Annotated in this window: 194 protein-coding genes, 3 tRNA genes, 1 pseudogene and 1 riboswitch (1 of these 199 only partly in view); of the genes and pseudogenes, 100 read left to right on the top strand and 98 right to left on the bottom strand. The window is 65.8% G+C overall.

Annotated elements, in window-relative coordinates; translation table 11 throughout:
- Nucleotides 1-226, top strand: partial view of an endonuclease domain-containing protein gene (locus HMPREF1478_RS03995; RefSeq protein WP_016460804.1) — the 3' portion only. 710 nt of this gene lie to the left of the window's left edge; only the last 226 of its 936 coding nucleotides appear in the window; its start codon lies beyond the left edge, outside the window; the stop codon is at nt 224-226.
- 268 nt (nt 227-494) lie between these two features.
- Here the strand turns inward: HMPREF1478_RS03995 and HMPREF1478_RS03990 are convergent, their stop codons facing one another.
- From HMPREF1478_RS03990 to HMPREF1478_RS03965, 6 genes are all read right to left on the bottom strand, one after another.
- Nucleotides 495-1,007, bottom strand: a complete 513-nt coding sequence (locus HMPREF1478_RS03990; protein ID WP_016460803.1) for a low molecular weight protein-tyrosine-phosphatase — start codon at nt 1,005-1,007, stop codon at nt 495-497.
- Between the two features lie 140 nt (nt 1,008-1,147).
- Nucleotides 1,148-1,891: a 5'-methylthioadenosine/S-adenosylhomocysteine nucleosidase gene (gene mtnN, locus HMPREF1478_RS03985; RefSeq protein ID WP_016460802.1), complete on the bottom strand. Its 744-nt coding sequence runs from the start codon at nt 1,889-1,891 to the stop codon at nt 1,148-1,150.
- Nucleotides 1,892-2,011: 120 nt separating this feature from the next.
- Nucleotides 2,012-4,606 (bottom strand): SpaA isopeptide-forming pilin-related protein, encoded by a 2,595-nt coding sequence (locus HMPREF1478_RS03980; RefSeq protein WP_016460801.1) that lies wholly within the window; start codon nt 4,604-4,606, stop codon nt 2,012-2,014.
- A 135-nt stretch (nt 4,607-4,741) separates the two neighbouring features.
- The gene (locus HMPREF1478_RS03975; protein WP_016460800.1) at nt 4,742-5,917 is read right to left on the bottom strand and encodes a class C sortase; all 1,176 of its coding nucleotides are present in this window, start codon (nt 5,915-5,917) and stop codon (nt 4,742-4,744) included.
- A 139-nt stretch (nt 5,918-6,056) separates the two neighbouring features.
- Nucleotides 6,057-7,667 (bottom strand): SpaH/EbpB family LPXTG-anchored major pilin, encoded by a 1,611-nt coding sequence (locus HMPREF1478_RS03970; RefSeq protein ID WP_016460799.1) that lies wholly within the window; start codon nt 7,665-7,667, stop codon nt 6,057-6,059.
- A gap of 81 nt (nt 7,668-7,748) precedes the next feature.
- On the bottom strand, nt 7,749-10,757 hold the full coding sequence (locus HMPREF1478_RS03965; protein ID WP_016460798.1) for a SpaA isopeptide-forming pilin-related protein: 3,009 nt from the start codon (nt 10,755-10,757) through the stop codon (nt 7,749-7,751).
- A 1,175-nt stretch (nt 10,758-11,932) separates the two neighbouring features.
- Here HMPREF1478_RS03965 and HMPREF1478_RS03960 point away from each other — a divergent pair.
- Nucleotides 11,933-13,672 carry an L-serine ammonia-lyase, iron-sulfur-dependent, subunit alpha gene (locus tag HMPREF1478_RS03960; RefSeq protein WP_016460797.1) on the top strand — a complete coding sequence of 580 codons (1,740 nt, stop codon included), beginning with the start codon at nt 11,933-11,935 and terminating at the stop codon, nt 13,670-13,672.
- A 1,645-nt stretch (nt 13,673-15,317) separates the two neighbouring features.
- Here HMPREF1478_RS03960 and HMPREF1478_RS03955 read toward each other — a convergent pair.
- From HMPREF1478_RS03955 to HMPREF1478_RS03905, 11 genes are all read right to left on the bottom strand, one after another.
- Nucleotides 15,318-17,852, bottom strand: a complete 2,535-nt coding sequence (locus HMPREF1478_RS03955) for an FtsX-like permease family protein (RefSeq protein ID WP_016460796.1) — start codon at nt 17,850-17,852, stop codon at nt 15,318-15,320.
- A gap of 29 nt (nt 17,853-17,881) precedes the next feature.
- Entirely contained in the window at nt 17,882-18,646 is a 765-nt protein-coding gene (locus tag HMPREF1478_RS03950; protein ID WP_016460795.1) for an ABC transporter ATP-binding protein, read from the bottom strand.
- A gap of 528 nt (nt 18,647-19,174) precedes the next feature.
- Complete coding sequence (locus tag HMPREF1478_RS03945) at nt 19,175-20,926, bottom strand: ABC-ATPase domain-containing protein (protein WP_016460794.1); 1,752 nt, start codon at nt 20,924-20,926, stop codon at nt 19,175-19,177.
- Nucleotides 20,927-21,027: 101 nt separating this feature from the next.
- Nucleotides 21,028-21,708 (bottom strand): hypothetical protein, encoded by a 681-nt coding sequence (locus HMPREF1478_RS03940; RefSeq protein ID WP_016460793.1) that lies wholly within the window; start codon nt 21,706-21,708, stop codon nt 21,028-21,030.
- A gap of 115 nt (nt 21,709-21,823) precedes the next feature.
- Nucleotides 21,824-22,270 (bottom strand): proline-rich domain-containing protein, encoded by a 447-nt coding sequence (locus HMPREF1478_RS03935; RefSeq protein WP_016460792.1) that lies wholly within the window; start codon nt 22,268-22,270, stop codon nt 21,824-21,826.
- 161 nt (nt 22,271-22,431) lie between these two features.
- Entirely contained in the window at nt 22,432-22,977 is a 546-nt protein-coding gene (locus tag HMPREF1478_RS03930; protein ID WP_016460791.1) for a hypothetical protein, read from the bottom strand.
- A 198-nt stretch (nt 22,978-23,175) separates the two neighbouring features.
- Nucleotides 23,176-25,332, bottom strand: a complete 2,157-nt coding sequence (nrdE, locus tag HMPREF1478_RS03925; RefSeq protein WP_016460790.1) for a class 1b ribonucleoside-diphosphate reductase subunit alpha — start codon at nt 25,330-25,332, stop codon at nt 23,176-23,178.
- Nucleotides 25,302-25,718, bottom strand: a complete 417-nt coding sequence (nrdI, locus tag HMPREF1478_RS03920; RefSeq protein WP_016460789.1) for a class Ib ribonucleoside-diphosphate reductase assembly flavoprotein NrdI — start codon at nt 25,716-25,718, stop codon at nt 25,302-25,304. The genes nrdE and nrdI overlap by 31 nt, the downstream gene beginning before the upstream one ends.
- A gap of 327 nt (nt 25,719-26,045) precedes the next feature.
- A complete protein-coding gene (gene nrdH, locus HMPREF1478_RS03915; protein ID WP_016460788.1) occupies nt 26,046-26,297 on the bottom strand; it encodes a glutaredoxin-like protein NrdH in 252 nt (83 codons plus the stop codon).
- Between the two features lie 2,301 nt (nt 26,298-28,598).
- Nucleotides 28,599-29,531: a patatin-like phospholipase family protein gene (locus HMPREF1478_RS03910; RefSeq protein ID WP_016460786.1), complete on the bottom strand. Its 933-nt coding sequence runs from the start codon at nt 29,529-29,531 to the stop codon at nt 28,599-28,601.
- 28 nt (nt 29,532-29,559) lie between these two features.
- Nucleotides 29,560-30,138 (bottom strand): GtrA family protein, encoded by a 579-nt coding sequence (locus tag HMPREF1478_RS03905; protein ID WP_016460785.1) that lies wholly within the window; start codon nt 30,136-30,138, stop codon nt 29,560-29,562.
- Nucleotides 30,139-30,202: 64 nt separating this feature from the next.
- Here HMPREF1478_RS03905 and HMPREF1478_RS03900 point away from each other — a divergent pair, with 64 nt between their 5' ends.
- Nucleotides 30,203-32,560: a S9 family peptidase gene (locus HMPREF1478_RS03900; RefSeq protein WP_016460784.1), complete on the top strand. Its 2,358-nt coding sequence runs from the start codon at nt 30,203-30,205 to the stop codon at nt 32,558-32,560.
- Nucleotides 32,561-32,631: 71 nt separating this feature from the next.
- Here HMPREF1478_RS03900 and HMPREF1478_RS03895 read toward each other — a convergent pair whose 3' ends face one another.
- Nucleotides 32,632-33,945 (bottom strand): hypothetical protein, encoded by a 1,314-nt coding sequence (locus tag HMPREF1478_RS03895; RefSeq protein ID WP_016460783.1) that lies wholly within the window; start codon nt 33,943-33,945, stop codon nt 32,632-32,634.
- Between the two features lie 130 nt (nt 33,946-34,075).
- Here HMPREF1478_RS03895 and HMPREF1478_RS03890 point away from each other — a divergent pair, with 130 nt between their 5' ends.
- Nucleotides 34,076-35,143 carry a ribonuclease H family protein gene (locus tag HMPREF1478_RS03890; protein WP_016460782.1) on the top strand — a complete coding sequence of 356 codons (1,068 nt, stop codon included), beginning with the start codon at nt 34,076-34,078 and terminating at the stop codon, nt 35,141-35,143.
- 121 nt (nt 35,144-35,264) lie between these two features.
- On the opposite strand, the gene HMPREF1478_RS10575 is transcribed toward HMPREF1478_RS03890, so the two are convergent.
- From HMPREF1478_RS10575 to HMPREF1478_RS03870, 5 genes are all read right to left on the bottom strand, one after another.
- Nucleotides 35,265-35,447: a hypothetical protein gene (locus HMPREF1478_RS10575; protein ID WP_148332952.1), complete on the bottom strand. Its 183-nt coding sequence runs from the start codon at nt 35,445-35,447 to the stop codon at nt 35,265-35,267.
- Between the two features lie 599 nt (nt 35,448-36,046).
- Entirely contained in the window at nt 36,047-36,814 is a 768-nt protein-coding gene (locus HMPREF1478_RS03885; protein ID WP_016460781.1) for an amino acid ABC transporter ATP-binding protein, read from the bottom strand.
- Entirely contained in the window at nt 36,802-37,479 is a 678-nt protein-coding gene (locus HMPREF1478_RS03880; RefSeq protein ID WP_016460780.1) for an amino acid ABC transporter permease, read from the bottom strand. The genes HMPREF1478_RS03885 and HMPREF1478_RS03880 overlap by 13 nt, the downstream gene beginning before the upstream one ends.
- Nucleotides 37,460-38,119 (bottom strand): amino acid ABC transporter permease, encoded by a 660-nt coding sequence (locus tag HMPREF1478_RS03875; RefSeq protein ID WP_016460779.1) that lies wholly within the window; start codon nt 38,117-38,119, stop codon nt 37,460-37,462. Before HMPREF1478_RS03875 ends, HMPREF1478_RS03880 begins: the two co-directional genes overlap by 20 nt.
- An 85-nt stretch (nt 38,120-38,204) precedes the next feature.
- The gene (locus tag HMPREF1478_RS03870; protein WP_016460778.1) at nt 38,205-39,107 is read right to left on the bottom strand and encodes a cysteine ABC transporter substrate-binding protein; all 903 of its coding nucleotides are present in this window, start codon (nt 39,105-39,107) and stop codon (nt 38,205-38,207) included.
- Nucleotides 39,108-39,350: 243 nt separating this feature from the next.
- Here HMPREF1478_RS03870 and HMPREF1478_RS03865 point away from each other — a divergent pair, with 243 nt between their 5' ends.
- The 4 genes from HMPREF1478_RS03865 to HMPREF1478_RS03850 all read left to right on the top strand — a co-directional run bounded on the left by HMPREF1478_RS03865 (nt 39,351) and on the right by HMPREF1478_RS03850 (nt 42,765).
- A complete protein-coding gene (locus HMPREF1478_RS03865) occupies nt 39,351-40,139 on the top strand; it encodes an AzlC family ABC transporter permease (RefSeq protein WP_083940068.1) in 789 nt (262 codons plus the stop codon).
- Nucleotides 40,136-40,465: a branched-chain amino acid transporter permease gene (locus tag HMPREF1478_RS03860; RefSeq protein ID WP_016460776.1), complete on the top strand. Its 330-nt coding sequence runs from the start codon at nt 40,136-40,138 to the stop codon at nt 40,463-40,465. Before HMPREF1478_RS03865 ends, HMPREF1478_RS03860 begins: the two co-directional genes overlap by 4 nt.
- Before the next feature lie 441 nt (nt 40,466-40,906).
- Nucleotides 40,907-42,217: an alpha/beta fold hydrolase gene (locus HMPREF1478_RS03855; RefSeq protein ID WP_016460775.1), complete on the top strand. Its 1,311-nt coding sequence runs from the start codon at nt 40,907-40,909 to the stop codon at nt 42,215-42,217.
- A gap of 29 nt (nt 42,218-42,246) precedes the next feature.
- Nucleotides 42,247-42,765: a hypothetical protein gene (locus HMPREF1478_RS03850; protein WP_016460774.1), complete on the top strand. Its 519-nt coding sequence runs from the start codon at nt 42,247-42,249 to the stop codon at nt 42,763-42,765.
- Between the two features lie 68 nt (nt 42,766-42,833).
- Here the strand turns inward: HMPREF1478_RS03850 and HMPREF1478_RS03845 are convergent, their stop codons facing one another.
- The 4 genes from HMPREF1478_RS03845 to HMPREF1478_RS10570 form a co-directional block, all read right to left on the bottom strand.
- Nucleotides 42,834-43,913, bottom strand: coding sequence for a tetratricopeptide repeat protein (locus HMPREF1478_RS03845; protein ID WP_016460773.1), 1,080 nt, complete (start codon nt 43,911-43,913; stop codon nt 42,834-42,836).
- A 65-nt stretch (nt 43,914-43,978) separates the two neighbouring features.
- A complete protein-coding gene (locus tag HMPREF1478_RS03840; protein ID WP_016460772.1) occupies nt 43,979-45,577 on the bottom strand; it encodes an ATP-binding protein in 1,599 nt (532 codons plus the stop codon).
- A 70-nt stretch (nt 45,578-45,647) separates the two neighbouring features.
- A complete protein-coding gene (locus tag HMPREF1478_RS03835; protein WP_016460771.1) occupies nt 45,648-46,160 on the bottom strand; it encodes a hypothetical protein in 513 nt (170 codons plus the stop codon).
- A 198-nt stretch (nt 46,161-46,358) separates the two neighbouring features.
- Nucleotides 46,359-47,318 (bottom strand): tetratricopeptide repeat protein, encoded by a 960-nt coding sequence (locus HMPREF1478_RS10570; protein ID WP_016460770.1) that lies wholly within the window; start codon nt 47,316-47,318, stop codon nt 46,359-46,361.
- 282 nt (nt 47,319-47,600) lie between these two features.
- Between HMPREF1478_RS10570 and HMPREF1478_RS03825 the strand changes: the two genes are divergently transcribed.
- The 7 genes from HMPREF1478_RS03825 (at nt 47,601) to nrdF (ending at nt 54,221) form a co-directional block, all read left to right on the top strand.
- Nucleotides 47,601-49,634, top strand: a complete 2,034-nt coding sequence (locus HMPREF1478_RS03825; RefSeq protein ID WP_016460769.1) for an MBL fold metallo-hydrolase — start codon at nt 47,601-47,603, stop codon at nt 49,632-49,634.
- Nucleotides 49,635-49,909: 275 nt separating this feature from the next.
- Nucleotides 49,910-51,094: a hypothetical protein gene (locus HMPREF1478_RS03820; protein WP_016460768.1), complete on the top strand. Its 1,185-nt coding sequence runs from the start codon at nt 49,910-49,912 to the stop codon at nt 51,092-51,094.
- Between the two features lie 117 nt (nt 51,095-51,211).
- Entirely contained in the window at nt 51,212-51,547 is a 336-nt protein-coding gene (locus HMPREF1478_RS03815) for a hypothetical protein (RefSeq protein WP_051113406.1), read from the top strand.
- Nucleotides 51,544-52,089 carry a hypothetical protein gene (locus HMPREF1478_RS03810; RefSeq protein WP_016460766.1) on the top strand — a complete coding sequence of 182 codons (546 nt, stop codon included), beginning with the start codon at nt 51,544-51,546 and terminating at the stop codon, nt 52,087-52,089. Before HMPREF1478_RS03815 ends, HMPREF1478_RS03810 begins: the two co-directional genes overlap by 4 nt.
- Nucleotides 52,082-52,771: a hypothetical protein gene (locus HMPREF1478_RS03805; RefSeq protein WP_016460765.1), complete on the top strand. Its 690-nt coding sequence runs from the start codon at nt 52,082-52,084 to the stop codon at nt 52,769-52,771. The genes HMPREF1478_RS03810 and HMPREF1478_RS03805 overlap by 8 nt, the downstream gene beginning before the upstream one ends.
- Nucleotides 52,768-53,136 (top strand): hypothetical protein, encoded by a 369-nt coding sequence (locus HMPREF1478_RS03800; protein ID WP_016460764.1) that lies wholly within the window; start codon nt 52,768-52,770, stop codon nt 53,134-53,136. The genes HMPREF1478_RS03805 and HMPREF1478_RS03800 overlap by 4 nt, the downstream gene beginning before the upstream one ends.
- Nucleotides 53,137-53,258: 122 nt before the next feature.
- Nucleotides 53,259-54,221 (top strand): class 1b ribonucleoside-diphosphate reductase subunit beta, encoded by a 963-nt coding sequence (nrdF, locus tag HMPREF1478_RS03795; protein ID WP_016460763.1) that lies wholly within the window; start codon nt 53,259-53,261, stop codon nt 54,219-54,221.
- A gap of 396 nt (nt 54,222-54,617) precedes the next feature.
- On the opposite strand, the gene HMPREF1478_RS03790 is transcribed toward nrdF, so the two are convergent.
- Complete coding sequence (locus HMPREF1478_RS03790; RefSeq protein ID WP_016460762.1) at nt 54,618-57,305, bottom strand: prealbumin-like fold domain-containing protein; 2,688 nt, start codon at nt 57,303-57,305, stop codon at nt 54,618-54,620.
- A gap of 623 nt (nt 57,306-57,928) precedes the next feature.
- Between HMPREF1478_RS03790 and HMPREF1478_RS03785 the strand changes: the two genes are divergently transcribed.
- The 7 genes from HMPREF1478_RS03785 to pknB are packed head-to-tail and all read left to right on the top strand — an operon-like array spanning nt 57,929 to nt 67,455.
- Entirely contained in the window at nt 57,929-58,630 is a 702-nt protein-coding gene (locus tag HMPREF1478_RS03785; RefSeq protein WP_016460761.1) for an FHA domain-containing protein, read from the top strand.
- Nucleotides 58,631-58,634: 4 nt separating this feature from the next.
- Nucleotides 58,635-59,135, top strand: coding sequence for an FHA domain-containing protein FhaB/FipA (locus HMPREF1478_RS03780; RefSeq protein ID WP_016460760.1), 501 nt, complete (start codon nt 58,635-58,637; stop codon nt 59,133-59,135).
- 1 nt (nt 59,136) lies between these two features.
- Nucleotides 59,137-60,450 (top strand): PP2C family protein-serine/threonine phosphatase, encoded by a 1,314-nt coding sequence (locus HMPREF1478_RS03775; protein WP_016460759.1) that lies wholly within the window; start codon nt 59,137-59,139, stop codon nt 60,448-60,450.
- On the top strand, nt 60,450-61,829 hold the full coding sequence (locus HMPREF1478_RS03770; RefSeq protein ID WP_016460758.1) for an FtsW/RodA/SpoVE family cell cycle protein: 1,380 nt from the start codon (nt 60,450-60,452) through the stop codon (nt 61,827-61,829). The genes HMPREF1478_RS03775 and HMPREF1478_RS03770 overlap by 1 nt, the downstream gene beginning before the upstream one ends.
- 3 nt (nt 61,830-61,832) lie before the next feature.
- On the top strand, nt 61,833-63,284 hold the full coding sequence (locus tag HMPREF1478_RS03765; RefSeq protein ID WP_016460757.1) for a peptidoglycan D,D-transpeptidase FtsI family protein: 1,452 nt from the start codon (nt 61,833-61,835) through the stop codon (nt 63,282-63,284).
- Between the two features lie 11 nt (nt 63,285-63,295).
- Nucleotides 63,296-65,458, top strand: coding sequence for a serine/threonine-protein kinase (locus tag HMPREF1478_RS03760; RefSeq protein ID WP_016460756.1), 2,163 nt, complete (start codon nt 63,296-63,298; stop codon nt 65,456-65,458).
- On the top strand, nt 65,431-67,455 hold the full coding sequence (gene pknB / locus HMPREF1478_RS03755) for a Stk1 family PASTA domain-containing Ser/Thr kinase (RefSeq protein ID WP_016460755.1): 2,025 nt from the start codon (nt 65,431-65,433) through the stop codon (nt 67,453-67,455). The genes HMPREF1478_RS03760 and pknB overlap by 28 nt, the downstream gene beginning before the upstream one ends.
- A gap of 997 nt (nt 67,456-68,452) precedes the next feature.
- Here pknB and HMPREF1478_RS03750 read toward each other — a convergent pair.
- The 4 genes from HMPREF1478_RS03750 to HMPREF1478_RS03735 all read right to left on the bottom strand — a co-directional run bounded on the left by HMPREF1478_RS03750 (nt 68,453) and on the right by HMPREF1478_RS03735 (nt 70,912).
- On the bottom strand, nt 68,453-69,139 hold the full coding sequence (locus HMPREF1478_RS03750) for a glutamine amidotransferase-related protein (protein WP_198008381.1): 687 nt from the start codon (nt 69,137-69,139) through the stop codon (nt 68,453-68,455).
- Between the two features lie 142 nt (nt 69,140-69,281).
- Nucleotides 69,282-69,443 carry a hypothetical protein gene (locus HMPREF1478_RS10700; RefSeq protein WP_003791609.1) on the bottom strand — a complete coding sequence of 54 codons (162 nt, stop codon included), beginning with the start codon at nt 69,441-69,443 and terminating at the stop codon, nt 69,282-69,284.
- A gap of 10 nt (nt 69,444-69,453) precedes the next feature.
- Nucleotides 69,454-70,215, bottom strand: a complete 762-nt coding sequence (locus tag HMPREF1478_RS03740; RefSeq protein WP_016460753.1) for a class E sortase — start codon at nt 70,213-70,215, stop codon at nt 69,454-69,456.
- Nucleotides 70,208-70,912 (bottom strand): DUF881 domain-containing protein, encoded by a 705-nt coding sequence (locus HMPREF1478_RS03735; RefSeq protein WP_016460752.1) that lies wholly within the window; start codon nt 70,910-70,912, stop codon nt 70,208-70,210. Before HMPREF1478_RS03735 ends, HMPREF1478_RS03740 begins: the two co-directional genes overlap by 8 nt.
- Nucleotides 70,913-71,035: 123 nt before the next feature.
- Here HMPREF1478_RS03735 and HMPREF1478_RS03730 point away from each other — a divergent pair, with 123 nt between their 5' ends.
- A complete protein-coding gene (locus HMPREF1478_RS03730) occupies nt 71,036-71,299 on the top strand; it encodes a cell division protein CrgA (protein ID WP_016460751.1) in 264 nt (87 codons plus the stop codon).
- 146 nt (nt 71,300-71,445) lie between these two features.
- Here the strand turns inward: HMPREF1478_RS03730 and HMPREF1478_RS03725 are convergent, their stop codons facing one another.
- The 3 genes from HMPREF1478_RS03725 to HMPREF1478_RS03715 form a co-directional block, all read right to left on the bottom strand.
- Nucleotides 71,446-72,207: a Rossmann-like domain-containing protein gene (locus HMPREF1478_RS03725; protein WP_016460750.1), complete on the bottom strand. Its 762-nt coding sequence runs from the start codon at nt 72,205-72,207 to the stop codon at nt 71,446-71,448.
- A gap of 104 nt (nt 72,208-72,311) precedes the next feature.
- Nucleotides 72,312-73,190 carry a rhomboid family intramembrane serine protease gene (locus HMPREF1478_RS03720; RefSeq protein ID WP_034474885.1) on the bottom strand — a complete coding sequence of 293 codons (879 nt, stop codon included), beginning with the start codon at nt 73,188-73,190 and terminating at the stop codon, nt 72,312-72,314.
- Nucleotides 73,191-73,297: 107 nt separating this feature from the next.
- Nucleotides 73,298-73,819: a peptidylprolyl isomerase gene (locus HMPREF1478_RS03715; protein WP_016460748.1), complete on the bottom strand. Its 522-nt coding sequence runs from the start codon at nt 73,817-73,819 to the stop codon at nt 73,298-73,300.
- A gap of 151 nt (nt 73,820-73,970) precedes the next feature.
- On the opposite strand from HMPREF1478_RS03715, the gene HMPREF1478_RS03710 reads away from it, so the two are divergent.
- On the top strand, nt 73,971-74,573 hold the full coding sequence (locus HMPREF1478_RS03710) for a hypothetical protein (protein WP_193393959.1): 603 nt from the start codon (nt 73,971-73,973) through the stop codon (nt 74,571-74,573).
- Between the two features lie 924 nt (nt 74,574-75,497).
- Here HMPREF1478_RS03710 and HMPREF1478_RS03705 read toward each other — a convergent pair.
- The 12 genes from HMPREF1478_RS03705 to HMPREF1478_RS03650 form a co-directional block, all read right to left on the bottom strand.
- Nucleotides 75,498-75,947 carry a hypothetical protein gene (locus tag HMPREF1478_RS03705; protein WP_016460746.1) on the bottom strand — a complete coding sequence of 150 codons (450 nt, stop codon included), beginning with the start codon at nt 75,945-75,947 and terminating at the stop codon, nt 75,498-75,500.
- Between the two features lie 51 nt (nt 75,948-75,998).
- Nucleotides 75,999-76,430 carry a hypothetical protein gene (locus tag HMPREF1478_RS03700; RefSeq protein ID WP_016460745.1) on the bottom strand — a complete coding sequence of 144 codons (432 nt, stop codon included), beginning with the start codon at nt 76,428-76,430 and terminating at the stop codon, nt 75,999-76,001.
- 42 nt (nt 76,431-76,472) lie between these two features.
- The gene (locus HMPREF1478_RS03695) at nt 76,473-76,907 is read right to left on the bottom strand and encodes a hypothetical protein (protein WP_016460744.1); all 435 of its coding nucleotides are present in this window, start codon (nt 76,905-76,907) and stop codon (nt 76,473-76,475) included.
- Nucleotides 76,908-77,052: 145 nt separating this feature from the next.
- The gene (locus tag HMPREF1478_RS10565; protein ID WP_016460743.1) at nt 77,053-77,475 is read right to left on the bottom strand and encodes a hypothetical protein; all 423 of its coding nucleotides are present in this window, start codon (nt 77,473-77,475) and stop codon (nt 77,053-77,055) included.
- A gap of 126 nt (nt 77,476-77,601) precedes the next feature.
- The gene (locus HMPREF1478_RS10835; RefSeq protein ID WP_016460742.1) at nt 77,602-78,162 is read right to left on the bottom strand and encodes a hypothetical protein; all 561 of its coding nucleotides are present in this window, start codon (nt 78,160-78,162) and stop codon (nt 77,602-77,604) included.
- Between the two features lie 230 nt (nt 78,163-78,392).
- The gene (locus HMPREF1478_RS03675; RefSeq protein WP_016460741.1) at nt 78,393-79,196 is read right to left on the bottom strand and encodes a hypothetical protein; all 804 of its coding nucleotides are present in this window, start codon (nt 79,194-79,196) and stop codon (nt 78,393-78,395) included.
- Between the two features lie 146 nt (nt 79,197-79,342).
- On the bottom strand, nt 79,343-79,621 hold the full coding sequence (locus tag HMPREF1478_RS03670) for a cell division protein FtsW (RefSeq protein WP_148332951.1): 279 nt from the start codon (nt 79,619-79,621) through the stop codon (nt 79,343-79,345).
- A 349-nt stretch (nt 79,622-79,970) separates the two neighbouring features.
- A complete protein-coding gene (locus tag HMPREF1478_RS03665) occupies nt 79,971-80,459 on the bottom strand; it encodes a hypothetical protein (protein ID WP_148332950.1) in 489 nt (162 codons plus the stop codon).
- 69 nt (nt 80,460-80,528) lie between these two features.
- Nucleotides 80,529-81,398, bottom strand: coding sequence for an HAD-IIB family hydrolase (locus tag HMPREF1478_RS03660; protein ID WP_016460738.1), 870 nt, complete (start codon nt 81,396-81,398; stop codon nt 80,529-80,531).
- A gap of 107 nt (nt 81,399-81,505) precedes the next feature.
- Entirely contained in the window at nt 81,506-81,790 is a 285-nt protein-coding gene (locus HMPREF1478_RS10330) for a hypothetical protein (RefSeq protein ID WP_016460737.1), read from the bottom strand.
- Nucleotides 81,791-81,959: 169 nt separating this feature from the next.
- Complete coding sequence (locus HMPREF1478_RS03655) at nt 81,960-83,327, bottom strand: FtsX-like permease family protein (RefSeq protein ID WP_016460736.1); 1,368 nt, start codon at nt 83,325-83,327, stop codon at nt 81,960-81,962.
- Nucleotides 83,324-84,049, bottom strand: a complete 726-nt coding sequence (locus tag HMPREF1478_RS03650; RefSeq protein ID WP_016460735.1) for an ABC transporter ATP-binding protein — start codon at nt 84,047-84,049, stop codon at nt 83,324-83,326. The genes HMPREF1478_RS03655 and HMPREF1478_RS03650 overlap by 4 nt, the downstream gene beginning before the upstream one ends.
- Nucleotides 84,050-84,292: 243 nt before the next feature.
- On the opposite strand from HMPREF1478_RS03650, the gene HMPREF1478_RS03645 reads away from it, so the two are divergent.
- The 10 genes from HMPREF1478_RS03645 to HMPREF1478_RS03600 all read left to right on the top strand — a co-directional run bounded on the left by HMPREF1478_RS03645 (nt 84,293) and on the right by HMPREF1478_RS03600 (nt 92,110).
- A complete protein-coding gene (locus HMPREF1478_RS03645) occupies nt 84,293-84,550 on the top strand; it encodes a hypothetical protein (RefSeq protein ID WP_016460734.1) in 258 nt (85 codons plus the stop codon).
- A 133-nt stretch (nt 84,551-84,683) separates the two neighbouring features.
- Complete coding sequence (locus HMPREF1478_RS03640) at nt 84,684-86,150, top strand: adenosylhomocysteinase (RefSeq protein WP_016460733.1); 1,467 nt, start codon at nt 84,684-84,686, stop codon at nt 86,148-86,150.
- An 84-nt stretch (nt 86,151-86,234) separates the two neighbouring features.
- The gene (locus tag HMPREF1478_RS03635) at nt 86,235-87,527 is read left to right on the top strand and encodes an amidohydrolase family protein (protein WP_016460732.1); all 1,293 of its coding nucleotides are present in this window, start codon (nt 86,235-86,237) and stop codon (nt 87,525-87,527) included.
- A 53-nt stretch (nt 87,528-87,580) separates the two neighbouring features.
- On the top strand, nt 87,581-88,030 hold the full coding sequence (locus tag HMPREF1478_RS03630; RefSeq protein WP_016460731.1) for a cupin domain-containing protein: 450 nt from the start codon (nt 87,581-87,583) through the stop codon (nt 88,028-88,030).
- Between the two features lie 163 nt (nt 88,031-88,193).
- On the top strand, nt 88,194-88,346 hold the full coding sequence (locus tag HMPREF1478_RS10695) for a hypothetical protein (protein WP_016460730.1): 153 nt from the start codon (nt 88,194-88,196) through the stop codon (nt 88,344-88,346).
- Nucleotides 88,347-88,579: 233 nt separating this feature from the next.
- Nucleotides 88,580-89,443 carry an ABC transporter substrate-binding protein gene (locus HMPREF1478_RS03620; RefSeq protein ID WP_016460729.1) on the top strand — a complete coding sequence of 288 codons (864 nt, stop codon included), beginning with the start codon at nt 88,580-88,582 and terminating at the stop codon, nt 89,441-89,443.
- A 10-nt stretch (nt 89,444-89,453) separates the two neighbouring features.
- Nucleotides 89,454-90,326 (top strand): amino acid ABC transporter permease, encoded by an 873-nt coding sequence (locus tag HMPREF1478_RS03615; protein ID WP_016460728.1) that lies wholly within the window; start codon nt 89,454-89,456, stop codon nt 90,324-90,326.
- Entirely contained in the window at nt 90,326-91,105 is a 780-nt protein-coding gene (locus HMPREF1478_RS03610) for an amino acid ABC transporter ATP-binding protein (protein WP_016460727.1), read from the top strand. Before HMPREF1478_RS03615 ends, HMPREF1478_RS03610 begins: the two co-directional genes overlap by 1 nt.
- A 178-nt stretch (nt 91,106-91,283) precedes the next feature.
- Entirely contained in the window at nt 91,284-91,592 is a 309-nt protein-coding gene (locus HMPREF1478_RS03605) for a type II toxin-antitoxin system TacA family antitoxin (RefSeq protein ID WP_016460726.1), read from the top strand.
- Complete coding sequence (locus HMPREF1478_RS03600; protein WP_016460725.1) at nt 91,592-92,110, top strand: GNAT family N-acetyltransferase; 519 nt, start codon at nt 91,592-91,594, stop codon at nt 92,108-92,110. Before HMPREF1478_RS03605 ends, HMPREF1478_RS03600 begins: the two co-directional genes overlap by 1 nt.
- An 82-nt stretch (nt 92,111-92,192) precedes the next feature.
- On the opposite strand, the gene HMPREF1478_RS03595 is transcribed toward HMPREF1478_RS03600, so the two are convergent.
- The gene (locus HMPREF1478_RS03595) at nt 92,193-92,612 is read right to left on the bottom strand and encodes a hypothetical protein (protein ID WP_034474882.1); all 420 of its coding nucleotides are present in this window, start codon (nt 92,610-92,612) and stop codon (nt 92,193-92,195) included.
- A gap of 60 nt (nt 92,613-92,672) precedes the next feature.
- Nucleotides 92,673-93,608 (bottom strand): alpha/beta fold hydrolase, encoded by a 936-nt coding sequence (locus HMPREF1478_RS03590; protein WP_016460723.1) that lies wholly within the window; start codon nt 93,606-93,608, stop codon nt 92,673-92,675.
- Nucleotides 93,609-93,631: 23 nt separating this feature from the next.
- Between HMPREF1478_RS03590 and HMPREF1478_RS03585 the strand changes: the two genes are divergently transcribed.
- From HMPREF1478_RS03585 to HMPREF1478_RS10325, 3 genes are all read left to right on the top strand, one after another.
- On the top strand, nt 93,632-94,381 hold the full coding sequence (locus tag HMPREF1478_RS03585) for an NADPH-dependent oxidoreductase (protein WP_016460722.1): 750 nt from the start codon (nt 93,632-93,634) through the stop codon (nt 94,379-94,381).
- A 114-nt stretch (nt 94,382-94,495) separates the two neighbouring features.
- Nucleotides 94,496-95,149, top strand: a complete 654-nt coding sequence (locus tag HMPREF1478_RS03580; RefSeq protein WP_016460721.1) for a hypothetical protein — start codon at nt 94,496-94,498, stop codon at nt 95,147-95,149.
- A 231-nt stretch (nt 95,150-95,380) separates the two neighbouring features.
- The gene (locus HMPREF1478_RS10325) at nt 95,381-96,331 is read left to right on the top strand and encodes an Abi family protein (protein ID WP_353579741.1); all 951 of its coding nucleotides are present in this window, start codon (nt 95,381-95,383) and stop codon (nt 96,329-96,331) included.
- Between the two features lie 73 nt (nt 96,332-96,404).
- Here the strand turns inward: HMPREF1478_RS10325 and HMPREF1478_RS03575 are convergent, their stop codons facing one another.
- The 8 genes from HMPREF1478_RS03575 to HMPREF1478_RS10550 form a co-directional block, all read right to left on the bottom strand.
- The gene (locus HMPREF1478_RS03575; RefSeq protein ID WP_016460719.1) at nt 96,405-96,875 is read right to left on the bottom strand and encodes a response regulator; all 471 of its coding nucleotides are present in this window, start codon (nt 96,873-96,875) and stop codon (nt 96,405-96,407) included.
- Nucleotides 96,872-98,959 carry a sensor histidine kinase gene (locus HMPREF1478_RS03570; protein ID WP_016460718.1) on the bottom strand — a complete coding sequence of 696 codons (2,088 nt, stop codon included), beginning with the start codon at nt 98,957-98,959 and terminating at the stop codon, nt 96,872-96,874. The genes HMPREF1478_RS03575 and HMPREF1478_RS03570 overlap by 4 nt, the downstream gene beginning before the upstream one ends.
- 19 nt (nt 98,960-98,978) lie before the next feature.
- Nucleotides 98,979-100,391 carry an SLC13 family permease gene (locus tag HMPREF1478_RS03565; protein ID WP_034475091.1) on the bottom strand — a complete coding sequence of 471 codons (1,413 nt, stop codon included), beginning with the start codon at nt 100,389-100,391 and terminating at the stop codon, nt 98,979-98,981.
- Nucleotides 100,392-100,848: 457 nt separating this feature from the next.
- Nucleotides 100,849-100,974, bottom strand: coding sequence for a hypothetical protein (locus HMPREF1478_RS10930; protein WP_286127241.1), 126 nt, complete (start codon nt 100,972-100,974; stop codon nt 100,849-100,851).
- A gap of 28 nt (nt 100,975-101,002) precedes the next feature.
- A complete protein-coding gene (locus HMPREF1478_RS03560; RefSeq protein ID WP_016460716.1) occupies nt 101,003-102,907 on the bottom strand; it encodes a heavy metal translocating P-type ATPase in 1,905 nt (634 codons plus the stop codon).
- Entirely contained in the window at nt 102,904-103,272 is a 369-nt protein-coding gene (gene cmtR, locus HMPREF1478_RS03555; protein WP_016460715.1) for a Cd(II)/Pb(II)-sensing metalloregulatory transcriptional regulator CmtR, read from the bottom strand. The genes HMPREF1478_RS03560 and cmtR overlap by 4 nt, the downstream gene beginning before the upstream one ends.
- 87 nt (nt 103,273-103,359) lie before the next feature.
- On the bottom strand, nt 103,360-103,809 hold the full coding sequence (locus HMPREF1478_RS03550; RefSeq protein ID WP_016460714.1) for a hypothetical protein: 450 nt from the start codon (nt 103,807-103,809) through the stop codon (nt 103,360-103,362).
- A gap of 508 nt (nt 103,810-104,317) precedes the next feature.
- Nucleotides 104,318-104,539 carry a hypothetical protein gene (locus HMPREF1478_RS10550; protein WP_156824703.1) on the bottom strand — a complete coding sequence of 74 codons (222 nt, stop codon included), beginning with the start codon at nt 104,537-104,539 and terminating at the stop codon, nt 104,318-104,320.
- 322 nt (nt 104,540-104,861) lie between these two features.
- Here HMPREF1478_RS10550 and HMPREF1478_RS03545 point away from each other — a divergent pair, with 322 nt between their 5' ends.
- Nucleotides 104,862-106,097 carry an IS256 family transposase gene (locus tag HMPREF1478_RS03545; protein WP_016460499.1) on the top strand — a complete coding sequence of 412 codons (1,236 nt, stop codon included), beginning with the start codon at nt 104,862-104,864 and terminating at the stop codon, nt 106,095-106,097.
- A gap of 664 nt (nt 106,098-106,761) precedes the next feature.
- On the opposite strand, the gene HMPREF1478_RS03540 is transcribed toward HMPREF1478_RS03545, so the two are convergent.
- The 4 genes from HMPREF1478_RS03540 to HMPREF1478_RS03525 all read right to left on the bottom strand — a co-directional run bounded on the left by HMPREF1478_RS03540 (nt 106,762) and on the right by HMPREF1478_RS03525 (nt 110,941).
- Nucleotides 106,762-106,845 (bottom strand) — tRNA-Leu (locus HMPREF1478_RS03540).
- Nucleotides 106,846-106,968: 123 nt separating this feature from the next.
- Nucleotides 106,969-107,844, bottom strand: a complete 876-nt coding sequence (locus HMPREF1478_RS03535) for an energy-coupling factor transporter transmembrane component T (RefSeq protein WP_016460712.1) — start codon at nt 107,842-107,844, stop codon at nt 106,969-106,971.
- A complete protein-coding gene (locus HMPREF1478_RS03530; protein WP_016460711.1) occupies nt 107,841-109,982 on the bottom strand; it encodes an ABC transporter ATP-binding protein in 2,142 nt (713 codons plus the stop codon). Before HMPREF1478_RS03530 ends, HMPREF1478_RS03535 begins: the two co-directional genes overlap by 4 nt.
- Nucleotides 109,983-110,008: 26 nt before the next feature.
- Nucleotides 110,009-110,941, bottom strand: coding sequence for a 5'-nucleotidase (locus HMPREF1478_RS03525; RefSeq protein ID WP_016460710.1), 933 nt, complete (start codon nt 110,939-110,941; stop codon nt 110,009-110,011).
- A gap of 235 nt (nt 110,942-111,176) precedes the next feature.
- Between HMPREF1478_RS03525 and HMPREF1478_RS03520 the strand changes: the two genes are divergently transcribed.
- From HMPREF1478_RS03520 to HMPREF1478_RS03500, 5 genes are all read left to right on the top strand, one after another.
- A complete protein-coding gene (locus HMPREF1478_RS03520) occupies nt 111,177-112,313 on the top strand; it encodes an ABC transporter substrate-binding protein (protein WP_016460709.1) in 1,137 nt (378 codons plus the stop codon).
- Nucleotides 112,314-112,401: 88 nt separating this feature from the next.
- Nucleotides 112,402-113,430 carry a FecCD family ABC transporter permease gene (locus HMPREF1478_RS03515; RefSeq protein ID WP_016460708.1) on the top strand — a complete coding sequence of 343 codons (1,029 nt, stop codon included), beginning with the start codon at nt 112,402-112,404 and terminating at the stop codon, nt 113,428-113,430.
- On the top strand, nt 113,427-114,227 hold the full coding sequence (locus HMPREF1478_RS03510) for an ABC transporter ATP-binding protein (protein ID WP_016460707.1): 801 nt from the start codon (nt 113,427-113,429) through the stop codon (nt 114,225-114,227). Before HMPREF1478_RS03515 ends, HMPREF1478_RS03510 begins: the two co-directional genes overlap by 4 nt.
- A gap of 198 nt (nt 114,228-114,425) precedes the next feature.
- Nucleotides 114,426-114,635, top strand: a complete 210-nt coding sequence (locus HMPREF1478_RS03505; protein ID WP_003791482.1) for a cold-shock protein — start codon at nt 114,426-114,428, stop codon at nt 114,633-114,635.
- Nucleotides 114,636-114,967: 332 nt separating this feature from the next.
- A complete protein-coding gene (locus HMPREF1478_RS03500) occupies nt 114,968-115,186 on the top strand; it encodes a hypothetical protein (RefSeq protein ID WP_016460706.1) in 219 nt (72 codons plus the stop codon).
- A 350-nt stretch (nt 115,187-115,536) separates the two neighbouring features.
- Here the strand turns inward: HMPREF1478_RS03500 and hemL are convergent, their stop codons facing one another.
- The 6 genes from hemL to hemE are packed head-to-tail and all read right to left on the bottom strand — an operon-like array spanning nt 115,537 to nt 122,416.
- Nucleotides 115,537-116,934 carry a glutamate-1-semialdehyde 2,1-aminomutase gene (gene hemL / locus HMPREF1478_RS03495; RefSeq protein WP_034474879.1) on the bottom strand — a complete coding sequence of 466 codons (1,398 nt, stop codon included), beginning with the start codon at nt 116,932-116,934 and terminating at the stop codon, nt 115,537-115,539.
- Between the two features lie 44 nt (nt 116,935-116,978).
- On the bottom strand, nt 116,979-118,010 hold the full coding sequence (gene hemB, locus HMPREF1478_RS03490) for a porphobilinogen synthase (protein ID WP_016460704.1): 1,032 nt from the start codon (nt 118,008-118,010) through the stop codon (nt 116,979-116,981).
- Nucleotides 118,007-118,813 carry a uroporphyrinogen-III synthase gene (locus tag HMPREF1478_RS03485; RefSeq protein WP_232207414.1) on the bottom strand — a complete coding sequence of 269 codons (807 nt, stop codon included), beginning with the start codon at nt 118,811-118,813 and terminating at the stop codon, nt 118,007-118,009. Before HMPREF1478_RS03485 ends, hemB begins: the two co-directional genes overlap by 4 nt.
- A gap of 11 nt (nt 118,814-118,824) precedes the next feature.
- Nucleotides 118,825-119,859: a hydroxymethylbilane synthase gene (hemC, locus tag HMPREF1478_RS03480; protein WP_016460702.1), complete on the bottom strand. Its 1,035-nt coding sequence runs from the start codon at nt 119,857-119,859 to the stop codon at nt 118,825-118,827.
- Nucleotides 119,856-121,322: a protoporphyrinogen/coproporphyrinogen oxidase gene (locus HMPREF1478_RS03475; RefSeq protein WP_016460701.1), complete on the bottom strand. Its 1,467-nt coding sequence runs from the start codon at nt 121,320-121,322 to the stop codon at nt 119,856-119,858. Before HMPREF1478_RS03475 ends, hemC begins: the two co-directional genes overlap by 4 nt.
- Nucleotides 121,319-122,416, bottom strand: a complete 1,098-nt coding sequence (gene hemE / locus HMPREF1478_RS03470; protein ID WP_016460700.1) for a uroporphyrinogen decarboxylase — start codon at nt 122,414-122,416, stop codon at nt 121,319-121,321. The genes HMPREF1478_RS03475 and hemE overlap by 4 nt, the downstream gene beginning before the upstream one ends.
- 241 nt (nt 122,417-122,657) lie before the next feature.
- Here hemE and HMPREF1478_RS03465 point away from each other — a divergent pair, with 241 nt between their 5' ends.
- On the top strand, nt 122,658-123,977 hold the full coding sequence (locus HMPREF1478_RS03465; RefSeq protein WP_034474876.1) for a glutamyl-tRNA reductase: 1,320 nt from the start codon (nt 122,658-122,660) through the stop codon (nt 123,975-123,977).
- Nucleotides 123,974-124,924 (top strand): EamA family transporter RarD, encoded by a 951-nt coding sequence (gene rarD / locus HMPREF1478_RS03460; RefSeq protein WP_016460698.1) that lies wholly within the window; start codon nt 123,974-123,976, stop codon nt 124,922-124,924. Before HMPREF1478_RS03465 ends, rarD begins: the two co-directional genes overlap by 4 nt.
- A gap of 126 nt (nt 124,925-125,050) precedes the next feature.
- Here the strand turns inward: rarD and HMPREF1478_RS10310 are convergent, their stop codons facing one another.
- On the bottom strand, nt 125,051-125,395 hold the full coding sequence (locus tag HMPREF1478_RS10310) for a hypothetical protein (RefSeq protein WP_016460697.1): 345 nt from the start codon (nt 125,393-125,395) through the stop codon (nt 125,051-125,053).
- 918 nt (nt 125,396-126,313) lie between these two features.
- Nucleotides 126,314-127,666: a replicative DNA helicase gene (gene dnaB / locus HMPREF1478_RS03455; protein WP_016460696.1), complete on the bottom strand. Its 1,353-nt coding sequence runs from the start codon at nt 127,664-127,666 to the stop codon at nt 126,314-126,316.
- Between the two features lie 343 nt (nt 127,667-128,009).
- Here dnaB and HMPREF1478_RS03450 point away from each other — a divergent pair, with 343 nt between their 5' ends.
- The 5 genes from HMPREF1478_RS03450 (at nt 128,010) to rplI (ending at nt 131,355) form a co-directional block, all read left to right on the top strand.
- Entirely contained in the window at nt 128,010-129,383 is a 1,374-nt protein-coding gene (locus HMPREF1478_RS03450) for an MATE family efflux transporter (protein ID WP_016460695.1), read from the top strand.
- A 265-nt stretch (nt 129,384-129,648) separates the two neighbouring features.
- A complete protein-coding gene (gene rpsF, locus HMPREF1478_RS03445; RefSeq protein ID WP_007589137.1) occupies nt 129,649-129,939 on the top strand; it encodes a 30S ribosomal protein S6 in 291 nt (96 codons plus the stop codon).
- Between the two features lie 35 nt (nt 129,940-129,974).
- Nucleotides 129,975-130,541 carry a single-stranded DNA-binding protein gene (locus tag HMPREF1478_RS03440; protein WP_003791437.1) on the top strand — a complete coding sequence of 189 codons (567 nt, stop codon included), beginning with the start codon at nt 129,975-129,977 and terminating at the stop codon, nt 130,539-130,541.
- Nucleotides 130,542-130,632: 91 nt separating this feature from the next.
- Complete coding sequence (gene rpsR, locus HMPREF1478_RS03435) at nt 130,633-130,875, top strand: 30S ribosomal protein S18 (protein WP_003791435.1); 243 nt, start codon at nt 130,633-130,635, stop codon at nt 130,873-130,875.
- Between the two features lie 21 nt (nt 130,876-130,896).
- Nucleotides 130,897-131,355: a 50S ribosomal protein L9 gene (rplI, locus tag HMPREF1478_RS03430; RefSeq protein WP_007589133.1), complete on the top strand. Its 459-nt coding sequence runs from the start codon at nt 130,897-130,899 to the stop codon at nt 131,353-131,355.
- A 372-nt stretch (nt 131,356-131,727) separates the two neighbouring features.
- Here rplI and HMPREF1478_RS03425 read toward each other — a convergent pair whose 3' ends face one another.
- The 3 genes from HMPREF1478_RS03425 to HMPREF1478_RS03415 all read right to left on the bottom strand — a co-directional run bounded on the left by HMPREF1478_RS03425 (nt 131,728) and on the right by HMPREF1478_RS03415 (nt 137,326).
- Complete coding sequence (locus HMPREF1478_RS03425; RefSeq protein ID WP_016460694.1) at nt 131,728-134,070, bottom strand: transglycosylase domain-containing protein; 2,343 nt, start codon at nt 134,068-134,070, stop codon at nt 131,728-131,730.
- 144 nt (nt 134,071-134,214) lie between these two features.
- Nucleotides 134,215-135,681 carry an NADP-dependent phosphogluconate dehydrogenase gene (gnd, locus tag HMPREF1478_RS03420; RefSeq protein ID WP_016460693.1) on the bottom strand — a complete coding sequence of 489 codons (1,467 nt, stop codon included), beginning with the start codon at nt 135,679-135,681 and terminating at the stop codon, nt 134,215-134,217.
- A gap of 115 nt (nt 135,682-135,796) precedes the next feature.
- Nucleotides 135,797-137,326 (bottom strand): CCA tRNA nucleotidyltransferase, encoded by a 1,530-nt coding sequence (locus HMPREF1478_RS03415; RefSeq protein WP_034475082.1) that lies wholly within the window; start codon nt 137,324-137,326, stop codon nt 135,797-135,799.
- Nucleotides 137,327-137,536: 210 nt separating this feature from the next.
- Between HMPREF1478_RS03415 and HMPREF1478_RS03410 the strand changes: the two genes are divergently transcribed.
- Genes HMPREF1478_RS03410 through HMPREF1478_RS03385 form a run of 6 tightly spaced genes read left to right on the top strand, consistent with a single transcriptional unit; the run spans nt 137,537 to nt 145,694 of the window.
- The gene (locus HMPREF1478_RS03410) at nt 137,537-138,007 is read left to right on the top strand and encodes an NUDIX hydrolase (protein WP_034474873.1); all 471 of its coding nucleotides are present in this window, start codon (nt 137,537-137,539) and stop codon (nt 138,005-138,007) included.
- On the top strand, nt 138,000-140,441 hold the full coding sequence (locus tag HMPREF1478_RS03405; RefSeq protein ID WP_016460690.1) for a DUF6049 family protein: 2,442 nt from the start codon (nt 138,000-138,002) through the stop codon (nt 140,439-140,441). Before HMPREF1478_RS03410 ends, HMPREF1478_RS03405 begins: the two co-directional genes overlap by 8 nt.
- Complete coding sequence (locus HMPREF1478_RS03400) at nt 140,438-143,548, top strand: lipid II flippase MurJ (RefSeq protein ID WP_016460689.1); 3,111 nt, start codon at nt 140,438-140,440, stop codon at nt 143,546-143,548. Before HMPREF1478_RS03405 ends, HMPREF1478_RS03400 begins: the two co-directional genes overlap by 4 nt.
- Nucleotides 143,549-143,566: 18 nt before the next feature.
- Nucleotides 143,567-144,604, top strand: coding sequence for a thioredoxin-disulfide reductase (trxB, locus tag HMPREF1478_RS03395; RefSeq protein WP_016460688.1), 1,038 nt, complete (start codon nt 143,567-143,569; stop codon nt 144,602-144,604).
- The gene (locus tag HMPREF1478_RS03390) at nt 144,601-145,032 is read left to right on the top strand and encodes a YchJ family protein (RefSeq protein ID WP_016460687.1); all 432 of its coding nucleotides are present in this window, start codon (nt 144,601-144,603) and stop codon (nt 145,030-145,032) included. The genes trxB and HMPREF1478_RS03390 overlap by 4 nt, the downstream gene beginning before the upstream one ends.
- A gap of 20 nt (nt 145,033-145,052) precedes the next feature.
- Nucleotides 145,053-145,694, top strand: coding sequence for a phosphatase PAP2 family protein (locus HMPREF1478_RS03385; RefSeq protein ID WP_016460686.1), 642 nt, complete (start codon nt 145,053-145,055; stop codon nt 145,692-145,694).
- A gap of 1,109 nt (nt 145,695-146,803) precedes the next feature.
- Here the strand turns inward: HMPREF1478_RS03385 and HMPREF1478_RS03380 are convergent.
- The 4 genes from HMPREF1478_RS03380 to HMPREF1478_RS03370 all read right to left on the bottom strand — a co-directional run bounded on the left by HMPREF1478_RS03380 (nt 146,804) and on the right by HMPREF1478_RS03370 (nt 154,387).
- Nucleotides 146,804-153,667 carry an SdrD B-like domain-containing protein gene (locus HMPREF1478_RS03380; RefSeq protein WP_016460684.1) on the bottom strand — a complete coding sequence of 2,288 codons (6,864 nt, stop codon included), beginning with the start codon at nt 153,665-153,667 and terminating at the stop codon, nt 146,804-146,806.
- 394 nt (nt 153,668-154,061) lie between these two features.
- A tRNA-Ala gene (locus HMPREF1478_RS03375) sits at nt 154,062-154,134 on the bottom strand.
- A gap of 11 nt (nt 154,135-154,145) precedes the next feature.
- A complete protein-coding gene (locus HMPREF1478_RS10830; RefSeq protein ID WP_016460683.1) occupies nt 154,146-154,280 on the bottom strand; it encodes a DLW-39 family protein in 135 nt (44 codons plus the stop codon).
- Between the two features lie 30 nt (nt 154,281-154,310).
- Nucleotides 154,311-154,387, bottom strand: a tRNA-Ile gene (locus HMPREF1478_RS03370).
- 123 nt (nt 154,388-154,510) lie between these two features.
- Between HMPREF1478_RS03370 and HMPREF1478_RS03365 the strand changes: the two genes are divergently transcribed.
- Complete coding sequence (locus HMPREF1478_RS03365) at nt 154,511-155,389, top strand: Mbeg1-like protein (RefSeq protein WP_016460682.1); 879 nt, start codon at nt 154,511-154,513, stop codon at nt 155,387-155,389.
- Nucleotides 155,390-157,204: 1,815 nt separating this feature from the next.
- On the opposite strand, the gene HMPREF1478_RS03360 is transcribed toward HMPREF1478_RS03365, so the two are convergent.
- From HMPREF1478_RS03360 to dnaA, 8 genes are all read right to left on the bottom strand, one after another.
- Nucleotides 157,205-157,597, bottom strand: coding sequence for a DUF3566 domain-containing protein (locus tag HMPREF1478_RS03360; RefSeq protein ID WP_016460680.1), 393 nt, complete (start codon nt 157,595-157,597; stop codon nt 157,205-157,207).
- Nucleotides 157,598-157,724: 127 nt separating this feature from the next.
- Nucleotides 157,725-160,349: a DNA gyrase subunit A gene (gene gyrA / locus HMPREF1478_RS03355; protein WP_016460679.1), complete on the bottom strand. Its 2,625-nt coding sequence runs from the start codon at nt 160,347-160,349 to the stop codon at nt 157,725-157,727.
- A gap of 74 nt (nt 160,350-160,423) precedes the next feature.
- Entirely contained in the window at nt 160,424-162,448 is a 2,025-nt protein-coding gene (gene gyrB, locus HMPREF1478_RS03350) for a DNA topoisomerase (ATP-hydrolyzing) subunit B (protein ID WP_016460678.1), read from the bottom strand.
- Nucleotides 162,449-162,750: 302 nt separating this feature from the next.
- Complete coding sequence (locus tag HMPREF1478_RS03345) at nt 162,751-163,785, bottom strand: DUF5067 domain-containing protein (RefSeq protein WP_016460677.1); 1,035 nt, start codon at nt 163,783-163,785, stop codon at nt 162,751-162,753.
- A gap of 103 nt (nt 163,786-163,888) precedes the next feature.
- A complete protein-coding gene (locus HMPREF1478_RS03340) occupies nt 163,889-164,719 on the bottom strand; it encodes a DciA family protein (protein ID WP_016460676.1) in 831 nt (276 codons plus the stop codon).
- Nucleotides 164,712-165,908: a DNA replication/repair protein RecF gene (gene recF / locus HMPREF1478_RS03335; RefSeq protein WP_016460675.1), complete on the bottom strand. Its 1,197-nt coding sequence runs from the start codon at nt 165,906-165,908 to the stop codon at nt 164,712-164,714. Before recF ends, HMPREF1478_RS03340 begins: the two co-directional genes overlap by 8 nt.
- Nucleotide 165,909: 1 nt before the next feature.
- Nucleotides 165,910-167,046 carry a DNA polymerase III subunit beta gene (gene dnaN, locus HMPREF1478_RS03330; protein WP_016460674.1) on the bottom strand — a complete coding sequence of 379 codons (1,137 nt, stop codon included), beginning with the start codon at nt 167,044-167,046 and terminating at the stop codon, nt 165,910-165,912.
- Between the two features lie 409 nt (nt 167,047-167,455).
- Nucleotides 167,456-168,916 (bottom strand): chromosomal replication initiator protein DnaA, encoded by a 1,461-nt coding sequence (gene dnaA / locus HMPREF1478_RS03325; RefSeq protein ID WP_016460673.1) that lies wholly within the window; start codon nt 168,914-168,916, stop codon nt 167,456-167,458.
- A 447-nt stretch (nt 168,917-169,363) separates the two neighbouring features.
- On the opposite strand from dnaA, the gene rpmH reads away from it, so the two are divergent.
- The 9 genes from rpmH to HMPREF1478_RS03280 all read left to right on the top strand — a co-directional run bounded on the left by rpmH (nt 169,364) and on the right by HMPREF1478_RS03280 (nt 176,285).
- Entirely contained in the window at nt 169,364-169,504 is a 141-nt protein-coding gene (gene rpmH / locus HMPREF1478_RS03320; RefSeq protein WP_009212821.1) for a 50S ribosomal protein L34, read from the top strand.
- Nucleotides 169,505-169,513: 9 nt separating this feature from the next.
- Nucleotides 169,514-169,867, top strand: coding sequence for a ribonuclease P protein component (gene rnpA / locus HMPREF1478_RS03315; protein WP_016460672.1), 354 nt, complete (start codon nt 169,514-169,516; stop codon nt 169,865-169,867).
- Nucleotides 169,864-170,208: a membrane protein insertion efficiency factor YidD gene (gene yidD / locus HMPREF1478_RS03310; RefSeq protein WP_016460671.1), complete on the top strand. Its 345-nt coding sequence runs from the start codon at nt 169,864-169,866 to the stop codon at nt 170,206-170,208. The genes rnpA and yidD overlap by 4 nt, the downstream gene beginning before the upstream one ends.
- A 72-nt stretch (nt 170,209-170,280) precedes the next feature.
- Complete coding sequence (gene yidC, locus HMPREF1478_RS03305) at nt 170,281-171,621, top strand: membrane protein insertase YidC (protein WP_016460670.1); 1,341 nt, start codon at nt 170,281-170,283, stop codon at nt 171,619-171,621.
- Nucleotides 171,622-171,704: 83 nt separating this feature from the next.
- Entirely contained in the window at nt 171,705-172,208 is a 504-nt protein-coding gene (locus tag HMPREF1478_RS03300) for a Jag family protein (RefSeq protein WP_016460669.1), read from the top strand.
- Nucleotides 172,201-172,884 carry a 16S rRNA (guanine(527)-N(7))-methyltransferase RsmG gene (gene rsmG, locus HMPREF1478_RS03295; RefSeq protein ID WP_016460668.1) on the top strand — a complete coding sequence of 228 codons (684 nt, stop codon included), beginning with the start codon at nt 172,201-172,203 and terminating at the stop codon, nt 172,882-172,884. The genes HMPREF1478_RS03300 and rsmG overlap by 8 nt, the downstream gene beginning before the upstream one ends.
- 287 nt (nt 172,885-173,171) lie before the next feature.
- Nucleotides 173,172-174,050 carry a ParA family protein gene (locus HMPREF1478_RS03290; RefSeq protein ID WP_016460667.1) on the top strand — a complete coding sequence of 293 codons (879 nt, stop codon included), beginning with the start codon at nt 173,172-173,174 and terminating at the stop codon, nt 174,048-174,050.
- A gap of 173 nt (nt 174,051-174,223) precedes the next feature.
- Nucleotides 174,224-175,510, top strand: coding sequence for a ParB/RepB/Spo0J family partition protein (locus HMPREF1478_RS03285; RefSeq protein WP_016460666.1), 1,287 nt, complete (start codon nt 174,224-174,226; stop codon nt 175,508-175,510).
- Nucleotides 175,511-175,655: 145 nt separating this feature from the next.
- Entirely contained in the window at nt 175,656-176,285 is a 630-nt protein-coding gene (locus HMPREF1478_RS03280; RefSeq protein ID WP_016460665.1) for an HAD family hydrolase, read from the top strand.
- A 532-nt stretch (nt 176,286-176,817) separates the two neighbouring features.
- On the opposite strand, the gene HMPREF1478_RS03275 is transcribed toward HMPREF1478_RS03280, so the two are convergent.
- Both HMPREF1478_RS03275 and HMPREF1478_RS03270 read right to left on the bottom strand, forming a co-directional pair.
- Nucleotides 176,818-177,855 carry a D-alanine--D-alanine ligase family protein gene (locus tag HMPREF1478_RS03275; protein ID WP_016460664.1) on the bottom strand — a complete coding sequence of 346 codons (1,038 nt, stop codon included), beginning with the start codon at nt 177,853-177,855 and terminating at the stop codon, nt 176,818-176,820.
- A gap of 23 nt (nt 177,856-177,878) precedes the next feature.
- Nucleotides 177,879-179,207 carry an aminotransferase-like domain-containing protein gene (locus HMPREF1478_RS03270; protein ID WP_016460663.1) on the bottom strand — a complete coding sequence of 443 codons (1,329 nt, stop codon included), beginning with the start codon at nt 179,205-179,207 and terminating at the stop codon, nt 177,879-177,881.
- Nucleotides 179,208-180,725: 1,518 nt separating this feature from the next.
- Here HMPREF1478_RS03270 and HMPREF1478_RS03260 point away from each other — a divergent pair.
- The 8 genes from HMPREF1478_RS03260 (at nt 180,726) to HMPREF1478_RS03225 (ending at nt 190,801) form a co-directional block, all read left to right on the top strand.
- Nucleotides 180,726-182,711, top strand: a complete 1,986-nt coding sequence (locus HMPREF1478_RS03260; RefSeq protein ID WP_016460661.1) for a TIGR03773 family transporter-associated surface protein — start codon at nt 180,726-180,728, stop codon at nt 182,709-182,711.
- Nucleotides 182,712-182,782: 71 nt separating this feature from the next.
- Nucleotides 182,783-184,396, top strand: a complete 1,614-nt coding sequence (locus HMPREF1478_RS03255; protein WP_016460660.1) for an anchored repeat ABC transporter, substrate-binding protein — start codon at nt 182,783-182,785, stop codon at nt 184,394-184,396.
- A gap of 326 nt (nt 184,397-184,722) precedes the next feature.
- Entirely contained in the window at nt 184,723-185,802 is a 1,080-nt protein-coding gene (locus tag HMPREF1478_RS03250; RefSeq protein WP_232207413.1) for a TIGR03773 family transporter-associated surface protein, read from the top strand.
- A complete protein-coding gene (locus HMPREF1478_RS03245) occupies nt 185,799-186,518 on the top strand; it encodes an anchored repeat-type ABC transporter ATP-binding subunit (RefSeq protein ID WP_003791338.1) in 720 nt (239 codons plus the stop codon). The genes HMPREF1478_RS03250 and HMPREF1478_RS03245 overlap by 4 nt, the downstream gene beginning before the upstream one ends.
- On the top strand, nt 186,515-187,429 hold the full coding sequence (locus tag HMPREF1478_RS03240; protein WP_016460658.1) for an anchored repeat-type ABC transporter permease subunit: 915 nt from the start codon (nt 186,515-186,517) through the stop codon (nt 187,427-187,429). Before HMPREF1478_RS03245 ends, HMPREF1478_RS03240 begins: the two co-directional genes overlap by 4 nt.
- A 209-nt stretch (nt 187,430-187,638) precedes the next feature.
- Nucleotides 187,639-188,076, top strand: a complete 438-nt coding sequence (locus HMPREF1478_RS03235) for a hypothetical protein (protein WP_016460657.1) — start codon at nt 187,639-187,641, stop codon at nt 188,074-188,076.
- 17 nt (nt 188,077-188,093) lie between these two features.
- The gene (locus tag HMPREF1478_RS03230) at nt 188,094-189,611 is read left to right on the top strand and encodes a hypothetical protein (RefSeq protein WP_016460656.1); all 1,518 of its coding nucleotides are present in this window, start codon (nt 188,094-188,096) and stop codon (nt 189,609-189,611) included.
- Complete coding sequence (locus tag HMPREF1478_RS03225) at nt 189,590-190,801, top strand: S8 family peptidase (protein ID WP_016460655.1); 1,212 nt, start codon at nt 189,590-189,592, stop codon at nt 190,799-190,801. The genes HMPREF1478_RS03230 and HMPREF1478_RS03225 overlap by 22 nt, the downstream gene beginning before the upstream one ends.
- A 575-nt stretch (nt 190,802-191,376) precedes the next feature.
- On the opposite strand, the gene HMPREF1478_RS03220 is transcribed toward HMPREF1478_RS03225, so the two are convergent.
- Nucleotides 191,377-192,072, bottom strand: a complete 696-nt coding sequence (locus HMPREF1478_RS03220; RefSeq protein ID WP_016460653.1) for a DUF6318 family protein — start codon at nt 192,070-192,072, stop codon at nt 191,377-191,379.
- A gap of 14 nt (nt 192,073-192,086) precedes the next feature.
- Nucleotides 192,087-192,506 (bottom strand): annotated as a pseudogene (locus tag HMPREF1478_RS03215) (hypothetical protein); the annotation flags it as partial.
- A gap of 366 nt (nt 192,507-192,872) precedes the next feature.
- On the opposite strand from HMPREF1478_RS03215, the gene HMPREF1478_RS03210 reads away from it, so the two are divergent.
- Nucleotides 192,873-193,574, top strand: coding sequence for a hypothetical protein (locus HMPREF1478_RS03210; protein WP_016460651.1), 702 nt, complete (start codon nt 192,873-192,875; stop codon nt 193,572-193,574).
- Nucleotides 193,575-193,608: 34 nt separating this feature from the next.
- Here the strand turns inward: HMPREF1478_RS03210 and HMPREF1478_RS11025 are convergent, their stop codons facing one another.
- Complete coding sequence (locus tag HMPREF1478_RS11025; RefSeq protein WP_034474871.1) at nt 193,609-193,926, bottom strand: hypothetical protein; 318 nt, start codon at nt 193,924-193,926, stop codon at nt 193,609-193,611.
- Between HMPREF1478_RS11025 and HMPREF1478_RS10820 the strand changes: the two genes are divergently transcribed.
- From HMPREF1478_RS10820 to HMPREF1478_RS03195, 3 genes are all read left to right on the top strand, one after another.
- Nucleotides 193,918-194,397, top strand: a complete 480-nt coding sequence (locus HMPREF1478_RS10820; protein ID WP_016460649.1) for a hypothetical protein — start codon at nt 193,918-193,920, stop codon at nt 194,395-194,397. The two genes, HMPREF1478_RS11025 and HMPREF1478_RS10820, sit on opposite strands and share 9 nt — an antisense overlap.
- A complete protein-coding gene (locus HMPREF1478_RS03200) occupies nt 194,300-194,944 on the top strand; it encodes a hypothetical protein (RefSeq protein WP_034474870.1) in 645 nt (214 codons plus the stop codon). The genes HMPREF1478_RS10820 and HMPREF1478_RS03200 overlap by 98 nt, the downstream gene beginning before the upstream one ends.
- Before the next feature lie 625 nt (nt 194,945-195,569).
- The gene (locus HMPREF1478_RS03195) at nt 195,570-195,824 is read left to right on the top strand and encodes a hypothetical protein (RefSeq protein ID WP_034475075.1); all 255 of its coding nucleotides are present in this window, start codon (nt 195,570-195,572) and stop codon (nt 195,822-195,824) included.
- Between the two features lie 176 nt (nt 195,825-196,000).
- Here the strand turns inward: HMPREF1478_RS03195 and HMPREF1478_RS10290 are convergent, their stop codons facing one another.
- The gene (locus tag HMPREF1478_RS10290) at nt 196,001-196,954 is read right to left on the bottom strand and encodes an Abi family protein (protein WP_016460646.1); all 954 of its coding nucleotides are present in this window, start codon (nt 196,952-196,954) and stop codon (nt 196,001-196,003) included.
- 189 nt (nt 196,955-197,143) lie between these two features.
- Complete coding sequence (locus HMPREF1478_RS03190; RefSeq protein WP_232207412.1) at nt 197,144-199,657, bottom strand: type ISP restriction/modification enzyme; 2,514 nt, start codon at nt 199,655-199,657, stop codon at nt 197,144-197,146.
- A 376-nt stretch (nt 199,658-200,033) separates the two neighbouring features.
- On the opposite strand from HMPREF1478_RS03190, the gene HMPREF1478_RS03185 reads away from it, so the two are divergent.
- The 6 genes from HMPREF1478_RS03185 to HMPREF1478_RS03160 all read left to right on the top strand — a co-directional run bounded on the left by HMPREF1478_RS03185 (nt 200,034) and on the right by HMPREF1478_RS03160 (nt 206,370).
- The gene (locus tag HMPREF1478_RS03185) at nt 200,034-200,525 is read left to right on the top strand and encodes a hypothetical protein (protein ID WP_016460644.1); all 492 of its coding nucleotides are present in this window, start codon (nt 200,034-200,036) and stop codon (nt 200,523-200,525) included.
- Between the two features lie 483 nt (nt 200,526-201,008).
- Entirely contained in the window at nt 201,009-202,058 is a 1,050-nt protein-coding gene (locus HMPREF1478_RS03180; protein WP_016460643.1) for an autoinducer 2 ABC transporter substrate-binding protein, read from the top strand.
- 178 nt (nt 202,059-202,236) lie between these two features.
- Nucleotides 202,237-203,763, top strand: a complete 1,527-nt coding sequence (locus HMPREF1478_RS03175; protein ID WP_016460642.1) for a sugar ABC transporter ATP-binding protein — start codon at nt 202,237-202,239, stop codon at nt 203,761-203,763.
- A complete protein-coding gene (locus tag HMPREF1478_RS03170; RefSeq protein ID WP_016460641.1) occupies nt 203,763-204,764 on the top strand; it encodes an ABC transporter permease in 1,002 nt (333 codons plus the stop codon). Before HMPREF1478_RS03175 ends, HMPREF1478_RS03170 begins: the two co-directional genes overlap by 1 nt.
- A 9-nt stretch (nt 204,765-204,773) precedes the next feature.
- Nucleotides 204,774-205,820 carry an ABC transporter permease gene (locus HMPREF1478_RS03165; RefSeq protein ID WP_016460640.1) on the top strand — a complete coding sequence of 349 codons (1,047 nt, stop codon included), beginning with the start codon at nt 204,774-204,776 and terminating at the stop codon, nt 205,818-205,820.
- A complete protein-coding gene (locus HMPREF1478_RS03160; protein WP_016460639.1) occupies nt 205,807-206,370 on the top strand; it encodes an RpiB/LacA/LacB family sugar-phosphate isomerase in 564 nt (187 codons plus the stop codon). The genes HMPREF1478_RS03165 and HMPREF1478_RS03160 overlap by 14 nt, the downstream gene beginning before the upstream one ends.
- Before the next feature lie 125 nt (nt 206,371-206,495).
- On the opposite strand, the gene HMPREF1478_RS03155 is transcribed toward HMPREF1478_RS03160, so the two are convergent.
- From HMPREF1478_RS03155 to HMPREF1478_RS03145, 4 genes are all read right to left on the bottom strand, one after another.
- On the bottom strand, nt 206,496-207,494 hold the full coding sequence (locus HMPREF1478_RS03155; protein ID WP_016460638.1) for a hypothetical protein: 999 nt from the start codon (nt 207,492-207,494) through the stop codon (nt 206,496-206,498).
- A 209-nt stretch (nt 207,495-207,703) separates the two neighbouring features.
- Nucleotides 207,704-207,853: a hypothetical protein gene (locus tag HMPREF1478_RS10690; RefSeq protein ID WP_016460637.1), complete on the bottom strand. Its 150-nt coding sequence runs from the start codon at nt 207,851-207,853 to the stop codon at nt 207,704-207,706.
- A complete protein-coding gene (locus tag HMPREF1478_RS03150) occupies nt 207,850-208,620 on the bottom strand; it encodes a hypothetical protein (protein WP_232207411.1) in 771 nt (256 codons plus the stop codon). The genes HMPREF1478_RS10690 and HMPREF1478_RS03150 overlap by 4 nt, the downstream gene beginning before the upstream one ends.
- Before the next feature lie 308 nt (nt 208,621-208,928).
- Nucleotides 208,929-209,837 carry an SDR family oxidoreductase gene (locus HMPREF1478_RS03145; protein WP_016460635.1) on the bottom strand — a complete coding sequence of 303 codons (909 nt, stop codon included), beginning with the start codon at nt 209,835-209,837 and terminating at the stop codon, nt 208,929-208,931.
- A gap of 57 nt (nt 209,838-209,894) precedes the next feature.
- Here HMPREF1478_RS03145 and HMPREF1478_RS10925 point away from each other — a divergent pair, with 57 nt between their 5' ends.
- From HMPREF1478_RS10925 to HMPREF1478_RS10545, 8 genes are all read left to right on the top strand, one after another.
- On the top strand, nt 209,895-210,020 hold the full coding sequence (locus HMPREF1478_RS10925) for a hypothetical protein (protein ID WP_286127237.1): 126 nt from the start codon (nt 209,895-209,897) through the stop codon (nt 210,018-210,020).
- A gap of 508 nt (nt 210,021-210,528) precedes the next feature.
- Complete coding sequence (locus tag HMPREF1478_RS03140; RefSeq protein WP_016460634.1) at nt 210,529-211,071, top strand: DUF4956 domain-containing protein; 543 nt, start codon at nt 210,529-210,531, stop codon at nt 211,069-211,071.
- Between the two features lie 80 nt (nt 211,072-211,151).
- Nucleotides 211,152-211,973: a polyphosphate polymerase domain-containing protein gene (locus tag HMPREF1478_RS03135; protein WP_016460633.1), complete on the top strand. Its 822-nt coding sequence runs from the start codon at nt 211,152-211,154 to the stop codon at nt 211,971-211,973.
- Nucleotides 211,974-212,070: 97 nt separating this feature from the next.
- Nucleotides 212,071-214,029: a carbohydrate-binding domain-containing protein gene (locus HMPREF1478_RS03130; protein ID WP_016460632.1), complete on the top strand. Its 1,959-nt coding sequence runs from the start codon at nt 212,071-212,073 to the stop codon at nt 214,027-214,029.
- 195 nt (nt 214,030-214,224) lie between these two features.
- Nucleotides 214,225-214,680 (top strand): RidA family protein, encoded by a 456-nt coding sequence (locus HMPREF1478_RS03125; protein WP_003791248.1) that lies wholly within the window; start codon nt 214,225-214,227, stop codon nt 214,678-214,680.
- A gap of 82 nt (nt 214,681-214,762) precedes the next feature.
- Nucleotides 214,763-215,365 carry a DUF2249 domain-containing protein gene (locus HMPREF1478_RS03120; protein WP_016460631.1) on the top strand — a complete coding sequence of 201 codons (603 nt, stop codon included), beginning with the start codon at nt 214,763-214,765 and terminating at the stop codon, nt 215,363-215,365.
- 237 nt (nt 215,366-215,602) lie between these two features.
- Nucleotides 215,603-216,082: an SRPBCC family protein gene (locus tag HMPREF1478_RS03115; protein WP_034474869.1), complete on the top strand. Its 480-nt coding sequence runs from the start codon at nt 215,603-215,605 to the stop codon at nt 216,080-216,082.
- A gap of 331 nt (nt 216,083-216,413) precedes the next feature.
- On the top strand, nt 216,414-217,103 hold the full coding sequence (locus HMPREF1478_RS10545) for an aromatic acid exporter family protein (protein ID WP_016460629.1): 690 nt from the start codon (nt 216,414-216,416) through the stop codon (nt 217,101-217,103).
- Between the two features lie 720 nt (nt 217,104-217,823).
- On the opposite strand, the gene HMPREF1478_RS03110 is transcribed toward HMPREF1478_RS10545, so the two are convergent.
- Nucleotides 217,824-218,387: a DUF2218 domain-containing protein gene (locus HMPREF1478_RS03110; RefSeq protein ID WP_016460628.1), complete on the bottom strand. Its 564-nt coding sequence runs from the start codon at nt 218,385-218,387 to the stop codon at nt 217,824-217,826.
- 163 nt (nt 218,388-218,550) lie between these two features.
- On the opposite strand from HMPREF1478_RS03110, the gene HMPREF1478_RS03105 reads away from it, so the two are divergent.
- From HMPREF1478_RS03105 to HMPREF1478_RS03080, 6 genes are all read left to right on the top strand, one after another.
- The gene (locus tag HMPREF1478_RS03105) at nt 218,551-220,020 is read left to right on the top strand and encodes an amino acid permease (RefSeq protein ID WP_016460627.1); all 1,470 of its coding nucleotides are present in this window, start codon (nt 218,551-218,553) and stop codon (nt 220,018-220,020) included.
- 28 nt (nt 220,021-220,048) lie between these two features.
- Nucleotides 220,049-220,150: riboswitch (TPP riboswitch) on the top strand.
- Nucleotides 220,151-220,180: 30 nt separating this feature from the next.
- Nucleotides 220,181-220,780 (top strand): ECF transporter S component, encoded by a 600-nt coding sequence (locus tag HMPREF1478_RS03100; protein WP_016460626.1) that lies wholly within the window; start codon nt 220,181-220,183, stop codon nt 220,778-220,780.
- A gap of 10 nt (nt 220,781-220,790) precedes the next feature.
- Nucleotides 220,791-223,343 carry an ATP-binding cassette domain-containing protein gene (locus HMPREF1478_RS03095; RefSeq protein WP_016460625.1) on the top strand — a complete coding sequence of 851 codons (2,553 nt, stop codon included), beginning with the start codon at nt 220,791-220,793 and terminating at the stop codon, nt 223,341-223,343.
- A complete protein-coding gene (locus HMPREF1478_RS03090; protein WP_016460624.1) occupies nt 223,340-223,939 on the top strand; it encodes a nucleoside/nucleotide kinase family protein in 600 nt (199 codons plus the stop codon). The genes HMPREF1478_RS03095 and HMPREF1478_RS03090 overlap by 4 nt, the downstream gene beginning before the upstream one ends.
- A gap of 4 nt (nt 223,940-223,943) precedes the next feature.
- A complete protein-coding gene (locus tag HMPREF1478_RS03085; protein ID WP_016460623.1) occupies nt 223,944-225,467 on the top strand; it encodes a phospholipase D-like domain-containing protein in 1,524 nt (507 codons plus the stop codon).
- Between the two features lie 53 nt (nt 225,468-225,520).
- A complete protein-coding gene (locus tag HMPREF1478_RS03080; protein ID WP_148332947.1) occupies nt 225,521-226,294 on the top strand; it encodes a class I SAM-dependent methyltransferase in 774 nt (257 codons plus the stop codon).
- Nucleotides 226,295-226,314: 20 nt separating this feature from the next.
- Here HMPREF1478_RS03080 and HMPREF1478_RS03075 read toward each other — a convergent pair whose 3' ends face one another.
- On the bottom strand, nt 226,315-226,647 hold the full coding sequence (locus tag HMPREF1478_RS03075) for an immunity protein Imm33 domain-containing protein (RefSeq protein WP_016460621.1): 333 nt from the start codon (nt 226,645-226,647) through the stop codon (nt 226,315-226,317).
- Between the two features lie 221 nt (nt 226,648-226,868).
- Nucleotides 226,869-227,201 (bottom strand): DUF2185 domain-containing protein, encoded by a 333-nt coding sequence (locus tag HMPREF1478_RS03070; RefSeq protein WP_016460619.1) that lies wholly within the window; start codon nt 227,199-227,201, stop codon nt 226,869-226,871.
- A gap of 200 nt (nt 227,202-227,401) precedes the next feature.
- Between HMPREF1478_RS03070 and HMPREF1478_RS03065 the strand changes: the two genes are divergently transcribed.
- Nucleotides 227,402-229,132: an alpha/beta hydrolase gene (locus tag HMPREF1478_RS03065; RefSeq protein ID WP_083940076.1), complete on the top strand. Its 1,731-nt coding sequence runs from the start codon at nt 227,402-227,404 to the stop codon at nt 229,130-229,132.
- A gap of 382 nt (nt 229,133-229,514) precedes the next feature.
- Nucleotides 229,515-230,686: Ig-like domain-containing protein (locus HMPREF1478_RS10685; RefSeq protein ID WP_016460617.1), on the top strand; the 1,172-nt coding region annotated here is incomplete at its 3' end.

Raw genomic sequence — 230,686 nt, 5'->3', positions numbered from 1 at the left:
GGACCTCAAGCGGGATCGAGAACTTCTCAGGCGCGGATACGTGGTCCTTCGATTCACCTATGACGACGTCATGAATGGCGACTTTGCGCGAGAGGTCCCGGTATCGGTGGAGGCCCTCCTTCGCCTCGTCCCCGACACCGGAACGGAAGACGCGCAGGCCGCAGTGAAGAACGCTGGCTTCCTTGACATCCTGCGCGGATACCTGCCTAGCTATCACCCGCTCTAGCTATCACCCTTAACACTAATTTCGCATGCAATTCCCCCACTCCTCTTTCAACATTTGAAATCAGATCGTTGAAATCATGCGGTTTTCGCGAGGTCCCGAATGGTACCTCAGAGGGAATTGCATGCGAAATTGAAGAGGCTATCCAGAAATCAGTCAGGACAGCGCACCGACCAGGCCAGTCAGCGCGCGGAACGTGCCGAGGCGCCGTGCCCGTCAGCGCGCCATGCCCGCCAGCACGCCGTGCCCGCCAGTTAAGAAGCCGCGCCCGTCAGCGCACCAGATCAACAATGACCGGGGTGACCCGCTCAATGACCTCGAGGGTATCCAGGAAGTCCTGATGCCCGCCGTACCACGGGTCGGGCACGTCGCCGCTGCCCTCGGGGTCGAGGTCGCGGTACAGGCAGATGCGCGGGGCATCGACGGAGAGCAGGTCGGCGGCAGACGCAGGCGCGCCCTCGTGCTCGATGCCTGCCCGATCGGCGAGGCGCTCCAGGACACTCAGATGGCGCGAGGTCATGGCCAGCACGAGGTCCCACTCCCCCAGCTCCCCGGTGCGGATCTGACGCGCGCGGTGGTCGGGCACGATGTACCCGGCGTCGCGCAGCACGCGGGCGGCGCGGCGGTCGATCGGGTTTCCCTGCTCTTCGTCGGACACGCCGGCGCTATCGACGACGACGTCCACGCCGGCGCGCGCGGCGGCCTGTTCGAGGATCGCGTGAGCCATCGTGGAGCGGCAGATATTGCCGGTGCACACCATGAGGACGCGGGCGGGGCGGGTCATGATCGTTTCCGTTCGTTCGGGGGTGGGGGCGGGTACGAGGCCGGGGCGGGCTCCGGCGGGCGCAGGGTCAGGCGGCAGGCTGGTCCGCGCGCACGTGCGCACACACACGCAGGCGCGCAGAACCCGCGAGCCCGCGAGCCTCAGAGCAGCGTCAGGTAGGCGCGCACGGCCTGGGCGCTGTGGGCGGCGGCGCGGGCACCATCCATGTGGAAGGCCTGATCGGCGGTGGGGCCGCACAGGTCGGAGACGGCTCGCAGCGAGATCCAGTCGACGTCGGAGGACCAGCAGACCTGGGCCATGGCGCAGGTTTCCATGTCGGTGCCGATGGCGTCGGGGAAGCGCTCGCGCATGGGGCCGACGTTGGCCTCGGTGCAGAAGGAGTCGGAGGAGACGATGCGCCCGCGGCGGACGGGGTGCTCGATGAGGCCGCGCAGGATGGGCAGGCGTTCTTCGGCGGCTTCGGAGGTGGTGTAGTCGACGGGCATCTGGGGGACCTGGCCCATGGCGTAGCCGAAGGCGGTCGCGTCGGCCTGCCCGTAGATGGCGCGGGTGCCGGCGGCGATGTCGCCGACGTTGATGTCGCGGGCGAGTCCGCCGGTGGTGCCGGCCGCGATGACGATGGGGGCTTCGACGAGGGTGAGGGCGCGCGCAGTCGCGGATGCGGCGTTGGCCAGGCCGATGCCGGAGGTGACGACCAGGACGGTGCGTCCTTCGAGGATGCCGAGCACGAAGCGCTGGGTCTTGTGGGTGCCCGCGAGGATGGCCTGGGGCGTCTCGTCGTCCCCGATGGGCGCGAGCTCGTGCAGGAGGGGCGCGGCCTCCATGTCCATGGCGGCTTGGATGACGGCGTCGACGCGGATGCGCTCGGGGAAGCTGAGGTTCATAGGTCCCATCGTAGGGGACGAGGCCCGCCCCGGTCGCGCTCGCCTCGCGCGGGGGCAGGACGGCGGGGAGCGCCACAGCTGCGGTGGTCGGCGCGCCCACACGCCCCGGCCTCGCGCGAATCAGGCGGTGCGGCGCGCCCACGCGCACGCGCCGGCGAGGCCGAAGAGGGCGGCGCCGAGGCCGAGGTAGGGGTAGTTGCCCGCCGAGCCGGAGTTGGGCAGGACGCCGACCTGGGTGTCGACGACGCGGATGGCGGGCAGCGCGGCGGCACCGGCGCCCGCGGCGGGGATGACGCGCACGGAGGTGAAGCCCTCGTCGGCGCCGAATTCGGTGGTGATCACCGTGGAGGCCGAGGCGTCGGTGCCCACCTCGATGTGGAAGGGCACGGCGCGGGGCAGGAGGACGTGTCCGGCGGGGGCGCGGGTTTCGACGAGCCAGTAGGTCTTGCCGGTCTCGAGGGGCGCGGTGACGAACTGCGATTCGCCGTCGGAGACGGAGACGGGGGTGCCGGTCAGGGCCTCGTTGTCGTAGATCGCGAAGGCGGCGCCCTCAAGCGGGTAGGTGCCGTCCTCGTTGGGAGTACCGACGGGCTGGGTGCCTGCCTTTTCGATGCGGATGGTGCGCGGGCGGGCGGGCGCGCAGGCCTCGTTGTTGGCGGCACCATCGTGGTCGTAGGGGCCGGCGACGGAGTTGTAGAGGCCGCGCTTGGGGGTGAGGCGCCCGCGCGAGGGGACGCACTCGAGGGCAGCCTCACTGTACCCACGAGCGGCCTTATCGCGGGCGACGGTCATGCGGATGAACCAGGTCGCAGACGCCCCGGGTTCGACGGTGGTGCCCTGGGTGAGGACGTAGGTGGCGGCGCGGTTTTGCGCGCGTGCGCTGCGCAGGCCATCGAGAGAGGTGGCGATCGTGGCGGAGCGCAGGGTGAGGCCGGGCGCGAAGGCCGGGGTGTCGACGAGGCGACCGGTCGTGCCCGCGATCGTGCCGTCATTCGTGGCGGTCACGCGGTAAGTGACGGTGATCGTGTCGCCCGAGGCGCCCTCAACACTCTCCACGGCCTTGTCGATGCGCAGCTTGGGGGCCTGCTGCTGGATCGTGAAGTTGCAGGTGATGGGCACGGCGGCGGGGGACGAGGCCGGGGCGACCTGGGAGAAATCAACGCCGCCCGTGTCGGGGTCGCGCGTGACGTTGACGGCCTCGCCGATGCCATTCACGCACGTAATGTCGGTGAGCTCCCAGCGAGCCGAGTTCGGGTCGTCGGAGACCTTCCACGGGCCGAAGTAGCCGGGTTCACCGAAGCGCAGGGGGCGGCGTCCGGGGATGCGTGGGCCAGTCTCGGCGATGACGAACTGGGAGTAGCCGGGGATGAAGGCCTGGTATCCCGAGGTCACGGTGCCGTCCTTGCCGTAGCCCGTGGGGGTCAGGGGGCTGTCCTCGAAGGAGGACCAGTCGACGAAACCAGAGGCATTCTGATCGGTGGCGAGGGGTTCGCCCGTGGGCGATACGAAGTCGCCGATGCCCAGCGTCGTGAAGTTGAAGGAGGGGATTGTGCCGCCGATCGCCTCGGACTGCGGGGTGACAGTCTTCGCGATGCGAATGTAGCGCTCCTGGCTGAAGGTGGCGTACAAGCACCCGTAGGAGCTCTTGTTTTCCTTCGAGCTGAAGGTGGAGACGGGGGTGACGCCTTCGGGCAGCATCGCCGGGCAGGCGCCGTCAGCGCTGGGCGTGAAGCCGGAGAGGACGAGGCGGTACGGGATGCCGTCGATCATCACGGTCTTGTTCGAGGTGGTCCGCGAGATCGTTAGCACGTCGTCGGAGTTGGGGCTCTGGTCGGGCGCGCCCGCGGCGTCCGGGTAGGCAGCCGGGTTGTTCGTGTAGATGTCGCGGTTGCCTCGGCCCTTGCCGACGTGGCGGTAGCAGTACCAGACGCCCGAGCCGGCGTCGCGGTTGAGGGCGGCGTAGGGCGCGTTCGCGGGGCACGAGGTCGGCCCGCTGGCGCGCGAGGCGAGCATGTAGGCGCCCTCGTCACTCAGGGCGGCGGTGGTGTCGGTATCGTCCTCGGTCTCCTCCTGGTCGAAGGGGAAGGAGTCCTCGATACCGCCGATATTGACGTCGATCGTCGAGTGCACCCACTTGTTGGCCGACAGCACCTGAAAGTTGTTGTGCCGCACGGTCCCCAGCAGGAAGGGCTGGCCGATGGGGACGTTACCGGGGTTGTTCGGCTTGTATCCCAGGGCGTTGGTGTCCTGCGGCGAGATGACGCCGGTACTCACGGGGTTGGCGGCGGGCAGGCCGCGCGCGATGTAGGTCCAGTAGTCCCCGGCCGCGACGCTCGCGTCCAGCATCGGCTGGGCGACTCCGGCCTGGAAGGGGGCCGAGGACTGGGCTGGGTCGGCCGCATCATAGGGGCCCGCGCCGCGCACGGTTCCCACGTAGGCGTTATCGGGGACGTTCGTCGTGCGGTCCGTGGCCGAGCCGTTGATGACGGCCGCTCCAAGGCGCCCACTCGATGAGGTAACGGGGACAGTGCCGCCACCGGGTGTTTCCAGTGTTGCGTCGGCGTCAGCGCGCTCGGGGGCGACGAGGCCGGCCAGGGCCGCGGTGGTCACGAAGAGGAGGGCGGACAGTGTGCGCGCGACGGCGCGACGAGGCCGGGGTTCGGTCTGCGCGTCCGTGGCGCGGCGGGAGCGGGCGCCGCAGGGGTGGTGCTCCACGAGCCCTCCAGAGTGTTTGACAGTTACTCACCGACTCTAGCGTAGATACGCGCGAGCGCGCGGGTGAGCTTGCTCGCTCAGGCCCGCGCGCTTGCGCGTATCGGGTGGCCGCTCGCGGCCACGCAAGGAGGGCGGTTACTGCTTGCCGCGCTCCTCGAGCATCTTCTTCAGGGCGGCGGTCCGGCCCGCGTCGATCTCCGCCTCGGAGATCTGCTCGGCGGAGGCCAACAGATCGGGGGTGGCGGGCGCAGCGCCAGCGGCAGCAGGGCCAGCGCCAGCGGCGCCGGAAGCGCCAGACGCGGGCTCTGTGGCCGCAGGATCAGTGGAAGCAGGCGCGCCGGGCTCAGCGGCAGCGCCGGACTCAGCCCCGGCCTCGTCCCCGGACTCAGCGGAAGCGAGCGTGCCAGCGGCGGCGGCACCCTCGAGCGCCTGCGGCTCCTCGTCCTTGCGCTTGCGCGAGCGCAGCCAGAGGATGCCGGCGACGGCGAGAATGACGACGACGGACGCGAGGACCGCGATCATCCACGGCTTCATGACGGAGCCCTTGACCTGCGCGGCTTCGGCGGCCACGGCAGCCTCGTCCATGGGGACGCGCTCGCCGGTCACGAGGAGGCGGTGCGTGTTGACACCGTAGGGGGTACAGGTGATGAGGGTGGCGAGGTCCTTACCCTCGACCTTGTTGAGGGACTCGGTCTCGTGGGGCAGGACGACGCGAATGTCGGTGACCTGGTACTTCAGGTGGCGCCCGGCGGTCTCGATGTAGAAGTAGTCGCCCATCTTGACACTGGTCAGCTGGTCGAACATGGTCGCGTTACCCAGGCCGGTGTGGCCGGTGAGGACGGTGTGCGTGGATTCGCCGCCGACGGGCAGGGCGGTGCCGAAGAGGTGGCCGATGCCCTTGTCGAGGGTCGCGGTGTCGGTGCCGTGGTAGATCGGCAGGTTGACGTCGATCGAGGGGATCTTGATGGTCGCCATGACGTCGTTGAGGTTGAGCTGGCTCAGGTAGTCCTGGTACTGAGCGGTGCCGGGGCGCTGGGCGTCCAGCCAGGGGTCGAGGATCGGCGACTCGGAGGCCTTGAGGTTATATTCGTCGGCGCGGCGCAGGGACTCGGCGACGGCGTCGGGGCCGGCCTGCTCGGCGACGGCGCTGAATTCGGAGGCGATGCGTTCCTGGCGCTGGTTGTTGTACTGGGTCGCGAAGACGGGGTACAGGAGGACCAGGATGCCGGCGAGTAGCAGGATCGGCGGCGCGATCGTCAGGAGACGCCACTTGAGGGGTGTCTTCTTCTTGTCGGGCGCTTGGGTGCTCACGCTTTCTCCGTTCATTGCCGAGGCCGTGGAAGTTTGTCTGGTTACAGGGTAGTACCGCTTGGGGGCGGTGTGCGGGCAACGCGAGGGGGGTGTGGACCCGCGGGTCCACACCCCCCTGTGTGTCGCTAGCTAGCGAGGATCAGGCGTCGGCCTGCTCCTTGCGGCGCTTGTTGGCCAGCGCGATCGCACCGGAGCCGCCCACGAGGAGGGCGCCAGCACCGATCAGGACGCCGACACCGGCAGCACCGGTCAGCGGCAGGTTGAAGCCACCGTTGTGCGGGACGTCCTTGACGGTCGTCGCGAGGGTGTAGGTGTTGTCCTCGGTGGAGTTGGTCTGCAGGACCTGGAAGGCGATCGGGCGGGTCTGGAGCTCGAAGCCTTCGGGGGCCTTGGTCTCAACGAGGCAGTAGTAGCCGGGGTTGGTGACGGCCTCGTTGTTCTCCCAGTCGTTGTTGCGCAGGCCGTCGATGGTGACCTCGCCGTTGTCGTCGGTCGTGTAGGTCGTGGTGCCGGCGGGGCTCAGCTTCTCATCGAGGGTCGCGTCGACGGACTCGAAGTTCGCAGTCGGGGTGGCCTGAGGCGTGCACTTGTAGACCTCGAACTCAGCGCCCTTCAGCTTGGTGGCGGGATCCTTGGCGGAAACCTTGGTGATCTTCACCTTGCCGAACTTGGAGACGACCTCGGAGTTCGGGTAGTCCGGCGGGGGAACGGTGCCCGAGTTGGGGGTCCAGCCGTTGGAGGGGGCGTTGGGGAGCAGGATGGCCTTGTTCTTGAACAGGCCGTCGGACTCCACCTTGTCCTTGACGGTGCCGGACAGGTCCATCTGGACCTTGGTGGTGTCGTCCTTGCGGTTGTCGAGCAGCTTCTGGCGGCCCGCAGCGGTGAACTCGGCGGTCCAGAACTTGGTCTTGCCGTCGGTGCCGTCAGCCGAGATCAGCTTGTAGTCGGTGTCCTTGACGAGGGCGACCTCGCCGGTCTTACCGTTGATGAGCTTCAGGGCGACGTTCGCCTCGGGCAGCTCAACGCGCTTGTCGTACTGGTCGACGACGTCGTAGTAGTCGAGGGCCTCAGCGGCGGGCACGTCGGACTTGATGGTGTAGGAGATCTCGGAGCCGATGGCCGGGGTGGTATCGTCCTTGACCGTCTTGTCGATGCCAGCCTTAGAGTTCTTCGGGTAGGCGTGGACGTCGTAGACCCACTTGTTGAGGTCGGTCGGGTGCGTCATGGGCACCGTGATGATGAAGGGCTTGGAGCCGACGTAGCCCGCGGGGGTCTTGGTCTCGGTCACGACGTAAGCGCCGAGGGGGAGGCTGTCGAAGGTGGCCAGGCCGCCGCCGGCGGTGGTCTTCGTGATGGCAGCGTCGGTGCCGTCAGCCTTCGCGGTGTCAACGTTGCCGTTGTAGCCGGCGAGCTTCTCCCAGCCGGCCTGCGTGGTGAGGTCGACGTTGGTCAGGCGCTCAACGGTGAACTCGGCTCCGTCCAGCGGCGTGCCGGTGGCGGTGGCGTCCACGAGGCCGTTGCCTTCGGTGGTGCCGTTGGTGGCGTCCTTGACCAGCTTGTGGATGGTGATCGAACCGGTCTTGGAGGTGTCGAGGTCGACGAGCGACGGCGCGCGCGTGACGGTGGCGGCGAGGCCGAAGGCGGGGGCAGCCTGGGTCGCGGAGGTGGCGGCGGGCAGGGCCAGCGCGCCAGCGGCGACGGCGAAGGCTGCGAGCAGGCTCAGGCTGCGGCGGGTCTTCGTGGTGCTCATGGGTTTTCTTTCTCCTGTGTGTGTGATTTCGGGAGTTTTTCTTGATGGTGGGTCTCGTGGTCACGGGACCGCATGGGTGGCTCAGGCGTTAGCCTTGCGCCTCTTGGTGGTGACCACGGTCATCACCATCGCCCCGCTCATCAGCGCCGCTGCGACGCCAATGTAGGGGTAGATTCCGGTGCTGCCGGCCTTGGGCAGCTCGCCAACCTCGGTGTCCTTGACAACGATGGTGGCCTTGCGGGTTCCGGCGACCATGAAGCCCTGGGGGCCGGAGGTGCCGGTGGCCTCGGAAGAGAACGCCTGGACAGCGCTCTTGGCCCACTTGGCCGCGTCGTTTGCGTCAGCCGCAAGCTCAACGGTCGTTCCGGAGCCGGTGGCTCGGGACGTCAGCTTGAACTCGAGGGGCTGGGGCAGGAGCGAGTGTCCAGCGGGGGCCTTGGTCTCGACCAACCAGTAGGCGGTGTCGAGGTTCAGGTCGCTGACGGACCAGTAGTAGCCGTCCGTGGCGGTCGCCTGGGTCAGGGTCTTGACCACGGTGGCGTTCGCGTCGGTGTTCGGGTTGGCGTTGTAGATCGCGAACTCGGCGCCCTTCAGGGGGTACATGGCCGCGTTGTTCGGACCGATGTACTGGTTCGAGGCGTCAGCGAAGGTGGTGCCCGTGTTCTGCGTGCCGGCCTTCACCACCACGAAGTCGTGGGGGACGGTGGGACCGCAGGCCTTGTTGTTGTCCGTGCCGTCGGTGTCCTTGCCGTTCTCAGCCAGGACCTCGTTAAAGAGGCCCTTGCCAGCGGCCGGGACGCCGTTTCCGTTGATGGAGCAGGCCAGGTCGGCTTCCGAGTATCCGGCGGCCGCGGGGTTGCGGGTCACCGAGAAGCGGATCCAGTATTCCTTGGTGGCCCCGGCAGCGAGCTCGACGCCGTCGGTCAGCGTGTAGACGCCGTTCGTGGCGGTGGCGTTGGACGCAGAGTCCAGGCCTGCCTTCGTTTCGGCGATCTTCGCGGACTGGATTTCCAGGCCCTTGGCGAAGTCGGGCTTGTCGGTGAGCTTGCCGGTGTTGGCGGCCAGCGAGCCGTCGTTGGTGGCGACGATCTTGTAGTCCACGCTGAAGGTGGTGGCGCCATTCGCGCCGCCGTTGTTCTCGATGGTCTTCTGGACGCGCAGCTTGGGGGCCTGGTATTCGTTCACGAACGTACAGGTGATGGGGGCTGCCTCGTTGGACGCTGCGCCGCCGACGTTCTTGAAGTTGACGCCGCGCTCGGTCTTGGTCACGGCGACGTCTTCACCGATGCCGTTGACGCACTTGATGTCCTTGAGGTTCCACTTGTCCTCGCCGCCGGTCGAGATGTCCTTCTCCGTGATGGTGAAGTCGGAGTTGCCGACCTCGAAGGGGATGAAGGTCGAGTCGTACTTCGCCTGGTCCTCACCGAAGGCGGTGGGGGTCAGCGTCGCGGCCGGGTCGGCTGCGGAGATGTACGAGGCCTTGGCGGGAGCGGAGGAAGCCGTGGGCTTCGTGACGGTCACCGTGCCGGTGGTCGCCGGCGTGCGGTCGGTATTGTCCGCCCACGTGTCGCCCGTGGTCACCGCGAAGTTGGCGGCGGGGATCGTCGGGTTGGCACCCGACGGGTCCTCGACGGCCTTCGCGATGCGCACGGAGCGCTCCTCGGTGATGACGCCGTAGAGGCAGCCAAAGTTCACCGAGAGTTCCTCTGCGACAAAGGTGTTCGTACGCGGGGTGTTCTCAGGAACGCTCGTCGGACAGGTCGCCGACGGAACGTTGTTGATGTTGTCCGAGGTAACCAGCGTCGATCCATTCGGGACGAAGCCCCAAATGCTCAGGCGGTAGGTGCGACCGTTCTTTTCGAACGTACGAGTAGAAACCGTCTTATTCAGCTTGATCGTGTCGGCCACGTAGGGCGACTGATTGACGTTGCCCTTGGCGCCGGGCCACGTACGCGGCAGAATCTCAGGCTTGTTCGGGTTCAGCGTGCTGTAGGGCTGACCCGCGCCAGCGTTGTAGTACTGGCTGTACAGGTCGTAGTCACCGTTGCCCTCACCCACGTACTTGACGCAGTACATGCGTCCGGACGAGCTCTCAGACTTGTTCTGGTAGCCCTGCGAGCGGTCGGCCGCGTTGACCGGGTCCGGCTCATAGGCAGGGCCAATGAAAGAACCGGAAGGTGTGTAACCGGGGGTACCGTACTTACCACCCTTAAGGACCCAATCGCGAGGCCACTGGCCCTCGATCTGCTGGTTTGCAGGCCAGCCGTTAAGACCAAAGTCAGAGGAGCAGGTTCCCGTGCCGGGCTCGCCCGCCGTCTTCACGTAGGCGCCACCCTTGCGGTAGAGGATCGTGGTGGCCAGGGTGTTCGAGGTTTCCTCGTTGACGAAGGGGTACTCCTCGCCCTGATCGTTGGGGAACAGGTTGAGGAACTGCAGCCACAGCGACGAGTGCAGGAAGTGCTGCACCGGGCTCATACCCTGGATGGGCAGGTTGTTGTGGCGGATCTCGCCGATCAGGAAGGTCTCGCCCGGCTGAACGGTGCCCGGATTGTTCGGCTTGAAGCCGATGGCCGACTGGCCATCCACCCAGATCGTCTTATCTCCACCGTTCTTCCACAGGTCGTAGTGCTGCTGCATCCAGTCCTTGGAAGCCTGCGTATCACCGGTGCCAGTGTTGTTCGTCTGGTCATCCCACTTCCACGGGGCGCCACGGGCGATGTAGGTCCACGCGTCATTCGCTCCAGCGTAGTTGCCGCCGAGCCACGTACCGAGCATGTTGTTATCGCTCTTGATACGGTTCCTCGACATGCCCGTCACGATGCCGTAGCGGATGAAGTTGTTGTACGCAGGGGTCGTCGACGTCGCCGTGTCATTGGTGACGCCCTTTCCCATCTTGGCGTAGACCTGACCAACCTCGATGCCGGTGGCGGCGGGCTCCTGGGCGGCCTGAGCGGCCTGGGGGGCGGCGACCTGGGAGACGACCAGCGTGCTGGCGGCAGTTGCCACGACGGCCAGGGCGGCCAGGGCGCGGGACGCGACTCCTGCTCGCTGGGTCCGCGCGTGGCCTGCGCGCGCTCGACTCGTTGCCATTAATCGCTCTCCTTGAAGACTCTTGCTTCGCTGTGTCGTACTCGGGGGGATGTCCCGAGAGGTTTTTCCACAACCTTGATGGCTTCCAGACTACGACGCGGTTACTGAAAAATGCAACCCAATTTGTCCAACTCTCAAAGTGGGCTACCTTACAGAAAAATAGTCAAGCGACATTTCCGCAGGATAAAGCGGTTTTACCTATTGGTATCAGTCTATGAAACTGTCTCATGTGACCTATTTTTTGCTTTTTTAACGGATGGTAACAAATCAAACTGTGGAACTTGACTGCACTTGACACATCCACGACAACCAACCGAAGGTCCTATTTTCACAGCACTGTCACCCGCCAAGCGTCAAGTACTACAAGGGAAACCGCCCTGTCACCCACCCTCGAACTTCTATCCACACGCGTCGGCGCGCCACCGGCACGCCCACGCACCACATGCCCCACGCCACACCCCACGCTACACACCCCACCACACCCCGCCCGCGCCACACACCCCACCACACCCCCGCATCACACCCCCGCATCACACCCCCGCATCACACCCCCGCATCACGCCCCTGCACCACGCGCTCCCGCACCATCACCGCCCCAAAGTCGCATGCAATTCCCCCACGGCACGAATCGGCGCACGCTTAAAAACCGCGGAATATCAACGATCCGACTTCAAAACTTGAAACATTCTCAGGGGAATTGCATGCGAAACTGCTGCGCGCGTGGTCGGCAGGGCCCAGCCGACCACACCCCGCCGTCCCCTTATCAAAGTCGCACGTAATTCCCCCAGGGCTTCATTCATCGACAGCGCGAAAACCGCGGAATATCAACGATCCGATTTCAAAACCTGAAACATCCTCACGGGAATTACGTGCGAAACTGCTGCGCGCATGGGCGGCAGGGCCAGGGCGGTAACACGCGAACGACAGGCACGCCCGATTGAAAGCCGCCGCAGGGCCTGCGGGGCAATAGGAGTGTGACTGCGGCGCTCGTGGGCGGCGGCAGGGCCAGGGCGGGCCTCGAGATCGACCACTCCGAGCGAAGCTCGCGTGTGGCGATCTCGCGGGCGGGCCGCCGCCCACGAGCGCACAGAGCAGACACACAGGAACAGCTGGCCGCGCGGCGGGCACCACCCACAACAGGCAGCCCCCACGGCGACTACTGCACAATAGTCCCCATGGATCTTCGCCCCGTCGCCCTCGGCACATCTGTCACGACGTACGACCCGTCGCGCCCCACGCCCGCAGCTATCGTCTCGGGCGAGGTGGCCGCACACGATGCGCCGCACCCGCTGTCGGTCTTCGACATGTTCCGCATCGGTATCGGGCCGTCCTCGTCGCACACGGTGGGTCCGATGCGCGCGGGGCTCGCGTTCACGACGGAGCTGACGACGCTGAAGCCGCCCTCGCACATCACGATTGACCTGTTCGGGTCGCTGGGTGCGACGGGCCGAGGGCACTCGACGGACCGCGCGGTCCTCCTCGGCCTGGCGGGCTACGACCCGGAGACGGTGGACATCGAGACGGTGGAGTCCATCCTGCCGGCCCTGGCCTCGTCGAGTATGTTGACGCTGCCGAGCGGCACGCAGGTCCCCCTCAACATCGCCGAGGACGTGCGTTTCGTGCCGCGCACGGTCCTGCCCTATCACGTGAACGCGCTGACGATCACGGCTTCCGACGAGGACGGCGCCACCATCCTGGAGCGCACCTATTATTCGGTGGGCGGCGGCTTCGTCATGATTCAGACGAATGACGACCCGCAAAACCCGGAGGTGTCCTCGCTCGCGACGAGCCAGGCGGGCGTCGGCATCGACGTTCCCGCACCGCACCCGTTCGCGTCGGGCGCGCAGCTGCTCGCCGCGTGTGACGCGTCCGGCCTGAGCATCGCGGACCTCGTGCGCACGAACGAGGAGGCGGTACGCCCCCACGAAACCGTCAACGCGTACTTGGATCGCATCGCCGACACGATGTTCGACTGCGTGGACGCAGGCACGTCGGCGGCGGGTATCCTGCCGGGTGGCTTGGATGTGCCGCGCCGCGCCCGCGCGCTCGCCGGCAAGCTCGCGGAGCGCCTGACGGGCACCCATGTTTCCACGGACGAGGCCGGGGCCCCCTCGGGCGCATCTCCCGCGGCGGGTGCCCACTACCCTGCTGCTCGCGCCTGGGTGTCGACGGTTGCCGATCCGATGCGTGCGATGGACTGGGTGAACCTCTTCGCCCTGGCCGTGAACGAGGAGAACGCGGCCGGACACCGCGTCGTCACCGCACCGACGAACGGCGCGGCCGGCGTGATCCCCGCGGTCCTCGGCTACCTGGTGACTCACTGCCCGGAGACGGGGTCGACGCCCGGCGTGGCGGCGGGCCCTGCGACGGAGGACGGCGCGGTGACCCCGCTGGCGCATATTCGTATGACGGCGGACTCCTCGGAGGATTGCTCGGATGATCCCACGTCGCCCGAGGCGTGCGCGGCCCGCCGCCGCGCCCTCGTGCACGATTTCCTGCTGGCGGCGACCGCTATCGGCGCCCTCATTAAGACGAACGCGTCCATCGCTGGCGCGGAGGTTGGCTGCCAGGGCGAGGTCGGGTCGGCCTCGGCGATGGCGGCCGCCGGACTGGCGCAGGCCCTCGGCGGCACCCCGCAGCAGGTGGAAAACGCGGCAGAGATCGCGATGGAACACTCGCTGGGCCTGACGTGCGACCCGGTGGCGGGCCTCGTGCAGGTGCCGTGCATCGAGCGCAACGCGATCGCGGCCGTCAAGGCGATCAACGCGGCGCGCATGGCCCTGTGGGGCGACGGCCGCCACACGGTGAGCCTGGACGTGGTCATCGAGACGATGCGCCAGACGGGCAACGACATGCTCTCGAAGTACAAGGAGACCTCGGAGGGCGGCCTGGCCGTCAACGTCGTGGAGTGCTGAGGCCTGCGGGGCCTGACTGCGGCGCTGAGCGTGGCCGCGGGGTATGGTCGCGGGGTATGGTCGCGGCCGGTGGCGGGGCCTAGCCGCGGTGCCTAGCCGTGGCCGGTGGCGGGGCCTAGCCGCGGTGCCTGCAGACGACAGCAGCACCCAGCCGAACAAATTTCGCACGTAATTTCCCTCGGTCATTTTTTGAGACCACCCAAAAACGTTGCAATTCCAACGGCACGAATTCAATGTTTGAAGTAATCACAGGGGAATTACGTGCGAAATTACTGATCGCGCACGTTAACCCGATAGGTGGCGGCCTGGGCCCTTTCATGCGCACGTTAACCCGATGGGTGGTGGCCTGGGCGGGCTGCCCACCGTGCCACCAATAGGGTTTAGCTGCGCATTAGCGGGTTAAGGCTGCCAGTAGTGGGGCCCAGCTGCCAGATCCGACTCGCATCCGCCTCGCCCGCAGCGCCGAATAGCGCAATCGATGCGTCCACACCCGCCAATTCCGCCAAAGTGCAGACCCATTCAGCCAAAACAGGACATTTTCAGCGATTTTCGCCCAATAGGTCTGCACTTTGGCGGCCACACCCCCTTCGACTCGCGTCCGCGCCGCCGCCAGTCGGGGGGAATTGCACTACACGGGGGTCCGACACGCCGGCGACACGCCGCAAGAAGGCTTCGTGTAGTGCAAAACCCCCCATCGCCACCAACCTGAAGTGCGCCGCGTCGCCTCCAAGACCGGCGCAGGGCCGCTTGGCGCGAAAAAGTTCGCCCAACACCGCCCCTCCGGCGGCTCTTCCGCGAAAAAACTCGCCCGGCACGGCCCCTCCGGCGGCTCTTCCGCGAAAAAACTCGCCCGGCACGGCCCCTCCGGCGGCTCTTCCGCGACAAAACTCGCCCGGCACGGCCCCTCCGGCGGCTCTTCCGCGAAAAAGTTCGCCCAGCATGCATAAAAACGCCGAATTTGGGCCATTTTGAGCGCGCGGGGCGAACTTTTTCGCGCTTTCACGATCTAACAGGGACGCAGGGAGAACTTTTTCGCGCGTGCAGACGTAGGCCCTCCAGTGCACTACCCATCAGCGACCGGGCCCCACTGGTGTGGAGGGCACCGGCGAGCCCGGAGGGCCAGGCTGCGGTGCCCGTGGGCGGCGGGGCCCGGCCGCGGTATCCACAAACGACAGCAACACCCAGCCCAAGCAAATTTCGCATGCAATTCCCCCACGACACGAATCAACGCGCGCTCAAAAACCGCAGAATATCAACGATTAGATTTCAATACTTGAAATACACTCAGGGGAATTGCATGCGAAATTGCTGGATGACAGAGGGGCCTGGCTGCGGTGCCCGTAGGCGGTGGCAGGGCCTGGCCGGGCTTCGAGGCGACGCGCCGAACCAGACAACAGCGACCGGGCACCACTGGTGTGGAGGGTGCCGGAGGGTCCGGAGGGCTAGGGCGGGCTTCGAGATCGACCACTCCGAGCGAAGCTCGCGTGTGGCGATCTCGCGGGCGGCCGGGCCCGACGGCGCCCGGAACACCCGTGGGGCCACCAGCAACACAAACCAACGGGTGGGGTGCCTCGCGGCACCCCACCCGTCATCAACACCCGGTCTTTCAACCGCGGTTAATCAACCGCAGTCAATCAACCAGCACTCACTCCGTCGCCAGCGCCTCGGAGGGGCTGACCTTGGCGGCCCGGCGGCCGGGCAGCCACGACGCGATCAGCGCGGACACGATGGCCACGACGCACACGCCGACCAGCTGCAGCCACGGCACGCTCAGCACGGGAGTGGCCCCCTCAACCGGCAGGCTCATGACGCCGACCCACCCGAAGGCGACGCCCATGCCGACACCGATGAGCGCGCCGGTCAGCGACAGGAACAGCGCCTCGAGGGCGAGGAGGCTCTTCATCTGGCGTCGCGTCAGGCCGAGGGCCCGCAGCAGCCCGTTCTCGCGGGTGCGTTCGGCGACCGACAGGGACAGCGTGTTGGCCACGCCCACGAGGGACACCAGGACGGACACGCCGAGCAGTCCGACGAGGACGAGCATCAGCCGGTCGATGATCTTCGTGTACATCTGGCGCTCCAGCGCGGAGCCGTTGACACTCAGGTGCGAGTCCTTGAGCAGCGCGGCCTGGACGGTCTCGGCGTCGGCCCCGTCGGCCATCTTGATGATGATTGCCTGACGCTCGAGCGACGTCGCGATGGATCGCAGGGTCTTCTCGGAAACCTGGGCGGATCCAGTGCTGCCGTTCTTGTCGTAGGTGGCGCTCAGGTCCACGCACGACTCGGCGCACAGGCGCAGCGTCTGCCCGGCCAGGGCCTCGTCGCCGACGCGCACCTGGTCATCACCCATCTGCTTGACGGTCGAGTGGGTGACGCCCGTGTAGTCGGGTTCTCCGGTGATCATGACCGACGAGGCCTGGGCCTCGTCCTCCGACCCGGCTCCCTCGGTGGGGGCGTAGGCGGGCGCGCCCGAGGTGGTCGTCAGGGTGCCGGGGGCGGCGTACTGGGCGACGGTGGCGGCGACGCCGTCGGTGGCCGCGATGGCGGCCTGCTGGTCGTCGGTGAGCGCCCCGGTCGTGGAGGTGGCCATGAGGTCGAAGGGGCGGGCGTCGTTCACGGCGTTGGTGAGGGTGGTGCGCACGGAGGCGGCGCCGACGATGATGGTGACGACGAGGGTCACGCCGATGATGATCGCGGTGCCGGTCGCGGAGGTGCGGCCGGGGTTGCGCATCGTGTTCTCGCGGGCCATGGCGGACAGGGTGCCGGGGAAGGCCGAGCCGAACGCCCGGGTGAGGGCGGGCAGCAGCACGGAAGCGACGAGCAGCGCGCCGAGGAGGGCCAAGAGCGACCCGCCGAAAGCACCGAGGAACTTCGTGCCACCGCTGTCCGAGCGCCACGCAAGGGCCACGGAGGCGCATCCGGCCACCGCGATGAGCGCGCCGATGATGAAGCGGACGGTGTGCTTCTTTCGGGCGGCGGCCCCGGCCTCGTTCACGGGGGCGAGGGCGGCGACGGGAGCGACGCGGGAGGCCGCGCGGGCCGGGAAGACTCCAACCAGGGTCGTGAACAGGGTGGCGCCCAGCCACGTGAGGCCCAGCTGCCAGACGGAGGCACCCGCCAGCGCCGCAACGACGCTAGAGGCCAGGCCGGTTCCCGCCTCCGCGAGCGCGCCAATCAGCCAGCCGAGCGCGACGCCAATCGCGGATGAGATCGCTCCGATCGCGAGGGCCTCGCGAGTCACGAGCGAGCGGACCTGTCGCCTGGTTGCTCCCAGCGTGCGCAGCAGCGCCAGTTCGCGGGTGCGCTGCGTGAGAACGACGCGGAATGTCGAGGAGACGACGATAGAGGCCACGAGCGCCGCGATCGCCGGGAAGATCAGCATGATGCCCATCGTCATGGACGCTCCCAGGCGCGCCTGGTTGAGGTCGTCCTGGATTGCCTTGTGCACGCTGGTCACGGTCACGCCCGAGACGCCACTCAAAGCGGAGTTTGCTGTTGCCACCCATTCGTCCTGGGTGGCGCTGGGAGGGTTTGCGTTGCTGTCCGTATCCGCTGCGCTGGTGGCGACGATGAACTTCCCGGAGGCGGTCGTCCCGAAGATCGCGGAGAAGCCGCCGTCGGTCACGTAGCTGGCGGGCACGCCCATGCTGATGGTGTTCGAGCGGGTGGTGCCGACGACGGTGAGGGTGCGGTAGTCGCCCTCGGTGAATCCGGCGCGCACGCGGACGGTGTCGCCGACCTTCAGCGAGAGGGTCAAGGCCGTATGCTCCGGGATGGTGATCTGGTCGTCGGCGGTAGGGGCGGTTCCGGCGCTCAGGTCGAGGTCCGCGAAGGGCTTGGGGGCCAGCGGCGAGACGTAGAGGCCGGCGCGCGTCGCGTCGGTCTGGGCGTCGGCGGGCCACTGGGCCATGTGCTTGATGGCGGTGACGCCACTGGTTGCGCTCAGGGTCTTTTCAGCGCTCTCAATGGCGCCTTCGGGCGCGTCGTCGTTTTGGGAGACGACGATCGTGCCGCCTCGGTACTGGCTGTAGACGCTGGAGGTCAGGCCCGAGGTCATCGCCGTCATGACGATGAGGGTGATGACGATGAAGGCCGTGGAGATGGCGACGGCTAGGCCGGTGGAGATGTAGCGGCGGCCGTGGGAGCGCAGGTTGGCACTCAGGAGGGAGTTTGTTGCAGACATGAGATGAGCCTTGGGGTGTGGGCGCGCGTTCAGCGCAGCGCCGCGGTCAGGTTGTCGGCGGTGATGTCGCGCAGGTCGGAAACGATGCGCCCGTCTCGGCACACGAGGACGCGGTCCGCGTAGGCGGCGGTGGCGGTGTCGTGGGTGACCATGATGACGCTCTGTCCGAGTTCGTCGACCGCGCGGCGCAGCAGGTCCATGACCTCGCCGGTGGAGTGGGAGTCGAGGTTGCCGGTGGGCTCGTCCGCGACGATGACGGCAGGGCGGCTCATGAGGGCGCGGGCGACGGCGACGCGCTGCTGCTGGCCGCCGGACATCTCGGAGGGGCGGTGGCTCAGGCGGTCCGCGATGCCCAGGGAGGTGACGATGAGGTCGAACCATTCCTTCTCGGGGGTGGCCCCAGCCAGGCGCATGGGCAGGAGGATGTTGGCGCGCGCGTCCAGGGTGGGCACCAGGTTGAAGGACTGGAACACGAAGCCGATGCGGTCGCGGCGCAGCTTGGTGAGCGCGGTGTCTTTCAGAGCGGTGATGTCGGTGTCTTCGACGAAGACGTGTCCGGAGGTGGGGGCGTCGAGGCCGGCGAGGATGTGCATCATCGTGGACTTGCCGGAGCCGGAGGGGCCCATGATGGCGGTGAATTCACCGGCGCCGAAGCCGACGCTCACGTCGTCGAGGGCGCGCACCTGTGCGTCGCCGCTTCCGTAGATTTTGGAGACGCCCTGGAGTCGGACGATGGACGAGGCCGGGGCCGGTGCGGCCGCGGGGGCCTGCGCAATTGTTGTGTTCGTGTTCATGCATCCATCGTGCGCCTGCGGCGTGGGTCACCGCTACGGAGGTTTCCCCTGATTGATCCCCGAGACCACCCGGGGTCGTCTCGGGGGTGGCCCCATGGTGTTCCTCGGGGCCGACCGCCGTAGCTCCCGTGTTATGTGCTCGCGGGATTGTTGGTCCGGACCGCACCGCCCATGAGTGAGGACGCAGATACCTACCAGAAATTTCGCATGCAATTCGATTGCATGAACTTTCAACAAAGCCCAGAAACGTTGCAATTCCAACGATGCCAATTCAAATCCTGAAATAGTCACAGGGGAATTGCATGCGAAATTGCTGGGTGCACGATAGCCACGTTGGCCTGGCTGCGGTGCCGGTGGGCGGTGGCGGGGCCTGGCCGGGCTTCGAGACGACGCGCCGAGCGAAGCTCGCAGCGCGGACGGCTCGCGGGCGGGCCGCCGCCCACCGGCACACACAGCGGCCGGGGCCTCCGGCGCCTGGAACACCAGCGGGGCCACAAGCAACCCGGCCCAGCAGGCAGCCAAGAACGACTACGACTCTGAGACCTCGCCGCGCGGCTCGCGCAGGGACAGTCCGCGGTAGCGGTTGATGGCAGCGCCCACGTCGATGAGGCGCGGGCGCGCCAGGAACGCTGGGTAGGAGCGGGCGCCGAACTTGCAGACGGCATCCAGGCCTTCGGAGGCGAGGCGCCGTCCGAGCTTGGCCATGAGGTCGGGCATGGACTGTTTGCCGGCCATCTCTTCGAGGACGCCGCGCACGCACCAGGCGATGGCCTCGGCCTGCCCGGGGTCGACGACTGCGGCGACGTCGGAAATGTCGACGGTCGATCGGTCGATGGTCAGCACGGTCGTGCCCGAGGCCTTGGTGCGCGGGCGGTCCACGCGGGCCTTCGCGGCGGGCACGCGGGGTGCCGCCTCCCAGCTGGTGGGGGCATCGGTGCGGGGGCGCGGCAGGTCGGCCACGACTGAGCGCGCGCGGGAGGTGACGTCGAGGCAGTGGTAGTTGTCCATCATGAGGACCCGGTCGGCCGCGTCGAGGAACGCGCCGGAGCCGCCGACGACCATGATGAGGGAGACCCCGGCCTCGGTGAGGGAGGTGACGCGGTCAACGAGGGGTGTGATGGGTTCCTTCTCGGCGGCGACGAGGTCGCGCATGCGTGTGTCGCGGATGAGGAGGTTGGTCGCGGAGGTGTCCTCGTCGATGAGGAGGGTGCGCGCACCCAGCTCGAGGGATTCGATGATGGAGGCGGCCTGCGAGGTGGAGCCGGAGGCGTTCTCGGTGGAAAACGACGTGGTGTCGGCGCCGCCGGGCAGGTGGGTGATAAACGGTGAGATATCGACGCCGGTGACGGCTCGCCCGTCGGCGGCACGCACCTTCGTGGCGGTGGGGTCGGTGGCGACGAGTTCGCGGCCGTCGCCGGGGATGTGCGCGTACACGCCCTGGGCGATGGCCTCGAGGAGAGTCGACTTGCCGTGGTAGCCGCCGCCCACGATGAGGGTCAGGCCCGGGGGGATCGCCATGCCACTCACCTCGCCGGCGTGCGGCAGGGTGACGGTGGCGCGCAGGGACTCGGGGGCGGAAAAGGCAACGACGCCGTCACCGGTCAGGGGCGTTTCGGAGATGCCGGATCGGCGCGCCAGCAGGGCCTCGTCGGCGACGAAGGACACCCAGCCGCGCTCCTCGAGGATCCCCTGGAGGGCGCGGTAGTCCTCGTAGGCGGCGACGTGGCCGAGGAGACGGGAGCGCTTGCGGGTCGTGTCCGGGTCCTCGGACACGAAGTCGAAGCAGTCCATGACGATGTTGGGCACATCCACGTCGAAGAGGCGGGCGGCGGTCTTGCCGAGGATCGTGCGGCCTCGCGCGGGGAGCTTGACCTGGAAGCGCACCTCGACGCGGTCGGGCAGGACGGTCGCGTAGGAGCGCTGGAGGATGAGGGCGCCAGCGCGGGCAATCGACACGTCGCGCGTGCCGCGGGCGCGGATAGCCTCGTCGAAGGAGCGGGCAATAAAGTCGGCGGCGGCCAGGCGCGCGTCGGACGAGGCCAGGGCGGCCTCGGGCAGTCCCATGGCCTCGGGCGTGGACCAGGCGCGCAGGGACGAGGGCGGGGCGTAGGGGTCGGCCTGCACGTGATCGATCGCGAGGGTGAAGTCCCCGTAATCCCAGGCACCGAGGGCGTTCTTGTAGAAGCCGTAGGGGCGTCCGTCCGCGTATCGCAGCTGGTCGAGGAGGTCAGCGTCGCTTCCGGACGTCGAGCGCGAGGGTGCTTCGTATCGGGGAGTCATACCCTCAAGAATACAGGCGGAGCCTGCAGGAACGGCATCACCGTTCCTACAGGCTCCCGTGTGTGAGGAGTCAGCACTGTCGAGCGACTCTCACGGTGGCGTCAGTCGAGGATAGCGACGATAACCCCGAGAATGAAGAAGAAGGCCTGGATGGACACCATGACGATCGAGACGATCTTCGCGGCCTTCGTCAAGCTCAGGATGTTCTGCGGCGCGCCCTGATTCTTGGCGTTGGAGTCGATGATGAAGGACCAGATCACCGACGGGATCGACACGAGGAACCACAAGACGAACCAGCTGATCACTGACACAACGATCGCGATGATCGCTTGGGTACGCAAACTGTCGAACTGCGCGGATGCGGGCGAGGGGTACATCGGCTGGCCGTACACGGGCTGACCGTATGTCGGCTGACCATAGGCCTGCTGGGGCTGGCCGTACGAGGCCTGGGCTCCCTGGCCGTACTGCGCGTACTGATCTGCTCCGGGCTGGCCGAACTGAGGCTGCTGGGCGTACTGGTCTGCTCCGGGCTGGCCGTACTGCGCGTACTGATCTGCTCCGGGCTGGCCAAACTGAGGCTGCTGGCCCTGAGCGGAGGCAGCGTAGCCGTCCTGCGAAGGAGCGTACGACGCGTCGCCAGAGCCGTTCGGCGCGTAGGACTGCTGTTCCTGGGTTGCGGGCGCGTAGCCGCCCTGCGAAGGAGCGTAGGAACCACTACCCGAGTCGTTCGGCGCGTAGGGGGCGTAATTATCCGCAGGGGTCGGGTTCAGGGGATCGCTCACTGGAGGCTCCAATTCTTCTCTCAGATCAATACGAGAAGCATCCTAACAGGAGGCTCGCACATACACGTGTGGGGTCCGGATCGAGACTCGATCCGGACCCCACACGGTTCACAACTCAGTAGTTCGAGCCCTCTGCCATGATGGCAAGAACAACAAAACCGATGATGAACACGAGGCCCAGCGCAAGGACGACAGCGTGGATGATCGTGCAGATCTTCGCGGTGTTACGAGCACTCGCCAGATCCGTTGCAATGTCGAGCGGGGCGCCGAGGTTCTGAGCCTCAGCCGTCATGTTGTTCGCCCAGATCCACATGCCGCCGGACAGGAAGAGGCCGCCGAAGATGAAGCTCACGAAGGAGAAGATACGAACGGTCGAGGCGTTCGAACGGATCTTCTCGAGCGCGGGGTTCAGCGCGTAGGCCTGGCCGTACGCACCCTGCGGGGCTCCCTGGGGGGCCTGGCCGTAGGGGGCCTGCGGCGCGCCCTGCGGGGCCTGACCGTAGGGGGCCTGACCGTAAGGGGCCTGACCGTTGGAGGGGTACTGATTGGTGGGATCGCTCATGGGATACTCCGAATGGAATAGGTCAGCAGATACGCGGCTCATCCTAGCGCACGCACAGCAGCATCAGTAACCAACGGTGACGGGAGAGCAATGCGCCACAGCTCGTCAGCGGCAGCGGTGGGCACCCCGCAGGGGATGCCCACCGCCGTCGCTCGGACGAATCAGTAGTCCGCCCCGCCCAACAAGGCCAGCATCAGCAAGGGGAAGACAAAGGAGAAGATGATCAGGAGCACGATGCCGACAATCTGAATGATGCTGCAGATCATCGCAATCTTTCGAGCACCACTCACATCATTCATCACGTCCATGGGGGCGTTAAGACCCTGGGCCTCGGACACGAGCATGCCACCCCAGACCCACGCGCCGATCGAGAGGATCGGCCCGATGGTGACGAAGCTGATAAACGCCATGATGCGAACCATCGATGCGTTCGAACGCACACGCTCAACGGCAGGGTTCAGGGCGTACCCGAAGCTCCCGTAGGCGGGCTGACCATAGCCCTGCGGCTGCCCGTAGCCCGGCATGCCCGGCCCCGCGCCGTACGGAGGCTGCCCCGCACCATACCCCGGCTGCCCCGCGCCGTACGGGGGCGCTCCCCCATACGAGGCCTGGGACCCATATGCCGACTGTGCACCGTACGCGTCCTGCTGGCCATAGCCACCTTGGTTCGCACGATCAACGCCGTAGGGATTCGTCAGATCACTCATCGCTTGCTCCGAGAAGAAGATGTGAGGGGATATACCCCCACATCATACGAGCGCTTTCTCGAAAATCCGAATAAACGACGACGCTCTCGCGCCATCACTCCCCCATTCCCCGGCCCCTCAGCCCCGGCCTCGTCCCCCATAAAACGGCGCGGGGGCCGGTTTCCCGACCCCCGCACCACCCGACAAACGGGCGTGACGTCACAGCATGCAGGACACGCAGCCTTCGACCTCGGTCCCCTCGAGGGCCATCTGGCGCAGGCGCATGTAGTACAGGGTCTTAATGCCCTTCCTCCACGCGTAAATGTAGGACTTGTTCAGGTCACGCGTCGTCACCGTGTCCGGGTAGAACAGCGTGAGCGACAGGCCCTGATCCACGTGCTGGGTGGCCACCGCGTAGGTGTCGATGATCTTCTCCGGGCCGATCTCGTACGCGTCCTGGTAGTACTCCAGGTTCTCGTTCGTCATGTACGGCGCCGGGTAGTAGACGCGGCCGATCTTGCCTTCCTTGCGGATCTCCACGCGGGACACGATCGGGTGAATCGACGACGTCGAATTATTGATGTACGAGATGGAACCCGTCGGAGGCACAGCCTGCAGGTTCTGGTTGTACATGCCGTACTTGGCCACGTCGGCAGCCAGGGCCTCCCAGTCCGCCTGGGTCGGGACCTTGATCGACGAGGCGGCGAGCAGCTCACGGCACTTGTCCGTGGTGGGAGCCCACTCCTCGTCAATGTACTTGCGGAAGAACTCGCCCGACGCGTACTTCGACTCCTCGAAGCCCTCGAAGGTCTCGCCGCGCTCGCGCGCAATCTTGCACGAGGCCTTGATGGCCTCGAACAGGACCGTCATGAAGTAGATGTTCGTGAAGTCGAGCGCCTCCTCGGACCCGTAGTGCACGCGCTCGCGCGCCAGGTACCCATGCAGGTTCATCTGGCCCAGGCCGATCGCGTGGCTCATCGCGTTACCGCGGGCAATCGACGGCACCGAGCCGATGTCCGACAGGTCCGAGACGGCCGTCAGACCGCGAATCGCCATCTCGATCGTCTTGGAGAAGTCCGGGGAATCCATGGTCTTCGCGATGTTGAGCGAGCCCAGGTTGCAGGAGATGTCCTTGCCGACGTGGGCGTAGGACAGGTCGTCGTTGTAGGTCGAGGCCTCGGACACCTGGAGGATCTCCGAGCACAGGTTCGACATGGTGATGCGGCCCTTGATCGGGTTCGCCTTATTCACCGTGTCCTCGAAGACGATGTAGGGGTAGCCGGACTCGAACTGGATCTCCGCGATCGTCTGGAAGAAGCGACGCGCGTTGATCTTCTTCTTGTGGATACGACCGTCGTCCACCATCTCGTGGTACTTCTCCGTCACCGAAATCTCGGAGAAGGGCACGCCGTAGACGCGCTCCACGTCGTAGGGGCTGAACAGGTACATGTCCTCGTTCTTGCGGGCCAGCTCGAACGTGATGTCCGGGATGACGACGCCCAGGGACAGCGTCTTGATGCGGATCTTTTCGTCCGCGTTCTCGCGCTTGGTGTCCAGGAACTGCATGATGTCCGGGTGGTGCGCGTGCAGGTACACGGCGCCCGCGCCCTGACGCGCACCCAGCTGGTTCGCGTAGGAGAAGGAATCCTCGAGCAGCTTCATGACGGGCACGACGCCGCTGGACTGGTTCTGGATCTTCTTGATCGGGGCGCCCGACTCACGCAGGTTCGTCAGCTGCAGGGCGACGCCGCCGCCGCGCTTGGACAGCTGCAGGGCGGAGTTGATGCCGCGCGCAATCGACTCCATGTTGTCCTCGATGCGCAGCAGGAAGCAGGAAACCAGCTCGCCGCGCGCCGCCTTGCCAGCGTTGAGGAAGGTCGGGGTGGCCGGCTGGAAGCGACCCGTCATGATCTCATCCACGAAGCTGCGAGCCAGCTCAATGTCGCCGCGCGCCAGGTACAGGGACACCATGGCGACACGATCCTCGAAGCGCTCCAGGTAGCGCTTACCGTCGAAGGTCTTGAGCGTGTACGACGTGTAGTACTTGAACGCGCCCAGGAACGTCGGGAAGCGGAACTTGTGGGCGTACGCCTGCTTGTACAGTTCCTTAATGTCCGCGAAGTCGTACTGGTCCAGGACGTGCTTCTCGTAGTAGCCCTCGTCCACCAGGTACTTCAGCTTCTCTTCCAGGTCATGGAAGAACACCGTGTTCTGGTTGACGTGCTGGAGGAAGTACTGGCGAGCCGCCGCACGGTCCGCGTCGAACTGAATGTGTCCGTTCGCGTCGTACAGGTTAAGCTGCGCGTTCAGCGCGTGGTAGTCCAGCTCCGGGGAGGGAGCTTCCTCTACGCCTGTGTCGGTGTAGTTTTCTGCCAAAACTGTTCCAGTCCTTCGCGAACTCTGGAGACGTCCTCGGGTGTACCGAGGAGCTCGAACTTGTACATGTGGGGGACCCCCAGCTTGGCCGCGATGATGTCGCCCGCGATGCAGTAGGCCTTGCCGAAGTTAGTGTTGCCCGACGAGATGACGCCCCTGCACAGGGCACGATTGTCGGGGTCGTTCAGGAACTTGATGACCTGTTTGGGCACCGCTCCCTTAATATTTCCGCCGCCGTAAGTGGGCACAACGAGCACGTACTCGTCGGTCACGTACAGGGGTTCATCCTTGGGAAGCAACGGGATTCGCGCCGCCGGGAGGCCGAGCTTTTCGACGAAACGGCGGGTGTTGCCCGTCGCCGACGAGAAGTAGACGACGATGCCCATGATGATCCTTCCTGCTTGGCGGGATGCTGAATCTCTAGTGTCTCACTGACGAGGCCCGGGCGGGCTCCCCTGGCTCGCGTGTCCCATGTGGGATGATCGACGCGTGCGGCTCGGCGTGTGCGCGCGCTGCTTGCGGCGGGCTCGTGCGCCGCTTGCCGGCGCACGCGCAAGGCCATCTGGTCAGCGATTTTCCCCGGCCCTGCCGATGCTTCACTCCCCCACTCCCGTGAGCGCGTGCGCGCCCTTTTCAAGCGAGCGAGCCCCGGCCTCGTCCCTGCCCGGATATACGAAAGCCCCGGCCTCGCGGCCGGGGCTTATCGGCCAGACTCAGGCCTGCAGCGCCAGGGGGGCGGCTGCGGCGGCGACGGCCTTGATACGGTCGGGGCGGAAGCCGGACCAGTGATCCTCGCCGGCCACGACGACGGGGGCCTGCTGGTAGCCGAGGCCCTTAATGAAAGCGAGGGACTCCGCGTCCTGGGTGACGTCGATCTTCTCGTAGGAGACGCCCTGCTTGTCGAGGGCGCGGTAGGTCGCGTCGCACTGGGGGCAGCGGGGCTTGGAGTAAACGGTGATCGACATGTTCGTGTCTCCTTGCGGCTCAAGGCCGGACGTTGGCATCCTGTGTTGACTTACTAGCGGCTCGTTCGCCGCGAACACGACAACACTACACCTCGTGGCCACCCGCGCAAGCGACCCCTAGATGTTGTGTGCGACGCCCCGACTGTGGACGAGGACAGAAGGGTCTGTGGATGGAGCGGGCGGTCAGGATCTCGGAGGGGTCGTTGCGGTTTGTCGCCCCCTTCGCGCAGGTGCGCGAAGATGCGCGCAAACATTGGGGTTTGTCGCTAACCTACGAGCACATTGAGGGGCCTCCACCACCCCCACACGCACCTGTGCACCCTGTGGACGGACACATCACCACCCTGTGTATAACCACCTGCCAACCACCCAAAAAATGTCGAGCGTCACACTCTTTGGCGGCGGCCTTGGGCGTGTCGCACCCGCACATCTAGGGGTCGTTGGCGACTAAGCGCCCCTACATGTAGGGGTTGGTGAAGGTTGAGGGGAAATCACCGGAATCCTGCAGAAAGGCAATCGCGGTGAGACGAACAGGGCACCAAGAAGGCTCCCCCAATGGCCAATGATCCCTACATCGAGGCGCCGGTGCGGGCCCTAGATACGGGCCCTAGATAGAGGTGCCCATATGCGCCCTAGATCCAGGAGGGCACCCCTAGATATGGACCGGTGCGCGAGATACGGACCGATGCACGAGATATGGGTCGATACACGCCCTCATCCTCTTTACCGGTACACACCCTCACTCTCTTTACCGGTGCACACCCAGCACACCACCGGCCACCCCAGTAACGTGCCCTCCCCCAATTTCGCATGCAATTCCACAACACAAGTGACACAGCATCCCGAACTAACACAAACCGGCATGATGCTCGCAGTGAATTGCATGCGAAATTGCTGGACAGCAACCAGTTATACCGAGTACCACCGAAACGGATGCACCCATGCGGCCTGCAGCCCTGGCTGCAGGCCCCTTGGTTCCCACAGTCGACTCGCAACGATCCCTAGCACCACGCCACGAAGCCTCCACCGGTACAAAACTCTCCCAGCACGCGGACCCGTCGGGCCCACCCGGTACAAAACTCTCCCCGCACACACAAAAACGCCGATTTCGGCCCACTTTCCGCACGCAGGGAGAATCTTTTCACGCTCACGCCAATAACAAGCCACGCAGGGAGAACTTTGTACCGCACGCGAGGCCGGTGCCGGTACAAAACTCTCCCAGCACGCAGCCCAGAGGGATCACCCGGTACAAAACTCTCCCAGCACGCGGCCCCGTCGGGCCCACCCGATACAAAACTCTCCCGGCACGCCCGAAATACCCCTTTTCGGCCCACGTTGAGCCAGCAGGGAGAGTTTTATACCGCTTCCACCAACACCAAGCCGAGCAAGGCGAAAAAAGTCACGCACCAACACCCCACCTCACCCCACCAAGGCGCCCCTCCCCCAATTTCGCATGCAATTCCACAACACAAGTGACGCAACATCACGAACTGACACACACCAGCATGATGCTCGCGGGGAATTGCATGCGAATTTCGGTACGCGCCCCTAGATTGGCGGCTTTCATGACACCAGCGTGCCGCCAGGAACACACAAGACCACAGCACCGCAACAAAACTCGCCCAACAACCCGCCTTCTCGGGCTCACCGCGAAAAAGTTCGCCCAACACAGCCCCTCCAACGGCACTTCCGCGAAAAAGTTCGCCCAGCACGCCAAAAAACGCTGATTTTGGGCCATTTTGGGTGCGCCGGGCGAACTTTTTCGCGCTCACACCCACGCCAAGCCGAGCAGGGCGAACTTTTTCGCGCACAAGACACAGCACAATGGCGACGCTGAAACCGACAACACCTCTTCGACCGAAAAACGCGCCAAAAACACCCGTTTCTCACCCGCGAAGGCGACACCGGTTTCAACCTCACACGGGCACAAGCTCGCAAAGGCGACAGGGGTTTCAAAGAACCGAACCGCCTGGTCTACGGGGCCTGGCCGCGGTGCCGGTGGGCGGCGGCAGGGCCAGGGCGGCAACACACGAACGACAGGCACGCCCGATTGGAGGTCGCCGCGGGGCCTGCGGGGCCTGGCCGGGCTTCGAGACGACGCGCCGAGCGAAGCTCGCGGCGCGGACGGCTCGCGGGCGGGCAGGCCACGCGGCGGCCGGAAATCAGGCGGAGCGAAGCAACGCCGGAGATCAGGAGGCGCCGCCCACGGGCACACACAGCGGCAAGGCCCAGCGGGCAGCCAGGCCCGACGGCGCCCGAAACACAGGCGGCACCCCAAGCAACACCGCCAAACGGAAAGCCCTACAGCCCCAGGAACGCCTTGATCGCAGGCATTTCGCGGACGGCCTGGACTAGGCCGGCACGGTAGGTCGCCTCCAGGCGCTCGCGCCGCGATTCGGTGTTGTTGATCCACAGGTTGTCGGGTGCGAACACGTAGGCCTGGCCTCGTTCCTCGAGCTCGAAGAGGAAGCGGCGGCCCGCGTTGTAACGGTCGGTGCGCAAGGCCACGCCCTCGAACACGGACGGGAATGAATGGTAGGCGGTGCGCAGGAGGGCACCGACGCTGGCGGGCATGGGCCCCTTCACGAAGTCGCGGGGACGGGTGAGGACGACGAGGAGCTTGCGGTAGCCCTCACGCAGGGGCTGGTCGAAGGGCAGGCCGCCGTTGGGCCCGAGCGCGCCGTCGACGTAGGTGTCGCCGTCGATCTCGACGGGCGGCATGAGGATCGGCAGCGTGGAGGATGCGCGCACGATGGGCCCGAGCGTGTCCAGGGTGCTCATTTCTTCCTTGGAGAACCAGCGGACCTGCCCGCGCGAGGCGTTGAAGGTGGCGACGCGCGTGGTCGCCGGGTTCGCCAGGAAGGTATCCATGTTGAAGGGCAGGACGCCGTCGGGGTAGCAGATCTGCTGGTAGATGTACTCGGCGTTGAAGTAGCCGTGTCCCTTGCGGAAGTGCTTGAGGCCGCCGAATTCGGGGTCTTCGACGAGGTCGACGAAGGTGTCGTGGGAACGTTGAGCGTCGCGGGAAGTGAAGTTGCACAGGTGGCTGGACCCCGCGGAGACTCCGGAGATGTGGGGGAAGTTGATGCCTTCGGCGATGAGTCGGCTCACGAGCGCGGCCGTGTAGGCGTTGCGCATGCCGCCGCCTTCGAACACGAGGGCGGTGTCGTCGATGGTGACCATCGTGGCGATGGATTCTTCGGGGGTCGGGTAGTGCTCTGGCGTTTCCTTCACGTTTCGACCCTACCGCCGCGCCTTCAACCTACGCGCGCGTATGTCCTGTAAAGACCACGTAGTGGTAGAAGAAGAAGCGGAACGCTGTGCCCAGGGCGAAGCCGACGACGTAGGCGGCAATGTTGTCTGCCAGCGCCGAGGTGTACCCGAGGATGTGGTGGGTGAACAGGAGGCAGAACTGGGTGATGCCGATGCCGCACGCGTTGGCGAAGAAGAAGAGGACGGCTTCGCGCGTGGCGTTTTCCTGGGTGCGGCCTCGGTAGGTCCACAGGCGGTTGGCGATCCACGAGTAGAGCGTGGCGGTCGCGGCGGCGACGAATTGCGCGGTGTTGGGGTGCCCGGCGAGCACGCCGAGCGGCCCGTGCTGGAGCAGGTTGAACAGTCCGGCGTCGACGATGTACGCGGTGGCGCCGACCATGCCGAATTGGATGAATTCGCGCGCCCAGGCGAGGAGTCGCTGCGTCAGGCTCAGGGACGAGGCCGGGGCCGCTCCCCCGTCAACCTGTCCTCGGGTCTGGGGCTGGGTAGGGGGCGCGGACGGGTCCGCGAGCGCCGCGGGTTCGAGCGCGGCAGCGGATCCGCGCAAGGGAGCTTGTTCGTCGTTCACCCCCCTAGTCTCGCACGGTCGCGCCGCTGTTTCGTGGATCCTCATCAGTTGGCCCACCTCTAAGATGGTTCCCATGACTGAGACGACCCCGCACACACCCCAGGCCTCGCCACACACTCCCCCGGTGGCCCCCAAGCGTTACGGGTACCGGGTGCGCGACCAGTTCGGGCAGCATTTTGATGACCCGTGGGATTGGTTGCGCGACGGTGAGAACCCCGAGGTGCGCGCGCACCTGGAGGCGGAGAACGCGTGGGCGGACGCGGTGACGGCGCCGACGCGCGAGGCGGCCGCACGCCTCGTGGAGGAGGTCAAGGCCTCCACGGCACTCACCGACGTGACGGTTCCGATCCGCGAGGGAGAGTTCTGGTACTTCCGTCGTTTCACGGAGGGCCAGTCCTACGCGACGCATCACCGCGCGCCGGTGGAGCGCGACGAGGCCGGGGCGCCGATCCCGCTCGTCCCCGAGCCGGGCGTGCCCACGCGGGGCGAGGAGCTCCTCGTCGATGAGAACGAGTGGGCGCGCGGGCAGGAGTTTTTCCGCCTGGCGGACCTGTACCCGTCCCCGGATGGGCACCTGATCGCGTGGGCGCGGGACACGAGCGGGGATGAGCGCTACACGTGGGTCGTGCAGGAGGCGTCGGGCCGGGTCATCGACGAGGCCGTGGTGGACGCAGGCTACGGCTTCGCGTGGGCGGATGATTCCGCTTCCTTTATCTACATGGGCGTGGATGACGCGTGGCGCGCGTGCGACGTGTGGTTGCACCGCGTGGGCACGCCTCGCGAGGCCGACGAGCTGCTGCTGGTCGAGCCGGACGAAGGCTTCGAGATGCGGTTCGCTCCCTCGGGTTTCCCTGGGCACGTCGTCATTCATTCGTCGTCGTCGACGGCGGGCCGCGCGTGGCTGTGGCTGCCCGCCCACCCGTCGGTGCGCCCACTGCCGCTCATGCCGGCGCGCGCCCGCACGCTGGTGTCGGCGGATTCGGCGGGGGATCGCCTGTTCATCGAGCATACGGGGCTGACGCAGGAGGGCTCGCTCGCGCAGGCGATGCTGCCCGAAGGGGGGTCGCCCGAGGCGTTGGCGCGCCTCGGCGTCGCCTCCTCCCCCGCGTATAGTCGCCAGGCCCTGGCGGATCGCACGCCGGGCACTCCCCTGCCGGAGGATGAGCCCGCGCCCCTCACGCCGTTCGAGTCCTGGGAGCCGCTGCGCAGCCCCGGCCCCGGCGAGCGCATCACCGACGTCGAGGCCCACGTGGACTACGTGGCGCTCTCGCTGCGTTCGGACTCGCTGACGCAGGTCGACGTGTGGGACCGCCGCGAGCCCACACCCACGTGGCGGCGCGTGGAGGTTGACGCCCCGGTGCGCACGATCGCGACCGTGCCGACCCCGTGGGAGGATCCGCTGCGCGTCGAGTTCCAGTCACAGACGGTGCCGCCCACGGTCGCGGAGGTTGCTCTGCCGGACCTGGCCCCGGCCTCGTCCCCCGAGGACACAAGCGAGACCGCGGCCCTGAGCACGCGGACCCTGCGCACCCACGAGGCGCCTGGCTGGGACCCCGCCGAGTTCGTTGAGGAGCGCGTGTGGGTGCTCGCGCGCGACGGCGCGACCCGCATCCCCGTCACCCTCATCCACCACCGCGACGCGCGTCCGGACGGCACGAACGCGGGCTGGCAGATCGGGTACGGCTCGTACGAGGTCAGCTACGACCCCGAGTTCGAGACCCTGCGCCTGCCGATCCTGCGCCGCGTCGTCTACGCGATCGCGCACGTGCGCGGCGGCGGCGAGATGGGCCGTGCTTGGTACGAGGACGGCAAGGAACTGGTCAAGGAGCACACCTTTACGGACTTCATCGACGTGGCCGACTGGCTGGTCGACTCCGGGTGGGTGGCGCCCGGCCGCCTGGTCGCGGAGGGCCGCAGCGCCGGAGGCCTCCTCATGGGCGCGGTCACCAACGCCGCCCCCGACCGCTTCCGCGCGATTCTGGCGGGTGTGCCCTTCGTGGACGCGCTCTCGACGATCCTGGACCCGTCCCTGCCGCTCACCGTGGGCGAGTGGGAGGAGTGGGGCAATCCGCTGACCTCGCGCGCAGTGTTCGACGCGATGAGCCGCTACACGCCGTATGAGAACGTGCCCGACGGCGCGCTCCTGCCCGCGATCATGGCGACGACGTCGGTCAACGACACGCGCGTCGAGTTCGTCGAGCCCACCAAGTGGGTGCAGCGCCTGCGCGAGGCCACCGGCCAGGTTCCCTCCACGGACGAGGCCGGGGGGTCTGCGCCCGCCCGCGACCCGCGCGAGCGTCCGATCATCCTGCGCACCGAGATGGTCGCCGGACACGCCGGCCCCTCCGGGCGCGAGGGCCGTTGGGCGGCGCGCTGCGAGGAGTTCGCCTTCGCGCTGGGCCAGGTAGGCGTCACGGTGTAACAGGTGGGGGCGGTCTTCATCGGAGGACCGCCCCTCTCGCGTTGCGTCACTGTGCCGCGCGGCTGCACGCGTTACTGGGCGCCGCCGTTCCACCCCGGACGCACCGCGAAGGACTGAATATCCAAGGCACCAGAGATATAGCCTTCGTTGAGGTAATAAGCCAGGTCACGGGTCGTGAAGATGTCACGCCACTCGCCACCTTCCCAGGGCCTGTACGAGAGGGTCACGACGCGGTCAGCGCGGCGGTCCTTGAGCGCGTAGACACCGCTCTCACTCACCTGGAAGGTCACCAAGTATCCGTCCGGCCCATACCTTGGCGTATCAAGCGAAAACAAGTAACGTCCCTGGCCACTCGCCGGGTCGACAGCGAAAGCATCCCCACCCCACGACACGAACCTGTACTCGTTACCCACGCGAATCGCTTCACTATCGGAAACACCCAGGTCTTCACCCAGCTCGATAGCGTTCCCATCCTCATCGACCACGGGAATAATCGTGCGTTGCCCCGTCGACAGGTCCCACCGCTGGAGAACGAGCCATTCCCGTTCGCCATTCTTCTGCGCACTGGGCACCGTGATGACCTCCCCTTCGCAGTCGAACATGTGCTGGTTCGAGGACAAGCCCTCACCCATAGGCGCAACCGCAAGGACCGGGGGAACATCACCGTCAAAGTCGTTGAGCTGAACAACCACCTCCAGAGCCTCCGGCATATCACCACCGCCGAACTGGGCAGCGTAGGCCTCGAAAGCCGCCGACTTAATGCTCTCGGACTTCTCAGTAGTCGTGATCGCCACGATCCGGCCGCCACACTGTCCGATGCCACGGCCGACACCTTCAGTTTCGACACTCGCGTGAGTTCCGTCAGGGAAGAGGGTGCCGATGTGGTAGTCGTTGCTTTCCCGCCGCACGGCAACAAGTGCTCCATCTGGGAGCGCGTAGCGTTGAACATCGCCGCGGCGAGTGAACTGCCACGTGGTCTGCTGCGTCCCGCTGTCCGTCGTCACGTAGTCCTGGCTCGGCGAACCGTAGAAGACGCCACGGTCACTCCACAGCACGTCTCCGCCGTTTATCTCGTCGACGGATGCCACCTGGCCTCGCCCCTGCGCGTCGAGGAGCACAATCCAGCCGTCGTAGTACGGTTTATCATCACCCGCCGTCGTCCTGCCGCCCCCGAGCCGCAGCGCGATCACCGCATCGTTCGTCGTGAGGAAACCGACCGGCTTTCGGGTTAAGTTCCCATGAAAAACGCAGCTCCACGCCAGCGCGGCAACCGAGAGCACGACGACAAGAAGCGCCCATCGGCGGGCGTGCCTCGACTTCTTCGAACGACCGTTCTCTTGTTCGTCGGCAGCCGTCTCACAAAGCTCGTCGAGGCGTTCCCCCATGCGTATCTTCCCTCTCCTCGCGGCAGCGGGCGCTTCCACGCCCACCCCAGAGTCTAGGGCACGAGGCCGAGGCGGCCCCGGCCTCGTCCCCTTTCCGATCAGGGAAGCGCGATGCCGATAGGATGAGTGCATGACGATTACGGCGGCGGCAGACGGTTCTTCCCTCGGCAATCCCGGGCCCGCAGGGTGGGCCTGGTACGTGGACGAGGACACGTGGGACGCGGGCGGCTGGCCGCAGGGCACCAACAACCTGGGCGAGCTGACCGCTATTCTGCGTCTGCTCGAGGCCACGGCCGAGACCGGCGAAGAACTGCACATCCTCGCCGACTCCCAGTACGCGATCAACGTCGTGTCCAAGTGGCGACTCGGCTGGAAGAAGCGCGGCTGGACGAAGGCCGACAAGAAGCCCATCAAGAACCTGGAGCTCATTCAGGAGATCGACCGTGCCATGGAAGGGCGCCGCGTCACCTTCGAATGGGTCAAGGGCCACGCGGGCCACCGCATGAACGAGCGCGCCGACGACCTCGCGCGCGCGTGCGCCGAGGCCTACCAGGCTGGGCGCACACCCGAGCCCGGCCCGGGGTTTGGGGGCGGTGCCCGCGGGTCGCGCGGGTCTGCGTCTACGGATGAGGCGTCGGCGGATCAGGCGTCCGGGGGCGCTGCCGCTGCGTCCGCGTCGGTCGAGCCGCACGATTCTCCCACTGCTTCTGACACGCCGGAGAGCGCGTCTGCTTCACACGGCACCGCCACAAACGAGGCCAGCACCGACGAGGCCACGACGTCGACTTTCCGTTCTCATCCCAGCGTTTTCTCCGCACCCACTGAGGCGACCGAACCCGCGGAGGCGGTCCCGGCCTCGTCCGTGAGCGCTCCGACCACTGAGGATGCGGTTGCCCGCGAGCGCGAGTTCATCCTGGCGTGGACCGGCGGCGACGAGGAGGCCCTGGCGTCCATGACCGACGAGCGCACGACGCGCATCTGGCCGGGCGGCGGCGCGACCACGACGCTGGCGGGGCCCTCTCCTGCATCGCCGTCCATCGGCCACATCGACGCGCACGACCTGGGCGGGGCGTTCCTGACCCGCTACCGGGTGCGCTGGGAGGGCGGCGCGTCGCTGGAATCCAGCGTGTGGGCGCCGGCGACGTCTGGCGAGTCGCGCCTGGTCATGGTGCACCACCAGTCGACGTTGATCGGCTGAGCCAGGACATTCTGTCGTAGGCGAGCTCGGCTCACGCGTTCGGCGGGTGCGCTCCGGGCACGACAGCCGCACTCTCTCCAAAAGTCGCATGCAATTCGGCTGCCCGAATAAACGGCACCGCTCACAAACGTTGCAATTCCAACGATGTGAATTCAATGTTTGAAGCAATCTCAGGGGAATTGCATGCGACATTGTTGGGAAACCGCTCCATGGCCGTGGCCGCGGCGAGGAGAGGTTGCATCTCAGCAGCCAGTGCACGCGTCCCGGCCCAATCCAGCCCCTTACGCGGATAGGTTGCGCGCATGCGGATAGGTTATGCGCATGCGGATAGGTTATGAAGGTATCCGCATCGTCGTAACCTATCCGTATCTTCATAACCTATCCACATAACCGTTTCCTATCCGCGAGCCCCAACGGCACCTGCGAGACACTGCACCGGGCAGGGAGCGTTACACCAGTTAAGGAGGATTGCACCGGTTAGGGAGCATTACACCACCTCCGAGCTGGTGTAATACCCCGCTAAGTGGTGTCACACCACTTAGGAACAAGCTAAGACGCGGAACGTGCCCGGCCGGACATACTGCTCACCCAGACTGCGGCACCCGTGGGCGGCGGCAAGGCCTGGCTAGACATCCCAGCAGGACACGAAGCCCCTGCTGTTGGAAGGGCACCGGTGGGGCCGCATGGACTGCTAGTCCAGGCTGCGGCGCCCGTGGGCGGCGGCAAGGCCTGGCCGGGCTTCGAGATCGATCACTCCGAGCCGAAGGCTCGCGTGTGGCGATCTCGCGGGCGGGCCGCCGCCCACGGGCGCACCAAGCAGCCCGGCCCAGCAACGGGGGCGCAAGCCACCAGCCTGCGCCCCCGCTCAGGCCCCTCCGCGAGGAGCCCAGCCACGCCACACGCTTACAGCTTGGCGCCCTCGAAGCTAAAGATGTCGAGGAACTTGCGCGCACGATCGGACGACGGATCGGCGAAGAACTTGCGCGGCGGGTCGACCTCGACGATGCGGCCCTCGTCCATGAAGACGATGCGGTCCGCGATCGCGCGGGCGAAGCCCATCTCGTGCGTGACGATGAGCATGGTCATGCCTGTGCGCGCCAGTTCGAGGACGACGTCGAGGACCTCGCGCACCATCTCCGGGTCGAGGGAGGCGGTGACCTCGTCGAGGAGGAGGATTTCGGGGTCCATCATGAGGGCGCGCACGATGGCGACGCGCTGGCGCTGGCCGCCGGAGAGCTGGCGCGGGTAGGCGTCGGCACGGTCCGCCAGGCCAACGCGCTCGAGCAGTTTCAACGCCCGCTCAGCCGCATCTGCGCGTGATTCTCCCGCGACGAGGCCGGGGGCGAGCGTCAGGTTCCCCATGACGGTCAGGTGGGGGAAGAGCTCGTAGGACTGGAAGACCATGCCGATGCGGCGGCGGACCTCGGGCCAGGAGACGCCGGGGGCCGCCAGGTCGTTCCCGTCGAAGAGGATCTGCCCGGAGTTGATGGGCTCGAGGCCGTTAATCGTGCGCAGGAGCGTGGACTTGCCGCAGCCGGAGGGGCCGATGATGACGACGACTTCCCCGTCGGCGACGTCGAGGGAGACGCCGCGCAGGGCGTGGTGGCCGCCGGGGTATGTCTTGTCGAGGTCGACGAGGCGCAGCTGCGGGTCGGAGGTCAGTTCTGCCATGTTTTCTCCATGTGGCGTGAGAGGAGCGAGATGGGCCAGCAGATGAGGAAATACAGCACAAAGATCAGGCCGTAGATCCACAGCGAGGCGGTCGGGTAGTTGAAGCGGTTGGCGTCGATGATCTGCTGTCCGACTTTGAGGACTTCGACGACGCCGATGAGGACGACGAGGGACGTCGTCTTCACCATACGGGTGATGAGGTTGACGGCCGGGGGCGCGAGCCTGCGCAGGGTTTGCGGCAGGATGACGCGGCGCATGGTCTGCCTCGGGGAGAGTCCCAGAGCGTAGGCGGACTCGTACTGGTGGCGCGGGATCGCGATGAGCGCGCCTCGTACGAGGTCGCCCATCTCGGCACCGCCCCACAGGGTGAAGACGAGGACGGACGCGGTGATGCCGTCCAGGTTGATCCCCGCGACGCGCGTGAGCCCGAAGTAGGCGACGAACAGGAGGACGAGCTGGGGCATGATGCGCACGAACTCGAGGTAGAGCTGCATGAGCCAGCGCAGGGCTCGCCAGCGCGAGCGCATGCCGAGGCCGACGAACACGCCGAGCACCAGCGACAGCACGACGGACAGCGCGGAGATGCCGACGGTGACGCCCAGGCCCTCAAGGATGCGCAGCAGGTTGCGGCCCTCGAAGATGACGTTAATTCCCAAATCCGCCACGGCGCACCTTCTTTTCGATGAGTCGGGCCGCGATGGACACGGGCAGGAGGATCACCAGGTAGGCGATGACCAGGAGGATCAGCGCTTCGGAGGTGTTGTAGGACATGCCGATGAGGTCTTTCGCGACGTACACGAGGTCGGGCAGGGCGACGACGGACACGACGGAGGTTTCCTTGATGAGGAAGATGACGTTGGCGGCGAGCGGCGGCACGGAGGTCGCAATGGCCTGCGGGAGCGCGACGTGACGCAGCGTCTGCGTGCGTGTGAGGCCGAGCGCCGCCGCGGACTCCCACTGAATCGTGGCGATCGAGTCGAGGCCGGAGCGCAGCGCCTCGGCCATGTAGGCGCCACCCAGGAAGATCAGGCCGACGATCGCGCAGGTCTCACCGCTCCACTTGATGCCCACGCGCGGCAGGCCAAAGTAGATGAAGAACAGCTGCACGAGCAGCGGCGTATTACGCGACAGTTCCACGTAGGCGGCGGCAATCTGGGTGGCGACGGGGATCCGGTAGTGCCGAATCGCAGCCACGAGGAGGCCGAGGGCAAGGGAGCCGACGATGCCGATAGCCGCGATCCTCAGGGTGAGGATGGCGGCTTCGACGTACATGGGCGCGTATCGCGCCAGGATGTCAAGATTCATAGGCGAAATCTGGGACGAGGCCGGGGCCACTCGGGGCGGTCACCTGCGGCGGGCGGACCCGGGAGGGGTCACGGCCTCGTTCCTGTCAGTTGGTGGAGGTGGTGTCCACGCCGCCTTCGACGACGAGGTCGTCGGGGGTCGCGGCGTCACCGTAGACGGGGGCGAGGGTCTGCTCGTAGTCCTTGTGGAAGAAGTTTTCCTTGCCGAGCTCGACGAGTTCGTTGTTCAGCCAGTCGAGGAGGGCGGTGTTGCCCTTCTTGACGGCGGCCGCGATGTAGCTGGTCTCGCCCAGGCTCTTGATGCCGACGCTGAAGCCGGGGTGCTGGATCGCCCAGGCGATGACCTCGGTGTTGTCGGTGGAGAAGGCGTCGCCGCGGCCGTCCTCGAGGGCCTGGTAGGCGTCGGAGTACTGGTCGTACTTCTGGAGCTTGACCTCGGGGTGGTTGGCCTCGAAGTAGGCTTCGGCGGTCGTGCCCTTGGTGACGATGAGGGTCTTGCCGGCCAGCTGGCTCACGTCGGTGATTTCAGCCGAGGTGGGCGAGACGACGCCGAGGGAGACCTTGAAGTAGGGGTTCGCGAAGTCGACCTTTTCGGCGCGCTCAGGCGTGACCGTGAAGTTCGCGAGGGTGATGTCGACCTTGTTGGAGGCGAGGACCTCGGTGCGGGCGGCGGCGTCGACGGGAACGTACTTGGCGGTGACGCCCAGGTCGGCGGCGATGCGGTCACCGTAGACGACGTCGTATCCGGCGGGCTTACCGTCGGCGTCGATGTAGCCGAAGGGGGCCTTGTCGGAGAAGATGCCGATGACGATTTCGCCGGCTTCCTTGATCTGCTCGGGGCTGCGGTCCCCGACCTGCGCGCCGGACGAGGAGGACGAGGAGGAGGCCGCGCCACCGGAGCATGCGGCCATGCCGAGGGCTGCGACCATGGCGACGGCGGCCGTGGCGAGTCGAAGGAATGGCTTCTTGCGTGCGTGAGTGGCGCTCATGAGGGCTCCTGATCTGCGGGATTTATCAAACCGAGGGGTGTTCCCCGGTGTTGGTGTCGATGTTTTCATTGCTTCGGACCACATGCGAGGGGGCGATCCAGTTTTGGAACTATGTGACAAACGAGCGCGGTGACAAACCGCGAAATTCCGGGCCAGGACCAAGGGCCCAACAAAACGTGGAAGTCGTCACGCTACGGTGCGCCCGCTCGCAATTGGACGGACAGGCACGCGAAAATTGCACCCATGCCCAAGCTACCGCGCACCGTGAACCTCCCCGTGCCGGCTAGCCCTACCCGCCGCGAGATCCTCGAAGGCCTGCGCATCACGGCACCCGTGGCCGCGGGATATATCCCGCTGGGCCTCGCGTACGGCGTTCTCGTCATCCAGCTGGGCCTGCCGTGGTGGTTGGCTCCGGCGCTTTCCCTGTCCGCTTACTCGGGGTCGGCCGAGCTGCTCGTCGTCACCCTGGCCGCGCAGAATACGCCGCTGGCCGTCATCGCGGTAACGATGCTGCTGGTGAACTTCCGCCTCCTGTTTTTTGCGTTCTCGTTCCCGCTGCACGTGATCGAAGGTCGTGTCGCACGCCTCTTCTCGATGTACGCCCTCGTGGACGAGGCCTACGCGCTAACCGCCGCCCGCCCGAACGGGTGGACGAAGCCTCGGCTCCTGGCGATGCAGGTTCTCTTTAACCTGACGTGGGTGACGTCGAGCCTCGTGGGCGTGTCTGCGGGTTCCTTGATTCCGACGCAGATCGAGGGCCTGGATTTCGCGCTCACAGCCCTGTTCATCACGCTGACGCTGGACGCAGCGCGCACGAGGCGCGAGCTGCCCTCGGTCCTCCTGGCCGGCGCGTCCTTCGCGGTGGCCATGGTGGCGGCGCCCGGACAGCGCCTCCTGGTGGCGCTCCTGCTGTTCGTCGCGTGCCTGGTGGTTCGCCACATCCTTCATCGCCGAGGCATCCTGCACTCCCCCGAATCTCCGGCCTCGACTGATGGGCGGGGCCAGGCGGCCCACGAAGGGGGTGCGCAGTGACTCCGACGCTGGGCTACCTGCTGGCGCTCCTGGTGATCGTCTTCGTCATCGACTTTACGTTGCGCGCTCTGCCGTTCAAGATTCTGGAGCCGCTGCGTGATTCGCGTTTCGTCTCCGACATGGCGGTATGGATGCCGCCGGGCATCATGCTAATCCTGGTGCTCTCCACACTGTCGCAGGGCGCGCAGGCGGCCGGCGATCGCTGGTGGGCGGCGCTGGTGGCGACGGGCGTGACGGTCGCGGTGCACCTGTTGAGCGGCCGCAAGCTCCTGTGGAGCGTCGGCATCGGAACGGTCTGCTACGTCGCGCTGCTGAACTGGCTCTGACGACCTGGCTGTCGCGAACGGGGTGTCACCAGCTGGCTCTGAGCCGTCTGGCTCCAGCTGCCGGGCCCGGCAGCTGGGCCCGGCAGCTGGGCCCATGAGTGAAGGCGCAGACACCTACCAGAAATTTCGCATGCAATTCGGTTGCGTGAACTTTCAACAACCTCCGAAATCGTTGCAATTCCAACGATGCCAATTCAAATCCTGAAATAGTCACAGGGGAATTGCATGCGAAATTGCTGGGCGCACACCAAGCAGCCCGACCCGGCCTTGCAAAGCACACGCAGCACCCGGAACACCCGTGGGGCCACAAGCAACACCATCAATCGGGCGTGCCGCCGCCCACAGGCACACCAAGCAGCACGGCCCCACAGCCGGACCAAACAGCACCCAGAACAGCCACGGCCACAACGGCACCGCCCCAAAACCGCTACCATTGTGTCCATGCACACAGAGTCGTACCTGCACCATGGCCACACCGTTTACGAGCACCGTCTGGACGTCCCGCTGGATCATCTGCGCCCGACGGGTGAGGACAATCCGACGATCCAGGTTTTCGCGCGCGAGGTCGTGCGTAAGGGCCGCGAGGATGCGCCCTACGCGGTGTTTCTGCAGGGCGGCCCGGGCTACCCGAGCCCGCGTTTCGGCACGTTTACCGGCGGATGGATGAATCGTCTCCTGCAGGATTACCGCGTGGTGCTCCTGGATCAACGAGGCACGGGCCAGTCGACCCGCATGGATGCTCAGGCGCTTTCCCACTTGGAGACGGACGAGGAGAAGGCCGCGTACCTGCGCCACTTCCGCCAGGATCAGATCGTGTACGACGCGGAGGCGCTGCGCCGCGAGTTGTGCGGGGATGATCCGTGGACGACCCTCGGCCAGTCTTTCGGCGGCTTTATCACGACCTCGTACCTGTCGCTGGCTCCCCAGGGCCTGAAGGCCAGCTTGATCACGGGAGGCCTTCCCGGCCTCGTCCATGTGGATGAGATCTACCGTCTGACGTATGAGCGCACGGCGGCGCGCAACCGCACGTACTTCCAGCGCCACCCGGGCGATGAGCGCACGGTGCGTGAGCTGTGCGCGCACTTGGCGGACACGGAGGAGACGCTGCCGACGGGTGAGCGCCTCTCCCCCGCGCGCCTGCGCATGATCGGCATGATGCTGGGCGGCCAGAGCAACACGGATCAGCTGCACTACCTGCTCGAGGGCCCGTGGACGTCGGTTCGAGGCGAGCGCCGCCTCTCATCGCAGTTCCTGGCGGCGATCGGCTCGCAGGTGGACGTTGCGCCGATTTACGGCGTGTTCCAGGAGTACATCTACGCGTGCGCGACGCCGGACCTGGTGGGCACGGCGACGCTCTGGGCGGCGGATCGCCTGGCCGAGGAGATCCCGGGCTTCGCGAAGGACGCGAACCCGCTGGATGAGAGCGAGCCTTTCTACCTGACGGGCGAGCATTTCATGCGCCGCGTGTTCGACGAGGATCCGGGCTTGGCGCCGCTGAAGGGCGCGGCACAGATCCTGGCGTCGACGACGGAGGCGGCTCCCGTGTACCTGCCGGACGTGTTGGCTGAGAACACGGTGCCGGTGGCGGCGGCCGTGTACTACGACGACATGTTCGTGCCGCGCGAGCTGTCCCTGGACACGGGCAACCTGATCGGTGCCCGGCACTACATCACGAACGAGTACCAGCACGACGGTTCCGCCTATTCGGGCGGGAAGGTCGTCTCTCACCTGCTGGACCTGCTCGCGGACTGATCCGCGAAGCCTGATCGAAAGGACTGGCTATGGCCGCCTCATCTACCTGTTCTTGTCCGTGCGCCGGCTCGGTGGACCCGACTCGGGTCGCGGGATTCGCGGCGGGCGTGGGCGCGACTGTCGCCTGGTACGCCCTGCCGGATTACGTGCGCTCGCGCCCGTTGCGCGGCCTCGTGAAGGCGGGTTTGCTGGGGGTGCTCGGCTGGTCGATGGTGGCGCAGCTGCCGGAGGGCGCGGAGCTTCCGCCCTACGACGACGAGGATGTGGATTGCTCGAAGTCCTCACCCGTGGCGGGCGAGGATCCGCTGGAGGGCGTCACGGAGGCGGATCCGGCCGAGTTGGCGGTTCTCGCGGGCGCGGCGCTGGGTTCGGCGATGATCACGGTCGGCGTGGAGCGCTGGCTGTTCCACCGCGGTGAGCGTCGCCGCGCGCAGGGCGCTCGTTTTGCTCATACGAGGCAGGGGCTGGCCCTGGGCGGTTTGGAGGCCGCGTTGACGGTGCTGACGTTCGGCGCGGGGGCTGTGCGAGGCAGGCTCTCGAAGGACTGAGGCGGCGCGCACCGACTGCCCGCTACCAACCGTCCACGCGCGAGCCGCCGCCCACGCGCCACCCGCTGTTAGCGTTCGCGCCTAAAGACCATGTAGCGGGCGATGGCGGCGCCGATCCACCCGCAGGCCATGACGAGGATGGGCAGCCCCACGGCCGTCCACCACGAGGACGCGGGGACAAAGTACCGCAGCACCGCGAATGCCACGGGGGTGACGACGAGGAGCGCGAGCGAGATCGTCGCTATCGTCGCACCGACGGGTCGGCGCTTGAACGTCAGGTCCACGACCTCGCGGCGCGTCTTGCCCTGTCCGGCGGCGACCTGTGAGAGGTGTCTGCGCACTGCGCTGTCCATGCCGCGCAGGGGAATCAACGCGGACCATACCAGTCCGACGATGATCGCCGCGTCGCGACTGCCGAACACGTAGACGAGGCCTGCGATCGACCAGCCGATCACATAGGTGATCGTCAGGCCCAGGCAGAGGTAGAAGAGCGGCTTGAACACCAGCCAGTGGAGCTTATTCTCGTATGTTTTCTCGTTGGGGTTTTCCGCGAGGAGGTCGCGGTAGAGGCGGCTGGTGGCGTCGGTGCGGTCGACTTCTTGTATGTCCGCGATCGCTTCGCGGGCGGCCTCGTTGTTTGGGTCGAGTGAGAGGACGCGTTGGTAGACGTCGAGTGCCGCTTGTTCGTCGTCCCTGGCGAGCAGCCGACCGAGGGTGTTGAGCGCGAAGGGGTCTTCGGGGTCGAGGCGTTCGCCTTCCCGCGCCTCGCGCAGCGCCTCCTCCCACTGGAAGTTGCGCGCGAGGACGTGGGCCCTCATGGTGTGGCTGAAACCTTGTTCTGGCGCGAGTTCGACGAGGCGCGTGGCGTGTTTGAGGGCGAGCTTGCGGTCTCCCTCCAAGTAGCTCAGCCAGTACAGCGCGCTGGGGTTGTTGGGGGAGGCTTCGACGGCTCGCCGAGCGCACGCATAGGCCTTCTCAGGCTCGTGATTTGTGAGGTGAGCGTGGGCGAGGAGACAGTTCACTCGCGCTGAGACCTCGGGGTCGTCCTGAGGGATCGTGACGAGTTTTTCGATGGCTCGTTCGGGGCGCTTGATGTCGATCAAGGCCTGGGCGTGATTGATCCGCTTGGAGATCTCCTCGGGAGACATCGGTTCTCCTCGGTATCGGTAGCGAACGGCGAGGGGTGGGCAGCGCGAGTGCGCCGCCCACCTCCTCACATCAGGTTGTTTGCCTTCATGTACTCGGCGAGGTCGTCGTATTGGCCGTCTCGATTGCCGTATTCGACAATGTTGCGGGCGGTGACGAACCAGGGTCCCGCACTGGGCCGAATCTGCGCCAGCGCCCTCAAGAAGTCCTGCATGGTCACCATGCGCACGTTTCCTGTGCGCACGGAGTCCATCATCGCGTATTCGACGGCGCTGTCGACCAGGTGGGCCAGGTCGGCGCCGGTGAATCCATCGGTGTGCTGGACCAGGTATCCCATGTCGATGCCTTCGACGGGGCGCGACTTGAGGTGGTGGTAGAGAACTGCCTGGCGGGCGGGTCCATCGGGAGGTAGGACAGCGACGCAGCGGTCGAAGCGTCCGGGCCTGCGCAGCGCGGGGTCCACGTCCCACGGGGTGTTGGTGGCAGCCAGGATGAAGACGCCTTCGTTGTCGGCCCCGATGCCGTCCAGTTCCATGAGGAGCTGGTTGGTGACCGGTCGCATGTAGGAAGCAGACGACGGCGATCGCCTCATGCCGACCGCGTCGATTTCGTCAAGGAAAAGGACGACGGGGGCGCAGGCGCGCGCGGTCTCGAAGACATCGTGGAGATTGTTCTCGGAGTCACCGATGTAGTGGCCAAGGACGTCACTGATCCTGACGTTCATGAACGCGGCACCGACCTCGCCGGCGAGAGCGCGGGCGATGTAGGTCTTGCCGCATCCGGGAGGACCGTAGAGCAGCAGGCCACCGCTGAGGCTCTTGCCATAGAGCTTGCGGATTTCCGGGTTGCGCAGGGGGGCCAGGAAGGCCATGGTGAGGCGGTCCTTGACGGACTGCATACCGCCGACGTCGGCCAGCGTTGCCGTCACTGTCTCAACGTCCCACGCGTCACCTTGGGGTTTGTCGTCGATTTCGACTTCGCCGTCGGTTGCTCCCACCTTCACAAATGCCGGCGCGGGTCCGCCGACCTGCTTCTCGGCACTCTTCCAGTCGAAGTTTTCCGGATCGGCGCCGTCGGGGGAAGCGGGGTCATCCTGCCCATCTCCGGCCTCGCCTGTCGACGCGCCTCCCTCGCTGTTCCCTTTCTCGGCCGTCTGCGGGAAGGCCGCGGGATGAATCGTCACGATCGCGGGAATGCCTGCGTCGTCCGAGGCGGGGGCCGCGGGCGCAGACGGAGCGGGAGCCTCGGGGGCGGGGACGGTCTCAACCTCATCCGAGGCGGGGGCCGCGGGCTCAGGATCAGCGGCAGTCGGCCTGTCTACGGCCGGGGCCGAGGCCTCGGGCGCCTCGGGGGGCACCGGGACCTCGCGGGCGAAGGCCGCCTCAGGCAACACCCGATCCTCGTCTGTTGCGGGCGCGGCAGGCTCAGCCTCGTCGACGGTAGGCGCAGACGGGGCGGGGGCCTCGGGCACGCCGAGGGCGCTGCGCATGAGGGCTGCGGCTCGCTCGTTGTGCGGGTCGACGGCCAGGACAACGGCCAGGTGGGAGACGGCTTCGACGCCCCTCCCCTCGGCGATCAGGAGTTCGGCGAGATGCTCGCGCAGGGCATGGTCCTCGGGTTGCTGTTCGATGATCGACGCGAGGGAGTCGATGAGAGGATTCGTCATGCGATAAGCCTACCGGCTGGCAGGCTTCTGGGTCTATGCGCGCGCAAACAAATCGCGCGCACGGATGACATTAGAGGGTGCGCGCGGTGATCCTGCGCAGGGCTTGGCAGGAGCGCCAGGAATTGACGAGGCCCATCGCGAGCGGCAGGGAGACGAGGGCCGCCAGGAGGGCAGATTCGGTGGCGAGGGCGATGGCGCCGACGGCGAGGAATCCGATAAACCAGGCGAGCTGCATGCGCGCGCAGGCGGTCATGATGGCGCCGTCGCGCCGGGCGGCGCGCAGGGCGGCGTGAGAGTCGGAGAAGATGACGAGGTCCTCGTTGCAGTCCCATTCACGATGCCACCGGCGCGCGACGACGATGAGTGCGGCGAGGAGCGCGAGGAGAATGAGGCCTCCTCCGAGGATGAGGGCCAGGGCCACAGCGGCGAGCGCTTCAATGGTTGGCTCGGGCATGGAGGACATTTCGACGACGGCGACGATCGCGCTCACGGAGATGATGAGGAGGACGGTGACGACATCGATGGCAATGTTGATGCGGCCCTGCTTCTTTTGCCCGGAGCGCACGCGGTTATAGCGACGCAATTGGTCATTCCCCAGGCGGTAGGGCCTGGGCGGTGCAGCGAATTCTAAGGGCTGATGGGTCACACCCTCACAATAGCGCTGTCTGTTGATTATCCGCGCCTTACAACGCAACTGTCAGGCGCCTAGTTTGACACGTTTTCGATGGTCAGGATATAAGCATGGGCACAGAGTGATCGAGATTTTAACCGACCGAATGAATCACCGCGTCAGCGCCATCAGAACGAAAAGAATGAGTCCAGCCAGCACGATCATGCGAATGAAGTCCATGACGGAGCTTCCCAGGTCGGGGAATCGCTTGCGCAGGCGTGTAAAGGTCAGGCGCACGCCGCGCGGCAACGTGCGGTTGAACAGCGCAATCTGGATGAACGCGAACGCGTATCCGCTCAGCGCCGACGCGGCGTACAGGAGGAAGAAGAGGAGCGCGCGCTCATCCGTCATGTAGCGCAGGGTGAAGAGATAGCCCAGACCGGACCCAAATCCGCCGACGATCGCGAATATCCACGCCTTATCGAGCACGAAGGTCACGCGCTTGAGCATTCCCCGGTAGGCCGTCGCGACGGCCGGCTGCATTTCGATAGCGTACGAGGAGCGCCCAGCCCCCTTGAGGGGATGGGCGAGGGAGTCGTATGCGAACTTCGCCTCGGCCAGGTCCGGGGCGTTCGCCTTGGCGCGACCGAACGCCCACTGCGCAGCGTCCGGGTCCACGGGTTCCCACAGGCGTCCGTAGGCCATGAGGAGCTCAACGTCGTCGGGAAATCCGTCGGTGGCGACCTGCGAGACGGACAGCGCCTCCTCGCAGCGCCCCAACTCGACGAGGCAAAGGGTCAGTTCGCGCGCGATCTCAGGGGATTGGGGATGCAGGCGCATGCCGGCCGATGCCACGGCCTCGGCATCAGCGACGAGGCCTTGGCGGCGCTGGGCACGGGCGATGAGCGCGAAGGGCGCGGCCATGTCGTCCCCGTAGGCGCGTGCGCGCGTCGCGTACTCCTCGCACAGGGGATACAGGCCGAGGCGGTCAGCGCAGGCAGCTGCCTGAATGTCGCGGCGGTAGCACGCATCCTCGCCGACGACCTCCATGGACTCCAGCATGTCCAGAGCCGCACGGTAGTCGCGCTTGGCGAGCGCCGCGTCAACGTCGGCGAAAGTGGGCATCGTCATGGCGCATACGATACCGCCCCACTCGCGCCCATGGTGACCTCGTCCACGGCCTGCGACCGGCCTCCTTCTCGCAGTAAACCGCCCGCGCTATGGCCTCAGGCGCAACCGCATCACCCCGCGGTCCGCCGACCTCCAACGTCCCTCTCCGCTTCCCACACTCAAGACGCCATGTTGCACACTTCACATTGTTACGTAATCATTAGGTGGCAATTTAACACCACACCCTCTAGGCTGGGGAACAGCACAATAGTTTCTCATTAACCCAGAAAAGATCGCTGAGCAATGAAGCACTTCCGCACCGTCGAGGCCGGGCTTGCCGTCGCCCTCTCCCTGACGCTAGCCCCGACCGCGACGTTCGCAGCACCATCACAGGAAAACGTTTCTTCCGAGGACACGTCCATCACGGCCCCCACTAACCCACCCGTGTCCGACGAAGACCGCCAAACAGCTGACGCCCAACAGGCCGAGGAGGACGCCCGGGCAGCGCGCCCCGACCCGCAGCCACCCACCTCGGCCACCCCCTCGGCCCCTTCGACGCAGACCCCACCCCTGGTCACCACGCGCCCTGACGGGAGCATCGGCAACGACGAGGTGCACATCCTGTCCCTCTCGGGCGCCGACTGCATCGTCGTCGAGTCGAACGGCCACTTCGGAATCGTGGACGCAGGCGACGACAACGACTACCCCGACGGGTCAGACCCCCGCTACCCGTGGCGAGCAAACATCGCAACATGGGGACAGGAAGACCAGGTGCGCCCCTACCTCGACAGTCTGGGCATCAACTCCTCCAACCTCGACTTCTTCATCGGCACCCACCCACACTCCGACCACATCGGCTGGGCTGACACCCTGATCCACCGGTACCATCCCAAGCACATCTACACGCCCGTCTACGACGATTCCTACTCGGTCAGCGATGAAGTGAACGCCCTGTGGGACAACCAGAAGGTCTACGACGACCTCGTAGCCGCGGCAAAGTGGGCTCAGGGCGCGTACGGGGCAACGTTCGACCAGCACGTCAAGCCCGGACAAGGCGACCTCATCCAGATGGGCGACATGCTCATCCAGATCATCCCCCTGTCTCCCGACGAGGAATACGCGCACCCCGGCAAGCTCACGAACACGAACCTCATCAGCTACACGGCGAAGATCACCGCTCACGGACACAGCGCCTACCTGTCTGCCGACCTCGAAAGCGGCGAGGGTAAGGAAGACTACGTCGCTGGAATAGTCGGTCACGTGGACTGGCTGAAAGCCGGTCACCACGGCCTCTCAAGCTCAAATAGCGAAAGCTTCCTGAACGCGCTCTCCCCGTCGCTCGTCATGAACACGGGGTACGAGTTCCACACCCCGGATCGCCTTGGCCTGCCCGCGCTGAAGGGCCGCTACGAGTGGTTCGAGGCGTACTCGATGCGTAACGCCGGCATCCCCGCCCTCATCGGCACCTTCACCCCCGGCGGGATCACCCACCCCTACATGAACGTCGGAATGGGGCACACATTCGCATCGACCACGCCCCACACCTACTGGTTCCACAACGGCAAACCAACCCCGACGCGCGGATGGTGGAAGGGCTTCTACGACGGCTGGCACTACTTCAACGGCTCCGTATCTGCCGTCGAGAACGGCTGGGTGTTCGACAAAGGCAACTGGTACTGGATGGACAGCACGTCCACCATGGCTGTGAACACATGGGTCCACGACGGTGACAAGTCATACTGGGTGGACGGCTCCGGCCACATGCTCAGCGGCGGATGGCATCTCATTGGCGGCACCTGGTATTACCTCACCGCCTCCGGCGCTGTGGCGACAGGCTGGCTCCAGGACGGAGGCTCCTGGTACTACATGCAGGCCAACGGCGCGATGGGCCAGGCGTGGATCCACGATGGTACCGGCTGGTACTGGATGGACCCCTCGAGTGGGCGCATGGACGCCGGCGGCTGGCGTAACATCTGGGGTTCCTGGTACTACCTGAGCGACAGCGGCAAGGCTGCGGAAGGCTGGCTGCTCGATCGCGGCTCCTGGTATTACATGACTCCCGGCAGCGCCCAGATGCGCACCGGATGGGTGAACGACGGCACCGGGTGGTTCCTCCTGTCTGGTAGCGGAGCAATGCGCTCGGGCGGCTGGATCCAAGACGGCGGCAACTGGTATTGGCTCGACGGCAGCGGGATGATGCTCACAGGCTGGATCCAGTCGGGTGGCGCATGGTACTGGCTTGACCCCGTCAGCGGACACATGGCGGTCGGCACGGCCACCACTGATGGCCGAACATCCCAGTTCGCGCCTTCCGGCCGTTGGCTCGGATACGTCTGAACGGACTCTCACCGACAGAGACAGCAGGGGAGCGCTCGCCTCGACGATACCGTCGGGCGGGCGCTCCTTCGCACGCGCCCGAGGTGACCTCTCGTCCGCAGTTCGATGGGAATCTCAGATAACACCCTCAGTAAATCAACTCCCACCTGGAACAACGCCAAGACAATATGCGCCCAAGCCGAATCGCACTGCAGATTGTCAAACAACCGGAGTAGTCTAATTGTCAAGTGACGCACACCACCTGCGCCGCACAGTTGTTCCGATGGAGTGAAGCAATGCCCCCCCTTGCAGACGCTTCTACGGTTCCCGTATCGGCAGGAACCGTAGAGTTCGCCGAGTCCTTGACGTGGGACTTCCCAGTTGACGTGGACGCAGTTCAGTCACTGAAGGACTGGTGCGACGCACCGATCACAGCGCTCGACGATGCCATCGCGGATGCGACAACAGCTCGCGGACAGATGGGGCACCAGCGGGCCAGGCTGGTAGAGACGGTCGTCGAGCACCTGACGAATGTGATCTCAGCGAGCGAGCACGCCGTGTCATGCTTACGCTCCCTGCATTCCGCCCTGGAGGATTACGCGGGCGCCATGGCTCCCATCAGGACAGAGTTTCAGGCCATCATCACCGATGCGGCGGCAGCTGGACTGACGGTCTCTCAGGCGGGCACACAGGTTACCATCAGCCACCCGGCAGACGTCCCGGGCGGCGTTGGCGTCGTCTTTGCGTCGCTGCGTTCGCGCTGCGACACCAATCAGAAGAAGTTCGCCTACGCGGAATCGCTATTCGGTGACGACCTGGCAGCGATCGATCCAACCATCTGGGATTCGACAATCCTGGCTGTTTTCAACAGATTCGTCGGCACGTACGGATTCCCCACGGGACCCAACGCGGCGGGAGGCTATCCCAGCTGGGCGGATACCATGCGCAATACCGTCGGAGACACGACCGAGGCACTCTACTTGCAAGCGAAGGGCGCCACATACGAGGCCCCTCCCGGGCTCCGGGACGCATCGCTGTGGAAGCAAGTCGCCGAGCGAGGAAACCTCAAGAACTGGAAGGTCCCCTCCGTCAATGCCGTCGAAGGCGGCAGCCGGGTAGTCAAAGCAGCCGACGCACTTCGCATTGGCGGCAAAGTCGCAGGCCGCGCCTGCGCGGTCCTCGACGGGGTCGTCAGCGCCTACGACAGCTACCAGTCGGACTCCTACCACCACCCGGAGATGGGAGAGGGCGAAAAGATAGCAAGGGCAGGTGTGACGGGCGCTGCCAGCGCTACAGGCGCGTACTTGGGAGCCACATATGGAGCACAACTAGGCGCAGCGATCGGTGCCGTCGGCGGCCCCGTCGGCATTCTCGCTGGAGGTGTGATCGGCGGCGTCATAGGTGGCCTAGCGGGCAGTCAGGCCGGCAAGTTGATCGGCGGTTGGGTCAACAACGGCATAAGCGCAGTATTACATTCATAGATTGGGGCACACAACATGATTGCGATAGTGGGACTGATTCTCATCGGGCCCTTTGGCCTGTACTCGTGGTACACACAGACCTACACAGACTCATCAAGTGCCTCGCTATGGAGACGCATGTCAGCCTCCCCCCAGACATTGGGAAAGAGCCGCACTCTCGTCAAACCACTCCTTAGTCTGCTCTTCACCCTATTGGGCGTAGGAATGCTATTGGACAAAATCGGCTTGCCTCCGCAAGTCTTCTTGATTCCAGCTGCTCTTGGTTTCCTTTGCCTACCACTCGCAGTTATCTGCTTATTCCCATTTCGCACCCCACGCTTCGTCAATATGGAATATCAGTACATGAAGCGCCACGGCATGCTGGACGAGAACGGCGACCCTTTGCCGCAGACGTCTTCCGTAGAGGACGACGAGGAATCCGATGACAACGATCAGGGCCAGGGCGCGCTATGAGCCTGTCAACCTATTGGCTCATGCCTCCCCGATGGTCTTCCTGCCCGAAGGAAGACATCTCCTCGATCCTCAACCAGGCATTCACAGAAACGGACGACACAACAAATCGGACAACAGGCGACAATCCGTATCCGGGTTCGCCGTCATCCGAGGGAGGCATCATCTCCCTAGCCATCGGCCCCACAGATACCCACTACGACTTCACGCCCACCATCCTCGTGCTTGCATCCCCGATCCCCGCGAACACGACACCTGATCAGGCCCTCGTCGACTCGGCAGAGGCCCTCTCCCACCAGGTTCCGGGTTTTCGCATGCTGGAAGACTGCCCCTGGCCGGCGACTCCGGAATCCGCACAACTGCGGACGGGGATCTACATTCAGGGCAGGGTGCCGATCACTGCCTGTCAGTGGGCATGGATTCATTCTGACGGCGCGAATGACTTCCTCCTCACGGCGACGGCAACGATGACGACCCCCGCTTTCAGCAACCTGAACGAAGACGTTCTCGCGATCATCATGAGCCTGGAGGTGCGCAATGGTTGACCGTCCTCACATCGTCATTCCGGGCGACGTCACCTCGAGCTTCGCCACCTCCCAAGAACTCACCGGAGACACGCTGCATCTTGCAGCCCTCACGCGCACCGCCCACTCACGGCTGATCATCTCAACCACATCCCCAGAGGACTCTCAGTGTCGCCGCGCGAACATCTGGATGCAGCCGGGGCCATGCGTCGTCGCCCGCACCGCTATCACCCCCGACGGTGACACTGAGACTCACATTTATCAGATTGATAACGAGGAAATTCCGCACGTCGCGGCGGCGATATCTCCGCTCACGCCTAACCCCGCCATCTTCGATGGGCCTCCCGTACTGCCAACGGCCATTGTGTACGCCGCACAGCAGGGCATGACCGAACAGACGGCTCAGCTCCTCGAAAATTACTCCTCCTATGGCCCATCAGATTCCGCCTTCGCGCAAGCTCTCGTGGCTCAACGCTGGGCATACACCACCTGGATCCGGGAGGACTGCAGGGGCGAGGATCCCTTCGCTCCGGCAGCCATTCTGTCAACTCTCATCACTCCGGCCGCCTCCTACAGGGTCGAGGCCCCACCCCTCGCCCCCAGCACCGGCCCACACATCCCCATCTACCCGATCTACAACACGCAGCTGTGGGGCCTGATCACACACTTCTTCGCCCTGTCACCCGAGAGGAATGAGCCATGAGCTACGTCAATATCGAATGGGACTACAACGAAGTTCAGTCCATCATCTCAGCTGCCGACCGCGCATCCACGACCCTGAAGAACGTACCCACACCGAGCACAGCCAACACGGGCAGCGCCCACCACGCGACCCTCATCAAGCACCTCACGGCTCTTGACACAACGATCAGTCAGATGGCGTGGATTACCAACGGCATCAGCCTAGGCCTGGGTGCCGCAACAGAGGACTTCCAGTGCACGGACAACGAGGCCGCAGACGTCATGCGCGAGATCCAGCGCTACAACGACGTGTACACCCACAGATATCCGGTCCGCTCCTCAATCGAGCAAAAGCCAGCAGCCACCTCGGCAGCTTCACCGAGGTGACCTCGTCCACGAGACACCGGCGAGCCCGCGACCACGACAGACGCGACCCACGGGTATCCTGGTGAGAGCACGCGAGGCCGCCCCGGCCTCGTCCGTCCGACACCGCACACAGAGGAGCCCCCATGGCGACCGAGCCCGTGTTCGAGGCCATCAACTGGAACAAGATCCAAGACGACAAGGACCTCGAGGTCTGGGATCGCCTGACGGGTAACTTCTGGCTGCCTGAGAAGATTCCGCTCTCCAACGACCTGCCGAGCTGGAAGACCCTCACCAAGGACGAGCAGCTCATGACGAACCGCGTGTTCACGGGCCTGACGCTGCTGGACACGCTCCAGGGCACGGTCGGCGCGGTGTCGCTGATCCCGGACGCGCGCACCCCGCACGAGGAGGCCGTCTACACGAACATCGCGTTCATGGAGTCGGTGCACGCCAAGTCCTACTCGTCGATCTTCTCCACCCTGCTGTCCACGGAGGAAATCAACGAGTCCTTCCGTTGGTCGAACGAGAACGCGGCCCTGCAGAAGAAGGCCGAGATCGTCAAGTCCTACTACGACGGCAACGACCCGGAGAAGCGCAAGGTCGCCTCGACGATGCTCGAGTCCTTCCTGTTCTACTCGGGCTTCTACGCGCCCATGTACTGGAGCTCGCACGCCAAGCTCACGAACACGGCCGACCTGATCCGCCTCATCATCCGCGACGAGGCCGTCCACGGCTACTACATCGGCTACAAGTACCAGCTGGCCGTGAATGAGTCGAGCCAGGAACGCCAGGATGACCTGCGTGACTACACGTACTCGCTGCTGTACGAGCTCTACGAGAACGAGGAGCAGTACACGGAGGACCTGTACGATCCGCTCGGCCTGACCGAGGACGTCAAGAAGTTCCTGCGTTACAACGCGAACAAGGCGCTCATGAACCTGGGCTACGAGGCCCTGTTCCCGCACGACGCGACCGACGTGAACCCCGCGATCCTCGCGGCCCTGAGCCCCAACGCGGACGAGAACCACGACTTCTTCTCGGGTTCCGGCTCGTCCTACGTGATGGGCGAGGTCGTGGACACCGAGGATGAGGACTGGGACTTCTGATCCTGCCATTTCGCGGCCGGGCGCGCGTTGTGCGCCCGGCCGCGTTGTCTATGCACGACCCCTTCCTCAGCTCCCCTCCCAAAAGTCGCAGGTAATTTAACACGGTCAGTTTTTGACACCGCCTACAAACGCTGCAATTCCAACGATGCGATTTCAATGTTTGAAATAGTCGCGAGGGAATTGCATGCGACATTGGTGAGGAACCATGGGACCGGGACGAGGGCCGGAGCCAGGACAAGGGCCAGAGTCAGGCGCGCCCACGTCGTAACGTCTCGCGGCCTGCGGCTACCCAGGGCGTGCGTGACGAGGCCTGACCGCCTCCCTCACCTCAAGACACATGTGGGTGCGCCCGCCAGATGGCGGGCGCACCCACATCATTATGTCTCGCGGCGTGCGTTACGCGGCCTGCTCCTGCCGGCCTCGCCACGCGCACGCGCCGGCGAGGCCGAGCAGGGCGGCTCCTCCCGCGAGCTGCGGGTAGATGCCGATGGACCCGGCCTTGGGGAGTACGCCGACCTGAGTGTCGACGACGCGAATGCCGGGCGTGCGATCCCCGGGCAGGCTGCCCGAAGCGGGCAGGACGCGCACGGAGCTGAAGCCCTCGTCGGCGCCGAAGTCCGTCTTGATGACGGTCGTGGCCTCGGCGTCGGTACCGGCCTCGATATGGAAGGCGACGGGACGGGGCAGCAGCGCGTGCCCGACGGGCGCGCGGGTCTCCACGAGCCAGTAGGTCTTCCCCGTTTCCAGGGGCGCGGTCACGAAGCGCGACCCACCATCGAGAGTGGAAACCGGGGTGCCGGCCAGGGCCTCGTTGTCGTAGATCGCGAAGGCCGCTCCGTCGAGCGGATACGTGCCGTCATCGTTGGGGGTACCGACCGGCTGCGTGCCGGCCTTCTCGATGCGGATCGGGCGGGGGCGCGCGGGGGCACAGGCCTCGTTGTTGGCCTCGCCGTCGTGATCGTAGGCGCCCGTCACCGCGTTGTAGAGGCCGTGGCCCGGGGTCAGGCGATCGTTCGACGAGGCGCACTCAAGCAGGGCCTCGGAGTACCCGGCGGCCGCACTGTCGCGCGTGACCTTCATGCGGATGTACCACGTGGAGGACGCGCCCGGCTCGACGGTCGCACCCTCGGTGAGGACGTAGGAGGCGGCGGCCCCCTGCTCGGTCGCGCTGGTGAGAGCATCAACGCTGGTCGCGACGGCCGCGGAGCGCACGGTCAGTCCCGGTGCGAAGTTCGGCGTGTCCGTGAGGCGCCCGGTCGTGCCCGCGAGGGTACCGTCGTTCGTGGCCGTGATGCGGTAGGTGACGGTGATGTCGTCCGTCGTCGCCCCCTCGACCGATTCGAGGTCCTTCTGGATGCGCAGCTTGGGCACCTGCTCGCGGTTGGTGAAGGTGCAGGTGATCGGCAGGGCCGCCGGGGACGAGGCCGGGGCGACCTGGGAGAAGTCCACACCACCCGTGTCAGCGTCGCGGGTGACATTCACGCGCTCGCCCACGCCGTTCAGGCAGGTCACGTCGACGAGGCTCCACTGCGCGGAGTTCGGGTCGTCACTGGTCTTCCAGGGGCCAAAACGCCCCGGCGCACCAAAAGCCAACGGGAACCTGCCGGCGATTCGCGGCCCCGTCTCGGCGATGATGAACTGGGAGAAGCCGGGCATGAAGGCCCTGTAGCCGGAGGACACCGCCCCGGCCTCGCCGTATGCGGTCGGGGTCAGGTTCGCGTCCTCGAAGGAGTTCCACCCGACGAAGCCGTCGGCCGTCACGCTCGTGGTGAGCGGGGTTCCCGTGGGCGCGGCCCAGTCACCCACGCCCATCGTCGTGAAGGTGAACGGGGGAATCGCGTCGCCGACCTGTTCGGAGTCCGAGGTAACAGCTTTCGCGACGCGCACGTAGCGCTCCTGGCTGAAAGAGCCGTAGAGGCAGCCGAAGGACGCCTGGCTTTCCTTCGTCGTGAAGGTGGAGACAGGGGTCGAGCCGGCGGGCGGGGTGGCAGGGCAGTTACCGTCCGCGTTGGGCACGAATCCGTAGAGGACGAGGCGGTAGGGGATCCCATTGACGGTGATCGTCTGGTCCGAGGTGGTCTTCGTGATCGTCAGGACGTCGTCCGAGTCGGGGGTCTGGTCGGGCTTGCCTGCCGAGCCCGGGTAGTACTGGGGCTGATCCGTGTAGATGTCGTATCTGCCTTTTCCTTCACCGACTTTCTTGAAGCAGTGCCAGTTGCGATCGGATCGGGCAAGCGCGTAGTAGGGGGCGCTCGATGGGCAGGTGCGCGGCGCGGAGGCGCGGGAGACCCATTCGTAGGGGCCTCCCTTGCGTCGCACGGCCGTCGTGTCCGTGTCGTTGTCAGTTTCCTGCTGATCGAAGGGGAAGGATTCTTCGAGATCACCGATACGAATGTCGAAGGACGCGTGCACCCAGTGGATCTGGGAGTAGATCGGGTAGTTGTTGTGACGCACGGCCCCGATCAGGAAGGTGCTGTTGAGCGGGACGGTTCCGGGGTTGTTCGGCTTGTAGCCGAGCGCGCTCGTCGTTGAGGTCGAGATCGCGTCGGGCGTGTATTCGCCGTCGTAGGGGTACTGGTAGTAGGCGGCCAAGTGGTAGTCCCAGGCGACGCCTCGGGTGACGTAGGACCAGTAATCGCCGCTCTTCGCCGTATCTGCATCGAGCCAGTCTTGGGAGTATCCCGCGCGATACGCGACGGAGCGCTGGTTGGGGTCGGCGGAATTGTAGACCGTCATGCCGGGCACGATGCCGAAGTAGGAGTTGTCGGCGACGACGGTGGTGCGATCCGTGCCGGAGTCGTTGAGGACGGCCTTGCCGATTCGACCTTCGGATCGGTTGAAAGTGATGCTGTCGGCGCCGGGGGTCTCGAGGGGAGCCTCGGCCCGTGCGGCTCCGGGCACCATCACGAGGCCGGAGAGGGCGAGTCCGGCGAGCGCGGCAGCGATGATTCCACGCATGGCAATGCGACGCGGGCGCGACTGTCGCACCGTGCGGTCGGCCAGGTGGCCACCCGCCGGTGGATGGTCGTCTCGGTCGGCAGCGCCTTGACTCTGGACGCCACCCTGCATGTCAGTGAGTGTCATACTGCCCCCACGTTGATATGGTTACTGACTCACCATAACAATGGGACCTAGTTCCTGCACGACCCCCTAGGTCAGTATTTATTCATGCCCACACTCACGGACAGAAATTCGCACACTGACCCACGCTGCGAGTCAATCGCGCCCACCTCACACAACAACTAAGCAATCAAGCTGACCGCGCACACTTAACGGGACCTACGGCCCATCACCCATCAATACGGCGACAGACATATGAGCACACTCACCGCGTGGTAAAGAGAAAACACTTGTGCTCTGCACAACATGCGGGGGCGACCAAGCGTCCCACAGAGTCCCCATCGACAGGCAACACGCCACCGCTCAGACCGCCGACCCAACCAAGCAAGTGTCCACACTCTGTTTGCTCGCACACACTTATCGTCACATATGTAACATTTGCACCAGAAGTCACAGTCGCACCATTGCCGAGTATTCCCCGGCATAGCGCGCAAACAGAAGAAAGAACGAGCCTGTGCACATCGGAAACATCCCGACAGATGAGGCCACAGCACTTCCTACGCCCGTTAGACTGTGACTGGGAGCGGCCTCGCTTCCACAACGAACGTACGTCGCGCACAGCGCGGGGGAATGAGGAGAGCACGACTATGAGCATCTTCGACCGCTTCGAGAGCGCCGTCGAGAGAGGCGTCAACGGCGCCTTCTCGCGCGTGTTCCGGTCGGGGATCAAGCCCGTGGACATCACCACGGCGATCCGCCGCGCCATGGACGAATCCGTCCAGGAAGTCTCCGCCTCGCGCATCATCGCCGCGAACCACTTCGCGGTCTACGCCTCGCGCACCGACCTCACGTCCCTCGAGGCATCCCTTGACGTCCTCGCCGACGAGTTCGCCCAGCAGGCCACCGAGCACGCCTCCTCAAACGGCTACTCCCTCCTCGGCCCCGTGACGATCGAATTCATCGCCGACGCCTCCGAACCCAGCGGCACCCTCAAGGTCGACGCCGAAAACCGCAGGGGACCCGCGGCACCCGCCACCGCCTCGTCCGCATCCCCCGAGCACCCCATCATCGACGTCGACGGCGAAAAATGGCTCCTCACCGAGCCCGTGACCGTCATCGGACGCGGCTCCGAGGCCGACATCGTCGTCAACGACTCGGGTGTCTCGCGCCGTCACCTCGAACTGCGCATCACCCCCACCGGCGTGATCGCCACCGACCTCGGTTCCACCAACGGCACCTTCGTCGAGGGGCACCGTATCGACGCAGCGACCCTGCTCGACGGCAACCAAATCGTCATCGGACGTACCAAGATCCTCTTCTGGACCCACCCAGACCAGAGCGGAGTTTAATGAAGTGACCACCGACCTCGCATTCACCGTCTTCCGCATCGGGTTCCTGGTGCTGCTGTGGCTCCTCGTGCTCGCGGCCGTCAACACGCTGCGACGCGACATCTTCGGCACCGTCGTCACCCCGCGCGGCAAGGGACGCGACAAGGCGACGTCACGCCGCAAAGCCTCCCGCGACAAGCGCAAGGACAAGAAGCGCACGTCCTCCAACCCGCTGGCCCCCAAGGATCTCCTGGTGACCGGCGGCCCGCTCGTGGGCACCATGCTGCCCCTCGGCGAGGCCCCCATCGTCATCGGGCGCTCACCCGCCTGCACCCTCGTGCTCGAAGACGAGTACGCCTCCAGCCGCCACGCGGCGCTCACCCCCCAGTCCGACGGCTGGTGGATCGAAGACCTCTCCAGCCGAAACGGCACCTTCATCGACGACGAACGACTGAGCACCCCGCGCCAGCTCAAGATCGGTGACGTCATCCGAATCGGCCAGACGACTCTCGAATTGGTGGGTTGATATGTCAGGAAACGCGGTTCAATTCCACTACGCTGCCCGCTCCGACGTGGGCCTCGTCCGTTCCAACAACCAGGATTCGGGCTACGCCGGCGCGAACCTCCTCGTCCTCGCCGACGGCATGGGCGGCCCCGCAGGCGGCGACATCGCCTCCTCCGTGGCCCTCGCGCACCTCGTCCCCCTCGACACGGACTCCCACCCGGCCGACTCGATGCTCCCCCTCCTGCGCGAGGCACTCCTCGACGCGCACGAGGAGCTCACCGACCGCTCGAGCCGCGACCGCGACCTCGAAGGCCTGGGCACCACCTGCATCGCGCTCATGCGCAGCGGCAACCGCCTCGCCATGGTCCACATCGGCGACTCGCGCGCCTACGTGCTGCGCGGCGACACGCTCACGCAGGTCACAACCGACCACTCCTTCGTGCAATACCTGGTCGACACCGGCCAGATCACGCCCGAGGAAGCCGAGCACCACCCCAACCGCAACGTCGTCCTGAAGATCCTCGGCGACGCGCAGGCCGACGTCGCCCCCGACGAAACCATCCGCGAGGCCGTCGTCGGCGACCGCTGGATGCTGTGCTCCGACGGCCTCTCCGGCCTCGTCTCCCCCGAGACGATCGGCCAGGTCATGGCCGACATCAAGGATCCGGGCGAGTGCGCCGAAGAGCTGATCCGCCTGGCGCTCCTGGGTGGCGGCCCCGACAACATCACGTGCGTCATCGCGGACATCGTCCCCGCCGGCACGTTCCCGCCCGCTCCCCCGCAGATCGTGGGCGCCGCGGCCATCGACCGCAACGCTAAGTCCCGCGGAGGCGAAGGCGCGGCAGCCCGCGCGGCTGCCCTGGGTTCCTCGTCCTCGGGCACCCCCACCGACGAGGACGAGGCCCCCATCGAGCTCAAGCCCCGCTCCTCCTGGTGGACCCCCGTGTTCATCTCGCTGGTGACGGTCCTCGTCGTCGCGGCCTCGTGGATGTCGTGGAAGTGGACGCAAACCCAGTACTACGCGATCGGCCAGGACGGCTACGTCGTCATCTACCAGGGCATCCCCCAGTCGATCGGCCCGTGGCAGCTCTCGCACGCGGTCGAGGTCTCGAGCGTGTCCCTCGCCGACCTGGCACCCGTCGATCGCCAGCGCCTCGACACGCCGGTCCTGCGTTCCTCGCGCGCCGACATTGACTCCTACATCGAGGGCCTCAAGCGCTCCGCGGCCGAGAACGCGGCCTCGTCGTCCTCCTCGTCCTCGTCGTCGACGCCTCAGTCGGGGACGTCCCAATCCGGCGCTTCCCAGTCCGGGACGCAGAGCGGGGGCGCCTCCTAATGGCTACCGTATCGATCGCGCCGGCCCGGCCTCGCCGATTCCTGGAGCTGACCCTCATGGGGTTGGCCCTGGCCGTCGGCATCGTCGGCTACGTGCTGACGTCGCTGAACTACACGGGGGAGATCCCCGCGAACCTGCTCACGCAGGTCGGCGTCCTGGTGGCCATCGCCATCATCGCCGAGGTCGGCGTGCACTTCCTGGCGCCCTACGCTGACCCCGTGATCCTGCCGGTCGCGGTGGCGCTGACGGGCCTGGGGCTGGCGATGATCTACCGCCTCGACCTGTCGTATGCCCGCAGGGACGAGGCCGTGGTTGGTTTCCGCCAGGCCCTCTTCGTGGGCATCGCGATCGTTATCGCGGCGGTCATTTTGATCACGCTGCGCGACCACCGCATGCTGCGCCGCTACACCTACACCTTCGGCGCACTCTCACTGTTCCTGCTGCTCCTGCCCATGATCCCGGGCCTGGGCCAGGAGACCTTCGGCGCGCGCGTGTGGATCCACCTGGGTCCCATCTCCGTTCAGCCCGGCGAGCTCGTGAAGATCACGCTGGCGATCTTCTTCGCCGGATACCTCGTAACGAACCGCGACAACCTGGCGATCGGCGGCCGCAAGTTCCTCGGCATGCGCCTGCCGCGCGCCCGCGACCTCGGCCCGATCATGGTCGTGTGGCTGATCGGCATCGCGATCCTCGTCTTGCAGCGCGACCTGGGTACCTCGCTGTTGTTCTTCGGCCTTTTCGTCGCGATGCTGTACGTCGCCACGAACCGCGTGTCGTGGCTGGTCATCGGCTTTGCTCTGTTCGTGCCCGCGGTCCTCGTGGCGGTCAAGTCCTTCGCCCACGTGCAGACGCGCTTCAACATCTGGCTCAACGCCCTCGATCCCGACATCTACAACCAGGGGTCCTATCAGCTCGTCCAGGGCCTGTTCGGACAGGCTTCCGGCGGCCTCATGGGCACCGGCTGGGGCCGCGGCTACCCGCAGCTCGTGCCGCTGGCGAACTCCGACTTCATCCTCTCCTCCTTCGCGGAGGAACTGGGCTTGACCGGCATGGCCGCGATCCTCGTCCTGTACCTGATCCTCATCCAGCGAGGCCTGCGCGCGGCGCTGACGGTGCGTGACGGCTTCGGCAAGCTCCTGGCCACCGGCCTGAGCTTCTCGCTGGCCATCCAGCTGTTCGTGGTGCTCGGCGGCATCACGCGCATCATCCCGCTGACCGGCCTGACGGCCCCGTTCCTGGCGGCCGGCGGCTCGTCGATGGTGTCCTCGTGGATCACCGTCGCCCTGCTGATCCGCGTATCCGACGCTGCTCGCCGCCCGGCCTCGACCCCCGCACCGTGGAATTCCGGCATCCAGCCAGCCGTGGGAGTGGGTGAGTAAACCGTGAACAACCAGATCCGCAAGATCTTCATCATCGTCCTCATCATGTTCGCCCTGCTGGGCGTGGGCGTGACGAATACGCAGTTCATCTCCGCGTCTTCGCTCAACGCCGACGCGCGCAACCAGCGCACGATCCTGCACGCCGCGGAAACCGACCGCGGCCCGATCATCGTCGACAAGACGGCCATCGCCTCGTCCGAGCGCGAACAGGACTCCAAGCGTTACGTGCGCTCCTACGCCGAGGGTCCGCTGTATGCGCCGGTCACGGGCTATTTCTCGTCCGTAGGAAACGCGTCGACGGGTATCGAGGCCGCCGAGGAGGACGTCCTGGACGGCCAGTCGCAGACGCTGCTCGGCCAGCGCCTGCGTAACCTCCTGACCGGCCAGAACCGCCAGGGCGGCGGCGTGGAACTCACCCTGAACTCGCAGATGCAGAAGGCCGCCGCCGAGGCTCTCGGGAACCGCAAGGGCGCCGTCGTGGCTCTCGATGCGAAGACCGGCGCGGTCCTCGCGATGTACTCGGCGCCGACGTTCGATCCGAACCAGCTTGCCTCCTCCGACGCGAACGCTGTGTCGGACGCGTTCTCGGCGCTCTCCTCGGACCCGAATAATCCGCTGCTCAACCGCGCGATCTCGCAGCGCTACGCGCCCGGTTCCACCTTCAAGGTCCTCACGACGATCGCCCTCATCGAAAACGGCGTCGCCGAGCCGGACACGCGCATGCCGTCGCCGGTGTCCACGACCCTGCCCGGCACCGCGACCGAGGTGTCCAACATTGAGTCCTCGACCTGCGGTGACGGCAACCCGACGCTGACCGAGGCCTTCGCCCGCTCGTGCAACACGACCTTCGTGCTCGCCTCCGAGCAGCTGACGAGCCAGCAGCTCATCGACGTGACGAACCGATTCGGTTTCGGCCGCGAGTCGCAGATCCCGCTGACGGTGACCCCCTCGGTCTTCCCCTCCGACGCCGACGCCGCGCAGCTCGCGATGAGTTCGATCGGCCAGTACACGGTCCAGACGACGCCCCTGCAGATGGCCCAGATCGCCCAGACCGTCGCTAACCAGGGCCAGATGATGACCCCGTACCTCATCGACTCGATCGTGGACGCCGACAACCAGGTCGTGCGCACGAACAGCCCGACCGACGGCGGCCGCCCGATTTCCGCGGAGACGGCCTCGAAGCTGCGCGCCATGATGGAAGCCGTCGTTTCCCAGCCCTACGGCACCGGCACGACGATGGCGCTGCCGAACGTGGCCGTCGCCGCCAAGACCGGCACCGCTGAGACCGGTGAAGGCAACCGCGCGAACGCGTGGGCCATCGGCTTTGCGCCCGCCGACAACCCGCAGATCGCTTTCGCGGTCCTCGTCGAGGGCGACGACACCAACCCCACCCCGCACGGTGGCGACGTGGCCGGCCCAATCGCTCGCGCTGTCCTGGAAGCGGGGCTCAAGTGAGCGCGCCACGCATGACATCCGGCGCCGGGCGAGTGCTCGGCGGGCGCTACACGCTGCTCACCCCGATCGCACAGGGCGGCATGGGCGAGGTGTGGAAAGCCCGAGACCGGGTCAGCGGGCACATCGTCGCCGCGAAGGTCCTGCGCCCCGAGCTGGCGGGCGAGGAGCTCTCCCTGTCGCGCCTGCGCCTCGAGGCCCGCAACTCGATGTCGATTTCCCACCCGAATATCGCGAACACGCAGGATTCGGGCCAGGAGGACGGTATCGGCTGGATCATCATGGAGCTCGTCGACGGCTACCCGCTGACGGACTACCTGCGCGGCGGCTCGCGCATCGAGCCCGAGTACCTCATGCCGATCCTCGTGCAGGTCGCGATGGCCCTGGGCGCCGCCGCGCGCGCTGGCGTCGTGCACCGCGACATCAAGCCCGCGAACATCCTTGTTCGCCCTGACGGCATGGTGAAACTGACGGACTTCGGTATCTCGCGCGCCACCGGCCAGGTGAACCTGACGGCCGCGGGCATGGTCATGGGCACCGCCCAGTACCTGCCGCCCGAGCAGGCCATGGGCGAGATCGCCACCCCCATCGGCGACCTGTATGCCCTCGGCGTCATCGCCTACGAGGCCGCGGCCGGGCGCCGCCCCTTCACCGGCGAAACGCAGGTGGACATCGCGTTCTCGCACGTCAACGACCCGGTGCCCCCGCTCCCGGATTTCGTCCCCGAGCCGCTCGCCGACGTCATCTTGCACCTGCTGGAGAAGGACCCCGCGAAGCGCCCCGAATCTGGCTCTGCCGCCGTGCGCGAGATCGCCGCGGCCGCCAAGGCCATGGGGATCTCCGTCACTCCCCGGCCTCTCCCCCTGCCAAAGGCCGCACAGCGCCCGGCCGAGATCCGCACGCCCGTCCAGCCCTCCGTGCCGATCGTCGCGCCCGTACGCCACCTCACGCGTCGCACGCTCCCCGAGGACATGCTCCAGCCTCCCTCGGGCCTGACCCCCAAGGTGCGCACCACGACCGGCCGCCACGCCGCCGTCCCCGTCCTGGACGAGGCGACCACGATCGCGCCCTCCTCCTCGGCGATTCCCATCACGGGCCGCCACGCGTCGGTTCCGCGCATCCTCGACGAGGCCGAGGTCCTTCCGACCGCACGCCCCGTGTCCGCGCCCACCCGGGTTCGTCGCCTGCACCCCGAGACCACCGGAGAGCATGCACCGGCAGTCTCCGGTGCCGTCCGCTCGCTGACCTCGACCGGGCGCCACGCGGCAGTCCCGGCCCCTCCGAGCGCCCCTCAGGCACCCGCCTCGGCGCCAACTCCGACCAGCTCCACCACCACGGCACCCGCCGCTCCCTCTACCCCGGCATCTGCGCCCGCCACCAAGCCGACGTCGGCCTCGGCGCCGCGGCACGCGGTACCCACGCGTGCCGAGCAGGCCCCTCAGCCCAGCGAGAGCGCACAGCGCCCCCAGGCCGCGATTCCCGCACCGCCCACCACGCCTGGATCCGACCAGGCCTCCCCGGCCTCCGATGACCGCCGAGCCGCCCTCGCGCAGCGCCTGCGTGAACGCGCAGCCACCCGTCAGGCCGAGGACGCCGCCGAGGCGCAGCGCCGCGAACGCGTCGCACGCGAAGAGGAACAGCGCCAACGCGAACTGCGCGAAGCCCGCGAACGCCGCGAAGCCGAACAGGCACAGCGCAAGGCCGCCCAACGCAGCGCCCCCGCCATCCCCCAGCCGACCCGTACCGAGCAGCCCCGCCGCCAGAAGGCAGCCACGGCCTCGTCGGCGCGCCCCACGAACGGTGGAACGCCGCGCGTGTACGGCACTGTCCCCCAGCCTCGGGCCACCAAGCCGTCGTCTCGCCCACGCCGATCCGTGTTCGAGCCTCGACCCGAGAAGACCACGCGCGGACCGCGCTGGCACGACCTCGACGCCCGATCGGCAGACAGGACCCGGCCGCCGGCCAAAACCGCCTATTCGCGCAGCGTGGTCGCACCACCCGTCCCAGCATCCAGGCAGATTATTCGCGCGGTCATCGTCGCAATCATCGTGATTGGGCTCATCGCGCTCACAGCTATTACGATCAAACACATGCTTGGCTCCCTGATTCATCCAAGTGCGGGAGCACACATTATCGAGGAGGTTAGGACATGGCAGAGCCCATGGCCCACCGTCTAGCTGGCCGATACGAGGTCCGCTCGCTCATCGGGCGAGGCGGCATGGCCGAGGTCCACCTGGGCTTCGACACTCGTCTGTCGCGCGTCGTCGCCATCAAGATGCTGCGACGCGACCTGGCACAGGATTCGATCTTCCAGGCGCGCTTCCGCCGCGAAGCGCAGTCAGCGGCGTCGCTGAATCACCCGAACATCGTCGCCGTCTACGACACCGGCGAGGAAATCATCGAAGACGCGTCCGGCCGCTCGATCGCGGTGCCCTACATCGTCATGGAGTACGTGGAGGGGCACACGGTCAAGGACCTCATCTCCGACGGCACGGCCGTGCCGATCAACGAGGCCATCGAGATCGTGTCCGGCGTCCTGTCCGCCCTCCAGTACTCGCACGCGAACCACCTGGTGCACCGCGACATTAAGCCCGGCAACATCATGCTGACGTCGGACGGCAAGGTCAAGGTCATGGACTTCGGCATCGCCCGCGCCCTGACCGACTCGCAGGCCACCATGACGCAGACGAACGCCGTCGTCGGCACCGCCCAGTACCTCTCCCCCGAGCAGGCACGAGGCGAGGCCGTGGACGCTCGTTCCGACCTGTATTCGACAGGCGTCGTGCTCTTCGAGCTGCTGACCGGCCGCCCGCCCTTCAAGGGCGACTCCGCCGTCGCCGTCGCCTACCAGCACGTTGAGCAGATCCCGCCCACGCCCTCGTCGATCCTGTCCGACATCCCGGACTCCCTCGACCGCGTGGTACTCAAGGCCCTGGCGAAGAACCGCGAGGACCGCTACCCGAGCGCGGCCGCGATGCTCGCGGACCTGCAGCGCGTCGCCCGAGGCCTCGACGTGGGCGCACCGCCCGCGGACTCGTGGGCCACCGAGGTGCTACCCGCCGCTGGCGTCGCAAGCGCCCAGACCGCCGCGACCATGCCGATGGCGCCCGTCGCCAACCGCACCCCCGCCCCGGCCATGGCCGCGACCTCCACGTCGCTGCCCCCGGTGGCCACCGCGGACGCGGATGACGACGTCGCAAAGTCCCGCAAGCGCCGGACGGCGATCATCGCGACCCTCGTGGTCATCGCCCTGCTGCTCATCGGCGGCTCGGTGTGGGCCCTCACGCGCGGCGCCGCACAAGCCGAGACGATCACGGTCCCCAACGTTGTCGGCCTGACGCAGGCCGAAGCGAAGAGCCAGATCGAGCAGGCAGGCTTCACGTGGGAGCTCAACCCCGACAAGGTCGCCTCCGACACCGTGGCCGAGGGGTCCGTCGCCTCCACTGATCCGACCGCCGGCACGCAGGCCGAGAAGGGCGCGACCGTGCGCGTCACCATCTCCTCCGGCCCCGATTCCGTGACCCTGCCGGACAACCTGGTCGGCATGAGCCCTGACGACGCACGCAAGGCGATCGAGGCACTGGGCTTGAAGTGGGAGCTCGACAACAGCAAGGTTGCCTCCGACACCGTCCCCGAGGGCAAGGTCGCGCAGACCAACCCCTCCCCCGGTTCGAAGGTGAAGGCCGGCCAGACGATCCGCGCCTACCTGTCCTCCGGCTCTGACCAGGTCGATGTTCCGGACCTGTCCGGCATGAGCCAGGACCAGGCGCGCAGCGCCCTGAAGGCCGTCGGCCTGGAACTCGGTAACGTGACGAGCGTCGACTCCGAGAAGGACAAGGATCGCATCGTCGATCAGGACCCGGCCACCGGCACGAAGGTCAAGAAGGGCTCCACCGTCGGTGTGTCCGTGTCGAACGGTAAGGCCGCCCAGGTGGAGATCCCCTCCGTCGTCGGCATCGGCCGTGATGACGCCGAGGCGCAGCTCAAGGCTCTCGGCCTGAACGTCACCGTCGAAGAAGTCTCGGGCAACCAGCCCGCCGGCCAGGTCCTGTCCGTCGAGCCCGGCGTGGGCTCGAAGGTCGACAAGAACTCGACCGTGAAGCTGAAGGTCGCGAAGGGCACCCAGAACGGCAACAACGGGAACAATAACGGCAACAACGGGAACGGCCACTGAGGCTCTTGTGAGTCGGGTCGGCACCGCGTGACGGTGTCGAGCCGGTCGGTCACTGATCGGGTGAGTAACTGATCGGGTGAGCGGCTGGCCCCGGTTAGCGGCTGACCCGGCTGGCGGCTAACCCGCCGATTGATGAGGCCCGCGCCGCAGGATTTCTCCTGGCGAGCGCGGGCCTCACTGTATGCGCGGGGGCGCGGGCATGCGAGGGGCGCGGGGGCGCGGGGGCGCGGGTAGCCTCGACAACGCACTGCTAGCAGAGACCGGTGCGCCCGCCTCTTCACGGTGGAAGCGTGTCCTCCACAACGCGCGCCTGCCAGATAACCAGCTCTGTAGGCAGGTGCTGCGCTGCGACGTGGGCTCAACACGCGGACCCGTCAGAAAACAGGCGCCTCACGCGGATAGGTTGTGACGATGTGGATAGGTTATCGGCATCCGGATAGGTTAATAAGCTATCCGCATGCGCATAACCTATCCGGATGCTCGTAACCTATCCGCATGCATGCACCCACAAGCAGATCTGCGGCACCATAGCTGACCCGTCCACCTGCAATCACAACGCGCTACACCAGTAAGGGAGCATTGCACCACTTAGGGAGCATTGCACCAGCTCGGAAGGGGTGTCGTGCTCCCTAAGTGGTGTCACGCCACCAACTAACAAGGACTTTCGCGGTCTCATGGCCGACAACACCCAGCTGGGTCGATTTAATGCCACTGTGCAGGCCTCTGAAGGCGCACGTGGGCCCGATAATTCGCGCGTGGGCCCGATGATATGCGTGTGGGCAGCGCCGCCCACGCGCATATCTAGGGGTTTACGTGCGTATCAAGGGGTTCGCGCGCAGAATCAAGGGTTACCGTGCGGGTGAACAGCTCGTGTTGGACCACCACACCTCGGCAGGGGGATTTTCGCTACATGAGGGTGCGACACGCCGACGACACGCCGCTAAAGGGCTTCGTGTAGAGAAAAACCCCCGCGCCCCCACGGAACGAAACGCGAAATCTACAGCTTGAAGCGCTCCGCGACGACGGGCTTGAGGGACACGGCACGCTCACGCGCGTCGGCGTCGCCGCAGGCGGCCAGCCAGTTGGCGAACATGAGATGCCCGGACTGGGTCATGACGGACTCGGGGTGGAACTGGACGCCCTCGAGGGGCAGGGAGCGGTGGCGCACGCCCATGATGATGCCGGACTCGGTGCTCGCGGAGACCTCCAGCTCGTCGGGCATGGTCGCCGGGTCGATAGTCAGCGAGTGGTAGCGGGTGACGGTTAGCGGCGAGGGCACGCCCTCGAACACGCCGCGCCCGTCGTGGGTGATGACGGAGGTCTTGCCGTGCATGAGCTCGGGCGCATGCCCGACAGTCGCGCCGAAGAGCTCGCCCAGGGCCTGGTGGCCCAGGCACACGCCCAGCATCGGGATCTTGCGCTCGGCGCAGTCGGCGATGGTCTGCAGGGAGGCGCCGGCGCTCTTGGGGTCGCCGGGTCCGGGGGAGATGAGGACGCCGTCGTAGCCGGCCTCGAACCATGCGGGATCGACGACATCGTTACGCACAACGTCCACGACGGCGCCCAGGTGGCGCAGGTAGCCCACGATCGTGAAGACGAACGAGTCATAGTTGTCGACGCAGAGGATTCGTGCCATCGCAGGTCCTTTCATGTACGAGGCCGGGGCCCCTTCTCCGGCATCCATCGTAGGGCGCTGCCCCAGTGGGCGCGCGGGCGCTGTCCGCTCTCCGAGCGCCCAGGCGCGTGCGGAGAAGCCCAACCGACGTCCGTGGATACAGCACGAGGCCGGGGTGGCCCCGGCCTCGTCCCTTCCAGAAGCGTGCGGCTCAGGCGCCGCCGACGGAGGACTGTCCCAGTTCCAGGTAGGACTGGACCCAGGGGTAGACCCAGGTGAACAGGGCGGCGACTGCAGCGCCGATGAGGGCCAGGGATTCGATGACTTTGAACCAGGTGGGGCCGGGCAGGTGGCGGAAGATCCATGCGTACATGTGGGGTCCTTCAGTTCGTGGGTTCGTCGACGAGTTCGGCGGGCACGCCCGTGTCCTTGGGGGTCCAGGATTCGAACTTGAGGTGGACGATGTAGCGCTGCCAGTTGCCGTATTCGGGGTGGCAGGTGGTCATGGTCATCCAGCGCTCGGTGGGTGTTTCGGACCAGGAGAGGTCGTCGATGACGGGGGCGACGACGCGCATCTGCGTGGGGTCGGTGGCGTCGATGATCTCGGAGGAGACCATGGAGTAGACGAGGTAGTGGTCGTCGACTTCCACGACGACCTTGTCGCCCTGGGTGAGGCGGTCGATCCAGCGGAAGTTGTTGCCGTAGGTGCGGCGGTGTCCGGCGACGGAGAAGTTGCCGACGCCGCCGGGCTGGGTGGTCATGTCGTAGTGGCCGGCCCATCCCTGGTCGAGGACGTAGGAGGTGGTGCCTTCGGCGAGGGGGATCTTCATCCAGTCCCAGGTGGGCACGTGGATGAGGCCGTAGACTTCGCCGTCGCCGACTTCGCGCGTGAACTCGGGCGGGTCGTCGGTGCGGACTTCGCCGAGGGTGCGCTTGGCGGGCTGGTGGCTATCTTCGTACGAGGCGATGGTCTGGGAGACCTGCCCGGAGACTTCGTAGGTCGTCCAGTACAGCTGCCAGACGGAGAAGAGGCCGACGATGAACGCGAAGGTGATGAGCAGTTCGCCGATGACACCGACGATGTTCCAGAAGATGTTGGAGCGCTTTTTGCTTGTCGGCGAGGCTGGGGCGACGTGTTCACCCATTCGTTTCCTCCACGGTTGCGTAGTTGACTGTCTGCGAGGTGGTGGCGGGCGCGAAGCTCAGGGAGTCTTTGGTCTGCATGTCCCACCCGAGGCCGTACTTTGTCACGTAGACCTGGTAATTCACCATACGTGGGTTTGCAGTAACCGTCGCGCGCAGGGTGGCAGGATCACCGATTGCTTGGATCACATAGGGCGGCGAGTAACTGGTGCCGTCGACGAGGATGACGTTGCCGATGCAGCGGATGACGGTGCGGGAGGTGACGCGCACGCCTTGGACGGTCATGGCCTCGGCGCCGCCGCTCCACAGGGCGTTCATGGTGTCCTCGATGTCCTGCTGGTGGATGACGAGGTCGTTGGGGGTCGCGCCTTCGGGGATCTGTCCGGGGGGTGCGTCGGAGAGGGTGATTTGGACGCCGGGTCCGGAGACGGGGCGGTTGGAGCGTGCGGTGAACGCGTCTTCGTCGGGGGCGCCGGATTGGGGGTCGGCGGAGGAGAAGCTCTGGACCTGCGCGTCAAGCTCGGACACCTCGTTGTCGAGGGTTTTGACCTGTTCCTGGCGGTTACGCACGAGGGTGGTCAGGTCGGAGGTGGCGGCGGGGTTTTTGCGTTCGTTGAGCGCGGAGACGGAGAACAGGAGTCCGGAGGCGACGGTGACGGCGAGGACGCCGGCGATGTGGCGTACGCTGCGTGGGCGCATCTTTCCCCCTCCCGTGGCGCTGCGCTTTGGCACTTTCCACGTCCGAGACTACGCTAGTGTTGCGACTAATTCATCACCGCCGGGCGGTTTTCTTCCCGCGCGGGCCAGCAGAGAGGACCCGACGTGGCCGAATCCAAGAAGCGTAAGAAGAATGGGCATGAGGTTGAGGACGATACCGATATCCAGAACTGGACGGACGGTATTCCGCTGAGCCCGGCCTGGTGGGCGCCCGCTTTCGTGACCCTGATGATTCTGGGTCTGCTGTGGGTTGTCGTCTACTACATTTCGTCGGGCACGTACCCGGTGCCGAAGCTGGGCGCGTGGAACATCGCGGTGGGCTTGGGCACGATGATGGTGGGCTTCCTGATGACGCTGCGTTGGCGCTAAGCGCGGGCAGTATCGCGAAAACGTGAGTGTGGGGCGTTCCGGCTGCGGCCGGGGCGCCCCACTGTTCGTATCGATGTCTATCGACGAGGCCGGGGCTGGCTGTCGGGTCGAAGCGGAGTCGCCGGGTCCCGAGTGCAGCTGCCGGGTTATGGGCGAGTGAGTTCGACTCTCATGCCCGCGTCGTACATGCCGAGGAGGGAGCGTCCGGCGAGGCCGTCTTCGAGGCGCGCGGGGTGCGCGCTGGCGAAGGACATGACGGTCGTGGCGCCGGCTCGCAGGATCGCGGGTGAGGCCGGGGCGGAGGGGCCGAGGACGACGGTGTGGGCGTCGGAGGAGAGCGCAAGGAGGCGCGGCATGGTTTTGTTGACGAACGCGGATCCGGAGATGAAGACGTAGTCCATCTCGGGGAGCAGGTATTCGCAGGCGGAGTCGGGGTAGTCGCCGTCGAAGACATTGCGTTCGAGGATGGTGAGCTCGGCGGCATCGGGCATGGCGGCGGCCGCGAAGGGGAAGTGTCCGATGACGGCGACGCGCTTGCCGGCGACGAGGGGCGCGTAGGGATGGAACGTGCGCGCCCAGTTGTTTTCCTTGCAGGGGCGGAAACCGTGGGCGAGGGCGCGCACGGGGTGGGAGTGGTAGGCGTTGACGGCGGCCATGCCGATGCCGGCGTCTTCGAAGTTCCAGGACTTGGCGAGGGCCGCGACGTCACGCAGAGGGCGTCCGACGAGGTCGGAGGGGTCCTCGGTGGCGCGCGGGCGGGACTGGACGTTCATGCCGAAGGCCATGCCGACGCCGTCTTCGCTGGAGGCGACGCGACGCCACTTGCCGTCGGTGTGGATCGCCGTGACGGTGATGTCGGCGGGGATCTCGTCGATGAGCTGGTCGTACAGGTCCCAGGGGCTGGTCATGGTCTCTCCTGTGGGAAGCATGAGGGAGGGCCCGGCATGCTTTGCCGGACCCTCCCTATGTTAGGCCATCCTTAGATGCGACGCGCCTGTCGGCCGTGAACGCGTCACGCGCCGTAGACCTCGTACAGGACGCGGAAAGCGAGCGCGCAAAGCGCGACCATGCCCGCGATCATGCCGAGGGCCGCGAGCGCCTGGCGGCGATTCTGCGCGGCCTCCGTGACGCCCGAGCGCGGGCGTGCCAGGCGCACCAAAACCCACGTGGCGGCCACGCCGGCGATCGCTCCGCCGATGTGCCCCTGCCAGGAGATGCCGCTGACCACGAAGCCGTACACGAGGTTGACGCCGAGCAGGGTCAGGATCGCGGTCGTGTCGGACCCACCCAGGCGCTGCAGGACAAACACCGCGCCGAAGAGCCCAAACACGGCGGCGGACGCGCCCACCGTGCTGACGAAAATCTCGGTGGGCTGGATCAGGCACCACGCGAGGATGAAAGCGGAGCCGCCCAGCGCGCTCACCAGGTAGACGGTGAGGAAGCGCCACCAGCCCATCACCGGCTCGATCGCGCGTCCCACCCAGTACAGGGACAGCATGTTGAACAGGATGTGCAACAGGCCGCCGTGCAGGAAAGCCCCCGTGAGGATCGTCCACGGGTGGGCCATCAGCTGCGCGGGCACGAGGGCGAGCGAGGATATGAGAGAGGGCAACACCCATGTGAGGGCGTACATGAGGACGCAGATCGCCATCATCGCGTAGGTGACGACCGGCGCGCCAGCGGCGGCCGCGCGCGACGGGGAACGCATCCACCCCTTCTTCGAGGAGGAGCAGTCCACGCAGATGGAGCGCACCTCGGTGGGGATCGCGCAGTCCACGCACATGGGGCGGTTGCAGCGCTTGCAGTAGTCGACGCTGCGCACGCCCGGGTGGCGCGGGCACTCGGGAGCGGCGCGCGGGTCAGAGCGTTGGCCGTAGCTCGGCATGCTCATAGCTTCCCTTTCGGCGGGGTAAGGGACGAGGCCGGGGAGCGCCATCCCGGTCACTGCGCGCAGCAGCGGGGGGCGGCCCCGGCCTCGTCGATGATGAGGGGAGAGGGTCAGTCGACGATCTCGATGGAGTTGATGACCTGCTCCGTCACGGGGCGGTCCTGGAGGCCCGTGGGGGTCGTGGCGATGGCGTCGACGACGCGCTTGGACTCCTCGTCGACGACCTTGCCGAAGATCGTGTGGTTGCCGAGCAGCCACGGGGTGGGGGCCACGGTGATGAAGAACTGGGAGCCGTTGGTGCCCTTGCCCATGCGCTTGCCGGCGTTGGCCATGGCGAGCAGGTAGGGGTCGTTGAAGTTCAGCTCGGGGTGGATCTCATCGTTGAACTGGTAGCCGGGGCCGCCGGTGCCGGTGCCGAGGGGGTCGCCGCCCTGGATCATGAAGCCGGGGATGACGCGGTGGAAGATGGTGCCGTCGTAGAGGGGACGGGAGGTCTTCTGGCCGGTCTTCGGGTCGACCCATTCGCGCTCGCCCTTGGCCAGGGTCACGAAGTTGTTGACCGTGTTGGGGGCGTGGTTGGGGAACAGTTCGACGGTGATGTCGCCAGCGGAGGTGTGAAGAATAGCTTTCATGAGACCAATGGTCGCATCTTTTCCTGGGGGTTTCCTGTCCGTCGCGCACGTCACGGGAGCCGGTGGGCTGCAGATCACAGCCCGTTGTAGCACAATAGGGGTGAGTGGCGCGTCCGCGCCCCTGTTTATTGTGGACAGAATCGGAGACATCATGGTTACTTCGCCGACTTTCGATGCAGATAAGCTGCGTGCATCGTCCCAGCAGCTTCGCGACGCCGCTGCCATTTACGCCGGCAAGGTTGCCGTGCGCGCCGCTGATCTGGCTGGCCAGGGCGTCGACTGGGCCGCGCCTCGCGCCCAGGCCGCGCTGAACTCCGCGATCGAGCACGCGACCCCCGCGATTGAGAACGCTGCCGCTCGCGCGCAGGCTGCTGCCGCGCAGGCCGGTCCGGCGATCGAGAACGCTCGCGAGCATCTCGTGGACGACTACCTGCCCCGCGCTTCCCTCGCCGTCAACCAGGCGGGTGCCGCCCTGCAGGCTCGCGGTTCGCTGTCGGATCGCGCTCGCCGCGCGTCCGAGGCTTCGGCCGTCGCCCTCGCGACGCCGACGCGCAAGCGCCGCAAGTGCCGCGTGCTGCGCGCCTTCGGCCTGACAGCCCTGGTGGGCGCCGTCGCCGGTGCGGGCTACATCCTGTGGAAGCGTTCGCAGCCGATCGAGGATCCGTGGGCCGAGGAGTACTGGGCGGATCTGGACACGGATTCCTTCGTGCCGGACACCGAGGCTGAGAAGGCCACCTTCGAGGCGGGCGAGTGAGCCTGACCTTCTGAGAGGTTCTTGCTGCGGGGGGCCGCGACGCGCTGCGTCGCGGCCCCCCGCTGTACCCCTTTATTCCTTGACTCCCAACAGAGAGCGAACGACCCGGTTTAGGACACTAGGGTACTAGGACGCTTCGTGTTGGTGACGGGACTGTTTTCCGGCTTATTAGTGCCGGAAAGTCTGGGGCTAAAATGGTGGGAACCAACGTGAAGGATGGACAAAACGTGTTGGTTTAGTCGCAACTTTTCGGCTTGCTGGTGCGGTAAAGTCGGTTGGCAAGGCGGTTGAGACTAACCAGCTTTGAGCGTGAACGAATCGCGTTGCTCGAGCGTTGACTTTTCGGCTTTGTAGCGTGGAATTTTACTAGCACAAGCGACCGCGTGCCCCTCGTTCATATGAACACAGCATCGTGCCCCGTGCACGGACTTCTGAAAGCGCACGTGGGCCCGATGATCCGCACGTGGGCCCGACACCTCGCACGTGGGCCCGACACCTCGCACGTGGGCCCGATGATCCGCACGTGGGCGGCGCCGCCCACACGCATGTCTAGGGGTTAACGTGCGTATCAAGGGGTTTATACGCAGATTCAAAGGTTAACGTGCGGGCGTACGGCTCGTGTCGGGTCGCCACAACCCTAGAATCTGCCCGCCAGGCCCCTCGACGGGGGAATTGCACGACATGAGGATCCGACACGCCGGTGACACGCCGATAGAGAGCTTCGTGTCGTGCAAAACCCCCACACCACGCCTACCAGATCTGACAGCAACACCTGGGAGCAGCGCGGACGATGAACGGATTAGCAGGACACGCCACGATCCGTTATCCAGCTGGGTGATACGCCAACACGAATCGTCCTACTCACGTAAAATCCCGCACCACCACCAATTGCTGGTTCGACGCGATGCCTGTCGTCTCTCAAGGTCAGCCCTGTGTCGAGGAGTTCATTGCGGCAATGACGATTGCGGTGATGATGGCGGCGACGATCAGGATGAGGCCGATCGGCAGAATGTAGAAGATCATTGCGACAGCGAGCCAGTACAGGCCGTCTCCGCCGTCACCATGGTTGCCCGGAATGAGCTCAATGATGGCCCCGGCAATGAAGGGCGAGAGCGCGAGCAGCAAGCCGACTCCGAACAAAATGCCCGCCGCCTTGAACGACTTGCGACGCTTCACGGGGGCTACGGGACCGTAGCCCGCATACCCGCCTTGCGGGTAGCCCTGCGCGGCAGGTTGCGCAGGCCAGTTTTGCTGCATGTCTGGCTGTGGCACACCCTGAGCAGGAACGCCACCCTGCTGCTGGTAGGGCGACTGCTGCGCAGGCATCATGGGAGAGGCGTTTGGGTCGGGAACGTACGGATTTGGTGTTGTCACAGTCTGTCCTTCCATCAACGGCAGGCGCACACGTGCGCGCAACGCATTCAGTCAGGAGTGTATCGCCGCTCCCACCTTGATGAGCAACGCGAAGAGGAGCCACGGGCTCACGTGCAAGAGGATCGCGTAGAGGCTCCACCAGCGACCACTCGGCTGTTTCGCCCTCGCAGTGCCGATGAGTGCACAGATGATTCCCACCAGGCCATTGAGGAAGAGAACCGCGAGGCCCGCAACGATCACGTAGCCGAAGCCGACGTCATCAAGGTAGCCCTCCGCGGTAGTCTGCCGGAGAATCGACACACGGAGGTTCCCGGCGGCAAGGAGGAGAACGAGAACCCACCCGGCGCCGCCCAGGAACAGGGAAGCGATCGTTGAGCCTCCGAGACCGGCCAACCAATGCCTCGTTCCCTGCCCCCGAGGAGCGGGAGTGCCAACCTGCGTCGAGACGGCAGGAGCCGGTGAGGCGTCACCCACCACAGTCATCGCCTACTCCTCACACATGTACTACCCGGGACGACGCATGTACTAGTTGGCCATCTCCCGAATACACTCGGCCCCGAAGGCGAGCGCCAGCAGTATCCAGTGAGTGACACTCAGATGCTTACCGAGCTTGCTCATTTTGAATTCCCGCGGGGTGGATGCGTAGGCCATACCCTGAGCCCCAGCGCTGAATCCCATGACGGTCAGGACGATGAGAACGGGGAGGATCACCATTGGGGCGACGAAGCCGATCCACCCGAGTCCACTGGCATCACGCATCGCGCGCGCGGTGAGCACGAGGGCAACAGCGCCCACGATGGTGAGGACCGAGACGACCCATGCGGCGATTCCGCACGCGAGCGCCTTGCGTGCGAGGGCCGAGGGATTGGGCGGACGCACCGGGAAACCCTGCGGATAGCCGGGCTGAGGGTACGTACCCGCAGCCTGTGGCGGAGCGACAGGTCGCTGTCCATTCGACATAACGCGTTCCCTTCATCATCGCAGGGAGCCGACGTCGTCTCCCCAAAAGTATTTCAAGAATTGAGATTATCGGAGAGGTGGGTTGCACGCAAGGAGGGCTGCCCGAGGAGAGCGTGTGACACCTGGGCCACCCTGCGCTCGTCGGTCACCGCGTTTTCTGTCGTCCAGCGAAGAACAACATGAGGCCGCAGATCGCCAGCATCAACGCAAAAGGCACCACATAGAGGAGGACCATGACACCGAGCCAGGCGAGTCCATCTCCACTGTCCCCATGGTCGCCGGGAATGAACTCGATCCCCACACAGACAGCAACCGACAACACCAGGATAATGGCCGCAAAAACCAACAAGATGATGCCGCTGATCTTCATTCCTGACCGACGCGGCGGCCGGGCCCCCGCATTCGGATAGCCCGTCGGCACCCCCTGATATACAGGCTGCGCGGGCACTCCCACCTGGGGAACCCCCTGCGGCACGGGAGCATACCCCTGCACTGCGGGCTGCCCACCCTGGCTCTGTCCACCCGGAAAGGTGTTCATGTTCGGAACGTGAGGATCTGGTGTTGTCACTACTACTCCTTCATGAGTTGACCATCGCGGCAATATGGCACATGCGCTCATCCATACGTCCTTGCGAGCATGCCATCGTTGGGCGTGCGCCAACAATCGTCATCGACGCGTGGGACGACCCACAGCTCAGCGACCAAGGAGCACCGGCAGCAAGAACATGAGGACTGTGAAAATGACGTACGGGCTCGCATTGAGGAGGATTCCCAGCCAGTTGAGCTTGAGTGTCTTGGGCTTTCCGACGGCCCCCACGATCCCGAAAATACCACCGGCGAGGTTCACCGAGCCAAAGAATGGCAGAGCAAATAGGGGCAAGAAACCGATCACTTCCTTGCCGCTCGGATCAGGATCAGAGGCGGAGGCTCGAATAGCCAGCCACATGGCCAGTATCGTCAAGCCGATGAGGACCCATCCGACAACACCCAGGATGATCGACAGCCGATTCACCTTCTGAACGACAGGCCCCTGAGGCACGGGCGCATAGCCCGGAGCAACCCCCTGAGGCGCCATCGAATACCCCTGTACACCCTGCGGCACCGACTGCGCGGGAGCTGTCGACTGCGCGGGCGCTCCTGCCTGGGGTACCCCCTGCGGCGCCTGCTGCACAGGCTGCGCGGCCTGCGCCGGAGCTGCGGGCTGCGCGGGAACTGCGGACTGCCCCGCAGGCTGCTGAGGATAAGGGGTGCTCATTAGTTCCTCCTCTAGTGCACCGACATGCGGCAACGAGGCTGTGAAGAAACCCCACACCCCTCCTTGCCGAAAAGTCTTTCAAGAATTGAGACTAACGACAAGACAACCCCCACGCAAAACGCACTCACCCCGCAAGCGCACGCAGCGACGGCCTCGCCGGGCGGGGGCAGGCTTGATATTGCAACGAAAAGACGATATCTCAACCATCGCCAGCAAAGCGCCGGGCAGGTTCAGATGAGAACCAGCAGGGGGAGGAAAAGCACGCACCAGCACAGGGGCACATTCAGGACTATTCCCCACGTGGCGAGTGCCCGCTCAGCCTCGCTGTCAGCGCGCCGACGCGCTCGTATTCCCATGATCAAGCCCGCAAGTTGGACGAGGCCCGCCGGGACGGACATGTAGAAGCAGACAGCCACGACAATCAGGCCGGGCAAGAACGGGTCCTCCGGCGCCATCGCGAGGTCGTAAAGCATCGCGAACAGGCCAACAATCAGCGCCCCGACCATCGCCAGTATGCCCGCGAGCCCCGCACCCACCGACTTCGCGCCCGCACTGCTCAAGAGACGCTCGAACAGGGAGCCGCACACGGCCAGGACCGCAACGCCGCACACGACGAGGACGGGGACGAGGCCACCCGGATCGCCGACAATGCCCACCGCGGGAATGACGCAGGCACAGGCAAGGAGGAAGGCATTCGCTCCCACTCCCAGCGCGCAGCGCCCGAGCTCCCTGCGACCCTCGGCTCGCGTTCGTCCCACTAACCCGGCGATAACACCGACGAGATGAACGATCCCAGAGGCGCCGGCGACGGGCAGGAGGGAACGGATAAACTCGCCGTCGCTCATCACCGCTGAGTCCCCGGGAATGACGAGGTTCGCGCTGGCGCTCATCTCATCAAAAACCGAGGCTGATCGGACCATAAAGCCACCGATCATGACCGCGAGTCCCGCGAATATGCAGAACAGGGACAGCCTGTACATCCGGCGCAACGTACGTTCGCGAGGCCCACCTGCGGGGACGCTGCGGTCGTTCATGGCATTCTCCTCCCGGTGATCACATCAGGCCTCGACAGCATCGAAGGGGTGCCGTGGCCGCGACACGCTACCGAGAATATTCAGTGATCGCAGCGGCGGCCTCGTCCGGCACAAGCACACGCCATCACTGAGCGTGCACCAACGACCTACGAGAAAAACGGTGCCACGGCCAGGCCGAAGAACATGATAACGAAAAAGATGACGTACGGGCTCAGGTTGAGGATCATTCCCAGCTTGTTGAGCTTCCATTTCGCCGGCTGCTCCTTCGCTCTTGAGGAAGCGACGATGACACCGATGAGGTTCAACGGACCGCCGAAGCCCAGCACAAAAAGAGGAAAGAAGCCGAAGATATCGTTCCCGCTCGCGGACGCGTCCGGCGAGTGCATCTCTACCCACGCATCCAGCACTAACAGCGCGATGAACACCCATACGCCAATTCCCATAACGAGGGAGATGCAGTTAACCCGCACTTTCACAGGCCCCTGGGGCACGGGCGCATAGCCCGGCGCAAATCCCTGGGGCACTGCTGAATACCCCTGAGGCGCCGGCTGCGCGGGCACTCCCGCCTGAGGCACCCCCTGAGGCGCCGGCTGCGTGGGGCCCATCTGGGGCACACCCTGGGGTGCTACTGAATACCCCTGAGGAACCCCCTGCGGCGCCGGTTGCGCGGGAACTGCTGGTTGCGCGGGAACTGCGGGCTGCCCCGCAGGCTGCTGAGGATAAGGCTCACTCATTTACTTCCTCCGTCTCATGAGCGTTATTCACAGACAACAGTCATCCGAGGGCCAGTAGGGCCCCAGCAGTACCGGGGAAGACTGACGTACGAATCCAGACAAGGAGAACGGCAGCGATCACCCAGGGAAGAACATTCAGGCCGATACCGAGCAGGCTCCACATCCGCTGTCGGCCGGATACCGAGGGCCCCACCTTCAGGAAACCGAGAATCAGCCCGGCAAGATTGATGGGCGGCAGGACGCACATGTACACAACGAAGGGGATGATCCATACAAAGCCCCCGCCTTCGGGATGGTCACTGTGCACAGCGGTGAAAACGATATAGGCGCAGTACAGGAGTGACAGAACCAGGACACCCAGACCGATGATCGCAAAAATGAAGGAGAGCCTGCTGATCTTTTCCGGAACCTGTTGCTGGGGCCCCATCGGATACGACACACCCGCCTGAGGAACCCCCTGCGGCGCGGGCTGCGCGGGGCCAGCCTGCGGCGGCATGCCTCCACCTTGTGCGTATTCGGGCGTGCTCACGCTGTCCTCCGTCCAACAGGTATTTCAAGAGTTGAGATTAACGGAGAGGACAACCCCATGCAAGGCGCGTTACCCGAGGAGGGCGCGCAGGACTTGGGCGACCCCGGCCTCGTTATTGGAAGGCGCAACGAAGCGCGCCGCCTCGACGACGTCCTGGGAGGCGTTGGCCATGGCGAAGGACAGGTCCCCCTCGCTCATCATGGACAGGTCGTTTCCCGCGTCGCCGAAGACCGCGGTCTGAGAGCGATCCACGCCGAGGAAGCGCTGCAGGTCGCGCACGGCGCTCCCCTTGTCGACGCCTCGGATCTGCAGGTCCGCCCAGTTCGCACCGGAAATCGCGTACTGGTGCGTGTCGGCGAAGTTCGCCAGGGTAGCCTGCGCGAGCGGCTCAACCGGGCCAATGACGTAGACGGCGAGCTTAACGATCGCGTCATCGATCTGCCCGGCCTCGATGGCGTCGATGATGGCGATCTGATCATCCACGCGCTTCGTGCGGTGGTAGTAGGGCATGACGCCGTCGACGAAGCGATCATCGGTGCGCTCGACGTAGGCGAATTGCTTGCCGCACATGACGAGGCCGCCGTCGATCCCATCCGGACCGGAGGTGGCCTCGCGCACGAGGCGGACGGCCTCGCGCATGGTGGTGGCGTCGAGAGGGCTGGAGGAGACCTCGACGCCGTCGCGCATGACGATGCCGCCGTTCTCGCCGATGACGGTCATGCCGGGGCGCCCGGGGAACATGTCGATGAGGGTCCACACCTGGCGGCCGGACGCGGGTGCGAAAGTGACGCCGCGCGCGTCCATCTGGTCGAGCAGCTCGTCCATGCCGGGCGGGAAGTTCTTGTCGTCGTCCAGGAGGGTGCCGTCCATGTCGACGGCGGCCAGGCGCAGGTCGGCGCCCGCGTAACGCGCGGGGTCAGTGGGGGTGGGGGTCGTCATGGATCCATTGTGCCCGACTGGGGGCGCGGGTGCGCGTGGCCTGGGACGAGGCCGGGGCAACCTCACGCTGCCTCACACGGCATGTGCTGCGGTAGCAAGAGAGGCGACTAGAACCACCACCATAGCCCACCGGCCGCAATGAGCAGCGCGGCGGCTACGAAGGCACTGAAGCGCGGGAGGCGACGCGCCCCCACGGGCAGCGAGTATCGGGCAGGCGTTTGCAGCGCGAAAATTTCCTCGTCGAGGGCGGCACGCGTCTGCGGGCGCACGGTCGGCGGGTACGAGGGCGGCGCGGGGCGGCGACGCCGAGCGGATGGCCTGGTGACCTGGGCTCCTCGCGCGGCACCGCCGACTCCCCCAGCGTGCGAGTACTGGGAAGGCGAGTGATACACGGTCTCTCCGTTGAATTCATGCGGTTGAATGGCGTAATTCTAGCACTGATGAGGTGCGCGTCACACACTTTTGCATCCGGGATTGTCCGTGTGAATGCGGATCGGCCCCGGCCTCGTCGATAGGGGGACGAGGCCGGGGCCCGAACCTGCGCGAATGGCGACGAGCGCTCTACTCTCGTCCCTCGCGCACGCCCGCAAGGATCCGACGACGCAGGGGCACGGTCGCCTCGGAGGCCACGACGATGAGAACAACGCCGACGATCGCTGAGGCGAGCGCAATGAGGAAGCCCTTTCCGGCACCCGACGCAAGCATCGGGGACATGAACACCATGCCGAGCAGCATCGAGCCGACGATCATCACGAATGCGGGGATCGCGACCTCGAGGCGGCGGCTGCGATCCATGAAGCCGCGCGGGGACCCCATATAGGACAGGGCGCGCACCTGGTCGGCGGAGTCGAGCACACGGATCGACTGATTGACCGCGGTCGACACGGCGCCGAGGGCCAGGGTGATCGCGAAGGTCAGCAGCATGCCCCGGTTGATGTCGCCGATGACGATGCGGGCGACCTCGTCCGTAGAATCCCCGCTCATGGAGATCGCGTCACTCGCCGGGTACATGATGCCCACGAGGAACCCGACGAGGGCCACCGCCCCGAACGAACGCCACACGGCGCGCGGATCGTCGGCCATGCGACGCCCAGCCACCATCATCTGGGGGCTGCGCGAGACCCGCGCCATGATGCGGCCCATCAGGCTGATCGACCAGACGCCCACCAGGTTGACGATGAGGAAGATAGCGCCCATGAAGCCCATGAACACGGCCAAGCCGATCGCGGTGCCCAGGTTCATCGCGAGGGTACCGACGGTGAGCCACAGGACGAGGAGGACCAGGCCGAGGATCGGGCCGACCGCGCTCACGCGGCCCGCCTGGCTGCGGCGCGCGACGCCCAGGGGCGTGATCGCGACCTTGCGCATGGCCAGCCACGAGGACAGGGCGGCCAGGACGATCATGGCGAGTCCCTCGACGAGGAGGGCCACGACCCCCACCCACATCTCGGACACTCCCATCGGCCGCCCCTGGAAGGACAGGGCGCCCCACGCGGGCAGCGTCACCGCGTACAGGATCGAGCCGACGACAACACCGACGGCCGCAAACACGCATGTTTCGAAGATGCAGGCGAGCTTCGTCTTTCCCGGCGCGAGGCCGACGAGGCGCAGGACCGCAAGGTCACGCTCGCGCCGACTCATGCCCAGGCGCGCGGCCGCCGCACCCATCGAGATGATGGGGACGATGAGCAGGGTTGCCGCGAAGTACGCGAGCATCACGTAGAAGGAGGCCATCCCGTCGAGGCTCGAGGGGTCGTCGGCCGTGGCGGACGCAGCAGCCACGGCAGCCCGCGCCCCGAAAGCCATGACGCCGCCCGTGACTGCGAGCAGGAACGCGTGCGGGAGAGCAAACGCAGCGACCGTGAGGACGGACGTCGCCCGGTCGCGCGACCGAAGGAGCGCCCCGGCGGCGGTTCGTACCGCGCTCATCGGGCCACCCCCTGGCCCGCCGCGCCCGTGCCTCGTCCCTCAAGAGAGATGCGACCGTCGCGCACGTGGATCGTGTGCGGCAGGCGCGCGGCGACAGCAGGGTCGTGGGTGACGAGGACCAGGGAGGCGCCCGTGGTGGCGCAGGCGCTGGTCAGGAGGGACATAACCTCGCCGCCGGTGGCCTGGTCGAGGGCGCCCGTGGGCTCGTCCGCGAAAATCACCGAGGGATCGGTGGCGAGCGCGCGACCGATCGCGACGCGCTGGGCCTGGCCGCCCGACAGCTGGCCGGGGCGATAGGGGCCGGCGCCGTCGAGGCCGAGGTTCGCGAGGATCTCACGGGCGCGGCTCAGGGCCTGCGACTTGGGCGTGCCCGCGAGCATGAGGGGCATCGCAATGTTTTCTTCCGTGGGCAGCTCGGGCAGGAGCTGGCCGTCCTGGAAGACGAAGCCGAAGCGACGCAGGCGCAGGTCGGACAGCACGCGCTCCGACATGGTCGTCATCTCCTCGCCGTCGAGCGTGATCGATCCGGAGCTGGGGCGCAGTACGCCGGCCAGGCAGTGCAGGAGCGTCGTCTTACCGGAGCCCGAGGGGCCCATGATCGCCACCTGCGTGCCCTGCGGGAGTGTCAGGTCGACACCTGCCAGCGCGTGGACGGGCGTGTTCCCACGCATGTATGTCTTCGTTAGTGCTCGGGTCACCAGGCCCGCGTTGTTCTCTGTCATGCCTCCACGTTATTCCCGAGGCGCATCTCACTTCCATGAGGGGCTGCCCTGGTTATCCCCTGAGAGTCCCCCGACACATCGCAGGAAATGGCGGAATTCACCCGCTTCCACGGCACTGATCCACCCGCTGACGCCAGCATGCGGGACTGTGTGCCCGCACCTCAGGCCACCTGGGCCAACAACCGATAGGGTCGGTTGTATCCGTTCTGACTGTCGGAACGGCACTACTCTGAGGAGAACACCATGGGTCTGGAAGATCTGAAGAAGCAGGCTGAAGAAGGCCTCGAGAAGGTCGTCGACGCGGCCAAGGAAAAGGCTGAGGAAGCCAAGGACAAGCTGACCGAGCTGGCTGGCGAGGCCAAGGACAAGGCCAAGGAAGCCGCCCACGCCGCCCAGGACAAGGCCGACGAGGCCAAGGAAGCCGTCCAGGACAAGGCTGAGGAAGCCAAGGACAAGGCGACCGAGCTGGCCGACGAGGCCAAGGACAAGCTCGGCAAGTGATCCGACGAAAGGGGCTGGGCCGCAGGGCCCGGTCCCTTTTACATACCTGCGGGCAGCTACTTGAGGGGCCCTCACAGAGTACTCACGCACCCTCACGGGGACGCGCAGCCGCGGCAGTTGCTACGTTTAACGCATGAACCGCGCCCTGGATCCGCTCGCCGCTCAGCTGCTGCTACGCGCCTACGCGCGGGCCACGAACATGCTCATCGCGGGGCGCTCCTTCGCGACGAATGACCCGACGCTGGCCGCCCTGCTGCACGCGTTCGGAGCCCACGTGCGCCCACTGGCTGACTCCGAGGACACCCCGGCCTCGCCCCCGGTCGTCTTCGCGCTCGAGGAGGACGCGGCCCCCACGCCCGGGGCGATCACGGTCCTGGCGCCCGGAGGCGCATTCCGCGCGGTCATCGCTCCCGACGGGCGCACGATCACGGGCCCCGGCGACGAGGGTCGCATCGAGTGGGCGCGCACCCACATGCCCGTCACCGAGGCGGCGGCCCGCGCACTGGCACCCCTGGTGGCGGGCCGAAGTGTGGGGCTCTCCCTCGTCCTCGAACCTAAGACGGCGGCCCTGGCCCTCATGCTCGCCGAGGCGGGGGCACGCGTGAGCGTCTTCGGCTGGGCGTCCGAGACCCGCGAGGACGTCGCGGCCCGCCTGCGCGACGCCGGCATCCCCGTGTTCGCGGACTCGAGTGCCTCCCGCGAGCGCGAGTGGGAGCTCGCACGCGAGTTTTTGGCCCAGAGCAGCGAATTTCTCCTGGATGACGGCTCCCACCTGATCCGCCTGGCTCACGAGACGGACCGCTGCCCCGGCGTCCTGGACGCGCTGGTCGGCGCGGCGGAGGAAACCACCTCGGGGCTGCGCCCCCTGCGTTCTTTCGACCTGCACATTCCGGTCCTGGCCTCGAACGATGCTCGTTCGAAGACCCTGTTCGACAACGCCTACGGGACGGGTCAGTCGTGCTGGACGACGATCCTCGATCTCATTGACCCGGACGGCGTGGGCGCGCCGGTGGCGGGGATGCGCGTCGTCGTCATCGGCTACGGCGACGTGGGGCGCGGCTGCGCACGCTTCGGCGCGGCGCTCGGCGCCGGAGTGACCGTCGTGGAGCTGGACCCCGTGCGTGCCCTCCAGGCGTCGATGGACGGGTTCACCGTGGCCTCGATGGAGGAGGCCGCCCCCGGCGCCGGCATGCTGATCTCCGCGACGGGCGAGCGGGCGACGATCCCGCTGAGCGCGCTGGAGGCGGCCCCGGGCGGCGCGATCGTCACGGTCGCCGGTGGCGTCGACGGGGAGGTGTCCATCGACGAGGCCGTGGCCGCGTCCTGGGTCATGGCCGAGTCGGGCGATCCGCACGTGCAGACGCTGACCAGCCCCTCCGGCAAGACCCTGCGCGTCCTCGAGCGCGGCGAAGGCATCAACTACACGGCAGGCGAGGGCAACCCCATCGAGATCATGGACATGAGCTTCGGCGTGCAGCTGGCGTCCCTACGCGAGCTCCTGACCCGCGAAGGTGAGCTGGCCCCCGGCCTGCACGACCTGCCGCGCGAGGCCGACGACGCGGTGGCAGCAGCTGCGCTGGGCGCCCTGTCCCTGTCGTAGTCGCAGCTCACGCCCACCGCTGGGGCGGGTATGCCCACCCCACTTCTACACTGTTAGTCAGCGTCCCCCACTGAAAGGTCCCCCATGAGCGACGTGGTCGTCTGGTCCGCCGGCATGGTCATCCCGATCACCGCCCCCTCGATCCTCGACGGCGCCGTTGCCGTGCGCGACGGGCGTATCGAGCACGTGGGCGCGCGCGACTGGGTCGTCGAAACGCTCACGCAGCGCGGCCTTTCCTTCACGGAACGCCACTTTGAGGGTGTGCTGCTCCCCGGCCTCGTCAATGCGCACACGCACCTGCAGTACACGGGCATGGCGTCCGTGGGAGCCGGACAATACCGCGGTTTTGACGACTGGGCGCGCGCCTTCGACGAGGTCTACGACGCGGGCGACCTGGACTGGGGAGGCGACGCGGCTGCGGGCGCGCGCCTGCTCCTCGAGAGCGGCACGACCGCTGCCGCCGACGTGGTGACGGACGCAGCCGCGGCCTCGGCCCTGCACGACGCGGGCCTGCACGGCGTCGCCTACTGGGAGGTCATGAGCTGGTCGAACGAGGAGTGGCGGGCGCGCGGTGAACGCGAAGTCTCCGAGTCTCTGGACGCGATGCCGACCCCTCCGGCCGTGGGCATCTCCCCGCACGCGCCCTACTCCCTGGACGCCGAGCCGCTGCTGGACCTGCCCGACATGGCCCGGCGCCGGGGCATGCGCATCCACATTCACCTGGGCGAATCCCACTCCGAGGCCGAATGGTCCGAGACGCGCACGACCGACCTCGCGGACCTATGGAAGAGCGAGCATTCCTCGTCGTTCACGGCGATGCGTTCGCGCGGCGGCGGCTTCTCCTCGACGCAGTTCGTCGATCAGCTGGGCGTCCTCGGGCCCGACTGCCACGTCGCGCACGGCGTGTACATGCGCGCCGACGACCGCATGCGACTGCGCGCCCGCCAGACGGCGGTGGCGCTGTGCCCGCGCTCGAATCGCGTAATCGGCCTGGATGCGCCTCCCGTCGCCGCCTACCTCACCGAGGGCAACATGATCGCGGTGGGCACGGACTCCCTGTCCTCCTCCCCCTCCCTCGACCTGCTCGAGGACGTCGCCCTCCTCTTCGATCTGGCGCGCGCACAGGGGTATGCGGACCAGGATCTGGCGCGCCGCCTCCTGCAGGCCGCAACCCTGGGCGGTGCCACCGCGATGGGGCTGGCGACGGGCCCCGACCGCCTGGGCCAGCTCCAGTCGGGAGCAGTCGCCGACATGTGCGTCGTCGACGTGCCCGTGACCTCGATCGTGGACACCATCGACACCGTGGCCCGCCACGGCGCCGGCCGCGTGATCGAGACCATCGTGTCCGGGCGTGTACGCTACTCAGCATCACGCTGACTCCTTCGTTTCCCTGTCGCTCACCCTCCCTTTCCCTTCGTTTGGAGCTTCGCATGACCGACGTTTCCCCGCTGATTGACGCGATGGGCCTCTCGCCCCACCCCGAGGGCGGGCACTACCGGCGCACGTGGACCGCACCCGCCCGCGTGGATACGCCCCGCGGGAGCCGCCACAGCGCCTCCGCGATCATCTTCCTCCTCGAGAGCGACGAGGAAGCCCGCTGGCACCTGGTCCACTCCGACGAACTGTGGATCTGGTCCGGCCCCGGCACCCTCGAGGTACACCTGGGAGGCAGCGGGGAGGCACCCGACGCCGACCCGCGCATCGTCACGCTGGGCTCTCCGGCGGGTGCCGAGGCCTCCAATCCGGCGAACCCCGTACAGATCCTCGTACCCGCCGGCACCTGGCAGCGCACGTTCGCCCGCGGCGACTACGCGCTGGCCACCTGCGTGGTCTCCCCCGAGTTCACCTTCGACGACTGGAAGCTCGCCGAGGGGATCTGACCCACCGGCCTGCGGGCCCGTTGGTCGGGCACGGGCCCACGATCTGGGCGTACACGGGACTATCGCCACGTTCTGCGACTTGAGCGCGCGAACCACGGGATCCGGACATTAGGGTGAGACCATCCGCTCAACCAATGCGAGCGGCTCGTTCCAAGGAGGAAACATGGGTCTGGACGATCTGAAGAAGCAGGCTGAAGAGGGCCTCGAGAAGGCCAAGGAAACCTTCGGCGAGGAGAACGTCGAGAAGGCCGTCGAGGCCGCCAAGGACAAGGCGACCGAGGTCGTCTCCGATCTGAAGGACAAGTTCCAGAAGTGACGTGACGGGAGGGCCGGGCCGGTGCGGCCCGGCCCTTTCGCATACCCGCACGCCACTGTGTCCCATCCCCCACCACCCCGAAACCCTCGCAATCTCAACGTTTTCCCAGCCCAGGCCTCGTTCCAATGTTTCGTGCATCGGAACTATGCCAGCGCGTCTTTCGGCGCACCGATACTCTCATCGAGTCAGACCCGCCCTCACCGGCGGATTCCTTCACGTCACTGGGAGGCCCCATGCGCCGCTCTGTCCGTTCCCTCGCTGCCGTCGCCGCCGTCGCGGCCCTCGGCCTGGCCGCCTGCACGGGCGGCACGAGCTCCTCTTCTTCCTCCGACGCCGAGCAGACCTACGGCCCCGGCGCCCTGCCGACCGTGACGGAAGGCAAGCTCACCGTCGCCACCTCCGATCCCGCCTACTCGCCGTGGATCCTCGACAATGACCCGTCCTCGGGCGAAGGCTACGAGTCGGCCGTCATCTACGCCCTGGCCGAGGAACTCGGCTACACCGCCGACAACGTCCAGTGGGTGCGCGCCACCTTCGATTCGTCGATCACCCCCGGCGCGAAGGACTGGGACCTGAACATTCAGCAGTTCTCCATCACCGACGAGCGCAAGAACGCCGTCGACTTCACGTCCCCGTACTACACGACCACCTCGGCCATCATCACCAAGGCCGGTACCCCGGCCGCCAACGCGAAGTCCATCGCGGACCTGAAGGACGTCCTCATCGGCGTCCAGGCCGGCACCACGTCTCAGCAGTTCGCGTCCGAGAACCTCGAGCCCGGACTCACCCAGAAGCTGCAGATGTTCAACTCCTCCGACGACACGGTCCTGGCCCTGCAGACGGGCCGCGTCGACGCGATCGTCGTCGACCTGCCGACCGCCTTCTACATGGTCTCCGCGCAGATCGATGACGGCGTCATCATCGGCCAGTTCGACGACACCACGGGCGGCGAGCAGTACGGCATCGTCCTGCCCAAGGGTTCCAAGCTGACCCCCACGGTCTCGGCAGCGGTCGATCGCCTGGCCTCGTCCGGCAAGCTCGCTGAGCTGCAGGAAAAGTGGCTGAACGAAGCACAGAACGTGCCCACCCTCAAGTGAGGCCTCATTCATGAGTGAGCACTCGAATGACGCGCTGGCCACGCCCCCCGTTTCGGCGGTGGAGCGTGGCCGGCGCGCTTATCGGCGCAAGCAGACGGTCCGGTCGATCCTCATCTCCCTGGTCTCCACGATCGTGGTCGCGGGAGTCCTCATCGCCGTGGTCGTCAACTCCGACGGGTGGGAGGCCACCCGCAACACCTTCTTCAACGGCAAGTACTTCGTCGAGGCCTTCCCCCAGGTCCTGTCCGGCCTGTGGCTCAACATCCGGATCCTGCTGATCGCGGTGCTGGGCGTCGCGGTGTTCGCAACCCTGCTGGCTGCCGCGCGCACGCTGGCCGGTCCCGTGTTCTTCCCGATCCGCTTCCTCGCGGCGGCGTACACGGATATTTTCCGAGGCGTCCCCTTCCTGGTTGTCCTCTACCTGATCGGCTTCGGCATCCCCGCGCTCAACCCGACGACGCGCATCCCGACCGCCTTCCTGGGCACGGTCGCGCTCATCCTCACGTACTCCTCGTACGTGGCCGAGGTGCTGCGCGCGGGCCTGGACTCCGTCCACCCCTCTCAGCGTTACGCGGCCCGATCGCTGGGCCTGTCCCACGGGCAGACGCTGCGCATGATCATCGTGCCGCAGGCGATCCGCAAGGTCACGCCCGCCCTGATGAACGACTTCATCTCCATGCAGAAGGACGTCGGCCTCATCTCCGTCCTGGGCGCGGTCGACGCGATCCGTTCGGCACAGATGGTCCAGGCCAAGACCTACAACATGACCTCCTACGTCGTCGCCGGCCTGCTGTTCATCATCTTGTCGTTCCCCTTCATTCGCCTGTCGGACTGGTACACGGCCCGACTGCGTAAGCGCGAGCAGATGGGAGGCACCGTCTGATGTCGGTTCCCACTACGCACGAGGCCTCCCCCGCCTCGGACAACACCACCCCGGTCCTGAGCGCCGTCGGCGTGATCAAGCGCTTCGGCGACAACATCGTCCTGCGCGGGCTGGACCTGGATGTCGCCCCGCACGAGGTCGTGGTCCTCCTGGGCGCATCGGGCTCGGGCAAGTCGACGCTGCTGCGCTGCGCCAACCTGCTGGAACGGGTGGATGACGGCCAGATCTTCCTGGCCGGCGAGGACATCACGGACCCGCGTGCGAACGCGGACAAGATCCGCGCGCGCATCGGCGTGGTGTTCCAGCACTACAACCTGTTCCCGCACATGTCGGTGCTGGACAACGTGACGCTGGCGGCCCGCAAGGTGCACGGCTGGGACAAGGATCGCGCGCGCGAGCGCGGCCTGGAACTCTTGGACCGCATCGGCTTGAAGGACAAGGCGAAGGAATTCCCGGATCGCCTGTCGGGCGGCCAGCAGCAGCGCGTCGCCATCGCGCGCGCGCTCGCCACGAACCCGGAGCTGCTCCTGCTGGACGAGATCACGGCGGCGCTGGACCCGGTGCTCGTCGGCGAGGTCCTGGACCTCGTGCGCGAAATTAAAGAGCAGGGGTCGACCATCCTCATGGCGACGCACGAGATCAGCTTCGCCCGCCAGGCAGCCGACCGCGTCGTGTTCCTTCGGAACGGCCAGATCGTCGAGCAGGGCCCACCGGAACAGGTCATCGACAACCCGCGCGAGCAGGCCACCAGGGACTTCCTGGCACGCATCCTGCACTGAGACATCGGGAACCTGAAGGGGAGCGGTCAACTCATCGTTGGCCGCTCCCTTCTCATCCACTCGCAGCGTGGTCCATTCCCGCAGAGATCCCAGGGGAAAGAGGTAGCCCACTCGAACCTCAGATGCTAGGGTGTCTATACGTACGGATAATGTCCGTACGACTGAAAGAGGAACTGACATGAGCACTGCAAAGACACAGCGTCTGGAACTGCGCCTCACCGAGGAACAGAACACTCTCATTCGCAGCGCCGCCACGTACACATCTCGCAGCATCAGCGATTTTGTCCTCTCCGCAGCCACATTGGAGGCGCAGCGGCGTCTCGCCGACCAACACCTCTTCCTCATGGACGACGAACAATACGCCCGCTTCGAAGAAATCCTTGAGGCCTCGCCGACGGACGATCCCAAGCTGCGCAAACTCTTTGATCGCCCCTCGCCCTTCGGCACTCACATCGACCTGAACACACCGCACACGTCCGAGAACTGATGTACGTATCAGTCCTACAAGAGCCGCGGCCTCTCGAGCGGAGGGACGACCGGTCACGCTTCCAATCGGGCAACACTGAGATAGACGATTGGTTCCACCGATTTGCGTGGCAAAACCACCGAGCCGGAAACGCTCGCGTCTTCGTCACAACACAGGAACCCGACACACTTGGTTTCTACGCCCTATCGATGGGGGCAGTGCAGCGCAGCACACTCCCAGATGCCCTCAAACCTGGCCAACGCCCGGAGCCTTGCCCGGTTCTCCTCCTCGCGCGACTCGCCGTCGATCAGCGCGCGCAGGGACGAGGCATCGGCGCAGCTCTCCTCAAAGACGCACTCTTGCGAGCCTACAAGCTCAGTAATGAGGTGGGATTCGCTGCCCTCCTGGTCCACTGCGCCAACGACCACGCACGCGAGTTCTACCTCAACCAGTGCTCACAGTTTGTTCCCTGCCCGGGAGCACAGAACCACCTGGTGTTGCCGCTGCGCGCCCTACGAGAGTTCATCGACGCTCTGTAGCGTCCAACACCCAGCGGCCGCAACACAACGCAAAGGGCCCAGGATCCGCAGATCCTGGGCCCGAAGCGTTGTCAGTATGGAATCAGTTGGCACCCTCGGTGATGGTCACCTTGAAGTCGGTCGTGATGCCGTCCGGATCGGTCAGGCTCACGGTAACCGGGTCGTCATCCTCGCCCAGCGCACGCAGCGGGTGCAGGGTGACGATGTTCTTCTCGGACTTGCCGACCTCGAGGGCCGTGGGGTCAGAGACCTCGATCTTCCACTTGGTGGCCTTGTCGGAGTCGGCCAGCTTGATCTTCAGGTCGCGCTTCTCGGGGACCTTGATGCCGTGCTCGTCGATCTGAGCGATGGGACGCTCGACCGTCTTGACGTCCTTCGGGGTCACGTAGGAGTGAGCGGAATCGGAATCGGTGGCGCAGCCGGTGAGGGCGGAGATGCCCAGGCCGAGCGCCAGCACTGCTGTGAGGATGGAACGCTTGTTCATAAACACCATACTAAGCATCCATACTCACACGCACTCGCCACAAAGCGCGATTTTGGGACGATGTCACACCCTCGAGCATCACATGGACCAGACCAGCGCCCCCGACTCCACATCCGCCCAGAACGAGGTGGCAAACTCCGCCCACTGCTGCGGGAACTGCAGCTGGGCGCTGTGCGCGCCACCGCGGATGACGCTCTCGCGCGCACCCAGGTCCGAGGCCTCCTCGGCGTACCAGGCAGGCGGCCAGATCTCGTCCTGATCCCCGTACAGCACGTGCACGGGCACGCCCGTGGCCGCGAGCGCGGGGGTGTCGGGGCGCAGCTGGGAGAGGATGCGGGCGATGCCCACCAGGTTTTCCGAGGCCGTATCCAGAGCGCGAACTCGTTGGAATTCCGCCCATCCGACGCCCGGCTCGTCGAACTTCATGTCGGGGAAGTAGGTGCGCAGCACCTGCTCGCGCGCGCCGGGACCCGTGGGCAGGGGGTCGAGGATAGGCAGGGTGTTCATCCAGTCGTAGACGGCCCGACCCGAGCAGAAGAGGGTCACGGAGGCGAAGAGGTCGGGCCGCGCGATGACGGCCGCGCGCGCGACGATGCCGCCGAAGGAATGGCCCACGAGGTGCACGCGGCCCGAGGTCCCGGCCCAGGCCTCGGCGACGGCGATGAGGTCATTGACAAAGTCGCTCATCCCGTACGCGCCCAGGCCAGCGGGTGCGGCGGACCCGCCCTGGCCTCGTTGCGAGTAGGCGAGGACGTCCCAGCCCGCGTCGCCCAGGAAGGGCAGGACGGGCGCGTAGTCCTCCTTGGAGCCCGTGTAGCCGGGGACAAGGAGCGCGCGGTTCTCTCCCGCCGCGTCCGGGGCCGACGCCGCTGAGATAGCAGGTGTGCCGTCGACGAGGCCGGGGGCGCTCGGGCCGGTCAGCAGGCCGCTCAGCTCGCCGGCCGGGGAGGGGACGGCAACGGGGGTGACGTTTGAGGCCAGCGCAAAAGGACCGAAAGGCTCTATCTGTTTCACGCCCCCAATCGTAGAATGAACGCATGACAAACGAGACGATTGCGAGCCAGCTCGCGCACCGCACGATCCGCGCCTACAAGGACCAGCCCCTCACCGAGGAAGAGGTCACCACGCTGATGGATGTGGCTCGTCATACCGCCACGTCCTCGTTCCTGCAGTCCTGCACGGTCCTGCACATCACGGACCCGCAGGTGCGCGAGACGATCGGCGCCGCCTCCGGCCAGCCCTACGTGGGCGGCACGAAGGGCGACCTGTTCATCTTCGTCGCCGACCTGTACCGCAACAGCCGCATCCGCGCGGAGCAGGGCGTCTCCTCGGAGGCCCTGGGCTCGATCAACCTGTTCCTCACGGCGCTCGAGGACGCGCTGCTGGCCGCACAGAACGTGGTCGTGGCCGCCGAGTCGATGGGCCTGGGCACCGTCTACCTCGGCTCGATCCTCGCCGATCCGCGCCCGGTCGTGAAGGCGCTGGAGCTGCCGGAGCTGACCTTCCCGGTTCTCGGCCTGCTCGTCGGTCACCCGGACCAGGAGCCCGGCCAGAAGCCGCGCATGCCCCTCTCCGTCATGACTGCGAAGAACACGTACCCGCGCGTCGAGTCCTACTCCGAGACTCTGGCCGACTACGACCGTGAGGTCACCGAGTACTACGACCTGCGCTCGGGTTCGCGCCTCGAGTCCTTCTCTCACCTGGTCGCCACCAACATCGGCGTGGGTGGCGCGCACGTTTCCCCCATCATGGAGGTCCTCCACGAGCAGGGGCTCTGCCTGCGCTGACTCTCCTTCCTTGACGAGGCCGTGGCCTCCCCTCGCGCTGTGGTGCTCTGCGCCGCCCGGGGCGCCACGGCCTCGTCGTATACCCGGCTGGCCGCGCGCTTATAGAATGGGCGCATGGCTGAGCTTGGTTTTTCCACCTACGTGTTTATCGAGCGCATCGCCGCGAACGCGGCCGCGCTGCACCCCTTCCCTGAGCACAACGTTGCGCTCGTGCGGGATGCGCTGGCGGACGCCGGCTTCGACATCACCCTGCTTGGCCCGGATGCGCCGGAGGTTGGCGAGGGCGTGTACTTCCAGCCCGAACCCTTCGACGACGAGGTCATGGGTCTCCTCGCGGATGCGCTCACCCTGCGCGGCATCGGAGCGTACGCGTACGCGCTCGTGGATTCGTCGCTGGGCGGGGAGCTGGCCGACATCGCCCTGTTCACCCGCGTGGGCGACATGTTCCCGCGCTACGGCCGCCACATTCTCATGACGCGCATGTACATTCATCGCACGCCGACGGGTGCGGGCAACAAGGCCGTGACCTGGGCATTCGGGTCTCCCGCCGACTTGGAGGAGGCAAACCGGCTGCTGTCGGAGAAGTTCGACACCGAGCCCGTCACGGATCCGCGCGGGATGGCCGCCATCGAGATCCGCCACCCCGAGTTCGCGGCGGGTACGGCCGAGCCGATGGTCCTCCTCGACGAGATCTTCCAGGTGCTGGGCGCCGCCGGCTTCGAGGGCATCACGATGTGCAACGACCCGGGCGAGCAGGCCCAGGGCTGACAGAAGCAACAAGGGCCGCCTATAATGGCAGCTACCAGAACCGGCTCTTACCCCACCACGGGGATCCAGAGTCGGTCTTCTCTTTTGCGAAGGGCACGAGCAGCGACACCGCGTGATAGCCCTCTATGAGGCACCGAACAACTATACCTGATTGACATAAGACTCCAATGGACGATACAATATCGCCATCAACACCGGTTCCGCCGAAAGGTCCAGGGCCGGTTTTCTTCTATGCAAGGGCGCATAACCATGGAAAAGCCTTTTCGAACTATCGATGAACAGATCGATATATTGCGATCACGCGGAATGATCATCGATGACACTAATGCGGCCCGGAAAGCACTCGAGTCAATCAGCTACTACAGACTATCCGGCTACTCATACCCTTTTCGCCAATACGATAGGAAGAGCCGGACACGCTCTGATCAATTCACTCCCGAAACAAACCTAGAACAGGTATTAGCGCTCTACAGATTCGATGAGCGACTTCGTGCGACAACTTTTCAAGAACTCTCACGGATCGAAGTTGGATTACGTGCACTCATCGGCTACGCCCTTGGCAAAGAGGACCCCTATCTCCACCTTGCATCCCCTCAGCTAGGCCCCTCAGGTTTCAATAAGGAAAACAATCACGAAACCGATAAGTATAGAAAATGGATTATCTCCTACAATAGAAATCTCTGTCGATCACAAGAGGATTTCATCAAACACTATAAATGTGAATACGCAAGTAAACTGCCCATATGGGTAGCAGTGCACATCCTCGAGTGGGGGCAGCTTGCCCTGCTATTCGAAATGGCACCAATTCACTGCCAAGACAGCATCGCTGACTCTCTGCACTTAAGTCGATCACAGGTCAATTCCTGGCTCGACATACTCAGAATTCTCCGCAATATCTGTGCACACCAGGGACGACTATTTAATCGCACTCTGCGACAAGTGAAGCTTCCAGAAGACGCTGAAATTCTCGGAATCAGAGAGCTGTCACCAAAGAAAAACAAGTGCTTCGATCAGCTCACGCTCGTCCAATACCTCACCCGCACGATGGGTCTGGGAGATGGAACCGCCCTCCCCTCAGTCCTCGCTACATTCCCCGCCACCGACGTTGTCCCCCTGCGAGCGACTGGCACGCCAGATAACTGGCAGTCGCTCCCTTTGTGGTCGTGCGAGCCGACATCTTGAGACGCCCACTGCTGACACGAAGGGCCGACGCGCTCACCGATGAAGGCAAGCGCGGCGGCCCTTTGCATACCGTTTAGCGGATCGCCTCCATGATGCGTACGCCGTCGAGCACGCTCACGTAGGGCAGGGGGTCCACGTCGGTCTCCAGGACGTACTCGGTGAGCTGGTCGCGCACGACTGTGCGCAGCTCGTCGGGGTTCCAGGGCTTGCCGATGTAGTAGTCCAGGCCCGCCTGGTTCACCGCGCGGATCGTGTCGGACTGGTCGGCCTGACCGGTGACCAGCACCGTGCGGGTCGCGCCGAAACGCTCATCCTTCATGAGCTCCACGAGGAAGTCCACGCCCGACTTTCCGGGCAGACGGTGGTCGGACAGGACGAGGGCCAGCTCGTCCCCGTCCTCGACGATCTCGTCGATGACGGCCCACGCGTCGTCGACGTCCTCGGCGACTTCGAGCCGGATCTTGTCCCAGAACTGTTCAAGATCGCGTTCGAGCGCGTCGCGCACGTCTGCTTCGTCCTCGAGGGACAGGATTGTCAGGGTCATGATTCCTCCTCGTGTGATTGGGCGGGCAGCGAGATCCGCATGATCGTGGATCCCGGGTGAGAGTCGATCGCGAGGGTGCCCCCATGATCGGCGATGATGCTTCGGACGATGGACATGCCCATGCCCAAGCCGAATCGGACGCGCCCCGCCTTGGTGGTGAAGTGGGGCTCCATAATCTTGTCGACGATTCCCGGGTCGATGCCCGGGCCGTTGTCGTGGATGGTGACGCCCACGCCCTCGGGGGTGGGGCGCACGGTGATGCGAATGCGAGCCTCTGCGTCGCCGCGCGCGGGCAGCTCGGGCACGCCGCCCGAGGCCTCGGCGGCCGCGACCAGGTCGGCGGTCTCGTCCTCGATGGCCTCGGCCGCGTTGACGATGAGGTTCGTCCACACCTGCTGCAGCTTCGCCGGGTGCGCGCGCACGGGCGGCACGTCCTCGTAGTCGCAGTCGATTCGGATGCCGCGCACCCTGTGGGCGGTCAGCCGCAGAACGTCATCAATGCCCTCGCGCACGTCCACGGGCTTGAGGTCCTCGGCGTCCGGGCGCGCGTAGCCCTTGAGGGACTGGGTCAGCTCGATGACACGATCGCCCGCGGCGAGCACCGAGCGCAGGGACCCGCCCAGGCGCGCCCCTGCCTCGTACGCGTCGATGCCGCCCGGTATCTGCGCGAGCGCACGCGCGCCGTCCGCCCCCTGGACCCCCGCGCGCACGAGGCGACGCGCGAGCGTGCGGTCACCGACGACGGGCAGCAGCTCCTTCATAAGGGCGCGCTCAACCGACGTGGAGCGCGGCGGCGCCGTGAGGGCGCGGGCCATCGCCTCCCTCGACGAGGCCGTGGCCGGTGCCGCGAGCGCCGCGTCGACATCCTCGTGCAGGTGCTTCGCGGCGCGCACGAGGGCGGTCACCGGGTTGTTGAGCTCGTGGGCGATGCCGGCACTCAGCTCGCCGAGCATCGCGAAGCGCGCGCGTTCGACCAGCTCGGCGCGGGTGGCGCGCAGGTCCTCGAGCGTGGCCGCCAGGGCCTCCTTCTGGGCCTCGAGGTCCTCGGCGAGCATCGCGTTTTGCAGGTGAAGGTCCTCGGCGCGCATGAGGCGGCGCGTCAGCGAGCGGATCGCGAGCGCCGTCAGGGTCGCGCCGATCGACGGGTCCTCGGAGATGACGATCTGGAGCTGCTCGGTCGTTAGGCGCACAAGCGTCACCTCCGTCGCCGTCTCGCCCGTGAAGAACGCGTCCTCCGCGCGGGCCAGCGACACGAGGCCGATGAGCGGCCCCGACGAGGCCAGGTGCGCCAGGACCTCGCCCTGCGCCGAATCCCTGTGCAGCGACACCTGCCCGTCGAGCACCAGGTAGACGGCACCCACCGGCTCGCCCTGAGTCACCAGCTGGATCCCCTCGGGGACGATGAGCCGAGGCCGCTGGCCGAGCACGCGCTCGACTCCCGCGAGGAGCTCCATGACAACCTCGTGCTCGTCGCGGTCCAAGCCCTCCAGGAGCGGGCCCTGCACGGCGAACGGCGGCGGATCAGCGATCAGCGAGCGGATCTGCCTGTCCGAATAGCCGCACCCGCGCAGGTAGCGCACCATCGTCGAATACGCCTGACCCGCCAGGAGTGGCACCGTCCACGGGGACTTCAACACCGAAGCGAGGGCGTCCGACTGTATGCACCGCACGAGGTCCCGGTGCTCCGAGCGATCCGTGACCACGACCCACTGCATGCGACGCAACGCCGGGATCGTCCCCGCCCGATCAATGAGCGCATCAATATCGGCGACCTCTGAAGTCACCAGGCCCATGAGCACGTGATCGCCCGGATTCAGGCTCGCGTCATACGCGGCCAAGTCCTCGATTCCGTCAACGCGGTCCAGGCACAGGCCCGGGAAGGCGTGCGCCAAGTCCCTCGTGACGGGAGCTGCAATCGAGCGCGAATCGTCGCCGCACACCAGCAGGTGAATCGGATGTCCGACTCGGTGACCGCCGGCTCGCACGTCCGTGCGGGCCAGCACCGAGGCGTCCTCCGCCGCGGGCCCCTGCGTCCACCCGTGGGCCAGCCCCGGCCGGGGGCGCGCGCCCCCCGAACCAGCCATGGCCTCGTCCCCGGACACGTCACATCACCCCGATGAATCCCCATGTCAGCGGCGCAACAAACGCCAGGAGAATGATGCCGATGACGCCGACGACGATGCCGACAATTGCCATCTCGCGGGTCGGGGTCGTGCCCGTCGAGTACGCGATCGCGTTCGGCGGGGTCGAGATCGGCAGGCACATGCCGAGCGAGCAGCCCAGGGCGATGACGATGGCGATCTCGGCGGCGCTCGTGGACACCGTCGTCGCCAGGCCCATACCCATCGGGATCAGGAGGTTCGCGGACGCCGAGTGCGAGATGACGTTCGAGGTCACCCAGCCCACGAGAGCCAATACGAAGATCAGGAGGACGCCGGGGATCGAGGCCCACTGGATCGAGCCGAGCATCCACTTGTCGAGGCCCGTGGCGGCCACTCCCGATCCCAACGCGATACCACCGGCGACCAGCCACAGCACCGGCCAGTCGAGGGCGCGCAGGTCGTCGCCGCTCATCACCTTCGTCATGAGGAGAACCACGACCGGTAGGAAGCCGACGACGTTGGCGGAAATGTGGTGCAGCGACTCCGTCATCCACAGGAGGATCGTCAGGCCTGCGACCGAGTAGAAGATGATCGCGCTGCGCGACTTCTCGAAGCGAGCCGACGTGTCGATGTTGAACTTGGCGTCCGTGGGGATGTAGCGCCACGCGATGAACGCCCACGACAGGGCCAGGAGCACCAGCATCAGCGGGACGGCCGCGAGCATCCACTGCAGGAAGGTCACCTTCACACCCGCGTTTTCCAGCGCGCCCAGGGCGATCGCGTTCGGGGGCGTGCCGACCGGCGTGCCCATGCCGCCGACGTTCGCGGCCACCGGGATCGACAGGGCGATACCGGTGCGCGCCTTGCCCTCGGGCAGAGCCATGATGACGGGCATCATGACGGCGAACATCGTCGCCGTGGTCGCCGTGTTCGACATGAACATACTCATGATCGCGGTGATCAGCATGACGCCCATGACCGTCAGGCGCGGCTTGCCCATGAAAGGCTTGAGGAGAACCGCCGAGAGGGCACGATCCAGCTTGTACTTGGCGGCGCCGTCGGCCACCATGAAGCCGCCCAGGAACAGGATGATGACCGGGTTAGCCAGGGCACCGAAGAACTTCGTGTACGCCGGTGCACCCTCACCCACGCTCAGCAGCGCGTGGTCCGAAATGAACAAGACCTCCAAGAAAATGACGAGGACCGCCGTGCCCGCCAAGGGCACCGCCTCCGTCACCCACAGCAGAATCGCCGCCAGGAAAATGCCGAACATGCGCGTACCGGCCACGTCCAGGCCGGGCAACTGCACGAACAGGCAGGTCACAATGCACGCCAGCGCCGCAACGGCGCCAAACACCTTGGCCGGGCAAATTGATTGCTTCTTCTTCGAGAAATCTGCCGGTCGCGTGGACATATTCTGAGCGGAGCGCGGATTGATTGACACCGCGCCCTTGGAGCGTCGAGCCATTATGTGAAGACCTCATCGTCTTGCTTGGATAGTGTCCGACCAGTGTATGCCAGCGCACACAAAAAGTGAAACCGGGGTGGGGCTTCTCAATGCCCCCACCCCGGCTTGATGCTTGCGCGGTCGGCGGGCCTGCACTCCTTGAGGGTGCAGGCGTTCAGTCACTCTTGCTGACGCTTGGTAACGTCACGTTTGTGCAGCCCACGTGAACGAACGCCCAGGCACCACCCGCGATCCCGCTCCCCGTTACTCGGCCACGGCCTCGTCGACGTCGTAGCCCGTCGGCACCACGCCAGGACGCGCCGGCTCCCACCCGAGGGCGGGCGCGACGTACTCCGCGAAGTTGCGAATGATCGACCAGTTCTCCTCGAATCCAAGCTGGTTGGGGATCGTCAGGAGGAGCGTGTCAGCCTCCGCGAGCGCACGATCCTGGCTCAGCTGCTTGATGAGCGTCGAGGGCAGTGCGTCCGTCCGCGATCAGGTCCAGGGCTGCGGCCTCCTCGGCGAGGTAGAGAGGGTTCTCGTAGCGCATGTCTGAGTTATGGCGTTGGACGGAACACCTATTGCTTGCGGGCACGCGCAGCCCGCAGTCCGTTGGCGATGACGACGACTTCGGCGACCTCGTGCACGAGGACGACCGCTGCCAGGCCGAGCACGCCGGTGATCGCCAGCGGCAGCAGCACAGTGATGATCGCCAAGGACAGAACGATGTTCTGGTTGATGATCCTGCCGCCGCGGCGGGCGTGGCGCAGAGCCTGCGGGATGAGGCCGAGGTCGTGGCCGGTGAAGGCGACGTCGGCGGACTCGATCGCGGCGTCGGAGCCGGTCGCGCCCATCGCGATGCCCACGGTCGCCCCGGCCAGGGCGGGCGCGTCGTTGATGCCGTCACCGATCATCGCGGTCGGCGACGTCTCCGAGAACCCGGCGACGATACGAGCCTTGTCCTCGGGACGCAGCTCGGCGTGCACGTCGCCGATCCCGGCCAGCTTCGCCAGCGCAGCAGCGGTGCGGGAGTTGTCGCCAGTGAGCATGCTCACCTCGACGCCCTGGTCGCGCAGGGTCCGCACGACCTCGGGGACCTCGGGGCGCAGCTCGTCGCGGACGCCGATCGCCCCGGCCAGGAAGCCGTCGACGGTGACGAGCACGCAGGTCTGCCCCTCGGCCTCCAGGTCCTCGACCCGGGCCTTGAGCGGACCGGCGTCGATCCAGCGCGGACTGCCCACCGCCACCCTGCGGCCGTCGACCAGGCCGCCGATGCCGTGCCCGGCCTCCTCGGCCACGTCCTGCGCGGCGGGGGTTCCCCGGCCCGCGGCAGCGATAGCGGCGGCGAGTGGGTGCGTCGAGTGCTGCTCCACGGCGGCAGCCCAAGCAAGCACCTGCGCATCGTCGAACCCATGGGCGGCGACGATGGCGGTTACCTCGGGCCGGTTGCGTGTCAAAGTGCCGGTCTTGTCCACGGCCAGGTGCCGGATACCGCCGAGGCGCTCGAAGGCAGCCCCGCTCTTGATGACGACGCCGAACTTGGTCGCCGCGCCGATCGCGGAGACCACGGTGACGGGCACCGCAATCGCCAGCGCGCAGGGGCTGGCCGCGACGAGGACGACCAGGGCGCGGGTGATCCAGGTCTCCGGGTCACCGAGCAGGGACCCGAGCACGCCGACGAGGACGGCGAGGATCATCACGCCGGGCACCAGCGGGCGGGCGATCCGGTCAGCGATCCGGGCTCGGTCGCCCTTCTCGGCCTGGGCCTGCTCTACCAGCTCCACGATCGTGGTCAGCGAGTTGTCGGTGCCCGCGGCGGTCGCCTCGACCTCCAGCACGCCGGCGCTGTTGATCGCGCCCGCCGACACCGCTTCTCCGGGCGCGACCTCGACCGGGATCGATTCACCGGTGATCGCCGAAGTGTCCAGGCTCGACCGGCCCGAGCGGACCAGCCCATCGGTCGCGACCCGCTCGCCAGGGCGGACCAGCAGCACGTCGCCGACGGCGATCTCCCTGGCCGGGACCGAGGCGGAGGTCCCGTCGCGCAGCACGGTCGCGGTCTCCGGCACGAGCTTCAGCAGCGCGCGCAGCCCGCCGCGGGCGCGGTCCATCGCCTTGTCCTCCAGGGCCTCGGCGATCGAGAAGAGGAATGCCAGCGCGGCCGCCTCCTCGACGTAGCCGAGGATCACCGCGCCCACGGCGCTGATCGTCATCAGCAGCGCGATCCCGAGCTTGCGCTTCACAACGAGATTCCGGATCGCACCGGGCACGAACGTGTACGCGCCCAGCAGCAGGCCCGCCCAGAACGCGACCAGCGCCGCGATGTGCAGCCCCGACCACTCCAGCGCCAGGCCGGTGCCGAACGCGACGCCGGAGAGGATCGGCACGACCAGGCCGGGATCACGCCACCACGGGCGCTCTGTCTCCTCTGCCTCGTCCGCGGGGCTGGTCGTCGGCTCGTCGCAGCCGCAGGCGGCGCTCACGAGGCGCCCCCCGAACTGCTCGCGGCGCAGCAGCCCGGCACCGAGCAGGCCAGGTCGATGCACGGCGCGCTCTCGTCCACGGCGAGGGTCACATCAACCAGTGCCGTCAGCGCCGCGGCCAGGTGCGGGTCGGCGATCTCGTAGCGGGTCTGCCGCCCCTCGGGCTCGGCGACCACGATGCCGCAGTCGCGCAGACAGGTCAGATGGTTGGACACGTTCGATCGGGTCAGCCCCAGCTCGCGCGAGAGCACGGCGGGGTGGCTCGGGCCGTCAAGCAGGGACATCAGGATCCGGGAACGCGTCGGGTCGGCCATGGCCCGGCCGAGCCGGTTCATGACGTCGAGACGCGAAGCAATGGTCAGCATGCGCTGAACTATACAGCAGTCGCTGACCTAATCTCCAGTTGTCGCGCTGCCGCACGCGCTGCGCGCGCTTGCCCTCGTGAGGCGTGATCACCTCTTGCGCCAGCGGGGCCACTTCGGCATCCTGCGGCCCTTCCAGGTCTCAACGAGACCCGCAACCCAGCGGACGGACACGAAGAGCCCGTAGCAGGCCCCGGCGAGGCCAGCGCCGACCACGAGCCACCGGCCGATGCCGAGCCACACGCTCCCGTCCACGTCCAGCGCCCACTGAACACCCATGATGAGCCCGGCGATGCCCATCCAAAGACCGGCGATGACCACGGCCACCGGCAGGAGAACGAGGCACATCGCGGTGGCGGCGGACCAGAGCTGTCGCGCCTCCAGCTTCGCCGTCGCGGCGATGATCCGCTCCGCCCGCCTCGTCGTCTCCTCGTCCATGACCTTCACGAACCCCGCGAGCTTCTTCTGCTGTTCGGCCGGCGTGGCAATCCTCGTGTTCTGCGCCTCGACGGCGGCGAGGATCGAGGTCAACAGCTCCATCGTCTCCGGACTGCCGAGCTGCTGCTACGACTGCTCGGGCTCGTTCTGCTGCTTCAGCCTGTCGAGCGCTGCGCTCATGTTCCTTCTCCTTCTGCTGCTGGTGGTAGTCGAAGAACGCCTGCGCGCCCTCTGGGGTGAAGTCCGCCGAGAGGGCGCTCGCGCGCTTGCCGCGCTCGGCGCGGCCGGGCCGCCACGAAACGGGGGAAATGGCGTCATTAGAGGTACGACACGCCGGCGACACGCCGCCAACCAGCTTCTAATGCTGCAAAACCCCCACCGCAGCCAGCCTCGTGCGCCACGTCGCCTACAAGACCTGGGCGCAGGGCCGATTGGCGCGAAAGAACTCGCCCAGCACCGCCCCTCCAGCAGCATTTCCGCGAAAAAGTTCTCCCAGCACAGCCCCTCCAGTGGCTCTTCCGCGAAAAAGTTCTCCCAGCACAGCCCCTTCAGCGGCTCTTCCGCGAAAAAGTTCTCCCAGCAAGCGCAAAAACGCCGATTTTGGGGTGTTTTAAGCGTGCAGGGCGAACTTTTTCGCGCTCACGTCCACCATCAGACCACGCAGGGCGAACTTTTTCGCGCACGAGGCGCGACAACGTGGCGACTTTGAAACCGACAACACCACTGCACTCCCCTGAACAGCAACCATTGAAACCACCATCACCTCTGCACCCGAAAACTGCGCCAAAACAGCCAATTTCTCACCCGCAAAGGCGATGGCAGTTTCAGGCAACCGGGCGGCCTGGCCGACAGGGCCTGACCACAGTGCCCGTGGGCGGCGGCGGACCCTGGCCGGGCGACCAGTGGGCGGCCGACGTTGCAAACGTCGTCAAACCAACGCAATTCATATCGCCTCACGAGGACCCCTGTTACAAACGTCGTCAATCTAAGCCCAAAAACAGCCATTTTCAGCGAAAAAGCCCTCGGATTGAAGTAGTGTCCCGCATAGTGGTGTAACCGTGTGGTGGTCGGCCCGTTTGATATGGGTGCGGTCACCGTGTGATCCTTCGAGAAAGCTCTCTACTTCTGACTCGAAATGATTTGGAGGCACAACGATGACCGCTCCTCATATTATCGACCCTGCTGGCCTGCTTGGCGAGGCGTTATCCCAGGCGTCCCCGGATTTGATGCGTTCCCTGCTCCAGCACGTGATTAACGCGTTGTTATCAGCGGACGCTGACACCGTGTGCGGGGCCCAGTGGGGCCAACAAGACCCGCAGCGTCAGACCAGGCGCAATGGGTATCGCTACCGGCCCCTGGACACCAGGGTCGGCACCATTGACGTGGCGATCCCCAAGCTGCGCTCAGGAACCTACTTTCCAGAGTGGTTGTTGCAGCGCCGCAAACGCTCCGAAAGCGCCTTGATCACAGTGGTCGCTGACTGTTACTTAGCGGGAGTATCCACGCGCCGCATGGACAAGCTCGTCAAAACCCTGGGGATCACAGGACTGTCCAAGTCCCAGGTCTCACGCATGGCAGCCGACCTGGACGAACACGTGGACGAGTTCCGCCATCGCCCCCTCCACGACGCTGGGCCTTTCACGTTCGTCGCCGCTGACGCACTGACCATGAAAGTGCGCGAAGGAGGGCGCGTCGTCTCGTGCGCGGTCCTAGTTGCCACCGGAGTCAACAATGACGGACACCGCGAAGTACTGGGGGTGCGCGTATCCACCAGCGAGACCGGTCCAGCCTGGAATGAGTTCTTCGCTGACCTAGTCGCCCGAGGCCTGACCGGCGTGCGCCTGGTCACCAGCGACGCCCATCTGGGCCTAGTTGAGGCCATCGCCGCCAACCTGCCCGGAGCCGCCTGGCAACGATGCCGCACCCACTACGCCGCGAATCTCATGTCCGTCACCCCCAAAGCGCTATGGCCCGCCGTCAAAGCAATGCTGCACTCGGTGTACGACCAGCCCGACGCCGCCTCAGTCAACGCTCAATACGACCGGCTCTTGGACTACGTGAACGACAAGCTCCCCGCCGTGTGTGACCACCTCGATCAAGCCAGGGCAGACGTCCTCGCGTTCGCATCCTTCCCCACCGGGGTATGGACCCAGATCTGGTCCAACAACCCCAATGAGCGCCTCAACCGCGAAATCCGCCGACGCACCGACTCCGTGGGGATCTTCCCCAACCGCCAGGCCATCATCCGCCTGGTCGGAGCCGTCCTCGCCGAACAAAACGACGAATGGGCAGAAGGCCGACGCTACCTCAGCCTCGACATCCTCACCAAATCACGACTCACACCCCAACCCACCCAACAGGAGGAACCCACACTCCAACTCAGCGCATAACCCACCCCGAAGGACACAAAACGATTACACCACTCCACAGGACTTGACCCGGATTGACGACGTTCGTAACAACGGGGCAGAAATCCACACGAAAAACACCTTGGATTGACGACGTTTGTAACAACACACACCCGAGCACCCCAAAAACTCAACACGCGAGACCCCCATGACGCCCACAGGGAGTAGAGGGACCAGGCTGCGGTACCCGTGAGCGGCGGCGGGGCCTGATCGGCACATATTCGCATGCAATTCCCCCACGCACACTTCATGCTTTGAAATGTAATCGTTGAAATTCCAGGCTTTTCACTAAGTGACGAACTGCAGGTGTCAGGGAATTGCATGCGAAACTGAGGATAGGGAACGCTTCGAGGCACGGGGCCTGGCCGGGCTTCGAGCCGACACACAAGCACACTCCAGCGACACAGCGCCGCCGGTGTGAAGGGCGCCGGAGGGATCTGCCGCGGTGCCAGTGGGCGGTGGCGGGGCCTGGCCGGGCTTCGAGGCGACGCGCCGAGCCGAAGGCTCGCAGCGCGGACGGCGAGCGGGCGGGCCGCCGCCCATGGCGCAGCCCGGCCCCACGCGGCGCCCGGAACACCAGCGGGGCCACAAGCCACAACCAGGGAAAACAAAAACCGCAGATCCCGAAGGATCTGCGGTTTCATCGTGCGCGAGGGGGGAGTTGAACCCCCACTCCATCACTGGAACACGGACCTGAACCGTGCGCGTCTGCCTATTCCGCCACTCGCGCGTACCCAGAAAGAATAGGGGCATCACACCCCCCGCGTCAAATCAGCGCCGTATGACCCAGGGCACACGAATTCGCCCTCCGCCCAGAAAACGCTGCAATCTCACCGAAAACAGCAGCGATAACCTACAGCATCAACCTGCACGCAACGATGCCAGCGACACCCAACAGGCTCGCAGCGATCACAGCGGCATCCACCCAACCGAGCCGCACGCGCGCGCCACGACCCGCGCCATCATGCGCCTCGATGGCTCCCCGCATGGACATGGCCCGCCCGGTTTCGGCGGCGCCGCGTGACGTGGCGGACAGGATCGCGGTGATGACGTCGACGCTCAGGCGCGCATAGCCGCGCAGCGACAGGGTGGCCACATCCTGGCCGAGACGCAGCTTGGCGGTATCGAGCACCGCCTGCGCTTGGTCACGCAGCATCGGCAGGCCTCGCAGGGCGGAGGCCATGACGAGCGACCACTGATCGACTGGCACTCCCAGGAGCCGCAGCGGCGTGAGGAAGAAGCGCAGCGCGGCGGCGAGCGCCGCGGTCGGCGTTACCCACGCGATGAGGCCCGACCCCCACAGGACGACGAGCGCCAGGGTAGAGACTCGCAGGAACAGCTCGAGTCCATCGCCCAGCCAGGCGCCGATGCAGCCGCCAATAAATCCGGAGATCATCCACAGGGGTGGGCGCGGCGCGACGCTGAGAGGCAGGCGGATAATCAGCGACGCGACGACGATGAGGCCACCGACGATCGCGAGCGTCGACCAGCGCGGCGAGAGGATCACGCACGTGGTGAGCACGGTCCAGCAGGCGATGAGGGTGCCGGGCCAGGCGCGCGACAGCGGCGTCGCCCAGGGCAGGGGTCGAGGCAGGGTGAAGCCCGTGCTTCGCCGCGGCTTCGGGCGCGGGATTCCTTCGCCGAGGCCGGGAGGGGTCCTCGAGAACCGGCCCTCGCTGGCGCCACCGCCGGGGCCGGTAGCCCCGCAGGCGGAGTGCGGTTCGATCATGAGAGCACCCCCTCGGCGAGGTGGCCGTGGGTGTCGCACAGGGAGTCCATGCCTTCGAGGTCGTGGGAGATGACGAGGATGGATAGGCCCGTCCGGCGCCGCTCGTCCAGGACGGAGATGAGCAGGTCGCGCGAGGCCGCGTCGAGGCCCGCCATGGGCTCGTCGAGGATGAGAACGCTCGGGTGCGAGGCGAGCAGGCCGGCGAGGGCGACGCGGCGCATCTGCCCTCCGGAGAGGTCGTCGATGCCGCGCGACGCGAGGGCGGGGTCGAGGCCGACGAGTTCCATGGCCTCGGCGACGATGCGGTCGCCCGCCTCGCGGGTGATCGCGCCCTTGCGGTGGGCGGAGCCGGTGCCGACGCGCGGACCGTAGCCTGCGGCGGCGAGGATGTCGGAGCGCACGGAGGGGCGCTGGAGCTGGAGGCGCGCGAATTGCATGGAAAGAGCGACATCGCCGACGCAGCGTTCCATGGGGCGCCCGCCGAGGGTGACGCGCCCCCAGGTGGGCACAAGGAGGCCGGTGAGGACGCGCGACAGCGTCGTCTTGCCCGAGCCGTTGTCCCCGGTGATGAGCATGGCCTGGCCGGGATCGAGGATGAGGCTGACGTCGCGCAGGACCGGCTTCTCCCAGGGGGTGCCGAGGTCGTAGGTGTGGGCGACGCGGTCGGCCCACAGGTGGGCTGCTTTGATGAGGGCGGGCGCGCCCGCCATGGAAGACGCAGGCAGGCCCGACGCGGCGGGGGCGGGGGAAGCGGGAGGATCCCCGGCCTCGTCGATGAGAAGCCCATCCGCGGCGACGCTCCCCTCCCCTGCGCAACGGTCGGAGACGATGCGCCCGCTACGAATCGTGATGACGCGGTCGGCGCGCGCGCTTTCGGCGGGGTCGTGGGTGATGTGGACGACGGCGATGCCGCGCGCGGGGAGGGAGGCGAGGAGGTCGAGCATCTCGGCGCGGCCCGCGCGGTCGATCATGGCGGTGGATTCGTCGGAGATGAGCAGGCGCGGGGAGCGCGCGAGCGCGCCCGCGAGCGCGAGGCGTTGGAGCTGACCGCCGGAGAGGGAGCGCGGGTCGGCGTCGGCGAGGCCGGAGAGGCCAACACTGGCGAGCAGCTCGTCGAGGTCGAGGCCGGCGATCTGCGTGGCGTTCATGCCCCAGGTGACGTCTTCGGCGACACTCTGTCCGAGAACGAGGAGTTCGGAGCGCTGCCCCACGAGAGCGGTCCCGCCGACAGCCCCGAGGACCCCGCCACCCTCACGCGTCCCAGAGCCGGGTTCAGCGCCCGCGAGGAGGAGGGCGAGGGTGGATTTGCCCGACCCGTTGTGTCCGACGACGACGGTGTACTCGGGGCGTTCGAAGCTGAGGGTGACACCGCTCAGGGCGGGATGGTCGGCGCCCGGGTAGGTGAAGTCGACGTCGGTGAGGGTCAGGGGCAGGGGGGACGAGGCCTCGACCCCTTCACGCGGGTCCGCCGAGCGGGCGGTCACGTCCAGGAGCGGGTCCCAGCCCGCGTCGAGGGAGATGCGGCTGAGGATGGCGCCGAGGAGCCACCGGGCCGCGAGGACCAGGAAGGCCACGCCGATGAAGCGCGTGATGGGGATCCAGATCCACCACCAGTCGACGAACCATTGGCCGAGCTGGTGGCCCGCGTCGACGAAGCCGCCGGAATGGGGGATGTGGCCGATGAGCTTAAGGAAACCGTCGAGGGTCTTTTGGATGCTTTCGAGGCCGAGGGTGCGCAGGTCGGACAGGATCCAGAAGGCGATGCCGGTGCCGATGCCCCACAGGACGCCGAGGCCGGCGGCGACGCCGGAGACGGGGAGCCAGGAGGCGCGTTTCTTGTGGAGGAAGCCGATGATGAGGCCGACGAGGGCAGCTTGGAAGGAGCGGCCGGCCGTGGCGACGCCGCCGACTGCGACGGCGAGGAGGATCGTCGAGGCGAAGGCTGCGACCGCGGCTCGAGGCCGGTGCGTGAGGGAAACCATCGCGAGGGGGACGGCCGTGGCAACCTGGAAGAGGAGCTGGAAGACGGGGGTCACGGCGGCGATGAGGCCGAAGGTGACGGCCAGGCCCGAGAGCGCGCCAGCAGTCGCCACCTCGACGGGTGTGAGGCGGCGGGCATCGCGCGCGGATGAGCTCATGCGTCTAGTCTCCCAGGCCCCGACACCTACTGCCTGTTGATCGCACCGAAGGGGATGTGGACACTCGGGGTGGAGAGCGCGGCTCCTTCCACGTGGCGGCGCTGGTCATCGAAGAAGATGTGCGGGCGCAGCACCTCCAGGATGGGCCCCTTGTCGATGCCGCCGAGGAAGAAGGCATCGTTGACGCGCAGGCCCCACTGCCCAATCGAGTTGATCGCACGCTCATGCGCCGGGGCGCTCCGAGCCGTCACGACAGCAACGTGCACCCTGCGCCGATACCCTGACGGATCATCCAGACTTTTCGACTCCTCGATCCCCTGAATTCGGTTGATTTTCTCCAGAAAATCAGCCATCGGACCTCGGGAGAGAGGCACCTCGGCCAGGGCATTCTCATTCTGCTGATACTCCTCGAGACCCTCACTCTGGAACACTCGCTCGGCCGAATCATCGGCCAGCACGCCGTCAAAGTCGAAGGCGATACGCAGGTCGGTATCTCCGTCATCCGGCTGGGCGCACCCAACGACGTGCCCCGCCGCGAATCCCATGTCGATCGCCTCGCGCACATCATCCTCGTTCGCGGAGAGGAAGAGGGACATGCGCAGCGGCTTCATGAAGCGATAAGGGGCACGGCCCTGCATGAAGATAGCGCGCGTAATGTCCAATCCGTGACGCGCAACGGAACGCATGACCCGCATCCCGGTCTCAGGGTCGTTACGCGAGAGGATAACGACCTCCACGAGGCGTTCCCGATCCGACAGGTCGTTCAGGTCGAGGAGGCGACGAATAAAGGGAAACGCGACGCCCGGTTCGAGCACGTCATCGAGATGCTCGCGCTGATACTCGCGATACCGCTCTTCCCCCTGCTCGCGGAACACCGCGTCGGACTCCCTCAGGTCGAACAGTGCACTCGACGCGACCCCAATGACGAGGGCACGCTCCAGATCAAGCTCCGCAGCCATGATGCTCCTTCCGCACGCTTCTACCTATCGCCACCAGGATAAAAACGGGCATGCACATTTGCGTCCCGCTCCCCGCGAGGGGATTGACGAGGCCAGGACCGCACCTCACGCGCCAACAACACCCGTGAGAAACCAAGGAAATAACACCGTGTCATAATGCCACACTCACCCTTGTGAGGGGCACCTAATTTTGTGTAGCATTTCCCTCGTAATCCACAACACACGAGAGGACGCGATGAAGACCCATCTCGCCACCCTGACCACCATCCTGGCCACCGCCGCCCTGGCCCTCACCGCCTGCGCGGGCGGTACAGGCTCCACCACCGCCCAGCCGGAGCAAACCACCCAGGAGGCCACGACCTCGTCCACGCGCACGATCACCGACCACGCGGGCAACGAGGTCGTCCTGCCCGAGAAGATCACCCGCGTCGCCATCGACCAGATCCCGATCGAGTCCACCTACCTGGCCTACTTCGACGGCAAGGCCCCCTACCTGGTGGGCATGAGCGCCGCCCGCGTCAAGGCCATGAGCCAGACGATCGCCGCCGAGATGGCGCCCGAAATGATGCAGGTGGACACCAGCTACTACGACAAGGGCGAGCTCAACGCCGAGGCCCTGCTCAACCTGAACGTCGACGTCGTCTTCTACAACGCCTTCAACAAGGAACACGGCGAAATGTTCCGCAAGGCGGGCATCCCGGCCGTTGGTTTCACGACGATGGGGAACCCGTCGGAGACGTACACAGAGTGGATGGAGCTCCTCGAGGACGTCTTTAACGAGGACGGGCACATGGCCGACAAGATCGCGCTCGGCAAGGACCTGGTCGCCGGCGCCCGCGCGCGCACCGCGAAGGTTCCCGAGGATCAGCGCGTCTCGACGATGGTGCTCATGGGCGCGGCGGACGGTCAGCTCGCGGTCGCGGGCGGCAAGGACGGCTGGTTCACCAACGAATGGGCCGACTCTCTGAACTACACGAACGTCTCGCGCGACACCGACACCTCGCACACGCCGGTCACCTTCGAGCAGGTTCTCACGTGGGATCCCCAGGTCCTCCTCGTCACCGGCAAGGGCATGTCGAACATGACGGCCAACACCGTCCTGACGAACTCGGTCGAGGGCGTGGACTTCTCCACCCTCAGCTCGGTGAAGTCCGGCCGCGTCTACTCCACCGGCCTGGGCATGTGGAACTGGTTCACCCCGAACCCGGATGCTCCCATCGTCGCCAACTGGATCGGAGCGTCCCTTTACCCGGAGCAGTTCTCCGACGTTGACCTCGTAGCCATGACGAAGGACTACTACCAGAAGATGTACAACTTCACGCTCACGGACGAGCAGGCCCAGCGCATCATCAACCCGGACACCGCGTCCTGATACCTGTCCCCGGCCTCGTCTCCCCTATCGACGAGGCCGGGGCACCTTGTGCGCGAAACGCCCGGCTGTGCGTCGGGGAGAGGACATCATGAAGTCTGTGTTGACCAGGAATGGGCGACTGCGCGTGTGGGTGGTCCCCACACTGATCGCCCTCATCGTCGTGTGCGCGGTGGCAGCCATGCTGATTGGCCGTTTTTCCGTGTCCCTGGAGGACGTGGTTGCGGCGCTGCGCGCGAGGTTCTGGGGTGGCCCGGCGGTGCCCCCGCGCGTCAACTCCGTCGTCTTTGACCTGCGAGCGCCGCGCATCATCGTGGCGATCCTGATCGGCGGGGGCCTGTCCGTCGCGGGCGCCTCCTTCCAGTCGCTGTTCTCCAACCCCCTGGCCACGCCGGACACCCTGGGCGTCGCGGCTGGCACGTGCGTCGGCGCGGTCATCGCCCTGCTGCTGGACTGGAACCTGATCGGTGTGCAGGCCGCGGCGCTCGTCGCGGGCCTGGCGACGATGGCTTTCACGACGGCGATCTCACGCACGCGCACGGGTTCTTTCAATGTCATCACGCTCGTGCTCGGCGGCGTCATTGTCTCCGCCCTGGCGAACGCGGTCCTCTCGCTCCTCAAGCTGACGGCCGACCCCACGAGTCAGCTCCCCGAAATCACCTACTGGCTGATGGGCTCGCTCGCTGCGGTCACCTACCACCAGATCGCGCTGGGCGCCCCCTTCATCATCGCGGGCATCGTCGTCATCGTGGCGCTGCGCTGGCAGCTCAACATCCTCTCCCTCTCAGAGGACGAGGCCCGCTCAGCCGGCGTCAACGTCTCCCTCATGCGCGCCATCCTCATCGTCGCCTCGACGGTCATCACGGCCTCGGTCATTTCGATGTGCGGGCAGGTCGGCTGGGTCGGCCTGCTCGTGCCGCACTGCGCGCGCATGCTGTGCGGGCAAAACAACCGCGCGGTCATCCCGGTCTCACTGCTACTCGGGTCGGCCCTCATGATCGTCATCGATACGCTCGCGCGTTCCCTGTCGGCCTCGGAAATTCCTATTTCGATCCTGACGGCCATCATCGGCGCACCCTTCTTTATCGTGCTGCTGCGCCGGACGGGAGGAGCGCGATGATCAGCGTCGAGAACGCGACCTTCACCTATCCGGGTGCCCCCTCCCCGATCCTGACGAACGTGTCCTTCGAGGTGCCCGAACGCTCGCTCCTAGCGATTCTGGGTCCCAACGGCGCCGGCAAGACGACGCTGCTGCGCACCATGATCGGCCTGCAGAAGTGGGACAGCGGGCGCACACTCATCGACGGCACCCCCATTTCGTCGATGTCGACCCGCGCGCTGGGCCGCGTCCTGTCCTACGTGCCGCAGGCCCGCAACGCATCCAACGTGGCGCTCACCGGCCTCGAGATGGTGATGGTCGGGCGAGCCCCGCACATGCGCACCCTCGCACAGCCCGGAGCACGCGAGGAGCGCATGGCCCGCGACGTCCTCGACGAGGTGGGCGCCTCCCACCTGGCCGAGATGCCCTGCGCGACCATGTCGGGCGGCCAGTTCCAGATGATCCTCATCGCCCGCGCCCTCGTTGCCGACCCGCGTGTCCTCGTACTCGACGAGCCGGAGACCGGCCTCGACTTCCGCAACCAGCTGATCGTCCTGGGACTCCTCGAGCGCCTTGTGCGGGACCGAGGCCTCGCCGTCATCATGAACACGCACTACCCGGCGCACGCCCTGCGCGTCGCGGACCAGGTCGCGCTCTTCTCCTCCACGCACGAGGCCGTGGTCGGTCCCGCCTCCTCCGTCATGAACGCGGACACCCTCGCGCGCGTCTTTGGCGTGGACGTAGCGATCGGGAGCGTGGACTTCGAAGGCGAGGACGTGCAGGCCATCGTTCCGGTTCGTCTAAGTGGGGACAAGTAGCGCCATCACCCCAAAAACTTCTTCATCACGATTACGCAGGTCAGCCACATTTTGGCTGCGAGTGCGGTACCGTATTAGTGTGATTCCGCACGCCCAGTCCGGGGGCAATATTGCCGGGCAGGGGCGACGGGACCATGTCGGCTCCGCAGACGGGGCCGAACGGTACCCCAGCGTTGGGGCGAACACGAAGGAGGGCCCATGGCTACCGGGACCATCAAATGGTTCAACGACGCCAAAGGCTTCGGATTCATCACTCCCGATGACGAATCCGGCGACGTCTTCGTGCACTATTCAAACATCATCGGCCAGTCTGGGCGACGCACTCTTCTAGAGGGCGAGAAGGTCGAATATGAGGCGATTGAAGGACCAAAGGGCCTCCAAGCCATGAATGTGGCACGAGCCGAGTGACACTGTGTGCCCGGGTGGAGCTTCCACTCGGGCACACTTGCACGAAACAGCATGTTCCTCACTCATCTCACACATAATTTTTTCGTTGACACAACTGCTTTTTAACTGGTTTTTACGATGCTTGTGCCATGCCTTACAAGGGATTGCGAGGTATAGACCGATCGGTGAAATCGGCGTAGCATTGTGACTGCACCAAGGGGGGCGACCACGAGTCACCTCCCTTTTTCAATACCGTCGCTCACCCGGGCGACACGGGCCGACAAGGCCCACACACGCTGGCGTGCGGGGCGCGCTTCGCGTTTCCGCGCGAAGACATTCTCAAGGAGAACCCCATGAACAACATCGTCAAGGCTGAAACCGCTCCCACCATGTCCCAGGCCACCGCCTCGGCCTCCGTGCTCGTGGCCCTCATCGTCGTCCTCGCGGCCCTCGGCGTGTTCGCCGCCCTGCAGGTTGCCTCGGTCGCGTCGGTCGTCTTCGCGGTCGTTATCGCCCTGACCGCCCTGATCGTCTCCCCCGCGATCCTCTCGATCGCACGCACTCGCGCCTGAGCTGATGCGGGGCGCGTGAGCATCGCGCGCCCCACCCCCGCCAGCGTGACACCGCAGAGGTGTCACGCTTTTTCGTTGTCTTCTTGGCTTCTTGGTTTCTTTGTTTTCCTCGTCCCTAAGGCACCGCCCCCTTGCCCTCGTCCTTGTAGCACCGCGCCGCCTCAGACAGCCTGCGGGGCGGGGGGAATTGCACTACATGAGGGTGCGACACGCCGGCGACACGCCGTCAGAGGGCCTCGTGTAGTGCAAAACCCCCATCACCACCCACCGACGGAAAAGACGAGGGGTGGGGACCCACCAGGATCCCCACCCCTGAGCCGTTCACGCCGCAGATGACGCGACGCGGTCGATTACTCGGGCTGAGCGGCGGCGGCAGCCTGCGCGGCGGCCGGAGCGGCGGCGGCGATAGCCTCCAGCTCCGCCTCGCCGTGAGCGCCGGACACGAACCACACCTCGTACACCGAGGGCGGCAGGGCCACACCCGAGGACAGGAACGAGTGGAAGAACGGGGCGTAGCGCCACGCCTCCTGGGCGCGCGCCTGGTCGTAGTCGTACACGCCCGAGGAGGCCGCGGCCTCGCCGAACATGACGGAGAACAGGGATCCCGTGCGCTGGACGCGGTGCGCGACGCCCGCAGCGCTGAGCGCGTCCGACACGATCGTGCTGATCTCCTGGGCCGAGGCGTTGACGCGGTCGTACACGCCCTGATCAGCGAGTTCGAGGGTGCGCAGGCCGGCGACCGTGGCCAGAGGGTTGCCCGAGAGCGTGCCCGCCTGGTAGACGGGGCCGAGAGGAGCCAGCAGGTCCATGACATCCGCGCGCCCGGCGACGGCCGCCAGGGGCATGCCGCCGCCCACGACCTTGCCAAAGGTCACGAGGTCGGGTACCCAGTCGGCATGCTCGACGGAGGATGCGTCGATGAAACCGGCGCCGTAGCGGCCCGCGGGCGCGCCATCAACCCACCCGGCCACGGCCTCGAGGCCCCACCAGCCGGCGGGGTCGACGCGGAAGCCGGTGAGGACCTCGTCGAGGATCATGAGCGCGCCGTGCGCGGTGCACAGGCGGCGGATTTCGCGGTTCCACCCGGGGTGGGGCGGGACCGTGCCCATGTTGGCGGGGGCGCCCTCGAAGATGACGGCGGCGATACTGTCACCCACCTGCTCGAAGCACGCGCGCAGGGCGTCAACATCGTTGTAGGGCAGGACGATCGTCTGGGCGGTGATGGCCTCGGGGACGCCGGCCGACCCGGGCAGGCCGCCCGTGGCGACACCCGACCCGGCGGCAGCGAGCAGGCCGTCGGAATGGCCGTGGTAATTGCCGGCGAATTTCACGATGAGGTCGCGCCCGGTGGCGCCGCGCGCCAGGCGGATCGCCGTCATCGTCGCCTCGGTGCCCGTCGACACGAAGCGGACGCGCTCCGCGAAGGGCACGCGCTCGCGCACGGCGCTGGCCAGCAGCGTCTCAGTTTCGGTCGGCGCACCGAAGGACAGGCCACGCGAGGCGGCCTCCTGGACGGCTGCCACCACCTCGGGGTGCGCGTGGCCGAGCAGCGCCGGACCCCACGACCCGACCAGGTCCACGTAGGAGCGTCCCTCGACGTCGGTGACGCGCGCGCCGCTCGCGCTCGCGATGAAGCGCGGGGTGCCGCCGACGCCACCGAAGGCGCGCACGGGCGAGTCCACGCCGCCTGGGATCACGGATTTTGCTTGGGAGAATGCGGTTTCGTTAGTAGTCACGGCTACCTTCATCGAAGAAAAACGGATTGTTGCTATGGTACGCGCGCTCAGCGCACTCAGCGGGCCCGGCGGGCGACCTCGAGGGCCCAGTAGGTGAGGACGGAGTCGGCGCCCGCGCGGAAGATACCGGTGAGGGATTCGTCGATGACGCGGGTGCGGTCGATCCATCCATTGGCGGCGGCGGCCTCGACCATCGCGTATTCGCCGGACACCTGGTAGGCGGCGACCGGGATGTCGGAGGCGGCGGCAACGTCGGCCAGCACGTCGAGGTAGGGTCCGGCGGGCTTGACCATGAGCATGTCGGCGCCCTCGGCCGCGTCGAGCAGCGCCTCGAAGAGGCCTTCGCGCCGGTTCGCGGGATCCTGCTGGTAGGTGCGTCGGTCGCCCTTGAGCGTGGAACCGACAGCCTCGCGGAAGGGCCCAAAGTAGGCGGACGCGTACTTCGCGGAGTAGGCGAGGATAGCGACGTGGGCGTATCCCGCCTGGTCGAGGGCGGCGCGGATCGCGGCGACCTGGCCGTCCATCATGCCCGAGGGCGACACCATGTGCGCGCCCGCGCGCGCCTGGGAAATCGCCATCGCCTGGTAGAGCGGCAGGGTCGCGTCATTGTCGACGCCGCCTTCGGAATCGAGGAGCCCACAGTGCCCGTGGTCGGTGAACTCGTCCAGGCAGGTGTCCGCGCACACGACGAGGGCGTCCCCGACCTCGGCGCGCACGGCGGCGAGGCCGCGGTTGAGGATCCCGTCCTCCGCCCACGCCTGGGAGCCGATCGCGTCCCGGCGGGCGGGCACGCCGAACAGGTCGATGGCACCCACGCCCGCTTCGGCGGCCTCGGCTGCGGCTCGGCGCAGCGAGTCGATCGTGTGCTGGTACTGGCCGGGCATTGCGGCGATTTCGCGGGGTTCGTCGATGTCGTCGCGCACGAAGACGGGCCAGATGAGCTTGGCGGGGTCGACGTGGGTTTCGCGCACGAGCGCACGCATCGCGGGGGTCGAGCGCAGGCGGCGCGGGCGGATCGTCGGGATCGGGGAGGAGTCCACCCCGGCCTCGGCGAGGTAGGAGGTGACGGATTCGGGGACGGTAGTCATGAGTCTCTTTCTTCAGGTGCGTCGGCGTGGGTGGGGCGGGCCAGGGCGTCGGTGAGGGCGCGGACGATGGCATCGGGTGTGGGGGACGAGGCCTGGGCCGCGACCGCGATCCCCTGACGCCTGGCGGTGGCGGCGGTGGGTGCGCCGATGGTCACGACCCGGGTTGAGGGGGGCGGCAGGCCGAGGAGCGGGGGGAGGGCGCGCGCCTGGGAGGAGGCGGTGAGCACCGCTGCGTCGTAGTGACCCGCGCGAAAATTCCCCGCGATATCGGCGTCAATATCCCCGGCATCGGCGGGGAGAGTGGTGTAGGCGTCGACGGCCTCGACGCTCCAGCCGAGGCCGCGAAGCCCGTCCGGCAGCGTGTCGGGCGCTGCCGCCGACCGGGGGATGAGGACCGGGCGCTCGTCAGAGGATGGGGCAGGGAAGCACTCGAGCAGCGCGGCGGCGGATCCAGCCCCGATCAGGTCGGCGCTCACGCCCGCGTGGTCGCTGATCCATTGGGCCGTGGCCTGGCCGACGGCGGCGATGCGCGTGCCGCGCGAGCGCGCCTGCGGCAGGGCGGAAACGACGGCCCGCGCGGCCCTCCAGGAGGAGAAGACGACCCACGCGTACGCGCCGTCAGCGAGCCGGTCGCGGGCCGCGTCGAGCTGCGCAGACTCCAGCGGCGTCGACATGGTAAGGGCGAGAGCATCCACCTGCGCCCCGGCGCGGCGCAGGGCGCGCGCGATGGCATCCTCCTGCTTGGCGCGGGTCAGGAGGATCCGCCGCCCGGTCAACTGCACGTTCACTGAGGGTGCGCTCACTGAGGGCTCGTTCACGAGGATTGCCTCGGCGCTTTCGTCGCTCCCAGGTCGGTGACCTCGGCGGCGCCGCCGTCGAGCAGCTGGCGCGCCACATCCTCGCCGAGTCGGGCCGCCTCGCCGCGACCAACCAAGTCCGTGAGCGCGCGCGCACCACTCGCCTCGACCCGCTCGCGCCCGTCGACGCTCATGACGCGCGCGTCGAGCAGGAGGGTCGAGGAGGCCTCGTCCACGCGGGCAAAGGCACCGACGGGTGCCGCGCACCCCGCGCCCAGGGCGGAGAGGACCGCGCGCTCGGCGCTGGCCGCGAGCGCGGTCGGCCGATGGTGAAGGGCGCCAAGGAGGGCTCGCAGGAGGGGGTCCGACTCGTCGCGCGTTTCGATGGCGAGGGCGCCCTGCGAGGGGGCGGGCATCATGATGGCTGGGTCGAGCACGTCGGTGGCGTGGGCGTCGAGGCCGATGCGCCGCAGCCCGGAGAGGGCGAGGACGACCGCGTCGAGACGCTCGCCCGTGCCGAGGGCGGAGGGTGCAGTGCCCGCGTCGGCGCCCAGGTCGATGCCGCGCACACGCGAGAGCCGCGTGGGGACGTTGCCACGCAGGTCGCAGACGCGCAGGTCGGGGCGCGCGGCGAGCACCTGGGCGGCGCGCCTGGGCGAGCCCGTTCCGACGAGCGCACCCTCCGGCAGGGATGCCAGGGTCGCCCCGTCGGCAGCGCACAGGGCATCGCGGGGGTCTTCGCGCTGCGGGACGGCCGCGATGCGCAGGCCCGGCGTCGGGGCGGTGGGCAGGTCCTTGAAGGAGTGGACGGCCAGGTCGCACTCTCCTCCGAGGAGGGCGAGCCGCAGCTGCGCGGCGAACACACCGACGCCGCCGAGCGCCGCCAGGGGTGCCGCGGACACGTCGCCGTGCGTGCGCACGACCTCCAGCTGAACGCGCACGTCCTCGCCGAGGCGAGCCCCGGCCTCTTCGATCGCCCGCGCGACGGTGGTGGATTGGGCGAGCGCCAGGCACGATCCCCTGGTTCCCAGAACGAATGTCCGCGTGGTCATAGCAGTCCTTTCGCGCCCGTGCGTGCGTGGGAGACGACGGAGGCGATGCCGGTTCCGGCGACCCAGGCGCCCGTGAGCGCCACGCTGCCCAAGGGGCGCACCTGTTCCTCGAGTGCTCTCACGCGCCCGCGATACTCGGGGGGCAGGGGCGGGAGCGTGCCGTTCCAGCGGGCGAGCAGGTGGTCGGTGACAGCCTCGGGCGCGATGTCCACGCCGGTGAGCGTGCGGATATCGCGCAGGGCGCCTTCGACGGTGACGTCGGGTTCGGCCTCGCCGAGGCGCCCGTAGGACAGGCGCAGCAGGTGCGTGTGGGGCGGGAGTTGGTCGGCGAGCCAGGGCCATTTGACGTTGAGGTGGGACAGGGCCTTGGCCACCACCGGCCGCTCGTCGGCGGGAGCGGGCGCGACCAGGAGGCCCTGGGAGACGGGCGCGTCGTCCAGCTCGGGGGCGCGCACGGCCAGGGTGAGGCGCGCGATGGGCGCTCCCTCGGGAACGCTCACATCGGGCACGAGGCCGGGGATGCGCGCCTGGGTCAGCAGGCGCAGTGCGGCGCTGGCGCTGCAGGCGAGGACGAGGCGCTCCGTCGTCACGCTCACGCCCGGCCCGCTCGGCACGGGTTCAGCTCCGGGGGTGGGCCCGGGCTTGGTCGGCCCACACTCGAGGGTCCATCCCGAGGCCTCGCGCGTCATCGCGAACGCGCCCGTGCGGGTCAGGACGGTACCGCCCGCCTCTTCGATGGCGGCCCGCAGCGCGTCGACGAGAACGAACATGCCGCCCTCAACGCAGGCTTCGGGGGTGCGGCGCGATCCGGCGGCGGCCAGACGCGCCGCGACCGCAGCGGTCAGGGACCCGTGACGGGCGGTCTCGGCGCGCAGTCCGGGAGCGACCGTATCGGTCGCCAACATGGTCGGGTCGGCGGTGTAGATGCCCGCGATGATCGGCCGCACCGAGCGCTCCAGCACGGCCTGCCCCATGCGCGCGGTCACGAAACCGGCCAGGGTCTCCCCGGCCTCGTCCATGCCGACGCCGCCGCCCATCGAGCGATCCTCAAGGGCGCGGCGCACCCCGGCCTCGCCGAGCACGCGGGCGCAGTCGGGCGCGTCCGGGCGAGCCGGGATTCCCAGGAACGAGTCGCGCAGGAAGGGGCGCAGCTCCCAGCCGCCGCGCAGGGCGGGGGCGTAGAGGCGGGCGCCCGAGCCGGCGGGCTCGACCGAGGTCAGCCCCAGGGCGTCCACGATCGACGAGGTGTCGGCGCCGCGCACGACGTATGTTTCCGCGCCCAGGTCTACGTTCGCTCCGCCGACCGTGCCGCGGGCGATGAGGCCGCCCAGGTAGCCGCGCGCCTCGATCAGGAGGGGGCGCACGCCCGCGCGGGCCAGTTCCCACGCGCTCACGAGGCCGGCGATGCCTCCACCGACAACGACCGCGCCGGGGTGGGTGGGGATGGCGTCGAGCGCGCTCATCGGGCCTCCCCCAGCTCGTGCACCAGCTCGACGATGCGCGTCAGCACGTCGGGGTCGGTCGTGGGCGGCACGCCGTGCCCGAGGTTAAAGACGTGCCCGGGGGCAGCCCGTCCCGCGTTCAGAATATCTCGAACAGCCTGTTCGATAACAGGCCACGGGGCCTGCAACAGCGCGGGGTCCAGGTTTCCCTGTACGGCCTTTCCAGGCACCTGCTCAATGGCCCACGACAGGTCCGTCTTCCAGTCGACGCCCACGCAGTCGGCCCCGACCTCGGCCATATCGAACAGGATCGGGGCGCTGCCCGTGCCGAAGTGGATGAGCGGGGCGCGCTCGCCCGTCACCGGGCTGACGGCACCCGCGACGCGCTGTGCGACCATGCGCGAGTACGGCGCAACAGACTCGCGATAGGTACGAGGCGAGAGGGAGCCCACCCACGAGTCGAAGAGCTGCGCCGCGCTGGCCCCCGCCTCGACCTGAGCAGTGATGAAGTCGGCGCTCACCCGCGCACACCAGGTCATGAGCGCGTCCCACGCGCCCGGGTCCGACGCCGCGAGCGACCGCGCAGCCATGTGATCGCGCGAGGGACGCCCCTCGACCATGTAGGCGGCCAGCGTGAAAGGGGCGCCGCCGAAGCCGATGAGCGGGGTGGATCCTAGCTCGCGCACCGCCGTTGCGACGCCGTCGCGCACCGCCTGAGCCCCGTCGGCGCAGTCGCGCGTGCGCCCGGTGGAATCGGTCCAGGAGCCCTCCCCGTAGTGATGGCTCAGTAGTTCATCAATGCTCTCGCGCGTTCGATAGGGGTGGTCGAGGACCGGGCCGACACCCGGCTCAATCTCGACGCCCACACCGGCCAAGCGCAGGGGGACCATAATGTCCGAAAAGAAGATGCCCGCGTCCACGCCATGGCGTCGCACGGGCTGCACCGTTGCCTCGGCGGCCACGTCGGGCCGCAGGCAGGCCTCGAGCATGGGCAGGCCGACGTCGGCGCGCAGCTGGCGATACTCCGGCAGGGAGCGTCCAGCCTGACGCATGAACCACACGGGGGTGTTCCCGCGTTGCCCGGTGAGGGCGGCGATCAGCGGGGGCGTCGTCATGTGTCTCCCTTAATTTAATGATGTTTTCGTGCGTTAATTCGCGCGTTTCCGTCGTTTTCCAGTCTAGTTCAAGACAATTTCTCACACGTCGCAAAAGCATGGAATAGCTTGGCTTTACGCCTATTTATCCGCGGGAGTGCGCCATTTATTTCACCGACATATCGAAATGACACGGCGTCACCAACATAAATAGCTTCGCCCCTCTGCCCGCGAGAAGACGGTGCCCTTAAATGGACGCGTTGTGACTATTCATGTGCTTTCCGCGGACCACCGCTACGCCCCCCTCGACGACATCGCCCGGCTCTCCGGAGCGACCGACCTCGGCCCTACCCTCATGCGCTCGCTGGCGCAGGTGCGCGGAGTCATGGTCCTGCGCACCTGCAATCGCGTCACCATCTACGTCGACGCTCCGGCCTCGGCCGACCCCCACGCGCTCAAGGACGCGGTAGAGCGCGAGCTCGCCACCGCCTCGGGCACCCCGCGCGCCGACGTACAGCTGCGGCACCTGTGGGGCCGCGCCGGCCTCGTCGATCTTTTCGCGACGGCATCCGGCCTGGAATCCATGGTCATCGGCGAGCGCGAGATCGCCGGGCAGATGCGCCGCGCCGCGCGCACCGCCTGGGAGGACGGGACCCTCAGCTGCGACCTGGGACGCGCCGCCGAGCGGGCCTCGGCCACCTCGCGCCGCGTCGCCACCGAGACCGGGCTGGCGGGGGCTGGCCGCTCGGTCGTCGCCGTCGGCCTCGACATGGCTGCCGATCACCTGGGACCGTGGGAGGACACGCGCGTGCTCATCGTCGGCACGGGCGCCTACGCGGGGGCGACCGTCAGCGCCCTGAACGCGCTCGGCGCATCGGACGTGTCGGTCTACTCGACGTCTGGGCGCGCCCGCGAATTCGCTCAGGGACGAGGCATCGGCTGGGTTGATGCCGCAGACCTGCCCTCTGCTCTGGAGCGCGCCGACCTGGTCGTGACCTGCCGAGGGCTGGGAAGCCCCATCCTGACCCGCGACATGGCCGCAGCCTCCGGGCGCACCGTCGTCCTGGACCTCGCGCTCATGCGCGACACCGAAAGCTCCGTCGCCTCGCTGCCAAACGTGACCCTCATCGACCTGCCGACCATCCAGGCGTCGGTCCCGGCAGCCGATGCTGACGCGCTGACGCGCGCCCGCACCATCATCGACGAGGAGGTCACCTCCTTCGAGCGCGGCCTCGGCGCACGCTCCATGGACCCCGTCGTGCGACACCTGCGCTCGCGCGTCTTCCGCATCGTCGAGGAGGAGATCGACCGCCTCAGCGACGCCCCCCTCTCGACCGACGACGCGGCCCGCGCACTGCGCCACCTGGCCGCGCGACTCATCCACAACCCGACCGTGCTCGCGCGCCGGGCGGGCGAGGAGAGCCAGCAGGAACGCTACCTGGAGGCCCTGAGCGTGGTCCTCGGCATCGACGAGACCGCCCTTATTACGGGGGACACAGCCCCTCACGCTTTCTCGCCAGGTGATCACAGCGATTCCCTCGTCGGCGCCTGCCCCCGCGATGTTCATACACTGGGAGCATGAGCACCCAGAAGAACGATCCACGCGCACTCGCCCTCGGCGTCTCCTGCTACGTGATCTGGGGTTTCTTCCCCCTGTACTTCTCGCTGCTCTCCCCCGCCGGCGCCGTTGAGGTCATCGTCCACCGCGCGGTCTGGGGCTTGTTCTTCTGCGTGGTTGCGCTCGCTGTGACGGGGTCGCTCGGGAAGGTGCGCGCACTCATCGCGGACCGCGGAGCCCTGTGGCGCCTCGCGGTCGCGGGCGCGCTCGTCGTCGTCAACTGGTCGGTGTACGTGTACGCGGTCCTCGCCGGACACACGACCGACGCGGCAGTCGGCTACTTCATCAACCCCCTCGTCACGATCGCGCTGGGACTCATCGTGCTGCGCGAGCGAGTCACCCCGATCCAGACGCTCGCCCTCATCCTCGGCATCATCGCCGTCATCATCCTCGTCATCGGCCAGCACGCGGTCCCCATCGTCTCCCTCACGCTCGCGCTGACGTTCGGCCTGTATTCACTGGTGAAGAAGGACGTGGCCGCGCGCGTCGACCCGCTCGCGGGCATGGCGATCGAAACCGCGGCGGTCTCACCCTTCCTGCTCGGCTACTACGCCTATCTGGTGGCCACGTCCTCCACGTCCTTCCATGCCATCGCGTCTTCCGACGGCTCCGGGTTTTCGTGGCCCCTTCACCTGGCCCTCCTGGTGGGCGCGGGCGCATTGACGATGATCCCGCTCATCATGTTCGCCTCGGCAGCAAGGGGACTGACCCTGGGGACGATGGGCTTCCTGCAGTACCTGGGCCCGACCCTGCAGCTCCTCGTCGCCGTATTCATCTTCCATGAGACCGTGCCCACCTTCCGCTGGATCGCGATGGGCGTCGTGTGGGTGGCGCTGGCGTGCCTGAGCGCCGATTGGCTGGTCTCCTCCGTGCGCGCCAAGCGCCTGGCCCGGGCAGGTCACCAAGCCTGACTCCGACGGGCACGCCGGGCGGCGGGGGCAGCGGCCATGGCGGGCCCCGGTACAAAACTCTCCCAGCACGGGGCACATCTGGCATCATGCGCGACAAAGTTCGCCCAGCGCGGGGCCTTCACAGGCTCACCCGCGACAAAGTTCGCCCAGCGCAGCCCCTACTACGGTGTTTTCGCGAAAAAACTCGCCCGGCAGGCCATAAAACGCCATTTTTGGGGCATTTTTCGTGCGCTGGGAGAACTTTTTCGCGCTCACACCCACCACCAGACCAAGCAGGGAGAACTTTGTACCGCACGCGGGGCCGGTGTCGGTACAAAACTCTCCCGGCTCGCAGCCTCGGCGAGCCCAACCGGTACAAAACTCTCCCAGCACGCCCGAAATACCCATTTTCGACGCATTTTGCGCCAGCAGGGAGAATTTTGTATCGCTTTCACCACCAATAGGCCACACAGGGCGAATAAAGTCACGCACCAACACGCACCTCGCCCCACCAACGCGCCCCTCCCCCAATTTCGCATGCAATTCGATTGCATGAAATTTCAACAATGCTCAGAAACGCTGCAATTCCAACACCACAAATTCATAGTTTGAAAGAGTCGTGGGGGAATTGCATGCGAAATTGCTAGGGGGTGAGCGGTGAGCGTGCTAGCAACGCACAGCGACACAAGCGCCGCCGGTGTGGAGGGCGCCGGAGGGGCCGGAGGGCCTGGCTGCGGTGCCGGTGGGCGGCCGCAGAGCCTGGCCAGGCTCCGAGACAGCGCACCAAGCAAAAGTCGCATGCAATTCGATTGGGTGAAGTTTCAACAAAGTCTGAAAACGTTGGAATTCCAACACCACAAATTCATAGTTTGAAAGAGTCGTGGGGGAATTGCATGCGAAATTGCTAGGGGGTGAGCGGTGAGCGCGCTAGCCACGCACAGCGACACAAGCGCCGCCGGTGTGGAGGGTGCCGGAGGGGCCGGAGGGCCTGGCTGCGGTGCCGGTGGGCGGCCGCAGGGCCAGGGCGGAAAACGCGCCGAACCAGCCACCAGCAAACAGGCGCCACTGGTGTGGAGGGTGCCGGAGGGTCCGGAGGGCCTGGCTGCGGCGGCCGTGGGCGGCGGCGGGGCCTGGCCGGGCTTCGAGACGACGCGCCGAGCGCAGCTCGCGGCGCGGACGGCGAGCGGGCGGGCCGCCGCCCACGGGCGCACAAAGCAGCCCGGCCCGACGAGTCGGGCCCTCCGGCGCCCAGAACACCGGCGGCGCCCCAAGCAACAACACGCTGCGCGGACGGCTCGCGGGCGGGCCGCCGCCCACCGGCACACACAGCGGCCAGACCAAAACACACCAGCCACGCGGCGGCCGGAGATCAGGCGGGGCCCGCACCACCGGGGCCCGGGCAAACCGCCCTTACTCTCCGCCGCCGGGCTCGGGGCGTCCCGTGTAGTTGACGAAGCGCGCCATGTCGCCCTGAAAGAGGGCGGTGACGGTCGCGGTCGCGCCGGCGCGGTGCTTGGCAACGATGATGTCGGCCTCGCCGGGGCGGTCTTCCTTGTCGTAGTAGTCGGGGCGGTGCAGCAGAATAATGATGTCCGCGTCCTGCTCGAGCGACCCGGATTCACGCAGGTCGCTCATCATGGGCTTGCGGTCGGTGCGGCCCTCGGAGTTACGGTTCAGCTGCGCAACGGCGATGACCGGAATATCGAGGTCCTTGGCCAGGAGCTTGAGGTTTCGCGACATTGCGGAGACTTCCTGCTGACGCGACTCGACCTGGCGGCCGCTCGTCATCAGCTGGAGGTAGTCGATGACGACGAGGCCGAGGTTTTCCTGCTGCTTGAGGCGGCGGCACTTCGAGCGGATCTCGGAGATGGTGATGTTCGCGGAGTCGTCGACGTACAGGGGTGCCTCGCTCATGCGCGAGGTGGTTTCGGCGACCTTGCGCCAGTCGACGTCGCTCATCTTGCCGGCCTGCATCTTGGACAGGCGTACGCCGGATTCGGCGGAGAGCATGCGCATCGCGATTTCCTGCGAGCTCATTTCCAGCGAGAAGATGAGCGAGGTGATGCCGTGCTTCATGGACGCCGATCGGCAAAAATCCAGGGCGAGCGTGGATTTACCCATGGCGGGTCGGGCGGCGACGATGATCATCTGGCCGCCGTGCAGGCCCTGGGTGAGTTCGTCGAGGTCGGTGAAGCCGGTGGGCACGCCGTTGAGCTTGCCCTGGTTCTTCTCGATGTCTTCGAGCGCGTTGAGGATGTCGGAGCTCATCTGCGTCATGGACACGTAGTCGGTGGTTTCGCGCCCGTCGGAGACGGCGTAGACCTCGGCCTGGGCCTGGTCGACGATCTCGTCGACGTCGCCGCCGGCGTCCGCGTAGCCGAGCTGGACGACGCGCGTGCCCGCGGTGACGAGGCGACGCATGATGGCCCGCTCGCGCACGATGCGCGCGTAGTACGCGGCGTTCGCGGCGGTGGGCACGGAGGCGATGAGGGTGTGCAGGTAGGCGGCGCCGCCGACCTTCGACAGGAGGCCCGCGCGTTTGAGTTCGCCGGCGACGGTGATCGCGTCGGCGGGTTCGGCGCGGCCGTTGAGTTCGACGATGGTGTCGAAGATGGTCTCGTGGCTGGGCTGGTAGAAGTCCTGCCCGCGCAGCATTTCGGACACGACGTTGGCGGCCTCGGTCGTCAGCATCATCGATCCGAGGACGCTCATCTCCGCGTCGATGTCCTGTGGGGGGACGCGGTCGAACTGGTCGTCGGACATCGTGATCCTCTCGGGTGCGCGGGCGTGTAGGGACGAGGCCGGGGCCGGGCTGAGTGCCGCGAGCGCGGCCTGAAGCCCTGTGGATAGAGGGCCTTCAGGCGAAGACTAACGCGTTGTAGGAGATTGCGCGACCGGCGCTGTGCACGGGCATGTGCACATATTGTGGATAACCTGTGCACAACGCCGACGACGCCTGTGCACAACGTGAAATGACCGATCTGTCAGGGCAGATATGCTCATCACAGTCACATCGTTGTCATTCATTGGGCCGTCTAGAATTTCCCCGTGCACGGCTTTCCACAGGCCTGTGCACACATTGTGGATAAGAAAATCGGAGCGTGTCATGACGAGCACACAGGGACCCAGCGACCCGACCTCACCGTCGAAGCGTGAGGAGGCCCCGGCCTCGTCGACGCCGACGATCACGACGCGGATGATCCTGTCGCTCGCGCTGCCCTCCTTGGGGGCTCTCATCGCCGAGCCGCTGTTTACCGTCATCGACTCGACGATGGTCGGTCACCTGGGGACCCCGCAGCTGGCGGGCCTGGGTGTCGCGTCGACGGTCCTGAACACGGCGGTCGGGCTTTTCATCTTCCTCGCCTACTCGACGACGTCCTTGGCGGGGCGTCACCTGGGGGCCGGGCGGCGCGATCTTGCGGTCCGCTCGGGGGTCGAGGCCATGTGGCTGGCGGGAGGCCTCGGCCTCCTCGCCGCGATCCTCCTAGCGGTTTTCGCCTCTCCCCTGCTCACCTGGCTGGGGGCGAACGAGGCGACGCTGCCGCACGCACTGGGGTACCTGCGCGCCTCCGCGCCCGGCCTCGTCGGCATGTTCGTCGTCCTGGCGGCGACCGGGACCCTGCGCGGGTTGCAGGACACGCGTACTCCCCTGGTCGCGGCGTCTGTGGGCGCGGCGTTCAACGCGGTGGCGAACTGGGTGCTCATGTACCCGCTCGGCATGGGGGTTGCGGGGTCGGGCCTGGGCACGGCGATCACGCAGACGCTCATGGCGGTCTTCCTCGGGTGGATGATCGTGCGAGCCGCCCGCCGTGAGGGAGTGAGCCTGCGCCCCTCCACCTCGGGTCTGTTCGGCGCGGCGGTCGAGGGAGCGCCCCTGCTCGTGCGCACCCTTGCCCTGCGCGTCGCCCTCCTGGCGACCCTGAGTGCGGTCACCGCGATCTCCACCCAGGCCCTGGCTGCCCACCAGATCGTGTGGACGCTGTGGACCTTCGCCGCGTACGTGCTCGACGCGCTCGCGATCGCCGCCCAGGCGCTCGCAGGATTCACGGCCGGCACCGGCGAGCGCGGCGCCATGCGCCCGCTCCTGCGCACGCTGTCGCGCTGGGGCGTCTGCTTCGGCGTGGCCGTCGGCGTCGCCCTGGCGATCACCGCGCCCTGGATCACGCGCATCTTCACGAACGACCAGGGCGTCATCGACGACGCGACCGTCGCCATCATCGTCAGCGCTTTCTTCCAGCCGGTCGCCGGGTACGTCTTCCTCCTCGACGGCGTCCTCATCGGCGCGGGCCGAGGCCGCTACCTGGCCGTCGCCGCCGTCATCAACCTGGTCGTGTACGCGCCCCTCCTGTGGATCATCGCCCACTCCGCCTCACTCACCGCGCGCCCATCGCTGGCACTCGCGCTCGTGTGGCTCGCCTACTCGGCGGTCTACACGGGCATGCGGGCACTCACCAACGGGCTCGGCGCGCGCTCGCTGTAGCCGATCGACGAGGCCGGGGCAGGCCTCGTCCCCACCCGCGGTTTCGCGCGGGGTTCGGCGTCCCGGCGGGGTGGGCCCACGCCTCGTCCCGAGGGCGCCAATCGTGACCGGAAACGCCCTAGCGAAGACGCTCCCACCCGTGTAAAGTGGGTAGCTGGACTGTCCGCACCCGCGGCCGGTCCAGCAGGCCCCCAGGGGCCATACGCAACGCCCTCCTGTCACGGACCGTCCGTGACCGTAAAGACCATAGGAGGTGGGAACCAACGTGCGTAACTACGAACTGATGGTGATCCTCGATCCTTCGATCGACGAGCGCACCGTCGCCCCCATGATGGAGAAGTACCTGGCACCCGTGGCTGCCAACGGCGGATCCGTCGAGAACGTTGACGTCTGGGGCAAGCGCCGCCTTGCTTACGACATCCTCAAGCGTTCTGAGGGCATCTACGTCGTCATCGACATGACCACGACCCCCGAGGTCGCTCTCGAGATCAACCGCCGCATGGGCATCGACGAGACCATTCTCCGTACGAAGCTCCTGCGCCCCGACGCTCACTGAGCCGACACCACACCCTCTAAGCCCGAGGAGCCGACATGGCCGGAGATACCGTCATCACTGTCATCGGTAACCTGACCGCTGACCCCGAACTGCGTTGGACGCAGTCCGGCGCCGCGGTCGCCGATTTCACGGTGGCCTCCACCCCCCGAACCTACGACCGTAACGCCGGTGAGTGGCGCGACGGCGACACCCTCTTCATGCGCTGCTCCGTGTGGCGCGAGACCGCTGAGAACGTCGCCGAGTCGCTGCGTAAGGGCATGCGCGTCATCGTTCAGGGGCGCCTCACCCAGCGCTCGTACGACACCCAGCAGGGTGAACGTCGCACGGTCGTTGAGCTGCAGGTCGACGAGGTCGGCCCCTCCCTGCGCCGCGCACGCGCGCAGGTCACCCGCACCGCCCCCTCCGGTGGCGGCGGCTACCAGTCCGACAACCGCGGCCAGCAGGGCGCGCCCCAGCAGGGCGGCGGTTACGGCGGCGGCCAGGGTGGATACGGCCAGGGTGGCGCCAACTACGGCGCACCGACCGGCGGCTCCCCCGAGGACCCGTGGCGCAGCGCCCCCGCTGGCGGCGCCACCTCTTTCGGCGACGAGCCCCCGTTCTAAAGTCGAGCGCCCCGGCACCTACGCCGGACGCCACGTCGAAGACACAACGCTTGGGGCGGCACAGTCCGCCCGGATTCACTAGGAGACCATCATGGCGAAGCCCCAACTTCGCAACAAGCCCATCAAGAAGAAGGCCAACCCGCTGAAGTCGGCCAAGATCGAAAAGATCGACTACAAGGACACCGCTCTGCTGCGTAAGTTCATCTCGGACCGCGGCAAGATCCGCGCCCGCCGCGTGACCGGTGTTTCCACCCAGGAGCAGCGCAAGATCGCTCGCGCCGTCAAGAACGCGCGTGAGATGGCTCTGCTGCCCTACTCCACGACCGGCCGCTGATAAGGGAAGGACACAGCTGATATGGCTACCACGAAACTGATCCTCACCCACGACGTCCCCAACCTCGGCCACGCCGGCGAGGTCGTCGAGGTCAAGGCTGGCTACGCCCGCAACTACCTGGTCCCCCGCGGCTTCGCCGCCAAGTGGACCGCCGGCGCGCAGAAGCAGATCGACCAGATCGCCGCTGCTCGTCGCCGCCACGAGATCGCCACGATCGACGACGCTCGCGCCGTGCGCGACGCCCTCCAGGGTGCCGTTGTCGAGATCTCCGGCAAGGTTGGCAACTCCGGCCGCCTGTTCGGCGCCGTCTCCGCTGCTGCGATCGCTGACGCGGTCAAGGAGCAGCTGGGCCAGACCATCGATCGTCGTCGCGTCATCATCGCCTCGCCCATCAAGGCCGTTGGCGACTACACGGTGACCGTCGGCCTGCACCCCGAGGTGTCCGCGAACCTCAAGGTCCGCGTTTCCGCCGCGAAGTGAAGGCTTCACGCATCGGTTGAATGCTGATTGAAGGGGTGGCCCCCGCTCATACGAGCGGGGGCCACCCCTTTTGCTGTGCATGCGATTCCTGAGGCTCGGCTACGACACGTCGGTGCGGGCCCCTGCCGGAGCGCGGCAAGCGCGACGCACCCCGTCGCAGAGGACGTATGGCGGGAACTCCTGCACTCACATGCGGATAGGTTGCACGCATCTGGATAGGTTATTCGCTTGCGGATAGGTTATTAACCTATCCGGATGTTCATAACCTATCCGCATCGTCATTACCTATCCGCATAGGTACACTCCTGCGAACGCACTGCGGGCCCCGAGGATGCTCCTCGGGGCCCGCAGCAGTGACACTAGGCCGCTCGGCTAGTTTCTTCGGCCACCATTGTTGTTGCCGCCGTTATTGTTCCCGGTATTGCCGTTGTTGGAACCGTTGCCATTGTTCCCGGTGTTGGAACCGTTCCCATTGTTCGAGCCATTCCCGTTGTTGGAACCGTTGCCGTTATTCCCGTTGTTGCCGTTCTCCGAACCCTCTGTGGGCTCGGCGGACGGGGTCTCCGTCGGGGTAGGCGTCTCGGTGGGCTGCGGAGCGGACTGTGGGGCCTCGCTCGTCGCGCTCGGCGCGGGCGTGGGCGCGTTGTTGTGCACCTTGCGGTTGGACTCGACCTTCCACGTGAAGTCGTCGCCCGACAGGTTCGCCGTCGCGGGCTTCATGTAGTCGATCCACACGTCCACGGGCCAGTCGCCGCCGTGGAACTGATTCAGGCCACCCACGTCGTCCAGCGGCACCGAGTTGCCCGCTTCGTCGGACTGGTACATCGACACGGCCGTGACCATGCCGGGCACGAAGCCCACGAACTGCGCAGACAGCTGATCGGAGGAGGTACCGGTCTTACCGGCGGTGGTCAGTCGCGGAATCGAGGCGTCGACGCGGCTGGCCGTACCATCACCGCTCGTGACGGCCTCGAGTGCCGGCATGATGGAGGAAACTTCCTCGACCTCGAACACGCGCTTGGGGGCCACGTCACCGCTGTAGAGCAGCTTGTTGTTCGAGTCCTCGACCTTCTTGACGATGTGAGCGGTGACGCGCTCGCCACCGTTCGCGATCGTCGAGTAGGCGGTCGTCAGGTCGATGTTGTGCGGCGAGGAGGGGCCCAGCACGTTGAGCAGCTCCTCGTTCAGGCCCACCGTGTCCTCGGGAATACCCGCATCGATGGCCGCCTTCAGCGTGTTCTCCGGCTCCACGTCGTCATTGAGGCCCACGAACACCGTGTTCATCGAGTAGGCGGTCGCCTTCACGAGGGTCACGTTGCCAAACGAGTATCCGCCGTCGTTCATGACGGGGGTGCCCATGCCTCGGAAGTACTGGGGAGACTTGCCCGAATAGGTGTCGTAGACGGTGCCACCCACGCGCGCGTTCGCAAGCAGTGCAAAGGGCTTGAAGGACGAGCCGGCCATCGCGATGTCCTGCGTGACCGCGTTCTGCTGGCGCTTCTCGAAGTCGGCGCCCGCGTACTCGGCGAGGATCTCGCCCGTGGCCGGGTCCATCGAGGACAGGGCGACGTGCTGGTACGTGGGATCCCAGCCGTCCACCTCGTTCATACCCTCGGCGGCCGCGACGGCCTGATCCTGGTGTTCCTTCACGATCGTCGAGGTGATGCGCAGGCCACCCTGGCTGATCTTGTCCTCATCGAATTGGCCGGAGGCGATCAACTCCGACTTGACCTGAGCCATCAGGTAACCGGTCGTGCCGCTCATCGACGCGCTGTTGAGCGTATCGGGGTCAATCGTCTCGGGGAAGACCGCGGAGTCGTGCTGCGCCTGAGTAATCCAGCCGTCCTCCAGCATGAGGTTCAGGTCGCGCTCCCAGCGCTCCTTCGCCTTGTCGGGGTTGACGGCGGGGTCCCACGCGGAGGGCGCGGGGATGACGGCCGCGAGGAGGGCGGACTCGGACAGGGTCAGCTGGTCCGCGCCGTGGCCGAAGTAGGCCTGGGCGGCGGCGTCGATGCCGTAGGCGCCACGACCGAAGTAGATCGTGTTCATGTAGGCGCCAATGACCTCGTCCTTGGACTTCTCACGGTTGATCTTGATCGCCAGGACGGCTTCCTTGAGCTTTCCCGTGTAGGACGTGGTCTCGCCCATGTAGTAGCGCTCCACGTACTGCTGGGTGAGCGTCGAACCACCCTGGCGTGCGCCGCCGCGCAGGTTGTTGATGAGCGCGCGGAAAATGCCCTTCAGGTCGACGCCGTTGTTCGTGTAGAACGTGCGGTCTTCGGACGCCACGATCGTCTTGGACACGTAGTCGGGCAGCTTCGTCGTGTCGATGATCTGACGATTGATCTCACCCAGGGTGCCCATCTCGGTCGTGCCATCGGCGTAGTAGACGGTCGTCTTCTGCGCGAGAGCCAGGTCGTCCGGCGCGGGCACGGTCAGCGTGTTGTAGAGGTACAGGAACACGGCCATGCCGGCGATAAACACACCCAGGAAGACGGTCAGAATTGAGAACCCGATGCGCTTGGCCCACCGGAATTTCTTCTTCACCGGGCCCTTCTTACCGGCCGACGAGGCCGTGGCAGCCTTCGTGGAAGCGCGCGACGAAGCAGCGCGTCGCGCCGCACGGCGTGAGGGCAGAGCGTCATGCCTCGACGCGCCCGAGCCGCCAGGCTCGATGATGTCGTTCCAGTCGGACCGTCCGTTGTTAGTAGCCACGTATTCGCCCTTTCAGCGGATTGTTGTACCTCTAGCGTAACCGTGTTTCCTGAAAGAACCCCAAAGTATGGGCTGCAACACAGAGTGGGTGGGTGCGCCCGCGGCGCACCCACCCACTGCTACGAAGTGTTCCGTGTCCTCAGATCAGGACCACTGTTCCTCGGGACGACCCGGCACCGCCCACAGGGTGTGGAAGACACCCTCCTTGTCGACCCGGTGGTAGGTGTGCGAGCCGAAGAAGTCGCGCTGGCCCTGGATGAGGGCGGCCGGCAGGCGCGTCGACCGGATCTGGTCGAAGTAGGCCAGGGACGAGGCGAACACGGGGATCGGAACGCCGGCGAGAGCGGCCTGGGCCACAACGCGGCGCAGCGCGGGCGTGCACTCCTGGAAGCGGGTCGCGAACGGCTCGGCGGCCAGCAGCAGCGGCAGGTCGGGGTCGGCCTCGTAGGCGCGGGTGATGTCGTCGAGGAAGGCCGCTCGGATGATGCAGCCCGCGCGCCAGATGCGAGCCAGGGCACCCTTGTCGATGTCCCACTCGTACTCGGCGGCGCCGGCCTCGATCTCGTCGAAGCCCTGCGAGTAGGCGACGATCTTGGAGGCGAAGAGCGCCTGGCGAACGTCCTCGATGAACGCGGCCCGGGCCTCGTCCGACTCGATGACGAGAGCGGAGGCGTTGCCCGCGAGCGTCTGTCCGGCCGCGCGCTGAGCCGGCTCGGAGGAGGCGCCGCGCGCGAAGGTCGCCTCGCCGATCGCGGTGACGGGGACGGCCAGGTCGAGGGCGGTCTGCACGGTCCACTTGCCGGTGCCCTTCTGGGAGGCGGCGTCCACGATGAGGTCGACGAGGGGCTTGCCGGTCTCGGCGTCCACCTGGCGCAGGACCTCGACGGTGATCTCCATGAGGTAGGAGTTGAGCTCGCCCTCGTTCCACGCGGCAAAAATGTCGGCGATTTCGGCGGGGGTGGCGCCCAGGCCCTCGCGCAGGAGGGTGTAGGCCTCGGCGATGACCTGCATGTCCGCGTACTCGATGCCGTTGTGCACCATCTTCACGAAGTGGCCGGCGCCGTTCGCGCCAATGTAGGTGCAGCAGGGCACGCCGTCGTAGGTGGCGGCGATCGCCTCGAACATGGGGCCGAGGCGGTCGTACGAGGCCGGGGTGCCGCCGGGCATGATGGAGGGACCCCACAGGGCGCCCTCCTCGCCGCCGGAGACGCCCGCGCCCACGAAGTGCAGGCCGCGCTCGGCGGCCCACTTCTCGCGGCGGATCGTGTCGGTGAACAGGGAGTTACCGCAGTCGACGATGATGTCACCCTCGTCCATGAGTGCGGCGAGCTGCTCCATGACGGCGTCCGTCGAGGGGCCGGCCTGGACCATCATGATGGCGACGCGCGGGGTGCGCAGGGAGGCGATGAAGTCCTCGAGCGTGGACGCGGGGATGAAGGTCGCCTCGTCGCCGTGCTGGGCCATGAGCTTCTCGGTGCGAGCCTGGGTCCTGTTGAAGACGGCGGTCGCGTAGCCGTTGCGGGCCAGGTTGCGGGCGAGGTTTGCGCCCATGACTCCCAGGCCGTACACGCCGATATCGGCCGATGCCTTCTCGGGGGTGAACGTGCTCATGCGATAACTCTCCTCACAAATAGTCGAATTATTCCCAGAGTACGGCGGTGGCCCCGGCACCGCACCGCGCGCGGGCGTGACGATTGTCGCCCCGCACCCGTCTCAGCTCCCAGTCTCAGTTCTCCTGGGCTTCGCGGGCGGCCTTCGCGGCGGCCTTGCGGGCCTTCTTTTCCGCGACCTTGGCCTCCCAGTGGGCCTGCTGGGCCTGGTATTCCTCGGCGAGGGCACGCACGTCGTCCGACGCCCACCAGTCGAGAAGCGCCTGACGGGCAGCCTCCTCGCCGAGCGGCCCGCGCTCCATGCGCAGCTCGAGCAGGTAGTCGCGGGCGATCTTGACGGCGCGCGAGGGACGCAGCCCGAGGATCTCCATGATCTGGTCGCCGTCGAGGTCGGGGCGGATCGCGTCGAGTTCCTCCTGCTCGCGCAGGGCGGCAATGCGCGCCTCGAGGTCGTCGTAGGCGGCCGACAGGTAGTTGGCCTTGCGGCGGTTGCGGGTCGTGCAGTCGGCGCGCGTGAGGCGGTGGAGACGTTCGAGGAGATCGCCCGCGTCGGCCACGTAGCGGCGCACCGCGGAATCGGACCAGGCGGCCTCGCCGTAGCCGTGGAAGCGCAGGTGCAGCGCGACCAGGGTGGAGACGGCCTCGGTCGTGGCCTTATCGAAGTGGAGGGCCTTCATGCGCTTGCGCGTCATCTTGGCGCCCACGATCTCGTGGTGGTGGAAGGACACGGTGCCGTTCTTTTCGAAGCGGCGGGTCGCCGGCTTGCCGACGTCGTGCATGAGGGCCGCGAAACGCAGGATGAAGTCGGGGGCGGGAACCGGACCGTCCGGGCCGGTCTCCAGGTCCATCGCCTGTTCGACGACGGTGAGGGTGTGCTCGTAGACGTCCTTGTGGCGCTTGTGTTCGTCCACGGTGGAGACGAGGGCAGCGACCTCGGGCAGGACGATGTCGGCGACGCCCGTGTGGACCATCAGTTCGATGCCGCGACGCGGGTGGGGCGAGATGATGAGGCGCTCGAGCTCGGCGCGGATGCGCTCAGCGGAGACGATTTCGAGGCGCGAGGCCATGGTTTCCATCGCGTTCATGACGTCCAGGTCGACGTCGAGGCCCAGCTGGGCGCTAAAGCGCGCGGCGCGCATGATGCGCAGCGGATCGTCGTCGAAGGACTGCTCGGCGGACACGGGGGTGCGCAGGTTACCGTCCGCGAGGTCTGCAAGGCCGCCGCACGGGTCGACGAGGGCCATCTGCGGCAGGCGCATCGCCATCGCGTTGACCGTGAAGTCGCGGCGCGTCAGGTCGCCCTCGAGGGTGTCGCCGAAGGTCACCTCGGGCTTGCGCGAACCGATCTCGTACTCGTCGGTGCGGTAGGTCGTCACCTCGACGACCAGGTCGCCGCGGCGGCCGCCGATCGTGCCGAACTCCTTGCCGATGTCCCAGGTCGCGTTGCCCCACTGGGCGAGGAGCTCCTCGGTGCGCTCGGGGCGCGCGGACGTCGTCATGTCGAAGTCGTGCGGCGTCACACCCAGGAACGCGTCGCGCACGGGCCCACCGACGAGCGCGAGCTCCTCCCCGGCCTCGTGAAAAATCGTGCCGAGTTCCATAATCGCGGGCGGGAGCGCAGCGAAGGTCCTCGTGGCGTTCGCCATGAGGGTAGGAATGTCCGTCGTTCCGGCGTTTTGCGCGGTCACGGGGCCGTTATTCGGAGAAGCTGACTGGGTACTCATCGCCCCTAAGCATGCCAGGAAAGGGCCCTGGCCGACTACCGGGGGCCGCGTACCGGCTAAAGTGGAGTCATGCCTGCACGTCCAGTTGACCGCCGAGGCGGGGTGCCCAGACCCCCGCGTCGGTCCGCTTCTGTGCGCGCTGGCCGCTCTCACCTGCCGATTTCCGCGGAAACCAGCGCGGGCGGCATCGTCGTGGACGTGCGTGACGGAATTCCCTATGCGGCGTTGATCGCGCGACGCAATCGAGCGGGCCGCATCGAGTGGTGCCTGCCCAAGGGCCACCTCGAGGGTTCCGAGACCCCCCAGCAGGCCGCACTGCGCGAGGTCGCCGAGGAAACAGGCATCCACGGGCGCATCATCCGCCACCTCGCGTCGATCGACTACTGGTTCTCCGGCAACGACCGCCGCGTCCACAAGGTCGTCCACCACTACCTCATGGGGTACGAGTCCGGCACGATCACCGTGGATGGGGATCCGGATCACGAGGCCGAGGAGGCCGCGTGGGTGCCGCTGCGCGACGTCTCGCGCCAGCTCGCCTACCCCAACGAGCGTCGCATCGTGCGCATCGCCCTCGACCTGCTGTACCGGGATAGCCGTGACTAGGCGCGCGGTGCGGGTGGCCGCCGCGTGCGCGGCGCTGGCTCTTCCCTTCGGTCTCGGAATGCACGAGGCCGGGGCCGCTCCCCTGCCCGCGCAGACCTCGCAGTCGGACGCGTCGCGCCCCGCTGTGATGGGCGCGACGGCCGAGGCATCGGGTCTCGTCATCTCCATTAACTCGCTCTCCCCGCGCATCGTGACGAGCGAAAACGAAGTGATTGTCTCCGGTACGGTCCGCAATGATTCGCCAACGACGCTCGCGAACATCTCCCTCGAGATGTTCGTCGCCAACGAGACACCGATTTCGGTGGCCGCGCTCACGACGGCACTCACCGAGGACGAACCCGACGCCACGCACGCCGCGTCCTCCTCGCTCACCGACATCACCCGCGGAGCCACGGTCCCCTTCGAGATCCACATCCCCACCTCCTCGCTCCCCCTGACCGACGCGACCGAGTGGGGGCCGCGCGTCATCACCGTGGCCGCCAACTCCGGCGAATACTCCGGCAAGGACCGCTCGATCCTCGTGTGGGACTCGGGCGCCCAGGTCTCCGCCTCGCGCGTCAACGCCGTGGTCCCCTGGACGTCGACGAGCGCCACCCAGGACCAGGCCGAACGCTCCGCCGTCCTGAACTTGGCCGGCTCCCCCGGCGTCACCCTCGCCGTTGACCCGCTGCTCATCCCGCACGGACCGCAGCCCACCGCCTCGCCGAGCCCCTCGCCCGATTCCGACGCCTCTCACGGACAATCGGGGCAGTCCGATCAGTCCGGCACCCAGTCGGGGCAGTCGGGCGCCGCCACGGCCTCGCCGAGCCCCTCCTCCTCCCCCACCCCGACGCCCGCGCCCACGGCGACCGACCCCGCGCAGCGCTCGCGCGACCTCCAGTCCGAGGCCTTCGTGTCCGCCCTCATGGGGGCAGCAAACGAACTCATTGCACTCCCCGAGGGTGACGCCGACCTCGGGGCCCTCGCCCTATCGGGCAACACGGGCTTCTGGGACCGAGCCTCCCGCTCGATCGCGGCCTTCCCCTCATCCCTGCGCGAGGCCGGCTGGGTGGCCCCCACGGCCTCACCCACGACCTCACCCGCGTCGCCGACCCCCTCCCCCTCCGCGAGCGCCACGGCCGCGAGCGCCACGGAAACCCCCAGCCCCGCAGCGTCGTCTTCTCCGTCCGGGCAGAGCGGCACGACGATAACCGCGCCAGACGCGGGGCCCACGATCCTGCGCAATGTCGCATGGCCAGCCGACACGACCTTCGGCACGGCATTCCTGTCGAACTACGCCTCCCCCGACCAGATCACGATCGCGCCGGCCTCGGCACTCACCCCCGCCGAAGAGGTCACCTTCACCTCCTACGCGCGCGTCAACGTCAACCCTGCGACGGGCGAGACGGCGACCGATGGCACCGGGGCGCGCACGCTCGCCCAGCAGGCCGACCTCGCCTCAATCCTGTCGTGGAACGCCTCCGGCGGCGACGAGCTAGACGCCGAGCAGGCCCTCGCGGCGATCACGGCGATCATCGTGCGGGAACGCCCCGCCTCGTCGCGCACTCTCTTCGCGGCGGCCGCGCGCGGCACGACCATCAACGAGTCCCTCACCAAACGCGTCAACGCCCTCTTTTCCCCGCGCTGGGTCTCCGCCCAGACTTTCAGCGACATCGCCTCCAGTGAGCCAACCGACGTCGAGCGGCAGACCGTCGACGCAGGCACGCTCGACCCGGACACGTCCACCGCGATCTCAGCCATGTCCTCGTCCCTGACCAGCCTCGCGCCTCTCGCGAAGGCCACGGACGATCCCGACGCGGTGTACGACTCGGTCACGCCGCAGATCCTGCCCTCCCTGGCCGCGCAGCGCACCCCCTCCGAACAGCTCGACTCTGCGACCGCGATGACGTCGCAGATCACGGGCATGCTCTCCGCGGTGAGCGTCGAACCGTCCTCGGCCGTCAACCTCATCAATAAGTCCGCGAACTTTCCCGTCCTCGTGCGCAATAACCTCCCGTGGCCGATCCACGTCGACGTGACCCTCGTGCCCGACGACCCGCGTCTGCGCGCCACCCCGGCGCTTTCCCAGACGCTGGCCGCGCAGGGGGCCACGACCGTCGAGGTGCCCGTGGGCGCGATCGGCAGCGGCGACATCGAGGTCACCTACAAGGTCACGACGCCGGACGGCGTCGTCCTCGATGACTCCCAGACCGTGACCGTGCGCATGCGCGCCGGGTGGGAGGACGCGATCACGGCCGTCATCGCCTCGCTCTTCGGAGCGCTCTTCCTCGTCGGTATCACGCGGTCGCTCCGCAAGAGGGCCGCCCGCAAGGCGCAGGGTTCGCCCGAGGCCGACTCGACCGAGGCCGGTAGCGCCGACGCCGGTAGCGCCGACGAGGCACCCACTGACCACAACACCGAATCCGAGACAGCAACGACGAAGGAGACCCCATGAGCTCGAATACGCCTCGCCGATCGATCCTGAGGGCATCGGCGCTCATGGCATCGGGCACCATGGTGTCGCGCATCCTCGGCTTCATCCGTAACGCGATGCTCATCGCCGCGGTTGGCGCAACCGCCGGCGGCGTCGGCGCCGCGTTCCAGACGGCGAACACGCTGCCCAACACCGTGTTCAACCTGCTGGCCTCCGGCATCTTCGACGCGGTCCTGGTACCCCAGATCGTGGGCGCGATCAAGCGCCGCCACGACGGCGATACCTACGTCAACCGGCTGCTCACCCTCGCGGGAACGCTTCTCTTCCTCGTCACTTTCGTGACGATGGTGCTCGCCCCCGTGCTCGTCATGATCACGGCCGCCGGCTACACCGAGGACATCCGCAACCTCGCGATTTTGTTTGCGCTGCTGTGCCTGCCCCAGCTCTTCTTCTACGGGCTCTACAACCTGCTGGGCGAGCTTCTCAACGCCCGCGAAATCTTCGGACCCTACATGTGGGCGCCCGTCGTCAACAACGTCGTCGGCATCGCCGGCCTCGGCCTCTTCCTCGTGATCTGGGGCGGCGCACCCGACGGCGGCATTCCCGCGGGTGACCTGACAGGCGCACAGTTCTGGGTGCTCGCGGGCTCAGCGACCCTGGGCGTCATCTGCCAGGCGCTGTGCCTGCTGTGGCCGATGCGTCGTGCGGGCGTGTCCTTCAAGCCGGACTTCCACTTCCGCGGAACCTCCTTCGGGTCGATGCCGCGCGTGGCCGGATGGACGTTTGCGACCCTGGGCGTCTCCCAGGTCGGCGTCCTGTCGACGAACAACCTGGCGGCCATGGCCGACGGCTTCATCGGCCGCAACGGCGCGCAGGGCGGCGTCGTCGGCATCCTCGCCTACTCGACGGCCTTCATGATCTTCATGGTCCCGCAGTCGCTCATCACCGTGTCCCTGACGACCGCGATCTTCACCCGCATGGCCGGGGCCGTGGCCGACGGCGACGACCGGGCGGTGGCCGACAGCTACCACCTGGGCGTGCGTACGATCACGTCGCTGACCCTCGTCGCAGCAGCCATGCTCATGGCCGGTTCCGTCCCCATGATGGAGATCGCGATGGCCGCCAAGGGCGGAGATCCCGAGGCCGTCACCGGCTACGCCCTCGTCCTCGCATCGCTGATGCCCGGCGTCGCGTCGACCGGCATGGTCCTCATGAGCCAGCGCGTCTTCTTCGCATACGAGGACGTCAAGCCCGTGTTCCTCATGGGCATCGGTCCCACGATCATCCAGGTCATCGTCGGCTGGTCCATGTACGCCCTCACCGGCGCGCGCTGGTGGGTCGTCGCTGCGGCCCTCGGCGAGACCGCCTGCCGCCTGACGCAGGGCGTCATCGCCGTCGTGTGGGTCTCACGCGAAAATAGCTTCGTGGATCGCGCGGGACTGCTGCGCTCCTACGTCGCCTACCTGGGCGCAGCGATCGTCGCCGGCCTCGTGGGCTTTGGCCTCCTGTGGATCATGGGCATCCACACGGGCATCTCCTCAACGCTGGGACGCATGCTACTGGCGGGCGTCAAGCTCTCCGTCGTCTCGGCGGTAACCGGCCTCGTCTACCTGATCGTCCTACGCTTCGCGGCCCCCCGCGAATCCGCTGCGATGATGCGACCGCTGCTCACGCGCCTGCACGTTCCGGGCGCTGTGGTGAACATCCTGGCAGCGTCTTCCACTGCGACCCCCGACCCAGCTGCGATAATGACGGGACACACACCCGACCAGACGGAGGACCCGATGGCTCCCACGCCCGAACGCCCCGGCGACGAGAAGAAACTGCCGTCGTTCGACGAGGTCGTCGCTGACTCGCCGATTCCGGCTCCCCCGGCGCCCCCGGCCTCGTCGAGCGACGAATCGGTTGACGCTCCGCCCATTCCTGCCCCCGCCGAGGTCCCGGCATTCGGCCCCGCGACGCAGGCTCCCGTCGAGAATCCCGTCGTTGCCGAGGCCATCGCAGCGCCCGCTGTTGAGGCCATCGCCCAGGCGCAGGGCATCCCCCTGCCCGACGCGGACACGGTCCCCGCACCGCAGACCGACCCCATTCCGAGCCCCGATGCGGACAAGGCCCCCGAGCCGGACAGCCGATCGATGGCCGAATCCCTGGCAGAGCTAGGTGTCGAGCCCCTCACGGGCCCCACGGACAGCGCCAACGTTGCCTCCTCGGCCTTCCCGCTCGCTCCTCCGCCGCCCGCACCCGCGGCCAGCGGATACGAACGCGAAGGCGAGATCAAGCCCGAGGACTACCCGCACCCCGAGCCCCTGGCCGACGCGCCCGCCACACACCAGATCCCCCGCGTGCAGTCGGCGGCCGAGGCCGCGATCCCCGCTCCCCCGGTCGACGATCCGACCGAGGTCATGGACTCCGTTGCGCCCATCCCGGCTGCTCCCGCACAGGCTGCCCCGGCCTCGTCCAACGAGGACAACACCAAGCCCGAGCGCTCCGCGAAGCTGATCGACCCGACGCGACCCGCCCTCATTTTCGGCGTCGTCCTGTTCCTCTTCGGTGCGATCTGGGGACCGTGGATGGCGACGCGCCCGGTCACCAACCTGGACCTCGGCCAGTCGCTGCGTGACGGCGTGAGCGCCCAGGAATCTGGCGCGGAACCCGCACCCGTCCTCACAACGACGCCTCCCCCGACCGAATCCGTGACGCCCGTGATCTCCTCCGTGCAGGTCCTGTCGTGGAACAACGACGACGGCGACCACCCGGACCGTGCGATCAACATGATCGACTCGAACCCGTCCACGTCGTGGTCCTCACGCTGGTTTGACACTAACCAGTTCCGCGACGAGACCTCCGTGACGATCGTCGTCAAGCTGCAGCAGAAGGCCACCGTGTCCTCGGTGACGCTCAACATGGATCCGGCCACCTCCGGCGGCGAGATCGTCGTGCGTAACGTCACGGACCCGTCGAACCCGCGCGGTGGAACAGAACTGGCTACGTCGGCGTTGTCTCAGACGACCACGATTAAGCTCCCGACCCCTGTCGAAACCGACTCGATCGCGCTGCAGTTCCGCTCGATGCCCAAGGGCCAGGACGGCCGCAACTGGGCGTGGATCTCCGAACTCACCGTTCAGTAACCCCTAAGGAGGGTACGCATGTCTTTCGTTGCGATTCCGGGCCTTGTGACGGCCGAACCCACCGAGACCACCACCGAGGCCGCCGAGGTGCAGATCCCGTCGGCGCAGGTGCCCGAGGGCGCCACCGTCCACGACGTCGTCATCGTCGGCTCGGGTCCCGCCGGCTACACGGCCGCCGTCTACACGGCCCGCGCCGGCCTCGCCCCGATCGTGCTGGCCGGCCAGCTGGCCGCGGGCGGCGCGCTCATGAACACGACCGAGGTCGAGAACTTCCCCGGCTTCCCCGAGGGCATTCAGGGCCCCGAACTCATGGACAACATGCGCGAGCAGGCGGAAAAGTTCGGCGCGGACGTGCGCTACGAGGACGTCGTCGCCGTCAACCTTGAGGGCGACGTGAAGGCCGTGGCAACCGAGGACGAGGTCTTCTACGCGCGCGCCGTCATCCTGGCCACCGGCTCCGAATACCGTCACATGAACGTGCCCGGCGAGGAGGAGTTCTCCGGCCGCGGCGTCTCCTACTGCGCGACCTGCGACGGCTTCTTCTTCAAGGATCGTCGCCTGGCCGTCATCGGCGGCGGCGACTCCGCGATGGAAGAGGCGACCTTCCTGACGAACTTCGCGTCCGAGGTCGTCGTCGTGCACCGCCGCGACACCCTGCGCGCCTCGCGCGTCATGGCTGAGCGCGCCCTGAACAACCCGAAGATCTCCTTCGAGTGGAACGCGACCGTCGCCGAGGTGCTCGGTGACGAGTCCGTGACCGGCCTGCGCCTGACCTCGACGGTGGATGGCTCCGAGCGCGAGATCGCCGTGGACGGCGTGTTCGTCGCGATCGGTCACCTGCCGCGCACGGGCTTCCTGCGTGGCCAGGTCGCCCTCGACGAGGCCGGCTACATCACGGTCGACGAGCCGTCGACGCGCACGTCCGTGGCGGGCGTGTTCGCGTGCGGCGACGCCGTGGACCACACGTACCGTCAGGCCATCACGGCTGCCGGTTCGGGCTGCCGCGCCGCCCTGGATGCGGAGCGCTGGCTGGCTTCCCTGGGCGACCAGGCGTGACCTCCTCCCCCGCTGCCCCCGGCGCTGCGAGCGCTGGCATGCCCCGGCCTCGTACCTGTCCGTGCGGGTCGGGGGCGCTGCTGGCGCAGTGCTGCGGGCCCTACCTGGATGGGGAGGCGGCTCCGACCGCCGAGGCTCTCATGCGGTCGCGCTACACGGCGTTCGCGCTGCGCGACGAGGACTACCTGTTCCGCACGTGGCATCCGCGCACGCGCCCCGCTCCCCCGTACTGGGTGGAGGGGACGCAGTGGACGGGCCTGCAGGTCCTGGGGGCCGAGGCCGGGGGTCCTTCCGACGAGGAGGGCACCGTGACGTTCGTGGCCTCGTGGCGTGATGTGGCCACGGGTGAAACCGGGCAGATGCGTGAGCGTTCGCGCTTCTCGCGGCGGGCCGGGCGCTGGGTGTACGAGTACGGCGCAAACGACTGACACTACGGTAGGATTTCACTATGATTGTTCGTCGATTCCTGTCTCCCTCCGTCATCGTCGGGGTGCTCCTCGTCGCGGCTGTTGCCGTCGCGGGTGGGTTCATCACGAGTCCCCTGTCGATCGACACGACGGTGTGGTCTGACTTCATTGCGTCGCGCACGCCGGCGATGAACACGTTCATGACGGGCGCGTCGTGGCTCTTCGATCCCAAGCGCGCTGTCATTGTGGCGCTGGCCGTGGCGGCCTTCGTGTGGTGGCTCGTCAAGAAGGTCATGCATGCCCTGTACATTCTGGGCTCCGTGGCCTTCTCGGGGATCAATGGCTACATCATTAAGCACATTGATTCGCGTCCGCGCCCGGAAGAGGCCTACCGTCTGATCACTGAGGATGGCTACTCGTTCCCGTCGGGTCACGCGACCGCGGTGACCGCCCTGATCGTGTCGCTGGTCCTGGTGCTGACGATGACGCGCCTGGGCCGTCGTCTCCGTTACCTGCTGTGGGCCGCCGCCCTCGTGTTCATTGTGTTCATCTGCGTGACGCGCCTGTACCTGGGTGTCCACTGGGTGACGGACGTGATTGGTGGCTTCGGTGTGGGACTGGGCTCGTCGATGATCTTGGCGCCGTTCATGATCGGGCCGAACGCCTTGAAGTTGTTCCGCTAGTTATCGGAGCTCATTTGTTGCTGGGAGCGCCCGGGGCCACGGCCCCGGGCGCTCCTGCATGTGGCGTTGGGGTGTATCGCTCCGTTCGGTGAAGCATATGATCGTGCTGGGCTCACACGCGGAGACAAGTTCGGACGCAGATCGCCTGATGCAAGCCCATCTGGCCTACTGGCGAGACAAAATTCGCCCAGCACGAGCCGCGCGGAGCCACTTCCGGTAGAAAACTCTCCCCGCACACCCGCCCTCGCGGCATATGCGGGACAAAACTCTCCCTGCTCACCCGAAATGGCCCAATTTGGCGCAATCTACGCATGCGGGGAGAGTTTTATACCGTTCTCACCACCAAGAAGCCGGCAGCGAGAATTTTGTACCGAACGCGAGGCAGAGATCGAGCTAGGCGGCACAACAGCACACCAGGCGCCACCGGCGTGGAATGGAAGGCCCCCGGGGATCCGCAGGTACCCGCGCCGGTGCCGGTGGACGGCCTCAAGGCCTGGCGAGGCTTCGAGACGCGACACCGAGACCACCCCACACAATTTTCGCACATAATTTCCCTCGGTCACTTTTGGAGATAGCCCGAAAACGTTGCAATTCCAACGATACAACTTCAATATCTAAACAAGTCGCTGGGGAATTACGTGCGAAATTGCTCAGACGGCGGCAAGGCCCCAGACAGACAAATTTCGCATGCAATTCGGTTAGACCAAATTTCAACAAACCCAGAAAACGTTGCAATTCCAACGATGCAAATTCAATATTTGAACAAGCTGCTGGGGAATTGCATGCGAAATTGATGATTGACAGCCACAACTGGGCCACATACAGCAACCCAGGGCCTGGCCGCGGTGCCGGTGGGCGGCGGCAGGGCCTGGCCGGACAACGAGCCGACGCGCCGAGCCGGAAGCTCGCGGCGCGGACGGCTCGCGGGCGGGCCGCCGCCCACGGGCACACAAAGCAGCCCGGCCCAGCGGGCCGCCGCCCACCGGCACACACAGCGGCCAGGCCCACAGAGCAGAACGCGCGGCGGCCGGGCACGCCAAAGGGGCGGGTACCGAAGTACCCGCCCCTCACTCAGCCACTGCCTCGTCGAGGCTCAGGCCGAATGGATGTCAGTCCTGGCGACGGCGACGCATCCACAGGAACATGCCGCCAACGACGGCCGCTCCCAGGCCGGCTCCGCCGATGAGGCCGTCGAAGCCAGTGCGTGCGAGGCGCTGCTTCAGGCTCGGCTCCACGGCCGGGACGTCGGGTGCGACGTAACCGAAGTTCACGCCGGTGACCAACTGGTTCTCGAAGCCGATCGTGATCTCACCGGACATGGAGTCGGCGATGCCGTCGGGGTCCTCGGTCTGGTCGAGGCCGGCGAGGTCGCCGTCCGGGTGGACCTTGACTCGGTAGGTGCCGGCGGGCAGCTTCTCGAAGGAGTAGTTGCCATCCGCATCCGTCGTCGTGGTGGCCACGACGTTGCCGTCCTTGTCGAGCAGGTCGACCGTCACGCCGGAGAAGGTTTCTTCACCGTCGGTGTAGGAGCCGGACTTGTCGGAGTCGCGGTAGACGCGACCGGCGATCGAGTAGTCGGGCACGTAGCCGAAGTTGACCTTCTCCTGCAGGGAGTTCTCCGGGCCCATCGTGTACACCGCGGAGGTGTCGTCGATGGTGGCGTCGGGGTCCTCGGTCTGGTCGTAGTCCTTGATGGACGAGGAGCGCACGACCTTGACGGTGTACTTGCCGTCGGGCAGGTGCTGGAAGGCGTAGTTGCCGTCCGCGTCGGTGTCGAGCATCTGGAGGACCTTGCCGTCCTCGTCGAGGAGCTGGACGCTCACGCGCTCGAGGCCGGGCTCGTCACCGTCGATCATCTTGTCGCGGTTGTCGTCGCGGTAGACAGTTCCCTTGATCGTGTTGTTGGGGACGTAGCCGAAGTCGACGTCGCCCTTGGTGGGGTTCTTCTCGTCGAGGGTGATCGGCTCGGACGCGTTATCCAGCTTGTTGTCGGGGTCGCCGGTCTGGTCGGTGTCGGTGAGGGCACCGTCCTTGACGACCTTGACGGAGTAGGTGCCGTCGGGCAGGTGCTCGAAGGAGTACTTGCCGTCCTTATCGGTCGTCGTGGTGGCGATGACGTTGCCGTCCTTGTCGAGGAGCTGGACGCTCACGCCGGAGTAGCGTCCTTCGGTGTCGCCCTTCTTTCCGTTGCGGTCACCGTCGCGGTAGATGGTGCCGTTGATGGAGTTGTTGGCGATGTAACCGAAGTTGACATCCGTCTGGGTGCGGTGGTCATTGCTCAGCGAGATGACGCCGGAGACGCTGTCCTTGGTGGAGTCCGGGTCCTCGGTCTGGTCGAGGTCGGTGAGGGCACCGTCCTTGACGACCTTGACGGTGTAGTCGCCGGCGGGCAGCTTGGAGAAGGAGTAGGCGCCGTTCGCGTCCGTCGTGGTGGTCGCGACGACCTTGCCGTCCTTGTTGCGCAGCTCGACGGTCTGGTTGGCGTAGCCCTTCTCGGTTGCGCCGTGCGTCTCGTTGCGGTCACCGTCGCGGTAGACGAGGCCGTGGATCGAGTAGTCCGGCACGTAACCGAAGTCGATGTGGTCCTTGGAGGGGTTGTCCTCACCCAGGGTCACCGGCTCGGAGGCGTTGTCCTTGGTGGCATCCGGGTCCTCGGTCTGCTCGGTGTCGGCGAGTTCGCCGTCCTTGACGACCTTGACGGAGTAGGTGCCGTCGGGCAGCTTGGAGAAGGAGTAGTTGCCGTTTGCGTCAGTCGTCGTGGTGGCGATGACCTGGCCATCCTTGTCGAGGAGCTGGACGGTGACGCCGGAGTATCCGGGCTCGGTGCCGTCCTGGTCGCCGTTGCGCGAGTCATCGCGGTAGACGGTGCCCGACAGGGAGTTGTTGTTCACGTAGCCGAAGTTGACGTCCGTCTTGGACGGGTTGTCGTTGTTCAGTGTGATCGGTTCGGAGGCGTTGTCCTTCGTGGCGTCCGGGTCACCGGTCTGTTCGAGGCCGGCGATGGGGCCATCCTGAACGACCTTGATGGAGTAGGTGCCCGCGGGGAGCTTGTCGAAGGAGTAGTTGCCGTTCGCGTCGGTCGTGGTCGTGGCGACGACGTTGCCGTCGGCGTCAACGAGGTTGACCGTCACGCCCTCGTAGAGCTTCTCGTCCGTGTCCAGCGCGCCGGAGCGGTTGCCGTCACGGTAGATCGTTCCCTTGATGAAGTAGTCGGGCACGTAGCCGAAGTTGACGTTCTTCTTCGTGGGGTTGTCCTCGTTCAGGACGATGGGCTCGGAGGCGCTGTCCTTGGTGCCGTCCGGGTCCTCGGTCTGCTCGAGGTCGGTGAGGGCGCCGTCCTTGACGACCTTGACGGAGTAGGTGCCGTCGGGCAGGTTGTCGAAGGAGTAGTTGCCGTTGGCATCGGTCTTGGTGGTCGCGATGACCTGGCCGTCCTTGTCGAGGAGCTGGACCGTCTGCTCGGGGTAGCCGACCTCGCCCCCATTGTGGGAGTTGGAGCGGTTGTCGTCGCGGTAGACCGTGCCGGAGATCGAGTTGTTCGAGATGTACCCGAAGTTGACGTTCTCCTTGATCGGATCGTTCAGCTCGAGGGTGATGTCACCAGAGGTGTTGTCCTTGGTGCCATCGGGGTCCTCGGTCTGGACGAGGTCGGCGATGGGGCCTTCCTTGCGGACGCGCACCTTGTAGGTGCCTTCCTCGAGGTTGGTGAAGGCGTAGGCGCCCTTGTTGTCGGTGGTCGTGGTGGCCACGACGTTACCGGCGTTGTCGAGGAGGTCGACGGTCACGCCCTGGTAGAGCTTCTCGCCGTCCTCGAGGGATTCGGAGCGGTCGGCGTCACGGTAGACGATGCCCTTGATCGTGTAGTTCGTGGCGTAACCGAAGTTCACGTTCTTCACGGAGGGGTTGTCGTGGTTCACCTGGACGACGCCGGAAGTGTTGTCCTTGGTGCCGTCCGGGTCCTCGGTCTGCTCGAGCTTCTTGAGCAGGTCGGAGGGCTCCACCTTGACCGTGTACTTGCCGGCGGGCAGCTTCGAGAAGGAGTACGTGCCGTCTGCCTTCGTCGTGGTCGTCGCGACGACCGAGCCGTCCTCACCGAGCAGCTTCACGGTGATGCCGTCGAAGCCGGGCTCTGAGTTGTTGAGGGTCTCGGAGCGGTCCTTGTCGTAGTACACGGTGCCGGAGACCGTGTAGTCCTCGGCGTAGCCGAAGTTGACGTTGATGACGTCCGGATCGGAGCGGGTGAAGGTGATGGCCTGCGAACGCGAGTCAGCCTGACCGGAGGGGTCCTCGGTCTGCTCGGTGTCGGCGAGCGGGCCGGTCTTATCGACCTGGACGGTGTAGGTGCCGTCGCTCAGGCCGGTGAAGGAGTAGTTGCCGTCCGCGTCGGTCGTCGTGGTGGCCACGACGTTACCGGAGGGGTCAAGCAGCTTCACGGTGACGCCGGACAGGTCGATGTCGCCCGTGTTCTTCGTCTTGTCCCGGTTCTGGTCGAGGTAGACGGTGCCGGAGATCGCGTGCTTCTTAACGTAGCCGAAGTTGACGTTCTCCTGAACGGGGTTGTCGGCGTTCAGCGTGATCGCGCCGGAGGCGTTGTCCTTGGTGCCGTCCGGGTCCTCTGTCTGGTCGAGGTTGGCCAGTTCGCCGGCCTTGGTGACCTTGACCGTGTAGGTCCCGGCGTCGAGGCCGGTGAAGGAGTAGTTGCCGTCCGCGTCGGTCGTCGTGGTGGCCACGACATTACCGTCGGCGCCGACCAGCTGGACCGTCACGTCCTTGAAGGGCTCCTCGCCGTTGTTGTACGAGGAGGACTCGTTCGCGTCGTAGTACACCTTGCCGGAGACGCGGTGCTTGACGGAGATGGACGCCGTCGAGGAGTTGTTACCGGGCACGAGGTCGTACTCGGGCGGGTTCGCGAAGGACGCCGTGTTGTTCAGGGTCTTGCCTTCGGTGCCCGCATTCAGCGTGACGGTCACGAAGAGCGAGGCGTATTCGCCGGCGAGCATGTCGCCCATGGCCCACGTGGTGCCGTCGAAGGTGCCGGCCTCGTCGGTGCCCTGACATTCCTGCGGCAGGCCGCTCGTGTAGCCGGAGGTGCACTTGTGCGTCTCGGCGGACACGAAGGTCGTGCCTGCGGGGAAGGCTTCCTTGACCTTGAGGTCGGGGGCCTTGCCCTGGCCGATGTTGCCGGCGTCAATGCGGTAGGTGACCTGGTCACCGGGCTTCAGGTTGGACGCGTCGGAGACGACGGTCTTGTTGAGGGCGACGTCGAGCGCGAGGGCGATGGCGACCTTGATCGGCTCGGCGGGCAGGATGGCGCGGTTGTTCGAGGCCTGGGTGGCCGCGATCGCGACGGACTCGTAGGCGATGCCGGTCGCGTTATCGGGGGCCTTGATGGGCGCGATGATCGGGATCGACGCGCCGGCCTTGATCGGGGTGGCCTTGCCGTTGATGTAGATGCGGTAGGACTTCACGTCGGCCCACGAGGCCGGGGTGGCGGTCCAGTTGTTGTCGCATCCAGCGGGACCGGCTGCCATCGCGTCACCCTGGTTCATGACTTCGCCGCGGCAGGGGTTGAAGGAGGTGGAGTACTCGATGGTGACCTGCGAGGGGTCGATGCCCGAGCCTGCGCCGACCTGGAGGGGGCCGGTGAGGATCGGTTCCCACTCGGAGCCGCGGGGATCAGAACCCTGGATGGCGGTGTCGTTCACGTGGGGCAGGATGCCGTACACGGTCATGTCGGACAGGTCCGCGTTACCGGAGTTGGTGGGGGTGATGCGGTACTGACCGTCTTCACCCTGGCGGATAACGGACACGCCGTCGGTGTACTTCTTGTAGGTCGAGCCTTCGATGGAGCCGAGGCTCTCGAGGACGACGTCGGCACCGGCCTGCTCGGAGACCGTGAAGGTCGAGGAGACGGGGCAGACCTGGTCGTTGGTCTTGCCGTCACCGTTGACATCGTAGGTGTCGTCGGTGGAGCCGTAGAAGCAGATGGTCGTCGTCTTGGAGGTCAGCGCGTACTCGGGTTCGGCCGCGGAGATGTAGGCCTCGTTCTTGTGCGTGCCGGCGCTCATCGAGGGGCCGACCTTGCCGCGCAGCTGGATGGTGGTGCCACCCTTGGTCTGGTAGCCGGGCCAGGTGACCTGGACGAGCTGGCGGGTGCAGCCGGTGGCATCGGTGACGTCACGGACCGTGACGGTCTTTTCCTTGCCTGCGGGACCGCCGGTGACGGAACCCTCGACGAAGGTCATGCCACAGGGCAGCAGGTCGGAGATGACGGGCTGGGAGTCGACGATGGTCGAGGTGTTGTTCGCGGTGACGCTGAACGTGACCTCGGAGCCGGGGGAAGCCAGGTTGCCCTTGATGGTGGACTTGGCGTTGTAGTACTTGGGCAGCGCGGTGCCCAGCGTGAGGATGTCGCAGTAGTCGTCGGCGGGGATCTGGATAGATCGGGAGCCGTCGAGCGACTTCATGGACCAGTCGGAGACACAGTTCTGGACGCGCACGTACTGGTCGGACTTGCCGGCCTTCCATGCGGCGGAGTTGGTGTCGGCCTGGACGTAGGTGGTGCCGTCCTCGGTCGTGGGGGTGCCGGCGCCGACCGGGCCTGCGACGTTCAGGATCGAGGACTCACCGGCGGGGATCGTCTGCTTGTAGTGGAAGACGGTCAGATACTCGTCGGCGGCGAAGGAGGAGAAGTCGAATGCCTTGCCGCGGTAGATGGTCTGAGTACCGGTGTTGCCCTTGTTGGTCCAGTAGGTGATTTCGATGGGCGTCGTGGTCTGGGTGTCCATCGTCTTGACGCGCATGAGGGGCTTGGAGCAGTCCTTGGAGCCGTCGGTCGGGGACACGAGGCCACAGGTCATGTAGTCGGTGTACTCCATGACGACCGGGACGTTGGAGTTGTTGGAGTAGCTGTACAGCCAGTTGCCCTGCTTGCCGCGCTCGAACTGGCTCATGGCGCGCTTGTTGAAGCCGCCGCCGTAGCGAACCTCGCTGTCGAAGCGGTGCGTGAAGGAGGCATCGGCGGTGACAACGTTGGTCTCGTTGTGCATTTCCGAGCCGGTGAGCTTCGCGGTGTTGGTGACGGTGTCCTCCGTGCAGGTGTCGTCGTAGTGGACGGTGACGGACAGGACGATGTTCATGAACGCGGGGTTGACGTCGCCGACGTTCCAGGTGACGGTGTGGGTCGCGGCGTCGTAGGAGCTTTCGACGGTCGCGGCCGTGTTCGTCTTGGTGTTACCCGAGGCCGAGGAGGACACGTACTTGGCGCACGTCGGCAGCGGGTCGGTGATGACGACGTTGGTCATGTTGGACTTGCCGTTGAGGCCGTCGATGTTCGTATCGTAGGACGGCGTGATCTGGTAGGTCACGTCGACGCCCTTGGGGGTGGCCACGGGGCCGGTCTTCTTCAGGGTCGGCGTCGGCTCGGACTTGATCGTGACGGTCGCCTGCGAGGTTTGCTTGCTCTCGCCGGAGGTGAAGGTCGCGACCGGGGTGACGGTGGAGCCGCCGGGGGTCACGCCACGCGGGGCGGTGAAGGTCAGGACCGTCTGGAACGAGGAGCCGGCGGCGACTGTTCCGAGGTTGTAGGTGACGAGGCCATCGGCGTTAGCGGTCGGAGCCTTGATCGTGGGGGTGACGACCTTCTTGCCGGCGGTGGCCGTGGCGTTGACGCCTTCGGGGGCCGAGTCGAGGTTCGAGTTACCCGCGGGCGTCACGGTGTGGGGCAGCGTGATGGTGACGACCGAGTCGAGGCAGTCCTCCGTGGTGGAGGCACACGAGAACTCGACGACGTAGCGCTGCTCGACACCGGAGAGGTACGAGGTCTCGTCGGGAGTGATAGCGAGCTTGAGCGTCGGCGCTGCCGCATAGGCGGGCAGCGTCGTGACGCCGATCATAACGAGGGCGGTCGTGACAAGCATGGCAAGCAGCTGGGCTGGCTTGGATGCCTTCGACCATATGTGATTGATGTGCACAGACTTCTCCTGAGTGTGCGAAAACAGTATATTTCAAGCCAATTCTACGGGTTTCGCAGCAAGTGTGAAGGGGGTATTTTCCGAGGTCAGGGACCCTCTAACTTCACTCTGTCAGGTCAGTTTTTATGCAGTCAGGTCAGCGCAACAAACAACCGTCCACACGGTTTATACACAACTGTGCACAACGCTGTGGATAAACAGGGGTCTTCACTGCAGGTAATGGGCTACTCTGCATCTTTTCCACCAAGAGCATCGTCACTGTCCCACGAATAACCAAATGGTCGGACAAATCGTTTCCCACTGCACAATGAGGCCTTATCAGGCCATTCGTCCCATAAGACTTGACGAAGTTCACATGCAAAAAACCCGCAACCATCAGGTTGCGGGTGAAGCGTGGAGCTAACGGGACTCGAACCCGTAACCCCCTGCTTGCAAAGCAGGTGCGCTACCAATTGCGCCATAGCCCCGTTGGAGAGACTCAGTCTTCCACGGTGTCCGTCACGGACGTCCACAGGTCAGCATTATCGGAAAGATCAACCAGAATTTGTCGAACGATGATGCCCACGGCCACGACGGATCCGACAGCCACACAACAGGTGACCCATTTCTTCATGATGATCCTCCGCTTTCGCTCGCCTGCGGATGGTGGGCCTAGGTGGGCTCGAACCACCGACCTCAGTCTTATCAGGACTGCGCTCTAACCTACTGAGCTATAGGCCCAACCGGCACCCTTGCGGGCACTCGGATATAGTACACAGCACAGGGCCATCCGGCAAAATCGAGAGTTCGTGACGTCGAACACGACGAGTTTTCACCGCTCTCAAAGGAGGGAATCAGCGCGTCGTGGCTACGATCCTTGACTACGTTCGTCAGGCTCACTCGCCACTTCAGGCGGACCTCTCCCCCACCGACGCCCTCGCCCTCTCCTGCCTGGTCTACGTCGATTTCCACGCGCTGCCCGGGCCTCGTTCCCCGCGCGGCTGCCTGCTCCGGGAGGTCGCCCAGGCCTCGTCCATCCCTTCCCTGTATCGCTATTCATCGCCGACACACGCGGATCGTCTGCTCCTCGAAGCGGCCGGCTCCAGCGCACGATTCGGCGGCCTGCGCGTGTGCGATGCGGTCACTCGGTTGGGGACGCACCCGCTCGCTCAGTTCGGCGCCGCCACCTTCATCGACGAGGCAGGGGCCACCTACGTGGTCTTCCGCGGCACGGATGCGAGCGCGGTCGGGTGGGCGGAGGATGCCCGATTTGGCCTTGATTTTCCGACGGATTCGCAGCGGTGGGCCGCCAACTACCTGGCGTATGCGGCGTCGCGCGCGAAGGGGCCGGTCGTGGTGCTCGGTCACTCGAAGGGCGCCAATTGTGCGCTCTATGCGGCGGCGGCTACCACTCCCCCGACGCTTTCACTCGTACATGCCTTCGATCCCGTTGGTTTCCCTGCTGCTGTTATCGACGATGGATTTTTCGACGGCATTGACGAGCTCATGCGCATCTACGTGACGGCTGGTTCGTGGGTGAGCCCGCTCCTGCCCTTGCCTGCACCAGCCACCGTCGTCGCATCTGGGTGGCCCGGTCCGCTGAGCCACAATCCGTATGCGTGGCGCCTGCAGGATGCCTCATTGGAATTCGATGGGCGTCATCTCTCGCGATCAGGCGCCCTTCTGCGCCGCATTGTTCGTGCGGCACTGTGGGCACACCCAACGCGGATTGGCACAACCTAGCGACGCCGCTCCCGCAGGTGGCTACGTGGGCCCTCTAATGCGCGTGTGGGCCCGATAAGTGGTGTCCCGAACCCAGGAGGTGATCATCTGGGCCCTTCAATGCGCACGTGGGCCCGATCATCCGCACGTGGGCCCGATGGTATGCGCGTGGGCACCGCCGCCCAGACGCATACCTAGCGGTTTACGTGCGCATCAAGGGGTTTACGTGCGTATCAAGGGGTTAACGCACATCTTCAGCGGTTTACGTGCGACCAACACACCACGACAGACGCCAAACCCGCCAAAACGCAGACCCATTCAGCAAAAACAGGCCATTTTCAGCGATTGTCACCCAATAGCTCTGCACTTTGGCGGTCATGTCCCCTCAAGTCGCGGGCTCGCGCCACCAATCGGGGGGAATTGCACTACACGGGGGTCCGACACGCCGGCGACACGCCGTAGAAGATCGTCATGTAGTGCAAAACCCCCCACCGACGCCGATGTGGGGGTGCCGAGGCACCGCAAAGTATGGTGGCGGGGCCGCAAGGCGCTGGCGGGGCCGGGGTAGTGTCGGGCCAGGGACTGTTCCGGGGACGGTGGCGGGCCGACAGACGCGACAAAATTCGCCCGGCACGGCCCCTCCCTCACTCAACCCGCGACAAAATTCGCCCAGCAACCTCAAAAACGTCAAATTTGGGGTGTTTCGAGCGCGCAGGGCGAACTTTTTCGCGCACAACCCCACCACCGCCGATGCATGGAGCGCCGGAGAGTCCAAACGGCCTGGCCGCGGTGCCCGTGGGCGGCGCCAGGGCACTGCCATAGCCCGCCAACCGGCACGAGGACTACGCCAGAGCACGACATTATTCGCCCAACAACAACCACGCCAGGCCACTTCCGGTACAAAACTCTCCCCGCACACCCACCCTCGCCGCATGTGCGGTACAAAACTCTCCCAGCACGAGCCACACGGCCCCACTTCCGGTACAAAACTCTCCCCGCTCGCCCGAAATGGCTTAATTTGGCGCTTTTTCTACATGCAGGGAGAGTTTTATACCGTTGTCACCACCAAGAAGCCGAGCAGGGAGAATTTTGTACCGAACGCGCGGCAGAGTCGGGGCTAGCCACGACACCACCACAGGCCCCACTAGTGCGGAGGGCACTGGAGGGTCTGGAGGGTCTGGAGGGCACGGGCGGGCTTCGCGGCGCAGGGACTAGCCACGGTACCGGTCGGCGGCGGCAAGACCCCAGTCAGACAAATTTCGCATGCAATTCGATTGAACCAAATTTCAACAAACCCAGAAAACGTTGCAATTCCAACGATGCAAATTCAATGTTTGAACAAGCTGCTGGGGAATTGCATGCGAAATTGCTGTGCCGACGGGCCAGGCCGCGGTGCCGGTGGGCAGCGGCAGGGCCGGGGTAGTGTCGGGCCAGGAACTGTTCCGGGGACGGTGGCAGGGCCGGGGTAGTGTCGGGCCAGGGACTGTTCCGGGGACGGTGGCGGGCCGACAGACGCGACAAAATTCGCCCGGCACGGCCCCTCCCCCACTCAACCCGCGACAAAATTCGCCCAGCAACCTCAAAAACGTCAAATTTGGAGTGTTTCGAGCGCGCAGGGCGAACTTTTTCGCGCACCGGACGCGGTGACGTGGCGATATTGAAACTAACAACACCACTGCGACCACTGATGCAGGCCAACGTGAAACCACCGTCACCACTGCGCGCCCCTGAACAGCAACCTGGAGGGGCCACGTTGTGGAGATGGGGGGAATCGAACCCCCGTCCCGAGGTATAGCAAAAGGGGCCGGCGTGAGCCGACCCCTTGCGCGAGTGCCCTCACTCATCCATGAGGGACACCTTAACGCCGCCCACCAGCGAGGCGACAACGTTGTAGAGCATGGCTCCCAGCGTCGACAGGGCGGTGAGCAGGATGACGTTGATGACGGCGACGATGGTCGCGTAGGAGATGACGCGCGGCAGTCGGGCGTAGTCGAGCAGGTCCGCGAAGCGGCCGGCGCCGACGGTCTGCAGGAAGTCTTCGATTTGGCTGAAGACGTGCATGGCGTCGACCATGAGCCACAGGACGATCGTGGCGACGACCATCGCGATGCCCAGGGCGACGGACAGGAGGAAGGAGACCTTCATGACGGTCCACGCGTCGATGCGCGCGATCGCCAGGTCAACTCGGCGGGGAGCGTCGCTGCGGGCGCTCGAGACGTGGTCGCTCATGGGTTTCCTTCCAGGTCGCACTTCCTACCTGCCAGGCTACCGCATCGCCCGGCTCTGGCGCTGGTTCCGCGCCGCTTTGGAAGCTTGATCACGGGACGAGGCGGAGGCCTCGTCCCGTGATCGCGCGTCAGTTCTCGTCGGCTGCGGTCTCGTCGCCCTCAGAGGCCGTGGCCTCGTCTGCGGGGGCGTCGGTCCCCTCAGCGGCATCCGGGGCCTCGACCGCATCGAGGCCGTCGACGGCTTCGGACTCGTCGGTTTCTTCGTCGCCGGAGTCGGGGTTGCGGGTGATTGCGATGATGCGGTCACCCTCGTCGGGGCGGGCGAAGATGACGCCCATGGTGTTGCGGGCGGTGGGTCGCACGTCGGAGGCGTTGACCTGGACGAGCTTGCCGGATTCGGTGATGACCATAACGTCTTCATCGGGTCGCACGACGAGTGCGCCGACGAGGCCGCCGCGTTCGTCGACGAGCTTGCCGACGCGCACGCCGAGGGTGCCGCGCGACTTGGTCGGGTATTCCTCGACGGGGGTGCGCTTGGCGTAGCCGGATTCGGTGACGATCAGCAGGTCGGTGTTCTCGCGCGGGACCTCCATGCTGAGCAGCTCGTCGTCGCCGCGGAACTTCATGCCGCGCACGCCGGACGTGGAGCGGCCCATGGAGCGCAGCTGGTCGTCGGTGGCGGTGAAGCGCACGGCCTGGCCGTCGCGGGAGACGAGGATGAGGTCCTCGTCGGCCATGATGGTCTGTGCTGAGACGAGCTCGTCGGGCTTGCCGTCCTCGTCTTCGCGCAGGTTGATGGCGATGATGCCGCCGGAGCGGGGCGAGTTGTACAGGCTCAGCGGGGTCTTCTTGACCAGGCCGCGCTTGGTGGCCAGGACCAGGTAGTCGGCGTCTTCGTAGGTGCGGATCGCGAGGACCTGTGCGATGTGCTCGTCGGGCTGGAAGGCCAGCAGGTTGGCGACGTGCTGGCCCTTGGCGTCGCGACCGCCCTCGGGGATCTCGTAGGCCTTGGCGCGGTAGACGCGGCCGAGGTTGGTGAAGAAGAGCAGCCAGTTGTGCGTGGTGGTGACGAAGAAGTGTTCCACCACGTCGTCGCCGCGCAGCTGGGTGCCGCGCACGCCCTTGCCGCCGCGCTTCTGCGAGCGGTAGTTGTCCGTGCGGGTGCGCTTGGCGAAGCCGTCCCGGGTGATGGTGACGACGACGTCCTCTTCGGGGATGAGGTCTTCCATCGACATTTCCCCATCGAAGGGGAGGATGCGGGTGCGGCGCTCGTCGCCGAACTTGTCGACGATTTCGCCGAGTTCGGTGGAGATGATGGCGCGCTGGCGCTCGGGCTTGGCGAGGATGTCGTTGAGGTCGTCGACGCGGGCCTTGAGTTCGGCGTGCTCGTCCATGATCTTCTGACGCTCGAGGGCGGCGAGGCGACGCAGCTGGAGGGCCAGGATTGCGTCGGCCTGGATGGCGTCCACGTCGAGCAGTTCGATCAGGCCAGCGCGGGCCTCGTCGACGGTGGGGGAGCGGCGGATGAGGGCGATGACCTCGTCGAGGGCGTCGAGGGCCTTCAGGTAGCCTTCGAGGATGTGCAGGCGTTCGAGGGCCTTGCGCAGGCGGAACTGCGTGCGGCGCACGATGACGTCCATCTGGTGGGTGATCCAGTGACGGATGAAGCCGTCGATGGACAGGGTGCGGGGTACGCCGTCGACGAGCGCGAGCATGTTGGCGGAGAAGTTCTCCTGCAGGCTGGTGCGCTTGTAGAGGTTGTTGAGGACGACCTTGGCGACGGCGTCGCGCTTGAGGACGATGACGAGGCGCTGGCCGGTACGGCCGGAGGTTTCGTCGCGGATGTCGGCGATGCCGCCGATTTGTCCGTCGCGCACGAGCTGGGCGATCTTGTCGGCCAGGTTGTCGGGGTTGACCTGGTAGGGCAGTTCGGTGACGACGAGGCACTGGCGGCCCTGGATTTCTTCGACGTTCACGACGGCGCGCTGCGTGATGGAGCCGCGGCCGGTGCGGTAGGCATCTTCGATGCCCTTGTGGCCCAGGATGGTGGCGCCGGTGGGGAAGTCGGGTCCGGGGATGAGCTTGAGGAGTGCTTCGAGGAGTTCTTCGCGCGAGGCCTCGGGGTTGTCGAGGGCCCACTGGACGCCGCGTGCGAGTTCGCGCAGGTTGTGCGGCGGGATGCGCGTGGCCATGCCGACGGCGATGCCTTCGGAGCCGTTGGCCAGGAGGTTTGGGAAGCGCGCGGGCAGGATGGTGGGTTCCTGGTTGCGGCCGTCGTAGTTGTCCTGGAAATCGACGCATTCTTCGTCGATGTCGCGGACCATTTCCATGGCCAGGGGCGCCATCTTGCACTCGGTGTAACGGGGTGCGGCGGGGCCCAGGTTGCCGGGTGTACCGAAGTTACCCTGGCCGGCGACGAGGGGGTAGCGCAGCGACCAGGGCTGCACGAGGCGCGCGAGGGCGTCGTAGATCGCGGCGTCGCCGTGGGGGTGGTAGTTACCCATGACCTCGCCGACGACGCGGGAGGACTTGGAGAACGAGGAGGTGGGGCGGTATCCGCCGTCGTACATGGCGTACAGGACGCGGCGGTGGACGGGCTTGAGGCCGTCGCGCACGTCGGGCAGGGCGCGTCCGACGATGACGCTCATCGCGTAGTCGAGGTAGGAGCGCTGCATCTCTTTTTGCAGGTCGACCTGGCGGATGCGCTCGGTGTCCGAGATGTGCCGCGCGTCAGTAGTCTGCTCGTCGCTCACGTTTTTCCTTACGTTGTTTCTGCTCGATCAGGCCCGTTCGGTACGAGGCCGGGGCTGGGCTGGTCGCGGTGTTGTCAGATGTCGAGGAAGCGCACGTCGGTGGCGTTGCGCTGGATGAAGGTGCGGCGTCGGTCGACGTCGTCGCCCATGAGGATCGTGAAGGTTTCGTCGGCGTCTGCGGCCTCGTCGAGGGTGACCTGCTTGAGGATTCGGTGTTCCGGATCCATGGTGGTCTCCCACAGTTCATGGTCGTTCATTTCGCCGAGGCCCTTGTAGCGCTGGATGCCGCCTTCCTTGGGTAGGCGGCGGTTTGCGGCGGTGCCGGCGGCGAGCAGTTCGTCGCGTTCCTTGTCGGAGTACGCGAATTCGTGCTCGGCGTTGGTCCACTTGATGCGGTACAGCGGGGGCATCGCGATGAAGGTGTGGCCGCCCTCGATGAGGGGGCGCATGTAGCGGAAGAGGAGGGTCAGCAGCAGCGTGGCGATGTGCTGGCCGTCGACGTCGGCGTCCGCCATGATGACGATCTTGCCGTAGCGCAGCTTGGAGATGTCGAAGTCTTCGCCGATGCCGGTGCCGAAGGCGGTGATGAGGGAGCGGATCGTGTCCGAGGACAGGGCTCGGTCGAGGCGCGCCTTTTCGACGTTGAGGATCTTGCCGCGGATGGGCAGGATGGCCTGGCGTTCGGGGTCGCGGCCGCCGACGGCGGAGCCGCCTGCGGAGTCACCCTCGACGATGAAGATTTCGCATTCGGATGGCGTGCGCGAGGAGCAGTCGCGCAACTTACCCGGCATGGAGGCGGATTCGAGGACGCCCTTGCGGCGCGTGGCCTCGCGGGCCTTGCGGGCGGCGACGCGGGCGGCCTGGGCGGCCTGGCCCTTGGCGATGATGGCCTTGGCGTCGGCGGGGTGGGCGTCGAACCAGTCGGTGAGCTTGGAGTAGACCTGCTGCTGAACAAAGGTGCGGGCCTCGGTGTTGCCGAGCTTGGTCTTGGTCTGGCCTTCGAACTGGGGCTCGGTGAGCTTGATCGAGATGACGGCGGTGAGGCCTTCGCGGACGTCGTCACCGGTGAGGTTGTCGTCCTTGTCGCGGATGATGCCCTTGTCGCGGCCGTAGCGGTTGACGAGGGAGGTCAGCGCGGTGCGGAAGCCCTCCTCGTGCATGCCGCCTTCGGTGGTGTTGATGGTGTTGGCGAAGGTGTGGACGGACGAAGAGTAGGCGGTGGTCCACTGCATGGCGATTTCCACGCTCATGGTGCCTTCGTCGTTTTCGGCTTCGAAGTCGATGATCTCGTTGTTGATCGTGTCGGACTTCTTGGCGGAGTCAAGGTATTCGACGTAGTCGCGCAGGCCGTGCTCGTAGCAGTAGGTGACGGTGCGGTGGCCCTTGGTCTTCTTGTCCGAGGCCTCCTCGCCGCCGGCGATTTCGTCGCCTTCGTCGGTGGCGGACTCGCGCTCGTCGGTCAGGGTGATGCGCAGGCCCTTGTTGAGGAAGGCCATCTGCTGGAAGCGCTGGCGCAGGGTTTCGAAGTCGAATTCGACGGTTTCGAAGATTTCGGGGTCCGGGTAGAAGACCTGCGTGGTGCCGGTTTCGTCGGTTGCTTCGCCGCGTTCGAGGGGGGTGATGGGGGTGCCGCCGTTTGCGAACGACATGCGCCACACGTAGCCCTGGCGGCGGATTTCGGTGTTGACGCGGGTGGAGAGGGCGTTGACGACGGAGATGCCGACGCCGTGCAGGCCGCCGGAGACGGCGTATCCGCCGCCGCCGAACTTGCCGCCGGCGTGGAGGATCGTCATGACGACCTCGACGGTGGGCTTGTGCTCGGTGGGGTGCTCGTCGACGGGGATGCCTCGGCCGTTGTCGACGACCTTGATGCCGCCGTCTGCCTGGATCGTGACCTCGATGTGGTCGGCGTAGCCGGCCAGGGCCTCGTCCACGGAGTTGTCGACGACCTCGTACACCAGGTGGTGCAGGCCGCGTTCGCCGGTGGATCCGATGTACATGCCCGGGCGCTTGCGGACGGCTTCCAGGCCCTCGAGGACGGTGATGTCCGATGCGCCGTAGGACTGCTCGCCTTCGGCGGTCTTCTCGTTGTCAGCCACGTGGCTCCCCTCGCAGTGCGCGAAAATAGATGTTTAACCTTGTAGATTCTACCAAAAGTGGCGCTTGTACCCGGGATTGACGGGCTCGGAGGGTTACTTTACAAACTGTGTGATTGCAACGAAAACTCGACTGTGATGAGTCACATGCCGATTGTGGTTGCGGCTGGGACACACGGGGCCGCCCTCCCGGCTGGGAGGGCGGCCCCGATGCGTGCGTTCAGGCGGAGCGACCGCCTGCATTGCGGTCACCGCCGCAGCGCGGCGTGTGCCTGTCGATGCAGGCCAACAAGGGTGGTGTCAGATCACTTCGGATCCCAGAAGAAGGGCTCAAGATCATGGTCAGTGTCGAACATGTCGAGTCCGAAGATGGTGACGGTGTCCGTGGTGCTCTTGAGCTTGTAGCCGATGACGACTGTCTTGGTCTCGCCCACATTCATTTTCTTCAACAGATCGATGGGGTCGTAGCCCGGGAGATCTTTCTTCATGAATGTCGCGGATTCCAGGAACTGATCGTTCTGATACATCATGGGTAGCGCAAGAAAGGCACTCACGTCCTCGCTCTTGTTGTTGTTGGTGACCGTGTAGGTTGCGACTACAGTCGGGTCACCGTCGTCGTCAGTCGGGCCCAACTCGATCTTCGTGCTCTCGACGTGGACGGTGTTGCCGGCAAGATCAGCTTCGTAGTGGTCTTTCGAACCGTTGTTGCCCTTCGACGAACCGGGGCCCTTGCTACCGCTCGACGAGCCGGAACCGCTCGAGGAACCCGAGCCCTTGCTACCACTCGACGAGCCGGAACCACTTGACGACCCCGAACCGGAACCGCTCGAGGAACCGCCCGACGAGGACGAAGAGGGATCCGAGGACGGCTCAGAGGCGCTCCTCGAACCGGAGCCGAGCAGGCCCCAGACCACGAGGCCGCCGATCATGAGGAGGACGACGACGCCCGCGACGACGCCAACGATGAGGGGAGTCTTCGACTTCTGCTGGGGAGCGCCCATCGGCGACATCCCAGGCTGCCCGTAGCCCTGCGGGTAGCCGCCCTGGTTCTGCATACCGTAGGCGTTGCCGCCTTGGCTGCCGTAGGGATTTGCGTTGCTCTGGCCGCCGTAGGGGTCGGACGCGCTCTGCCCACCGTAGGGGTTCTGCGTGTTTGCAGCGCCGTACGGGTTGGATGCGTTCTGCCCGTAGCCCTGCTGGGGCCCGGCGCCATACTGGCCGTTCCCGTAGCCCTGCTGTTGGGGTTGCCGCCCGCCGTAGGCGCCCTGGCCGTAGCCCTGCTGCCCCTGGGGGTTGTTTCCCCACCCGTTACCGCCCTGTTGTGCGTACGGATTGCTCATTGTTACTCCTCGTCAAATTCGCACTAGTGTGCGGGATTCAGTTGAAGACTAACAAAATCCGGCCATGTGGGGGAGTCCCCCGCTCATTTTCTCGCCTAGTGACCTACCCGTAGTCGGCGCGCGGGCCTCGGCCACGCACGACGTAGGGGCCTTTCCTCCACGAGGGGGCGACGGGGCCTCGGATGATGACCTGTTCGACGACGCCCGAGCCGACCTCTTCGGCGATGCGGCGCTCGATGGTGGGCAGGAGGAGCTGGAGCTGTTTGGCCCAGGCGGTGGAGTCGGTGCGCACGACGAGGCGGTGGCCTTCGAAGGTCTCGATGTGGGCGTGTTCGGCGACCTGGGGGCCGACGATGACACGCCATTTCGCCATGATCGAGCCCATTTTCGTGGGGGTGTCCCATTCGCGGGCTTTGATTGTGCGCGCCAGGATCGCGCCCAGCGAGTTGGCCCGGCGGTAGCGCGGGCGCATGGCGGCCATGCCGGGTGCGCGGCTCCACGAGGCGCCGGTTCCCTCGAGGGCTTGGCGCAGGGCCGCGAGGTCTCCCTCGGGGTCCTCCTCATTCGACGAGGCCGGGGCCTCGATTCCATTGGCGTGACGGTAGGCGGCGGCTCGGGCTGCGGCTCGCGCCTGGGCATCGTCCTCACTGCCGGCGAGGCGTCCGAAGCCGTCGGTTTCGATGGCGGCATATTCGCTGGTTCCGTCGAGGCTGCGGCGGGGCCGCGTTTCGTCGAGGCCCCACGAGGGCAGGGTCGAGCGGGTGTATCCGTGCGTGCGGGCGACGCTTTGGGCGCGTTCGAGGGCGCGGACGACGAACTCGTCGGCTTCTTCGTCGGGGGCATCGCCGAAGCCCACGACCCCGGGCTCCAGGCCAGCGTCGGAGAAGTCCGCGTCGGAGAAGTCCGCGTCGGCGCGGCCGCCACACTCACTCATCGTCGGGTCCGTCGATGACGGTGCCGCGCTCGGGGTCGAGGCGCACGTGCAGGGCGTGGTGGTCGAGGGAGGCGGGCAGGTCGCCAGCGACCGCGCAGGTGACGATGATCTGCTCGGCTTTCGAGGCCAGGGCGGCCAGGCCCTCACGGCGCGAGGAGTCGAGCTCGGCGAAGACGTCGTCGAGGATGAGGATCGGGGTGTCGCCATCGTCGCTGAGGAGTTCGAAGGCGCCGAGGCGCAGGGCGAGGGCGACCGACCAGGATTCGCCGTGGGACGCGTAACCCTTGACGGGCATCGCGCCGAGGCCCAGGGTCAGGTCGTCGCGGTGTGCGCCGACGAGGTTGACGCCGCGCTCGGTTTCCTTCTCGCGCACGGACGTCAGGGCGGCGAGCATGCGCTGCGTCTGGGCCTCCGCGTCGGTGAGGTCCGCGCTGGCCGGGTTATCGGGGTCGGTGCCGATGACGCGGTCAACCGAGGCGTCGAAGGCGAGGCGCAGGTGGCGCGGGGAGTCGGCCACGTCGTCGTAGGCGCGCGCGGCCGGCTCTTCCAGGCGCGACGCGATGGACGCGCGCGTGGCCGTGATGCGCGCGGACAGCGCTGCAAACTGCTGATCCCAGATCTCGAGGGTCGACAGGTCGGGGGACTGGCCGCGGCGGATCGAGGCCTGGGCGGCCTTCATGAGCGCGGCGCGCTGGCGCGCAACACGATCGAAGTCGGAGCGCACGGAGGCGTGGATGGGGGAGAGCTGCGTGGCCAGGTCATCCAGGAAAGAGCGGCGCACCGACGGGTCGCCGCGTACGAGGGACAGATCCTCGGGGGCGAACACGACCGTGCGCACGATGCCCAGAATCTCGCGGGGCTTCACCTGCGCACGGTTGATGCGCGCACGATTGGCCTTGCCGCGCACAATCTCCAGCTCGATGACCTGCTCGCGGCCCGAGGCCACGACCCGCGCGCGGATGACGGCGCCACCCGGGGCGGCCTCGGCCTCGTCGATGGGGATGCGCACGAGCGCGCCCTCCGCGCCGACCCTGTGCGACGAGAACGTGGACAGGTAGGCGAGCGCCTCGACAAGGTTCGTCTTTCCCTGGCCGTTCGCGCCCACCAGGACCGTAGGGCCCTCGGGCAGCTCGACGACCCCGTGCTTCCAGGAGCGGAAGTCGTCGAGGGCCAGGTGGGAGACGCGCACGTCAGATGCCGAAGCGGATGGGCATCAGCAGGTAGCGGAACTGCGTGACCTCGCCCTCGTCGGCCTTCTTCTGGCCCGTGATGACGGCCGGCTTCGTGGGGTGGGTGAAGCCGAAGCGCACGTAGTCGGTGTCCAGGACCTGCAGGCCGTCGATGAGGAACTGCGGGTTGAACGCGGTCGAAATGTCGTCGCCATGCAGGGTCGCCTCGATGGCCTCGGAGGCCTGGGCGTTGTCGCCCTGACCGGCCTCGAGGACCAGCTGGCCCTCGGTGAAAGCCAGGCGCACGGAGGTCTTGCGCTCGGCGACCAGCGACATACGCTTGACGGCCTCGAGCAGCGCGTGACGATCGACGACGGCCTGGATCGGCGTGGTCTCGGGGAAGAGGCGACGCACGGCGGGGTAGTCGCCGTCCATGAGGGTCGAGGTGGTGCGGCGGCCCTGGGCGGTGAAGCCGATGAGGGACGAGGCGCCGGGCTGGGATTCGCCGGACAGGCCGACCTCGACCTTGGCACCCGAGGTCATCGACTTGGCGACGTCCTGGAGGATGCGGGCCTTGACCAGGGCGACCTCTTCGATCGAGGTGTCGGCGGGCTCCCAATCCAGCTCGCGCATGGCGAGGCGGTAGCGGTCGGTGGCCAGCAGCGTGATCGCCGGGCCGTTGATCTCGATGCGCACGCCCGTCAGCAGCGGCAGGGTGTCGTCGCGCGACGCGGCAATCGACACCTGGGAGACGGCCTGCGACAGCGTCGAGGAGTCGATCGCGCCAACAGTGGTGGGCTGTGCGGGCAGCAGCGGGTACTCGTCCAGGGGCATCACCGCGAGCGTGAAGTGCGAGGATCCGCAGACCAGGTTCACCTTCTGGCCATCGAGCTCGACGGAGACAGGCTTGGAGGGCAGTGACTTAGAGATGTCTGCCAGGAGGCGTCCGGAGACCAGAACCTCGCCGGCCTCGTCGACGGTGGCGGGAATGTGCGAGTTCGCGGAGACCTCGTAGTCGAAGGAGGACAGGGTCAGCTCGTCGCCCTCAGCCTTGATGCGCACGCCAGCCAGGATCGGCGAGGCCGGACGCACCGGGAGCGCGCGGGCGGTCCACGACACGGCTTCGGCCAGAACATCGCGGGCGACGGTGAACTTCATAGCTGCCTCCAAAACACAAAACGGATCGGATACTACTTTACCCACAAGTGTGCGCACGTGGGGCAGGAAATTCGCCTCGCGTGCGCCATCGTGTCGCGTCGGCGTCGCCGTTGTTGTACGGAGGCCTGTGAAAAAATTTTTGTTATGTGACTGTCCCTCCATCATAAGGGTTGTGAGTTCTGTGGAAAACTCCCTTATGCGGCGTAATTTCAGTCAAATCTCTGTGTTGTCATTCTGGGACGAGGCTGTGGATTCGTCACGTGGTCCTGTGCACGAAGCAAATGACAACATTTTGAGATCCACAGGAGGGCTCTTTTTCTCCACAGCTCGAGCCCGTTCGTGCACCGCCTGTGCACAACTCCTGTGAATTGAGCGCGGGCGCCGACTTATCTCAGCGCCCGCGCGGCTTTCACGACTCTCTGGCCTTCTGCTTAATGCGGTTTGTAAGCTCCGACACGTGGTTGAAGGTCTCGCGCTTTTCCTTCATGAGCTTGGAGATCTTCTTGTTCGCGTGCATGACCGTCGTGTGGTCGCGTCCGAAGGCCTGTCCGATCTTGGGCAGCGACAGGTCGGTGAGCTCGCGGCACAGGTACATGGCGATCTGGCGGGCCTCGACGACGTTGTGGCTGCGCTCCGAGGAGCCCATCTGCTCGATCGTCACGCCGAAGTAGACGGCGCACTGGCTCATAATGAGGCTGACGGTGATCTCGTTGTCGTCCGGGTTGGACACGAAGTCCTTGAGCATCATCTGCGCGAGATTCAGGTCGATGCGCTCCTGGTACAGCGACGCCCACGCGCCGATGCGCACGAGCGCGCCCTCCAGCTCACGGATGTTCGAGGAGATGCGCGAGGCCACGTACTCGAAGACCTCAGGCGTGACCTCGAGGCCCTCGGCGTCCGCCTTCTTGTGCAGGATTGCGATGCGGGTCTCCAGGTCCGGCGGCTGAACATCCACGAGCAGGCCGGAGGAGAAGCGCGAACGCATGCGGTCCTCGAAGCCCTTGAGCTGAGCCGGGGGCAGGTCGGAAGTCAGCACGATCTGCTTGTTGGCGCTGTGCAGAGCATTAAAGGTATGGAAGAAGCCTTCCACCGTCTGCTCCTTGTCGCCGATGAACTGAATGTCGTCGATGAGGAGGATGTCGAGCTCGCGGTAGCGGCGGTGGAACGCCTCGACCTGGGAGTTGTCCGTCTTATTGAGGCGAATCGCGTTAATGAACTCGTTCGTGAACTCTTCGGAGTTGACGTAGCGGACCTTCAGGTGGGGCATCATCGACAGCGCGTTGTGGCCGATGGCCTGCAGCAGGTGCGTCTTGCCCAGCCCGGAGTCGCCGTAGATAAAGAGGGGATTGAACGCCGTTCCCGGGCTCTCGGAGGCCGCCAGGGCCGCGGCGTGTGCGAAACGGTTCGAGGGGCCGATCACAAAGGTGTCGAAGGTGAACTTTGGGTTCAGGTGCGTCGGGCCCGAGTCGGCGTTCGAGGAGGCCAGGGCGGGGGAGTGGTGCTCTTCGCGGTCCTCCTTCGACGAGGCCGGGGCGGGCGCGGGCGTAGCGGGCGCGGGTTCGGGAGTGACCGGGGTGGGCTCTTCCTTATCTTCCTCTTCGGTGACGACCTCGATGGAGGGGTCGACGGTGATCGCGATGCGTACGGTGCGGCCCAGGTGCACGGACAGGGCGGTCGTCAGCTTTGACTGTGCCTTATCTTCAATCCACTGCTTGGTGAAGTCGTTGGGGACGGCGAGCAGGATCGTGCCTTCGATGTCGCCGAGGGGGCGTGCGGAGCGCAGCATCGACGTGGCGACGGGCCCCAGCTCATTCGTGGGGACCGCGTCGAGGGCCGCAGCCCACGCGCGTGTGAGGGAATCCGACTCCACGGCAACCTCCGGTCACAAAAACAGGTGAGTTCGGTCACGACTTTTCGGTGATGTGCGTGACGCTTGTACATGCATGCAGTGTAGTCCGCGCACATGTTATGCACAGACTGGGGATGAAGCTGTGGAGAACTATCACAGAATCACAGGCCTGTAGTTACAACTTTGGGTCCGCATCAGCGTGCGGAAAGCAAAAATACACACAGCCTGTGGATAACTTTCGTCATCCACGTTCTGTGGACGAGTCCAATCCACAGCGATTTGCACAGCTGTGGATACTGTGTGTGACGTGGTGGGTAACGTCGCCGCATTGACGTGCGCCCCCAATCCGCTTAGTCTTGGTCTTTGTTTGCGCCCATTTCGGGCGTGCGTCCCCGCTATCGCGCGCACCGCGTGTCGATAGCCCAACCGATACGAGTGGGAAACCACTCCCCGCCGAGGAGAATTGCCGTGACCACCAAGCGGACCTACCAGCCCAACAACCGTCGTCGTTCGAAGACGCACGGCTTCCGTCTGCGCATGTCGACCCGCGCCGGCCGCGCCATTCTGGCTGCCCGCCGCCGCAAGGGCCGCGCCAAGCTGTCCGCCTGAGACACACCGGTGCTGCCGCGCGCGCACCGCATGGTTGACCCAGCGGATTTCACCGCCGCAATCCGACAAGGAACGCGAGCAGGAGATCCGCTGGTCGTCGTCCACGTCCGAGCCGACGAGGAACGCAACAGTCGCCTCGTCGGTTTCGTCGTACCCAAGCGGGAAATCAAGCGCGCCAACGGACGCAACCGCGTCAAGCGACAGCTGCGCCACCTCATGCGGGACCGAGTCGCCGATCTTCCCGACGGAGCACGGGTCGTCGTGAGGGCCTCACGCAAGGCCCTCGGCGTCCCCTCCAAGGAACTCGGCGAGCACCTCGACCGCGTCATGGCGCGAGCGTGGCGCAAGTGGGACGCACGATGAGCGTCGCGGGCCGTGCCCTCGGTGCGCTCGTGTCCGCCCCCATCGTCGCCTACCAGCGCTACATCTCCCCGGCCCTCGGCCCCCGGTGTCGATACGCCCCCAGCTGCTCCACCTACGCGCTCCAAGCGGTCCGTGTCCACGGGCCCATCAAAGGAATCATCCTCGCCTCCTGGCGGCTCCTGCGATGCAACCCCTGGAGCCACGGCGGAGTAGACCACGTACCAGAGCGTGGACGCTGGAAGCCCGACCCCTGGATTCCGCCCGAGGATTGGGCTGGGCACGACAACTGGGAACGCCCCGCCCCCATGGGACTGGACCCGGAACACGACTTGACCGAGTAACCTGCCACGGCCTCGGGAATATAAGGAACAACGACACAGCGGCGCACCCGCGCCACGGCGAAAGCGAAAACTATGTTCGACGCAATCCTCCACCCCTTCGCGTGGGCGATCTCCTACGTGTGGGTCTGGATCCACGACCTCCTCGTGCTGCTCGGAATGTCCTCCGGCTCCGGCATGGCGTGGGTCCTGTCCATCGTGCTGCTCACCATCCTGGTGCGCATCGCCATCATCCCGCTGTTCCTCAAGCAGATCCGCTCCTCGCGCGCCATGCAGGCCATCCAGCCCGAAATGCGCAAGATCCAGGAGAAGTACAAGGGCAAGAAGGACCAGGTCAGCCGTCAGAAGATGATGGAAGAGACCCAGGCCCTCCAGCGCAAGCACAAGGTCTCGCCCTTCGCCTCCTGCCTGCCCATGCTCGTGCAGATGCCTGTCCTCTTCGGCATGTACCGCGCCATCATCGCGGTCTCCTCCATCTCCGCCGGCACCTACACCTACCGTGGCGACTCGACCGACCACCTCGGCCCGCTCACCGCGTCCGTGTCCACCGAGATCGTCAACTCGACCGTCTTCGGCGTCCCGCTCTCTCACACGCTGCGCGACTCGTGGGGCCAGCCCGCCATCGTCGCGGTCTTCATCGCCGCGATCGTCCTCATGGTCGTCCTGCAGTTTGCCTCCATGCGCCTGTCCTTCTCGCGCAACATGCCCGACATGGGCGACAACCCGATGGCCCAGTCGCAGCGCTCCATGATGTACGTGATGCCGCTGATGTTCATCTTCTCCGGCGCGTTCTTCCAGATGGGCGTCGTCATCTACACCGTGACCGCCTCCTTCTGGGCCCTCGCCCAGTCCTTCTGGACCATCAAGGTCATGCCCACCCCCGGCTCCCCCGCCTACGTCGACCTCCTCGCCTCGCGCGAGGCCGGCTACCAGGAATGGGCCAAGCCCTACTTCCAGAACTACGACCGTGAGCGCGCCGCCCTCGGCAACAGCGCCACCGACCCGCGCGTCGACGAACTCAACGAGCGCACCCTCGCCGAGGTTCGCTCCAAGGCCAAGAAGCAGCACGTCGCCTCCGACTTCCCCGCCTCCATGACCACCGGCGAGATCGTCACCGTCTACCGCAACCTGGCCACCCAGAAGTGGACGACCCTCCCCGACGAGCAGTGGATGCGCGGCCTCGCCCTCGCCGTCGAGAAGCGCATCGCCAAGCAGGAAGCCTCCGCTCAGCGCGCCGAACTGCAGAAGCAGGTCCGCGACCGCCGCGCCCTCGAGCGCGAGGCCGCCAAGGCCTCGTCGAAGGACGCCTCCGAGAGCGCCGAGGCCCAGGCCGGCCACGGATCGCTCAGCGCCGAGGAAATCGAGCGTCGCCGCATCGAGCGCCGCAAGGCCCGCCGCCGCGGCAACAAGCGCTGACCACCACAGATTCACGGTTCCAGGCCGCCAGCCGGTAACCTGGACACCAGCAAGACCCCATTCCCCACTACGGAGGACACGTCATGAGTGACGACAACGCAGACAAGCTGACCCGCCTCGAAGAAGAAGGCGAGCTCGCCGCCGACTACCTGGAAGAACTCCTCGACATCGCCGACCTCGACGGCGACATCGAAATCGACGTCGAAAACGGCCGCGCCTCGGTCGAAATCGTCGCCGACGACCCCGACGCCCTCGACCGCCTCGTGGGCGAGGACGGCGAGGTCCTGGACGCCCTCCAGGAGCTCACCCGCCTGGCCGTCCAGACCGAGACCGGCGAGCGCTCGCGCCTCATGCTCGACATCGCCGGCTTCCGCGCCGAGCGCAAGGAAGAACTCCAGGACATCACCCGCGAGGCCATCGCCCGCGTGCGCGCCACCGGCGAGGCCGTCAAGCTCGACGCCATGAACCCCTTCGAGCGCAAGGTGTGCCACGACGTGGTCGCCGACGAGGGCCTCACCTCCGAGTCCGAGGGCGCCGAGCCCCACCGCCGCGTCGTCATCCTCCCCGAGGAATCCGACGGTGAGTGAGAACCCGAACGGGACGGGAAGGGGTCGCCAGGTCGGCGACCCCTTCGTCCCAGAAGAGCCCACGCCGGCCGTCCGCGAGTTCTTCGGACCGGCCTTCGCCGAGGTCGCCGAGTACGCGCGCATGCTCGAGGAGGAGGGCGAGATCCGCGGCCTCCTCGGCCCTCGCGACATGGAGCGCATCTGGTCGCGCCACATCGTCAACTCCGCCGCCGTCCTGGACTTCATGCCGCGCAAGGACGGCCGCCAGGTCCTCGACGTCGGCTCCGGCTCGGGCCTCCCCGGCATCGTGATCGCCGCCTGCCGCCCCGAGCTCGACGTGCACCTCGCCGAGCCCATGGCGCGCCGCGTAGAGTGGCTGATGGACGTCGTGGAGGACCTCGGCCTCGACAACGTGACGATCCACCAGGCCCGCGCCGAGGAACTGCGTGGCAAGGGCAAGGCCGACGTGGTCACCGCCCGCGCCGTCGCGAACATGAGCAAGCTCGTGCGCATGACGTCCAAGCTCATCGCCCCCGGCGGATCGCTCGTGGCCCTCAAGGGTCGCCGCGCTCCAATCGAGGTGGACGAGGCCTCGGCCGAGCTGCGTCGTCACCACCTGCGCGCCGAGATCCACGAGGTGCCCTCCATCATGGAGGACGAATCCACGTACGTGGTGGTCTGTACGCGCATCAAGTAGTGCGTCCCCCGAGTGGGGGAGGGGAGCGTCGCGGTGGTTGCTGCGACGCTCTCCTTATATAGTGACGCAGGACACAATGAAGTGTTGTTCCGTCAGATCGATTCCCTCGATTGACCGTTCGTCTGGGTTGTATTGATGGCCGGGAGAATCGATCCTACAGAAGAGTTTTTGCATCGCTGTTTCTTGTGTCAGTGGGATTGTGTGCACCTCGATGCATCACGGGCCTTTCGTGCTGGAAGTGTGTGCGTCTCCCCGTAAACTAGGGGCAGTATCTAGGAAGGTGTCACGTGAGTACCAACAACACCCCTCTGTCGACTCAGATCGAGCGCAACCTGCGCGATCTGGCCATGCTCGAGCGCGCGACATTCCCGCGCCCCGATCACACGCGCATTATTGCCGTTGCGAACCAGAAGGGGGGCGTCGGTAAGACGACGTCGGCCGTGAACATCGCGGCGGGCCTCGCGATTGGTGGATTGTCGGTGGTCGTTGTTGACGCCGACGCCCAGGGTAATGCGTCCAGCGCTCTCGGTGTCCCGCACCCGGCCGGTACGCCCTCCACGTACGACGTCATCATCGGCGGTGCCAGCGTCGCGGACGTCGTGCAGCCGTGCCCCGATATCGATGGGATCCTCGTCTGCCCGGCCACGATCGACCTGTCTGGTGCCGAGATCGAACTCGTTGACGTCGACCGGCGCGAATATCGCTTGCGGGATGCTCTGCGTGAGTATGTCGCCGAGCATCAGGACATTGACATCGTCCTGATCGACTGCCCGCCGTCCCTCGGCCTCGTGACCCTGAACGTCATGGTGGCCGCGGACGAGGTCATGATCCCGATTCAGGCCGAGTACTACGCACTTGAGGGCCTGAGCCAGCTCTGGAACACGGTCGAGCGCATTGGCGTGGATCTCAACCCTGGCCTGCGTGTGTCGGGCATGCTCCTGACGATGGCGGACAAGCGCACGCGGCTGTCCGAGGAGGTCGAGAGCGAGGTGCGCTCCCACTTCCCCGAGCAGACATTTGAGACTGTCATTCCGCGTTCCGTGCGCATTTCCGAGGCTCCGAGCTACGGCCAGACGGTCATCACCTACGACCCGCGCAACGTTGGTGCGATCGCGTATCGTAAGGCCGCGCTGGAGCTGTGTCAGCGCCTTTCCGCAGCTGGATAGTGGTTGTTTCACGTGAAACATACGGAGTTTTCCGCATGTTTCCGCAGATCGGCACGTATTAGTCAGAGTGTGTGACCATTGGTGCAGCAAAGTGACGAACGACGCTCACTAGGTGATCCCATGGCATTGTTTCACGTGAAACAATGAACCGACGCAATTGAAGGAGTATTGCAATGGCGGATGCATCATCGAAGTCTGAGGGCCGTAAGGGCGCTCGCAAGCATTCCGGTCTCGGCCGGGGTCTCGGGGCCCTGATTCCTCAGGCTAGTGAGCAGACGCCGCAAGCCGCACCCTCCACCCCGTCCCGTCCCCTGGACGTGTTCTTCCCCGAAGGTAGCTCCGCCGGCAAGAGGGGAGGATCCGCGAAGGATCTTCTCCAGCCCAAGCGTGCCGCCGCCTCGTCGAAGAAGAAGCGCCCGACCATGCCGTCCGTCGAGGCGGCAGGTGGACGACGCGCAGGCGGCTCTCGCAGTGGCCTCGGTGGTGGAATCAATGGCTCAGATTCCCGGGCGAGTGCGGCGCGTCAACCTGTTTCGACGGCTCCCGGTGGTGCCGCCGATACTCATGCGGACCAGGATGTTTCACGTGAAACATCCACCGATCATGAACTTCTTCCGGTTCCCGGTGCTTCCTTCGCTGAAATTGCGATCGATCAGATCGTTCCCAATACGAAGCAGCCTCGCGAGGTCTTCGATGAGGACGATCTGAAGGAACTCTCCGCCTCAATCAAGGAGGTGGGCGTTCTTCAGCCCGTCGTCGTTCGTAGCATCCCCGCAACGGGTCGATCCGAGAAGCTTCAGGAGTTCCTCGCCGAGAAACCCGATGCACGCTACGAGCTGATCATGGGTGAGCGCCGCCTGCGCGCCTCCGAGCTCGCCGGCGAAACCACGATTCCGGCAATCATCCGAGAGACGGACGACGGGGACCTGCTCCGTGACGCGCTCTTGGAAAACCTCCACCGGGCCCAGCTCAACCCGTTGGAAGAAGCGAGTGCATATCAGCAGCTCATGGCGGATTTCGGAGCGACTCAGGAAGAGCTCGCCAAGCGAATCGCCCGCTCGCGCCCGCAGATTGCCAACACCCTGCGCCTGCTCAAGCTCCCCCCGTCCGTCCAAAAGAAGGTGGCCGCTCAGGTCATCACAGCGGGCCATGCCCGCGCTCTGCTGTCCCTGTCGACGGCAGAGGAGATGGAACGGCTGGCTGAGCGCATCGTTGCCGAGGGTCTCTCCGTGCGTACCACCGAAGAGATTGTCCGCCTCGGAAAGGCGAAGGCAACGCCCCGTCCGCGCGCCCGCCAGCAGCGTCCACTGTCGCCGCTGGGTGAGAGCGTCGTGTCGGCCCTGGCCGACGCGTACGATACGCGCGTGACTATCACGGAGGGGCGTAAGAAGGGGCGAATCGTCATCGAATTCGCGGGATCTGATGATCTTCAGCGAATTGCAGACCTTATTCTTCACTGATCAAACTTCATAATTCTTTCCGCAGATCAGGCGCGGTATGTTCTTTATATGACATTTCCTGGCCTAATCTTTGGCTGAATTTACGCTTAAACTACCTTTAAGGGTCCGTCGTCGGGCCCTCGCAGTACCAGAAGGAGCGAAAGGCATGAACGCCCAAGGCAGTTCGCGCACCGTGCTTTTCGATGTCGGTGGAGTCCTCGTCGACGCCCATCCGGACCCGCACGCAATCGCCGAGTTGTTCGGCGACGACTCACGAGGCCTCACGTCGCTCGTCGATCAGGCGATGTGGGCACACCGCGGAGAGTACGACGCGGGCATGTCTGATCGTGAGTTCTGGGATCGTATTGCTGGTGATTGCGGGCAGCCGGAGCCATCTCATGCTCTCTTGAAGCAGCTCGTTGCTCTGGATGCGTCACGGATGGCGAAAGCGAACGAGGCCACGCTTGGTTTGGTGCGCCAACTGCGTCGGCAGGCAGTGCGCGTCGGTATTTTGTCGAACGCTCCGTATCCGATCGCTAAGGCGATCCGTCGCTCGGAGTGGGGGAGTCTCTTCGACTTCTTTGCCTTCTCCTGTGATCACGGCATTTGCAAGCCGTCGCGCGGCATCTACCGAGACGTGCTTGTGCGCCTCGATGTTTCCCACGAGAACGTCGCGTTCATCGACGACCGTCGCGAGAATGTGCGTGCGGCCGAGCTACTCGGTGTCCGAGGTGTCGTCTGGAAGGGTGCGGAGGACGCTGAGAAGCGTCTGAAGGAGCTTGGTTTTCTTTTCTGAGAGCCTCTGTGTCGGCGAAGCGAGCTATTAGTCAGATAGCCCAGAACGACACAGAGCCATACAGAGAACGAAAATTTCACTCAATTGTGTGCTCTCGTCGGTGTGTAGCACTATTTTTCACGAATGATCGCCGGCGGGATTAGCCCGCTTGGCGGAAGCAGACAATGTTTCACGTGAAACAACATTGGCCGCGTTCTCGATCGTGCGCGCGAACGTCATACCACCGTGGACACGGAGCGTACCCTACATGTGCTACGCTAGCGCTGGTAGGGGTCAGAAGGCAGTCCACCCTATACGCGTCAGCGTCGGACAGCCGTAGCGCCCTACAGTGAGGGCATTAGGCAGCCCCTTCGGGCAGCTGAGATGTCCTCACTTTATTTGGCTCGAATTCACCGATTGTGGGCGCCACAATCGGTCGGTGATAGAGCGTGTCCGTCGTTGTATTGTGCGATGGACTGGCGATTGTTTCACGTGAAACATGTGGGCCCGGGAGGATCATCCTCCCGGACCCACAGTGCGATGAATGAGCGGTTTACTCCTCGGTGGCCGCGGCTTCCTCGTCCTCCTCGGAGATGATGACGCCGGTGCCCTCCTCGTCGATGACGTAGTCGATGCCGTGCACGTCGCGGCCGCCGGCCACGAAGTCCACGATGTCGGCGCACAGCTGAGCGAACGACGAATCCTCGAGCGCGTCTGCAGCCTGGGGGAGGAGCGACGTGTCCGTCATGCCGGGTGCGACGTTCGCATCGATGAACCAGCAGGTGCCCTCGTCGTCGACCACGAAGTCCATGCGGGACAGGTCCCGCAGGCCCAGCGTCGTGTGGGCCTCGACGGCCGCGGCCTGGAGGTCCGCCAGAATTTCCTCAGAGAGACGCGCGGGCACAAAATACTCGGTCTCGTCCGTCGTGTAGCGCGCGTCGTAGTCGTAACGGCCGCGATCCGTCGAGATTTCCACCGGGGGCAGCGCCTGGGGACCGTCCCACAGGTCGACCACAGAAACGGCCACATCGCGCCCGTCGATGCGCTGCTCGACCATCAGGCGCTGGCCGTAAGCGAAGGCATCCACCATCGCGCGGCGCAGGCTCTTCGCGTCCTTCGCGGTCGAAATACCGAGCGCAGAACCACCGTCGGTCGGCTTGATAACGACGGGGAAGGACACCGAGCCCTCGAGAGCGGAGAGCACGTGTGAAGCACCCAGCTGGCGGAAAATCGCCTGCGGCAGCGTCACCCAACCGGGCGTCGCGAGTCCCGCAGAGCCCAGCAGAGCCTTCGCCGTGGGCTTGTTCGAGGCGAGCATCGCCTGCACCGAGGAAGAGCCGACGAAGGGGATTCCCACGGACTCCAGGAAGGACTGCAGGGAGCCGTCCTCGCCGATCGAACCGTGGACCAGTGGCCACACCACGTCGGGGGAGAATGACTCAATAGCCTCGGCGAGGGATGCATCAACGTCGGAAATGAGGACCTCGTAGCCGAACTGCGTCAGGATGTTCGCGACGCGACGACCCGAACGAACCGACACGTCACGCTCGTGCGTCAGACCGCCGGCGATAATCAGAACTTTGGTAGCCATGGGGGTATCTCCTCGGGTAACTGTTAGCGGTCGGACCCGGCCCCGGCCTCGTTGCCCGAGGCGGTACCGAACATATCGACGATTTCCTTCTCCGCGTTGACGACCGTCGAGAGGCGACGCACGCCCTCGCGGATCTCCTCGGGAGTGGGGTAGCAGAAGGACAGGCGCATGTGGTTTGATCCCGAGCCGTCGTAGTAGAACGCCGTGCCGGACACGTACGCGACCTGTGCGCGCACCGCGCGGGGCAGCATGGCCTTCGCGTCGAGGCCCTCGGGCAGCGTCACCCACGTGTAGAAGCCGCCGTCGGGGACCGTCCACGTGCACGACGGCATGAACTCCTCGAGCGCGGTGAGCATCGCGCGGCAACGCTCCGCGTACATCGAGCGGAAGGACTTCACCTGGCCGTACCAGTCGTAGTTGCTCAGGTAGTCGGCGATCGCCATCTGGCCGACCATCGACGGGCACAGGATTGCGGACTCGAGCGCCAGGACCAGCTTCGCGCGGATCGCGTGCGGCGCGTACGCCCAGCCGATGCGGAAGCCGGGGGCGAACATCTTCGAGAACGAACCCAGGTAGACGACGCCCTCGGGGCTGTACGAGGCAATGGCCGGCAGCGGGTCGCTGTGGAAGCCGAGCAGGCCGTAGGGGTTGTCTTCGACGATCAGGACGTGCTCGCGCAGGCAGATCTCGGCGATGATCGGGCGGCGCTCGGCGGACAGCGTGACGCCGGCGGGGTTGTGGTAGTTCGGAATGATGTAGATGAACTTGATCGTGCGGCCCGAGGCGCGCACGCTGCGGATCGTTTCTTCCAGGGCCTCGGGAATGATGCCGTGCTCGTCCATCGGCACGTGCACGATGTCGGCCTGGCGCGCGCGGAACACGCCCAGAGCACCCACGTAGGAGGGGGCCTCGGCGAGGATGACGTCGCCCGGGTTCACGAAGAGCTCGGTGACGAGGTCGAGCGCCTGCTGGCTACCCGTCGTGACCACCACGTCGTCCGGGTCGGCGCCGACGATGCCGTCGTAGCCCATGACCTCGGTGATGCGCTCGCGCAGCACCTCCCAGCCCTGGCCGCTGCCGTACTGCATGGCCTGCGCGCCGTGGTTGCGCACCAGCTTCTCCGCGGACGCCGCCAGCTTATCGAGTGGCAGGTCCTTCAGGTTCGGCATACCGCCAGCGAGGGAGACGACCTCGGGACGCGACACGACGGAGAAGAGAGCTCGAATCTCGGATGCGCGCAGGTTGTGCGCGCGGTCCGCGTAGACGTCGTACCAGGGATCGAGGCGGTTTCCCTGCGCGGGGGTCCGGCCGGACGAGGCCGGGGTGCCGCCATTGGTCGAAGGCTGAGTCAAGGCATGCCATCCTTTGCATGAAGTCTTGCGTGAACTTACGTATAACCGTATAGGTCAAGTGTGCCACTTTCCGGGCGATACGGGGTAACGGGGCCGGTGGATGGGCAGATGTTTCACGTGAAACATTGGTTGTGGCGATGCTGGTGTTCCGAGCGCCGGAGGCCCCGGCCGCTGTGTGTGCCGGGCTGCTTGCTGTGGGCCGGGCTGCTGGGTGTGCCCGTGGCCGGCGGCCCGCCCGCGAGCCGTCCGCGCCGCGAGCTTCGCTCGGCGCGTCGACTCGTTGTCCGAAAGCGACGTGGGGGAGTGGTGCCTCGTGCCCGTCTCGGTATACAAAAAGTCCGCAGCCCTCGCGGGTCTGCGGACTTGCGTGGAAGTCCGGCGGAGCCGGAATTCGCTCAGTGGCGGTCGGCCTTGACCAGGTGCTTGGCGTCGGCGAGCTCGTTGAGCTGATCGATGTGAGCCTGGGCAACCATGACGTCGATGGTCGAGAACATGAGTGAACTCCTCGTGGGATCGTATGTTGTGTTGATTCCCTGTTTGACGAGGCCGGGGATCGCCCGGCGGTCTCGTACGTGGAGTGTGCCAACGCGGGTGGCGTCGGCGCGACCCTGCGTTTCAAACAAGAAAAGCGCCTGGCGAGCTTGGCAGCTTTGTCAGGCGCTTGATGGTTATAGTTTATCCCTGCCAAAACATGCATTCAACCGATCGGCCAGTAATTTAGATCGCAGCGAAAACCAAGTAATTGCAAAGCAAAGTGGCTGCGTGCACACGATCCGAACGAGCGTGCGCAGGCCGTCACAATTGGTGCGCATCATCGGCTTCGCTCGTGCATTGATGGCGAAGTTTTAGAAGTTTCGATGCCGGTCCGTGTGAGTTCGTCAGTCGACGGGTGAGGTCCTGACCGGGGGTATGGATGTTCGGCGAAGATCGTGCGGGTGAGGTGTTTGTGCGACCTGGGTCTGCGAGGGGCATGGCGACGGCGAAGTGGGGGACTGTGAGAACGAGTTGTGGGATCTGCGCAGTACCTGGCGAAGCACTGACATTACCTGGCGAAGCACTGACATCGATCCGGAGCTCTCCCCAATTTGGCATGCAATTCGGTCATCAGACAAATTCACAACGTCCAGAAAACCGCGGAATTTCAACGATCCGATTTCAAAGTTTGAAAGAGTGGTGGGGGAATTGCATGCGAAATTGAGGTGGGGAGCGGTGTTTTCCGAGGTTTCACGGGGTCATCGAAGCTGGTCGTCATCGAAGCTGGCCGTCATCGAAGCTGGCCGGCCACAAGCAGCCGGGACTACTCAGAACAACCCTCTCAAAACAAACGGTCCGAAAAAGCCAGACCCCTCCAGGCCGTCATCAAGGCTGTCGGACGTCATGGTGATGGGGAGTGGTCACGGTTATAGGTATCGATCTGGGATTTCGGGTCGCGGAACTTTGCGCGACGTGGGCCATGATATTAGAATGATAACGATTCTCATTCATATTCACGTGCGAAGCACCTAGAGGACTCCCTCCATGAACCCCACGAAGCACCGGAACCCGGGCCGCGCGGCCCGGGCTTTCGCCGCAATGACCCTTGCGGCCGCCTCCTTCCTCGTGCCCGGAGTGGCACACGCCGCCGACGAGGCCACCGCCGGCTCCGACACAGCTGACGCGGTAGCAACCGACGCAGCAGCTACAGACACCACCGAGGCCGACGCCGCAACGACCGACGCGGCCACGGCCTCGTCCGAGGCCGACGTTTCCGCCTGCGCGCTCATGCGCACCGCCCCCGCCGGCACCACGGCCACCCTGGACCATGGCCACGCCGACATCTTCGACCTGACCTCCGACGCGTCCGGCGCGCTCACCCTGCGCATCAAGGAGGACGCGACTGGCTCCGGCGTCATGCGTGAGCCCGAGCAGACGCTCCTCGCCGTCAACAAGTCCACCCTGACCCAGATCCCCACCTCCGTCAGCGAGGCGACCGGCGCTCCCACCGCCGCGTACCTGCTTGGCCAGTCCGGTGACAACCAGGCCACCGTGCTGTGGCCCGGATGGGACACCCTGGGCGTCACGGCCGGCGGATACGGCGCCGCGCGCTTCCACATCTCCTACACGGGTCCCGCCGACGGCCGTATCTACGCCTTCACCTCCAGCCTCACCGAGGGCACCAAGGCGGTCACCAATGACGGCAGCTTCGACCTAGCGCCGGGCGGCGACGACATCGACCAGCCCTACGCCGCCCACAAGCACGTCAACTGGCTCTTCACGCGTGCCGGCCGCTACACGTTGACCGTCCAGGCGAGCGCGTGGACCCCCGGCGCCACCGGCGCGGCCTCCGCACAGTCCGCCGCCCACACGTACACGATCGACGTCGCCGACGAGGCCTCGTGCCTCGCCGAGGCCGCCCAGGCCCCCTCGACCGACCAGGCGCAGCCCGCCCCCGGCGTGGGCCCCGGCTCCGTGAACAACACGAACAACCAGGCAGCCCAGGACCAGGGTGAGGGCGGTGCCACGGGAACGCCCAGCGCCCCCTCCGCTGACACGACGGGAACGACGGGAACCACCGGCACGACGACCGGCGCGAACCCTGCCCCCTCCTCGGGCGCGCGCACCACATCCGGCACGACCGGCGGTGAGCGCTGCGTCGCCACCCGCGTTACCCGCGAGGCCACCGAGGCCGAGGCCGCCACCCTGGCCTCGAACAGCGCGCCCGCGAACACCGCGCGCACGACGCTGACCGTGAGCGTCGGCGACGGCGCCTCCGGCAACGCCACCGACGGCCACTTCGACCTGGGCCCCGCCATCGAAAACGGCACCCTCGTCGCCCGAGTCAAGGACGACCGCAGCCAACCCGCCCAGTGGGTCGATCCCTCGTCCCTGACCTTCGCCCTCGGTGACGCCGCGCGCATCACCGCGCCCGCCGACCTCAGCTTCGTTGCCACCCCCGGCTCGAGCGTCTGGCTGATCCCGTCGACTCAGATCGCGGGCGTGCCCTGGCTGGGCCTGAACTCCCAGCGCGAAGAGATCGTCACCGGCACGACCGGCCCCGTCCAGTTCACCCTCGACGCCGTTGAGGGCCCCGGACGCGTCGCCGTCTTTAACGCGGGCGCGCTCGGCTCCGGCGTCGGCGAGCACGTCTTCGATGGCCCGGGCACCGGCTACACGCTCGGCGCCAACACGCACGCCCACCAGAACTGGGTGTTCACCGCGCCTGGCACCTACACGCTGACCATCACCATGCGCGTCACCCCCAACGGCGCGGCGCTCACGGGCAGCGGCTTCGGCTCCGGCGGTGACCTCACCGCCACGGGCACGACCGGCCCGAACGGGCGACCCATGGTCTCCCAGGTCGTCGGCCGCACCGCCTCCGGCAAGGACTGCGACCTGTCCCTGGCCACCACCGGCGCCGACACTATCCCGCTGACCGTCGTCTCCCTGACGTGGGCGCTCACGGGCGCGGCCTGCGTGTGGGTGGGCGCGATCGGACGCCGCCGCAACCTGCGCGCACAGTCGTGACTCCTCATTCACGAGGCCGACTCTCCTTCATCCCCCGCCTCCCCTCTCGTGGGTGGCGGGGGAGTGGGTGTGTGCTCGCCGCCTCGACGTTAGCGCTCACGGCGACCCTGGCAGGGTGCGCGCCCTCGCCCGACCCAGCATCCGACGGTGAACTGCGCGTCGTGGCCACGACCGGCATCCTCGCCGACCTCGTGCGCAACGTCGCCGGAGACCGCGCCCATGTCACCCAGATGGTGCCCAACGGTGCAGACCCGCACTCGTGGGAACCCTCCCTGCGCACCATCCGCGATGTTGCCTACGCGGACGTCGCCTTCTCCAACTACCTCATGCTCGAGGAACACGCCCTCATCCGTGCCCTCGACTCCAACCTGCCCGCCGGCTCGCGCTCTGTCTCCGTCGCCGAGGAGGCCGCCAAGAACGGCGCCACCATCCTCCCCCTCGTCGAAGACCGCGCGCTTGATACCCCGTGGCTCGGCATGCGCGTGTGGGGCGACGGCGCCGACATGGGGGCCACCCGCGCCTCGCAGATTGACCTGACGACCACCGGCGTCGACGGGCCCGGCCAGGCCGCCGCCTACCTCACCACGTCGTTCGGGCAGCCCGAGATCGCCTTCGCGACCTCGGACGGCTTCAACGCCGCAGGCGGATACGACACCGACACCGCGCAGCTGCCCGCCGACGCCCACCAGCACATGAGCTGGGCATTTACTCAGCCCGGCGTGTACCGCGTGCACTTCCGCGCCAACCTGCGCACCACGCCCGGCGCCACGCCGGTGGGCGTCGGGGAAGGCACCGCCGTCTTCGCCGTCGGCACCCCGCCCGAGGACATCGCCGCCGCCGAAGGCCGCCGCGTCCTCTCCGCCGGTCACGCAGACATCACCGTCAGCCTCACCACCAAGCGCGTCGAACTCGCCTCCGACGCCGGCGCACTCAGCGGGGACGAGGCCTCGGCCCCCTGCGTGGGCGCATCCAGCGCCGCGGCGGCCGTCGCCTCCACCATGGAATGCACCGACCTCGACCACGTCGTCATCGAAGTGCCCACCCGCGCGCTCACCACGATCCCCGGGGAGGCCTCGTTCCGCTTCATCGGCGAGCCCGGCGCGAACGTCTACATGCTGCCCCAGGCCGTCCTCGGCAAGCACGTCCACGGCGACATCGACCCCCACCTGTGGCACGACGTCCACAACGCCCAGGCGTACGTGCGCGTCATCCGCGACTCGCTGATCTCCGTCGACCCCGACGGCGAAGCCACCTACCGGGCCAACGCAGCCGCCTACCTGACGCGCCTCGACGAGCTCGACGCCACCGTCGCCTCGACCATCGCGTCCATCCCCGAGGAGCGGCGCAAACTCATCACCACCAACGATGCGTACGCGTACTTGGCCAACGCCTACGGGCTCACCGTCGCCGGCTTCGTCGCACCCAACCCCAGCGTCGAACCCTCCATCGCCGACCGGATCAAACTACAAGCCACGCTGTCCGACTCCTCGATCCCCGCGGTGTTCCTCGAACCCAACCTGGCGCGCACCCGCTCCACCCTGCGCACCGCCGCCACCGACGCGGGCGTGGACATCTGCCCCCTGTACGGCGACACCCTCGACGACCAAGCACCCACCTACATCGACATGATGGAACACAACGCCCGCTCACTGGCACGCTGCCTGGGCGGCAAGGAGATGCCATGAAATCCTTCTCTTCTCGCCCGACTTCCGACCGAGGCGTCGCCCGCCAGGGCGGCCGCCGGCTCTACGCCCCGGTGGCGGCGGCCCGCCCGCGAGATCGCCACACGCGAGCTTCGCTCGGAGTGGTCGATCTCGAAGCCCGGCCAGGCCCTGCCGCCGCCACCGGGGCTAGCCGGAGGCCTTTCCGCAAGCCCGGCCAGGCCTTGCCGCTGCCCACGGGACCGAGCGGGTGGGCGACTCAGCTCGAAGCCCGGCCAGGCCCCGCCGCCGGGGGGAATTGCAGCATTAGAAGCATCCCTACGGCGTGTCGCCGGCGTGTCGCGGCTCTAATGGTGCAATTCCCCCGCCTCGGCCTGTCGGTGTTCTCGCTTCTTGTCGCCGCGTTGCTCATCATCGCGGGTGCCCCCTCTTCTTTTGCTGACCCGAGTCCCGACCCCGACCTCGCGCAGAGCGTTGCCGCGCACGAAGAATGGTCGAATGAGGCCAGCGAGATCAGCGTCGGGCACGTCGACCTCGGCCCCCGACTGATCGATGGACAGTGGAGGGCCGGCCTGCGCCACGACGCCGAGAGTGGCGCCGTGTGGCGCGACCCCAACCAGACCGTCCTGCGCGTTAATGATGCGGCCATCATGACCGCACCCGACTCTGCCGACTACCCCTTCCTGGCCGACGTCGCCGGCAAGCCCGTGTACGTCGTTCCCCAGACGCAGAATCCGAGCGTCGTGTGGCTCGGCTGGAACACGCAGGACCCCGCCGTCACGGCCACCATCGACCGCGGCCTCACTATGCGCGTCGGCCCCGTGTCCGGCCCAGGCCGCGCGTGGCTGTTCCTGCAGTCCGGCACCTTCGGCAAGCCCCTCCTGCTCGCCGACTCGGGTGCGGCGCCTGGCGACGTGTGGATCGACTCGGGCACGCACGTGCACGCCAACTGGGCGTTCTCCGCGCCCGGCACCTACACGGCGACCGTGACCTTCCTGGGCACGACCACCGCGGGCGAGGCCGTGAGTGCCTCCACGACCCTGCGCTTCGCCGTCGGTGATGCCGCCTCCGCGTCCGAGGCCCTGGCCATGGCCGCGCCCGCAGCTGCCCCCGCCGATGGTGCTTCCGCTCCTTCCTCTGGTGCTGCACCCGCTGCTTCCGGGGCTGCTGACCCCGACGGTTCCTCCTCTGCCGCCGGTGCCGCGTCGGGCGGGCTGCCCGACTGGGCCTTCCTCGCGATCATCGCCGTCGCCGCGGCGTCGCTCCTCGTGATCGGCGCCCTCGTCGTGGCGCGCTCGCGCCGCAGCCGCGCCGAACAGGCCGCCGCCATCGCCGAGGCCGACTCCATCCTCGCGCCCCTGCCCACCGCCCGCGGTGAGGGCTCGGGCGAGCGCGGCCCCGGCCTCGTCGATCGGGGAGGGGAGCAGTGAGCCAGCTGCGCGTCACCGGACTGGGCGCGTCCCTGGGTGGGCGCAGCGTCCTTGAGGGCGTCGACCTGGAGGTCGAGGCCGGGGAGCTCGTCGGCCTCATCGGACCCAACGGCGCCGGGAAGACCACGCTGATCCGCTCGATCCTGGGGCTCATCCCCTCCAGCGGCAGCGTCGAGACCGACGGCGCGATCGGGTACGTGCCGCAGCGCCACGAGTTCGCGTGGGACTTCCCGATCAGCGTGCGCGACGCCGTCCTGCAGGCCGTCACCGTGCGACGAGGCCTGCTCGGGCGCGCTCGGACCCCCCACTTCCGCGCGGTCGAGGAGGCCCTGTCCCTCGTGGGCATGCGCGACCTCGCCAAGCGACCCATCGGCGAGCTGTCCGGCGGCCAGCGCCAGCGCGTCCTCGTCGCCCGGGCACTCGCGATCCGGCCCGCCGTGCTGCTCCTCGACGAGCCCTTCACCGGCCTCGATATGCCCACGCAGGAGATGCTCATGGACCTGTTCCGCGCGCTCGCGGACGGGGGACGGGCCCTCCTCATGACCACGCACGACCTCATCGGCGCGCGCGCTGGCTGCGACCGGCTGTACCTGCTGCGGCGCACGATCGTCGCCTCCGGGCGTCCCGACGAGCTCGCCGACGCCGACCCGTGGATCCGCGCCTTCGACGTGCGACCCGACAACCCGATCCTCGACGCCCTAGGAGTGCGCGCATGAGCACCGTGATCCACGCGGGGGGCCACGTCCTCGCCCCGGCGGCGGACTTCCTGAGCCCCTACGACTTCTTCCGCGACCTGACGAACCCCGCGCTGGCGTTCCTGCCGCGCGCGCTGCTGATCGCGGTCGTCGCCGCGCTCGTGTGCGGCAGCGTCGGCGTGCACGTCGTCCTGCGTGGCATGGCGTTCATCGGCGACGCGGTCGCGCACTCCGTGTTCCCCGGCCTGGCGATCGCCTTCGTGTGCGGCGGGTCCCTGGTGTTCGGCGGGGCGCTCGCGGGCGTTGTGACCGCCGTGCTGGTGGCCCTGTTGGCGCAGAATCGGCGCCTCAAGGAGGACTCCGTCATCGGCGTGCTCTTCGTGGGCGCGTTTGCGCTCGGCGTCGCTATCATCGCGCGGGCGCCCGGGTATGCGGGGAGCCTGCAGGACTTCCTGTTCGGGTCGATCACGGGTATCCCGGCGTCGGACGTGCCCGTGGTGTTGTGTGGCGCTGCGTTGGTGCTGCTCATGCTGTTCCTGGCGCACCGGCCCATCGTTGCCGTGACCCTGGACCGCGAGAGTGCCCGAGCCGCGGGCGTGCACGTGCTCGCTGCCGATCTGTCCTTGTATGTCGCCGTGGCCCTGGCTGTGGTTATTTCTGTGCAGACGATCGGCAACGTCCTGGTGCTCGCCCTGCTCGTGACCCCCGCGGCCACCGCGCGGCTCCTGTGCGACCGCCTGGGGACCATGATGATCCTGTCGCCCGTGCTTGGGGCTGCCGGGGGCCTGGTGGGCCTCTACCTGTCGTGGGCGCTGGACGTGCCCACGGGCGCCACGATCGTCCTGGTGCTCACCGCGTGCTTCGGCCTCGCCTGGGTCTTCGCGCCGAGGCATGGGGTCCTCGCGCGGGGACTGCGCGAGAGGCGGGGGTGAGTCTGGCGGGCCCGGACAGTGCGCGCGTTCGTGCGCGCGCGTCAGTGGGACTGGACGCCGTCTCGTGAGTGGGCCTGTCCGAGGACGCGGCCCCGGCCTCGTGAACCTGGAACACGCTTGTGAATGTGAACAAGTGGTCATATGCTTGGCCGCGTACCAGAATTGTTCCGTGGCCCACGTCTATGGGCTGATCGATTCGGAGGTGGCGCGTGGCCGACGTTGGTGTCGATGCCGATAAGCACGCCCAGACGCGTGACGATATGAAGCGGGGGGGGGAGTCCCTGGGAGACTCATCGAAGGCGCTAGAGCAACTCATTGATGCGCAAGACCCCGGGTATTGGTCCGACGAAGCCGGATTCCAGGCGATGCGCACAGCGATCGTTTCGTTGCTGAAGACTGAGGATGATCTCATTCGTGGCCAGCAGACACGCTTCTCGAAGTTCGACGAAGACGTTGAGCACGCGGCCGAGGCATTTGAAGCTGCGGAAACAGCAAACGCCGATGAACTCGCTGCAATCTTGGCAGCTTTGGAGCGAGGCGAGTCTGTGGACGACATGGGATCCGGGTCTTCTGTCACGAGTGTGAGCGGATCCGGTGCAACGGGGACGGGAACCGCGCCCACCCAGAACAAGCCGTCGGAGATCTGAGGAGGGGAGCAGAAATCATGGTTGAGAGCCCGATGTATGAGCGCCTCATGCGGCTGGTCGCCGCGATCGAAAAGGCCTCCGAACTGGACGCCTGGGACGACCAGCATAATAAGGTCGTGTGCGGTCTGAACGAGGCCAACAACTCGACGCACCACATGCGCACCACTCAGGGATTCACCGGTGAGACCGGCCAGCAAATCGACGACTGGACCGGTCGCGCAATGAAGCAGGTGCAGGCCATCAAGGACGGCCACAACACGGCGATGGAGTACTACGTCGAGGCTCGACGGACGATGAAGCAGGTGCGGGAGGAAGCGATGCAGCTGTCACCCACGCTGATCGACTCGAAGCTCGAGGCGCTCGCAGACGCCGCGCACGTCGTGATCCCGGTCGCACCGGTTATCGGGCCCTTCGGGCTGCTCATCAACGCCATCGCCGCCAAGGGCGAAGCATACGTCCAGGGCCTCGTCGAACAGGCAAACAACCAGCGCGAGGTTGCCGCGACCGATATCCTGCAGCGCGCAAACAACACGATGCAGGGCCTCGCGGATGGGACGAATGCGCAGCGCACTGACATGGAACAGCGGGTATCTGACTGGGGTGAGCACTCCGGACCAACTCCGGGTCCTTCGAACGGCAGCGTGCGCCGCGATATCGAGAATGGCTATCTCAATACGTCCGTTCACGAGGCGGGCGTCTATCCGGGCAATCGCGACACGGATTATGGACGTTCAGGTTTGCGCGGTCCCGGCTCCGGTCTATATCCGGGAGGGTACGACGAGGGCGGTCCGATCAGTGATCGCGTCATGTCCTCTCCCCGCGTTCCCGATCGTTTTGCCGACGAAGGGGAGGCGGGCTCGCGCCTCAACCCTATTGCCGATCCTCAGGACTTGATGGACATCGATCTGTTGCACACGCGAGTCAATGGCGATCGGCACCGGAATGGGGTCATCGGTGGTTACACCCCGGCGCCCCCGGTTGATCGATACCACCCGCTGTGGAATGTCAACGGAGGGCCGGGCAGTGAGTCTGCGTTGGCCGGTCGGCTCGGTGGCGCGGGCATGCTCGGAGCCGGAGCAATGGGTGTCGGTCGCGCGGCCCGCATGGGCGGGGATCTTCATTCCTCTGCGGCCAGTGCGCTTGGTCGTGGTGGAACCATGGGCATGTCGGCGCTGCGCGCGGGTACCTACTCCGGTCCAGGCTATGGAACCTATAAGCCCCCGTCGGTAGAGGGTGGTGCTGTGGGGGTTGCCGGTGCTCAGGGTTCCCGCGGTGCATCTGGGACCGGGGCCGCCGGGTCCGGAAGGGCAGGCACCCAGGGCGGCGGCTTCATGGGCGGTGGAGCCGGTGCCGGTTCCGGCGGCGGTAAAGATGGCAAGAAGGCGAGGCGTCGCAAGTACACGCCGTTCCGCGTCGAGGATGAGGATGAACTGCCGGAGGGCTACGTGAATCCGATGTCGCAGACATACGGGACGGACAAGGACATTGCGCCTGCCCCGCGTCAGGATGACGGATGGGATCTGCGCCAATGGTAAGGGCGATGAGGAGTAAGCAGGTACGTGCGAGGAACGCTGCCGCGGTAGCGGCCGTTGGTGCGCTCGCGGTGGGTATCGTGTCGATTCCCGCTGCCCCCGCTCACGCTGCCGACACGATCACCGCCGCCGATCAGTCGTATTTCTCGTACTACGGCTTGGATCGGGCGCGCGCGAAGGGGTACACGGGCAAGGGCGTGACGATCGCGATGATCGACGGCAGGGTGGACACTTCCGTTCCCGAGCTCGCGGGCGCGAATATCACGGTGACGATTCCGTGCACGATCACTACATCATCCAAATCGAAACAACACGGTACGGGTGTCGCCTCGATCCTTGTGGCGCCAGGCTACGGTGTCGCGCCGGACGCAACGCTTCTTGCCTATCAGTTGAGCTTTGGGAAAAATGGGGATGTGGCTGCAAATGACTGTGCAGATAGCGCCGCTACGCGAATAACAGAGGATTGGCTGCTGAATCAGGCAATGAACGATGGTGCCCAGGTCATTAACTACTCCGCTTCCAGCGTAGCTGGCGCTAATCGGGTGAAGTGGGCTGTTGCTCGTTCGATTTCGAGCGGCGTCATTGTCGTAGCTTCTGCGGGTAATGATGGCAATGATAACGATGTTGAATCATTGTCCAAATGGTCTGGTGTTGTGGGTGTCAGTGCGATTGGCGCGGACGATAATCGGCAGGACTATTCATCCTGGGGCCAGGGCGTGGTGACAGCGTCGATTGGTGGTCCCGTGCTCTTTCGTAATCTGGATACAGCTGCTCATGATGAGACCTATGGGACGTCAGTTTCCGCTCCCGTGGTCACGGGTGTGCTGGCTTTGGCGAAGCAGCGGTGGCCTGAGGCGACCAGTAACCAGCTGCTGCAGCTGCTGGTGAAGACGGGGTTGAATCCGGACCATGGGTGGAACCAGTACACTGGGTTTGGTGCGATCGATCCGGGTGCGATCCTGAATACGGATCCGTCGCAGTTCCCTGATGAGAATCCGTTGATGGAGAAGCAGGGCGGATCGAGTCCGACGCCGGAGGAGGTCCAGCAGTACGTGGATGGTGTCGTAGATCCGACGGATATTGTGAATGATAATTCGTACACATATCGAGGCCTCGACGAGTCGAAGCTGAAGGATGGCTTGAACACTTCCCCGACGCACCTGGGCACAAGCCCACGGTACCACCGGAAGTGAGGCTGGGGCGGCCTCGAGCTCGCTCTGGCGCGCATCCTGGCGATTGTTTCACGTGAAACATTGATGGGGTAAGAGCGGAGGCGGCGGTGTTGTGCTGCGTCGCGCGCTTCGATACTGGCCGCGTACTTCCTGAAGTTCCTCTATGACGCTCTCTGTCACATCTATGAACTTCTATGGGATCTATCGAGGGTTCTATGAGATAGATAAGCGGGTCTATGAGATGGCGCCATCTGAGGAGCAGATGCTGCTGCAGCGCCATCGTCGACTGACGGCTGATACGGAACCGGTGCGAGGTAGTTCGCTACGGGGTCTCGTTGCGCGAGGCCTGGTACGGTCCACCGGACAGCGCCGTTGGGTGTGCTACGAGCTTGTTCAGGAGAGCTGAGAGCTTCATGTTGCTGTCCTGGGGGCTGTCACGTGAACCAATGATGTTGAGGCCCCAGCCCACGATGGTGGGTTGGGGCCTCAGCATATGGAGTTCTGGAGTCGTGGTGACCATCTGTATTGTCAGCATCAACAATGAGAATTGACTCTACGGACTGTCGCTCTCAGCGGATATTGATTCCCGGTGGTCATTAGTGATCCCAGATGTGGGTGACGACCCATGTATCACCCCGCTCTTCAAGAAATAGGACACGAAAGAGTGTTTGTTCGTTGTTGATTTCTTCGCCGGTTACCGTGCTTATGGTGTCGTATTCTTCTGACGCCTTTTCCTCTGTTAGGTAGCGGAATACTGCCGGTGTTTGCAAAAATGTGAATTCGACACAAATTCCTTCAGTGCCTGCCTTTTGGAGTGAGCACTCGTATATCTTATTTGTTTGAAGATACTGATTGGTGAGCGGCTTGACGAGATATGAATCTGTATGCATGCGTTCCAGGTCGTGTGCAAATGCATCGCAGTAGCCCTCAACCTGACATACCTTCATGAGATCTTCTGTGTCTCCGGTATTGAACGCATATGCCCACAGGTCGACGTACCACTGTGATGTCGCTTGGGCACCAATTTGGCCGCCCGCGTAGAGGTTCGGCGGGGGAGTGGGTTTTGGGACGTCAACGGGTGTCGGCTGCGCGGATTGAGGGGCGTCGCCTGATTGGGTGCCTGATTGCGCGGCAGTGTCAGACTGGGGTGACTGTGCCCCGGACTGAAGCTCGGCGTTCGCGTGGGCGCGAGCGTTAAACGCGCGGAATCCCACGAACGATACTGCGACGAGGACGATGGCGGCGATGATGGCGCCGATCCACCGGCCGATGTTGGAGGGTTTCGTACTCATGGTGCATCACTCGCTTAGTGGCCTTGTTTTTCTTCCCAGGTGTCGGTGTTGGAGACGATGAGGTGGTTGAGGGGAAAGGGGCCTGTTGTCTCCGTCGTGGTGACCAGGCCGTTGATGGTTTGGGTCTCTCCAGTGAAGGGATTGGTGGCCGTACCGCTCCACGTGGTGGTGAGTGTGATGGTGCGGGTGGCGTTGGGGTAGGGTCCGTCGAAGCGTGAGCGCCAGCCGTTGGGTGGGGTGTAGTAGTGGCGGATGAGCCGGGGGTCCTTGTTGGGGTCCATGCCCTTTTCGAAGGCCATTCCTTGGTAGGCGGTGATGGTGTTCGGGGTGCCATCGCCCCAGTCCCATTCGTAGTTCGTGGCTTTCAGGGTGATGGTGATGTCGTGTTCCAGCAGGTTGATGACGTGAGTCTGGGTCGGGTTGGCGACCGACATGAAATACTAAGAATGCTGCGCAACCATCACGCACGTCCTCCCACCCACATTCCCGAAACCGCACGTATGTGCGCGACCCGGCCCCGGCCTCGTCGTGAGATGTGGGAACGAGAGTGCTCCCGGAACGTCCGGGGCCGACGATGCTGTGTTGTAGCCTTCCAATTGGCCGCATCGTGCCCGCTCCGTGCGGTATGGTTATCGGAAAATAAAGCAGTGTTGCTCAACGAGGCTTGGGAGGCCGGGTCGCGTGGCTGCTCGATGTGGTGGTTGATCTGCCGCATCGGAATTCGCGCCCAGAGAGGCACCGCTCAAACAATGCAGGTCTTGAGGGGGAGCGGCCTTCCGTGGAGGCACAAGGAGAAAAGTATGGAAGCCATCGATGAGTTGATTGACGCTGCGCAGACCTTCTACGAGGAGGCGCGTAGGGATAAGAATGGGCGCTCGCGTTCGTGGGAGCATTGCTATCGCGTGTTTCGAGATGCGCGGACCGACCCCTCCCCGGACTGCGACTATTTGAGTCTGCACCTCGCCTTCTACCTGGCGAGCTGGGGGATGTACAGGGGCTCGTCCTTCCTCCTTCAGAAGGACTACAAGGTACTTGTGCCCATCGTCGAAAAGATCCTCAAGCCCGAATACGACTGCCTGCTTGGGGTCGCTTGCGTGGGTCTGCGGGACTCTGAGGTTCAGGAGAGGTACACGAACGTGTACGACGACATCGCCGAGCATTTCTGGCCGATACGTAACGAGGTCGCAGGGCGTGAGGTTCCGACTCCTGTGTCGCCGGTCCTCATTACGAAGATCCTCATGGGAACGCTCGGGTGCGTGCCCGCGTACGACAGGTTCTTTCAGGATGGCGTTGCGACATACAAGGTGACGACGCAGGAATACAGCCCGAAGTCCGTCCTCAAGCTCGTGGACTACTACGAGAAGCACAACGACCGCTTGGAGGAAGCGCGGCGAGGAATGCGGACTGACGATCTCATCTATCCGCAGATGAAACTGCTCGACATGGGGTTTTGGCAGATCGGCTTCGAAAGGGACGCTGAGGACGCCAAGACCCGTCACTGACCGTCTGTGGGGTCGGCGACGCCGAGTGTTTCGGTCATCGCCGACCCCACCAAGAGTCGCTTACCCCCTCGATGCGCACGCCGTAGAACTTGTTGCGCCCGGACAGTCCCGTCACCTCGAGGTCGCCGACACCCGGGAGGCCGAATGCGGTCATTTCGTTGGCACCCTGCGAAGTGCCGAGGATCGACATCTCCCTCACGGCCTCGTCGAGAGCGGGGTCGGGTGCGCCGAGGAGCCTTGGATCTCCGAGGGTTTCGCGGAACCAACCGGCCAGGTAGGAGCCGGAGGACTGGAGGACCTCGAACACGTAGTTGCCGGGGATGCCCTGTACAAGGTCCGCGGTATGCTCCACACCCGCTCATGCCTGCTCACGCTGCGTCAGCAACACCGCATACTCGACCTGTTCGCCAGCGATTGCCACGTCGCACTCGAGGTCACCTGGAGCGCCTACCAGAACATCATCGACGCCTACCGCGCGCCCGACACGAGTGCGGGTAAGGTCCTGATGGAAGTCGAAATCAACACACTGACCTCCACGCGCGTACCGAGGAACCTGACCGAGCTCATGACGCTGGGCAGGACACTCAAACACAGAGCCGAGCACTCCGCGAAACAGGAGGATTCAGGCCCCAACTACACCCCCGATTATGAAGAGCCCCAAAAGATGAGTCAGCCATGGGAATTTCCTCCTGTGTTCACACTCATTCGGGCTCTAGAATTGGGGTATGTCAACGACCATCGACGTCTATCCGACAACGAGCTTCATGCCGCTCGTGGAGCAGACGCGCGCCCGCACACAGGAGCTATTCCAGCAGCTCCTTGACAGGCACGGAGTCGGCTCTCGGATCGAAGTCAAGGCGTTCTACCCCCCTGCGGGTGGCTCGCAGCTCCGCTTCGTTGACGAGAGTTTGGCCTGGGAACCAGGTATGGAACTTGGCTTTGGCTACTGGATTAACGGCGAGTGGGACTCCACCTCTTGGCCTGGTTGTTTCGCTGTCGAGGATGATGATCGGATCACTAAAGAAGATCTCGTTTATCCGTTCACCTCAAAACCAGAACATCTTGGACTGTGGAGCATCGTTGAGGAGTTTGAGGACCTGCTGCCACCCGAGCAGCTAACAAAGGTACTTCGTCAAGATCATTACTGGTATGAATACCGAAACTTGGCCGGCCCTGCTGTTGCATCGACAGGGTACGGGCTGGTTGCAGCAGCTCTTGCCGAAGCAACCAACGGAGTCATCGCCTCATTCGACAGCGCATTCGACATTGAACACAATGGCGAATCTGCTCAAAAATTCCTCACCTGGTGGGGCGAGAAGCAAATGACTTTCTACGGAACTGAATCATTTAAGAAGTCGCGTATCGTTTAGATGCCGGCTGGGATGATGTCGTCGATGAACCAGATGCGCGCAGGCACGGCTTGATAGGGGTCCACACGGTGTTCCACGTGGTTGCCAGTTGTCGAGCCAATCCTGCAATGGTGGCTCCCTCGACGCGCAACTATCGGATCGCCCAGCGGATCACCCGCACACCCAGACGAGGCCGGGGAGCGCACACCTTCTCGCTGTGCTCTAGGAATGTCACCGTCTGGCAGGTGCGTTCTCGGCATATCCAGCGTCGCTTGTGCCACCGGATCCGCACAGGGACCCCGGCCCAAGGGCGCGTCGATCACCTCCACCACCACGCGCCCGTGCCCTTGAGCAAGTCACCCCACAACCCGGGCACCCAGCACAGCGATCATAGGACTCTCTGTCGAGCACCGGACCACGCTCACGCCGAGCAACAGGTAGATGAGGCATTGTAGAGGTCCTTGACGATAGCAGGGGTAGAAGACCGTTCATCATCAAGGACCTTGACCTCTGCCCGAAATCCCCGACCAACACCCGGTCACCCACGCTCAACTCGGAAGAGCCCTATTTCCAGCCGATCCGGGACCAGGCCGCAGGGCGTGAGGTCGCGACCCAGGTGTCACCGTTCCTCATCACGAAAATCCTCATGGGAACGCTCGGCTGCGTGCCCGCGTACGAAAGGTTCTTTCAAGATGGTGTTGCGAAACACAAGGTGACGACGCAGGAATACAGCCCGAAGTCCGTCCTCAAGCTCGTGGTGTTTTACGAGGCCCACAACGACCGCCTCGAGGAAGCGCGGCGCGGAATGCAGACCGAGGACCTGACCTATCCGCAGATAAAGCTCCTCGATATGGGGTTTTGGCAGATTGGGTTCGAGAAAGATGCTGGGAGCGCAAGATAACCCTCTAGAGATCAGTGTCAGAGCATGTCGATGCCCGAGGTATAGGTGGTACTGTCACCCCCGTTATAATGGGCCAGAATGAGCCATCCCAGCATGAGATGCGTTGCTTGCAACGAGCCAAGTATCGATAGATCTCATCAAGGGTCCTAGGACTTCATAGAATCGATTTAATTCCCTTAAAACTGCCCGGACCAGTCCGCAGGAATTCCGAGGCTTCTCGGATCGACAAGTGGATTGGTTAGAAAATCAGATTGAAATAGATGCGCAACTTTATCTGGCCATGTGGTACCCGGGGATGTTCTTCTCAAAAGGAATGACATGACAACAATCGCGCCGAATATGCGCTCGCTTTGTCCGTCAGGCAAATCCTTGAATACGGGCATAGTTTTAAGAGGTGTTGTGGGGACGGGTACAAAGCTTTTGTTCCATACGCGGCTGTGGTGTGCGCACGAATTACGAATGATGGTAAGTTGTTCGAGCCAGCTTGCAAGCGGCGAACGCTTCTTAATCTTACGTATCTGATTCTTCGAAAGTTGCGCTTTGTCGATGACAATTCCTAAGCCTTCGGCGATGTAATTCTGGTCTTTTGACTTCATGCCGTCAAACATGCGGGAAATATCTGAAAAGTCGAGTACTTCTGCAAGCACCCAAAATGGGTACGACTGATTATATTCATCGTAGTAGTGTCGTATCGCCTCATTATGCTTTTTCGCACGACCGACTCTCCGCTTGGCTGTCTCAACCCAATCAGTGTGATCGAAATCTGTGCGGAAAAGAGTTGGATCATGGTATGAGATCGGTGTCGGATTCGATCCGGAGACACAAAGGCGTTCGCTAAGGCGTGTCCTCATTGTTACTTCGATACGTTCAATACCGTCGTGTATGAGTGTGCGTAGTTTTCTGTCTGCTTCGTAGAGTCGTACGGCATCTGTAAACGTTGGATGTTCGCAATAGCACTCATTGCCGAGGGAGTCTATCCTGCGTGCAGGAAACCAATATGCGGATAGGCGGTAGTAGCTGACGTTGGTCAACCATTGGGTGGCCAGGTCTGTATCGACGGACATCCCGCGGCTTTGAAGGATCGAAATCTGATCACTTATAGTGGTGCCAGGCTTCAGCGACTTCGACATGGTCAACATCTCCGTTGAGTTCCTCAAAAAGATCCAGCCCACTCCCAGCATGTGCTGGGGCGGGCTGAACGGTTAACTCCAATCTAGCGTTCTCGCGGCGTCAAGGAGCTGAAATCTCGCCATTTGGGCCACTCGTGGTGCAAGTCATACGCCGCTGACTATCTGAGGATCAGAGTAGATCTACGGAACTCAGTTCTGTACCTCCGGGATCTCCAGCTTCGGCAGCGTCTCCAGGAGCTCCTGGGTTCGCATCGAGACGGTGACCAGGCGCTTGATCAGGTCCACGACCGCGTCAGGGCGGCCCTGCTCGCGCAGGAAGTCGTTCGGGTCGTTGACGATGCCCGACGCCTTGTCCGTCTTCACGTGGTAGCGGTCGATGATCCACTCGAGCGGGCTACGGCCCGAAATCGAATACCCCTGCGCCTCCGCAGGAATGCCCGTCAACGTCACGTAGTCGTTGTACTCCAAGCGCGTGAAGTCCTTATCGCGGCGCCCCAGCTTCGGGAAACGCATCTTGCGCTCGCCGATCCGGTAGCGCTCCCACGGGTCCGCAGGCGCGTGCAGGCTCGCCTCCTCCTGCACCGACGGATACGGCTCCACCCGCTCGTAGTTCACGTGCAGGTCCGCCAGCTCGCGGCCCACGCTCGCATACGTGTGGAAACCTGCCGCACGAGGAATGTGCGGCAGCATCTTCTTCAAATCGTCCTCGTAGCGCTCCCGATACTCCGGGTGATGCAGTAGCGCGTACACGTAGAAGAAAATGTCCTCCTTCGTGATCCCCGCATCCCCGTAGTGCTCCCGGTACGAAGCCAGCGTCGCGTCCGTGACGTTATCGACGCGGCGATACCCGTCCAGGATCACCGGGATCTGGTCGCCGATCGGCCGCGAGAAATCCAGGGACGAGGCCGTGGTAGCACCATCCGAGCTGCTTTCCGAGGAGGTCGCCAGGTCGGCGAACAGGTCGGGCTCGCTCCCCGAGGTGGGGGAGAGGGGTTCCCAGGTGTAGAGAGAGAATGTTTGCGTCGTTCCCATCGTGTGAAGATCCGGTAGGAGATCTGTCATGAGGGATGTTAGTTCCTTGCGAGAATCATCTTCGACGGTGATGGTGAGGTTGCTATGTGCAGCCGTCGGCAAAATCTGGGGGAGCTGGTAAATCATGTCATTCATCTCCCGAGCAAAGTAGACGCTCTGTGCACAGAACGGCCGGTAGATGCCAGAGCGGATTGAATCTGCGTCGAATTTGTGACGTTTGTGAGCTGTGAGATCACGGATGAGTTGACGGTTCCAGTTAATGTGTGTGGAATCTGTGTTGATCGCTTCCGCTGTAGTTCCAGCCTCGACCGCTGCATTGTAGTTGTCGATCATGCGGCGCATGTTTGACGCGACTGCTTCGCGGGAGAAGTTGTAGCACCACGCGTCACGGTTGGTCTTGAGGCCGTTTGAATACTGCCGGAATACTGCGGGCGTTGATTCCTTGCCCTTCAGCGTCTTGTTTCCGATTTCCTGGAAGGTTGCGAAGCGCTCGTCGCGGGAGCTGATCCAGTCGCCGTGCTGGTTCGGCGTGATGGAGCGGAATGTGTCTGCTCCGCTGATTCCCTCGATGGATCCGTAGGCGCTGATCTGGTTGAGCTTCTCCTGTCGCGTCGCGTAGTCTTCCGCTTCCGCGTAGAAGATCTCTGCGGTGCCGGAGTACGAGGGATCTTTGACAAGTACGGTAATGGCAACACCTGTGCGAGAACCAGCCTCGAACACGTTTCCGCCCTCACGCCGTCGGCGCTCACCGGACGTCCGGGCATTTCCCTTCAGGTCGTAGATGAAGATCTGGGAGAACTCCTCTTGCAGCGACAGGCGTACGCCATCAGCCGTGGCACCGTCCACGAAAGAGCTGTTGGAGACGAAGGCGATGACGCCTCGTTCCCCAATGCGGTCCGACGCCCAGCGCAGAGCGCGGAAGTAGGAGTCGTACAGGCTATTCTTGTTCGCACCTGACGACCGGTCCGCGTAGGTGTCCGCAATACGCTCGTCCAGGCGCGGGTACGCCAGGTTCTGGTTGTTGTCGTTCGCGTTGTTCTGACCGGACGAGTACGGCGGATTCATGACGATGACCGTGATCGCCGAGTCCTTCTCTGCCTTCGCGCGCTCGTTGTTGGCGGCCAGGCCCTCGAAGTCCTCGGTGATCGTACCGTCGCCCTCGTGGAGCTGGAAGGTGTCCGTCAGGGTCATGCCCGGGAACTCAACGTAGCCCTCGTCCACGCCCTGCTCGGCGCGCACCTGGTGGTACACCTGCTCGATGTTGATCGACGCGATGTAGTAGGAGAGCAGCACGAACTCGTTCGCGAAGATCTCGTTCTTGTATTTGCGCTCCAGGGCCTCGGGCGGGATGACGCCCAGCTGCAGCAGGCGCGCCACGAAGGTGCCGGTTCCGGCGAAGGGCTCGATGATGGCCACGCCCGGATCCCCCAGGCCCTGGCCAAACGCCGTGCGCATCGCGTCGTTGGCGCTGCGGATGATGAAGTCGACGACCTCGACGGGCGTGAAGACGATGCCCAGGCGCTCGCTCATGCGCGGGAACGCCTGCGAGAAGAAGCGATCGTAAAGCGTGCGCATGATCTCCTGCTTACCCGCCAGGGTATGCACTGCCTCAATACGCTCGACCATCGCCCGGTTGAAGGAATCCAGCTCGCGGCGTTCGTTCTCGAACATCGAGTGTGACGCCAGCATCTCACAATCGCTTTTATTGCACGGCTCACAGGGTGCTGCTGTGAGAACGAATGATCTGGGAATATCGGCTCAAACGGCGTAGTGGTGGAATCTGCTTCCATACCGGGAAATGCCATGAAATCATCGTCGCGCGCAGCAGTCATGCGACCAAGAATAGCGGGTAATCTACGACATACAAGCTAGCTGGTGTGGTGGGTGGGGATACAAGGGGATTTCTGCGAGCAAAGGCGCGGATGAGACGTCGCTGCCCTGGCCGGTGCTGGTTCCACGGCTGCGGGACGCAGATGAGCATGCCCCTCCTTACGGTGTCGCTTGTCGACCATGGTGGTCGATAGTGTGACCCAGAGGAGGGGGCAGGATGTCTCAGATAATTGCCAACAAGGGAGATGGCAACCAGATCGCTCAGTTCGGTGGGGACCTGAACGGAACACGGACATTGGCATCCCTGACGCTGCCTGAGCTCGGTGAGGAGTATCTGTTGGCCAGTTCGATCGTCTCAAGGGAACGGAAGTCAAGACTCAAGACATCAGCAATCGCGGCGTTGGTGTGCCTCCTGTGTTGCGGCATCACTGTCGTCATGTACAGGCTTCTGGGGAGCCCGTCGCTGAGTGAAATCATATTTAGCCTGAACAACGGATCGAAACTCGAGCTAGGTATGAACGTCACGCTGGCGGTTCTCCCGATCGGCGCTGCCTTCTCAGGGGTGAGTGCATACTCCAGCATGATGAATCCGAGTGAGCTCGAGGTGGATCAGCAGCAGCATCGAAGGAATGCCTACATGGTGGCACGCCAAAGGGGCCTCAGTGAGCGAGAGTGGTACAAGGTCGTTGAAGCCGCCAAGCAGCGCTAGGCGTCGGTAGGCGCAGGAGGATGTGCGTGCCCACGCCCTGCACATCCTCCCGCACCCGCGATCACAATCGCACAAATGTGCAGTTATGATGCGCATCACCGCACGAGTGTGCGGCGCTCCAACAAGCAACGAGCCGGTTCGTGCCACTCCATATCGTACGGCATTTGTCTGGACTAACGCCCCCGCCCATACGTCTGACAAATCAGCCCAAAACCGCCGCAACCACACCCCAAAAACCCGCCCCGGCCTCGTTCCAAACGGACCCGGAAAGTGAACGCCACCACCCGCGTGTCCTAGGATTGGGGCACGCCGACGCGCCCCCAAGGACGGGAGCACCCGGCACGCAGCAGCACCGCACACGCGGCAGCGCAGGGCAGGTCCAGCAACGAAGACGGACACGCCAGGCACCACCGCACGCCTGCAGAGCCGCCGTACAACCACAACCTCACAACACCGATGTTGACCCACACTGAGGAGATTCCTATGAAGCCCCGCCTCGCAGTTACAGCCCTCGTTGCGGCATCCGCATGCGCCCTCGCCCTCGGCGCCTGCACCCCCGGAGAGACCGCACAATCCTCGTCCAGCCCCGCCGCGAAGGGTGGCGGAGACGGCAACTACACGATCGCCGTCGTCCCCAAGGACGCCACCAACCCCTGGTTCGTCCGCATGGAAACCGGCGTCAAGAAGTACGCCGAAGATACCGGCATGAACGCCTTCCAGAAGGGCCCCGCTGAAACCGACGCCACCATGCAGGCCCAGGTCATCCAAGACCTCATCGCCCAAGGCGTCGACGCCATCTGCGTCGTCCCCGTCGACCCCGGCGCCATCGAGCCCGTCCTCAAGCAGGCCATGGACGCAGGCATCGTCGTCGTCACCCACGAAGGCGCCTCCCAGGAAAACACGATGTACGACATCGAAGCCTTCAACAACAGTGAATACGGCGCGTTCATCATGGACAACCTCGCCCAAGCCATGGGTGAAGAAGGCGTCTACACCACCATGGTCGGCCACGTCACCAACGCCTCCCACAACGAATGGGCAGACGGCGCCATCGCCCACCAGAAGGAGAAGTACCCCAAGATGACGCTGCTCGAAGCCGAGCCCCGCGTCGAATCCCAGGACAACGGTGAAACCGCCTACCAGACCGCCAAGGAAGTCCTCAAGAAGTACCCCGAAGTCAAGGGCATCCTCGGCACCTCCTCCTTCGACGCGCCCGGCACCGCACGCGCCATCGAAGAGCTCGGCCTCAAGGGCAAAGTTTTCACCGCAGGCACGGGCATGCCCGCGGCCAACGCCCAAATCCTCAAGGATGGCTCCGTGTCGACCCTGACCCTCTGGGACCCCGCGGACGCCGGCTACGCCATGGCGTCCCTGGCCACCAAGGTCCTCAACGGTGAAAAGATCGAAGACGGCGTCAACCTCGGCGTCAAGGGATACGAATCCATGCACTTCTCGCAGGGCTCTACCAAGGTCCTCGAAGGCAACGGCTGGATCCAGATCACCAAGGACAACGTCGACTCCCTCGGCTTCTAACCGCTTCACCGCACACGACCACCCGCGTGCCACGGCCTCGTCCCAATGAACGAGGCCGTGGCCGGGCCACCCCAGCGCGTGCACTGACGCTCGCGCACCCCCACGCGCCCACGCGAACCGAACCCGCGCGCGCGAGGGGTGGCCCCGGGTCGGCACCACGCGTCGGAAAGGACACCACATGGACACCCCAGTGCTGGCGGTACGACACGTCAGTAAATCCTTCGCAGGCGTGCGAGCCCTGGTCGACATTGACCTTGACATCGCACCCGGAGAAATCCACTGCCTCGCCGGAGAAAACGGGTCGGGCAAATCCACCCTCATCAAAGTCATCTCCGGAGTCCACACCCCCGAACAGGGCACGGTCTCCATCGGGGGACGCGACTTCACGCGACTGACACCCGCCGACGCCATCGACGCGGGCGTACGCGTCATCTACCAGGACTTCTCCATCTTCCCCAACCTCTCCGTCATGGAGAACATCGCGCTCGGCAGCGAAGTCGCCGCCGGACGCCGCCTCGTCAACCGCTCGCGCATGCGCGAAGTCGCCCGCGAAGCCGTCGCGAAGATCGGCTTCCGGGTCGACCTCGACGAACTCGTCGGCAACCTCTCCGTCGCTGACAAACAGCTCGTCGCCATCAGCCGCGCACTCATGGGCGACGCGAAGCTCATCATCATGGACGAGCCCACGACCGCCCTCACCAAGAAGGAAGTGCGCGCCCTCTTCGACATCGTCGCCGACCTCCAATCGCGCGGTATCGCGATCCTCTTCGTGTCCCACAAGCTCGAAGAAGTCTTCGAAATCGCGCAGCGCTTCACCATCCTGCGCAGCGGACACAAGGTCATCACCTGCCCGAAGGAAGAGCTCGACCGCGCCAGCTTCGCCCGCCACATGACCGGGCGCGACTTCGACGAGGAGCGCTACCAGCCCGGCGACATCACCGAGTCCCCGATCCTCGAGGTCGAGGGCGCAACCGTGAGCGGCGCCTTCGCCGACGCATCCCTGAGCGTGCGGCCCGGCGAAATCCTCGGCATCACCGGCCTGCTGGGCTCCGGACGCACCGAACTCGCCATGTCCCTGTTCGGGATGCTCCCCCTCGACTCTGGGCGCATCCGCGTCAAAGGCCAAGACGTCACCCTGCGAGGCGTGCGCGACGCGATCGCCGCCGGCATCGCGTATGTTCCCGAAGACCGACTCACCGAAGGCCTCTTCCTCTCGCGCTCGATCGGCGAAAACATCACGATCTCCGAGATGGAATCCTTCACCAAGGCCCTCGGATTCATCGACAAGAAAGCCATCCGCGACGAGGAGAAGAAGTGGGTGAAGCGCCTCGACGTCGTCACCCCCGACCCCGCCAACGCCGTCAACACCCTGTCGGGCGGCAACCAGCAAAAGGTCGTCCTGGCCAAGTGGCTCGCCACCAAGCCCTCCGTCCTCATCCTCAACGGGCCCACCGTCGGCGTCGACATCGGCTCCAAATTCACGATCCACTCGATCCTGCGCGAACTCGCCGCGCAAGGCATGGCCGTCATCATCATCTCCGATGACATCGCTGAAGTGCTCACCAACTGCTCGACCATCGCGATCATGCGAGCCGGGCACCTGAGCGACCCGATCAACCCCGACACCCTCACCGAGGCCGAACTGACCCGGCTCCTGTCCGAAGACCAGGCCCCGGCCTCGTCGACCGAAGGGGGAGAGAACTAATGCCCCGACTCATCACGAAAGTCCTGCGCGCCAACGAATTCTGGGTATTCCTGGTCATCGCCGCGCTCACCCTGGTCATCCAGGCCAGGTCCGGCCAGTTCTTTACGGCTAACAACCTCGTCGACCTGGCCGGCGCGATGGTGGTCCCCGGCCTCTTCGCCGTCGCCGCGCACCTCGTGCTCGTCTCCGGCGGCATCGATGTGTCCTTCCCGGCGCTGGCCTCCCTCGCGGTCTACGTGACTACGAAAGTCCTTGTCGACAATGGGTGGAACGGGCCCGTCATCGTGCCTTTCCTGATCGCCGCCGCCCTCGGCGCGATCCTCGGCGCATTTAACGGCATCTTCACGTCGAGGCTGACCGTGCCGACGCTGATCATCACCCTTGGCACCGCCAACGTCTTCAACGGCGTCATGCAGGGCGCACTCAAATCCGTGCAGATCAACACGATCCCCGAGTCCATGCGCTCCTTCGGATCCGCGTCCCTCTTCGTCGCCCGCAACGAAAGCTCCGGCCTGCAGTCCTCGATGCCCGTGTCCTTCCTGATCCTCGTCGCGGTCGTCGCGGTGGCCTTCTTCGTCACCCGCTACACGATGTTCGGACGCTCCCTCTTCGCCCTCGGTGGCGATGAGTCCGCGGCCGCCCGCGTCGGCTTCAAGGTGCGCGCCACCAAGTTCTGGCTCTACGTCCTCGTCGGCGTCATCGCCGCCCTGGCCGGCATGGTCCGCACCTGCTCCATGGGACAGATGCACCCGACCAACCTGCTCGGCATGGAAATGATGGTCATCGCGGCCGTCGTCCTGGGCGGTACCGCGATCACCGGCGGTAAGGGCTCGCTGACGGGCGTCATGCTCGGCACGCTGCTCATCGTCATCGTCCAAAACTCCATGATCCTCATGGGAATCCCGACATTCTGGCAGGGCTTCGCCCTGGGCCTGCTCATCATCGTGGGAACCGGCGTCTCCGCGCTTCAGGTCATGCGCGCCCGCCGCAACGCACACTAGGAGGACCACATGTCAACGCTTCTCGCCTCCCCGCGCCTCGCTTTCCTCAAGAAGGACAGCTACATGACGCGACTGATCATCGTCTTCCTCCTCCTGCTCATCTTCTTCGCCGCCGTGCGCCCCGGCCCCTTCTTCGCCGTGCGCACCTGGCAGTCGATGGCCGTCCAATTCCCCGAATTCGGCCTCATGAGCCTGGGCGTCATGTTCACCATGTTCACCGCCGGCATCGACCTGTCCGTCGTCGCCATCGCGAACGTCACCTCGATCTGCGCGGCCCTCACGCTGCGCTCGATGCTCGGCCCGGCCGTCACCCCCTCGGCGATGGGCATGGCCACCCTCATCGCCCTGGGCGTTGCCCTGGCGGTCGGGGTCGTGTGCGGACTCATCAACGGTACGCTCGTCGCTGTCCTGAAGATCCCACCCATCCTCGCCACCCTCGGTACCCTCGAGCTCTTCGGTGGCGTCGCCCTCATCCTCACCCAGGGCAAACCCGTCTCCGGCGTCCCCGCAGCGTTCGGAGCCGTGTTCACGGGGAAGGTGGCCGGCCTCGTCCCCATCCCCCTCGTCGTGTTCCTGGTGTGCGCGGCCGTCGCCGGCGCTATCGTCGCCTTCACGGGCTTTGGGACCACGATCCTCATGCTCGGCACGAACGACACCGCGGCGCGCTTCTCGGGCTTGAAAGTCAAGAGCCTGCTGATCCGCACCTACGTGCTCTCCGGCGTCATGGCGGCCATGGCCGGCATCGTCATGCTCGCGAACTACAACTCCGCGAAAGCTGACTACGGCGCCTCATACACGCTCCTCACGGTCCTCATCGTCGTCCTCGGCGGCGTCAACCCCAACGGCGGATCCGGGCGCCTGAGCGGCGTGCTCCTGTCCATCCTCATGCTCCAGGTCCTCTCCTCCGGCCTGAACATGTTCCCCGACATCTCCAACTTCTACAGGCCCCTCATCTGGGGTGGCGTGCTGCTGCTCGTCATCTGCATGAACGAGGGCATCTTCTCCTTCTCCAAACTGCGCAGACTCAGGAAAGGACACGCGCATGCTGACAGTTAAAGACAAGCAGGTCGTCGTCGGTGCCGACTTCGCCGGTTACCCCCTCAAGGAAGCCGTCAAAGCCCACCTCGAGGAGCGCGGCTGGACCGTCACCGACCTGACGCCCGACCCCGATACCGCGCCCATGTACCACCGCGTCGGATTCGCGCTCGGCGCCCAAATCGCCGAAGGCAAGTTCGAACGCGCCCTCGCCTTCTGCGGCACCGGCATGGGCATCCACATCGCCGCCTCCAAGTGCCCCCGCGTACACGCCGCCGTGTGCGAATCCGTGCCCGCCGCGCGCCGCTGCGCCGCCGCCAACAACGCGAACATGCTCGCCATGGGCGCCTTCTACGTCGCCCCGCGCACCGCGATGGCCATGGCCGATGCGTTCCTCGAGTCGTCGCTCGGGTCCGGGTACGAGGACTGGGAGGGCTTCTACGAGTACCACCGCATCGGGTACGACGAATGCGAAAACTTCGACTACGAGGCCTACAAGGCCAACGGATTCGAGGTCGTCAACCCGGGGTTCGCGGTGCTCGCCGAGCAGCCTAAGGGGCTGGCGTACTGAGGTTGTGATGCTGTAGAAAGGTGGGGGGCTCCCGTTTGGGAGCCCCCCACCCGTGTAAATGGCCTGTGACTCATGGCCGGGCTGAGAGTTTAGGTAACGCCGAGGCCGGAGGCTCGGCCATGTCCTTACTCGTGTGATTGTTTTTCGAGAGCGTCGAACCAGGCTGTGAAGAGACGCATAGCAGCATCTGCGAGGTCGTCGATCTCAGAGATTGGTTTGGGGTTTGCTCGGACGCCGAGGGACCAGTTGATGTATCCCTGGGCGAGCCAGGGAGCATCTGCCAGGTACTTCATCGTAAGATCTTTACGGAGTTGCCCGAGAGGTCGTTGCGAGGTACCAGGCTTATTGGTTTTGAGATCGAACGTGCTGGGATCCCCCTCCAACACCGACTCATAGAGGAGCCGAGCGTTCGTTACCCACGATGGCGGGACGTTCGAATCCAATGATGGATAGCACTCGTCAGTTTCCTCAACGTAGGTTCCAGCGTAGTACTCGAGGCGCACATCGCTGAAGACTGCTGGCATCTTCCGGCCGGTCACCTGAATCTGTCCGCAAAGCCAATCGCCGTTAGGGAGCTCTGGGGATTCGATAGTAATTCCCGGCATCGCTGAATCCCCGCGATTGACTTCGAGGTACCACCCGTCAGGGATCGTCAGCTTCTTCAGCGTCTTGCGCAGCACCCGCTCCACCTGGACTTTCGATGCGGGGAGGGACTCGACGTCTGATAGTAGAACGCGAGCGTCGGGGAACTCGGGGAGTATTTCTGCCCAGGTGAGAACGCGCGCGACCTGATCCTGGTGTTCCGCAGCATCATCGGCGTCAAGGAGAAGGAGCATCAAGTAATCGGCGACTTTCGATTCTCGCTCTAGTTGATCCTCGCTGATGGCGTGGTCGATCTTGGCTTCAATGGCAATGGTCGAGTGTTCGAACTCCAGAAGAATGTCTACGCGCTGATCTTTTTCGCACCCGACATCGGTCAGTTCGCCAAGCTCCACGCCCAACAGAGACGAGAAGTAGCGCTCAGTCGCTTGCGGATCGTGGCGGAATTCTGCAGCCAACGCTCGCGTGAGTTGGGGCTCCGATGTGTAGAGCGCGCTGAACTCGTGATGTGGTGTCGCTTCCATATGTTGAGGACTCTCTCGTGGTGGGCGGGGAGCGAGATCCCTGATGGCGGCTATCCGGCCGTAGCTCTCACCCCTTTGTGGCTTGACAGTCATTCACTCTACAGGCTTTTGAGGAAATAAGTGGCTTGACAGATTGGTATGCTGTGTTGAGACCGATGAGGGTCCCTCAGTGGCAAGTGTGCCCACAAGGCGGAAACCTCGGCCTCGTCCTACCAGTTACCCAAGCCCAGGTAGTACAGCGGGTGAGTGAGCACCGCGATGATGCGGTCGCGGTATTCAAGCGGCAGCATCGGGAAGATAGCGATGCCGACCAGGATCAAGACGATCAGCGTCACGAGGATGCGTTTCTTGGTGATCATGAGTGCCTCCTTTGTGCGGTTACGAGTTCCATGCGGGCCTCGGCGAGGATATCGTTGACGAGGTCGACGCCCTGCGGTGTGGCCAGGAGCGGGCGGTCCTCGGGGTGCTCGTTGAAGTGCCGGATGAGGGCGTCGAGGCCGGTGAAGGGGATGCCGATCGTCCGGCAGCACAAGCCCCACGGCCCGTCATACGTGTCCGGATCTGCAAATGGATCAACATGATGCTTGACGGTGTTGATGTCAAAAATTCGCACGTTCTGGTCCCATCGGAAGGAGGCGTCGCTGCCACATCCGTCAGAGGCGGATTCCAGATACTTATGGATTGACAGATGAGGAGCCGCGTGAAAGTCGATGCTATCTGGGGATAACACCGTCATTGAACGATCCTTGATGGTGTTTTTCAGGTCTTCCATTGGATTCTCAGAAAAGAGATGATAGGCAAAAAATGCTGCTACCACCGCAATACCGATAGTTGTCTTGAAGGCGTGCGTTAAGAAACCGAGCATGAGTGCTCCTACGACGGTCATGCAGAGGATCGCGTAGCTAGTGAGGTATCCGATGTTGGTGAGACGCTCACCTCGTATGACAACGTGGCCGTTGACGAATCGAACATGGGGACGCAGATAGGGAACTATCGAGTCGCATGTCACCTGGGGCACTCCAGCTACTACCGGAATTGAAGCCAGATAGACGGCGAAACGGAAATCCCCGTAGTGTGTCAGGCGATAGATTCCTTCAACGATCGCTATCATCAGAGCGAGGATCACGGTCGCAATTACTGCGCGTTTCCACTCGTTGCGCCGCCATCTATCTTCACCCACGAGCGACTCGGTGCGATTGGAAAAGATGCTGGAGAGGAATCCGCCGAACCCCCTACGTCGCGATCGAGTCATCGTTACCACCACGCCTGGGCGCGGGCATGTTGCCTCCGAAGAGTGCAGAAGGGCTCGTTGTTCATGCCCCGACGCTACCAGGAGTGTGACGCAGGCGGCAAGCATGAGCGCATGAGGCAACCCCGGCCTCGTCCCTGAGAAGAGAAGCGAAGTCGGGGCCCAGCAAGCCACAACCGCGACAGTCAGCGGCGCGACGCGAGCGCCGCGCGGGCGACCTCCTCGAAGGTGAGCGGGTCGCGGCCCGTCACGTCGCGCACGGTCGTGGAGACGACGTTCATCTCGCCGCGCGCGATCGACGTGTAGGTCGACACCCACGAGTCGTACTCCCACTGGGCGGCCGGCCACTTCTTGCGCGACTCGTACGCCTCCTCGATGGTTTCGCGCACGTAGGTGACGGGCCGGCCCTGCACACGGGTGAGGATTGCGGCGATCTCGTCGAGGGTCAGGGCCTCGGGACCCGTCACGTCGAGAGTCTGATTCTCGTAGCGCCCCGGATCCGCCAAGACCCCGGCGGCCACGCGCCCCGCGTCCTCGCGCGCGACCACGCCCACGCGCCCGTCGCCCGCGGGCCCGAGGATGCGACCCTCCTCGTCCGGCAACTCCACGAAAAAGTCCGCGTAGAAGTTATCGCGCAAGAACGTGTACGTCATGCCCGACGCCTTGATGCGCTCCTCCGTGTGGAAGTGCGTGCGCGCTAGCGTAAACGTCGCGTCGGGCGCCGCGTTCATGAACGACAGGTACACGATGTGGCGCACCCCGGAGGCCGCCGCCGCGTCGACGAAGGCGAGGTGCTTGGCCAGGCGGTCCTCGCTCTCGGGCGCGGACACCATGAAGAGGATGTCAACGCCTTCCAGCGCGCCGCGCGTCGTGAGCGTGTCCTCGTACGAGCACTTCACCGCGACGGTGCCCGGCAGCTCGGGCGCGCGCGACGGCGTGTTCGCGAGCAGGCGCAGGGGCAGGCCGCGCTCGGACAGGAGTCGGGCGGTGGTGCCTCCGACGTTCCCGGACGCGCCGGTGATCGCCAGGGACGGGAGGGACGAGGCCTGGGCCGGTTCGTTCGTGAGGGCTTCGGGAGTGGGGGCGTCAGTCATGTGGCCAGTGTGCCACCGGCGTTGTGGCGTGTGCGCACGCCACGCGAGGTTTGGGCTGTGGGCGTAGCGGTCGATGGTGGGGTGATCCCGGGGATGCTCATGGGCGCGAAAAAATTCGCCCAGCAGGAGTGGATTCTGGTCCAAACCGCGAAAAAATTCGCCCTGCTGGCGAAAAAACGCTGATTTTGGGGTGTTTTGTGCGTGCTGGGCGAACTTTTTCGCGCGTGGGCGCTGATAGAGGCGAGCAGGGCGAATTCTGTCGCGCTTGTGGTGCCTAGACGCGGATGGGGAGGCCAGGCTGCGGTGCCGTGGGTGGTAGCACGGCGTTGCCTCCAAAAACTCGCATGCAATTCGATTGGGTGAAGTTTTAACAAAGCCCAGAAACGTTGCAATTCCAACGATCTGAATTCAAAGTTTGAAATAGTCGTGGGGGAATTGCATGCGAAATTGGGTGTGGGCGCAGGGGTGAGGGGTGTGAGGGGGCCTGGTCGCGGTGCCGGTGGGCGGCGGCAGGGCCAGGGCGGGCCGCCGCCCACGGCGCAGCCCGGCCCAAAGAAAACGGCCCATACAAACACCGGGTTTCATAGCTTCACAGCAACACTCCGAAAAGTCATATGAGAAATATGAGAGCTTCATAGGTTCTTCATAGGGTCGCGTGGGGAAATTGGTGTATCGACAAAAGGAGATCCCAATGACCGCCCTGATTCTGATCGCCATTGACCTGGTTGCCATGGCCGCCCTCGTGTTCGGCCTGTACTTCCCACGGCATCGCCGCGCTGATTTGGTCGCAGCGTTCCTGGGAGTGAATGTCGGCGTCCTCGCCGTCACGATCATCCTCGCGAACTCGACTGTGAGCGCGGGCCTGGGCATCGGCCTCTTCGGTGTTCTCTCGATCATCCGACTGCGTTCGGATCAGATCTCGCAGACGGAGATCGCCTACTACTTCGCGTCGCTGGCGCTCGGCCTGCTGACGGGCATGTCCTCGGCGGTGACCCCGCTGCTCGGTGGCCTCATCGCGCTGATCCTCGTGGCGCTGGCCTTCGGTGATTCGAAGCTGGTCTTCGGCCGCTACACCTCACAGACCGTGCAGCTGGACCGTGCGATCGCCGACCCGGCCGAGCTGAAGGCGGCCCTCGAGCAGCGCCTGGGCGCGTCCGTTGCCTCGGTGAATGTCGTCAAGCTAGACCTCGTGAATGACCTGACTCTCGTGGACGTTCGCTCCAAGGTCGCCTGACACGCCGGGCTGACACGCCCGCCGGCCCACCAGCCGACACCACCGCCACCCGCAGACCGCCACAACTGAGGACACGACTCATGAACGCCACCCTGAACTCGATTCTCGCCGACCTCGACTGGATCGGCCTTGATGAACTGAATAAGCGCGCGGCGATGCTGACCCGAGTGGACCGCAAGTACGCGCTGGACGCGGCCACGGCCTCGGCGATTTTGAGCCGCCTCCCCGAGGACGCGAAGGTCCTCCAAATCGACGGCCAGGTGTCCCAGGGCTACGCGTCCACCTACTACGACACCCCCGACATGGATTCGTACCTGCTGACCGCGCTCAAGCGCCGCCGCCGCTTCAAGGTCCGCACCCGCTCCTACCTCTCGTCGGGCGCGTCCTTCCTGGAGGTTAAGACCCGCGGCCCGCGCGGCGTGACCGTCAAGAAGCGCGTGCCGATCTCGTGGGACGAGGCCGGGGCTCCTCTCGCGGGTGAGCGCCGCGCGTGGGTGGCCGGGAAGGTTGAGAAGACGGGGTACGGTCACCTGGTGCCCGCCCTCGAGCCGGTCCTGGCTGGGTCCTATGAGCGCAACACTCTGCTCCTGCCTGGTGGGCAGGGCCGCGCGACGGTGGACACGAAGCTGACGTGGTGCTCACTGCGCACGGACGGCACTGAGGTTGGTCGCCCCGACCTGGTCATCATCGAAACGAAGTCGGGTGCGACCCCCTCGGTCGTTGACCACCTGCTGTGGGAGGGCGGCGTGCGCCCCGTGAAGATCTCGAAGTACGGGACCGCGATGGCCGCCATGCACGACCTGCCGGCGAACAAGTGGAACCGCACGCTGCGCCGCTACTTCCCCGAATACGTCGAGGTCCCCGAACTCACGCACTCCACGCCCCTCACGATGGCGGCCTGACAGACCTCATAACGGCGCCCGCAGTTTCGACAGCACGCGAAACGCAAGCGCTCACCATAAGAAACACAAGCTTTAACTGCACGAAAGACACAGACACATGAAAGCCCTTCAGAAATTCTGGACCCCCGCCCGGACGATCGGTGCGATCGCCCTCGTCGGAACCCTCGCGCTGGGCGCATGCGGCGCCTCGGGCGTGACCTCCTCCGGCTCCAGCGCGACGAGCGCGACCGCTGCCGTTGCAGCCGCCGGAACCAACGGCGACACGACCGCGCCGCCCACCGCGGCCGACGCCCTGGCCTCGAACGCGAAGGCCTCGTACGTGAAGGACAGCGACTGGAAGGCCTCGGACGCCGTCGACGTGACGCTGAGCGGCACGACCGCGACCTCCTCGTCCGACGCCGTGAGCGTGAGCGACGGCGTGCTGACCATCTCCAAGGCCGGCGTCTACAAGCTCAGCGGCTCCTTCACCGGCAAGGTCGTCGTGGCCGCGGGAGCTGAGGACCAGGTCGTCCTGATTCTCGATAACGCGACCATCACCTCCTCGACGGGTGCCGCGATCGAGGCGACCAGCGGTGACGACCTCGTTCTGTCTCTCGAGGGCGCCTCGACGATCACCGACGGCACCTACACCGGCACGGAGGACGCGAACGCCGCCATCTACGCCGACATGGACCTGACGATCACCGGGTCGGGCACGCTCACCGTGACCTCCGGCGCCTCGGACGCGATCACCTCCAAGGACGACCTGTACGTCCTGAGCGGCACGATCAACGCCACCGCCTCGGACGACGGCCTGCGCGGCAAGGACTCCCTGACGATTGCGGGCGGCACCGTCACCGTGAACTCCGGCGGCGACGCCCTCAAATCCGACCAGGACAACGACGACACCAAGGGCTACGTCAACATCGCGGACGGCACCGTCACCCTGACCTCGGGCGGCGACGGCATCGACGCGTACACCGACGCGATCGTCACCGGCGGCACCCTGTCGATCACCTCGGGCGGTGGCGCCTCGGCCGGCAAGCCCTCCACGGGCTCGACCAAGGGCATCAAGGCTCAGACCTACATCATCGTCGACGGCGGCACGACCACCATCGACGCCGGGGATGACGCCATCCACTCCAACGGCGCCCTGCGCTTGAGCTCCGGCACGATCACCGCCGCCTCCGGCGACGATGGCGTGCACACCGAGGTCGCAGCCGTCCTGGACGGCGCAACCGTGACCGTCACGCAGTCGAACGAGGCCCTCGAGGGTGGCCTCATCACGATCTCCGACGGCACCGTCGACTTGACCTCGAGCGACGACGGCATCAACGCCTCGGGCTCGATCACGGTCGAGGCCGGCCTGGCCGCAGTTGCCGAGTCCAGCTCTAACACGACGTCCTCCGATTCGACGGCCACCGCGACCACCCAGCAGATGGGCCCCGGTGGCATGGCTGACGGTGGCGGCTCGATGGAGGACACCGGCGAGCAGCTCACCATCACCGGTGGCACCGTGACCGTCAACGCGAACGGCGACGGCCTTGACTCCAACGGCTCGCTGACCATCAGCGGCGGCACGACGACCGTCTACGGCCCGGCGTCCGGCGCGAACGGCGCCCTGGACAGCAACGGTGCCATGAGCATCACGGGTGGCACGGTCATCGCCTTCGCGACCAACGAGATGGTGGAGACGCCGACCACGACCGACGGCCAGGGCTGGATCTCCGCCTCCGCGACCGGCTCCGCCGGATCCACGGTGACGATCACCGACGCCAACGGTTCGGTCCTGGGCACCTACACCTCGCTCAAGGCCTTCGGTAACGTCATCTACTCGACCTCCGGCATGACCAACGGCTCCACCTACACGGTGAGCGTCGACGGCACCGCCACAGAGGCGACCGCCGGTCAGGGCGGCATGGGGATGGGCGGACAGCCCCCGGCCGGTGGTCCGGAACAGGGTGGACAGCCCCCGGCCGGTGGTCCGGAACAGGGTGGCCAGCCGCCGGCTGGCGGTCAGCCCCCGGCGGGCGGTCCGGGTCAGGGCGGTCAGCCCCCGGCCGCACCCCAGGGCTGAGGCCTCCTGAATAGTGCGCCCCGCGTGATTGTCGACACGCGGGGCGCACGCATGCCTCCATCACGTCTCTATCGCCGAGGCCCCACCCGGGATCTCACGCCCGCACCCTCGCTCACCACCCCCGGGAACAGCGCAACTAAACTGGAACAGGAGGACGAGGCCCCGGCCTCGTCAATAAGAACGAAAGGACCCCTCATGCTCCCCTCCGAGAAGCTCGCCGAACTCGGCCTCGAACTGCCCGCCGTCGCCACGCCCGTCGCCGCGTACGTGCCCGCCGTCATCGACCGTGGCGTCGTGCGCACCTCCGGTCAGATCCCCGTCGTGAACGGCGAGCCCGTGTGCATCGGCGCGGTCGGCGAGGACGGCGCGGACCCCGAGGACGCCAAGGACGCGGCGCGCGTGTGCGCCCTCAACGCCCTGGCCGCGGCCGCCTCCGTCGCGGGCGGCATCGACAACCTCGCGGGCGTCGTCAAGGTCGTGGGCTTCGTGTCCTCGCGCCCCGACTTCTACGGGCAGGCCGGCGTCATCAACGGCGCCTCCGAGCTGTTCGGTGAGATCTTCGGCAGCCAGCACGCGCGCAGCGCCGTCGGTGTCGCCGCGCTGCCCCTCAACGTGAGCGTCGAGGTCGAGGCCGAGTTCCTCATTAAGTGAACGCGCGCGGCCGGCTGAGGCATGCCTACACTGGGTAAGGTTCGCTGAAATGGCCCGTCGGGCCGAAGGATAAGGAAAAGACATGACTGACCGTCAGATGTTCAAGCTGGTCGACGCCAACACCGTCCCGTCCACGGACGGCGGCTGCGGTTGCGGCTGCGGTGGCGAAGGCAAGAAGGAGCGCGCCGAGCAGGCCCCCGCTGCGCAGGCCCCCGAGCAGGGTGGCTGCGGCTGCGGCGGCCACGGCCATGCCGCTGAGGCTCCCGAGGCTCCCGCCGAGCAGGCCGCCCCTGCCGAGCACGCCGGTTGCGGCTGCGGCGGACACGACGCCCCCGCCGAGCGCCCCCACGAGATGGCTGCCGAGCCCCTGACCTCCACCGCGGGCGGCTGCGGCTGCGGTGGTCACGGCGGCGGACACGGCAAGGAGCACGCTGGCGGCGCCGGTGTGGTCCATCGCCCCGGCGCGGACGAGCTGGTCATCCACTCGATCCCCCGCGTCGTGCGCCACGCGGTCCTCTTCGCGGCGGTCGACAACCTGCCCGTCGGCGAGAACATCCAGATCTGCGCGCCCCACCAGCCCGAGCCGCTGTTCGCGCACCTGCAGGACTCCGAGCAGCACTACCGCGTGGAGACCCTCGAGGTCGGCCCCGTGGATTGGCGCTACCGCATCACGCGTCTCGGCTGATCGCCCTCCCTTCAACGAGGCCGTGGCCCACTCCCGCTGTCCGGCGGGCTGGCCACGGCCTCGTCGTGTGTGTAGAGCGCGGCGGTCCGATGCCTCGTGCATGTGTGCACGCCTGTTGACGTGCGCGGGTGGGTCTGATCCCGTGTCTGCTGGGGTGCTTGCCGACGTGCGCAAACGGGCGCCCGTTCGGGTGTCCATTCGCGTGCCTGGGAGCGCCTGAGCCGGTACCGTTGGTGTATGAGCTTCTTTGACATGACTTCTGACGCCGACGTTGAGGACGACCTGGATCGCGTCGAGACCGACGTGGTCGTGGACTGCGACATTGAGGCCGCATGGGCGCTCGTGTCCGAGCCGGGCTGGTGGGTCAACGATGGCCCGCTGGGTGACCACGAGGTGAGCCTCGGGGACGACGGCATCTATCGTGTGAGCGACCCGGACGCCGGTGACTGGCTGATCGAGAAGGCCGACGAGGATCCGATGGATGTCGTCGCCTTCCGCTGGTATCCGCTGGCCGACGACGAGCTGCCGGACGAGTACGCGACCCGCGTCGAGGTCTCCCTGTCCGAGGAGCGCGGCGGCGTCGCCATCCACGTGGAGGAGTCGGGTCTGGCGTCGGTCTCCGACGACGAGGCCGAGGCCCGCCAGGCGTATGAAGATGCGATCGGCATGTGGGAACAGGTCCTGGCCGCAGCGAAGAGCTACCTCGAGGGCCGCTGAACGCTGAAACAAGCTGAATGACAAACCCCCGCAGCCTCACGGCTGCGGGGGTTTGTTGTAGGTGCGGTGCGCGCGTTGTAAGTAGCTCATCGTCGCATTGGGCATGTCTGCTCGAGCTGCTTGCGGCGGGTTAGTGCAGCGTTACATGTAAGGTCTGTAAAGCTCTGTAGCCTAGGTGTGCGCAAGTGGTAATGACTCTAATCTAGCCAATATGTGATCTCACCCTTGCGCTATGGAAGTGTGAGTGTCTATAAGCGTGTCGTATCATCAGCGCGTGTGTCAAAGGTGATAGATCTGTTTGCATGATGAATCTAGGTTCCAGCAGAAGGGCATGCACAAGATGACCGATCTCCCTCAAGAAGAGTGTCTTAAGCCTGATCAGCTGCGATCGATGACTGAATGTGAACGGGCTATTCACGCTATTTCGGAGAAGACTGGAAAGAGTCCGCTGGATATCTGGCGCGCAAATGAAACCTGGCTCGGTGAAAAAGCTTCAACAGTCGATTTCAAGCCGGATCGTAAACCTTTGGGGATTATTATTCTGGTAATATGGATCATTGTTCCATATTTCTTCTATGCGAGTTTTCGTGCGACAGGTTGGTATGGTTTTTCAGCGGGAATACTTGTGCTCGGGGTGTTGATGACTATTGAGATAGTTTGTCTTATGTTCATGCAGAAGCTACTTGTTCCTTTTGGTAAAATTCTTCGCAGTCTATCGGGAGTCGTATTTTCTATAATTTTGACGATGTTTGGTTTCCTCTCAACTCTGGATTCTGTGGCTAACCGTTTTACACTAGCTTTAATTGGTGTTCTTGTTGCAATGGCATGTATTTCTTTTTTGAATTCTCCACTGGAATTGCTCTGGAATCATTCTGTGAAAGAGCGGGATGATTATGGAGAGCAGCTTTCTACGCTTCGGTTGGTTCGTCCATTACTTGCAGGTAGGTCTAGGTCGGCCGTGGAGAGTCGATCTTCTGTGGTTTCCTGTGCGCGACTACGGGCAGTTGTGGACTGGGATTAGTCGGTGCTGGCATCTGCAGTATTGCTTGCCTGATGGTGTGGGGTCGTGTGAGCAGGGGTGCGCTTCCGAGTCTGCGCTTGTGCCCGATGGGGCGTTAGATTCGAAAGGAGTTGAGCCCTCTATCGGGTAGTTCGGAGAAGTGGCGTGGCATGGGGTATTGTCTGCCACGCGTGCTGGCGCTGTGATCGTTTTGTTGTGCTGGGTCTGCTGTCGTTGCGCTGAAGTTGGCGTGCGTGGTGGTTTGGTCCGCGGTTGTGCTTGTAAATGTCGGTGCTACACCCGATACGTAGGCAGTGCACCCGTTCTGATCGGGTGTAGCGTCCCGTAAGAGGTGCAGTGTCCCGTAACGGGTGCAGTGTCGGATGTAGGAGTTGATGCGTGAACCGTGGTGGAGCTTGTTCCTCAGTGGTGTGACACCCGATCGGCAAGATTCAACCCTTTCTGATCGGGTGGAATCTACCCGATGAGGTGGAATCTTCCCGTTCTGGTTGAATCTTTGCTTGCTGGGAGTGGGTATGGGCTTCGGCGGAGGTTGCTTGGGTGCTGCAAGGTGTGGTCACCAGGGAATTACGTGCGGAATTGATAGCGGACGCCTCACCGACGCTGCTGTGTGTGCGGATGCTGCGTGCGGCGACGCTGCTGCATCCCCGGATGCCGCGTGCCTCGTCGCGCCCATTTCGCCGCGTGCCCGCCGCCGTCAGTCCGCCGTGAGCGCCGGGCCTACTCCGCGTGCCCCGCCTCACGCTCCGCCGCCTCGCGGGCGGCCTTCTTGGCGCGGGCGCGCGCCTCAACCTCTTCGGGGGTGAGGGGGCCCTGCGTCGAACCGTCGCTGCCGTCGGTGCGCTCCCACACGACGGCGAGGCTGTCGCGCGCGCCGAAGCGCGCCAGGTGGATGCCGACGATGAATTCGAGGCGATCGGCGCGCTCGGGCTCCGTGCGCAGCTCAAGCCTCAGATCAGATGCCGACGCGACGACGTCGAAGCGCCCCAGGACCGGGCCCTCGCGGTCGAACAGCAGGTGGCCGCTGCTCGCCTCCTCGTCCCAGAAGCCCGTGATCTTGTGGCCCATGTGGCTCACGAGCTGCTTGCCGTAGCGCGCCGCCCGCTCGGTCGGAATCGTGGCCACGGAGATCAGGGGGTACGAGGCCGGGGCGGTCGACGGGTCGGGTGTGGCGTGCGTCGAGGCCGGGGTTGAGGCGTCGGGGGTGCCAAGGGAGGAAGCGGGGGAGTGGGCGCCTGCGGGCACCTCGGTGTGGCCCGTCGAAGGCGTCGAAGTCTGCGTCATAAGGCAAACCTAACTTGAATGCGCCCCTTCTGCCATGTGGGGATCTAGATTCGGTCATGAGCGTGCCCGTGCGGTAGCGTTGGAGAGTCAAGCGCTTCGCGAGAGCGTGCAAAGACCGCGCAAAACGTCCCAGGTGGGGCGGGAGCAGGCGGAAGGAACAACGATGACCAGTGAGAAAGTCGAACACGGCGACCATCAGCAGGGCGGCGAAAAGCTTCAGCGCACGCTGAAAAACCGCCACATTCAGCTGATTGCCATTGGTGGCGCGATCGGTACGGGCCTGTTCATGGGCTCGGGTAAGACGATCTCGGTCGCCGGCCCCTCGATCCTGCTCGTCTACATGATCATCGGCGCGGTGCTCTTCCTGTTCATGCGCACCCTGGGTGAGCTGCTGCTCTCGAACCATAAGTACGCGACCTTCGCGGATATTGCGCGCGACCTGATCGGCCCGTGGGCTGGCTTCGTGACCGGGTGGACGTACTGGGCGTGCTGGGTGGTCACCGGCGTCGCCGACATGATCGCGATTACCGGCTACACCCACTTCTGGTGGCCGGACTTGCCCGCGTGGATCCCGATCGGCGCGACGACCCTGCTGCTTTTCGCCCTGAATGCGATGACGGTCAAGGCCTTCGGCGAGACGGAATTCTGGTTCGCCCTCATTAAGATCGTCGCGATCATTGCGCTGGTCGTCGTCGGTTTCGCCATGGTCGCCATGGGCACCGTCGATACCGAGGGAACCGCGGCCGCGGTCTCGAACCTGTGGAGCCACGGCGGCTTTTTCCCGACCGGATTCACCGGCTTCCTCGGCGGCTTCCAGATCGCCCTCTTCGCGTTCATCGGCATCGAGATGGTGGGTACGACCGTCGCCGAGACCGACGACCCGGACAACACCCTCCCGAAGGCCGTCAACTCCATCCCCGTGCGCATCATGCTCTTCTACGTGGCGGCGCTCGCGGCCATCATGATGGTGACCCCGTGGGATCAGGTGAGCCCCGAGAAATCACCCTTCGTCACGATGTTCTCGCTGACCGGCCTGGGCGCCGCGGCCACGATCGTCAACCTCGTGGTCCTCTCCTCGGCCGCCTCCAGCGCGAACTCCGGCATCTACTCGACCTCGCGCATGCTCTACGGCCTGGCGCGTCAGGAGCAGGCACCCGGCATCTTTGCCCGCCTCTCCAGCCACCACGTGCCCCTCAACGCCCTGTTCCTGTCGTGCGTGTGCCTGCTGTCGGGCATCGTCATCATGGGCATGGGTGGCTCGATTTCCGCAGCGTTTACGCTGGTGACCTCGGTGTCGGCGACGCTGTTCATGGGCGTGTGGGTGGTCATCGTTGTGTCCTACCTGGTGTACCTCCACAAGCACCCGGAGCTGCACGAGGCCTCGGCTTTCAAGGCCCCCGGCGGCGCGGTGAGCGCCTGGATCGTCCTGGCGTTCATGGGGTGCATGGGCGTCATTCTGGCGATGTGGGACGACACCCGCCCCGGCCTCGTCTACTCCCTGATTTGGATCGTGTTCATTGTGGCCGCGGCATTCGCGAACCGTCACTTCCTGCTGCGCCGGGCGTCGCGCGGTGTGCTCGGTGACGGCGGAACGGGCGAGGGTCCCCATCAGGGCCCTCACCTGCATGAGTAGCGCGACGAATACTAAGTGACTATGCTCACCAGAGTGCCACGGGAGCTCGACGCGAGCTGAGAGGGGACCACCCCCGACCGTAGAACCTGATCCGGATCATACCGGCGTAGGAAGGCTCTTCCCTCGTGGCCGCCGTGCAACACGAAGGGAGTATTTTCGCATGGCATCCACTTCTCCATCCCTCCGCTGGAGGGTCATTGACATCGTCACCGCCGCCGTCCTGGGCGTCGCATGCGGCCTCATTTTCGTCGTTTGGAACCAGGTGGGCGGTGCGGGCTACGAGGTCCTGAAGGCCGTTGCCCCCGGCCTGGGTGGCCTGGTGACGGGTGTCTGGCTGCTGGGCGGCACGCTCGGCGGCTACGTCATCCGCAAGCCCGGCGCCGCGTTCTTTGTTGAGCTGATGGCCGCGACCGTCTCCATGGCCCTGGGTTCCCAGTGGGCCGTCGAGACCATTTACTCGGGCCTCGCGCAGGGCATCGGTGCCGAGGTCGTCTTCGCTCTGGTCGCCTACCGTCGCTTCAACGCGGTGATCGTCTCCGCTGCGGGCGCCGTGTCCTTCGCCTTCGAGTGGGTCCTGGAGCTTTTCATCGCCGGTCACCTCGAGAAGGGCGTGCTCTACAACGCGATCTACCTAGTGTGTGGCGCGCTCTCGGGGGTCGTCCTGGCGGGCCTGCTCGCGTGGGCGCTGACGAACGCGCTCGCGAAGACGGGTGCCCTCGACCGTTTCGCCTCGGGACGCGGAGCGCGTGAGCTTGTCTGATTCCCGATCCATGGACGAGGCCCACTCCGCCTCCTCGAGCCCCGTTTCCTGCCCGGACGGCCAGGTGCCGCTGGGTGAGGGGGCGGGCGCGCGCGTGTGCGCGCGCGACTGGGGATGGCGTCACGCCGGGCGCAAGAACGCTGCGCTGTCGGGCGTTGATCTCGATATCGCGCCGGGCGAGCGCGTGCTCGTGTTGGGCCCGTCCGGGTCGGGCAAGTCGACGCTCATGGGCGGCTTGGCCGGCCTGCTGGGCGGTGCCGAGGAGGGCGAGGCCACCGGCACGCTCACCGTGGACGGCGTCGCCCCGGCCGAGGCCAGGGGACGCGTGGGCCTGCTCATGCAGGATCCCGAGGCCCAGGTGGTCCTCGCCCGCGTGGGTGACGACGTGGCCTTCGGCACGGAAAACCTGGGGGTTCCTCGCGAGGAGATCTGGCCTCGCGTGGAGAACTCGCTCGCGGCCGTGGGCCTGAGCGTCCCCCTCGATCATTCGACGACGGAGCTGTCGGGCGGGCAGAAGCAGCGCCTGGCGCTCGCGTCGATTCTGGCGATGGGCCCGGGGCTGCTGCTCTTGGATGAACCCACCGCGAACCTGGACCCGAGCGGCGTCGCCGAGGTGCGCGGCGCCGTCGAGGCCGTCGTGGAGCGCACGGGTGCGACCATGGTCGTCGTCGAGCACCGCGTTGACGTGTGGGCGTCCCTCGTGGATCGCGTCATCGTGGTCGCGGACGGCACGATCGCGGCCGACGGCCCGCTGAGAGAGGTCCTCGAGCAGCAGGCCGCCACCCTGCGCGAGCGAGGCATCTGGCTGCCCGGCGACGACGTCGCAGCCGAGGTCGGCCCCGCCCCCGAGGCCGCCCCGGCCTCGTTCGAAGGCGCGCAAGACGACGCGGAAAACGGCGCGCGAACCGCCGCCCCGATCGCCCGCGTCGCCGACCTGACGATCGGCTACGACAAGGCCGCCCCCGTGCGATCCGGCATCGACCTGACGATCGAGCGCGGCGTCTCCACCTGCATCGTTGGCGCTAACGGTGCTGGAAAATCAACCTTCGCGCTGACGCTGGCGGGCCTCCTGCCGCCCCTGGAAGGCACGGTCGAGGTTCAAACATCCGACGGCACGGCAGGTGACCCGCACGAGTGGTCCAGCAAGCAGCTGCTCGGCCGCATGTCGATGGTCTTCCAGGAGCCCGAATACCAGTTCCTGGCCTCCACCGTCGCCGAGGAGCTCGCGATCGGCCCGCGCGCCGCCGGCATGACCGACGAGGAAATCGCCCCCCTCGTCGACGAGCACCTCGAGGCGCTGGGCCTCACTAAGCTTGCGCGCGCTAACCCCATGACGCTGTCGGGCGGCGAGAAGCGCCGCCTGTCGGTGGCGACCGCGCTCATCAGCGCCCCCGAACTGCTGATCCTCGACGAGCCGACCTTCGGCCAGGATCGCGGCACGTGGCTGGGCCTCGTGCGCCTGCTGCGCGCCGCCCTCGCGCGCGGCGTCACCCTGGTCTCGATCACGCACGACCCCGCGTTCGTGGCCGCGATGGGCCAGCGCGTCGTCGACCTGGGGTTGGTTGGGATCCGAGGCGGGGGAGAGTCGCGCGATTCCGCCGAGTCCGCGCTCGCCTCCCCACGTGACGAGGCCTACTCTGGTTGCGCGTCCCACACGAGTGTCGGGTCGGAATCTGGCGATAGCGCGGACGCGACGATAATCGGCGATGCGACGGGTGCTGACGCGCCTGCGGGCGAGGTGCCTGCCAGTACGGCGACTGCGGGTGCCGCACGGATGTGTGCGCCCACCTCCGCCCGAGCGCCCCGGCGTGGCCTCCTCGCCCGCACGAACCCGGTCGCCCGCGTGCTCGCCCTCCTGGTCGCCACCACGCCCCTGCTGATCACGATCGACCCGGTGAGCGCGGGCGTGGCCCTCGCCCTCGAGCTCGCGCTCATGCCCCTGTCGGGCGTGTCCGCGCGCAGCTTCTTCCTCAAGGCCACGCCGCTGCTCGTGGCCGCGCCGCTGGGCGCGCTGTCCATGCTGCTCTACGCAAGCCCGGGTGGACACGTCTACTGGCAGCTCGGTCCCGCCGCGATCTCGGACCACTCGATGTGGCTGGCGCTGGGCATCGGCCTGCGCATGTGCGCGATTGTCATGCCTGCGATCGCCCTGCTCGACCGCATCGATCCGACCGACATGGGCGACGGCCTCGCGCAGATCCTGCACCTGCCTGCCCGCCCGGTCCTCGCCGCGCTCGCGGGTGCGCGCATGACGTCGCTGATGGCGGCCGACTGGAAGGCTCTCGAGCGTGCGCGGCGCGCCCGAGGAGTGGGCGACGCCTCGCGTATCCGTTCCTTCCTGCGAGGCTCCTTCTCGCTGCTCGTGTTTGCGCTGCGTCGCTCCGGCAAGCTGGCCACCACCATGGAGGCAAGGGGCTTTGGCGCGGCAGGCACGCGCACGTGGGCGCGCGTGTCGCGTATGCGCGCCGCCGATGCCGTCCTCATGGTTGTCGCCATCGCCGTGCCCGCGATCGCGCTGGCCGCGAGCGTCTGGGCGGGCACCTTCGCCCTGGTGGGCCGATGAGCGCCCTGACCTGGGAAGACGTGAGCGGGGGAGTGGGCCTGCGGGTCACCGTCCCCGTCACGATGGGCCCCGATGAGGCCGCCCGCGAGCTCGCTCCCCGCCTGAGTGCCCTGGCGGGGGAGCGGGCCACGGCTTCGTCCCACGGTGAGTCCGCGCGCGCATCGCACGGCGTCCCGGTCGTGACGATCGACGGCTACTCCGGGTCGGGCAAGTCCACGCTGGCCGCCGCCCTCGCGTCCCTCCTACCGGGCTGGCAGGTGCTGCACCTCGACGACTGGTACCCGGGCTGGGACGGCCTCGCGGCGGGTACCGACATCGCCCGGCGAATCGCCACCGACCTGCGGGGAGGGCGCGCCTCCTCCTACGAGGCCTGGGACTGGGAGGCCGGCGAAACCGGGGCGACGATCCGCGTCCCCCTGGCCCCGACGATCATTGAGGGCTGCGGTGCCATCGAGGCCGAGGCCGACCTCGCCATCTGGATCGCCGACCCCGGCGAGGACGAACGCCGCAGCCGCGCGCTCGCTCGCGACGGACAGACCTACGCGCCACACTGGAGGCGCTGGGCCGACCAGGATCTGGGGCGCTCGATACACTAGGCGCATGCTGCCGCCGCCTCCCGAACCCCCGCTGTGGGCGTGGCTCCTTGTCGGGGCCATCGATTTCGTGATCCGCGTTGTCGCGCTGGGGGTTGTGCCCAAGCATCGGCGCGCGTCGACCTCGACAGCGTGGCTGCTGCTGATCTTCCTGTGGCCCCTCCTCGGCGTGCCGCTGTACATCATCTTCGGTTCATGGTGGGCGATGGGCCGACGCCTCGACGACGACCCGGAGGCCAGAGCGCTCGTCGACGCCATCGTGGCGGACTCGACCGCGCCACAGCCGAAGTCCTTCGAGGTTCCCACCGGGCCGGACGGCCTACCTTACGGCTCGGACGGCGACACGGCATCGATCATGCGCCTGTCCGGAAACCTGAGCGGATTCCCGGCCTCGGCGGGGCGGGTTGGCCGCCTGTACAACGACACGGCCGAGACCTTCCGGGCGATGGCGGCCAGCATCGATGCGGCTACCCACCACGTGAACGCGCTGTACTACCAGACGTCCTGGGACGAGTACACGGCCCCGTTCTACGAGGCCCTTGAACGCGCCGTCGCCCGCGGCGTCACCGTCCGCCTGCTCGTCGACCACCACGGCATGCGCACGATCCCCGGACACAGGGACTTCCGTCGCCGCCTGAACGCGATGGGCGTCCAGTGGCACGAGATGCTGCCTTTTGCGCCGCTGCGCGGCCAGATTCGCCGCCCCGACCTGCGCAACCACCGCAAGATTCTGGTCATCGACGGGCGCGAGGCCTACATCGGGTCTCACAACCTCGTGGCCCCCGACTATGACACCCCCTCGTATCAGAAGGCCGGCATGCTCTACGACGACACGAGCGTGTCCGTCACCGGCCCCATCGTCGCCCAGATCCAAGCGGTCTTCGCCGTCGACTGGTACTACGCCTGCAAGGAAGTCCTCACGCCCGAGGTTCTCACCCCGCCCGCCGCTCAGGAAACGGGAGAGCGTGAGGAGGAGCAGGCCTCGGCCATGCAGATCATCCCGTCGGGTCCCGCATACAAGGGCGAGCCGAACCTGCGCGCATTCGTGCACATGATCTCCTCGGCGCGCACGCACGTGTCGATCACCAGCCCGTACTTCATCCCCGACGAGGCCCTCATGACCGCGCTGACGAACGCCGCGCTGTCGGGCGTGGCGGTCGAGCTCTTCGTCTCCGAGCAATTCGACCAGTTCCTGGTCGGCCACGCGCAGCGCTCCTACTACGGGCCGCTCCTGAAGGCGGGCGTACGCATTCACCTGTACCACAAGCCGCGGATGCTCCACTCGAAGTACATGATCGTCGACGGGAGCCTGTGCATCATCGGCTCGTCCAACATGGACGTGCGCTCCTTCGGCCTCAACTACGAGATCGTGCTCGTCGCCGACAGTGCGCGCCTGGTCGAGATGCTGCACGGCAACGACGAGCGCACGCGCCAGGTGTCCCGCGAACTCACGTACGAGGAGTGGAAGGGCCAGCCGTGGCACGTGCACTACGTCGACAACGTGTGCCGACTGGGGAGCTCACTCCTGTGAATGGTCACGATGGTCCGGGTATCAATCGCTCCACTGAGAGGGAAAAGAAAGCTTTGTCGAACGCACTGTCAGGCGCACTCGATGTGAACCCCTTCGTCGGGGAGGGGGGTGCGTACGACTCCGTGCGCCCCGCCTACCCGGACGAGGCCGTGGCCGCGTTGGTCGACGCCGCGCGGCGCGCTCGGGGTGCCGACGCGTCGGTGCAGGGCGGACCGCTGCGAGCGGCCGACATCGGCGCGGGCACCGGCAAGATGAGCGAGCTGTTGGCACGCGCAGGTCTCCTCGTGGACGCGGTCGAACCTTCCGAGGCGATGCGCGCCCAGGCCTCGTCGATCGAGGGTGTGACGTGGCACGATGGCGTGGCGGAGCAGACAGGGTTGCCGAACGACCTGTACGACATCGTTGTGTTTGCCCAGTCCTGGCATTGGGTGGATTCCGAGCGTGCGGGCCTCGAAGTGGAGCGCATTCTCGCCCCGGGAGGCGTGCTCGGAATCGTCTGGAACCAGATGGACGTGTCGATCCCGTGGGTGCACAGGCTGACGCGCATCATGCGCTCGGGCGACGTGCACCGTCCCGACAAGCCGCCCACGCCGGGCGGCGGCTTCGCGCCGATGACCCTCACCCAGGTCGCCTGGGAGGACCGCATGACACCCGAGGAGATACTCACCCTGGGGACGACGCGCTCCTCGTATATTCGCTCCTCGGAAGCGGGTCGGGCGCGCATGCAGGCAAACCTGCGCTGGTACCTGTATGAGCACCTGGGCTACGCGCCGGGGGAGCAGGTTACGATCCCCTACACGACCCTCGTGTGGCTCGCTCGCCTGTGAGGGCGTGGCCGCTGCGTGACTCAGCGGAAGGAAATCTCCTTCTTGGTCTTGTTGTCGAACCAGCGTCGGCGGCCGTCAGGTTCGACGACCAGTTGGATGTTGGAGCCGATGGGCAGGTCGTAGATGGCGATGCAGGCGGGCTCGAGATTGCAGATGTCGTTAAAGTCTGCCAGGAAGAGATTCTTCGAGTCGCGGATGTACTCGGCGGTGTCGCGGTCGGAGAGGACGCGCCATCCGGAATCATCCAACGCAATTGGTGTCTCGCGGATGAGCCACTTGATGTTGCCGGTCCGTTCGGCGATCTTGCGCGAGACGAAGGCGTACCCTGCGTCGCGAATGTAGGTGGTGTACATCAGTGCTCCTGTCGGTGGGTGTCATCCTGCGCGCGCAGGTAGGTGTCGATACGGTCTGCGAGGACTTGCCGGTCCTCGGAGGCGGTGCGGGCGCGCATGCAGGCGAACCTGCGCTGGTACCTCTACGAGCACCGCGGGTATGCGTCGGGGGAGACGGTGACCATCCCGTACACGACGCTCGTGTGGCTCGCCCGCCTGTGAGGGCGTGGCCGCTGCGTCAGTCAGCGGAAGGAAATCTCTTTCTCGGTCTTGTTATCGAACCATCGCCGACGCCCGTCAGGTTCGACGACGAGTTGAATGTCGGAGCCGATCGGCAGGTCGTAGATGCCGATGCAGGCGGGCTCAAGGTTGCACAGCTCGTTGAAGTCAACGACGGTCATGTTTTTTGGATCATCCAGGTACTCGTCCGTGTCGCGGTCGGAGAGGACGCGCCAGCCGGAGTCCTGAGGGGCGAAGGGTTCCTCGCGGGTCAGCCACTTGATGTTACCTGTGCGCTCAACAATCTTGCGAGAGACGATGGCGGCTCCGGCGCCTTGAATGTAAGTGGGGCGCATCATTGCTCCTGTCGGTGGGTGTGCGTGGGGCGGGGAATGGTGTACCCAACTTATCCGATTGTTGCCGCCGAGAAAAGACGATTGCTTGCGGCGGCGTCCCGACTGTTCCGGGGCGAAGGCGGAGTCCGCGAGACGTCGCTGCTCCACCTGCTCCTCCGGGCCTCGTGCCCCTCCTGAAGCGCGAGGCCACGCCTGGCACAATGGGGACCATGGGTCTGTCGTTTCTGGGAGTGATCGCTGCCCTCGCCATGTATGCGGTGAGCGTGGCGCCGTCGCTGATGGCGCGCTCCTGGGCATGGCACGCGGTCGCCTCGGGCGTCCTCGTCTCCTGCGGGTACGTCGGCGGCGTCATCGTCCAGAACGTGGGCGCCCGCATCATCGCCATGACGGGCCTGACCATCCGCGCATCCGAGCCCGTCGAGATCGGCTTCCGCGTCTGCGCCGCAGTACTCTTCGCGATGTGGTGGCTGTACGCCGTCATCCAGTCGTATCGCCGAGCTCGCGTCGCCGCCAGACTCGTGAGCATGCCGGGAGAGACCTTCGGAGAATACCTCCTGGGAACCGCCGGAACCGTCGTCGTCGCATGGTGCCTCATCGCGATCGTCGGTGCCCTGAACAGTCTCGGGCGCATGCTCATCGCCGCGCTCGGTGACTACATGCCGCGCCCCATTGCCGTCGTCGCCGGCGTGGCGATCCTGACCGTCATCGTCTTCTTCCTGACCTCGAACGTGATCCTGCGCGGCGGCATCGGCTTCTTCCGTCATCACGCCGAGCAGATGAACATGCGCACCGCGCGCGGCATCTACAAGCCCTTCGTCCCCGAGCGCTCTGCCTCCCCGGCCTCGCCCGTCACCTGGGAGTCGGTCGGAGGGCAGGGGCGCGTCTTCCTCGGCCGAGGCCCCTCGCGCCTCGATATCGCCCAGGTCAGCGGCGGCGAGGCCATGGAACCCATCCGCGTCTATTCCGGCATGCCCACGGGCGGGGCGGGCATCGAGGTGGCCGCGGCGACCGTCGTCGCCGAGCTGCGTCGCACGGGCGCATTCGATCGCGCTGTCATTCTTATTGCCGCGTCAACCGGGTCCGGCTGGGTCGACGAGTGGCAGGTCCAGCCCCTCGAGTTCCTCACGCGCGGCAACTGTGCGACCGCCTCGTTGCAGTACTCCTACGTGCCCTCGGCCCTCAACTGGCTGACCGGCCTCGAGCCCGCGCAGGAGGCGTCAGCCGCGCTCTTCCGCGCCGTGCGCGCCGAGCTCGACACGATGGACGAGGCCGACCGACCCGCGCTCTTCGTGTGCGGAGAGTCCCTGGGCGCCTTTGCCTCGCAGTCGGTGTTTTCCTCGGTCGAGGAGGCGCTGGACCAGGTGGACGGTGCCCTGTGGGTGGGCACGCCGGCGTTCACGCCGATGCACGCCGAGCTCACGGCGGCCCGCCACAAGGGCAGCCCCGAGGTGGCGCCCGTCGTCTACAACGGGCGGCGCGTGCGCTTCGTGAACGAGCCCTCCGACCTGCGCACCGACCTGTACGGCCGAGAGCTGGGTCCGTGGGGATTCCCGCGCCTCGTCTACGCACAGCATCCCTCCGACCCGGTCGTGTGGTGGAATCGCAAGCTCCTGTGGAACCAGCCGGATTGGCTGCGCGAGCGGGCGGGGCGCGACGTGTCCCGCTTCGTCGAGTTCACGCGCTTCGTCACCTTCATTCAGGTGCTTGCTGACCTGCCCGTCGCGGGTACGGCCCCCGGCGGCCACGGCCATACCTATAACGAGGAGCTGATCCCCCTGTGGAGGGCGATCCTCGGCTTTGATCGGCTCTTCGACGAGGTGCCGACCCACCCGCGTCTGGTGGCCCTCGACGGGTCTTGGGTGGACGAGGCAATGGTTCGGCGTATCGGCATCGTGGTGCGGGCGAACCTGGAGCTGTCAGACCGCCAGTAGGGTCTGACCGCGCCTTGGTGCCCGGCGCGGCACTTTGTCAGGACTGACGTGTGACAACGTGCTACTTCGTTGCGCTCTCTCTCGGTATTTGCCGTGGTAAGTAACCGCTCTCTATGCCCGTTATTTCAGGAGTGTCAGCGTTTGAGTTGTGGGAAAACGTGCTTTGTCAAACGAACATATGTGCAGTGGTCAGTGAACGTGTTGAAACTTTGCTGACCAGAGCGTTGAGGGCGTCCTTACTTCCCCTCATAATGCCTTGTAGCTACTGAATGGTAAGTGAGTAAGCCGTTGCTAGGTATCTGGTTGCGCAGTATCGTGCGGATTGTGAGCCGATGAACCTAACCGGTCGGTATGGCTCGCACGAATCAACATTGGAGTGAGCATGTCATACACATTTCACAGGGCGTTGATCGCAGCCCTGGCGACCGGCGCAATGGCAGCGTCTGGCGTCGCCTTCGGCGCTCCCGCCCTGGCAGCAACCCCCGCGCCCGACACGGACGGGCCGATGATCTCCAACCTCGCCACCACCAGCGAGGGCATCGGCGGTCAGGTCGCCTTCTCCGTCACCGACAATCCCGGGCTGTCCAGCATTGACCTGCGTGACCCCGCGACCGACGCGATCTTCTACCATCGTGTCGTCGACTTCCCTGGCAATGTCACCGCCGACGGCCTTCATCACTACCTCTTCACCATCAAGTTCTCCGACATTCAGGCCGCCTGGTCCCAGGCTGGCCATACCGATGCCCTCCCCGCGACCGTCGCGCTCGTCGCCTGGGGCAGCGACGGTCTGCCGTCCAAGCGCGCCGATGTCGCGATCACACCCGTTGCCATGTCCTCCCTCGACTTCGGTATCGAGTCCGGTCAGCTGAACATGACTGTCGGTCAGCAGACGTACATCGGCGTCACGCACAAGCCGGACAACGCCAACATGACGAAAGTCAACTGGACTGGTGACGATATCGACGTCCTGAATGTCGATGATCGCTCGGGCCGCGTGACTGCCCTGAAGAAGGGCTGCTCGGACGTCCGAGCCGTCGCTGACTACATGGATCCCACGGCCTTCGACCCGGTGATGGCTACCGTCCAGGTCTGCGCCAGTGAGCTGGGCAAGGACGAGATTGCGGTCAATTTCCTTCGCGTGGACTTCGAGGAGGGCGAGACTGTCACCCTCAAGCCGCTGCTGCCCGAGAAGTTCAAGGATGCCACCCTGTCCTGGAGCCTCGAGTATGACGGTGTGGTCATCCTGAAGGTGGCCGAGGATGGCAAGAGCGCGACGATCACCGGCGGTAACGTCGTTGATTGGAATCAGGTGAACCTGACCGCCACCCTGCCCGACGGAACCGAGGCAAGTGCGACGACGATCGCCGTCGTCAAGTCTGTGAAGCACGATGCGACTGCGCCCGCCCCGTGGGTTGACCCCGCGCCGCAGCCCGATCCGCAGCCTGACCCCCAGCCTGCGCCGGATCCCCAGCCGCAGCCCGAGCCTCAGCCGCAGCCTGACCCCCAGCCTGCTCCGGATCCCCAGCCTGCTCCGGATCCCCAGCCGCAGCCCGA

It is taken from the genome of Actinomyces sp. HPA0247 (assembly GCA_000411415.1).
Taxonomy (GTDB): Bacteria; Actinomycetota; Actinomycetes; order Actinomycetales; family Actinomycetaceae; genus Pauljensenia.
This window is presented reverse-complemented; position numbering and strand designations above follow the sequence as displayed.

What these genes read in the sequence shown, in the direction of transcription:
- HMPREF1478_RS03990 (WP_016460803.1), bottom strand. Translation starts at nt 1,007, where the DNA reads ATGACCCGCCCCGCCCGCGTCCTCATGGTGTGCACCGGCAATATCTGC.
- mtnN (WP_016460802.1), bottom strand. Translation starts at nt 1,891, where the DNA reads ATGAACCTCAGCTTCCCCGAGCGCATCCGCGTCGACGCCGTCATCCAA.
- HMPREF1478_RS03970 (WP_016460799.1), bottom strand. Translation starts at nt 7,667, where the DNA reads ATGAGCACCACGAAGACCCGCCGCAGCCTGAGCCTGCTCGCAGCCTTC.
- HMPREF1478_RS03965 (WP_016460798.1), bottom strand. Translation starts at nt 10,757, where the DNA reads ATGGCAACGAGTCGAGCGCGCGCAGGCCACGCGCGGACCCAGCGAGCA.
- HMPREF1478_RS03960 (WP_016460797.1), top strand. Translation starts at nt 11,933, where the DNA reads ATGGATCTTCGCCCCGTCGCCCTCGGCACATCTGTCACGACGTACGAC.
- HMPREF1478_RS03955 (WP_016460796.1), bottom strand. Translation starts at nt 17,852, where the DNA reads ATGTCTGCAACAAACTCCCTCCTGAGTGCCAACCTGCGCTCCCACGGC.
- HMPREF1478_RS03950 (WP_016460795.1), bottom strand. Translation starts at nt 18,646, where the DNA reads ATGAACACGAACACAACAATTGCGCAGGCCCCCGCGGCCGCACCGGCC.
- HMPREF1478_RS03945 (WP_016460794.1), bottom strand. Translation starts at nt 20,926, where the DNA reads ATGACTCCCCGATACGAAGCACCCTCGCGCTCGACGTCCGGAAGCGAC.
- HMPREF1478_RS03935 (WP_016460792.1), bottom strand. Translation starts at nt 22,270, where the DNA reads ATGAGCGATCCCACCAATCAGTACCCCTCCAACGGTCAGGCCCCTTAC.
- HMPREF1478_RS03930 (WP_016460791.1), bottom strand. Translation starts at nt 22,977, where the DNA reads ATGAGTGATCTGACGAATCCCTACGGCGTTGATCGTGCGAACCAAGGT.
- nrdI (WP_016460789.1), bottom strand. Translation starts at nt 25,718, where the DNA reads ATGGGCATCGTCGTCTACTTCTCGTCGGCGACGGGCAACACCCGCCGT.
- nrdH (WP_016460788.1), bottom strand. Translation starts at nt 26,297, where the DNA reads ATGTCGATCACCGTTTACTCCAAGCCCCGCTGCCCCCAGTGCGACGCG.
- HMPREF1478_RS03900 (WP_016460784.1), top strand. Translation starts at nt 30,203, where the DNA reads ATGGTTCCCATGACTGAGACGACCCCGCACACACCCCAGGCCTCGCCA.
- HMPREF1478_RS03895 (WP_016460783.1), bottom strand. Translation starts at nt 33,945, where the DNA reads ATGGGGGAACGCCTCGACGAGCTTTGTGAGACGGCTGCCGACGAACAA.
- HMPREF1478_RS03890 (WP_016460782.1), top strand. Translation starts at nt 34,076, where the DNA reads ATGACGATTACGGCGGCGGCAGACGGTTCTTCCCTCGGCAATCCCGGG.
- HMPREF1478_RS10575 (WP_148332952.1), bottom strand. Translation starts at nt 35,447, where the DNA reads ATGCGCGCAACCTATCCGCGTAAGGGGCTGGATTGGGCCGGGACGCGT.
- HMPREF1478_RS03885 (WP_016460781.1), bottom strand. Translation starts at nt 36,814, where the DNA reads ATGGCAGAACTGACCTCCGACCCGCAGCTGCGCCTCGTCGACCTCGAC.
- HMPREF1478_RS03875 (WP_016460779.1), bottom strand. Translation starts at nt 38,119, where the DNA reads ATGAATCTTGACATCCTGGCGCGATACGCGCCCATGTACGTCGAAGCC.
- HMPREF1478_RS03870 (WP_016460778.1), bottom strand. Translation starts at nt 39,107, where the DNA reads ATGAGCGCCACTCACGCACGCAAGAAGCCATTCCTTCGACTCGCCACG.
- HMPREF1478_RS03865 (WP_083940068.1), top strand. Translation starts at nt 39,351, where the DNA reads ATGCCCAAGCTACCGCGCACCGTGAACCTCCCCGTGCCGGCTAGCCCT.
- HMPREF1478_RS03855 (WP_016460775.1), top strand. Translation starts at nt 40,907, where the DNA reads ATGCACACAGAGTCGTACCTGCACCATGGCCACACCGTTTACGAGCAC.
- HMPREF1478_RS03850 (WP_016460774.1), top strand. Translation starts at nt 42,247, where the DNA reads ATGGCCGCCTCATCTACCTGTTCTTGTCCGTGCGCCGGCTCGGTGGAC.
- HMPREF1478_RS03845 (WP_016460773.1), bottom strand. Translation starts at nt 43,913, where the DNA reads ATGTCTCCCGAGGAGATCTCCAAGCGGATCAATCACGCCCAGGCCTTG.
- HMPREF1478_RS03840 (WP_016460772.1), bottom strand. Translation starts at nt 45,577, where the DNA reads ATGACGAATCCTCTCATCGACTCCCTCGCGTCGATCATCGAACAGCAA.
- HMPREF1478_RS10570 (WP_016460770.1), bottom strand. Translation starts at nt 47,318, where the DNA reads ATGACGATGCCCACTTTCGCCGACGTTGACGCGGCGCTCGCCAAGCGC.
- HMPREF1478_RS03825 (WP_016460769.1), top strand. Translation starts at nt 47,601, where the DNA reads ATGAAGCACTTCCGCACCGTCGAGGCCGGGCTTGCCGTCGCCCTCTCC.
- HMPREF1478_RS03820 (WP_016460768.1), top strand. Translation starts at nt 49,910, where the DNA reads ATGCCCCCCCTTGCAGACGCTTCTACGGTTCCCGTATCGGCAGGAACC.
- HMPREF1478_RS03815 (WP_051113406.1), top strand. Translation starts at nt 51,212, where the DNA reads ATGTCAGCCTCCCCCCAGACATTGGGAAAGAGCCGCACTCTCGTCAAA.
- HMPREF1478_RS03810 (WP_016460766.1), top strand. Translation starts at nt 51,544, where the DNA reads ATGAGCCTGTCAACCTATTGGCTCATGCCTCCCCGATGGTCTTCCTGC.
- HMPREF1478_RS03805 (WP_016460765.1), top strand. Translation starts at nt 52,082, where the DNA reads ATGGTTGACCGTCCTCACATCGTCATTCCGGGCGACGTCACCTCGAGC.
- HMPREF1478_RS03800 (WP_016460764.1), top strand. Translation starts at nt 52,768, where the DNA reads ATGAGCTACGTCAATATCGAATGGGACTACAACGAAGTTCAGTCCATC.
- nrdF (WP_016460763.1), top strand. Translation starts at nt 53,259, where the DNA reads ATGGCGACCGAGCCCGTGTTCGAGGCCATCAACTGGAACAAGATCCAA.
- HMPREF1478_RS03790 (WP_016460762.1), bottom strand. Translation starts at nt 57,305, where the DNA reads ATGACACTCACTGACATGCAGGGTGGCGTCCAGAGTCAAGGCGCTGCC.
- HMPREF1478_RS03785 (WP_016460761.1), top strand. Translation starts at nt 57,929, where the DNA reads ATGAGCATCTTCGACCGCTTCGAGAGCGCCGTCGAGAGAGGCGTCAAC.
- HMPREF1478_RS03775 (WP_016460759.1), top strand. Translation starts at nt 59,137, where the DNA reads ATGTCAGGAAACGCGGTTCAATTCCACTACGCTGCCCGCTCCGACGTG.
- HMPREF1478_RS03770 (WP_016460758.1), top strand. Translation starts at nt 60,450, where the DNA reads ATGGCTACCGTATCGATCGCGCCGGCCCGGCCTCGCCGATTCCTGGAG.
- HMPREF1478_RS03760 (WP_016460756.1), top strand. Translation starts at nt 63,296, where the DNA reads ATGACATCCGGCGCCGGGCGAGTGCTCGGCGGGCGCTACACGCTGCTC.
- pknB (WP_016460755.1), top strand. Translation starts at nt 65,431, where the DNA reads ATGGCAGAGCCCATGGCCCACCGTCTAGCTGGCCGATACGAGGTCCGC.
- HMPREF1478_RS03750 (WP_198008381.1), bottom strand. Translation starts at nt 69,139, where the DNA reads ATGGATGCCGGAGAAGGGGCCCCGGCCTCGTACATGAAAGGACCTGCG.
- HMPREF1478_RS10700 (WP_003791609.1), bottom strand. Translation starts at nt 69,443, where the DNA reads ATGTACGCATGGATCTTCCGCCACCTGCCCGGCCCCACCTGGTTCAAA.
- HMPREF1478_RS03740 (WP_016460753.1), bottom strand. Translation starts at nt 70,215, where the DNA reads ATGGGTGAACACGTCGCCCCAGCCTCGCCGACAAGCAAAAAGCGCTCC.
- HMPREF1478_RS03735 (WP_016460752.1), bottom strand. Translation starts at nt 70,912, where the DNA reads ATGCGCCCACGCAGCGTACGCCACATCGCCGGCGTCCTCGCCGTCACC.
- HMPREF1478_RS03725 (WP_016460750.1), bottom strand. Translation starts at nt 72,207, where the DNA reads ATGACCAGCCCCTGGGACCTGTACGACCAGCTCATCGACGAGATCCCC.
- HMPREF1478_RS03720 (WP_034474885.1), bottom strand. Translation starts at nt 73,190, where the DNA reads ATGAGCATGCCGAGCTACGGCCAACGCTCTGACCCGCGCGCCGCTCCC.
- HMPREF1478_RS03715 (WP_016460748.1), bottom strand. Translation starts at nt 73,819, where the DNA reads ATGAAAGCTATTCTTCACACCTCCGCTGGCGACATCACCGTCGAACTG.
- HMPREF1478_RS03710 (WP_193393959.1), top strand. Translation starts at nt 73,971, where the DNA reads ATGGTTACTTCGCCGACTTTCGATGCAGATAAGCTGCGTGCATCGTCC.
- HMPREF1478_RS03700 (WP_016460745.1), bottom strand. Translation starts at nt 76,430, where the DNA reads ATGACTGTGGTGGGTGACGCCTCACCGGCTCCTGCCGTCTCGACGCAG.
- HMPREF1478_RS03695 (WP_016460744.1), bottom strand. Translation starts at nt 76,907, where the DNA reads ATGTCGAATGGACAGCGACCTGTCGCTCCGCCACAGGCTGCGGGTACG.
- HMPREF1478_RS10835 (WP_016460742.1), bottom strand. Translation starts at nt 78,162, where the DNA reads ATGAGCACCCCTTATCCTCAGCAGCCTGCGGGGCAGTCCGCAGTTCCC.
- HMPREF1478_RS03675 (WP_016460741.1), bottom strand. Translation starts at nt 79,196, where the DNA reads ATGAACGACCGCAGCGTCCCCGCAGGTGGGCCTCGCGAACGTACGTTG.
- HMPREF1478_RS03660 (WP_016460738.1), bottom strand. Translation starts at nt 81,398, where the DNA reads ATGACGACCCCCACCCCCACTGACCCCGCGCGTTACGCGGGCGCCGAC.
- HMPREF1478_RS03655 (WP_016460736.1), bottom strand. Translation starts at nt 83,327, where the DNA reads ATGAGCGCGGTACGAACCGCCGCCGGGGCGCTCCTTCGGTCGCGCGAC.
- HMPREF1478_RS03650 (WP_016460735.1), bottom strand. Translation starts at nt 84,049, where the DNA reads ATGACAGAGAACAACGCGGGCCTGGTGACCCGAGCACTAACGAAGACA.
- HMPREF1478_RS03645 (WP_016460734.1), top strand. Translation starts at nt 84,293, where the DNA reads ATGGGTCTGGAAGATCTGAAGAAGCAGGCTGAAGAAGGCCTCGAGAAG.
- HMPREF1478_RS03640 (WP_016460733.1), top strand. Translation starts at nt 84,684, where the DNA reads ATGAACCGCGCCCTGGATCCGCTCGCCGCTCAGCTGCTGCTACGCGCC.
- HMPREF1478_RS03635 (WP_016460732.1), top strand. Translation starts at nt 86,235, where the DNA reads ATGAGCGACGTGGTCGTCTGGTCCGCCGGCATGGTCATCCCGATCACC.
- HMPREF1478_RS03630 (WP_016460731.1), top strand. Translation starts at nt 87,581, where the DNA reads ATGACCGACGTTTCCCCGCTGATTGACGCGATGGGCCTCTCGCCCCAC.
- HMPREF1478_RS10695 (WP_016460730.1), top strand. Translation starts at nt 88,194, where the DNA reads ATGGGTCTGGACGATCTGAAGAAGCAGGCTGAAGAGGGCCTCGAGAAG.
- HMPREF1478_RS03620 (WP_016460729.1), top strand. Translation starts at nt 88,580, where the DNA reads ATGCGCCGCTCTGTCCGTTCCCTCGCTGCCGTCGCCGCCGTCGCGGCC.
- HMPREF1478_RS03615 (WP_016460728.1), top strand. Translation starts at nt 89,454, where the DNA reads ATGAGTGAGCACTCGAATGACGCGCTGGCCACGCCCCCCGTTTCGGCG.
- HMPREF1478_RS03610 (WP_016460727.1), top strand. Translation starts at nt 90,326, where the DNA reads ATGTCGGTTCCCACTACGCACGAGGCCTCCCCCGCCTCGGACAACACC.
- HMPREF1478_RS03605 (WP_016460726.1), top strand. Translation starts at nt 91,284, where the DNA reads ATGAGCACTGCAAAGACACAGCGTCTGGAACTGCGCCTCACCGAGGAA.
- HMPREF1478_RS03600 (WP_016460725.1), top strand. Translation starts at nt 91,592, where the DNA reads ATGTACGTATCAGTCCTACAAGAGCCGCGGCCTCTCGAGCGGAGGGAC.
- HMPREF1478_RS03595 (WP_034474882.1), bottom strand. Translation starts at nt 92,612, where the DNA reads ATGCTTAGTATGGTGTTTATGAACAAGCGTTCCATCCTCACAGCAGTG.
- HMPREF1478_RS03585 (WP_016460722.1), top strand. Translation starts at nt 93,632, where the DNA reads ATGACAAACGAGACGATTGCGAGCCAGCTCGCGCACCGCACGATCCGC.
- HMPREF1478_RS03580 (WP_016460721.1), top strand. Translation starts at nt 94,496, where the DNA reads ATGGCTGAGCTTGGTTTTTCCACCTACGTGTTTATCGAGCGCATCGCC.
- HMPREF1478_RS10325 (WP_353579741.1), top strand. Translation starts at nt 95,381, where the DNA reads ATGCAAGGGCGCATAACCATGGAAAAGCCTTTTCGAACTATCGATGAA.
- HMPREF1478_RS03575 (WP_016460719.1), bottom strand. Translation starts at nt 96,875, where the DNA reads ATGACCCTGACAATCCTGTCCCTCGAGGACGAAGCAGACGTGCGCGAC.
- HMPREF1478_RS03570 (WP_016460718.1), bottom strand. Translation starts at nt 98,959, where the DNA reads ATGGCTGGTTCGGGGGGCGCGCGCCCCCGGCCGGGGCTGGCCCACGGG.
- HMPREF1478_RS03565 (WP_034475091.1), bottom strand. Translation starts at nt 100,391, where the DNA reads ATGTCCACGCGACCGGCAGATTTCTCGAAGAAGAAGCAATCAATTTGC.
- HMPREF1478_RS10930 (WP_286127241.1), bottom strand. Translation starts at nt 100,974, where the DNA reads ATGCGCTACGAGAACCCTCTCTACCTCGCCGAGGAGGCCGCAGCCCTG.
- cmtR (WP_016460715.1), bottom strand. Translation starts at nt 103,272, where the DNA reads ATGCTGACCATTGCTTCGCGTCTCGACGTCATGAACCGGCTCGGCCGG.
- HMPREF1478_RS03550 (WP_016460714.1), bottom strand. Translation starts at nt 103,809, where the DNA reads ATGGAGCTGTTGACCTCGATCCTCGCCGCCGTCGAGGCGCAGAACACG.
- HMPREF1478_RS03545 (WP_016460499.1), top strand. Translation starts at nt 104,862, where the DNA reads ATGACCGCTCCTCATATTATCGACCCTGCTGGCCTGCTTGGCGAGGCG.
- HMPREF1478_RS03535 (WP_016460712.1), bottom strand. Translation starts at nt 107,844, where the DNA reads ATGATCGAACCGCACTCCGCCTGCGGGGCTACCGGCCCCGGCGGTGGC.
- HMPREF1478_RS03530 (WP_016460711.1), bottom strand. Translation starts at nt 109,982, where the DNA reads ATGAGCTCATCCGCGCGCGATGCCCGCCGCCTCACACCCGTCGAGGTG.
- HMPREF1478_RS03525 (WP_016460710.1), bottom strand. Translation starts at nt 110,941, where the DNA reads ATGGCTGCGGAGCTTGATCTGGAGCGTGCCCTCGTCATTGGGGTCGCG.
- HMPREF1478_RS03520 (WP_016460709.1), top strand. Translation starts at nt 111,177, where the DNA reads ATGAAGACCCATCTCGCCACCCTGACCACCATCCTGGCCACCGCCGCC.
- HMPREF1478_RS03515 (WP_016460708.1), top strand. Translation starts at nt 112,402, where the DNA reads ATGAAGTCTGTGTTGACCAGGAATGGGCGACTGCGCGTGTGGGTGGTC.
- HMPREF1478_RS03510 (WP_016460707.1), top strand. Translation starts at nt 113,427, where the DNA reads ATGATCAGCGTCGAGAACGCGACCTTCACCTATCCGGGTGCCCCCTCC.
- HMPREF1478_RS03505 (WP_003791482.1), top strand. Translation starts at nt 114,426, where the DNA reads ATGGCTACCGGGACCATCAAATGGTTCAACGACGCCAAAGGCTTCGGA.
- HMPREF1478_RS03500 (WP_016460706.1), top strand. Translation starts at nt 114,968, where the DNA reads ATGAACAACATCGTCAAGGCTGAAACCGCTCCCACCATGTCCCAGGCC.
- hemL (WP_034474879.1), bottom strand. Translation starts at nt 116,934, where the DNA reads ATGAAGGTAGCCGTGACTACTAACGAAACCGCATTCTCCCAAGCAAAA.
- hemB (WP_016460704.1), bottom strand. Translation starts at nt 118,010, where the DNA reads ATGACTACCGTCCCCGAATCCGTCACCTCCTACCTCGCCGAGGCCGGG.
- hemC (WP_016460702.1), bottom strand. Translation starts at nt 119,859, where the DNA reads ATGACCACGCGGACATTCGTTCTGGGAACCAGGGGATCGTGCCTGGCG.
- HMPREF1478_RS03475 (WP_016460701.1), bottom strand. Translation starts at nt 121,322, where the DNA reads ATGAGCGCGCTCGACGCCATCCCCACCCACCCCGGCGCGGTCGTTGTC.
- hemE (WP_016460700.1), bottom strand. Translation starts at nt 122,416, where the DNA reads ATGACGACGCCCCCGCTGATCGCCGCCCTCACCGGGCAACGCGGGAAC.
- rarD (WP_016460698.1), top strand. Translation starts at nt 123,974, where the DNA reads ATGAGCACCCAGAAGAACGATCCACGCGCACTCGCCCTCGGCGTCTCC.
- dnaB (WP_016460696.1), bottom strand. Translation starts at nt 127,666, where the DNA reads ATGTCCGACGACCAGTTCGACCGCGTCCCCCCACAGGACATCGACGCG.
- HMPREF1478_RS03450 (WP_016460695.1), top strand. Translation starts at nt 128,010, where the DNA reads ATGACGAGCACACAGGGACCCAGCGACCCGACCTCACCGTCGAAGCGT.
- HMPREF1478_RS03440 (WP_003791437.1), top strand. Translation starts at nt 129,975, where the DNA reads ATGGCCGGAGATACCGTCATCACTGTCATCGGTAACCTGACCGCTGAC.
- rpsR (WP_003791435.1), top strand. Translation starts at nt 130,633, where the DNA reads ATGGCGAAGCCCCAACTTCGCAACAAGCCCATCAAGAAGAAGGCCAAC.
- rplI (WP_007589133.1), top strand. Translation starts at nt 130,897, where the DNA reads ATGGCTACCACGAAACTGATCCTCACCCACGACGTCCCCAACCTCGGC.
- gnd (WP_016460693.1), bottom strand. Translation starts at nt 135,681, where the DNA reads ATGAGCACGTTCACCCCCGAGAAGGCATCGGCCGATATCGGCGTGTAC.
- HMPREF1478_RS03415 (WP_034475082.1), bottom strand. Translation starts at nt 137,326, where the DNA reads ATGGCGAACGCCACGAGGACCTTCGCTGCGCTCCCGCCCGCGATTATG.
- HMPREF1478_RS03400 (WP_016460689.1), top strand. Translation starts at nt 140,438, where the DNA reads ATGAGCTCGAATACGCCTCGCCGATCGATCCTGAGGGCATCGGCGCTC.
- trxB (WP_016460688.1), top strand. Translation starts at nt 143,567, where the DNA reads ATGTCTTTCGTTGCGATTCCGGGCCTTGTGACGGCCGAACCCACCGAG.
- HMPREF1478_RS03385 (WP_016460686.1), top strand. Translation starts at nt 145,053, where the DNA reads ATGATTGTTCGTCGATTCCTGTCTCCCTCCGTCATCGTCGGGGTGCTC.
- HMPREF1478_RS10830 (WP_016460683.1), bottom strand. Translation starts at nt 154,280, where the DNA reads ATGAAGAAATGGGTCACCTGTTGTGTGGCTGTCGGATCCGTCGTGGCC.
- HMPREF1478_RS03360 (WP_016460680.1), bottom strand. Translation starts at nt 157,597, where the DNA reads ATGAGCGACCACGTCTCGAGCGCCCGCAGCGACGCTCCCCGCCGAGTT.
- HMPREF1478_RS03345 (WP_016460677.1), bottom strand. Translation starts at nt 163,785, where the DNA reads ATGAGCAATCCGTACGCACAACAGGGCGGTAACGGGTGGGGAAACAAC.
- HMPREF1478_RS03340 (WP_016460676.1), bottom strand. Translation starts at nt 164,719, where the DNA reads ATGAGTGAGTGTGGCGGCCGCGCCGACGCGGACTTCTCCGACGCGGAC.
- dnaN (WP_016460674.1), bottom strand. Translation starts at nt 167,046, where the DNA reads ATGAAGTTCACCGTCGCCCGCGATGTTCTGGCCGAAGCCGTGTCGTGG.
- yidD (WP_016460671.1), top strand. Translation starts at nt 169,864, where the DNA reads ATGAGCGTCGCGGGCCGTGCCCTCGGTGCGCTCGTGTCCGCCCCCATC.
- yidC (WP_016460670.1), top strand. Translation starts at nt 170,281, where the DNA reads ATGTTCGACGCAATCCTCCACCCCTTCGCGTGGGCGATCTCCTACGTG.
- HMPREF1478_RS03300 (WP_016460669.1), top strand. Translation starts at nt 171,705, where the DNA reads ATGAGTGACGACAACGCAGACAAGCTGACCCGCCTCGAAGAAGAAGGC.
- HMPREF1478_RS03285 (WP_016460666.1), top strand. Translation starts at nt 174,224, where the DNA reads ATGGCGGATGCATCATCGAAGTCTGAGGGCCGTAAGGGCGCTCGCAAG.
- HMPREF1478_RS03280 (WP_016460665.1), top strand. Translation starts at nt 175,656, where the DNA reads ATGAACGCCCAAGGCAGTTCGCGCACCGTGCTTTTCGATGTCGGTGGA.
- HMPREF1478_RS03275 (WP_016460664.1), bottom strand. Translation starts at nt 177,855, where the DNA reads ATGGCTACCAAAGTTCTGATTATCGCCGGCGGTCTGACGCACGAGCGT.
- HMPREF1478_RS03260 (WP_016460661.1), top strand. Translation starts at nt 180,726, where the DNA reads ATGAACCCCACGAAGCACCGGAACCCGGGCCGCGCGGCCCGGGCTTTC.
- HMPREF1478_RS03250 (WP_232207413.1), top strand. Translation starts at nt 184,723, where the DNA reads ATGGTGCAATTCCCCCGCCTCGGCCTGTCGGTGTTCTCGCTTCTTGTC.
- HMPREF1478_RS03240 (WP_016460658.1), top strand. Translation starts at nt 186,515, where the DNA reads ATGAGCACCGTGATCCACGCGGGGGGCCACGTCCTCGCCCCGGCGGCG.
- HMPREF1478_RS03230 (WP_016460656.1), top strand. Translation starts at nt 188,094, where the DNA reads ATGGTTGAGAGCCCGATGTATGAGCGCCTCATGCGGCTGGTCGCCGCG.
- HMPREF1478_RS03225 (WP_016460655.1), top strand. Translation starts at nt 189,590, where the DNA reads ATGGGATCTGCGCCAATGGTAAGGGCGATGAGGAGTAAGCAGGTACGT.
- HMPREF1478_RS03220 (WP_016460653.1), bottom strand. Translation starts at nt 192,072, where the DNA reads ATGAGTACGAAACCCTCCAACATCGGCCGGTGGATCGGCGCCATCATC.
- HMPREF1478_RS03210 (WP_016460651.1), top strand. Translation starts at nt 192,873, where the DNA reads ATGGAAGCCATCGATGAGTTGATTGACGCTGCGCAGACCTTCTACGAG.
- HMPREF1478_RS10820 (WP_016460649.1), top strand. Translation starts at nt 193,918, where the DNA reads ATGCTCCACACCCGCTCATGCCTGCTCACGCTGCGTCAGCAACACCGC.
- HMPREF1478_RS03200 (WP_034474870.1), top strand. Translation starts at nt 194,300, where the DNA reads ATGTCAACGACCATCGACGTCTATCCGACAACGAGCTTCATGCCGCTC.
- HMPREF1478_RS03195 (WP_034475075.1), top strand. Translation starts at nt 195,570, where the DNA reads ATGGGAACGCTCGGCTGCGTGCCCGCGTACGAAAGGTTCTTTCAAGAT.
- HMPREF1478_RS10290 (WP_016460646.1), bottom strand. Translation starts at nt 196,954, where the DNA reads ATGTCGAAGTCGCTGAAGCCTGGCACCACTATAAGTGATCAGATTTCG.
- HMPREF1478_RS03190 (WP_232207412.1), bottom strand. Translation starts at nt 199,657, where the DNA reads ATGTTCGAGAACGAACGCCGCGAGCTGGATTCCTTCAACCGGGCGATG.
- HMPREF1478_RS03185 (WP_016460644.1), top strand. Translation starts at nt 200,034, where the DNA reads ATGTCTCAGATAATTGCCAACAAGGGAGATGGCAACCAGATCGCTCAG.
- HMPREF1478_RS03180 (WP_016460643.1), top strand. Translation starts at nt 201,009, where the DNA reads ATGAAGCCCCGCCTCGCAGTTACAGCCCTCGTTGCGGCATCCGCATGC.
- HMPREF1478_RS03175 (WP_016460642.1), top strand. Translation starts at nt 202,237, where the DNA reads ATGGACACCCCAGTGCTGGCGGTACGACACGTCAGTAAATCCTTCGCA.
- HMPREF1478_RS03170 (WP_016460641.1), top strand. Translation starts at nt 203,763, where the DNA reads ATGCCCCGACTCATCACGAAAGTCCTGCGCGCCAACGAATTCTGGGTA.
- HMPREF1478_RS03165 (WP_016460640.1), top strand. Translation starts at nt 204,774, where the DNA reads ATGTCAACGCTTCTCGCCTCCCCGCGCCTCGCTTTCCTCAAGAAGGAC.
- HMPREF1478_RS03160 (WP_016460639.1), top strand. Translation starts at nt 205,807, where the DNA reads ATGCTGACAGTTAAAGACAAGCAGGTCGTCGTCGGTGCCGACTTCGCC.
- HMPREF1478_RS03155 (WP_016460638.1), bottom strand. Translation starts at nt 207,494, where the DNA reads ATGGAAGCGACACCACATCACGAGTTCAGCGCGCTCTACACATCGGAG.
- HMPREF1478_RS10690 (WP_016460637.1), bottom strand. Translation starts at nt 207,853, where the DNA reads ATGATCACCAAGAAACGCATCCTCGTGACGCTGATCGTCTTGATCCTG.
- HMPREF1478_RS03145 (WP_016460635.1), bottom strand. Translation starts at nt 209,837, where the DNA reads ATGACTGACGCCCCCACTCCCGAAGCCCTCACGAACGAACCGGCCCAG.
- HMPREF1478_RS03140 (WP_016460634.1), top strand. Translation starts at nt 210,529, where the DNA reads ATGACCGCCCTGATTCTGATCGCCATTGACCTGGTTGCCATGGCCGCC.
- HMPREF1478_RS03135 (WP_016460633.1), top strand. Translation starts at nt 211,152, where the DNA reads ATGAACGCCACCCTGAACTCGATTCTCGCCGACCTCGACTGGATCGGC.
- HMPREF1478_RS03130 (WP_016460632.1), top strand. Translation starts at nt 212,071, where the DNA reads ATGAAAGCCCTTCAGAAATTCTGGACCCCCGCCCGGACGATCGGTGCG.
- HMPREF1478_RS03125 (WP_003791248.1), top strand. Translation starts at nt 214,225, where the DNA reads ATGCTCCCCTCCGAGAAGCTCGCCGAACTCGGCCTCGAACTGCCCGCC.
- HMPREF1478_RS03120 (WP_016460631.1), top strand. Translation starts at nt 214,763, where the DNA reads ATGACTGACCGTCAGATGTTCAAGCTGGTCGACGCCAACACCGTCCCG.
- HMPREF1478_RS03115 (WP_034474869.1), top strand. Translation starts at nt 215,603, where the DNA reads ATGAGCTTCTTTGACATGACTTCTGACGCCGACGTTGAGGACGACCTG.
- HMPREF1478_RS10545 (WP_016460629.1), top strand. Translation starts at nt 216,414, where the DNA reads ATGCACAAGATGACCGATCTCCCTCAAGAAGAGTGTCTTAAGCCTGAT.
- HMPREF1478_RS03110 (WP_016460628.1), bottom strand. Translation starts at nt 218,387, where the DNA reads ATGACGCAGACTTCGACGCCTTCGACGGGCCACACCGAGGTGCCCGCA.
- HMPREF1478_RS03105 (WP_016460627.1), top strand. Translation starts at nt 218,551, where the DNA reads ATGACCAGTGAGAAAGTCGAACACGGCGACCATCAGCAGGGCGGCGAA.
- HMPREF1478_RS03100 (WP_016460626.1), top strand. Translation starts at nt 220,181, where the DNA reads ATGGCATCCACTTCTCCATCCCTCCGCTGGAGGGTCATTGACATCGTC.
- HMPREF1478_RS03095 (WP_016460625.1), top strand. Translation starts at nt 220,791, where the DNA reads ATGGACGAGGCCCACTCCGCCTCCTCGAGCCCCGTTTCCTGCCCGGAC.
- HMPREF1478_RS03090 (WP_016460624.1), top strand. Translation starts at nt 223,340, where the DNA reads ATGAGCGCCCTGACCTGGGAAGACGTGAGCGGGGGAGTGGGCCTGCGG.
- HMPREF1478_RS03085 (WP_016460623.1), top strand. Translation starts at nt 223,944, where the DNA reads ATGCTGCCGCCGCCTCCCGAACCCCCGCTGTGGGCGTGGCTCCTTGTC.
- HMPREF1478_RS03075 (WP_016460621.1), bottom strand. Translation starts at nt 226,647, where the DNA reads ATGTACACCACCTACATTCGCGACGCAGGGTACGCCTTCGTCTCGCGC.
- HMPREF1478_RS03070 (WP_016460619.1), bottom strand. Translation starts at nt 227,201, where the DNA reads ATGCGCCCCACTTACATTCAAGGCGCCGGAGCCGCCATCGTCTCTCGC.
- HMPREF1478_RS03065 (WP_083940076.1), top strand. Translation starts at nt 227,402, where the DNA reads ATGGGGACCATGGGTCTGTCGTTTCTGGGAGTGATCGCTGCCCTCGCC.